At 58.1% G+C, this 230,686-nt stretch carries 204 protein-coding genes, 6 tRNA genes and 1 rRNA gene (1 of these 211 cut by a window edge); 122 read left to right on the top strand and 89 right to left on the bottom strand.

Annotated elements, in window-relative coordinates; all coding sequences use genetic code 11:
* Nucleotides 1–190: 190 nt before the first annotated feature.
* Nucleotides 191–306: ribosomal RNA gene (rrf, locus tag R3F64_RS06850) — 5S ribosomal RNA — on the top strand.
* A 232-nt stretch (nucleotides 307–538) separates the two neighbouring features.
* Nucleotides 539–727 carry a hypothetical protein gene (locus R3F64_RS06855; protein WP_085917018.1) on the top strand — a complete coding sequence of 63 codons (189 nt, stop codon included), beginning with the start codon at nucleotides 539–541 and terminating at the stop codon, nucleotides 725–727.
* Nucleotides 728–799: 72 nt separating this feature from the next.
* On the opposite strand, the gene R3F64_RS06860 is transcribed toward R3F64_RS06855, so the two are convergent.
* Nucleotides 800–1,825 (bottom strand): Fe(3+) ABC transporter substrate-binding protein, encoded by a 1,026-nt coding sequence (locus R3F64_RS06860; protein ID WP_085917019.1) that lies wholly within the window; start codon nucleotides 1,823–1,825, stop codon nucleotides 800–802.
* Between the two features lie 199 nt (nucleotides 1,826–2,024).
* On the opposite strand from R3F64_RS06860, the gene R3F64_RS06865 reads away from it, so the two are divergent.
* On the top strand, nucleotides 2,025–3,137 hold the full coding sequence (locus R3F64_RS06865) for an ABC transporter ATP-binding protein (protein WP_085917020.1): 1,113 nt from the start codon (nucleotides 2,025–2,027) through the stop codon (nucleotides 3,135–3,137).
* Between the two features lie 21 nt (nucleotides 3,138–3,158).
* On the opposite strand, the gene R3F64_RS06870 is transcribed toward R3F64_RS06865, so the two are convergent.
* From R3F64_RS06870 to dctP, 4 genes are all read right to left on the bottom strand, one after another.
* On the bottom strand, nucleotides 3,159–4,781 hold the full coding sequence (locus tag R3F64_RS06870; protein WP_233337435.1) for an ABC transporter permease: 1,623 nt from the start codon (nucleotides 4,779–4,781) through the stop codon (nucleotides 3,159–3,161).
* Between the two features lie 226 nt (nucleotides 4,782–5,007).
* Nucleotides 5,008–6,333 (bottom strand): TRAP transporter large permease, encoded by a 1,326-nt coding sequence (locus tag R3F64_RS06875; protein ID WP_085917022.1) that lies wholly within the window; start codon nucleotides 6,331–6,333, stop codon nucleotides 5,008–5,010.
* The gene (locus R3F64_RS06880; protein WP_085917023.1) at nucleotides 6,330–6,833 is read right to left on the bottom strand and encodes a TRAP transporter small permease subunit; all 504 of its coding nucleotides are present in this window, start codon (nucleotides 6,831–6,833) and stop codon (nucleotides 6,330–6,332) included. The genes R3F64_RS06875 and R3F64_RS06880 overlap by 4 nt, the downstream gene beginning before the upstream one ends.
* A gap of 82 nt (nucleotides 6,834–6,915) precedes the next feature.
* Complete coding sequence (gene dctP, locus R3F64_RS06885) at nucleotides 6,916–8,019, bottom strand: TRAP transporter substrate-binding protein DctP (protein ID WP_066318211.1); 1,104 nt, start codon at nucleotides 8,017–8,019, stop codon at nucleotides 6,916–6,918.
* Between the two features lie 321 nt (nucleotides 8,020–8,340).
* Here dctP and R3F64_RS06890 point away from each other — a divergent pair, with 321 nt between their 5' ends.
* Nucleotides 8,341–10,521, top strand: coding sequence for a tRNA(Met) cytidine acetyltransferase TmcA (locus tag R3F64_RS06890; RefSeq protein ID WP_085917024.1), 2,181 nt, complete (start codon nucleotides 8,341–8,343; stop codon nucleotides 10,519–10,521).
* A gap of 32 nt (nucleotides 10,522–10,553) precedes the next feature.
* Nucleotides 10,554–12,020: an aminoacyl-histidine dipeptidase gene (locus tag R3F64_RS06895; protein ID WP_085917025.1), complete on the top strand. Its 1,467-nt coding sequence runs from the start codon at nucleotides 10,554–10,556 to the stop codon at nucleotides 12,018–12,020.
* Nucleotides 12,021–12,078: 58 nt separating this feature from the next.
* On the opposite strand, the gene R3F64_RS06900 is transcribed toward R3F64_RS06895, so the two are convergent.
* Entirely contained in the window at nucleotides 12,079–12,555 is a 477-nt protein-coding gene (locus R3F64_RS06900; RefSeq protein ID WP_085917026.1) for a Dps family protein, read from the bottom strand.
* Between the two features lie 162 nt (nucleotides 12,556–12,717).
* On the bottom strand, nucleotides 12,718–13,854 hold the full coding sequence (locus R3F64_RS06905; RefSeq protein WP_332610620.1) for a glycerate kinase: 1,137 nt from the start codon (nucleotides 13,852–13,854) through the stop codon (nucleotides 12,718–12,720).
* 92 nt (nucleotides 13,855–13,946) lie between these two features.
* On the opposite strand from R3F64_RS06905, the gene R3F64_RS06910 reads away from it, so the two are divergent.
* The 4 genes from R3F64_RS06910 to R3F64_RS06925 are packed head-to-tail and all read left to right on the top strand — an operon-like array spanning nucleotide 13,947 to nucleotide 16,523.
* Nucleotides 13,947–14,492, top strand: a complete 546-nt coding sequence (locus R3F64_RS06910) for a hypothetical protein (RefSeq protein ID WP_085917028.1) — start codon at nucleotides 13,947–13,949, stop codon at nucleotides 14,490–14,492.
* Nucleotides 14,489–14,848 (top strand): hypothetical protein, encoded by a 360-nt coding sequence (locus R3F64_RS06915; RefSeq protein WP_085917029.1) that lies wholly within the window; start codon nucleotides 14,489–14,491, stop codon nucleotides 14,846–14,848. The genes R3F64_RS06910 and R3F64_RS06915 overlap by 4 nt, the downstream gene beginning before the upstream one ends.
* Complete coding sequence (locus R3F64_RS06920; RefSeq protein WP_085917030.1) at nucleotides 14,845–15,516, top strand: DUF1007 family protein; 672 nt, start codon at nucleotides 14,845–14,847, stop codon at nucleotides 15,514–15,516. Before R3F64_RS06915 ends, R3F64_RS06920 begins: the two co-directional genes overlap by 4 nt.
* Nucleotides 15,513–16,523: a nickel/cobalt transporter gene (locus R3F64_RS06925; protein WP_422823713.1), complete on the top strand. Its 1,011-nt coding sequence runs from the start codon at nucleotides 15,513–15,515 to the stop codon at nucleotides 16,521–16,523. The genes R3F64_RS06920 and R3F64_RS06925 overlap by 4 nt, the downstream gene beginning before the upstream one ends.
* Here the strand turns inward: R3F64_RS06925 and R3F64_RS06930 are convergent.
* Nucleotides 16,520–16,942 carry an HIT domain-containing protein gene (locus R3F64_RS06930; RefSeq protein ID WP_199283988.1) on the bottom strand — a complete coding sequence of 141 codons (423 nt, stop codon included), beginning with the start codon at nucleotides 16,940–16,942 and terminating at the stop codon, nucleotides 16,520–16,522. The two genes, R3F64_RS06925 and R3F64_RS06930, sit on opposite strands and share 4 nt — an antisense overlap.
* A gap of 146 nt (nucleotides 16,943–17,088) precedes the next feature.
* Between R3F64_RS06930 and R3F64_RS06935 the strand changes: the two genes are divergently transcribed.
* Nucleotides 17,089–17,220: an entericidin A/B family lipoprotein gene (locus tag R3F64_RS06935; RefSeq protein WP_085917033.1), complete on the top strand. Its 132-nt coding sequence runs from the start codon at nucleotides 17,089–17,091 to the stop codon at nucleotides 17,218–17,220.
* 83 nt (nucleotides 17,221–17,303) lie between these two features.
* A complete protein-coding gene (locus R3F64_RS06940) occupies nucleotides 17,304–17,660 on the top strand; it encodes an I78 family peptidase inhibitor (RefSeq protein ID WP_332610627.1) in 357 nt (118 codons plus the stop codon).
* 42 nt (nucleotides 17,661–17,702) lie between these two features.
* Here R3F64_RS06940 and R3F64_RS06945 read toward each other — a convergent pair whose 3' ends face one another.
* From R3F64_RS06945 to R3F64_RS06975, 7 genes are all read right to left on the bottom strand, one after another.
* Nucleotides 17,703–18,707, bottom strand: a complete 1,005-nt coding sequence (locus tag R3F64_RS06945) for a hypothetical protein (RefSeq protein WP_085917035.1) — start codon at nucleotides 18,705–18,707, stop codon at nucleotides 17,703–17,705.
* Between the two features lie 42 nt (nucleotides 18,708–18,749).
* Nucleotides 18,750–19,271: an acyl-CoA thioesterase gene (locus R3F64_RS06950; protein ID WP_199283987.1), complete on the bottom strand. Its 522-nt coding sequence runs from the start codon at nucleotides 19,269–19,271 to the stop codon at nucleotides 18,750–18,752.
* Nucleotides 19,272–19,343: 72 nt separating this feature from the next.
* Nucleotides 19,344–20,654, bottom strand: a complete 1,311-nt coding sequence (locus R3F64_RS06955) for a short-chain fatty acid transporter (protein ID WP_085917037.1) — start codon at nucleotides 20,652–20,654, stop codon at nucleotides 19,344–19,346.
* A 96-nt stretch (nucleotides 20,655–20,750) separates the two neighbouring features.
* Nucleotides 20,751–22,040: an MATE family efflux transporter gene (locus R3F64_RS06960; RefSeq protein ID WP_085917038.1), complete on the bottom strand. Its 1,290-nt coding sequence runs from the start codon at nucleotides 22,038–22,040 to the stop codon at nucleotides 20,751–20,753.
* 9 nt (nucleotides 22,041–22,049) lie between these two features.
* Nucleotides 22,050–22,298 carry a YfhL family 4Fe-4S dicluster ferredoxin gene (locus R3F64_RS06965; protein WP_085917039.1) on the bottom strand — a complete coding sequence of 83 codons (249 nt, stop codon included), beginning with the start codon at nucleotides 22,296–22,298 and terminating at the stop codon, nucleotides 22,050–22,052.
* Between the two features lie 72 nt (nucleotides 22,299–22,370).
* Nucleotides 22,371–22,865, bottom strand: a complete 495-nt coding sequence (gene coaD / locus R3F64_RS06970; protein WP_085917040.1) for a pantetheine-phosphate adenylyltransferase — start codon at nucleotides 22,863–22,865, stop codon at nucleotides 22,371–22,373.
* Nucleotides 22,862–24,748 carry a beta-ketoacyl synthase gene (locus R3F64_RS06975; RefSeq protein ID WP_264823683.1) on the bottom strand — a complete coding sequence of 629 codons (1,887 nt, stop codon included), beginning with the start codon at nucleotides 24,746–24,748 and terminating at the stop codon, nucleotides 22,862–22,864. The genes coaD and R3F64_RS06975 overlap by 4 nt, the downstream gene beginning before the upstream one ends.
* 317 nt (nucleotides 24,749–25,065) lie before the next feature.
* On the opposite strand from R3F64_RS06975, the gene trmB reads away from it, so the two are divergent.
* The 6 genes from trmB (at nucleotide 25,066) to R3F64_RS07005 (ending at nucleotide 31,876) form a co-directional block, all read left to right on the top strand.
* Nucleotides 25,066–25,731 (top strand): tRNA (guanine(46)-N(7))-methyltransferase TrmB, encoded by a 666-nt coding sequence (gene trmB, locus R3F64_RS06980; protein ID WP_199283986.1) that lies wholly within the window; start codon nucleotides 25,066–25,068, stop codon nucleotides 25,729–25,731.
* Entirely contained in the window at nucleotides 25,728–26,057 is a 330-nt protein-coding gene (locus tag R3F64_RS06985) for a DMT family transporter (RefSeq protein WP_085917042.1), read from the top strand. Before trmB ends, R3F64_RS06985 begins: the two co-directional genes overlap by 4 nt.
* Nucleotides 26,058–26,067: 10 nt before the next feature.
* Entirely contained in the window at nucleotides 26,068–27,537 is a 1,470-nt protein-coding gene (gene dacB / locus R3F64_RS06990; protein ID WP_332610634.1) for a D-alanyl-D-alanine carboxypeptidase/D-alanyl-D-alanine endopeptidase, read from the top strand.
* Nucleotides 27,538–27,561: 24 nt separating this feature from the next.
* The gene (locus R3F64_RS06995; protein WP_085917044.1) at nucleotides 27,562–27,933 is read left to right on the top strand and encodes a diacylglycerol kinase; all 372 of its coding nucleotides are present in this window, start codon (nucleotides 27,562–27,564) and stop codon (nucleotides 27,931–27,933) included.
* A 32-nt stretch (nucleotides 27,934–27,965) separates the two neighbouring features.
* Nucleotides 27,966–30,920: a bifunctional [glutamate--ammonia ligase]-adenylyl-L-tyrosine phosphorylase/[glutamate--ammonia-ligase] adenylyltransferase gene (gene glnE / locus R3F64_RS07000; RefSeq protein ID WP_332610636.1), complete on the top strand. Its 2,955-nt coding sequence runs from the start codon at nucleotides 27,966–27,968 to the stop codon at nucleotides 30,918–30,920.
* Between the two features lie 62 nt (nucleotides 30,921–30,982).
* Nucleotides 30,983–31,876: an AEC family transporter gene (locus R3F64_RS07005; protein ID WP_332610637.1), complete on the top strand. Its 894-nt coding sequence runs from the start codon at nucleotides 30,983–30,985 to the stop codon at nucleotides 31,874–31,876.
* Between the two features lie 38 nt (nucleotides 31,877–31,914).
* Here the strand turns inward: R3F64_RS07005 and R3F64_RS07010 are convergent, their stop codons facing one another.
* The gene (locus tag R3F64_RS07010) at nucleotides 31,915–32,289 is read right to left on the bottom strand and encodes a hypothetical protein (protein ID WP_085917047.1); all 375 of its coding nucleotides are present in this window, start codon (nucleotides 32,287–32,289) and stop codon (nucleotides 31,915–31,917) included.
* A 161-nt stretch (nucleotides 32,290–32,450) separates the two neighbouring features.
* Between R3F64_RS07010 and R3F64_RS07015 the strand changes: the two genes are divergently transcribed.
* Together R3F64_RS07015 and R3F64_RS07020 are read left to right on the top strand one after the other, a co-directional pair.
* Nucleotides 32,451–34,076, top strand: a complete 1,626-nt coding sequence (locus R3F64_RS07015) for a BCCT family transporter (protein WP_085917048.1) — start codon at nucleotides 32,451–32,453, stop codon at nucleotides 34,074–34,076.
* Between the two features lie 26 nt (nucleotides 34,077–34,102).
* A complete protein-coding gene (locus tag R3F64_RS07020; RefSeq protein ID WP_176243600.1) occupies nucleotides 34,103–34,249 on the top strand; it encodes a hypothetical protein in 147 nt (48 codons plus the stop codon).
* A gap of 9 nt (nucleotides 34,250–34,258) precedes the next feature.
* On the opposite strand, the gene R3F64_RS07025 is transcribed toward R3F64_RS07020, so the two are convergent.
* The 3 genes from R3F64_RS07025 to R3F64_RS07035 are packed head-to-tail and all read right to left on the bottom strand — an operon-like array spanning nucleotide 34,259 to nucleotide 37,041.
* Nucleotides 34,259–35,524 carry a GGDEF domain-containing protein gene (locus R3F64_RS07025; protein WP_332610639.1) on the bottom strand — a complete coding sequence of 422 codons (1,266 nt, stop codon included), beginning with the start codon at nucleotides 35,522–35,524 and terminating at the stop codon, nucleotides 34,259–34,261.
* Entirely contained in the window at nucleotides 35,517–36,248 is a 732-nt protein-coding gene (locus R3F64_RS07030; RefSeq protein ID WP_085917050.1) for a substrate-binding periplasmic protein, read from the bottom strand. Before R3F64_RS07030 ends, R3F64_RS07025 begins: the two co-directional genes overlap by 8 nt.
* Nucleotides 36,238–37,041: a substrate-binding periplasmic protein gene (locus tag R3F64_RS07035; RefSeq protein ID WP_332610641.1), complete on the bottom strand. Its 804-nt coding sequence runs from the start codon at nucleotides 37,039–37,041 to the stop codon at nucleotides 36,238–36,240. Before R3F64_RS07035 ends, R3F64_RS07030 begins: the two co-directional genes overlap by 11 nt.
* Nucleotides 37,042–37,185: 144 nt before the next feature.
* Between R3F64_RS07035 and R3F64_RS07040 the strand changes: the two genes are divergently transcribed.
* From R3F64_RS07040 to R3F64_RS07055, 4 genes are all read left to right on the top strand, one after another.
* Nucleotides 37,186–38,535, top strand: a complete 1,350-nt coding sequence (locus R3F64_RS07040) for an MFS transporter (protein ID WP_085917052.1) — start codon at nucleotides 37,186–37,188, stop codon at nucleotides 38,533–38,535.
* A 66-nt stretch (nucleotides 38,536–38,601) separates the two neighbouring features.
* Entirely contained in the window at nucleotides 38,602–38,781 is a 180-nt protein-coding gene (locus R3F64_RS07045; RefSeq protein WP_085917053.1) for a PLDc N-terminal domain-containing protein, read from the top strand.
* Between the two features lie 446 nt (nucleotides 38,782–39,227).
* A complete protein-coding gene (locus R3F64_RS07050; RefSeq protein ID WP_233337280.1) occupies nucleotides 39,228–39,986 on the top strand; it encodes a winged helix-turn-helix domain-containing protein in 759 nt (252 codons plus the stop codon).
* Nucleotides 39,987–39,999: 13 nt separating this feature from the next.
* Nucleotides 40,000–41,595, top strand: a complete 1,596-nt coding sequence (locus R3F64_RS07055) for an ATP-binding protein (protein WP_332610644.1) — start codon at nucleotides 40,000–40,002, stop codon at nucleotides 41,593–41,595.
* On the opposite strand, the gene R3F64_RS07060 is transcribed toward R3F64_RS07055, so the two are convergent.
* Nucleotides 41,558–42,496 (bottom strand): LysR family transcriptional regulator, encoded by a 939-nt coding sequence (locus R3F64_RS07060; RefSeq protein ID WP_085917056.1) that lies wholly within the window; start codon nucleotides 42,494–42,496, stop codon nucleotides 41,558–41,560. The two genes, R3F64_RS07055 and R3F64_RS07060, sit on opposite strands and share 38 nt — an antisense overlap.
* 99 nt (nucleotides 42,497–42,595) lie before the next feature.
* On the opposite strand from R3F64_RS07060, the gene metE reads away from it, so the two are divergent.
* A complete protein-coding gene (gene metE / locus R3F64_RS07065; RefSeq protein WP_332610646.1) occupies nucleotides 42,596–44,893 on the top strand; it encodes a 5-methyltetrahydropteroyltriglutamate--homocysteine S-methyltransferase in 2,298 nt (765 codons plus the stop codon).
* A gap of 54 nt (nucleotides 44,894–44,947) precedes the next feature.
* On the opposite strand, the gene ppk1 is transcribed toward metE, so the two are convergent.
* Both ppk1 and hemB read right to left on the bottom strand, forming a co-directional pair.
* Nucleotides 44,948–47,074, bottom strand: coding sequence for a polyphosphate kinase 1 (gene ppk1, locus R3F64_RS07070; protein WP_422823606.1), 2,127 nt, complete (start codon nucleotides 47,072–47,074; stop codon nucleotides 44,948–44,950).
* Between the two features lie 205 nt (nucleotides 47,075–47,279).
* Nucleotides 47,280–48,293: a porphobilinogen synthase gene (gene hemB, locus R3F64_RS07075; protein WP_332610648.1), complete on the bottom strand. Its 1,014-nt coding sequence runs from the start codon at nucleotides 48,291–48,293 to the stop codon at nucleotides 47,280–47,282.
* A 160-nt stretch (nucleotides 48,294–48,453) separates the two neighbouring features.
* On the opposite strand from hemB, the gene elbB reads away from it, so the two are divergent.
* Nucleotides 48,454–49,113: an isoprenoid biosynthesis glyoxalase ElbB gene (gene elbB, locus R3F64_RS07080; protein ID WP_264823640.1), complete on the top strand. Its 660-nt coding sequence runs from the start codon at nucleotides 48,454–48,456 to the stop codon at nucleotides 49,111–49,113.
* Nucleotides 49,114–49,195: 82 nt separating this feature from the next.
* Here the strand turns inward: elbB and tatC are convergent, their stop codons facing one another.
* The 13 genes from tatC to R3F64_RS07145 all read right to left on the bottom strand — a co-directional run bounded on the left by tatC (nucleotide 49,196) and on the right by R3F64_RS07145 (nucleotide 61,603).
* The gene (tatC, locus tag R3F64_RS07085; RefSeq protein ID WP_085917061.1) at nucleotides 49,196–49,981 is read right to left on the bottom strand and encodes a twin-arginine translocase subunit TatC; all 786 of its coding nucleotides are present in this window, start codon (nucleotides 49,979–49,981) and stop codon (nucleotides 49,196–49,198) included.
* Nucleotides 49,978–50,400: a Sec-independent protein translocase protein TatB gene (gene tatB / locus R3F64_RS07090; protein ID WP_085917062.1), complete on the bottom strand. Its 423-nt coding sequence runs from the start codon at nucleotides 50,398–50,400 to the stop codon at nucleotides 49,978–49,980. The genes tatC and tatB overlap by 4 nt, the downstream gene beginning before the upstream one ends.
* A gap of 3 nt (nucleotides 50,401–50,403) precedes the next feature.
* Nucleotides 50,404–50,679, bottom strand: coding sequence for a Sec-independent protein translocase subunit TatA (gene tatA, locus R3F64_RS07095; protein ID WP_085917063.1), 276 nt, complete (start codon nucleotides 50,677–50,679; stop codon nucleotides 50,404–50,406).
* A gap of 42 nt (nucleotides 50,680–50,721) precedes the next feature.
* A complete protein-coding gene (locus R3F64_RS07100; RefSeq protein ID WP_085917064.1) occupies nucleotides 50,722–51,084 on the bottom strand; it encodes a phosphoribosyl-ATP diphosphatase in 363 nt (120 codons plus the stop codon).
* Between the two features lie 21 nt (nucleotides 51,085–51,105).
* On the bottom strand, nucleotides 51,106–52,728 hold the full coding sequence (gene ubiB / locus R3F64_RS07105) for a ubiquinone biosynthesis regulatory protein kinase UbiB (RefSeq protein ID WP_085917065.1): 1,623 nt from the start codon (nucleotides 52,726–52,728) through the stop codon (nucleotides 51,106–51,108).
* Nucleotides 52,725–53,363: a ubiquinone biosynthesis accessory factor UbiJ gene (locus R3F64_RS07110; RefSeq protein ID WP_085917066.1), complete on the bottom strand. Its 639-nt coding sequence runs from the start codon at nucleotides 53,361–53,363 to the stop codon at nucleotides 52,725–52,727. The genes ubiB and R3F64_RS07110 overlap by 4 nt, the downstream gene beginning before the upstream one ends.
* Nucleotides 53,364–53,385: 22 nt before the next feature.
* Entirely contained in the window at nucleotides 53,386–54,141 is a 756-nt protein-coding gene (gene ubiE, locus R3F64_RS07115; RefSeq protein ID WP_085917067.1) for a bifunctional demethylmenaquinone methyltransferase/2-methoxy-6-polyprenyl-1,4-benzoquinol methylase UbiE, read from the bottom strand.
* Between the two features lie 121 nt (nucleotides 54,142–54,262).
* Nucleotides 54,263–54,646, bottom strand: coding sequence for a gamma-butyrobetaine hydroxylase-like domain-containing protein (locus tag R3F64_RS07120; RefSeq protein ID WP_066318303.1), 384 nt, complete (start codon nucleotides 54,644–54,646; stop codon nucleotides 54,263–54,265).
* Nucleotides 54,647–54,724: 78 nt separating this feature from the next.
* Nucleotides 54,725–56,047, bottom strand: a complete 1,323-nt coding sequence (gene hslU, locus R3F64_RS07125; protein ID WP_085917068.1) for an ATP-dependent protease ATPase subunit HslU — start codon at nucleotides 56,045–56,047, stop codon at nucleotides 54,725–54,727.
* An 8-nt stretch (nucleotides 56,048–56,055) separates the two neighbouring features.
* A complete protein-coding gene (hslV, locus tag R3F64_RS07130; RefSeq protein ID WP_066318308.1) occupies nucleotides 56,056–56,589 on the bottom strand; it encodes an ATP-dependent protease subunit HslV in 534 nt (177 codons plus the stop codon).
* A 136-nt stretch (nucleotides 56,590–56,725) separates the two neighbouring features.
* A complete protein-coding gene (locus tag R3F64_RS07135) occupies nucleotides 56,726–57,448 on the bottom strand; it encodes an SPOR domain-containing protein (protein ID WP_332610655.1) in 723 nt (240 codons plus the stop codon).
* Between the two features lie 3 nt (nucleotides 57,449–57,451).
* A complete protein-coding gene (gene argS / locus R3F64_RS07140; RefSeq protein ID WP_332610656.1) occupies nucleotides 57,452–59,137 on the bottom strand; it encodes an arginine--tRNA ligase in 1,686 nt (561 codons plus the stop codon).
* A 117-nt stretch (nucleotides 59,138–59,254) separates the two neighbouring features.
* Nucleotides 59,255–61,603: a primosomal protein N' gene (locus R3F64_RS07145; protein WP_332610891.1), complete on the bottom strand. Its 2,349-nt coding sequence runs from the start codon at nucleotides 61,601–61,603 to the stop codon at nucleotides 59,255–59,257.
* Between the two features lie 19 nt (nucleotides 61,604–61,622).
* On the opposite strand from R3F64_RS07145, the gene rpmE reads away from it, so the two are divergent.
* On the top strand, nucleotides 61,623–61,838 hold the full coding sequence (gene rpmE, locus R3F64_RS07150) for a 50S ribosomal protein L31 (RefSeq protein WP_044630499.1): 216 nt from the start codon (nucleotides 61,623–61,625) through the stop codon (nucleotides 61,836–61,838).
* 347 nt (nucleotides 61,839–62,185) lie between these two features.
* Nucleotides 62,186–63,457: a malic enzyme-like NAD(P)-binding protein gene (locus R3F64_RS07155; RefSeq protein WP_332610657.1), complete on the top strand. Its 1,272-nt coding sequence runs from the start codon at nucleotides 62,186–62,188 to the stop codon at nucleotides 63,455–63,457.
* Nucleotides 63,458–63,516: 59 nt separating this feature from the next.
* On the opposite strand, the gene R3F64_RS07160 is transcribed toward R3F64_RS07155, so the two are convergent.
* Nucleotides 63,517–64,338 carry an acyl-CoA thioesterase gene (locus tag R3F64_RS07160; protein ID WP_085917071.1) on the bottom strand — a complete coding sequence of 274 codons (822 nt, stop codon included), beginning with the start codon at nucleotides 64,336–64,338 and terminating at the stop codon, nucleotides 63,517–63,519.
* A gap of 86 nt (nucleotides 64,339–64,424) precedes the next feature.
* Here R3F64_RS07160 and tadA point away from each other — a divergent pair, with 86 nt between their 5' ends.
* Nucleotides 64,425–64,892, top strand: coding sequence for a tRNA adenosine(34) deaminase TadA (gene tadA / locus R3F64_RS07165; RefSeq protein ID WP_332610893.1), 468 nt, complete (start codon nucleotides 64,425–64,427; stop codon nucleotides 64,890–64,892).
* Nucleotide 64,893: 1 nt separating this feature from the next.
* Here tadA and R3F64_RS07170 read toward each other — a convergent pair whose 3' ends face one another.
* A complete protein-coding gene (locus R3F64_RS07170; RefSeq protein ID WP_332610658.1) occupies nucleotides 64,894–66,855 on the bottom strand; it encodes a GGDEF domain-containing protein in 1,962 nt (653 codons plus the stop codon).
* Between the two features lie 12 nt (nucleotides 66,856–66,867).
* Entirely contained in the window at nucleotides 66,868–68,331 is a 1,464-nt protein-coding gene (mltF, locus tag R3F64_RS07175) for a membrane-bound lytic murein transglycosylase MltF (protein WP_085917073.1), read from the bottom strand.
* A gap of 184 nt (nucleotides 68,332–68,515) precedes the next feature.
* On the opposite strand from mltF, the gene purL reads away from it, so the two are divergent.
* From purL to nadA, 9 genes are all read left to right on the top strand, one after another.
* Nucleotides 68,516–72,457 (top strand): phosphoribosylformylglycinamidine synthase, encoded by a 3,942-nt coding sequence (purL, locus tag R3F64_RS07180; RefSeq protein ID WP_332610660.1) that lies wholly within the window; start codon nucleotides 68,516–68,518, stop codon nucleotides 72,455–72,457.
* A 21-nt stretch (nucleotides 72,458–72,478) separates the two neighbouring features.
* Nucleotides 72,479–74,287 (top strand): DEAD/DEAH box helicase, encoded by a 1,809-nt coding sequence (locus tag R3F64_RS07185; protein ID WP_442908819.1) that lies wholly within the window; start codon nucleotides 72,479–72,481, stop codon nucleotides 74,285–74,287.
* Between the two features lie 105 nt (nucleotides 74,288–74,392).
* Nucleotides 74,393–75,355, top strand: a complete 963-nt coding sequence (locus R3F64_RS07190; protein ID WP_332610662.1) for a segregation and condensation protein A — start codon at nucleotides 74,393–74,395, stop codon at nucleotides 75,353–75,355.
* Nucleotides 75,352–76,179 (top strand): SMC-Scp complex subunit ScpB, encoded by an 828-nt coding sequence (gene scpB, locus R3F64_RS07195; RefSeq protein WP_085917076.1) that lies wholly within the window; start codon nucleotides 75,352–75,354, stop codon nucleotides 76,177–76,179. Before R3F64_RS07190 ends, scpB begins: the two co-directional genes overlap by 4 nt.
* Nucleotides 76,166–77,029: a 23S rRNA pseudouridine(2605) synthase RluB gene (gene rluB, locus R3F64_RS07200; RefSeq protein WP_085917077.1), complete on the top strand. Its 864-nt coding sequence runs from the start codon at nucleotides 76,166–76,168 to the stop codon at nucleotides 77,027–77,029. The genes scpB and rluB overlap by 14 nt, the downstream gene beginning before the upstream one ends.
* 103 nt (nucleotides 77,030–77,132) lie before the next feature.
* A tRNA-Lys gene (locus R3F64_RS07205) sits at nucleotides 77,133–77,208 on the top strand.
* A 40-nt stretch (nucleotides 77,209–77,248) separates the two neighbouring features.
* Nucleotides 77,249–77,324, top strand: a tRNA-Lys gene (locus R3F64_RS07210).
* Nucleotides 77,325–77,364: 40 nt separating this feature from the next.
* Nucleotides 77,365–77,440 (top strand) — tRNA-Lys (locus R3F64_RS07215).
* 246 nt (nucleotides 77,441–77,686) lie between these two features.
* The gene (gene nadA / locus R3F64_RS07220; RefSeq protein ID WP_085917078.1) at nucleotides 77,687–78,715 is read left to right on the top strand and encodes a quinolinate synthase NadA; all 1,029 of its coding nucleotides are present in this window, start codon (nucleotides 77,687–77,689) and stop codon (nucleotides 78,713–78,715) included.
* 64 nt (nucleotides 78,716–78,779) lie between these two features.
* Here nadA and R3F64_RS07225 read toward each other — a convergent pair whose 3' ends face one another.
* Complete coding sequence (locus tag R3F64_RS07225) at nucleotides 78,780–80,240, bottom strand: M48 family metalloprotease (RefSeq protein WP_085917079.1); 1,461 nt, start codon at nucleotides 80,238–80,240, stop codon at nucleotides 78,780–78,782.
* 149 nt (nucleotides 80,241–80,389) lie between these two features.
* On the opposite strand from R3F64_RS07225, the gene R3F64_RS07230 reads away from it, so the two are divergent.
* Nucleotides 80,390–80,653: a sulfurtransferase TusA family protein gene (locus R3F64_RS07230; RefSeq protein ID WP_085917080.1), complete on the top strand. Its 264-nt coding sequence runs from the start codon at nucleotides 80,390–80,392 to the stop codon at nucleotides 80,651–80,653.
* Entirely contained in the window at nucleotides 80,650–81,753 is a 1,104-nt protein-coding gene (locus R3F64_RS07235) for an AI-2E family transporter (protein WP_199283970.1), read from the top strand. Before R3F64_RS07230 ends, R3F64_RS07235 begins: the two co-directional genes overlap by 4 nt.
* Before the next feature lie 63 nt (nucleotides 81,754–81,816).
* Here R3F64_RS07235 and R3F64_RS07240 read toward each other — a convergent pair whose 3' ends face one another.
* On the bottom strand, nucleotides 81,817–82,290 hold the full coding sequence (locus tag R3F64_RS07240; RefSeq protein ID WP_264823635.1) for a peroxiredoxin: 474 nt from the start codon (nucleotides 82,288–82,290) through the stop codon (nucleotides 81,817–81,819).
* Between the two features lie 251 nt (nucleotides 82,291–82,541).
* On the opposite strand from R3F64_RS07240, the gene dapA reads away from it, so the two are divergent.
* From dapA to purC, 3 genes are all read left to right on the top strand, one after another.
* Nucleotides 82,542–83,426, top strand: coding sequence for a 4-hydroxy-tetrahydrodipicolinate synthase (dapA, locus tag R3F64_RS07245; protein WP_085917083.1), 885 nt, complete (start codon nucleotides 82,542–82,544; stop codon nucleotides 83,424–83,426).
* An 80-nt stretch (nucleotides 83,427–83,506) separates the two neighbouring features.
* Nucleotides 83,507–84,502 (top strand): outer membrane protein assembly factor BamC, encoded by a 996-nt coding sequence (locus R3F64_RS07250; protein ID WP_085917084.1) that lies wholly within the window; start codon nucleotides 83,507–83,509, stop codon nucleotides 84,500–84,502.
* A gap of 32 nt (nucleotides 84,503–84,534) precedes the next feature.
* Nucleotides 84,535–85,251, top strand: coding sequence for a phosphoribosylaminoimidazolesuccinocarboxamide synthase (purC, locus tag R3F64_RS07255; RefSeq protein WP_085917085.1), 717 nt, complete (start codon nucleotides 84,535–84,537; stop codon nucleotides 85,249–85,251).
* A gap of 3 nt (nucleotides 85,252–85,254) precedes the next feature.
* On the opposite strand, the gene tsaA is transcribed toward purC, so the two are convergent.
* On the bottom strand, nucleotides 85,255–85,983 hold the full coding sequence (gene tsaA / locus R3F64_RS07260; RefSeq protein WP_085917086.1) for a tRNA (N6-threonylcarbamoyladenosine(37)-N6)-methyltransferase TrmO: 729 nt from the start codon (nucleotides 85,981–85,983) through the stop codon (nucleotides 85,255–85,257).
* Between the two features lie 117 nt (nucleotides 85,984–86,100).
* On the opposite strand from tsaA, the gene R3F64_RS07265 reads away from it, so the two are divergent.
* Nucleotides 86,101–86,622: a GNAT family N-acetyltransferase gene (locus tag R3F64_RS07265; RefSeq protein WP_085917087.1), complete on the top strand. Its 522-nt coding sequence runs from the start codon at nucleotides 86,101–86,103 to the stop codon at nucleotides 86,620–86,622.
* 10 nt (nucleotides 86,623–86,632) lie between these two features.
* Here the strand turns inward: R3F64_RS07265 and nadC are convergent, their stop codons facing one another.
* Entirely contained in the window at nucleotides 86,633–87,487 is an 855-nt protein-coding gene (gene nadC, locus R3F64_RS07270) for a carboxylating nicotinate-nucleotide diphosphorylase (protein ID WP_085917088.1), read from the bottom strand.
* 81 nt (nucleotides 87,488–87,568) lie between these two features.
* On the opposite strand from nadC, the gene ampD reads away from it, so the two are divergent.
* The 7 genes from ampD (at nucleotide 87,569) to R3F64_RS07305 (ending at nucleotide 96,830) form a co-directional block, all read left to right on the top strand.
* Nucleotides 87,569–88,171: a 1,6-anhydro-N-acetylmuramyl-L-alanine amidase AmpD gene (ampD, locus tag R3F64_RS07275; RefSeq protein WP_332610897.1), complete on the top strand. Its 603-nt coding sequence runs from the start codon at nucleotides 87,569–87,571 to the stop codon at nucleotides 88,169–88,171.
* 348 nt (nucleotides 88,172–88,519) lie between these two features.
* The gene (aceE, locus tag R3F64_RS07280; protein WP_332610666.1) at nucleotides 88,520–91,192 is read left to right on the top strand and encodes a pyruvate dehydrogenase (acetyl-transferring), homodimeric type; all 2,673 of its coding nucleotides are present in this window, start codon (nucleotides 88,520–88,522) and stop codon (nucleotides 91,190–91,192) included.
* Nucleotides 91,193–91,250: 58 nt separating this feature from the next.
* The gene (aceF, locus tag R3F64_RS07285) at nucleotides 91,251–93,281 is read left to right on the top strand and encodes a dihydrolipoyllysine-residue acetyltransferase (protein ID WP_264823632.1); all 2,031 of its coding nucleotides are present in this window, start codon (nucleotides 91,251–91,253) and stop codon (nucleotides 93,279–93,281) included.
* 236 nt (nucleotides 93,282–93,517) lie between these two features.
* A complete protein-coding gene (adk, locus tag R3F64_RS07290; RefSeq protein WP_085917092.1) occupies nucleotides 93,518–94,171 on the top strand; it encodes an adenylate kinase in 654 nt (217 codons plus the stop codon).
* A gap of 114 nt (nucleotides 94,172–94,285) precedes the next feature.
* Nucleotides 94,286–94,984, top strand: a complete 699-nt coding sequence (gene tsaB, locus R3F64_RS07295) for a tRNA (adenosine(37)-N6)-threonylcarbamoyltransferase complex dimerization subunit type 1 TsaB (RefSeq protein ID WP_264823631.1) — start codon at nucleotides 94,286–94,288, stop codon at nucleotides 94,982–94,984.
* On the top strand, nucleotides 94,981–95,688 hold the full coding sequence (locus R3F64_RS07300; protein ID WP_085917094.1) for a class I SAM-dependent methyltransferase: 708 nt from the start codon (nucleotides 94,981–94,983) through the stop codon (nucleotides 95,686–95,688). The genes tsaB and R3F64_RS07300 overlap by 4 nt, the downstream gene beginning before the upstream one ends.
* 20 nt (nucleotides 95,689–95,708) lie before the next feature.
* On the top strand, nucleotides 95,709–96,830 hold the full coding sequence (locus R3F64_RS07305) for a phospholipase D-like domain-containing protein (protein ID WP_332610668.1): 1,122 nt from the start codon (nucleotides 95,709–95,711) through the stop codon (nucleotides 96,828–96,830).
* Nucleotide 96,831: 1 nt separating this feature from the next.
* On the opposite strand, the gene R3F64_RS07310 is transcribed toward R3F64_RS07305, so the two are convergent.
* Nucleotides 96,832–97,494 carry a YecA/YgfB family protein gene (locus tag R3F64_RS07310; RefSeq protein WP_176243601.1) on the bottom strand — a complete coding sequence of 221 codons (663 nt, stop codon included), beginning with the start codon at nucleotides 97,492–97,494 and terminating at the stop codon, nucleotides 96,832–96,834.
* A gap of 69 nt (nucleotides 97,495–97,563) precedes the next feature.
* Between R3F64_RS07310 and R3F64_RS07315 the strand changes: the two genes are divergently transcribed.
* From R3F64_RS07315 to R3F64_RS07325, 3 genes are all read left to right on the top strand, one after another.
* The gene (locus tag R3F64_RS07315) at nucleotides 97,564–98,103 is read left to right on the top strand and encodes a SprT family zinc-dependent metalloprotease (RefSeq protein WP_085917278.1); all 540 of its coding nucleotides are present in this window, start codon (nucleotides 97,564–97,566) and stop codon (nucleotides 98,101–98,103) included.
* Between the two features lie 181 nt (nucleotides 98,104–98,284).
* The gene (gene acs, locus R3F64_RS07320; RefSeq protein ID WP_268901924.1) at nucleotides 98,285–100,234 is read left to right on the top strand and encodes an acetate--CoA ligase; all 1,950 of its coding nucleotides are present in this window, start codon (nucleotides 98,285–98,287) and stop codon (nucleotides 100,232–100,234) included.
* A gap of 263 nt (nucleotides 100,235–100,497) precedes the next feature.
* Nucleotides 100,498–101,160 (top strand): LuxR C-terminal-related transcriptional regulator, encoded by a 663-nt coding sequence (locus tag R3F64_RS07325; protein WP_066318388.1) that lies wholly within the window; start codon nucleotides 100,498–100,500, stop codon nucleotides 101,158–101,160.
* A gap of 93 nt (nucleotides 101,161–101,253) precedes the next feature.
* Here the strand turns inward: R3F64_RS07325 and R3F64_RS07330 are convergent, their stop codons facing one another.
* The 4 genes from R3F64_RS07330 to R3F64_RS07345 all read right to left on the bottom strand — a co-directional run bounded on the left by R3F64_RS07330 (nucleotide 101,254) and on the right by R3F64_RS07345 (nucleotide 107,986).
* Nucleotides 101,254–105,195: a hybrid sensor histidine kinase/response regulator gene (locus R3F64_RS07330; protein WP_085917099.1), complete on the bottom strand. Its 3,942-nt coding sequence runs from the start codon at nucleotides 105,193–105,195 to the stop codon at nucleotides 101,254–101,256.
* Nucleotides 105,196–105,301: 106 nt separating this feature from the next.
* A complete protein-coding gene (locus tag R3F64_RS07335) occupies nucleotides 105,302–105,817 on the bottom strand; it encodes a hypothetical protein (RefSeq protein WP_085917100.1) in 516 nt (171 codons plus the stop codon).
* A 105-nt stretch (nucleotides 105,818–105,922) separates the two neighbouring features.
* Complete coding sequence (locus tag R3F64_RS07340) at nucleotides 105,923–107,719, bottom strand: sodium:solute symporter family protein (protein ID WP_085917101.1); 1,797 nt, start codon at nucleotides 107,717–107,719, stop codon at nucleotides 105,923–105,925.
* Between the two features lie 6 nt (nucleotides 107,720–107,725).
* Nucleotides 107,726–107,986 carry a DUF4212 domain-containing protein gene (locus R3F64_RS07345; RefSeq protein ID WP_066318397.1) on the bottom strand — a complete coding sequence of 87 codons (261 nt, stop codon included), beginning with the start codon at nucleotides 107,984–107,986 and terminating at the stop codon, nucleotides 107,726–107,728.
* A 593-nt stretch (nucleotides 107,987–108,579) separates the two neighbouring features.
* On the opposite strand from R3F64_RS07345, the gene R3F64_RS07350 reads away from it, so the two are divergent.
* From R3F64_RS07350 to ttcA, 3 genes are all read left to right on the top strand, one after another.
* A complete protein-coding gene (locus tag R3F64_RS07350; protein ID WP_332610675.1) occupies nucleotides 108,580–110,409 on the top strand; it encodes a putative nucleotidyltransferase substrate binding domain-containing protein in 1,830 nt (609 codons plus the stop codon).
* Complete coding sequence (locus tag R3F64_RS07355; protein ID WP_233337279.1) at nucleotides 110,406–111,047, top strand: DNA polymerase III subunit epsilon; 642 nt, start codon at nucleotides 110,406–110,408, stop codon at nucleotides 111,045–111,047. Before R3F64_RS07350 ends, R3F64_RS07355 begins: the two co-directional genes overlap by 4 nt.
* A gap of 77 nt (nucleotides 111,048–111,124) precedes the next feature.
* Nucleotides 111,125–112,048 carry a tRNA 2-thiocytidine(32) synthetase TtcA gene (gene ttcA / locus R3F64_RS07360; RefSeq protein ID WP_085917103.1) on the top strand — a complete coding sequence of 308 codons (924 nt, stop codon included), beginning with the start codon at nucleotides 111,125–111,127 and terminating at the stop codon, nucleotides 112,046–112,048.
* Here the strand turns inward: ttcA and fnr are convergent.
* A complete protein-coding gene (gene fnr, locus R3F64_RS07365) occupies nucleotides 112,045–112,782 on the bottom strand; it encodes a fumarate/nitrate reduction transcriptional regulator Fnr (protein WP_199283961.1) in 738 nt (245 codons plus the stop codon). The two genes, ttcA and fnr, sit on opposite strands and share 4 nt — an antisense overlap.
* A 63-nt stretch (nucleotides 112,783–112,845) precedes the next feature.
* Nucleotides 112,846–114,261, bottom strand: a complete 1,416-nt coding sequence (hemN, locus tag R3F64_RS07370; protein WP_332610677.1) for an oxygen-independent coproporphyrinogen III oxidase — start codon at nucleotides 114,259–114,261, stop codon at nucleotides 112,846–112,848.
* Between the two features lie 58 nt (nucleotides 114,262–114,319).
* Between hemN and R3F64_RS07375 the strand changes: the two genes are divergently transcribed.
* The 4 genes from R3F64_RS07375 (at nucleotide 114,320) to R3F64_RS07390 (ending at nucleotide 115,552) form a co-directional block, all read left to right on the top strand.
* A complete protein-coding gene (locus R3F64_RS07375) occupies nucleotides 114,320–115,099 on the top strand; it encodes an alpha/beta fold hydrolase (protein ID WP_309780549.1) in 780 nt (259 codons plus the stop codon).
* A 120-nt stretch (nucleotides 115,100–115,219) separates the two neighbouring features.
* Nucleotides 115,220–115,295 (top strand) — tRNA-Val (locus R3F64_RS07380).
* Nucleotides 115,296–115,358: 63 nt separating this feature from the next.
* Nucleotides 115,359–115,435: transfer RNA gene (locus tag R3F64_RS07385), tRNA-Asp, on the top strand.
* Nucleotides 115,436–115,475: 40 nt separating this feature from the next.
* Nucleotides 115,476–115,552 (top strand) — tRNA-Asp (locus R3F64_RS07390).
* A 115-nt stretch (nucleotides 115,553–115,667) separates the two neighbouring features.
* Here the strand turns inward: R3F64_RS07390 and R3F64_RS07395 are convergent.
* The 5 genes from R3F64_RS07395 to R3F64_RS07415 form a co-directional block, all read right to left on the bottom strand.
* Nucleotides 115,668–116,069 (bottom strand): heme-binding protein, encoded by a 402-nt coding sequence (locus R3F64_RS07395; RefSeq protein ID WP_332610681.1) that lies wholly within the window; start codon nucleotides 116,067–116,069, stop codon nucleotides 115,668–115,670.
* 77 nt (nucleotides 116,070–116,146) lie between these two features.
* Complete coding sequence (gene glcF, locus R3F64_RS07400; protein ID WP_085917108.1) at nucleotides 116,147–117,376, bottom strand: glycolate oxidase subunit GlcF; 1,230 nt, start codon at nucleotides 117,374–117,376, stop codon at nucleotides 116,147–116,149.
* Nucleotides 117,377–117,390: 14 nt separating this feature from the next.
* A complete protein-coding gene (glcE, locus tag R3F64_RS07405) occupies nucleotides 117,391–118,491 on the bottom strand; it encodes a glycolate oxidase subunit GlcE (protein WP_332610683.1) in 1,101 nt (366 codons plus the stop codon).
* 33 nt (nucleotides 118,492–118,524) lie between these two features.
* The gene (glcD, locus tag R3F64_RS07410) at nucleotides 118,525–120,024 is read right to left on the bottom strand and encodes a glycolate oxidase subunit GlcD (protein ID WP_085917110.1); all 1,500 of its coding nucleotides are present in this window, start codon (nucleotides 120,022–120,024) and stop codon (nucleotides 118,525–118,527) included.
* 144 nt (nucleotides 120,025–120,168) lie between these two features.
* The gene (locus R3F64_RS07415; protein ID WP_085917111.1) at nucleotides 120,169–121,866 is read right to left on the bottom strand and encodes an L-lactate permease; all 1,698 of its coding nucleotides are present in this window, start codon (nucleotides 121,864–121,866) and stop codon (nucleotides 120,169–120,171) included.
* 387 nt (nucleotides 121,867–122,253) lie between these two features.
* Between R3F64_RS07415 and R3F64_RS07420 the strand changes: the two genes are divergently transcribed.
* Both R3F64_RS07420 and R3F64_RS07425 read left to right on the top strand, forming a co-directional pair.
* Nucleotides 122,254–122,949 (top strand): glutathione S-transferase family protein, encoded by a 696-nt coding sequence (locus R3F64_RS07420; protein ID WP_199285505.1) that lies wholly within the window; start codon nucleotides 122,254–122,256, stop codon nucleotides 122,947–122,949.
* A gap of 126 nt (nucleotides 122,950–123,075) precedes the next feature.
* Nucleotides 123,076–123,432: a phasin family protein gene (locus tag R3F64_RS07425; RefSeq protein ID WP_085917112.1), complete on the top strand. Its 357-nt coding sequence runs from the start codon at nucleotides 123,076–123,078 to the stop codon at nucleotides 123,430–123,432.
* Between the two features lie 104 nt (nucleotides 123,433–123,536).
* Here R3F64_RS07425 and uraD read toward each other — a convergent pair whose 3' ends face one another.
* A complete protein-coding gene (uraD, locus tag R3F64_RS07430; RefSeq protein WP_332610686.1) occupies nucleotides 123,537–124,085 on the bottom strand; it encodes a 2-oxo-4-hydroxy-4-carboxy-5-ureidoimidazoline decarboxylase in 549 nt (182 codons plus the stop codon).
* Nucleotides 124,086–124,211: 126 nt separating this feature from the next.
* On the opposite strand from uraD, the gene uraH reads away from it, so the two are divergent.
* The 3 genes from uraH to R3F64_RS07445 are packed head-to-tail and all read left to right on the top strand — an operon-like array spanning nucleotide 124,212 to nucleotide 126,522.
* Entirely contained in the window at nucleotides 124,212–124,565 is a 354-nt protein-coding gene (gene uraH / locus R3F64_RS07435) for a hydroxyisourate hydrolase (RefSeq protein ID WP_268901928.1), read from the top strand.
* 15 nt (nucleotides 124,566–124,580) lie between these two features.
* Complete coding sequence (locus R3F64_RS07440) at nucleotides 124,581–125,792, top strand: urate hydroxylase PuuD (RefSeq protein ID WP_332610688.1); 1,212 nt, start codon at nucleotides 124,581–124,583, stop codon at nucleotides 125,790–125,792.
* Nucleotides 125,793–125,808: 16 nt separating this feature from the next.
* Complete coding sequence (locus R3F64_RS07445) at nucleotides 125,809–126,522, top strand: GntR family transcriptional regulator (RefSeq protein ID WP_085917116.1); 714 nt, start codon at nucleotides 125,809–125,811, stop codon at nucleotides 126,520–126,522.
* Nucleotides 126,523–126,748: 226 nt separating this feature from the next.
* On the opposite strand, the gene R3F64_RS07450 is transcribed toward R3F64_RS07445, so the two are convergent.
* From R3F64_RS07450 to R3F64_RS07460, 3 genes are all read right to left on the bottom strand, one after another.
* Nucleotides 126,749–128,230: an NCS1 family nucleobase:cation symporter-1 gene (locus R3F64_RS07450; protein ID WP_264823620.1), complete on the bottom strand. Its 1,482-nt coding sequence runs from the start codon at nucleotides 128,228–128,230 to the stop codon at nucleotides 126,749–126,751.
* Nucleotides 128,231–128,259: 29 nt separating this feature from the next.
* Nucleotides 128,260–129,630, bottom strand: a complete 1,371-nt coding sequence (locus tag R3F64_RS07455; protein ID WP_085917118.1) for an NCS1 family transporter — start codon at nucleotides 129,628–129,630, stop codon at nucleotides 128,260–128,262.
* Nucleotides 129,631–129,750: 120 nt separating this feature from the next.
* Complete coding sequence (locus R3F64_RS07460) at nucleotides 129,751–130,509, bottom strand: aspartate/glutamate racemase family protein (RefSeq protein WP_264823619.1); 759 nt, start codon at nucleotides 130,507–130,509, stop codon at nucleotides 129,751–129,753.
* A 314-nt stretch (nucleotides 130,510–130,823) separates the two neighbouring features.
* Here R3F64_RS07460 and puuE point away from each other — a divergent pair, with 314 nt between their 5' ends.
* From puuE to R3F64_RS07525, 13 genes are all read left to right on the top strand, one after another.
* The gene (gene puuE, locus R3F64_RS07465) at nucleotides 130,824–131,753 is read left to right on the top strand and encodes an allantoinase PuuE (protein WP_085917119.1); all 930 of its coding nucleotides are present in this window, start codon (nucleotides 130,824–130,826) and stop codon (nucleotides 131,751–131,753) included.
* A 21-nt stretch (nucleotides 131,754–131,774) separates the two neighbouring features.
* Nucleotides 131,775–132,650, top strand: coding sequence for a MurR/RpiR family transcriptional regulator (locus R3F64_RS07470; protein ID WP_085917120.1), 876 nt, complete (start codon nucleotides 131,775–131,777; stop codon nucleotides 132,648–132,650).
* Between the two features lie 306 nt (nucleotides 132,651–132,956).
* A complete protein-coding gene (locus R3F64_RS07475) occupies nucleotides 132,957–133,811 on the top strand; it encodes a transporter substrate-binding domain-containing protein (protein WP_085917121.1) in 855 nt (284 codons plus the stop codon).
* Nucleotides 133,812–133,819: 8 nt separating this feature from the next.
* Nucleotides 133,820–134,497, top strand: coding sequence for an amino acid ABC transporter permease (locus R3F64_RS07480; RefSeq protein ID WP_264823618.1), 678 nt, complete (start codon nucleotides 133,820–133,822; stop codon nucleotides 134,495–134,497).
* Nucleotides 134,494–135,150 carry an amino acid ABC transporter permease gene (locus tag R3F64_RS07485; protein WP_332610695.1) on the top strand — a complete coding sequence of 219 codons (657 nt, stop codon included), beginning with the start codon at nucleotides 134,494–134,496 and terminating at the stop codon, nucleotides 135,148–135,150. Before R3F64_RS07480 ends, R3F64_RS07485 begins: the two co-directional genes overlap by 4 nt.
* Nucleotides 135,131–135,859 (top strand): amino acid ABC transporter ATP-binding protein, encoded by a 729-nt coding sequence (locus R3F64_RS07490; protein ID WP_332610696.1) that lies wholly within the window; start codon nucleotides 135,131–135,133, stop codon nucleotides 135,857–135,859. Before R3F64_RS07485 ends, R3F64_RS07490 begins: the two co-directional genes overlap by 20 nt.
* Before the next feature lie 86 nt (nucleotides 135,860–135,945).
* Nucleotides 135,946–136,788 (top strand): bifunctional allantoicase/(S)-ureidoglycine aminohydrolase, encoded by an 843-nt coding sequence (locus R3F64_RS07495; RefSeq protein WP_332610697.1) that lies wholly within the window; start codon nucleotides 135,946–135,948, stop codon nucleotides 136,786–136,788.
* A 9-nt stretch (nucleotides 136,789–136,797) separates the two neighbouring features.
* On the top strand, nucleotides 136,798–137,289 hold the full coding sequence (locus R3F64_RS07500; protein WP_085917125.1) for an ureidoglycolate lyase: 492 nt from the start codon (nucleotides 136,798–136,800) through the stop codon (nucleotides 137,287–137,289).
* Between the two features lie 82 nt (nucleotides 137,290–137,371).
* A complete protein-coding gene (gene pyk / locus R3F64_RS07505) occupies nucleotides 137,372–138,856 on the top strand; it encodes a pyruvate kinase (RefSeq protein WP_085917126.1) in 1,485 nt (494 codons plus the stop codon).
* A 3-nt stretch (nucleotides 138,857–138,859) separates the two neighbouring features.
* A complete protein-coding gene (gene modA / locus R3F64_RS07510; protein WP_085917282.1) occupies nucleotides 138,860–139,639 on the top strand; it encodes a molybdate ABC transporter substrate-binding protein in 780 nt (259 codons plus the stop codon).
* 20 nt (nucleotides 139,640–139,659) lie between these two features.
* Entirely contained in the window at nucleotides 139,660–140,307 is a 648-nt protein-coding gene (modB, locus tag R3F64_RS07515; protein WP_233337278.1) for a molybdate ABC transporter permease subunit, read from the top strand.
* The gene (locus tag R3F64_RS07520; RefSeq protein WP_233337277.1) at nucleotides 140,300–141,406 is read left to right on the top strand and encodes an ABC transporter ATP-binding protein; all 1,107 of its coding nucleotides are present in this window, start codon (nucleotides 140,300–140,302) and stop codon (nucleotides 141,404–141,406) included. The genes modB and R3F64_RS07520 overlap by 8 nt, the downstream gene beginning before the upstream one ends.
* Before the next feature lie 15 nt (nucleotides 141,407–141,421).
* Nucleotides 141,422–141,943 (top strand): DUF192 domain-containing protein, encoded by a 522-nt coding sequence (locus tag R3F64_RS07525; RefSeq protein ID WP_085917129.1) that lies wholly within the window; start codon nucleotides 141,422–141,424, stop codon nucleotides 141,941–141,943.
* Here R3F64_RS07525 and R3F64_RS07530 read toward each other — a convergent pair.
* Nucleotides 141,940–142,800 carry a DMT family transporter gene (locus R3F64_RS07530; protein ID WP_085917130.1) on the bottom strand — a complete coding sequence of 287 codons (861 nt, stop codon included), beginning with the start codon at nucleotides 142,798–142,800 and terminating at the stop codon, nucleotides 141,940–141,942. The genes R3F64_RS07525 and R3F64_RS07530 overlap by 4 nt on opposite strands.
* A 233-nt stretch (nucleotides 142,801–143,033) precedes the next feature.
* Between R3F64_RS07530 and R3F64_RS07535 the strand changes: the two genes are divergently transcribed.
* The 10 genes from R3F64_RS07535 (at nucleotide 143,034) to R3F64_RS07580 (ending at nucleotide 155,611) form a co-directional block, all read left to right on the top strand.
* Nucleotides 143,034–144,044 carry a DctP family TRAP transporter solute-binding subunit gene (locus tag R3F64_RS07535; protein ID WP_085917131.1) on the top strand — a complete coding sequence of 337 codons (1,011 nt, stop codon included), beginning with the start codon at nucleotides 143,034–143,036 and terminating at the stop codon, nucleotides 144,042–144,044.
* Nucleotides 144,045–144,104: 60 nt separating this feature from the next.
* Nucleotides 144,105–144,584 (top strand): TRAP transporter small permease, encoded by a 480-nt coding sequence (locus tag R3F64_RS07540; protein ID WP_085917132.1) that lies wholly within the window; start codon nucleotides 144,105–144,107, stop codon nucleotides 144,582–144,584.
* Entirely contained in the window at nucleotides 144,574–145,881 is a 1,308-nt protein-coding gene (locus R3F64_RS07545; protein WP_085917133.1) for a TRAP transporter large permease, read from the top strand. The genes R3F64_RS07540 and R3F64_RS07545 overlap by 11 nt, the downstream gene beginning before the upstream one ends.
* 281 nt (nucleotides 145,882–146,162) lie before the next feature.
* The gene (locus R3F64_RS07550; protein ID WP_085917134.1) at nucleotides 146,163–147,149 is read left to right on the top strand and encodes a TAXI family TRAP transporter solute-binding subunit; all 987 of its coding nucleotides are present in this window, start codon (nucleotides 146,163–146,165) and stop codon (nucleotides 147,147–147,149) included.
* 149 nt (nucleotides 147,150–147,298) lie between these two features.
* Complete coding sequence (locus tag R3F64_RS07555) at nucleotides 147,299–149,902, top strand: TRAP transporter permease (RefSeq protein ID WP_332610704.1); 2,604 nt, start codon at nucleotides 147,299–147,301, stop codon at nucleotides 149,900–149,902.
* 12 nt (nucleotides 149,903–149,914) lie between these two features.
* Nucleotides 149,915–150,343 carry a universal stress protein gene (locus R3F64_RS07560; protein WP_085917136.1) on the top strand — a complete coding sequence of 143 codons (429 nt, stop codon included), beginning with the start codon at nucleotides 149,915–149,917 and terminating at the stop codon, nucleotides 150,341–150,343.
* Between the two features lie 15 nt (nucleotides 150,344–150,358).
* Entirely contained in the window at nucleotides 150,359–150,877 is a 519-nt protein-coding gene (locus R3F64_RS07565; protein ID WP_085917283.1) for a molybdopterin-dependent oxidoreductase, read from the top strand.
* On the top strand, nucleotides 150,867–153,101 hold the full coding sequence (locus tag R3F64_RS07570) for a hybrid sensor histidine kinase/response regulator (protein ID WP_332610707.1): 2,235 nt from the start codon (nucleotides 150,867–150,869) through the stop codon (nucleotides 153,099–153,101). Before R3F64_RS07565 ends, R3F64_RS07570 begins: the two co-directional genes overlap by 11 nt.
* Entirely contained in the window at nucleotides 153,082–154,245 is a 1,164-nt protein-coding gene (gene nosP / locus R3F64_RS07575) for a nitric oxide-sensing protein NosP (protein WP_332610709.1), read from the top strand. Before R3F64_RS07570 ends, nosP begins: the two co-directional genes overlap by 20 nt.
* Nucleotides 154,217–155,611, top strand: a complete 1,395-nt coding sequence (locus R3F64_RS07580; RefSeq protein ID WP_233337276.1) for an ATP-binding response regulator — start codon at nucleotides 154,217–154,219, stop codon at nucleotides 155,609–155,611. The genes nosP and R3F64_RS07580 overlap by 29 nt, the downstream gene beginning before the upstream one ends.
* Nucleotides 155,612–155,613: 2 nt before the next feature.
* On the opposite strand, the gene R3F64_RS07585 is transcribed toward R3F64_RS07580, so the two are convergent.
* Nucleotides 155,614–156,303, bottom strand: a complete 690-nt coding sequence (locus R3F64_RS07585) for a response regulator transcription factor (RefSeq protein WP_332610712.1) — start codon at nucleotides 156,301–156,303, stop codon at nucleotides 155,614–155,616.
* A 117-nt stretch (nucleotides 156,304–156,420) separates the two neighbouring features.
* Here R3F64_RS07585 and exaC point away from each other — a divergent pair, with 117 nt between their 5' ends.
* Nucleotides 156,421–157,941, top strand: a complete 1,521-nt coding sequence (gene exaC / locus R3F64_RS07590) for an acetaldehyde dehydrogenase ExaC (RefSeq protein WP_085917141.1) — start codon at nucleotides 156,421–156,423, stop codon at nucleotides 157,939–157,941.
* 128 nt (nucleotides 157,942–158,069) lie between these two features.
* The gene (adhP, locus tag R3F64_RS07595) at nucleotides 158,070–159,098 is read left to right on the top strand and encodes an alcohol dehydrogenase AdhP (protein WP_199283938.1); all 1,029 of its coding nucleotides are present in this window, start codon (nucleotides 158,070–158,072) and stop codon (nucleotides 159,096–159,098) included.
* A gap of 74 nt (nucleotides 159,099–159,172) precedes the next feature.
* Here adhP and dauA read toward each other — a convergent pair whose 3' ends face one another.
* Nucleotides 159,173–160,921 carry a C4-dicarboxylic acid transporter DauA gene (dauA, locus tag R3F64_RS07600; protein WP_332610714.1) on the bottom strand — a complete coding sequence of 583 codons (1,749 nt, stop codon included), beginning with the start codon at nucleotides 160,919–160,921 and terminating at the stop codon, nucleotides 159,173–159,175.
* 248 nt (nucleotides 160,922–161,169) lie between these two features.
* Between dauA and R3F64_RS07605 the strand changes: the two genes are divergently transcribed.
* Nucleotides 161,170–161,826, top strand: a complete 657-nt coding sequence (locus tag R3F64_RS07605; protein ID WP_085917143.1) for a methyltransferase domain-containing protein — start codon at nucleotides 161,170–161,172, stop codon at nucleotides 161,824–161,826.
* Here the strand turns inward: R3F64_RS07605 and betT are convergent.
* Both betT and R3F64_RS07615 read right to left on the bottom strand, forming a co-directional pair.
* Nucleotides 161,823–163,862, bottom strand: a complete 2,040-nt coding sequence (betT, locus tag R3F64_RS07610; protein ID WP_085917144.1) for a choline BCCT transporter BetT — start codon at nucleotides 163,860–163,862, stop codon at nucleotides 161,823–161,825. The genes R3F64_RS07605 and betT overlap by 4 nt on opposite strands.
* 246 nt (nucleotides 163,863–164,108) lie before the next feature.
* Nucleotides 164,109–164,507: a hypothetical protein gene (locus tag R3F64_RS07615; RefSeq protein ID WP_199283936.1), complete on the bottom strand. Its 399-nt coding sequence runs from the start codon at nucleotides 164,505–164,507 to the stop codon at nucleotides 164,109–164,111.
* Nucleotides 164,508–164,690: 183 nt separating this feature from the next.
* Here R3F64_RS07615 and R3F64_RS07620 point away from each other — a divergent pair, with 183 nt between their 5' ends.
* Nucleotides 164,691–165,563: an alpha/beta hydrolase gene (locus R3F64_RS07620; RefSeq protein WP_233337275.1), complete on the top strand. Its 873-nt coding sequence runs from the start codon at nucleotides 164,691–164,693 to the stop codon at nucleotides 165,561–165,563.
* A 13-nt stretch (nucleotides 165,564–165,576) separates the two neighbouring features.
* Here the strand turns inward: R3F64_RS07620 and R3F64_RS07625 are convergent, their stop codons facing one another.
* The 4 genes from R3F64_RS07625 to R3F64_RS07640 are packed head-to-tail and all read right to left on the bottom strand — an operon-like array spanning nucleotide 165,577 to nucleotide 172,027.
* Entirely contained in the window at nucleotides 165,577–166,275 is a 699-nt protein-coding gene (locus R3F64_RS07625; protein ID WP_085917147.1) for a response regulator, read from the bottom strand.
* A gap of 30 nt (nucleotides 166,276–166,305) precedes the next feature.
* Nucleotides 166,306–167,724, bottom strand: a complete 1,419-nt coding sequence (locus R3F64_RS07630; RefSeq protein ID WP_085917148.1) for an ATP-binding protein — start codon at nucleotides 167,722–167,724, stop codon at nucleotides 166,306–166,308.
* Nucleotides 167,724–170,822 (bottom strand): efflux RND transporter permease subunit, encoded by a 3,099-nt coding sequence (locus tag R3F64_RS07635; RefSeq protein WP_085917149.1) that lies wholly within the window; start codon nucleotides 170,820–170,822, stop codon nucleotides 167,724–167,726. Before R3F64_RS07635 ends, R3F64_RS07630 begins: the two co-directional genes overlap by 1 nt.
* Entirely contained in the window at nucleotides 170,822–172,027 is a 1,206-nt protein-coding gene (locus R3F64_RS07640) for an efflux RND transporter periplasmic adaptor subunit (RefSeq protein WP_199283935.1), read from the bottom strand. Before R3F64_RS07640 ends, R3F64_RS07635 begins: the two co-directional genes overlap by 1 nt.
* 213 nt (nucleotides 172,028–172,240) lie before the next feature.
* On the opposite strand from R3F64_RS07640, the gene R3F64_RS07645 reads away from it, so the two are divergent.
* The gene (locus R3F64_RS07645; protein ID WP_085917151.1) at nucleotides 172,241–172,831 is read left to right on the top strand and encodes a TetR/AcrR family transcriptional regulator; all 591 of its coding nucleotides are present in this window, start codon (nucleotides 172,241–172,243) and stop codon (nucleotides 172,829–172,831) included.
* Here R3F64_RS07645 and R3F64_RS07650 read toward each other — a convergent pair.
* Nucleotides 172,828–173,628: a helix-turn-helix domain-containing protein gene (locus R3F64_RS07650; protein ID WP_199283934.1), complete on the bottom strand. Its 801-nt coding sequence runs from the start codon at nucleotides 173,626–173,628 to the stop codon at nucleotides 172,828–172,830. The two genes, R3F64_RS07645 and R3F64_RS07650, sit on opposite strands and share 4 nt — an antisense overlap.
* 195 nt (nucleotides 173,629–173,823) lie before the next feature.
* Between R3F64_RS07650 and R3F64_RS07655 the strand changes: the two genes are divergently transcribed.
* From R3F64_RS07655 to R3F64_RS07665, 3 genes are all read left to right on the top strand, one after another.
* Nucleotides 173,824–176,007: an OsmC domain/YcaO domain-containing protein gene (locus tag R3F64_RS07655; RefSeq protein WP_199283933.1), complete on the top strand. Its 2,184-nt coding sequence runs from the start codon at nucleotides 173,824–173,826 to the stop codon at nucleotides 176,005–176,007.
* Between the two features lie 253 nt (nucleotides 176,008–176,260).
* Nucleotides 176,261–177,724, top strand: coding sequence for an alanine/glycine:cation symporter family protein (locus R3F64_RS07660; protein ID WP_332610716.1), 1,464 nt, complete (start codon nucleotides 176,261–176,263; stop codon nucleotides 177,722–177,724).
* Nucleotides 177,725–177,767: 43 nt separating this feature from the next.
* Nucleotides 177,768–178,778 (top strand): asparaginase domain-containing protein, encoded by a 1,011-nt coding sequence (locus R3F64_RS07665; RefSeq protein WP_332610718.1) that lies wholly within the window; start codon nucleotides 177,768–177,770, stop codon nucleotides 178,776–178,778.
* A gap of 26 nt (nucleotides 178,779–178,804) precedes the next feature.
* On the opposite strand, the gene R3F64_RS07670 is transcribed toward R3F64_RS07665, so the two are convergent.
* The 7 genes from R3F64_RS07670 to R3F64_RS07700 form a co-directional block, all read right to left on the bottom strand.
* On the bottom strand, nucleotides 178,805–179,737 hold the full coding sequence (locus tag R3F64_RS07670; RefSeq protein WP_085917155.1) for a lysine exporter LysO family protein: 933 nt from the start codon (nucleotides 179,735–179,737) through the stop codon (nucleotides 178,805–178,807).
* On the bottom strand, nucleotides 179,738–180,451 hold the full coding sequence (locus tag R3F64_RS07675) for a hypothetical protein (protein ID WP_332610720.1): 714 nt from the start codon (nucleotides 180,449–180,451) through the stop codon (nucleotides 179,738–179,740).
* 52 nt (nucleotides 180,452–180,503) lie between these two features.
* Nucleotides 180,504–181,853, bottom strand: coding sequence for a nicotinate phosphoribosyltransferase (locus tag R3F64_RS07680; RefSeq protein ID WP_085917156.1), 1,350 nt, complete (start codon nucleotides 181,851–181,853; stop codon nucleotides 180,504–180,506).
* Nucleotides 181,850–182,419 carry a nicotinamidase gene (locus tag R3F64_RS07685; RefSeq protein WP_085917157.1) on the bottom strand — a complete coding sequence of 190 codons (570 nt, stop codon included), beginning with the start codon at nucleotides 182,417–182,419 and terminating at the stop codon, nucleotides 181,850–181,852. Before R3F64_RS07685 ends, R3F64_RS07680 begins: the two co-directional genes overlap by 4 nt.
* A gap of 76 nt (nucleotides 182,420–182,495) precedes the next feature.
* Complete coding sequence (locus tag R3F64_RS07690) at nucleotides 182,496–183,431, bottom strand: 2-hydroxyacid dehydrogenase (protein WP_332610722.1); 936 nt, start codon at nucleotides 183,429–183,431, stop codon at nucleotides 182,496–182,498.
* Nucleotides 183,432–183,556: 125 nt separating this feature from the next.
* Entirely contained in the window at nucleotides 183,557–185,599 is a 2,043-nt protein-coding gene (locus R3F64_RS07695) for a CocE/NonD family hydrolase (protein ID WP_332610723.1), read from the bottom strand.
* A 41-nt stretch (nucleotides 185,600–185,640) separates the two neighbouring features.
* Nucleotides 185,641–186,942, bottom strand: coding sequence for an ATP-grasp domain-containing protein (locus tag R3F64_RS07700; protein WP_085917160.1), 1,302 nt, complete (start codon nucleotides 186,940–186,942; stop codon nucleotides 185,641–185,643).
* 356 nt (nucleotides 186,943–187,298) lie between these two features.
* On the opposite strand from R3F64_RS07700, the gene R3F64_RS07705 reads away from it, so the two are divergent.
* The 10 genes from R3F64_RS07705 to R3F64_RS07750 all read left to right on the top strand — a co-directional run bounded on the left by R3F64_RS07705 (nucleotide 187,299) and on the right by R3F64_RS07750 (nucleotide 201,461).
* Entirely contained in the window at nucleotides 187,299–188,147 is an 849-nt protein-coding gene (locus R3F64_RS07705; protein WP_233337273.1) for a cyanophycinase, read from the top strand.
* Nucleotides 188,144–190,780, top strand: coding sequence for a cyanophycin synthetase (gene cphA / locus R3F64_RS07710; protein WP_199283927.1), 2,637 nt, complete (start codon nucleotides 188,144–188,146; stop codon nucleotides 190,778–190,780). The genes R3F64_RS07705 and cphA overlap by 4 nt, the downstream gene beginning before the upstream one ends.
* Entirely contained in the window at nucleotides 190,777–191,976 is a 1,200-nt protein-coding gene (gene iadA / locus R3F64_RS07715; RefSeq protein WP_332610725.1) for a beta-aspartyl-peptidase, read from the top strand. The genes cphA and iadA overlap by 4 nt, the downstream gene beginning before the upstream one ends.
* A gap of 163 nt (nucleotides 191,977–192,139) precedes the next feature.
* Nucleotides 192,140–193,339, top strand: a complete 1,200-nt coding sequence (gene doeA / locus R3F64_RS07720) for an ectoine hydrolase DoeA (protein WP_085917164.1) — start codon at nucleotides 192,140–192,142, stop codon at nucleotides 193,337–193,339.
* A gap of 12 nt (nucleotides 193,340–193,351) precedes the next feature.
* A complete protein-coding gene (gene doeB, locus R3F64_RS07725; RefSeq protein ID WP_085917165.1) occupies nucleotides 193,352–194,383 on the top strand; it encodes a N(2)-acetyl-L-2,4-diaminobutanoate deacetylase DoeB in 1,032 nt (343 codons plus the stop codon).
* A gap of 8 nt (nucleotides 194,384–194,391) precedes the next feature.
* Nucleotides 194,392–194,862, top strand: coding sequence for an Lrp/AsnC family transcriptional regulator (locus R3F64_RS07730; RefSeq protein ID WP_085917166.1), 471 nt, complete (start codon nucleotides 194,392–194,394; stop codon nucleotides 194,860–194,862).
* Nucleotides 194,863–195,048: 186 nt separating this feature from the next.
* Complete coding sequence (locus tag R3F64_RS07735; RefSeq protein ID WP_264823598.1) at nucleotides 195,049–195,927, top strand: carbon-nitrogen hydrolase family protein; 879 nt, start codon at nucleotides 195,049–195,051, stop codon at nucleotides 195,925–195,927.
* 32 nt (nucleotides 195,928–195,959) lie between these two features.
* Nucleotides 195,960–197,582, top strand: a complete 1,623-nt coding sequence (locus R3F64_RS07740; protein WP_233337272.1) for a biotin carboxylase — start codon at nucleotides 195,960–195,962, stop codon at nucleotides 197,580–197,582.
* A gap of 56 nt (nucleotides 197,583–197,638) precedes the next feature.
* Nucleotides 197,639–198,622 carry a C45 family autoproteolytic acyltransferase/hydolase gene (locus R3F64_RS07745; protein WP_233337271.1) on the top strand — a complete coding sequence of 328 codons (984 nt, stop codon included), beginning with the start codon at nucleotides 197,639–197,641 and terminating at the stop codon, nucleotides 198,620–198,622.
* A gap of 61 nt (nucleotides 198,623–198,683) precedes the next feature.
* A complete protein-coding gene (locus tag R3F64_RS07750) occupies nucleotides 198,684–201,461 on the top strand; it encodes an aminotransferase class I/II-fold pyridoxal phosphate-dependent enzyme (RefSeq protein WP_085917168.1) in 2,778 nt (925 codons plus the stop codon).
* 40 nt (nucleotides 201,462–201,501) lie between these two features.
* On the opposite strand, the gene R3F64_RS07755 is transcribed toward R3F64_RS07750, so the two are convergent.
* Entirely contained in the window at nucleotides 201,502–202,704 is a 1,203-nt protein-coding gene (locus tag R3F64_RS07755) for a GGDEF domain-containing protein (protein ID WP_199283924.1), read from the bottom strand.
* A 361-nt stretch (nucleotides 202,705–203,065) separates the two neighbouring features.
* On the opposite strand from R3F64_RS07755, the gene R3F64_RS07760 reads away from it, so the two are divergent.
* From R3F64_RS07760 to R3F64_RS07795, 8 genes are all read left to right on the top strand, one after another.
* On the top strand, nucleotides 203,066–204,562 hold the full coding sequence (locus R3F64_RS07760) for an NAD-dependent succinate-semialdehyde dehydrogenase (protein WP_085917170.1): 1,497 nt from the start codon (nucleotides 203,066–203,068) through the stop codon (nucleotides 204,560–204,562).
* Nucleotides 204,563–204,633: 71 nt separating this feature from the next.
* A complete protein-coding gene (locus R3F64_RS07765; RefSeq protein WP_085917171.1) occupies nucleotides 204,634–206,067 on the top strand; it encodes an aminotransferase in 1,434 nt (477 codons plus the stop codon).
* A 115-nt stretch (nucleotides 206,068–206,182) separates the two neighbouring features.
* Nucleotides 206,183–206,860, top strand: coding sequence for a haloacid dehalogenase type II (locus R3F64_RS07770; protein WP_085917172.1), 678 nt, complete (start codon nucleotides 206,183–206,185; stop codon nucleotides 206,858–206,860).
* A gap of 16 nt (nucleotides 206,861–206,876) precedes the next feature.
* A complete protein-coding gene (locus R3F64_RS07775) occupies nucleotides 206,877–207,335 on the top strand; it encodes a DUF302 domain-containing protein (protein ID WP_085917173.1) in 459 nt (152 codons plus the stop codon).
* Between the two features lie 87 nt (nucleotides 207,336–207,422).
* A complete protein-coding gene (locus R3F64_RS07780; RefSeq protein ID WP_085917174.1) occupies nucleotides 207,423–207,770 on the top strand; it encodes a putative quinol monooxygenase in 348 nt (115 codons plus the stop codon).
* Between the two features lie 52 nt (nucleotides 207,771–207,822).
* Complete coding sequence (locus R3F64_RS07785; RefSeq protein ID WP_085917175.1) at nucleotides 207,823–208,290, top strand: S-ribosylhomocysteine lyase; 468 nt, start codon at nucleotides 207,823–207,825, stop codon at nucleotides 208,288–208,290.
* A 245-nt stretch (nucleotides 208,291–208,535) separates the two neighbouring features.
* Nucleotides 208,536–209,588, top strand: coding sequence for a CNNM domain-containing protein (locus R3F64_RS07790; RefSeq protein ID WP_085917176.1), 1,053 nt, complete (start codon nucleotides 208,536–208,538; stop codon nucleotides 209,586–209,588).
* A 156-nt stretch (nucleotides 209,589–209,744) separates the two neighbouring features.
* The gene (locus R3F64_RS07795; protein ID WP_199283923.1) at nucleotides 209,745–210,395 is read left to right on the top strand and encodes a peroxiredoxin; all 651 of its coding nucleotides are present in this window, start codon (nucleotides 209,745–209,747) and stop codon (nucleotides 210,393–210,395) included.
* A gap of 88 nt (nucleotides 210,396–210,483) precedes the next feature.
* Here the strand turns inward: R3F64_RS07795 and R3F64_RS07800 are convergent, their stop codons facing one another.
* The 10 genes from R3F64_RS07800 to R3F64_RS07845 all read right to left on the bottom strand — a co-directional run bounded on the left by R3F64_RS07800 (nucleotide 210,484) and on the right by R3F64_RS07845 (nucleotide 218,423).
* A complete protein-coding gene (locus R3F64_RS07800) occupies nucleotides 210,484–211,755 on the bottom strand; it encodes a methyl-accepting chemotaxis protein (protein WP_199283922.1) in 1,272 nt (423 codons plus the stop codon).
* 221 nt (nucleotides 211,756–211,976) lie between these two features.
* Complete coding sequence (locus R3F64_RS07805) at nucleotides 211,977–212,639, bottom strand: DUF3047 domain-containing protein (protein ID WP_233337269.1); 663 nt, start codon at nucleotides 212,637–212,639, stop codon at nucleotides 211,977–211,979.
* A gap of 10 nt (nucleotides 212,640–212,649) precedes the next feature.
* The gene (locus tag R3F64_RS07810) at nucleotides 212,650–212,850 is read right to left on the bottom strand and encodes a zf-HC2 domain-containing protein (RefSeq protein WP_085917180.1); all 201 of its coding nucleotides are present in this window, start codon (nucleotides 212,848–212,850) and stop codon (nucleotides 212,650–212,652) included.
* A 49-nt stretch (nucleotides 212,851–212,899) separates the two neighbouring features.
* Complete coding sequence (locus tag R3F64_RS07815; protein WP_332610733.1) at nucleotides 212,900–213,124, bottom strand: hypothetical protein; 225 nt, start codon at nucleotides 213,122–213,124, stop codon at nucleotides 212,900–212,902.
* A 42-nt stretch (nucleotides 213,125–213,166) separates the two neighbouring features.
* Nucleotides 213,167–213,598: a DoxX family protein gene (locus R3F64_RS07820; RefSeq protein ID WP_085917182.1), complete on the bottom strand. Its 432-nt coding sequence runs from the start codon at nucleotides 213,596–213,598 to the stop codon at nucleotides 213,167–213,169.
* Nucleotides 213,599–213,755: 157 nt separating this feature from the next.
* Nucleotides 213,756–214,310: a sigma-70 family RNA polymerase sigma factor gene (locus R3F64_RS07825; protein ID WP_332610736.1), complete on the bottom strand. Its 555-nt coding sequence runs from the start codon at nucleotides 214,308–214,310 to the stop codon at nucleotides 213,756–213,758.
* Nucleotides 214,311–214,387: 77 nt separating this feature from the next.
* A complete protein-coding gene (locus tag R3F64_RS07830) occupies nucleotides 214,388–214,945 on the bottom strand; it encodes a carboxymuconolactone decarboxylase family protein (protein WP_199283919.1) in 558 nt (185 codons plus the stop codon).
* A 257-nt stretch (nucleotides 214,946–215,202) separates the two neighbouring features.
* Nucleotides 215,203–215,751, bottom strand: coding sequence for a DinB family protein (locus R3F64_RS07835; protein WP_085917185.1), 549 nt, complete (start codon nucleotides 215,749–215,751; stop codon nucleotides 215,203–215,205).
* Nucleotides 215,752–215,828: 77 nt separating this feature from the next.
* A complete protein-coding gene (locus R3F64_RS07840; RefSeq protein WP_085917186.1) occupies nucleotides 215,829–216,074 on the bottom strand; it encodes a hypothetical protein in 246 nt (81 codons plus the stop codon).
* A 57-nt stretch (nucleotides 216,075–216,131) separates the two neighbouring features.
* Nucleotides 216,132–218,423 (bottom strand): PqqD family peptide modification chaperone, encoded by a 2,292-nt coding sequence (locus tag R3F64_RS07845; RefSeq protein ID WP_199283918.1) that lies wholly within the window; start codon nucleotides 218,421–218,423, stop codon nucleotides 216,132–216,134.
* 253 nt (nucleotides 218,424–218,676) lie between these two features.
* On the opposite strand from R3F64_RS07845, the gene R3F64_RS07850 reads away from it, so the two are divergent.
* The 3 genes from R3F64_RS07850 (at nucleotide 218,677) to R3F64_RS07860 (ending at nucleotide 221,290) form a co-directional block, all read left to right on the top strand.
* Nucleotides 218,677–219,648: a sulfurtransferase gene (locus R3F64_RS07850; RefSeq protein WP_199283917.1), complete on the top strand. Its 972-nt coding sequence runs from the start codon at nucleotides 218,677–218,679 to the stop codon at nucleotides 219,646–219,648.
* A 220-nt stretch (nucleotides 219,649–219,868) separates the two neighbouring features.
* Entirely contained in the window at nucleotides 219,869–220,453 is a 585-nt protein-coding gene (locus tag R3F64_RS07855) for a TetR/AcrR family transcriptional regulator (protein WP_176243602.1), read from the top strand.
* Nucleotides 220,454–220,510: 57 nt separating this feature from the next.
* Complete coding sequence (locus R3F64_RS07860) at nucleotides 220,511–221,290, top strand: ZIP family metal transporter (protein ID WP_085917190.1); 780 nt, start codon at nucleotides 220,511–220,513, stop codon at nucleotides 221,288–221,290.
* A 12-nt stretch (nucleotides 221,291–221,302) separates the two neighbouring features.
* On the opposite strand, the gene R3F64_RS07865 is transcribed toward R3F64_RS07860, so the two are convergent.
* Complete coding sequence (locus R3F64_RS07865) at nucleotides 221,303–221,767, bottom strand: MerR family transcriptional regulator (RefSeq protein ID WP_085917191.1); 465 nt, start codon at nucleotides 221,765–221,767, stop codon at nucleotides 221,303–221,305.
* Nucleotides 221,768–221,835: 68 nt separating this feature from the next.
* Between R3F64_RS07865 and R3F64_RS07870 the strand changes: the two genes are divergently transcribed.
* Nucleotides 221,836–223,974: a heavy metal translocating P-type ATPase gene (locus R3F64_RS07870; RefSeq protein ID WP_199283916.1), complete on the top strand. Its 2,139-nt coding sequence runs from the start codon at nucleotides 221,836–221,838 to the stop codon at nucleotides 223,972–223,974.
* Between the two features lie 11 nt (nucleotides 223,975–223,985).
* Here R3F64_RS07870 and R3F64_RS07875 read toward each other — a convergent pair whose 3' ends face one another.
* On the bottom strand, nucleotides 223,986–224,999 hold the full coding sequence (locus R3F64_RS07875) for an isocitrate dehydrogenase (protein ID WP_199283915.1): 1,014 nt from the start codon (nucleotides 224,997–224,999) through the stop codon (nucleotides 223,986–223,988).
* A gap of 566 nt (nucleotides 225,000–225,565) precedes the next feature.
* Here R3F64_RS07875 and R3F64_RS07880 point away from each other — a divergent pair.
* The 4 genes from R3F64_RS07880 (at nucleotide 225,566) to R3F64_RS07895 (ending at nucleotide 230,306) form a co-directional block, all read left to right on the top strand.
* Nucleotides 225,566–227,056, top strand: a complete 1,491-nt coding sequence (locus tag R3F64_RS07880) for a SulP family inorganic anion transporter (protein WP_199283914.1) — start codon at nucleotides 225,566–225,568, stop codon at nucleotides 227,054–227,056.
* A gap of 35 nt (nucleotides 227,057–227,091) precedes the next feature.
* A complete protein-coding gene (locus R3F64_RS07885; RefSeq protein WP_085917287.1) occupies nucleotides 227,092–227,952 on the top strand; it encodes a universal stress protein in 861 nt (286 codons plus the stop codon).
* 156 nt (nucleotides 227,953–228,108) lie between these two features.
* Nucleotides 228,109–229,269 carry a cyclopropane fatty acyl phospholipid synthase gene (gene cfa / locus R3F64_RS07890; RefSeq protein WP_085917195.1) on the top strand — a complete coding sequence of 387 codons (1,161 nt, stop codon included), beginning with the start codon at nucleotides 228,109–228,111 and terminating at the stop codon, nucleotides 229,267–229,269.
* 65 nt (nucleotides 229,270–229,334) lie between these two features.
* Nucleotides 229,335–230,306, top strand: coding sequence for an arsenic resistance protein (locus tag R3F64_RS07895; RefSeq protein WP_085917196.1), 972 nt, complete (start codon nucleotides 229,335–229,337; stop codon nucleotides 230,304–230,306).
* A gap of 22 nt (nucleotides 230,307–230,328) precedes the next feature.
* Here R3F64_RS07895 and crcB read toward each other — a convergent pair whose 3' ends face one another.
* Nucleotides 230,329–230,686 carry the 3' portion of a fluoride efflux transporter CrcB gene (crcB, locus tag R3F64_RS07900; RefSeq protein WP_199283912.1) on the bottom strand. 26 nt of this gene lie beyond the right edge of the window, so the window shows 358 of its 384 coding nt (coding positions 27–384); the start codon falls outside the window, past its right edge; the stop codon is at nucleotides 230,329–230,331.

The raw sequence follows: 230,686 nt of genomic DNA on the forward strand, positions 1-230,686 counted from the left end.
CGTTGAGCTAACGTGTACTAATGGCCCGTGAGGCTTGACCCTATAACACCCAAGGGGTCTGGTCGTGATGATAACGACGCGTGTGAAGACACGCAGAGAACCGGATACGCGTACTGAGTCAAGTGTTGATGACACAGGGCTTGGTAAGAGACGCACACAAAACACAGCATGATATGCATTTAAAGTTACGCCTGACGACCATAGCAAGCGTGAACCACCTGATCCCTTGCCGAACTCAGCAGTGAAACCGCTTCGCGCCGATGGTAGTGTGGGGTCTCCCCATGCGAGAGTAGGTCATCGTCAGGCACCTATACCGCAGAAAACCCAGCCAATCGGCTGGGTTTTTTGTTTAGGGGTCTCCCCATGGAGAGTAGCGGAGAGCCGCCCTGGTCATCGTCAGGCACCTATACCGCAGAAAACCCAGCCAATCGGCTGGGTTTTTTGTTTGTATGTGCCATTTATTGGCGTGATTTATGTGTAGCACCTAATATGAAACGGCGTTTAACTGTTTAACTACCGTGATAGAAGGAGCATGGTGATGGATAAAGGATTCAAAGCTATTGGTGTGGCGCTTTTATTAGCATTTCTCGCCGTCGGTCTGACCGCCTGTGGCGATGATCAAGGCCCTGCAGAAGAGGCGGGCGAAAATATTGATGAAACCATGGAAGAAGCTGGCGATGAAATTGAAGAGGCCGGTGACGAAATGGAAGAGGCTGCTGAAGAGTAAGCGGCTGTAATGCAGTGACAAAAAAAGCCCCACGGTCGACCGTGGGGCTTTTTGCGTGGTTAACGCTGGGTATTAACGCCATTCGACCCGATCAAAGATGCGAATCGCTTCGGGATTGTTTTCTCCCAGAATGCTGATATTTACATCATCCTTTTTGAAGTTGCCCCATGATTCGAGGACAGGGTCACGCTTGACGTTATTCACGACGGGAAATTCATTGTTACCCGACGCGAAGATTTCCTGAGCCGTATCGGATGCCAGGAACTCAAGGAATGCCACCGCGTTTTCGCGGTTAGGAGCACCCTCAACAACACCGGCACCGCCGACATTGACGTGAGCGCCTCGATCATCTTGATTGGGGAAGATGATACCGACGTTGCGTGCAGCCTCGCGATCCGCTTCATCGTCCGATTTCAGCAGGCGAACGTAATAATAGTGGTTGGCGACGGCTAGATCGCACTCGCCGCTGGCGGCGCCAAGGATCTGATCTGTATCACCGCCTTCTGGGTCACGTGCCATGTTATCGACAACGCCTTGAGCCCACTCTTCAGCGCCTTCCTCACCGTGATGCTCAATCATCGAAGCGAGCAAGGACTGGTTGTAGATGTTGTTGGACGAACGAATGCAGATGCTATACCCCAGGTCGTCGCTGGCAAGGTCTTCGTAACGCGTGATGTCACCGGGATCCACGTTCTCACGGTTATAGAAGATCGCCCGTGCACGCTGGCTAAATCCGAACCACAGCCCTTCAGGGTGACGCATGGATTCAGGTAGGCGTTCAGCTAGCACATCGGATTCGATTCCCTGGAAAATCCCCTCCTGTTCAGCGCGCCACAGCCTGCCAGCATCAACCGTCATCATGATGTCGGCAGGGCTGGCAACACCTTCGCGCTGGATGCGTTCGATCAACTGATCGGAATCACCTTCCAGGATATTGACTTCAATACCCGTTTCTTCTGTGAAAGCATCGTAAAGTCGCTCGTCAGAATCGTAGTGACGAGCAGAGTAGATATTAAGCTCATCCGCCAGTGCATGGCTTGCGAAGGCAGAGCTGGCGAGAGCAAACGCGATAGGTGCGGCGAAACGTGCAGTTTTCATCGGCGATAATCCTTATATTGCTAATGATAATAAGTTGTATTATTAACTTGATTATTACAGCTTTTTGCAGCGTTAACGTCAAGATGACTTACCGTTGAAGGGTGCATATAGGATAAATAGAAAATAGAATGTTAATTACTTTCAAACGTATTATATGGTTGTCTGCTGGTCAGGCAACCGGGAATAGAACGGTGATGCAATGACAGCAACAATGAAGGCGGCGCAAAAAGCGCTTAATGAAACGGCGCTAGCGATGCATCAGGTGCAACACGCTTTTGACCAGAATACCGTTGTAAAGGGTGTGGATCTTACCGTGGCGCCGGGAGAAGTGGTCTGCCTGCTGGGCCCTTCCGGCTGTGGCAAGACCACCTTGCTGCGAATAGCAGCGGGCTTGGAAATGCTGCAAGAAGGCAGCGTCAGCCTGCAAGATGAACAAATTGCCGCGCCGGGACTGCGTCACGTGCCGCCAGAAAAGCGTAACGTGGGGCTGGCATTCCAGGACTCGGCGCTATTCCCTCATCTGTCCGTGCTGGAAAATGTCACCTTTGGCCTGAAGCACTTGTCGGCCAGTGCCAGGCGTGAGCGTGCCGAGGAGCTGTTATCTCAGCTGGGGATGGCGAACTATGCGTCAACCTATCCGCATATGCTGTCGGGCGGTCAGCAGCAGCGTGTGGCACTTGCCCGGGCGTTGGCGCCTGAGCCGAGGCTGATGCTGTTGGATGAACCTTTTTCAAGCCTGGATGCAAGGCTGAGGGATCGGATACGGGACGATACGCTACACGTTTTAAAAAAGGTCGGAGCTGCGACCTTACTGGTTACCCATGACCCTGAAGAAGCCATGTTCATGGCGGATCGTATTGCACTGATGCGCGATGGGCGTATTGTACAAACAGGCACGCCGAGAGAGCTCTACTGTTCACCCAAGGATCCATTCGTGGTGACGTTTTTTGGTGAGGTCAATGAGATCGAAGGCGTGGTTGAAGAAGGGCACGTTACAACGCCTGTGGGGTGGGTGCCGGCTGAAGGCATTGCTGATGGGACGGCCGTGCAAGTGATGATTCGCCCGGAAGCCTTGCGTGTCATCGAGCGCGATCTGCCGGCTAATTCCCATGCACATAGTCATATCGTGATGGCGAAGTTACTCGGCCGCAGTAGTCTGTTGCATCTTTGTGCCCATGCAGACGACGGCCAGGAAGCCCACTTGCATGCCAGGGTGCCCGGGGTTTTTCTGCCTGCTGAAGGCCAACCGATCGATATTCATTTGGATTTGTCTCAGGTATTCGTGTTTCCTCACGCGTCTGAGGACAGTTAACGACATTCTTGGCGGTTACGGCTATGCCCCTGGGCGTGAACGACGCATGGCCATACTCAGCAGTATCACCGGCAGAATGCCGACCATCACGATCGCCAATGATGAAGTGGAGGCTTCAGCCAGGCGCTCATCAGATGCCAGGTTATGCGCTCTGACGGCAAGCGTATCGAAATTGAACGGCCGCAGTATGATCGTCGCGGGAAGTTCTTTCATGACATCGACAAATACCAGAATGCCCGCCGCAAGCAAGCTGCTGCGCATCAAGGGAGTGTGCACGTAGCGCAAAGTGCCGCCCGCCGTTTGCCCCAGGGTTCGAGAGGCCGCATCCATGCTGGGAGTGACCTTGCCGAGACTGGCTTCTACGGCATTGAAGGAAACGGCTAGAAAGCGCACGACGTAGGCGTAGAGCAGAATAAAGGCCGAGCCGCTGAAGATCAGGCCAATGATCTGGCCGTTATACGCCTGCAAGCCCGTATTGATGATGTTATCCAGCCAGGCAAAGGGGATCAGAATCCCTACTGCCACTACCGAACCGGGAATGGCATAGCCCATCGCCGAAATACGTGTTGTAAAGCGCGCAAGCGCTGTGTCGTGTACCCGAACGCCATAGCTAAGCAGTACCGCCGTACCGACGGCGATGATGGCCGCTAGCGCCGACAGGCTTAGACTATTCCACGCAAAGCCAAGAAAGCGCGATCCCCACAGAGAATCGCCTTGCGTCAGCGCCAAATCGAGCAGAATGCCGCTGGGCAGTAGAAATCCGACAATGATCGGAATGGCGCATGCCCCAGTGGCGGCGGCTGCCCGCCACCCATGAAGCGCATATTCAGGCAATTGCTGATACCGGTTTGTGGTGTGGAAGTAGCGCCGCTTGCCGCGGGACCAGCGCTCAAGTAACACCAGTACAATCACAAAACTGAGCAGGCAGGCAGCCAACTGGGCGGCGGCGACGGGCTCGCCCATGCCAAACCAGGTTCGATATATGCCCGTCGTGAAAGTATCTACACCAAAAAACTGGACCGCGCCAAACTCATTGAGGGTCTCCATCAGTACCAATGATACGCCGCCTACCAGCGCCGGGCGTGCTAGCGGAACCGCAATGCTGAAAAACAGGCGCCAGGGGCCGCGACCCAGAGTACGGCCAACGTCGAGAACGCAGACCGACTGCTCTAGAAAGGAAGCCCGGGCCAGTAGGTAAACATAGGGATAAAGCACCATGGTGATAAGGGTGGCAGCACCGCCTAGCGAGCGAACGTCAGGGAAAAAATAATCGCCGTGTTCCCAGCCGAACATGTCACGCAGGGCGCTCTGAAAGGGCCCGGCAAATTGTAGGAAGTCGGTATAGGCGTAGGCGATGACATAGGTAGGCACAGCCAGGGGAAGAAGTAATGCCCACTCGAATAACCGCTTGCCCGGAAAGCGGCACATGACGACCAGCCAGGCGCTTCCCGTGCCGATGATCAGGGTGCCGACTCCCACCCAGACGACAAGCCAGAAGGTATTGTTCAGGTAGCGCGGTAGCACGGTACTGGCGAGGTGTTGCCATACGCCATCGGTGGGCAGTGCAATATGTGCAAATACCACGATGACAGGCAGCGCCACCACTAACGCGACGCCGATGAGTACTGCCGACCAGAGGTTCAGTTTTCGCTGAGGGCTGGGCCGCTGTGCGGCTGACTCACCAGAAGTGGAGCGGGACACGAGAAGACTCCTTGCAAAAGCAAACGGATATCGCAGCGACATAGGGTGCGCACGGCGAGGAATAGTACCATCGGCCGTCGACAGCTGCAGCCACTTGGCTTCTTGTGACGTGCTGTTAAAAAAAAGCCCGGCTTTATGCCGGGCTGAACGACTTGAAGGATGATGAAGATCAACCGACCAATAAGCTGGGTAAGCCGGTAATCAGGACGGGGAAGAAAGCCATCAGTGCGCACGCGAATAGAATGAGCGCCACAAACGGAATAACCGCTTTGTAGAGGTCAACAATCTCTACCCCAGGCGGTGCCACCCCTTTGAGATAAAACAGGGCATAGCCGAATGGGGGGGTAAGGAAGGAGGTCTGGAGCACAACGGCGACCATTACCACAAACCACAGCACATCGATGCCCATCGTCTCGACAATCGGTAGCATGATGGGGAAGCTGAGCAGCACGATTCCTGTCCAGTCCAGGAACATTCCCAGGATGAATACCAGAAAGAGCATCAGCAGCAGAGCGCCGAACGTACCACCTGGCATGGACAGGACGACCTCGCTGATAACCTCCATACCGCCACCAATCGAAAACACGCCGGTAAACGCCGTGGCGCCTACCAGTACCAGCATTACCATGGTGGTGGTTTTGCCCGCTTCGATCATCGTGCTGTAGCAGGTGGAGAGTTTGCGGTCGCCGAAAATCATGAACAGGATGAAGGCGATGAAAACCCCGATGGCGGACGCTTCGGTGGCCGTTGCAATACCGGTAAACAGAGCCCCCAATACGCCCAAAATCAATGACATCGGCGGAACGACATACTTCGCAAGCATGACCATAAGCTGCCGAGTGCTGACTTCGGCGCGTTCCGCTGCTGGCACCTTCGGGCCATATGAGGGTTTTACATAGCAGATAATCAGCACGTAAAGCGCATACATGACGCCGAGTAGCAGGCCGGGTACCAGCGCTCCGGCAAATAGCGCACCCACCGATACGGGGGAATAGCTCGCCATCAGGATCAACATGATGCTGGGCGGAATCAATATCCCCAGGCAGCCGCTGGCCATGATGACACCGGCACTCAGTTCTTTGTTGTAGCCATACTTGAGCATCGGTACCAGGGCAATCATACCCATCACGGCAATGGAAGCACCGACAATACCTGTTGTGGCAGCGAGCAACACCGAGACCACGACCACCGTCAGGGCTAACCCGCCGCGCAGGTTGGCGAGTAATAAACGCATGACATCGAACATTTTCTCGGTCACGCCTGAGTCGTTCAAAAACCGCGCCATCAGGATAAACAGCGGAATGGCGACGAGGACGTAGTTATCCATGGCGTTGCCATAGACGTTATTGATAATAATGCCAAGGGTGTTGGCGCCCGGGCCCAAAAAGGCACCAATGACGGCCACGCCCCCCAGCACAAACGCTAACGGATGCCCCATGAACAGGCCGACTAACAGGCCGCCAAACATCACCAGAGTCAGTAATTCTGCACTCATGCGTGGTTCTCCTCACGCAGTTGGATAATAGCGCGCAGCACGATGGCAATGGCCTGCAGCAATATCAAAACCGCTGCCAGGACAATCACGCCTTTTACAGGATAAACCGGCAGGGCCACCATGCCGTAAGTGGTCTCGCCACGGCTAATGGAGCGCTCGAAGAAGGCCCAGCCTTGGGTTAACAGCAGCCAGATAAATGGTACAAAAAAGATGGCGTAGCCGGCGAGTTCCAGTGCTGCCTGTTTTTTTCGGGATAAAAGGCGTTTTAATACGTCGACTTCCACGTGAGCATGGTGACGAAGTCCATAGGCGGCCATCAGCATAAAATGGGCGCCGAAGAGCATTTTTGTCACGTCAAAGGCCCAGTCGCTTGGGCGTCCAAGGAAAAAACGCATCGCGATGTCATACAGCACAATCAGTGTGATAACCGCGATAAGAGGCGCAACAATTCGCCCAAAGAGCTCATTGAACCTGTCAATGGCTTTTGCGATCGCATGCATGGGACATCTCCCGCTTCTAAAGTATAGGCACTTGACGTAAAACCGCCCCGACGGTGGCATCGGGGCGGCTATCGACAATCAATTACATGCAGGCTTCGATTTCTTCGAGCGATGGCAGGTTGTCGATGGAGCGGCTCATGTTGAACGGCACGGTGATGTCACGCCAGTTCGCGTAGTGCTCCATATAGCTGATCATGGAGTGATAAACTTTTGCATGCATCGGGTCTTCACATGCGCCGCGCAGAATCACTTCGTTAGTCGCATCTTGGATGGTGGCAAGGTCTTCGGCCGAAAGGGTGCTGATTTCGACGCCATCTTCCTGGAATTTCACTGTTGCCTCGGTGGATTGGCGCTCTGACCATGCCAGTGACCACGCCATTGTCGCGTCGGCAGCAATTTTCAGCGTCTCCTGGGTTTCCTCGGAAAGCTCATCCCACGCATCTTTGTTGATCATTACACCAAAGACACTGGCCGATTGGTGCCAGCCAGGTGTCGACCAGTAATCGGCTACTTCAGAGAAGCCAGCGTTATAGTCGACGCCTGGTGTCGAGAATTCACCCGCATCGATCACGCCGCGCTCGATCGCCTGGTAAACTTCACCACCGGCCAGCGTGACCTGTGAGCCACCCAGCTCTTCAAGGACGCGGCCCTGATCGCGGCCTGACAGGCGCAGGCGCTTGCCTTCAAGATCGGCGATACTTTCGATGGGCGTGTTGCCCATGAAGCCGGATTCGTTATTGGTGATCCCGTAAGGCAGATACACCATGTTGTAGTTGCCATATACTTCTTGATAGAGGTCCCAGCCACCCCACTGCTGAATCCAGTTGAGGTAGTCAACGCCGTTGAACAGGCTGGTGGTTGTGGCTAGCGGCGAAAACGCCGGGCTGCGGCCTGCCCAGTAGCCTGGCCAGTCGCCCGAGGCCTGGATGGCGCCGGTTTCGGTGGCGTCAAACACCTCGGTGCCCGGCATCAGCGTGCCGCCGGCGCGGAAGTTGATCTGCAGCTCGTCGCCCGCCAACTGGTTGACCAACTCGACCCAATGCTGATCAATTTTAATTAGATCCAGGTTGTCTGGCCATGTCGTGGTCATGGTCCACTCTTGCTGGGCATGAGCGGTCGAAGAGATGGCTGCTAATGCAACACCAGCAGCGAGGCTTGTGATGGCAAACTTGGCAGTTTTTTTCATGTTGGATCCTGTTGGTCGCCGTTAGATTTATTAGGGGATTTGGATGCAGTTCGTGCAGTTGGCATGCATTACGTTTACGTAAAGGAATGAATTACCCTGCATGCTTAAATTAGCACATTCTGGCCGTTGCAATGCAACATCCGTGCTGTGCTAGGTTGATGGCTGGCAAGCAGGGTGAAGATGTTTTTTATTTATATATAAATCATGTGGTTAGTTTGTTGTTGGATTGTTCGGGCAACAGGGTCTAAGTGTGAAAAACGTTGAAAGGGTCTCGGTGATGCAACCAAAGTTGTAAGCTGTCTATCCCGTCGAGGAGATGTTATGTCGTCGTTACCAACCGGCGAAGCGGTAGCGTCACGGTCGATCACGCTATTGGTTCAACGGGCAAGACAGTTGGAAAGGCGGCGTTGGCGTCAGCTTGTCTGGCTGCAAGGCGGTGCCAGGCAATGTGAAGCGCTAGCAGTTGCGTTATGGAAGTCGCGGGCATGGCGTTCCCCATTATGGATAGGCAAGGCCGCGCCTGTTCAACCCGCAATGAAAGCCAATCAGGCCCCTAATCGGCTCGGTGCCGAGCATCAACTGGTGGTGGTCAATGCCCATGATCACGCAGGTGGCTTCAATCCTGATGCGCTAGGCGCCATTGGCGGGACCCTGACAGCGGGTGGGCTGCTGGTGTTGATCACGCCCACCGACTGGGGCCGGGAGCCCGACCCGGACTACGCGCGCATCGCTGACTCCCCTTGGCAGTGGAACGACCTGACAGCGCGCTACCTGGCACGGTTGGCCGCTCAGTTGAAAACGTCAGAACAGATCATCCGCTGGTTACCCGGAGCGCTGCCTCGACTGGGGCGTCTTGTGGCCACGCCGCCTATAATGCAAAAGCCCGAGGATACCGACTGCATCACGCTGGATCAGGCCACTGCCGTCAGGGCACTGGTCGGTCTCAAACGCAGGCGGCCGCTGGTCATCACCGCCGACCGAGGTCGTGGTAAAAGCGCCGCGCTGGGCATTGCCTGTGTTCTACTGCTACAGCAGCAAAAAACCTCGCGAGTGATTGTCACCGCCCCACGCCTGGCCGCCGTGGAAGCTGTGTTTGAGCGTGTGGCAGCGCTATGCCCTGATGGCAATCGAACCACCCCAGAGCGATTTATATTCACCAACGGCGCTGAACTTTTGTTCGTTGCGCCCGATGCGCTTGGCGAACACGTGACAGCAGGTACGCTGGGTGGCGACGGCAGCTACCTGATGGTCGATGAGGCCGCAGCACTGCCGCCAGCGCTGTTAGCACAATGGCTGGCCGCCTTTCCCAGACTTGCGTTTGCCACCACCGTCCACGGCTACGAAGGTTCCGGGCGCGGGTTTGCGCTGCGTTTTCGTCAAGTGCTGAATGTGAAAACACCGGACTGGAAGGCACTCACCCTTGATACACCGGTTCGTTGGCAGGCGGCGGATCCGCTTGAAGAAACGCTCAATCGTTTGTTGCTATTGAACGCGCCGCTGCCCACCGCTAAAGAAGCATTAGCGCTACCCGCTGCTTCCTATGAGGTCTCCAGAGATGAACTTGTCCTGGACGAAGAGGCTCTTGCCCCACTATTTGGTCTGCTGGTGCAGTCTCACTATCGAACGACCCCCAGCGACTTGCGCCAGTTGCTGGATGGCCCCGGTATGCGCCTGCGCGTTATCGGCCATCGGCAGCGGCCGCAGGCGGTGCTGGTCACCCGTGAAGAAGGAGGCTTTGCGGTGGACCTTGCTGATCAGGTGGCGCGCGGAGAACGCCGCCCCCAGGGGCATTTAATGGCTCAATCACTGGCGGCACATTCGGGCTGCCGGGATGCGTTGACAGCGTGTTGGCGGCGGGTGGTTCGCATTGCCTGCCACCCTGACTGGCGTCGTCAGGGGGTGGGGGGCAGGCTGTTGAGCGACGACCGGCAACAAGCCGTCGGTCAGGGCGCCATGCTGTATGGCGCGACCTTTGGGGCCGATGCAGGGCTGCTGCGTTTCTGGCGTGCCGAAGGGTTTAGAACGGTGCGCCTGGGCGTTACTCGTGAACCGTCAAGCGGTGAGTTCGCCATTATGGTGGCAAGCGCCCTGACTCCAGCAGGTGAAAAAGTGCTGGATGCCCTTTCCGGACGATTTATATCCCAGCTGCCCAACTTGTTGGCATTTGAATTGGCGCGCTTGCCCGCTGAGGTGGTGAGCCTGGTGATTAACGAACTGCCCGAGCAGCCATTGACTGAGGTTGAGTGGCAGGATATCGACGATGTGGCGACAGCACATCGAGCTCCCGCGCTTGCCCGGTCGTCCTTGCAGGCACTGGCCCGCGAAGCGAGTCGCTGGCCGCTGTCGGCAGCGGGTCAATCAGCGCACCAGCAACTGGCCGCCTGGGCGTTCCAGAATCAGCCGCTTGACGATGCGCCGAGCGTGTCTGTGCAAGCGCTACGCGAGGCGGTGCGAACCCTTTGGGCTCAGCAACCGCTTCCCCCCGCTGCCCGGGACCGTTAAAGTAAGCCGGTTATCCATGATAAAGAGTTTCCATGAACGAACATCTTGATGCGCTGACCCCCACACTCGTGTGGCAGCACTTTCGTACGCTGTGTAATACGCCTCGCCCATCCGGCCATGAGGCCCAGCTTGTTGAGTTGCTGGAAGCCTGGGCAGCGACACAAGGCATGGCCCACGACCGTGATGCCTTTGGCAACCTGCGCCTGCGCAAGCCGGCCACCCCGGGTTATGAACACGTCCCAGGGCTCATCTTGCAGGGTCATCTGGACATGGTGGCTCAAGCCAATGCCGGGCACGCGCATGATTTCCAGCGTGACCCGATCGCGACCTATGTCGCTGACGGTTGGCTGCATGCCGAGGGCACGACCCTCGGGGCTGATAATGGCCTTGGGGTGGCCGCGATTTTAGCGCTGCTTGAAGATCCCGCGCTTACCCATGGCCCTCTGGAAGCCTTGTTTACCCTTGAGGAAGAAACCTCAATGGGCGGTGCCCTGCATCTGGCCGAAAACTGGCTGGAAGGAGAGCGCCTGCTGAATCTCGACAGCGAGGATCATGGCGAGGTGTTTATTGGCTGCGCGGGTGGGGCCGATGTGGTCGTTAATGCCCAACTACCTAGTGCTGCACTCAGGGACAATGAGTGCCTGCTCAGACTGTCGCTGACGGGATTAAAGGGCGGCCATTCGGGGATGGATATTCATAAGCCGCTAGGTAACGCCAACCGCCTGTTGGTACGCGTGCTGCGCTCCCTCGAGCATGTCGATGCCCGGTTGCTTAACTATCAGGGTGGCACACTGCGCAATGCGATCCCTCGCGAAGCCTTTGCCGATATCGCCCTGCCCGTTGACGAGCAGCAAGAGGCGCTGGCTATTGTTAGCGAATTGACGCAAACGCTGCAGCGCGAACTGGGCAGTGGTGATGAGGGTATGCGGCTGGTTGCCGAGCCTCTAAGCCCAAGTAGAAATGTTGAACCGCTGACACTGGATGCCAGCACGATGCTGGTGGCCGCGTTGCATGCAGCCCCCTGTGGCGTCGAGCGGATGAGTGCCGATGTGCCCGGTGTGGTTGAAACGTCCAACAACCTGGGGGTGGTGAGCCTCGATAAAGGGCGCTTTCACCTATGTGCACTGGTGCGCTCGCTACACGACAGCGCCGTCACGGCGATGGCGGACCGCTTTAAAGCACTGTTTGAACTGATCGGGGCACGAGTTAACGTCGAGCACGGCTACCCGGGCTGGGTACCCAACCCCAACGGTGATCTGCTCAAGCGCTTTAACGCCTGCCACCAGTCGCTGTTAGGGAAACAGCCAGCAGTCAAGGTAATTCATGCGGGGCTTGAATGCGGTATTCTGGGCAGTAAATACCCACATCTCGATATGTTGTCTTTTGGCCCCACGATTCGCGGTGCGCACTCGCCGGATGAGCGCGTGGAGCTGGCAACGGTGGACGAGTTCTGGCGCTTGCTGAAAACGCTGGTGGAAGACCTGGCGCATAACCCCTGAACCCAAAAACGGCACCCGATGGGTGCCGTTTTCATTCGACGACCGGCTTCTGAAACGCTTATTTACTGAGGTAGGCGTTCAGCATCCAGACGGTTTTTTCCTGCTCGCGAATGTAATCGCTTGCCTGCGATGCGGTGCCTTCATCGTCAGCATCTGACGCGATGGACAGCAACTCACGCTGCAATTCGATCAGCGCTTGATAGCCGCGCAGTACGCCATTGACGCAGGCGGTGCCGTCGTGGACGTCTTTGTCTTCCTCGATACGCGAGAGCTTGATGTAGTCACTGTAGGCGTGGACAGGTTTGTGGCCCAGTGTGAGAATACGCTCGGCAACTTCATCCACTTTCGTCAGCAAGTCTGTGTAAAATTCTTCAAACTTGGCGTGCAGCTCGAAAAAGTCGTTACCTTTGACGTTCCAGTGATAGCCACGAACGTTCATATAAAAGATCTGATAGTTGGCGAGCAGGTGATTGAGTTTTTCTGCCAACTGGCTGGCGCTGCCTTCGTGAAGACCGATGCTGTTGGTATCGGACATATCTAGACTCCTTGATGGGCACCGCTGCGCGGCGACAAATGTTGGTGATTAGGTTAAGAGGGCGGACTAGCGTTGCAAAGCAGGTTTTTTGCATTGCCGCCATAGCGCTAGCCCATTACCTATCAATCTATAACCAGTAAATGCAGACGAGGCCGTCGTTTTTCAAGGGCGGGCCGACTGCCAAAGCCGAACCAGGTTTTCGCAACGGGCTTCAAGCAGCTCAGCCGTTCTGGGCAATGCGTCGCTTAACGCCATCGGGCCATCCGCAAGCGCAAAGGCGGCGGTCACGCCTTCCTGCAAACAGGCCTGCCAGCCATCGCCCAGACTGCCGGCCAAGACAACCACCGGCACCTGATGCCTCGCGGCCGCTCGCGCAACGCCGATGGGTGTCTTGCCGGAAAGGCTTTGGCCGTCCAGACGTCCCTCTCCGGTAATTACCAGGTCGGCCTGGGCGAGCAAGGTATCAACCCCGGCCTGCTGCATGAGCATGTCGATGCCCGGTTTCAGCGTGGCGCCGAGGAATGCGTGCGCAGCAAAGCCCATGCCGCCCGCCGCACCCGCGCCGGGCAGGTCGCGGTCATCACGGCCCAATGTATCGGCCGCAATGTCGGCGAAATGGCTGAGCGCTTGGTCAAGTTGCTGAACATGAGCGGGTGTCGCGCCTTTCTGTGGTCCGAAAACGGCGCTGGCGCCGTGCTCGCCCAGCAGCGGGTTATCGACATCCACCGCGGCATCAATGGCCAGTTTGCCAAGCCGAGGGTCCAGCTCCTCTAACGATAGCGTCGCCAGGTCGGCAAGCGCGGCTCCGCCTGGGGGCAGCGCTTGTCCTTGGCCATCGAGCAGGCGAGCCCCCAGCGCCTGGAGCATGCCAGCACCCCCATCGTTGGTCGCGCTACCGCCTAGTAGCAGTAGCGCCTTCTCTGCGCCGTGGTCCAGTGCTGCGAGAAACAGCTGGCCCACGCCATAGGTAGACGTATAACGCGCATCGCGCTCATTCTGGGTAAGTGGTTGCAGGCCACTGGCTTCTGCCAGTTCAATAAACGCGGTACGCTGCTCGGCAAGCCAGCCCCAATAGGCCAGGCGCGGGCGGCCCAGGGCATCCAACACCGTTTGTTGACGACGCTCGGCCCCGGTTGCCGCGATCAGGGCATCAAGGCTGCCTTCGCCACCGTCAGCCAATGGGCAGATCAGCGGATGCAGGTCAGGGTCCGCCCATGCGGCGCCCCGGGCCATGGCATGTGCCGCTTCTTCTGCGCTGAGTGCGTCTTTAAAACTATCAGGGCAAAACAGGATATGCATGGGCACCCTTTTCAATGATCATGGTCTGTAGAATGAGCTTAGCGCGCCATGCCGAAGCAAACCAGCACCATCCGTCAACCCAAGGAGTGGTTATGAAGTGGATGCCGTTCAGTTTCATATGCCTGCTCGCCCTTGGCGGCTGTCAGGCGGTACCGTCATCGCTGCCCAATGCGGACCCCCTGCCTTCCCCGGCGTGCTACTTTCCAAGCGAGGCGCCTTCAACCTTGACTGCCAGTGTCGATGTGCTGACTGAATGGGGCTTCAGTCTGGACGCAAGCGATACCCGGTTAGGTTTTTTAAGCGCCAGTCGAGAGCGTGAGCTACATGGTGCGTCAGACCTTTACGCCTCGCCGCATTTCAGCTCACGAATGTCGCTGAGCGTGTTCGGCGGGATGGGCGTTGGCGGCCGGTCGCATTTGGGGGTTGGTTTGGGTGGTGGGTTTGGCCAGTTGCCCACCGAAGTAGAACGGGTATCGCTGCTTTGGGATAACCATCACGTGCGAGTGTCACGCGATATCCGCCGGTTTGATCAGTATGGCAGTTTGCGCACGGGGCGTAGCGCCAGTACCGACGATTTTTGCGCGCGATTCCAAACTGCCCTGGACGCGTATACGACCACAGGAGACAGCGCACCATGAGAGTGATTCATTGGGCCGCGGCTGGCTTGCTGGTAATGCTCAGCGGCTGCGCGACGACACCGCCGCCGGAGCCACGCGAACTGGTCTATCAGGCCCCGGCTGAAGACACCTTTCGCGCGGCAGTTAGCCTGATGATCGAGCAAGGCTATGTCCTGCGCCACGCCGATTTATCGCTTGGGCGTGCCGAAGGCGTGTTGGCACGCTGGCCAGGTTACCGGCTAGTGCTCGAGGTGAGTGAGGTAGGCAGAGACAGCCATGTGAGCGTTTCGGCGTGGCGTGGTGGGCAGCCGTTACCGCCGAACCGTCTGGATCCATGGTTAGTGGCGCTCCAAAGCCGCCTGGGGTTGGTACCATGACGTATTTGCTCCGCTGGCTGGCACCCCGCTGGGTCGGCTTTATAGGTGCGTTGAGCCTGTTGGCAAGCGCGAGCGCCATGGCGCATCCCCACGGATGGATAGATATCAGCGTCCGTGTGCTCACCGATGACCAGGGACGGGTAACGGGCCTGCACCAAACCTGGCAAATGGATCCGTTCTATAGCCTGGTGGTATTCGACGAGCTGCAACGTGTCGATGGGGCGACGCTCGACGAGGGGCTTGATCAGTTAGGTGGCGAAATACGCAACAATCTTGCCAGCCAAGGCTACTTTACCGAAGCGCGGGTAGACGGTGAGCGCCTGCCGCTTAAAGAGGTTAGCGAATACACCGCCATGCGACGCGATAATCGACTGACGTTTATTTTTATCCTGCCGTTCGCATCCACGCCAGCATTAAGCGGCAGCACGCTCACGTATCAAGTGTATGACCCGACCTATTACCTTGAGGTGGTGCATAAAGCGGAAGGTGACGAGCCAAGCGACAATGCCCTTGTGCTGCGTGATATGCCCGAGTGCGAGCTCACCATCATGCCCGCTGACCCGGATCCCGAGAAGATCATGGAAGCGTCACGCCTGGATGCCGATGAAAGCGGCGAGCCGGGGTTAGGGCGCTATTTTGCTGAAACGGGTCAGGTGGTGTGTCCATGATGTCTCGGCGTTTACCTTTAGGGTTGCTATGCCTTTTAGCCCTGGGAGTTGCCGTCGCAAGCCTTGTCGTGTGGCAGGGCGGTTTAGCGTCAATGAGTTACACCTTGCTCGGCTGGCAGCGTGAGTTGCACCGGGACCTTACCCTTGCGCTGACGGCGCTTTCAGAGCAGTCAGCGGTGGCAACCTGGGCAACACTGCTGGGGGTAAGTTTTGGCTACGGCGTGTTTCATGCCGCCGGGCCAGGGCATGGTAAGGCGGTGCTGGCAACATTCCTGATGTCTCACGGTGGTGCCGTGGGGCGTGCCCTGGGGCTTTCGTTTGCCGCAGCGCTGCTCCAGGGGCTAACGGCCATCGTGTTGGTGGCCATCCTGGTCTACGGCCTCGGCTGGGTAACGCGCCAGGCGATGGGCAGCGTCGTATGGGTGGAATACGCCAGTTTTCTTCTGGTGGCGACCCTGGGGGTATGGCTTTGCTGGCGGGCTGTCGGCCAACTGCGCCGAGCCTATGCTGTGAACGACCACGACCACGACCACGACCACGACCACGACCACGACCACGACCACGACCACGACCATGCATGCTGCGGGGGGCACCATATTGGCCCGCAGCAATCGCTTGATTGGCGCACCGCGCTGATGACCGTCGGTGCGATTGGCATGCGCCCGTGCAGCGGGGCGGTGCTGATGCTAGGCGCAGCAGGCTTGTTGGGTCAGTTTGCGGTGGGGGTGGCTGCTGTTGCCGCCATGTCGTTGGGCACTGGGCTCACCGTATCGATGCTTGCGCTGGCCAGTGTTGTGGCGCGAGGCTGGGCGCAGCGTCGTCTGGCGCGTCAGGGGGCAGCTCACCACCGCGTTCAGCGGGCAGCGGGTTGGGTGGCCCTTGCGGGGGGCATCGTGATTGTCACGCTGGGCGTTTCGCTCTGGGCGGCCGGTGTCGCACAGCCGGTGGGGGACCCGGTGTTAGGCGAGCCGCCGTCTCGGTCAGGCAACCCGCTCACCGGTGGTTAGCGTAAGTCCAGCGTTTCAATCAGCGCCGAAAGACGTGCTTGCATGGTTTGCTGTTTGTTGGGCGTGTATGGCTCGGCCCTGCCATACCCCCAAACGGGCGCTGGCCAGGCCTCGTCGTCGTGGTGGCGAATCACTACATGCACATGCAATTGGCTGACCACGTTACCCAGCGTGGCGATATTGAGCTTGTCGCCGTTAAAGGCGGTCTTCATCACCTGGCCCAACTGGCCTGCCTCCCGCCAGAGCTGTTGCTGGTCGTCGGTCGTCAGTTCAAACACCTCGCTCAGCGCAGCACGCCTGGGCACCAGTACTACCCAGGGATAGCGCGCGTCGAGCATTAACAAAGCGCGGCAGAGCGGCAAGTCTGACAGTAGCAGCGTATCCTTGGCCAGGCGCTCATCAAGTGCAAAGGTTGTCATTACGGTGATCCTCATCGGGTAGTAAAAGGTATGGCTTTCAAAGTAGGCGCCATACTGAAAAGGCTGTTACCCTGAAAGTGCTTTTGGCTCATACGTATTGAGTTGAAGTATCCCGATAGTGATTGAATTTGTTAAGGAGAACACTCATGAAAAAACTACTGGCAATGAGCTTTATTCTTTTAATGTCGGCAGGCGTACTGGCGGGCTGCAATACCCTCAGTGGCGCAGGCCAGGATATAGAAGAGGGCGGTGAAGCCGTTCAGGACGCGGCAAGCTAAGCAAAGTGGTACCAGGCGGACCGACGTTTAGCGTCGGTCCGCTGCGTTATAAACGCATTTTTCATGTAACAGGAGTCTCAAGGATGATGTGTTGGCGAGGTTGGCAGCTTAGTGTTTTAACACTTTTATCTCTCTTCTTGGCGGCCTGTGCCCAGACCCCCGGCGCGGGTGATGATGTCCCGAGTGCGCCCCCGCCGCCGCAGGTTGGTAGCGCTCACACCACCGATGATGAAAGGACAGCCTGCCGTCTGGAAGATATTCAATTTGCCTTGGGAGCGCCGATAGATGGCACCTCAAGCGACGCGCTGGTGCAACAAAGCGGTGCTCAACAAGTTCGCGTGTTGCGGCCAGGGGAGGCTGCCACCCTGGACCATCGCCCGGGGCGGCTGAATATCCACCTCGACGATAATGACGTGATCGAAGAGCTAAGCTGCGGTTAGCCCGCATTGATCCTTCAGTGTCATCGGTTTTTTGTCTGTCAGCTAGTCGTAGCGGTCCTTCCAGCGCTGGCGGTTGACCTGTTCTTTGAGTAATTCCAGGACGTCGTACACCACCTGTTCGGTGACCCGGTCACTGCCTTCGTCTGGGGTCAGCCAGCTATCAAAGCCATTTTCCGCCGCGCCTTCAACGAGCCGTTGAAACTCGGGGGAGTGAATCGACAGGGCGACTTCATCCACCAGCCGTTGGGCAACGCCGCTTAACGATGCTTCCATGGCGCTGGTGGCAGTCTCTCCCATGGGCAGGCGGCGTAGTCGCTGGATTTCGGGACTTTCACGCAGCGTACGGCTGACCAACTCGCTGATCGCCGCCATGATGGCGTGTCGGTTGTGCTGGTAGGCAGTGCCCACAGACGTCTCAAGCCGCTGGGCAATTTCCTGGATGAGTTGCTGTTTGCGAGGCATGACGACACGGTCTATGACCTGTTCGGTCAATGAGTCGCTTGAGCGTATTTGCTGTTGAACATTCCCAAGCAACCGCAGGGCGATACGGTCGGAGAGCTCTTCCAGCAAGATATCGTAATACTTGCCGAAGAACTTATAGATCCACCAACCCTCGACGTTGATAAGACGCAGGCGGTGCAGCCGGTAAAGCAGCGAGATAACCCGCAGAATGCGCAACCAGCGCAGCCCGCTCAGCGGGATGCAACCAAGGACGTCGTACCAGTGTACAAAGGGGTAGAAAAACCAGCGGTGGTAACGGCGCTCGGCAATCGCCACGGCCCAGCCCAGCAACACGTCAGCGATAAAAATGCTGACAAAAAACAGGTCGATGGTAATGAAGCGGCTATGAATGGTGGTCGCGTAGGCGCCATGAAAGCTCGGCGATATCGCCTCTATCGTCTGGTTGATCGGAGCAAGTAAAAATAGTGAATCGAACAACAACAAACCGAGGTTGATCACCACGGCCGCAAGAATGAAAAAGTCCCAGCCAATGTGTGCGTACTCAACGCCCTTGGGAAGATGGGGATAGCGCTCCCTGGCAGGCATGGCAGCTCCTTTGGCTTAGTTGGCGGGCGTCGGCAAGACGGATCAAGTCGGCGTTTGTGATTGATGCTGCTGTTGGGCCAGCTGTTCTTGATGCTCGGCTTGTTTGCGCATTTTTTTGCGCAGGGCGGCTTTCTCAAAGCGTAGCTGCTGCAATGGCGTTGCCAAGGCAAGTGGCGGAACTTTAGCGGGTTTTCCGTCGGCGTCTACCGCCACCATACTGAGATAGCAGCTATTGGTATGGCGGATCAGTTTATTGCGGATATCTTCCGCCACCACCTTGATGCCAATTTCCATCGACGAACGCCCTACGTGATTGACGCTGGCCAAAAAGGTGACCAGTTCACCAACGTGAATGGGTTGCTTGAAAAGCACCTGATCGACCGACAGGGTGACTACGTAATGGCCGGAATAGCGGCTGGCGCAGGCGTAGGCAACCTCGTCGAGTTTTTTGAGAATCGCACCACCGTGAACTTTGCCACTGAAATTCGCCATGTCAGGCGTCATTAAGACAGTCATGGACAATTCATGCTGACCGGGCAGGGCGGTCATAGGGGTATCCGACATGGGCTCTACTCGTCTCTTGAGATCAATGTAAAGCGCCTGCCTTCATGGCAGGCGCAGACGCATTGCCTGAGCTTAAAACCAGACAAGGCCAACCGAGATGATGGCACCGGTAATAAACAGCTGAACCAGGCAAAAGCCCATAATATCCTTGGCTTTCAGGCCCGCAATCGCCAGAACCGGCAAGGCCCAGAATGGCTGCAGGAGGTTGGTCCAGGCATCACCCCAGGCAACCGCCATGGCAATGCGTGAAATGTCCGCCCCCAGGGCTTCCGCCGCGGGCAGCATGACCGGTGCCTGAACAGCCCACTGACCACCGCCTGAAGGCACAAACAGGTTGACGATCCCCGCGCTGATGAACGACCAGAAGGGTAGTGACGTTTCAGTGGCAAACGAGATCAGCCATTCGGACATGCTCTGTGCCAGGCCGGACTCGACCATGATGGCCATAATGCCGGCATAGAAGGGGAACTGGATGACAATGCCAGCGCCACCTTTAATGGCTTCGTGCAGGCTGTTGAGCAGGTTGCGCGGTGTGCGGTGAAGAACAATCGCCAGAAACAGGAAAAGAAAGTTCACCACGTTGAGGTTCAAGCCGCCCCCGCGCAGCAGGAAATGATCGGCCAGGAACAACAGTCCTGGAATACCTACCAGCCAGGCCAATGAGGTGCTGTTTTCCAGCTTTTCAGCCGGGCGGGTAATACGGCCTTTGGTCTCTGGCTCATCGTCCAGCAGCTTGGTGTCTACATAGACGCTGTCTTTTTCGTCCGGCAGCATCAGCCGGTTGACCAGCGGAATGGAGATGAACAGGCACGCCACAATGGCCAGGTTAAAGAACGCAAATACCGTTGAGCCGGTGCCGATAATGCCGATATCGTCAGCGGCAAAGTGGCCCTCGGTGGCAATGGTGAGCGGAATTGAACCCGCCAGCCCACCGTGCCAGACCACAAAGCCGGAGTAGGCGCTGGCGACCAGTAGTCGGTAATCGACACGCACCAGGCGAGCCAGTTCCTTGGCAAACAGCGCGCCTACCACCAGGCCGAAGCCCCAGTTAATCCAGCTTGCTGTAAGCGATACCAGGGTGACCAGAATAATCGCGCCACCGGGGCTTTTCGCCGTACTGGCGAGGCGTTGCAGTAGTCGTTTGACCGGGGGAGAGCTGGCCAGCATGAAGCCGGTGACCAGTACCAGCAGCATCTGCATGGAGAAGGTCAATAAGCCCCAGAAGCCGTCGCCCCAGAAACGCAGGACAGCCAGTGGCGTCTGACGCTCGATGGCAATCGCCGCGACAGCGGCAATCAGGGTCAGCAGCAGTACAAAGATGTATGGATCGGGAAGATAGCGTTCGACCATCTTCACCGCCGGTTTGGATATCATTTTCAACATGGCAGGCTCACTTTTTCATTATTAGGAAGTGCACCGCTAATATACTGGGCAACGACCGTTTTTTCATCCTCACAGGCAGGTTTGACAAGTGCTTGATCAACGCCAGCGAGTAAGACGGTAGTGACGGTAATAGCCTATCAAGACAGCCGAGCGTACACAGGTAAATGCCATGAAGGCGAGCCACAGACCATGGTTGCCAAGTTCTTGGGTTAGCCACCAGGTAGGCAGGTAGGCCGCCAGGCCGATAAAGATGCTGTTGCGCATGGCCGCGATGGATGTCGTGCCGATAAACACGCCGTCCAGCAGGTAGCTCCACACGGCGATCAGTGGCATCACGACCATCCAGGGTAAGTAAGTGGCGGCAGTGGCGCGAACTGCTTCAAGACCGGTGAGCATGGCAATCAACCCATTGCCGCCCACAGCGAACACGAGTGCGGCGCCGGCGGCAGTCCACCAGGAAAATCGCGCCGCCGCCCGCACCGTGTCGGCAAACGCTGGCCAGTCATCACGGCCAACGGCACGCCCCACCAGCGATTCCGCTGCGTGGGCAAAGCCGTCAAGGGCATAGCTGGTAAGCATGATGAACTGCAGGAGTACGGCATTGGCGGCGAGGATGGTGTCGCCCTGGCGTGCACCCTGGGCAGTGAAAAATGCCATGGCAAACAAAAGTCCGAGTGTGCGTATAAAAAGATTGGCGTTGACGTTAAACAACGCCGCATAGGCAGAAAGAACCCCCAGACGGCTACGCAGAAACGTCCCTTCGAGCTTGCCTAGCTGACGCAAGACGAGAAAACCGCCGAATGCCAGGGCGGAATAGTCGGCGATCACGCTGGCCCACGCCACGCCATCGCTGGTGAGGCCCAGGCCCATCACGAACCACACATCAAGGACGATATTCACGCTGTTGGTAAGCACCAGGATCATCAGCGTGACGCGAGCGTTCTGCTGGCCGAGGAACCAGCCCAGAATGGTGTAATTGGCCAAAACCGCCGGGGCCGACCATAGACGTATTTCAGCGTAGCTTCTCGCAAGGGCTGTGGCGGCCTCGCTACCATCTAGCAGCCATAGTCCCAGGGCAATAATCGGCGATGCGAAGGCAATCAATAAACTGCCGATAACGACGGCCATGATCAGCGATTGGCCAAGCAGGTTGCGCACATCGCTGTCGCTTTCTCGGCCGACTGCCTGGGCGACTAGCCCCGTAGTGCCCATACGTAGAAAGCCAAACCCCCAATACAGGAAGCTGAACAGGGTGGCACCCAGGGTAACGGCAGCCAGGTAGCGGGAGTCAGGCAGGTGGCCGACCACGGCTGTATCCACCAGCCCAAGCAGCGGCACCGTGATGTTGGAGATGATGATGGGCCAGGCTAGCTGCCATATACGCACCTGATTAGCCTAGGCAGCCGTGATAAGACGGTACTTGTGCATCAGTTGGTCGTGCGTTTCGGGGCGTTCCGGGTCAAGTGGAATGCAGTCGACCGGGCAAACCTGTTGGCACTGGGGTTCGTCAAAGTGACCCACGCATTCGGTGCACAGATTGGGATCGATTACATAGATTTCTTCGCCAGGCGAGATGGCGTCGTTGGGGCATTCGGGTTCACAGACGTCGCAGTTAATGCACTCGTCGGTAATCATCAGGGCCATGGGTATACCTCACGGATGGCGTTCACACTCGGGTAATGCGATTACCCGAGTGTTTTGCTCAACATTAGCGTCTTAGCCATTGTAGTGCTTACGCAACGTCTCTGCGACCTTGGGATGGACCAGCGGTGATACATCGCCGCCAAGCTTGGCAATTTCCCGCACCATCGTGGAGGAGATATAGGAGTTTTCCACTGCTGGCGTGAGGAAAACGCTCTCAAGCTCCGGGTTCTGGGCGCGGTTCATGTTGGCGAGCTGAAGCTCGTACTCAAAGTCGGAGACGGCACGCAGTCCGCGCAGAATAATCGTTGCGCCCTGTTCGTGCATCATGCTGGTGAGCAGATTGGAAAAGCCGATGACGCCCACATTGGGTAACCCTGCACAGACCTCCTGAGCCAACTCGATGCGGGTGGCTAAATCCAGGGTTGGGTGTTTGCCGGGACTGGCGGCGATCGCAATTACCACCTTGTCGAACATGCGGGCGCCGCGCTCGATTAAATCGTAATGGCCGTGAGTGATGGGGTCGAAGGTGCCCGGGTAGACGGCGATATTGACGCGCTGATCCGTCATGACGTTGGCTCCTCATCATCCAGGCGGCCGAAGGGGTTATCGCTTTCCAGCGATACCGCGTGGTCATATCCGGGAATATGGATGCGATCCGCCCGAATATCCAGTTCGGGTCCTTCAAGTACCGCTTCACCAAACTGATAGCGGGGTGCGTAATGGCCTTGGTCGGCATGCTCCAGATAGGCGGCGGCATTCTCACGAACGCTTTCGCGGCGTGTTTTCCAAGCCTGGATGGCAGCTGCGCCATGGCGCTGCGTTAACAGGCGTTCGGTCACCGCAGGAGACAGCACAACGCCGGTTGCGTTATTACCGCCGAATCCCTTGGCGTTGATGAGGGCGGCATCGGCGTTAAACGGCTGGGCAACTGACGAGAAGCGCAGGCGGTTGGCGTAAACATCGTCAGCCACGGCGTCCAGGGTGGGAATGCCGGGCAGTAATTGGTGGGCAAAGCTGCCCAGTGCGCTGACCAGTTGATCGCCGGCCGCGCTACCCTGGGAGTGGCCGATAAAGGCTTTGACCGCCACCACCGGCCAGTCGTCGATGCCGTTGGCGCGGGCGATCTCATCAAAGACGTGGGATTCGGTAAGGCGGTTTTTGGGTGTGCTGGTGCCATGAGCGTGCAGGAAGCTGCGTGACCTCAAGGCGTTGTCGCCCAGCATGTTGCGGATCAACGATGCTGACTTGCCAAGCGTAATATAGTTGCCAATACCGGGAGCTGAAATAGACCGTTTGTAGCCGTCGGCGTTGACGAATACCTCCGGCACGGCGCCTAGAATATCGGCGCCGACTTCAAGGGCCAAGGCATCGTCCATCAACAGCACAAACTGGCTGGCCTCGGCCATGGTAAAACCACAGTTGCGCGCAAAGGGGCGGCAGGCACGTTGGTAATCTGCATCGGTCAACAGCTCCAGCGTGTCGAGCGCCTTGAGGCTGGCATCATCGGCCAGGGCGCCCATGGCCCGGAAGCCTTCGATAATCTCGGGGGTGATCGGCGCATCGGCGGTGCCGACCATCACCACACGGCGTCGCCCGGCACGAATATCGTCGATACCCAGTCGCAGGTTGTAGAGAAAGCTCGCGCAGGCACCCAGCGCGGCGCCGGTGCCCCCAACGCTGCCCAGCACGTAGGCGTTCAAGAAGTCGGCGGGCATCTGGCCATAGCCTAACGGCATCTGCTTAGAGGTGGCGCGCTGTCCGCTGACCAGGCTCTTCAGCAGTCCTCCCCAGCCCAGTTCGTCTAGCTGACCGATCGAATTACCTGCATAAACGGCAATATGGTCCGGGTTCAACTGCTGGCGAAGGTGTTCCCACGAAAGGCCGCTGGCGCCCAGGCAATCACTGGCCCCAAACACTGACATCGCCAAGCCGCGAGGGTGATGTACGCTGCGGTAAAGGCTGGCGGGGTCGAAGCCGGTAGGCAATTGAGCCGCCGCGCGCACCTTTGGGGGCTGCGCATCGGGGAGCAGGGCATTCATCTCACCTGCGGGCACGCAGACTTCAACCGTACGCAGGTCGATATCCTGAACCTGCCAGCTGTAGGGTAGCTGTTCAGGCAGCTGTCGACGGCGCAGCCGAAAACGCAGCGGCTCAGCGAGTTGCATGCTCACATGGCGATTGGCTGGGAGCCCAGGCTCGCTGAAACGCGGGTCTTCATTGCGGCGAATCAGCGTGTGGTTCAGAACGTATTCGCGTAACGTATCAGCTGGGGCCTTGATGGGCTGTCCTGCGCTGTCGTGCCACCCCTGGGGAGACGGCGAAGCCAGGCGCATCAGTGCCGCCAGCCCCTCTATTGTCTGGCGTTGCTGGTCAGCAGAGAGGGCATCAAGCACGGTCCGGCGGAAGGCCTGATGGCCCGAGGTTCTGCCAGCGGGATTGATGCCGCCCATGCCGACAATCACCGGTAAGTGTGACAAGCCGGGTTCCTCGTGGTGCGGTGGTTTAAATAACAGTTATCGGCAATGCGTCACTGACAGTAACACCTGTTGCTTATAAGCAAAGAGTCTTACCCGCCGCTTTGCACTTAATAAATATGACAAAATGCGTATTGCTGCCAGTGATCATATCACCGGGCGAGCAGCGGCGTCATGCCGCAACCATGCTGGACTGGTAGAATCGCATTATTTACGCGATTTATTGTGCGCTGGTGCCCGGGTGCGGGTGACATGGCGCGATGGTCGACAGATCCTTTTACAAGAGAGTCAATATGCAGCAGCCTTCGAGGCCGGTGGTGACCAATCAGCCAGGCCCGCACCACGATTTGGCCCGCCGGGTCAGCCGTGGGCTCACTCATCCACTGCGTAAGCCGATTGCGAGGCATACCCAGGAAGCATTCGCCTCCGTAGCGCAGTGGTATGAGTGCCAGTCAGGTCCGTTGATACTCGATGCGGGTTGCGGCGTTGGGTTTTCGACCCGGCGGCTGGCGGAGCAGTTCCCTGATCATAAGGTTATCGGTGTTGATCGCAGCGAGGACCGGCTCACCCGGGCTCATGGCGAGCTGCCCGCCAATGCCCGGCTGGTGCGCGCCGATCTGGTCGATTTCTGGCGGTTGGCGCACGAGGCCGGGTGGGCACCCGAACGGCACTATCTGCTTTACCCGAATCCTTACCCAAAGGCGTCGCATTTGAAAATGCGCTGGCATGGACATCCGGTCTTCCCCACACTGTTGGCGCTGGGAGGCTTGCTGGAAGTCCGCTCAAACTGGTCGCTGTATATTGAGGAGTTCGCCATGGCGGCCTGCCAGGTGACCGGTCAGCGGGCCGACGTCACTGAATGGGTGCCCAGCGGTGAATATTTAACACCGTTTGAGGCCAAGTATCATCAAAGCGGCCAAACACTATGGCGCTTGCGTGTGGCATTGGAGTCGACATGACATTTGTCTATTTGGTGCTGGCGATTATTGCCGAAGTGATTGCTACCAGCGCTTTAAAAGCGTCAATGGGGTTTACCCGTCCGTTACCAAGCCTTCTGGTAGTCGGCGGTTATGGGATGGCATTCTATTTGTTGAGTCTGGTGCTGCGTAGCTTGCCAGTCGGGATCACCTACGCCATCTGGGCAGGGCTGGGGATCGTACTGGTCACGCTGGTGGGTATAGTGGTTTTCGGCGAAAAGCCGGATGTGCCCGCGGTCGTCGGTATTAGCCTGATCGTCGCCGGTGTGGTGACGTTGCAAGTATTTTCGAAAATGAGCGTGCATTAAGGAGAGGCGGATGTTGCGCGGTGGCTGGCAGCGTTTTAGTAGCAGTGATTGGGGATGGCGGTCAGCAGTGGGTGTGCTGAGCTTTTTGATCAGTTGCCCGTTGTGGGCTGATTTTAGCCGGGTAGGCCAGCTTCAGGATAAAGGGTTTGCTGTCAGCGCCGAGGCGCGTTTGCTTAATGCCGATGCGGCACCGCTGGCAAGCATTGAGCCGATGAGCCAGCTTTCCCCGGCATCGGTTACCAAGGCGTATCTGGCTGCTGCTGCGTTGGAGCGCTTTGGTCCCCAGCATCGGTTTACCAGTCAACTGGTCAGTTCCGGGCGCGTTCAAGACGGCGTTTTACGCGGGGATCTGATTTTCGAGGGCGGCGGTGACCCCGGTCTCACCACCGAAGATATCTGGCGTCTGGTGCAACGGTTGCAGCAAACAGGCGTGCGTCAGGTTGAGGGTGCTCTGGTTGTCAATCAGTGGCGCTTTGGCCCTGTTGACTGCATCACCACCGACCGCTGTGACGCGCTGACGCGTGTTGCCAATGCTTATAGCGCGCCGCTGTCGTCAGCGGGTGTGAATTTTGGTAGCTGGTGTGCCAATGTCGCTCCCGCGTCGGTGCCCGGCAACCCGGCGCGAATATCGCTATGCGACGGTCAGTCCTTGGGGACCACGATTGACAATCGGGTGGTCACCAAGCCCGATAACAGTGGCACCGAGATCAGCGCCGAAAGGATCACCAACGCCGACGGTGATATCTTTCGATTGAGCGGGCAAATATCAACGAATGCCCGGGCACGGGATGTTTATCGTGGTGCGGGAGATGCCGCTGAGGTCACCGCCGAGGTAGTGCTGGGCATGCTCCGGCAGGCAGGGATTAGCGTGCGTGATGGATGGCGCATCACCTCGATACGGCCGCCAAGTGATGCGCAGCGGCTTGCCGCGGTGGATAGCAAGCCGCTACAGGAATTGCTGTTGCGCATCATGAACTATTCAAATAATTACATGGCCGATGTGCTGGCCCTCAACCTGGTGGAGCCTCCCCAGGTACAGCTTCGCGAAGCGGGGCTGGCGTTGGAGCGCTATGCCGAGAGCCTGCCGGGGCACGGGCCGCTGACGCTATACAGCGGTAGCGGGCTGACCACCGAAAACCGTACATCGGCGCATGGTATCAATGTAATGCTGACCGAGATGTTCCATGAAAGTGCGCTATTTCCGAGTTTTATAGCGGCCTTTCAGTCACCCGCCAACGGCGTGATGCGTTTTATTCGGCGCGGTTCCGATACCTTTCAACACAATGTCATGTTAAAAACCGGTACGCTTAATCAGCCCTTCGCCGTGCGCGCTGCTGCCGGCTACTTTCGCACGGCTCAGGGGCGTTGGGGGGTATTCAGCGTGTTGGTCAACGGTAATGCCAGTACACCTTACCTGAACTGGTCGCAGGTGCTGGATCCGCTGACCAAAGATCTTGAAGCCATGATACTCGCCAATTGACGACTTTATTTTGAGGCAACCGCCATGAAACCAGGGCACACCGGCTTGACGCATTTGGCGCATTCAACGCGCTACTCATGGAAAGGATTGAAAGCGGCGTTCCGCAACGAAGCCGCGTTCCGTCAAGAGGTCACCATTACGGCCATTCTAATACCGTTTGCCTGGTGGATTGGCGAAGGCCCGGTGAGCTGGCTGTTGCTGATCGGCAGCTGTTTTTTCGTGTTGGTCGTTGAGTTGCTCAATAGCGCGATAGAAAACGTGGTGGACCGTATTGGCACCGAGCACCATGAGCTTTCCGGGCGGGCCAAAGATATTGGCTCAGCGGCGGTGATGCTGTCGTTGATACTCGCCGGGCTGACCTGGGGCCTGTTAGGCTGGCTGAAATTCGTCGGCTAACGTAAGACTCACTCCAGGGTAGCGAGGTCATTATGCAACTCAATGAGGCGTTTTTACCGCTTGATATCTTACCCAAAGCGCTTCAGCCGGTGACGAAGCAAGCTTGGCAGCGGCTTTGTGAGGCGCTTTCCCAGGCGGACAACATGGCTGACATGACCCAGCAACCACTGCCGTCTGCTGATTGGCCATCGCTGTCCGCTGAACGCCGCAAGGACCTGACCCGCGTTCTTTCAGTCTCGAGTTTTGCGCTCGATACGCTGATCCGTTATCCCGACTGGCTGGCGACGCTCGACAGTGGCGGTGAGTTGGATGCCACGCCGACAAGGGACGACCAAATCCAGCTGTTAGCCAGCGCGCTGGAAAATGCCGATGACGAAGACGCCATGCATCGGGCCATTCGCCGTTTCAGGCGCGCGCGTATGCTGGGTATCGTGTGGCGGGACCTCAATCGGCCGCCGGGCTACACCATGTGGGATACCGCCCATGCAGTCTCCCAACTGGCAGAGATCTGTCTTGAAGCGGCGCTTGGCTGGCTCGAACAGTTTTATGCACCGCGCTGGGGGCTGCCAGCCCCTACACGTGATGGCGAGCCGCAGCGACTAGTGGTGCTGGGTATGGGGAAACTGGGGGCCGGCGAGCTGAACCTGTCCTCGGATATTGACCTGATCTTTGCGTTTGCCGAAAACGGCGAAACCCAGGGCGGCCGCAAGCCGCTTGAGCACCAGGAGTATTTCACCAAGTTAGGCCAGAAGCTCATCGCGGCGCTGGATGCCATGACCGCCGATGGCTTTGCCTTCCGTGTTGACATGCGTCTTCGCCCGCTGGGCGACGGCGGGCCGCTGGTGGGCAGTTTTGCGATGCTTTCCAGCTATTATCAGGACCAGGGCCGCGAGTGGGAGCGGTATGCGATGCTAAAGGCGCGTCCTGTTGCGGGTGACCTGGACGCGGGTGAGGCGCTGCTGGCCGGGCTACGCCCCTTTGTGTACCGCAAGTATCTGGATTTTGGCGCCATCGAGTCGCTGCGCGAACTGAAAGCGATGATCAATCGCGAGGTGAAGCGTAAAGGCATGCAGCAAAACATCAAACTGGGGCCTGGCGGCATCCGCGAGGTCGAGTTTGTGGTGCAGGCATTTCAACTGATTCGCGGTGGGCGCGACACCGAACTTCAGGTGGCTTCCTTGCATACGGCGTTGACACGCTTGCCAGCGCTTGGGCTGTTACCTCAGGAAGTGGTGGATGATCTGTTGCCGGATTACGCCTTCCTGCGCGATATCGAGCACGTCCTGCAGGCCCTGGAAGACCGCCAAACGCAAACACTGCCCGGTGCGGAAACGGATCGTGAACGGGTCGCGTTTGCCATGGGGCATGATGATTGGCCGAGCCTTGTGCACCAGTTGGATGAAGTACGCGAACGTGTCCGTCAGCACTTCGACGCGGTGATTGCCGAGCCTGAAGACGAAGTGGAGAACGACAGCGATGAGCAAGCGCCGGGGCTTGAGCAGTGGCGGCTGCTTTGGCGTGGCGAGCTGGAGCAGGACGAAGCCCTGGAACGCCTGGGGGAGTCAGGGTTCAAGGCCCCTGACAAGACACTCACGCGACTGTCCCGTCTGTATCATTCGCGTCAGGTGCAAAGCATGCAGCGTATTGGCTTTGAGCGCCTGGATGCGTTGATGCCTCTGCTGCTGGATGCCCTGGCCGATAATGACACGCCGGATACGGCGCTTTCGCGTGTTCAGCCGCTGATCGAAGCGGTGCTGCGGCGAACGGCGTATCTGGCCCTGCTGCGTGAAAACCCCCATGCGCTTGAACATCTGATGCGTTTATGCGCGGCAAGCCCCTGGATCGCCGAGCAGCTGGCGCGCTACCCCATTCTGCTGGATGAGTTGCTGACCCCCGATACCCTCTATACGCCGGCCGATAAAGACCGTCTGGCGGATGAACTGCGCCAGACACTGAACCGGCTTCCCGAGGATGACGAAGAAGCCCAGCTCGAAGCGCTACGGGTCTTCAAGCATGCCCAGATGCTCCACGTGGCAGCTTCGGATATCGTAGGCACTCGGCACTTGATGAAAGTGAGTGATTACTTAACTTATATCGCCGAGGTGATCCTGGATGCCGTGCTGGCGATGGCCTGGAAGCATCTCGCTGCCAAGCATGGCGTACCCAGCGGGTGTGATGCCCGCGAGCCCGCGTTCTTGATTGTGGGTTACGGCAAGCTAGGGGGAATCGAGCTTGGCTATGGGTCCGACCTGGATCTGGTGTTTCTCCACGATAGCGATGGACAGGGGACCACTGATGGCCCGCGGCCCATCGATACGCCGGTATTTTTTACCCGCTTGGGGCAGCGGGTTATTCATCTGCTCACGGCGGTAACCCCGGCGGGCAGCCTGTACGAGGTCGACATGCGGCTCAGGCCTTCGGGTAATTCCGGTCTATTGGTCACCTCGCTCGCCGCCTTTGCCGATTATCAGCGCCAGCACGCCTGGACCTGGGAACACCAGGCGCTGGTGCGAGCGCGCGTGGTGGCGGGTAACGCATCGTTGGCAGACAAGTTTGACCAGTTGCGCGGTGATATTCTGGGGCGCAGTCGGGATACGATCGCTTTGCGCGACGATGTGGTCAACATGCGTCAAAAAATGCGCGATCATCTTGCCACCAAAAGCGAGGGGGATACCTTCGACCTCAAGCATGACGCCGGGGGCATGGTGGATATCGAGTTCTTCTGTCAATACGCGGTGTTAGCACTTGCTAACCAGACGCCGTCGCTGCTGACCTATAGCGATAACATTCGTATTTTAGAGGCCCTGGCAGAGAGTGGGCACTTACCAGAGGAAGAGGCGGAACAGCTTCGCGAGGCGTATCTTGCATACCGGAGCGCGACCCACCGGGCCGCGCTGACCGGTGACAAAGCCGTGGGGCGTGCCGCTGATTACGAGGCCCATCGTCATGTCGTAACGGCATTGTGGCAGCGCTTTTTGGCGCCTTGAAGGCTGACAAGGACAGTGGATGAACACAGTACAGCAGGTAAGCAGAAGAGTAGAGGCGCGCGATGATCGGTAATATTATTGGCACCTTGCTGCCCGTTTTTCTGATTGCGGGAGCGGGTGCTGCCTATGGGCGCTTTCGCACGCCGGATATTCGCAGTTTGAATACCCTGAACATGGAGCTGTTCGTCCCGCTTCTGGTGTTCGCTGTACTGGCCGACCGGCAGGCACCACTGGCCGATTACGCCTGGCTGGCAAGTGCCGCCGTAGCCGTTGTGCTGGGCTCGGGGGTGGTGTTGTGGCCGGTTGCACGCTGGCTGGGTCTGGATATCAAAACCTTCCTACCTCCGATGATGTTCAACAATTCCGGCAACATGGGCGTGCCCTTGTTGGTCCTGGCATTTGGAGAGGAAGCGCTTCCGGCGGCGGTCGTGGTATTTATTATAGAAATGCTGCTGCATTTTTCGGTCGGCCTCTACATGCTTGATCCACGCACGTCGCTGTGGCGTTTGCTGCGCATGCCGATTGTCGCGGCGAGTCTGGCGGGTTTGGCCGTCAACGTTAGCGGAATGCCGTTGCCCGACTGGCTTTTAGAAGCAATGAACATGCTGGGTGGGGTATGCATTCCGCTGATGCTGTTTGCGCTCGGGGTGCGGCTGCTGGATATCGATTTCAGCGACTGGCGAACCGGCCTGCTCGGCGCCTTGCTGTGTCCTCTGTCGGGACTGGTCATTGCGCTACCGCTGATTGTGCTGCTGCCGCTTAATAGTCTTCAGGCGGCGGTATTGCTGGTGTTCGGCGCGCTACCGCCTGCCGTGTTGAATTACCTGGTTGCGGAGCAGTATCGACTGTCGCCGCACAATGTGGCTTCCATCGTGTTGATAGGTAACCTGGGCAGCCTGGTGGTAATGCCGCTTACCCTGGCGGCGGCCTTTATCTGGCTTCATGCACCCCAATAAAGCCACCTGCCGTGGAAACGGGGGCATTCAAGCACTATCTAACTAACGCCATCGTCAGTTTTCTTGCCCGTTTCAGTTTTAATTTCATACTGTCCTTCGAGAACATCCTGATGGCGAGAGCCTGAAGAAGGTTCGGAATGGTTGCCGCCAATGTCCTGGGCCTGTTGGGCGCGCATCTGCTCCATGCGTTTTTTCATCTTGTGGCGGACAAAGGGCATCATGGCCCAACCCACCAACAGGAAAAAAAGACCCAGCACGACGCCGACAATCATTAACAGGCCAAATGCCAGCCAGGTAAAGAGCAGCTTCAAGCTACCCATGACGCCATTTGGTTGAGTCCGGGTTGCCCGGGCGCGCCACTGGTGGGCGGCCTGCCAGGCGGCATTGCGTTGATCACGATTCATGTGGGGCATGAAAGCCTCCCTCGTTTGGTGTCACTGCTTGGAACACACCGGTTGGGGAGAGTTCAGTCACTTGGCTGGACCATAAGTTAAAGTCGCGTTGCATGCAGAGCAAGGGCGCAGGTGTTACGCTCCTTTGCAGCGTAACGAGTTCATTTTAACAGGGTTGTTGTATGGCAAATCATGGAGGAAAGTCGGTGTTCATCGCATCGACACTGATCATTTTTGGCTTGGTGGTTGTCGGCGCATCTTTCCCGGAAAGTTTTGGCAGTGCCGCAGAGTCGGCACTCGCGACGATCACCGAGTTGTTCGGCTGGTTCTACCTATTTTCCGTGTTTGGCTTTGTGGTGTTTTTGTTTGGCCTGGCGCTCAGTAAATACGGAAAGGTGCGCCTGGGGCCTCAGGACAGTCGGCCCAATTATACCTTCTTTTCCTGGATCAGCATGCTGCTGGCCGCCGGATTCGGCGTAGGCCTGGTTTTCTACGGCATGGCCGAACCCATGTTTCATTACATTGACCCGCCCTACGGAGATGTGACCGCAGAAAGCGAAGCCTCGGCACGCTACGCGATCCAATACAGCTATTTCAACTGGGGGATTCACCAGTGGGCAGCGTTTTCCGTCGTCGGCTTGATAATTGCCTATTTCCAATTTCGTAAGGGCCAGGCGGGGCTGGTGTCCTCGGTTCTGTCATCGGTCACGGCGAAGCACCCAAGAATACGTCCTTACGCCTCCTGGCTGGACGTGTTTGCTGTCGTGGCCACGGTCATGGGGGTGGCGACTTCGCTAGGCCTTGGTGTGTTGCAGATGAATGGCGGGTTGAATGCCGTCTTTGGCCTGCCGGAAAACGGCTTTTGGCAGTTCGTCATCCTGTTCGTAATGTTTTGCGCTTATATGCTTTCCACTTGGTCAGGCCTTGATAAAGGCATCAAGCGTTTGTCCAATCTGAACATGATCCTGTGCATTGGCCTGATGCTTTATGTGTTGTTTACCGGCCCGACCGTCGCGATTCTCGAGACCATTACGGTCGGGATTGGCGATTATCTGCAAAACTTTATCGGTATGAGTTTGCGTACCGCGCCGTACAGCGATGAGAACTGGGCGAGCAGTTGGACCATTTTCTACTGGGCATGGGTTATCGCCTGGTCGCCTTTCGTGGGTACCTTTGTGGCCCGCGTGTCCAGGGGGCGTACGATCAAGGAGTATGTCTTTGGCGTGCTGTTGGTGCCGCCGCTACTGGCCTGCTTGTGGATTGGTGTATTCGGCGGCGCCGCGCTCAACATGGAAATTGTCGGTGAGAATATTGGCCTGGCGGCGGCGACCCAGGACAATATTACGGTGGCGTTATTTGAAATGTTCGAACTGATGCCGTTTTCCGGCGTGCTGTCACTCATTGCCATCATGTTGATTTTTGTTTTCCTGGTAACGTCCGCCGACTCGGCGTCTTACATCGTGGCGCAAATGACCGATAATGGTTCTATCAATCCGCCGCTTTACAAGCGGGTGTTGTGGGGTGTGCTGATCGCCGCGATCTGCTTTACCCTGATTTTGGCGGGCGGGCTGACCGGCCTGCAATCGGCAGCGGTGCTGTCCGCGCTGCCGTTTACCTTTATTCTCTATATGATGGTGATCGTGCTGGTGCGCGAACTGCGTGCCGACCGTAAAGCGATGCTTACCCAGCTCTACCGTCGCCACGGTGAAACGCCGGTGGGTGCCGATGCTTTTGAAGCGGAAGAGCTAGGCGAAGAAGAGCGTTTACGCCGTGCGCCCAACGTCGTCAATCGGCGTATCAATCACTGAGGGTGTCCCATGAAGGGTAACGACTGATGGTCAGGCAAACACGGCACGGTGCCACACGGCGGCAGTCCAAAGGGGCTGCCTTTGATCGCTGGCTGGACCATGCCGTGTGTGTGGCTGTCATAACGGCGCTGGTGATCGGGCTTGCCGCTGTCGTCGCACACTGGTGGTTGTGAGCCGGTGGTTCAAGCTGTCCGCGAACGGGTTTCGATGCGGTTTCGGCCCAGATGCTTGGCGTGATACAGGTGCTGGTCTGCCTGTGCCAGCAGTGCCGCTGCACTGAGCGTTGTCTGGGCTGATGTGCTGGCGACCCCCATGCTGGCGGTCAAGTGGGTATGCGTACTTGAGTAAGCGTGAGGAATGGCTAGAGACAGCACTGCCCGGCGTAAACGCTGGGCGACGTCAAGCGCGGCCGCTTCATCTTGATTGGGCAGGACGCAGACAAACTCTTCTCCGCCATAGCGTGCAAGCAGGTCATGGGCCGGGTCGATGCAGTTATTCAACACCTGTGCCACCGCGCGAAGCGTGTCATCTCCCATGGCGTGACCGTAATGGTCGTTAAATTCTTTAAAGTTATCGATATCGATAAAGATAACCGAGAAGGGTTGGGCACCTCGCTTGGCGCGCTTCCACTGCTGTTGATAAAACAGATCAAAATGCCGCCGGTTGGCGACACCGGTCAGTCCATCAATATGCGACAGGTGGTGGAGTTGGTCGCGTTGGTCCAACCCTTGTTGGAAGGCCTGCAGCAAGTGGTCAAGGCTGTCGACCAAATGCCCCAGCTCATCATGACGGTGGCCCCGCAACTGCGGTTTATCCCACTCGCCGGGGCGTTCAGGATCGGCATGCGCGATGGCGTCGTGGACCTTGAGCAGTGGTCGGGTAATAAAGTAATGGAAGAAGGCAATAATCAACAGGCTGAGTATAAAGGCTTCCAGCACGCTGGAGCCAACGACCGATATACTGCGATCAAGGAATTGTTGGGTAAGGCGCTGCTCATCAAGCCGAAGATCGACCTCGCCCACCACGGCTTCGGGTAAGTCGACGGCCACGTAATAATTCAGCGGAATCTGGTAATGCAGCATATCGCCAAACAGCCGCTGGCTTAACCAACTCGATTCAACCGCCTCGGTGGGAGCAAACTCGGACAGGGGGCTGCCGAAATCGTCGCGGATGGCGACTTCGGCAATTTCGTTATCGCTGAATAGCCCATAGGCGATCTGGTGAGCCAGGTCAGGGTTCAGTTGAAAAGCGGCTTCGGCGGCAGCGCCGCTGACGATAGCCAACTGCTGTTCAACACGCTGGGCAACATTCTGGCGCATCGACAAGGCGTGATTAAACAACTCTACACTGCCGGCAATAACGCTGATCAAGATAGCCAGCAATATGGTGAGCAGCGCTTGCTTGGACGTCAGGCTACCCGAGCGCAACGGTATGGAAGTTTTATTCATGGCGCGAAACTCCGCGCGCCTCGCCAAGGGGAGGAAGGTGGTGCTGTAGCCGCTTGATCAGATCCTTGGATACGCTGGGATGACAGGCAAGATAAAGCGGTGCGCGATAAAACGTAAACAGGTGCCGTAACGCCACGTTTTTCGCGTTGGCCAGAAACTCGCCGGTGGCTTTGCCGGTGACGATGACATCAACGAGTCCCGCGTCCAGGCGCGCCAGGTTTTCGCGTTCATTCGGTGCGCGCAGCACGTCGACTCCCTGAGCAGCGACATGATTACCCACCGCATCTTCGCGGAAGCTACCCACACGAAAGTGAGCCAGTTCTTGTATTGAACTCGCCTGGATATCCCGGCCAGCAAGGCTGAATGCTGCCCACTCGTTGATAGCCAGCGGCCCCGCCCAGCGAAAGAGCGCCTCGCGCTCAGTGGTGCGGGTGGTTGAGTAAACGCAGTGTTGCTCGCGCAGGCGTGCAGCCGTATAGGCCCTTGCCCAGGGCAGCACCCGAAACTCCGCGTCAATATCTGCCGCCTGCAATGCCTCGCGCAGCACCTGGGTGGCACTACCCATGATCTGTCCTTGCTCGCTTGGGTAATTGAAGGGTGGGTAATCTTCGGTATTGATGATCAGCGGTGTCGCGCTGAGTGGCTGGCTCAGGGCCAGCAATAACGTAGCAAGCAAAGACCGCCAGCATGACGCGATGCGTTGTTGTATTGGGTTAGTTCGCATGATGGCCGGCCTCCCGGTCTTTTTGTCCAGCACGAACATTCTCCAGGGCCTTCTGCAGGCGATTAATCAGGCCTTGAGCCGTGGCCGGGTTGAAAGCAAAGTATAAATCCGATTCGCTTAACGTATGCACGGCAGTTAATCGACTGGCCTCAACGCCTTCCTGTGTGGCGATCCAGCGCGCCACTTCATCGCTGTAGGCCCATAAATCGACGCGCCCACGACGTAACATGTGCAAGGCGCTGCGGTTATCAATGGCCGGGCGGAGTAACTCGGCCGGGTAGTCGGCTTCTTGCAGCGCCTGAGCGCCAATATCTTCACGAATCACCGTGATGCTCAACCGCTTGTCAATTGCCTCTTCCAGCGACGCGAGCCGAGCGACCTGGTTATCCCAGGTCAACAGTACGACCCGGTCGCGTGCGATGGGGCCTACCCATTTGAAGTGTGCTTCTCGGGCAGGGGTGCGGGTGGTCGAAAATAACGCTGTATTGGGTTCACTTTGCGCCAACTCGTAGCCGCGTATCCAAGGGTAGTAGAGAATATCCTCACGCTTGAAAGGTGTGCCAGCCTGCTCAAGTATTGACTCAAGCAGCGTGATCGCTCGGCCTTCCAATTGGCCAGTCTGTGGGTCCTGATAATTATAGGGAGGGTATTCTTCGGTAACAAAGGTGAGCGACGTCAGGTCAGAAGACGAGCCGCCAGCGAGTGCCAGCGGTGCGAGAAGCGACAGTAGGCCTGCTAGCCAGCGCCCGACGATCGGCTTTCGACGACACCTTACTCCCCCCGCTTCCTTCATGTATTAACGTCCCTGTTATTAGATGATCAATCAAACTTAGAGCAAGCTGCCGCGACTGTCACCTCTATTCTTCCAACGATAGGCGTGTCGCTTTTGTGCGCCAACCTGATACGCTTGGCACCTTGTTAGCTGGTGAGAGACATCATGGTGCACGCTCAACCTACCCAAGCTGCTTCAGGCTTCGCTTCGCGTCGTGAAATTTTTGGCTGGGCGATGTTCGATTTTGCCAACCAAGCCTATACCTTGCTGATTATCACTGTGGTTTTCGGTGAATTGTTTACCACCGTGATTGTGGGTGACCGCGGCGATAACTTTCGTCTTGCCAATCTGCTATGGAGTCTCGCCCTGGCTACCAGTTATTTGTTGGTAGTTGTCACCGCACCCTTATGCGGCGCAATCATGGATGAGCGGGCAGAAAAGAAACGCTTCCTGCTGTTCAGCTACCTGGCGACGGTTGCGACGACCGCTATGCTGTATTTTGTGGCGCCTGGCTATGTGGTCATCGGGCTCATACTTATCATCATTTCGAACTATGCCTACTCGATGGGTGAGTCATTTATCGCGGCCTTTCTGCCTTCGCTGGGTCCTCCCGAGGCATTGGGTAAGATCTCCGGGTTTGGCTGGGCGCTGGGCTATATCGGTGGGCTCTTTGCCGCGGGGTTCACGCTGGTGGTGTTGGGCGAAGCAAGCGCTGATAACTTCGAGCGCATTCGCTGGGTAGGTCCCTTCGCTGCTGGATTTTTCCTGGTGGCCGCCATACCCACCTTCATATGGCTGAAAGAGCGGGCAATGCCGCAACCGCATCGCGGATCCTACTGGCATACGGCGCGTCGGCGCGTCACGGCTACCTTTCATGACCTGAAGCATTTCAGGGATCTGTCGGTGTTTCTGGTATCGCTGCTGTTTTCGATGGCAGGGGTGTACATCATCATCGCCTTTGCCTTTATTTACGGCGCCCAGGTGATTGGTTGGGAAGCAAGCGTGCGCAATATCATGTTCATTATTGTGCAAATTACGGCGGCCGCCGGGGCGTTAGGGTTTGGTTGGATTCAGGACCGGCTGGGTGCCAAGCGTACCTATCAGATTACTCTGGGGCTGTGGATCGCCGCCATTCTGGCTATCTGGCTGACCCCGCAGTTCACCGACTGGGTGAACCAGGTCACTGAATGGCAATGGCAACCCCAGTATGTCTTCTTGTTCGTGGGGTGTTTAGCCGGGCTGAGCCTGGGTTCCAGTCAATCGGCAAGCCGCGCGCTGGTCGGTTTATTCTCGCCAACGACCAAGTCAGCGGAGTTCTTTGGCTTTTGGGGGCTGGCCAACAAGCTGGCAGGTGTCATCGGGATTGTGCTGCTGGGAGGGTTGCAGGCCTTGGTCGGTCTCCAGGCATCTATTCTGCTGTGCGCGGTATTGTTTGGCGTGGCGATGCTGGTTTGCGCAAGGGTAAATGAAGCGCGTGGTCGCCAGGCCGCCCTGAACTGGCAGGCATCCTCTTAGTCGCTTGTGTCAGCTGTAGCTATATGCTTAGCTGCACAGTCATGGATCCCAATACAAGGAGTTGATATGGGCATTGAAGTGGGTGGATTACTGGGGCTTATCTGGCTCGTCATCATCGTCTGGGCCATCATTAAGGTAGCGAAAAGCACTGCCGGTGGCCTGGCCAAGTTACTATGGATATTGGTGTTGCTGTTTTTTCCGCTGGTCGGGCTGATCGTGTGGTTGCTGCTGGGGCCGAAAGGATAGCGAAACGTTACTGGTGATGTAGATATGAATAAGGCAGGCCCTGGGCCTGCCTTATTAAGTCACTACTATAGATAAATGGCGATCAGCTTTGTTCTTCACCGGGAGGGGATTTGTAATGCCCAGGGATTTTAAGTTTCTCCCCGTTAGGCAAATCACGCACTTGGGTAGGAACGTAAACACGTTTGATGACACTTTTGGGTTTGTCACTTCCCATGACCGTCTCCTCCTGTCAGGTTGACGACAGCGTAGTCACTTACATTAGCTGTCGGTGTGGCAAGAATCAAGCGGCGGCTTTTGGGTAAAATGTTTAAGAAACGTGCATATTGCGTCAGCTGACAAGCGCTTGAGCACTTTTGAGGTATTCTGTAAATAAACATAAACAGCCTGCTTCTGTGTGGGGTAAGCAGGCGATAAGACACATAGCTTAAGTGGAGTTGACAACTAGGATGGTGGATCACTTAGAAGAACGGTTTCAGACGCTTGGAAGTCAAGAATCGCACAAGCCTGATTATCCCGACCAGGATCACGTGCTCATCATTGAGGATGATCAGCGCCTGGCTGAGCTGACCCGGGATTATCTGGAAGCCAACGGCTTTCAAGTCACGCTGGAGGCTGATGGGGCGAAGGGAGTGGATCGCATCCTGACCCTGCAGCCGGATCTGGTGATTCTTGATTTAATGCTGCCCGGGGAAGACGGCCTGGCGATCTGTCGTCGCGTGCGACCCAACTTTGCAGGTCCGATCATGATGTTGACGGCACGTACGGACGATCTGGATCAGGTATTGGGACTTGAAATGGGCGCGGATGACTATGTGCCCAAGCCTGTTCAGCCAAGGGTACTCCTGGCCCGCATGCGAGCGCTGTTGCGGCGTGCCGACGGGCCAGCCTCGGAAGGCGAAATACGTCTACGCTTCGAGAATCTTGAAATCGATAATGCCACCCGTGAAGCCTGGCTGTCGGGGGAACGCATCGATTTGACCAGCGCCGAGTTCGACCTGCTTTGGTTGCTGGCGCGCAATGCCGGGCGTGTGCTCACCCGTGAAGAGATTTTTAATGATCTGCGTGGGATCAAATATGATGGGCAGGATCGTTCGATCGATGTGAGAGTGTCACGTATTCGTCCCAAGATTGGTGATGACCCCAACCAGCCCCACCGTATCAAGACGGTACGTAGTAAGGGCTACCTGTTTGTAAAAGACAGCTAAGAAGGACAGCTACATGCGGCGGGTGCTCAGCCACGGCTCGTTTTTACGCTTTTATCTGCTGCTGGGTGCCGCGCTGCTAATGGTGTTTTTAATTGCCCTGGGCGGGCGCGCCTTTATCGAGCAGGTTAGCCGCGAGGACTATCGCGAGGCATTAACGGCGCTGCCAATGTCATTAATGACGCAGCAACTCGCCGACAGCACGCCGCGCGAACGCCAGGCGAAGCTAGCGGGTTGGGCTGAGCAGCTCGATATGCAGTTGACACTTTTGCCGTTGGAAGATGCTTCCCTGAGCTATTTCGAGCTTGCCCGCCTGGAGCGGGGAAAAGTACTGGTGGCGACGTCTCCCTGGCGACTACAGCGCCGCCTCCCTGGCCAACCCTGGCTGTTACAGGCCGACTTCCCTTACTGGAGCGAGCGACAGTGGCACGCCACCATAGAGATACTCGGTGCGTGGCTGTCGCCGCTTGACGGTAACGAACGTCGTGAGCGGCTTGGTGCACTGGAGCAGGGTGGCTGGCCACTTTCGCTGACCGATCGCCCCCCCGCTGCGTTGAGTGATGCGCAGCGTCGCCAGCTCGATCGCGGCGAGGTCGTCACGCGTTTACGCGGTGAACAACTATCGATAAGCTTCGTCTATCAGCTGTCCGACGGCTCCCAATGGCTTGAAGTAGGGCCTGCAGCCGGGGGCTCCGTCCTGCCGTTGAACCTTCACCTGCCGTTATTGATGGCTCTGATGGTCGTGCTGGCGCTGATTATCTACCTGGTGATGCGCAGTATCGAATCACGCATGGCGCGTCTCGAGCTGGCGGCGACAAGGATTGCCAGTGGTCGCCTGGAAACCCGCGTCAAAGTCGAAAGCGGCGACTTTCTTGGGCGCCTGGGCATGGCGTTCAACGGGATGGCCAATCAGGTGCAGTCGCTGTTGCGTGGGCAGCAGGAGATGATTCGCGCCGTGTCACACGAGCTGCGAACGCCGGTAGCCCGTATCCGTTTTGCCGTGCAAATGGTCGAGGATATGACCGATCAGCCCGCGATACGACGCCAGCTTCAGGGTATCGATACCGATATTGCCGAGTTGGATGAGCTGATCGATGAAATTCTCACCTATGCCCGGCTGGGGGGCGAGACGGTCAACGGCGCCGAGCTGGAAACGTCGCTGGTGGAATGTCGGGCGATGGCCGAGCGGGTGATCGATTCGCTTTCGCCGCTTCATGAAGGCTTGTCGATAACGCTGGCGCCGGGGCCTGACGTCGAGCTCCTGGCGGAGCCTCGCTACCTGCAGCGCGCGCTGCAGAACCTGGTCAGTAATGCCTGCCGACATGGTCAGTCCAAGGTGGTGATTGGACTATGGGATGAGCCCCACCTGGTGCGTATTGACGTGGAGGATGATGGACCGGGGATTCCAGCCGATGCTCGGACCGACGTGTTCAAACCCTTCGCCCGTCTGGACGATAGCCGTGCGCGCAGTTCGGGGGGCTACGGGCTGGGGTTGTCGATTGTGCAAAAAGTCATGGCAGGCCATGGCGGTAGCGTCACCGTGGATACCAGCCCTTCCCTGGGTGGCGCGCGCTTCACGCTACTGATTCCGCGTCGCGAGTCGCCGGTTTGATACCGTTGAGGACGGCAAACGACGTTTCCCGTGCGGTGCGTAAAAAATCCTGCATCCATGGCGCCTCCAGCGTTTCTTCCCGCACGGCGGCATACAGCGTGCTCCACACACCCTGCTCTCCAAGCTTCACGGCACTAACGTAGTCGCGTTCCAGGTACTCCGAGAGCGCCCAGTTAGGCAGCGCACAGACACCACGGCCGCTGGCGACAAGCTGCATCATCATGATCGTCAGCTCGGCGGTGCGGATTTCCCGGGGGCGCACATTGGCGGGTGTTAAAAACTGGCTAAAGACGTCAAGTCGTGACTGCTCGACCGGGTAGGTGATCAGGGTTTCATCGGCCAGTGCCTCGGGCGTCACGAAGCTCTGACCGGCAAGTGGATGTTGCCTGGCAACCGCGAGCAATCCTTCATAGCGGAACAGCGGCGCGTAGTGCACCCCCTCGATGGGCTGCGGATCAGCCGTGATCACCAGATCGAGCTGTTCGCGCGCCAGCGCGGGCAGCGGGTCAAAGTGGTGGCCGCTGGGTATGTCGATCTCGACCTCGGGCCAGTGATCGCGAAAGTAGTCCACCGTGGGCATCAGCCACTGGAAGCAGCTGTGGCACTCAATGGCCATGTGCAGTCTCCCCATTTCGGTTCCGGCCATGCGTGCCAGGTCGCGCTCGGCCTTGCGCACTTCGGGCAGAACCTCATCAGCGAGTGCCAGTAAACGCAGTCCGGCGCGGGTGAATTCAACCGGCCGGGTCTTGCGCATGAACAGTGGGCTATCCACCCGGCTTTCAAGGTCTTTCAACTGATGTGACAGCGCAGATTGGGTGAGATGGACCCGCTCGGCCGCCTCTACCAGAGACCCTGTCTCACGCAGCGCCAGCAGGGTGCGCAAGTGGCGTAATTCAATCATGATGAAGGTTTTTCATATTTAATATTAAAAACTTTAGTTTGATTCACTTTCTGTCGATGCCCAGACTAAGTGAAATCATTCACGTTGCAAGGTTTCATCATGACAGTTTCTCATATCCTCGGCTATCCCCGAATTGGCGCTCGTCGCGAGCTCAAAAAAGCCACTGAAGCCTACTGGCAGGGCGAGTTTTCCCGCGAAGAGCTTGAACAGACCGGCCGGGACTTGCGTTTGCGCCATTGGCAAGCCCAACAGGCGGCGGGACTCGACATGGTCAGCGTGGGCGATTTCGCGTTTTACGATCAGGTGCTGAATGTCTCGGTGCTGTTAGGCGCGGTACCCGAGCGCTTCAATGCGGCACAGGAAGTGGCGGCGGGTGACGTTGACCTGGATACCACCTTTCGCATGGCGCGGGGACGTGCGCCCAGCGGCGAACCGGCAGCTGCCTGCGAAATGACCAAGTACTTTGATACCAACTATCATTATCTGGTCCCGGAGCTGCACCAAGGGCAACGTTTTGCTCTGGCCTCCAACCGGCTTTTCGACGAAGTCGATGAAGCATTGACCGCGGGATTTACCCCCAAGGTGACCCTGACCGGTCCGCTCACCTGGCTGTGGCTGGGGAAATCCCAAAGCGCCGAGCTGGACCGATTGACGTTGCTGGATAGCATCCTGGATGTCTACTGCGACGTGCTGGCACGCCTGGCCACCCAGGGGGTCGAGTGGGTTCAACTGGATGAGCCAGCACTGGTGCAGGACTTGCCCCTTGCCTGGCAGCAGGCCTTTGAACGTGCCTATCACCGCTTGCAGTCCGCTCCCTTGAAGCTGATGGTGGCCAGCTACTTTGGCGGCCTGGGTGATAATCTGTCGGTGGCGACCCGGCTGCCGGTGGATGGGCTTCACATTGATGCAGTGCGCGCGTCTCAGCAGGTAGACAGCGTGATTGATCGACTGAGCCCGCATCAGGTGCTATCGGTGGGGTTTGTCGATGGCCGCAATATCTGGCGTGCCGACCTTGCCGCGCTGCGCGAACGCCTGCTGCCGCTCAAGGTTCGCCTGGGCAAGCGGCTCTGGCTGGCGCCAAGCTGTTCGCTGCTGCACGTGCCTGTGGATCTTGCCCAGGAGACAGACCTTGATGAAGCTTTGGTCAGTTGGCTGGCCTTTGCCCGCCAAAAGCTCGACGAAGTGGTTTCCCTGGCCCGGCTGATCGATAATCGCGCCACCGACCTTGATGAGCAGCGCTTGAAAGCGGCAACGCAGGCGTTGGATGTCCGGCGTGAATCAGGGCGTATTCATCAGCCAGCCGTCAGTGCTCGCGTTGCCGCTATCACGTCCGAGGACAGCCAGCGCGGCTCTCCCTATGCAGAACGCGCGGTGGCGCAACGGCGTGCCCTGAACCTGCCCCTGTTGCCGACCACGACGATTGGCTCCTTCCCGCAAACCTCCGATATTCGTGCGGCGCGGCGTGCTTTTAAAGCGGGTGAGATAAGCCAGGCCGACTACGAGGCGCGCATGCGCTCGGACATTGCCTACGCGGTCGAGCGTCAGGAAGCCTTGGGTCTGGATGTGCTGGTTCACGGTGAGGCCGAGCGCAATGACATGGTGGAGTACTTTGGTGAACAGCTGGACGGCTTTGCCTTTACCCGTTTTGGCTGGGTGCAAAGCTATGGCTCGCGGTGCGTCAAGCCGCCGGTCATTTTTGGTGACGTGAACCGTCCGGCCGCCATGACCGTACGCTGGAGCGAGTATGCGCAAACGCTGACCGACAAGCCCATGAAGGGCATGCTGACGGGGCCGGTGACGGTCCTGCAGTGGTCGTTTGTACGCGATGATCAGTCCCGGGAAACCACCTGTCAGCAGATTGCCCTCGCGCTGCGCGACGAAGTGCAGGATCTGGAGCGCGCCGGCATCAGGATCATTCAAATCGACGAGCCCGCCCTGCGCGAGGGCTTGCCGCTGCGCCAGCATGAATGGCAGGGCTACCTGGACTGGGCAGTGGCGTGTTTCCGATTAAGTGCCTCAGGCGTCGACGACAGCACCCAGATTCACACCCATATGTGCTATTCGGAGTTCAACGACATCATAGGTGCGATTGCGGCGCTGGACGCTGACGTGATCACCATCGAAACATCACGCTCGAATATGGAATTGCTGGACGCTTTCCAGGACTTTGCCTATCCCAATGAAATGGGGCCCGGTGTTTACGATATCCACACGCCGAATATTCCCGATGTGGCGTGGATGGTCGATTTGCTGGAAAAGGCGCTGGAAAAGATGCCCGCCGAGCGGCTGTGGGTCAATCCGGACTGCGGCCTGAAAACCCGCACCTGGGCGGAGGTGGAGCCGGCCCTGGCCAATATGGTCCAGGCAGCCCGGCAGATACGTCAGCGCTATACGTAAGCGACATACTACAGGACGTTTAACCCCGGCTTGGTGCCGGGGTGTTTAACTGGGCTAGCTTTTGCTGGCGTAGGCGTAGAGCAGGGTTTCCTGGGCGCTGATCGCATCCCCGCTACCGGGGTTTTGAAGGTGATAACTGCCGTCGCTTTGCAGCAGCCAGCTCTGGCAATTGTCGACCAGGTAGGTTTCCAGGTCCTTGCGTACCCGCGTGGCGAGCTTTTTATCCAATAGTGGAAAGCAGGTTTCCACCCGGTGGAACATGTTGCGCGACATGAAGTCGGCGCTTGAACACCAGATCTCCGGCTTGCCGTCGTTGTGGAAATGGAAAACCCGTGTGTGTTCCAGGAAACGGCCAATGATCGAGCGCACACGAATATTGTCCGACACACCCGGCAGGCCGGGTTTCAGGCAGCACATGCCACGAATGATCAGGTCGCATTCAACACCCGCCTGGGAGGCGCGATAAAGCGCCTTGATCAGTTTCGGCTCGGTGAGCGAATTGCACTTGATGATGATGTGGGCTCGCTTGCCCTTGCGGGCGACCTGGGCTTCACGGTCGATCATTTCCATGAGCCGCTCGTGCAGGGTAAACGGCGCATGGAGCAGCGTGTCGATCTTGCGCGCGCGGCCCATCCCCGACAGTTGCTGAAATACCCGGTGAACGTCGGCGCAAAGTGCCTTGTTGGCGGTCAGCAGGCTATAGTCGGTGTACAGCTTGGCGGTCTTCGAATGGTAGTTACCAGTACCCAGATGGGCGTAGTGGCGTAGTTCACCGCGTTCGCGGCGCACGATGTGCAGCATCTTGGCATGCGTCTTGTACGCCATGATGCCGTAAATCACGATGGCCCCGGCTTCCTGCAGGCGCGATGCCAGCTGTAGATTATCGGCTTCGTCAAAGCGCGCGCGCAGCTCGATCACCACGGTGACTTCTTTGCCCTGGCTGGCCGCGTCCACCAGTGCGCTGACAATCGGCGAATCGGCCCCGGTGCGGTAGAGCGTCTGTTTGATGGCCAGCACATTCGGGTCGCGGGCTGCTTCGCTGAGCAGGTCCTCAATTGGCGAAAACGACTGGAAAGGGTGGTGCAGCAGCACGTCCTGCTTGGCGATGGCATCAAACAGGCTGCCGCCTTTCAGGGCTTTGGGGATCCCAGGCGTGTACGGCCGGTAGAGCAGCTCCGGCCGGTCAACATCGCCAAGAACGGCCATCATCCGGGTCAGGTTGACCGGGCCTTGCACACGGTATAGGTCGTCAGCTTCAAGGCTGAATTGGCGCAGCAGGAAGTTGGTCAGGTCGTCCGGGCAGTTATCGGCCACCTCCAGACGTACGCCACTGCCATAGCGGCGAGCCAAAAGCTCGCCACGCAGCGCGGAGGCCAGGTCGGAGACCTCTTCCGGGTCAACGCTCATGTCGGCGTTGCGTGTCAGGCGGAACTGGTAGCAACCGCGCACCTTCATGCCTGGAAACAGTTCTTCAGCATGGGCATGAATCATCGACGACAGGAACACGTACTCGGTATAGCCCTCGCTGCACAGATGCTTGGGCAGCGCCATGAGGCGTGGCAACGAGCGGGGCGCGGGGAGAATCGCCATGCCCCCGGCGCGTCCAAAGGCATCTTTGCCCTCCAGCTCGACGATAAAGTTGAGGCTTTTGTTCACCAACCGCGGAAAAGGGTGCGAGGGGTCCAGACCGATGGGACTGATGACCGGCATGATGTCGTTGTTGAACAGCTCGTGGACCCAGTCTTTTTGCGCCTTTGTCCATTGGTCGCGGCGACGGAACCTTAGCCCCTGCGCTTCTAGAGCAGGCAACAATGTATCGTTGAGAATCTGATACTGGCGGACGATTTGCGCGTGGGCAATGTCAGAAATCTCGGCAAGCACCGCCCTTGGCAGCCGCCCGTCGGCACCCGTTGTATCGTCACCCAGGGCAATCTGGTGCTTGAGTCCGGCCACGCGAATTTCAAAGAACTCATCCATGTTGGATGAAAAAATCAGCAAGAACATCAATCGGTTGAGCAGTGGGTGTGCTTCATCCAGCGCCTGCTCCAGCACACGGATATTGAACTGCAGGTGGGAGAGCTCGCGATTGAAGTAAAGCTGCGGGTCGTCCAGATCGGTCTCAGGCAGCGCTTCGCGGGCCTGAACGCCCGTGGGCGTGCGGTTGACGCGAAGCGTGGACATCTCGCTGTCGCTACCGTCATTGTCATGGCGCGGGTAGGGCGAGTTATCGGTGACCTGGTCGTCCATGGTAGCTGCCTCCGGCGTTAGTCGTCTCTGAGCATATCACTGCCTGATACGCATCTGTTAACGCAGTATGGCGGAGGAAGATGACAAAGACGTGTCACGGCATTGTCATCTACGCTTTACTGGCTTCAGCCTCCCAGGATCAACGCGCATTCGTCAGCAGACGTGCGGCGTCAAGGGCAAAGTAGCTCAGAATACCGTCTGCCCCGGCGCGCTTGAAGCACATCAGAGACTCCAGGATGACCGTGTCGGCATCCAGCCAGCCATTGTCGAAAGCAGCGCGGTGCATCGCGTATTCGCCACTTACCTGATAGGCATAGGTGGGCACGCGCAACTCGCTTTTGACCCGCCGGACAACATCCAGGTAAGGCATTCCCGGTTTGACCATGACCATGTCAGCTCCCTCGGCAATGTCCATTGCCACCTCATGAAGGGCTTCGTCGCTGTTGGCCGGGTCCATCTGGTACGTCCGCTTGTCGGCTTTGCCCAGGTTGGCGGAGGAGCCCACGGCATCGCGGAAGGGACCGTAGTAGTGCGAGGCGTACTTGGCACTGTAAGCCATGATGCGCACGTTGTGCAGATGCTCCTGTTCAAGCACCTGGCGGATAGCGCTGATACGCCCGTCCATCATGTCGGAGGGGGCAACGACATCGGCACCGGCTTCGGCATGGGAGAGCGCCTGTTTGAGCAGGGTGTCGACGGTGCGGTCGTTAAGCACGTACCCGCTCTCGTCGATAATCCCATCCTGGCCGTGGATGGTGTACGGGTCCAGGGCGACGTCGGTGATGATACCCAGTTCCGGCAGCGCCTCCTTGAGTGCGCGCACGCTGCGCTGTACGAGCCCGTTGGCGTTGTAGGCCTCTTCGGCGAGTTCGGTTTTCTGTTCACCGCCGACAACCGGGAACAGTGCGATTGCGGGAATGCCCAGCGCATAGGCGTCGCGGGCCTGCTCGATCAACAGGTCAATCGACAGGCGCTCCACACCCGGCATAGAGGCGATGGCTTCGCGCTGCTGGCTGCCTTCCAGGACGAAAACCGGCAGAATGAGGTCGCCGGGCGTCAGCGTTGATTCGCGCATTAAACGGCGGGAGAAGTCGTCGCGGCGCATGCGACGCAGACGCGTCGCGGGAAAGTGGCGAGGGGTAGGTGTACTCAACGGTATTCTCCACAAAAACTCGTAAATGAGGGTATCTGCCGACCTTGGCTGAGTATATCAGCCCTGGTCTGCATCGAAAGCCGTCTTGTGGTGCGCTGAAAGACTGACTAAAGTGGCGCAAACGCTGCTGAACGAGCAGGCCCTGCACAAGGAGAAAAGCATGACCAAACAGGTAGCAGTGATTCTTGCTGGCTGCGGTGTATTCGACGGGTCGGAAATTTACGAAACCACCCTGACGCTACTGCGCTTGGACCAGTTGGGGATAGGATATCGTTGTTTTGCCCCGGATATCGAGCAGCACCATGTGGTCAATCACCTCACCCAGGAGACTGACACGGACGAAAAACGTAACGTGCTGGTGGAATCAGCACGTCTGGCCCGCGGTGACGTCAGCCCACTAACTGACCTGGCGGCTGACGAATTTGACGCGGTAATTGTACCGGGTGGTTTTGGTGTCGCCAAAAACCTATCGGATTTCGCCTTGGCGGGAGACAGCATGCAGGTGTTGGCGTCGTTCAGGGAAGTCCTGTCAGGCTTTCGCGAAGATGCCAAGCCGATCGGCCTGATCTGCATTGCGCCAGTGTTGGCGACGCGTTTGTTGGGCGACGGGATCGCCGTGACGGTGGGCAATGATCCTGGCGTATCCGGGGCCATCAGCGCCATGGGCGGCCTTCACCGTAGCTGTAGTGTCGAGGATATCGTGGTCGATCTTGAGCACCGCGTGGTCTCGACGCCTGCCTATATGCTGGCAACGCGGATCAGTGAAGCGGCCACCGGCATCTTCAAGCTCGTTGATCGGATCGATGAAATGATGGACTGACCCATTAGCGACGCTCTCCGCCGGACGTCTATATCCATCCACAAACCGCTGCCTTTGGGCAGCGGTTTGTTTTTAGTGCGAGCTATTCTTCACCTGACGCTTCGGCGGCCTTTTCGGCGCGCCGCTTGCGGACCAGGCGGCCAAACAGCAGGCCAACCTCGTAAAGCAGGTACATGGGAATGGCCAGCAGGCTTTGCGATATGACGTCGGGTGGTGTGAGCACCATGCCAATCACGAAACAGCCCAGGATAATGTACGGGCGTTTTTGGGAGAGGCTCTCGACCGTGGTCGCGCCGGACAGAATCAGTAAAAACGTGGCAACCGGAATTTCAAACGCCACGCCAAAGGCAAAGAAGAGCTTGAGCACGAAGTTCAGGTACTGATTGATATCCGTCATTACCGTGATGTTTTCCGGCCCTGCCTGGGTGAAAAACGCAAACAGCAACGGAAACACCACGTAATATGCAAACGCCGCCCCGGCATAGAACAGCAGAATGCTGGAGACCAGGATCGGAATTGCCAGTGCTTTCTCGTTATCGTAAAGCCCTGGTGCGATAAACGACCAAGCCTGGTGCAGCACAAACGGCACCGCAATAAATAGCGCTGTTACCAACGTCAGTTTGAACGGTGCAAGAAACGGTGAGGCCACTTCGGTCGCAATCATTTGCGACCCCGGGGGCAGCAGCGCCATCAGCGGTTCTGCCACGAAAAGATAGATGTCGTTCGAGAACGCATAAAGCCCGAGAAAGATCAAAAGAATCGCGATAACCGCGCGCATCAGTCTCGAGCGCAGTTCAATGAGGTGCTCGATTAACGGCGCTTGTTTCTGATCATTGCTGGGCTCCTGCGAATCATCAGAGGTGCTCATGGGTGCTTGCTGTCCTTGGTAGATGACTCGGCGTCGGGCGACGCGGGTGCTTTCTCACGGACGGTTTCCAGTGCTTCATCCAGATGCGAGGCGGCACTGGCGGCACGCTTTTCCGACGTCGTTGATGGGTCGCCGGAGGCTGGCGTTGGCTTTTCGGGGGCGTCCGCTATCCGCTCTACGTCATGCTTGGCTTTGCGAAGGCTGTCATCGAGCTTTTTCTGCTGGTCAGAGAGCGTTTGACGCAGATCTTCCGCTTCGAGCTGGGCGCTGATTTCGCGCTGCATGCCCGAGACGGTGCGCTTGATCTTGCCGACCCACAGGCCGACCGTGCGCGCCGCGCGGGGAAGGCGTTCCGGACCCAGTACCAGGAGCCCGACAACGCCAATGACCAGAATTTCAAAAAAGCCAAAATCGAACATGGCTTATTTGCGCTCGTCTTGATGATCAGCTGTCTGTTTTTCTTTCTCTTCCGCTTGAACGTCGTAAGTGTTGCCAGCCTCATCGTGACGAACTTTCGCCTGGGGCTGGTCATCGTCCTTCTTGCTGGCGTCTTTCTCGTCTTCATGGACGGCTTTCTTGAAGCCTTTCACCGCACCGCCCAGGTCGGTACCGACGTTGCGGAGCTTTTTCGTGCCGAAAACCAGGATGATGATGCCTAGTACAATCAGCAACTGCCAAATACTGATACCACCTAACATAAGCGTGTCCTCGTGATGGGGCTGTGTTGCAAAGCCTGAAGGCTATTGTTGACGCGCCGCTTTTTCGTCGTGGCCGGAAATGCCGAAACGGCGCGCCAATTCGTTGAGTACATCCTGGTGATCCAGGTCCAGATGCGACAGCATCACCAGGCTATGAAACCATAGGTCGGCGGTTTCGGCGACCAGTGCCTGTCGCTCGTCAAAGCTGCCATGTTCGGCGTCTTTGGCGGCGAGCAGTGTTTCGGTGGCTTCCTCGCCGAGTTTTTCGAGTATCTTGTTCAATCCCTTGTAATGCAAGGAGGCAACATAAGAATCGTCCGGCGACGCGTGACGACGCTGACGTAATACGTCGGCGAGCGCATCAAGCACAGGTGCATTATTAGGGGTGTAAGGCGTCGTGTCCATGGGGATCCTCGGGTTCTTGAACTATTGCCATACCAGCAGCAGCAGACCGATGGCGGCTGCGACAAGCACCGGCCATTGCTGACTGCCTGCCCATTGGCTCAGTGGCTGCCAGGCCAGTGCCAGGCCTAGCAGAACCAGGCCAATACGCAGGCGATGCTGGCGTTTGCCCTGGCGAGCCATTTGCTGTTGCATGTCGCTGATGGCAGAGGTCTGCTGGTGACGCTGGCGGTGCTCGTGCTCCATGCGGCTGAGCGCCTGATGCGCCAGTACCGGTAGCTCGGGTAACTGGTGCGACAGTTCCGGTGCCTGGCGCTTCAACGAGCGCCATAGGCCGCCGACGCCCGCCCGTTCTTTCATCCACTGCTCGAGATAGGGTTTTGCCGTGCTCCACAGGTCCAGGTCAGGGTAAAGCTGTCGGCCCAGGCCCTCAATATTGAGCAAGGTCTTCTGCAACAGTACCAATTGGGGCTGTACTTCCATGTTAAAGCGCCGTGCGGTCTGGAACAGCCCCAGCAGGACCTGGCCGAAGGATATATCTTTCAACGGTTTTTCCAGAATCGGTTCGCAAACCGTGCGAATCGCCGCTGCAAACTCGTTGGCGCGGGTGTTTTCGCCCACCCAGCCCGATTCAATGTGCAGTGCAGCGACTTCGTAATAATCCTGATGGAAAAACGCCAGCAGGTTGCGGGCCAGGTAATCCTGATCCTCCCGTGTCAGGCTGCCGACAATACCGCAGTCAATGGCGATATATTGCGGATCTTCCGGGTTATCACAGTTGACGAAAATATTGCCGGGGTGCATATCGGCATGGAAGAAATTGTCGCGAAACACCTGGGTAAAGAAGATTTCCACACCGCGCTCGGCGAGCTTCTTGAGATTGGTACCGTTGGCCTTGAGGGTGTCGAGGTCGGCGACGGGCACGCCGCGAATACGCTCCTGGACCATGACGTGGCGGCGGGTAAACGGCCAGTAGATGGTCGGTACAAACAGCAGCGGGGAGTCTTTGAAATTGCGCTTGAGCTGAGAGGTGTTGGCGGCCTCCTTATACAGGTCAAGCTCATCGAAAAGCGTGGCCTCGTAGTCCCTGATGACTTCCACCGGGCGTAGACGTCGGGCTTCGGGTACCTTGGCCAAGAGTTTGGCCACCTGATACATCAACGCCATATCCTGACGCATGATGCGCTCGATGCCGGGTCGAATGATCTTGACCACCACGTCTTCGCCGCTATGTAATTGGGCGACATGAACCTGCGCAATGGAAGCCGAGGCCAGAGGCGCCGTGTCGAAGAACGCAAAGGCATCGCTGAGCGACATTTCGAGTTCTTTTTCCACCCGGGTCACGGCCTGCTCACCCGGAAAGGGCGGCACCTGGTCTTGCAAGCGCCTGAGCTCGTCGGCAATGTCTTCGGGTAACAAGTCGCGTCGGGTGGAGAGCATCTGGCCGAATTTGATAAAAATCGGTCCCAGTGTTTCCAGCGCGAGGCGCAGGCGCTCGCCGCGCGTGCGATGGCCGACGGGCATCAGGCGCAGTGGCGAGAACCACAGCAGAAGGCGCAACCACCAGGGAAACCGATCAAGCGGGAGGAGCGTATCCAGGCGGTAACGGGCCATCACCCAACTGATGCGAAACAACCGCAAACTCATGGGCGTGCTCCTGCTCGCAGCCGTCGCTCGAGGCGCTTGAATCGGGCTTCCAGACGGTCAGTCGCCACCTCGAGCGCGGTCAACTGGTCGCGTAATACATCGCGCTGCTGGCGGCCGGGCAGTAAGCGGGCTTCTTCAAACACGTACTCGGAGACATCCTGCACCAACTCGTCCTTGGTACGCAGCCCCCAGTCAGCCGCTCGCCGCACCCCCTCGGCCAGTGAGTGGGCAGGCGTATCCCCCAACCAACGTGCCAGTTCGTTTTCCCAGTCGAGATCCAGGTCAAGAAGCAGCGTGCGCGTCGCTTCGAGTAAATGCACCTGGCCGCGTATCGCCAGCTTGCCTTCAAACATCAACTGCTCGATCGACGTGCCGCCAATCCAGGCTGACAGGGTTTCCGGAGTCAGCTCCACGACGGCATCAACGTGGCGTTCGTCAATATCGTCGGCGCGCAGCAGGTCAATCCCGGCGGCGTGATAATGAAGTACCAGGGCGAACTGAGGCTGTTCGAAACGCACGAGCAGCCGACTACCCGAGAGCTGGGCAAGCCGCGCTGGTGACGCCGGGTCACGGGCAAGCAGGGCGTTCAGCGTGCGTTCACATCCGGCCAGCAACAGGGTCGGGGTTAGCAGCATGCTGACCTCTCGGTGGTTGGTGTCATAGCTTGATGCCGCGGTGCAGTGCCACGATACCGCCGGTTAAGTTGGTGTACTCCACCCGCTCGAGACCGGCATTTTCCATCATGCCTTTCAGCGTCTCCTGATCGGGGTGCATACGAATCGATTCGGCCAGGTAGCGGTAGCTTTCGCCGTCGCCTGCCACCCATTCGCCCATTTTCGGCAACAGGCGGAAAGAATATTCGTCGTAGGCTTTGGTGAGTAGCGCATTGCTAGGCTTGGAAAACTCCAGCACCAGCAGGCGTCCGCCGGGTTTGAGGACCCTTGCCATGGAACGTAGCGCGGCGTCCTTGTCGGTGACATTACGCAAGCCAAACGCGATGGTGATGCAGTCAAAGCTGTTGTCGGGAAACGGCAGGCATTCGGCGTTGGCCTGTACATACTCGACGTTGCTGCCCACGCCGTTGTCCATCAGCTTGTCGCGACCAACGTTGAGCATGGAGGCGTTGATATCGGCAAGCACGACTTTGCCTCGCGGGCCGACCAGGCGCGAAAATTTAAGCGTCAGATCACCGGTGCCGCCCGCGATATCGAGGACGTGGTGACCTGGCCGAACGCCGGCACGCTCAATGGTGAGGCGCTTCCAGACACGATGAATGCCCATCGACATCAGGTCGTTCATGACGTCGTAGCGTGCGGCGACCGAGTGGAAAACGTCGGCTACCCGAGAGGCTTTTTCGTCGAGAGGAACTTCCTGATAACCAAAATCGGTCGTGCGTTTATCCGTGGGGCTCATGGGGCTCTGGCTCCAGAGTTCGAGGCGATGAGCGTCGACCCAGCGGTCGCCGCATTAATAAGGTTGTCAGCATTGTAGCCTTGTCCGCCCCGGCTTGTCTGCGTTTGCTATGGGCGTTACGTCACAGCTGTTTGAACTGGATACTGGCAGGCTCGCGGGAGGCCCCGGCCTCCTCAAGCCGTTGCAGGTAGTTTTCCCAGTAGGCCGTTTGATGCTGGGCCAGGTCATAGAGATAGTTCCAACTGAACAGGCCGCTGTCGTGACCGTCGTCAAAGTGCAGTTTGAGTGCGTAGTTGCCCGCTGGGGTAATGTTCTGCAGCCCTACATCCTTTTTGCCGACCTGCAGCACCGCGGTATCGCCGCCATGGCCGCGTACCTCGGCAGAAGGTGAGTAAACGCGCAGCAGTTCCACCGGCAGGCGATAGCTTTCGCCATTGGCGTAGCCGAGCTCAAGCTCGCGGGTCGACTTGTGGTAGTGAACGCGGGTGGGGGTGGGAGCAGTCATGATACACCTCAAAAGCAGCTGGGTGTCGGCGGCCATTGGTGGCGCGCCAAGGCTCGGCATCCCTGCCGAGCCGACAGGTTACAGAATATAGCGCGACAGGTCTTCGTCGACGGCTAGCTCACCGAGTTGGGCATTCACGTAATCGGCGTCAATCAGTAGCGGACTTTCCATGTCGCCACCCTTGAACGAAGCCTCTTCCAGTAGACGCTCCATGACGGTATGCAGGCGCCGCGCGCCGATGTTCTCGGTGCCCTCGTTGACCTGCCAGGAGATTTCGGCGATGCGCTCGATGCCGTCCTGGGTGAACTCGACGTTCAGTCCTTCAGTGGCCAGCAAGGCCGTGTACTGCCTGGTCAGCGAGGCAGACGGCTCGGTCAGGATGCGCTTGAAGTCACCGGGTGTCAGCGCATCCAGCTCGACGCGGATGGGCAGGCGGCCCTGCAGCTCGGGGATCAGATCCGATGGCCGCGACAGATGGAAGGCACCGGAGGCGATAAACAGGATGTGGTCGGTCTTGACCATGCCGTACTTGGTCGAGACGGTCGATCCTTCGATAAGCGGTAGCAAGTCGCGCTGCACACCCTCGCGGGAGACGTCGCCGCCACTCGACTGGCCACTGCCCTTGGCGACCTTGTCGATTTCATCCAGGAAAACGATACCATGCTGCTCGACCGCTTCCACGGCGCGGGCCTTGATCTCTTCCTCGTTGACCAGCTTGCTGGCCTCTTCATCGCGCAACAGTCCGAAGGCTTCTCTGACCTTGACGCGGCGTGTCTCGCGCTTCTGTTGGCCCATGTTGGAAAACAGGCTCTGCAACTGGCTGGTCATCTCTTCCATGCCGGGGGGCGTCATGATGTCGATCCCCTGACCCTGGGCGGAAATCTCGATATCGATTTCTTTGTCGTCCAGTTCTCCTTCACGCAGCTTCTTGCGGAACGTCTGGCGGGTGCCGTTATCCTCGCGCGGCTTGTCTTCCTGGCCGCGGGGTGGGGGCAGTAGCGCATCGAGAATGCGGTCTTCGGCGGCATCCTCGGCCCGGTGGGCGACTTCTTCCTTGGCGTGTTCGCGGACCATCTTGATGGCCGCTTCGATCAGGTCGCGAATGATCGATTCGACGTCGCGACCCACATAGCCAACCTCGGTAAACTTGGTAGCCTCCACCTTGATAAACGGCGCGCGCGCCAGTTTGGCCAGGCGACGGGCAATCTCGGTTTTACCCACGCCGGTAGGGCCGATCATCAGGATGTTCTTGGGCGTAACCTCCGGGCGCAGCTCATCGTCGAGCTGCATGCGGCGCCAGCGGTTGCGCAACGCAATGGCAACGGCGCGTTTGGCATCCTGTTGTCCAATAATATATTGGTCCAGGGCGTGGACGATTTCGCGGGGGGTCATCTGGGTCATAAGGGGCCTCAACGTTCGTTGGTGTTCAGCTCTTCAAGCGTGATGTGGTGATTGGTGAACACGCAGATGTCACCAGCGATAGCGAGGGATTTTTCAGTGATCTCCCGGGCGCCCAATTCGGTATTTTCCAGCAGTGCCCGAGCGCTTGCCTGGGCATAGTTGCCGCCTGAGCCAATGGCGATAATGCCGCGCTCGGGCTCGACGACGTCACCGTTGCCGGTAATGATCAGGGAAGCACTGTGGTCGGCCACGGCCAACAGGGCTTCGAGGCGGCGCAGGGCGCGATCGGTGCGCCAGTCCTTGGCAAGCTCGACGGCAGCCTTGGTGAGGTGCCCCTGGTATTTTTCAAGCTGAGCTTCAAAGCGTTCGAACAGGGTGAAAGCATCGGCGGTGCCACCCGCAAAGCCCGCCAGTACCTTGCCCCGGTAGAGGCGGCGTACCTTGCTGGCATTGCCTTTCATCACGGTGTTGCCCAGTGATACCTGGCCGTCACCCGCTAAGGCGACTTGGTTTCCGCGACGCACGGATACGATGGTGGTCATGGAGGTAACTCCTTGGGGGGAGGCTTGCTCCCGATGACGATCGGGTCGGTGCTCGACCCTCTTTAAGCAGTTCTCAACAAAATGCGGGCGGTCGATAAAAAATCAACCGCCCGCACGTCATTGGGGAGTGAGTTTGTCAGTTTTGCAGTTGAATCAGCAGCGGCTCAATGCCTTGGGTGGCCATTAAGTCCTGAGCGCGGTTGAGTTCGCGGGTATCCTCGTAAGGACCCACCTGCACACGATGCCAAGTGCTGCCGTCGGCCTGGATCTCGCTGATCTGTGCCAGCAGGCTCAAGTTACGCAGCCGTTGACGCAACTGTTCGGCATCGTCCAGCTCGCGAAACGATGCCGCTTGCAACACGTAGCGGGCACCGTCTTCATTGGCCGTTTGCTGCGCGGTGGTGACCTGTTCTTCCGGGCGCATATTGGCCGCGATCACCTGGGCGATGGGATCGTCGACGGTGTCGCCATCGCTGCTGGGGCTATCGGCTTCGGCGGCAGTCGGCGTCTCAACGCTTGAAGGAGGGGCCACGCCGGGGGCAATCACCTCGGTTTCAGGTAGCAGGGTGTAAAACTCGAAGGTCGGCATGGAGGGCTCTGTCGAGTCTTCGGTTTCCCGGGCGGCCTCACGTGCATTCCGCTCCTCAGCGCTTGATTCAGACGTCGTTTGGGTGGCGTCATCCGCGGTGTCCTGCCAGGGGGCTGTGCCATGCTGGTGTTGGGCCAGAAAGAAACCGGCCGCCATGCCCGCTAGACCCCATAGCCAGCCGGGTAAACGGAATCCACCGCTTGAGGGGCGGGGCGGTTTGCGCTGGCTGGTAGCGCCGCGGCGGGCGGGCTTTTTACGCGGGCTCGCCATGGGTTACATCTCCTCGGGGGCGCTGACCCCCATTAAATCCAGGCCGTTACGTAGCACCTGGCGGGTCGCAAGGCCCAGCGCCAGGCGTGTGTTGCGAAGGGTGTCGTCTTCAACCATGACCTTGACGGCGTTATAGCAGGTGTGGAAATCACCTGCTAGGTCAAGCAGGTATTGGGCGACCTGCTGGGGTTCACGGTTGTGGGTGGCGTTTTCGATGACTTCCGGGTAGCGGGCCAGGCGATTGAGTACGGCGCGTTCCTGATCGCTGTCCAGCAGGGCCAGATTGGCCATGGCAAGGTCGTGATCGAAAGGCTGCTCCGCCGCTTCGGCCTTGCGCAGCATGCTGCACACCCGGGCGTGGGCGTACTGAATATAGTAGACCGGGTTGTCATTGGACTGGGAGCGTGCCAGGTCAATATCAAAAGTCAGTTGCGAGTCGGCCCGGCGGGCGGCCAGGAAGAAACGCGTCGCGTCGCGGCCCACTTCGTCGATCAGATCGCGCACAGTGACGTAGCTTCCCGCGCGCTTGGAGAGTTTTACTTCAACGCCGGAGCGGGTCACCATCACCATCTGGTGCAGCACGTAATCCGGCCAACCCCTGGGGATGCCGACATCCAGCGCCTGCAGACCGGCGCGTACCCGGGTGATGGTCGAGTGGTGGTCGGCCCCCTGCTCGTTGATCACCGTCGTGAAGCCTCGCTGCCACTTGTCGAGGTGGTAGGCCACGTCGGGCAGGAAGTAGGTATAGCCGCCTTCCCGCTTGCGCATCACGCGGTCCTTGTCGTCGCCGAAGTCGGTGGTGCGCAGCCACATGGCACCGTCTTCTTCATAGGTGTGGCCTGCGGCGATGAGCTGTTCGACCGTGGCATCCACCTTGCCGTTGGCATATAGCGAAGACTCCAGAAAGTACACGTCGAACTCGACGCCGAACGCCTTCAGGTCGAGGTCCTGCTCCCGGCGTAGCCAGGCCACGGCAAAGGCTTGAATCGCGTCAAGGTCATCGGCGTCGGCATTGGCGGTGACCTCGCGATCATCGGCGCTCACCGTTTTGCCCGCCATGAAGTCCCTGGCAACATCCACGATGTATTCACCGCGATAGCCGTCTTCCGGCCAACTTGGGTCGTCAGGACCCAGGCCTTTGGCGCGCGCCTGTACCGAACCTGCCAGGTTGGCAATTTGCGCGCCCGCATCGTTGTAATAGAACTCGCGGGTCACGTCATAGCCGCTGGCATCGAGCAGGCGACACAGGCAGTCGCCGATCGCAGCGCCGCGGCCATGGCCCACGTGCAGTGGCCCGGTGGGGTTGGCGGAGACAAACTCGACCTGCACTTTCTCACCCCTGCCGATCAGGCTGCGACCAAAGGCATCGCCGCTGTCGAGCACCTGGGCGACAATTTGCGCGGCGGCGTCCGAGGCAGCAAAGAAGTTGATGAATCCAGGGCCAGCAATCTCGGTTTTCTGGATGGCGTCGCTCGGCGGCAGCGCCGCTACCAGGGCGTCAGCCAGCTCGCGGGGTTTCATGCCGGCGGGCTTGGCCAGCATCAGCGCCAGATTAGTGGCGTAATCTCCGTGAGCCTTGTCCTTGGTGGGGTCCACCTTGATGGTGGGCGCTAGATCAGCGGGCAGCACGCCTTGGTGCTTGAGCGCGGAGACCGCGCCGTCGAGCAGTGAACTAATCGTGTCTTTCATTTAAGTATCCGGGTGTTATCAGTGGCGGCGTGGGCATGCACGCATCGCTATTCAGCGGCAAGGTGCCCCATTATCGGCAATTGAGGCGCAGTTTCAAAGCGGTGTGTCGGCTGGCATCTAGGACAAGCTTTGTGGATCAATGTCAATCGACCAGCGAACCCGGCGTGCGTCGCGGTTGGCTTCAAGCCATTGTGTCAGCCAACTGGCGGCGGCGTGGAGCTGGCTGCGCTTATCCGCGGTCAGCATGACTTGCAGATGGTAACGGTTCTGGCGGCGCTCCATGGGGGCGGGCACCGGTCCCAGGCAGCGTGCGGGTGTGTCGCTATTGGATAGCCATTGGCGCAGAGCCTGGGCGGCCTGCCGGGCCAGGCCAAGAGCTGCTTCCTCTTTGGGGCTTTCAATACGCAGTAGTGCCATAAAGCAAAACGGTGGCAACTGGGCGAGGCGGCGCTCTTCCAGCAGGTTGCGCGCCAGTGTGCCATAGCCGTGTTCGGCAAGCTGGCCCAGTTGCGGATCGTCGGGATGCAGGGTCTGTACCAGCACGCGCCCTGGGTGGGCCGCTCGTCCAGCACGTCCGGCGACCTGTTCGAGCAGTTGGGCGCTGTGTTCCAGGGCGCGGAAATCTGCTGCGTAGAGTCCACCATCGGCATTGACCACCACCACCAGCGTCACATGGGGGAGGTGGTGGCCCTTGGCGAGCATTTGTGTGCCCACCAGCAGGCAGGGTTCGCCACGCTGAATCTCCTTGAGCATCTGCTCGAAACTGTCCTTTTTCCGCGTGCTGTCGCGATCGATGCGCTGCACCTTGGTCTTGGGGAAAAGGCTTTGCAGGGTCTCCTCGGTACGTTCCGTGCCGCTGCCCAGGGCGCGTAAATCGCCACTGTCGCATTCCGGGCAGGCGTCTGGCAGGGCGCGGCGGCTGTCGCAGTGGTGGCAGGCAAGCAGCGGTGGCTGGCGGTGCAGGGTCATGCGGGCATCACACTGGCCGCATTCGGCGAGCCAGCCGCAGCTGTGGCAGGCCAGTGTCGGCGCAAAGCCTCGCCGGTTGATGAAAATCAGCACCTGTTTGCCAGCGGCCAGGGTATTTTTGATGGCGCTGAGGGAGGCCGGTAATAGGCCGCCCTGGCGCCGCTGGTGACGCATGTCCACCAGTTCGAGTTTGGCGGGCGGGTGACGGCTGGGCCGCTGGGTCAAGCGCAAGTGCCGGTAAGCTCCGGTTAATGCTTGCTGTAGACTTTCCAGAGACGGTGTGGCACTACCCAGCAACAGCGGTATTTTATGGTGGTGGGCACGGGCCACGGCCAGGTCCCGTGCGTGATACCGCAAACCGTCCTGTTGCTTATAGGAACCGTCGTGCTCTTCATCGACGATAATCGCGCCGGGGTTGGCGAGTGGGGTGAAAATCGCTGATCGGGTGCCGATGATGATCAAGGCCCGCCCGGAGGCTGCCGCCTCCCAGACGTCCAGTCGCTCGGGGTCGGTAAGTCCCGAGTGCAATGCCACGACGGGCACGCGGAAGCGGCTTTTGAAGCGTGACAGCGTCTGTGGGGTCAGGCCTATTTCGGGGACCAGTACCAGCGACTGCTTTCCCTTGGCTGCCACGGCCTCGATCAGTTGCAGGTAAACTTCGGTCTTGCCGCTGCCGGTAACGCCTTCCAGTAAGCAAGGGTGGTAGTCATCGAGTTTTTCATGCAGGGCGGCCAGCGCCGTCGCCTGTTCCCGGTTAAGCGGCAGCGCAGGGCTCGCCAGCAGGCTGCCGCCGGGTGGCGTGGGGGCGGTGAGGGTAATGTCTTGTGCCTCGGCCAGGCCCTTTTTTTCCAGCGCGAGCAACTGGTCGCGACTAAATCCATGCGCATTGACCGCGCGTCCCGGCAAACCATGGGGATGCTGTTGCAACAGCGCGTGTAACGCCGCCTGTTTCGGGGCGCGGCTCAAGCGGTCATCGCCCGGCGGGCCCGACGCCCGCCAAAGTGTTTGCGTGCGTCCGGCCATGGGGTGGCCCTGGCGCATCCGTGCAGGCATGGCCATGGCCAGGGTATCGCCCAGGCTATGCTGGTAGTAGCGTGCCGTGAACTGGCAAAGCCATAGCCAATCGGCGGGCAGGGGAGCATCGTCCAACGTTTCGCTGACGCTGCGCAGTTGGGCGTGCGACAGGTCGGTGTGGTCCGCCAGTTCAACGACCACACCGACGACATCGCGATGGCCGAACGGGACGCGGACGCGCAATCCTGGCTGCCAACCGCCAGGCGGTGTCTGGCGGTTGGGCAAGTAGTCGAACAGGCGTCGCAAGGGCGACGGCAGGGCGATTTTGAGCACCTGGGCGGAAACAGCGTCGGACAATTGGCCTCCGGCATTAGTTTTGCTAGAATACGCGGCCGCTCTGACTTTAAACGAAGGAGCGATTAACCGGTTAGTCGTTTTTTTAAACCCGTATGCGGTGCCTGGCACGAGATCAGGTGGCGGCATACCGCTGATGAGGCTCAAGATGAAACAAGGTATCCATCCGAATTACAACACGGTCACCGCCAACTGTTCCTGCGGTGCCAGCTTCCAGGTGGGCTCCACGTCGGGTCAGGATTTTTCCCTGGACGTGTGCTCCAACTGCCACCCTTTCTACACCGGTAAGCAGAAACAAGCGACCACCGGTGGCCGTGTAGAGCGCTTCAACAAGCGTTTCGGCGCTGCTATCAAGCGCGGCTGATCCTTTACGGACCTGCCATATCGAAAGCCCCAGGGCTTGCGAAAACCCACGCCAAGGCGTGGGTTTTTTTGTGCGTGACGAGAGCGTTGGCAACAGGTAATAGCCAAATGCCAGGATAAAATGGAAAAATTTTCCATAAATGCTGCATTGCATTAATAAAAACAATCGTTACCGTTGAAGTGTTTACGTGTAAATTTCACTAAAAATGTTTGAAATGTTACGAAATGAGGGTAAACGTCGATTAAACGACCGTTTTTATGCCGGGTTTACCGCTTGCTTGAGCGGGCCGGGGTTTTTCTATATTCTGGCACCACTTATCTCCTTTCTATGTAACTGGACCCTTGACCATGACCGATGCAAACAAGCAGGCCGCCTTGGATTATCACGCGAAGCCGATTCCCGGCAAGCTGTCGGTGGAGTTGACCAAACCCACCGCGACGGCACGGGATTTAGCGCTGGCGTATAGTCCTGGGGTGGCCGAGCCGGTCAGGGAGATTGCTCGCGAAGCCGAAAACTCCTACCGATATACCGGCAAAGGGAATCTGGTCGCGGTCATTTCCGACGGCAGTGCGATCCTTGGGTTGGGCAATCTGGGGCCAATGGCGAGCAAGCCGGTGATGGAAGGAAAGGGCGTGCTGTTCAAGTGTTTTGCCGGCATCAACTCGGTGGATATCGAGGTGGATGCCGAAAGCGCGCAGGCGTTTACTGACACCGTGGCCCGCATCGCCGATACCTGGGGGGGCATTAATCTGGAAGATATCAAGGCACCTGAATGTTTTGAGATCGAAAAGGCGCTGATTGAGCGTTGCAGCATTCCCGTGTTTCATGACGATCAGCACGGCACGGCGATTGTCACCGCCGCGGGCATGCTGAACGCGCTGGATATCGCGGGTAAAACCATCGAAGACGTCAAGATCGTTTGCATGGGCGCAGGTGCGGCGGCCATTGCCTGTATGCGACTGCTGGTATCCTGTGGGGCGAGTAAGGAAAACCTGATCATGCTTGACCGGCGCGGGGTTATTCACAGCGATCGCGAAGGCATCAATGAATACAAGGCCGAGTTTGCCCGTGATACGGACATGCGCACCCTGGATGACGCCATCGATGGCGCCGACGTGTTTATCGGTTTGTCAGGCCCTGGCTTGTTGTCAGCTGAGCAGGTGAAAACAATGGCGCCGGATCCGGTGATTTTCGCCTGCACTAACCCTGATCCCGAGATTCATCCCGATGTTGCTCGCGAGGCGCGTCCGGATGTGATCATGGCAACCGGCCGCTCCGATTTCCCCAATCAGGTGAATAATGTCCTGGGCTTCCCGTTTATCTTTCGCGGCGCCCTCGACGTGCGCGCGACGCGCATCAATGAGGCCATGAAGCTGGCGGCGGTTCATGCACTCAAGGACCTGGCTCGCGAGCCGGTTCCCCAGGAGGTGCTGGATGCCTATGAACGCACCGAGATGCAATTTGGCCGCGAGTACATCATTCCCACGCCCGTCGATGTAAGGTTGCTGGCGCGGGTTTCTTCGGCGGTGGCTCAGGCCGCGGTGGATTCTGGCGTGGCACGTAAGCCATATCCGGCGCACTATCCACTACAGTCAATTAATGACGTTTACGGCGAATAGAGCCCGCAATATCCGCGACTGTTTATTCTGACGCCCGCTATCCAGCGGGCGTTGGTCGTTCAGTCAGCGGTGGAATAGCGTGTCAGGCCTTCCTGGGCGGTAGAGGCAACCAGGCGGCCGTCGCGCTGGTAGATATGCCCCCGCGCAAGTCCGCGGGCGCTGCCTGCCCACGGCGAATCGATAACGTACAGTAGCCAATCGTCCAGGCGGGTGTCTTCGTGTAACCAGAGGGCATGATCCAGGCTTGCAATGCGCAGCTGCGGATCGGTATAGCGGATGCCGTGGGGCGTCAGGCTGGTGGTCAGCAGGTTAAAGTCGGACGCGTAGGAGAGCAAATGACGGTGAAGGGCCGCGTCATCGGGCAGGCTGCCAGCCAGGCGAAACCACAGGCACTGACCGGCAGGGTGTGACCGATCTGGATTCCCCTTGAGATGCAAAAACTCGATCGGGTGGCCAGGGAAGCGAGAATGCTTGACATCACCGCTGTCTATCAATGATTCGGGAGTCGGCACCTCAGGCATTGCGCGCTGATGACTGAAGCTTGTTTCGTTGCTCTGAAACGAGGCACTGCAGAAAAAAATCGGGCGGCCCTTTTGAATTGCTGTCACGCGGCGTGTGGTGAAGCTGCCCCCGTCACGAATGGTATCCACCTGATAGACCACCGGTCGGTGGGGGTCTCCGGGGCGCAGGAAATAGCCGTGCTGGGAATGCGGGCGACGCTCGACGGGCACGGTGCGACTGGCGGCGGCGAGCGCCTGCCCCAATACCTGCCCGCCGTAGAGTTGGGGGAATCCCAAGTCCTGACTTTGGCCGCGAAAAAGGGTGTCTTCAAGGGCTTCAAGCTCAAGCAAGTTGACCAGCGTATTCAGCGCGTCTGCCATTCTGGGTATCCTGTAGTCTCTCATTCGGCGGCGCTCAATGGCGCCGTTCATACGATCGTTTTGTTACCTTAACGGAGTTTGCTGTGATTCGCAGCGATGAATTTTACATGCACCGGGCGTTGGACCAGGCGCATCTGGCGGCTGAAATGGGCGAAGTGCCGGTGGGGGCCGTGGTGGTTGACGCTGATGGCAGGATTATCGGTGAAGCTGGCAATGCCCCGGTATCCAGTTGTGACCCCAGTGGTCATGCAGAGGTTCGTGCTCTTCGCGCGGCGGCCCGGCAGGTAGGTAACTATCGCTTGTCCGGTTGTACGTTATTCGTGACGCTGGAGCCCTGCATGATGTGTGTTGGGGCGATGATCCACGCTCGCCTGCGCCGCCTGGTCTACGCAGCTGCCGAGCCGCGCACGGGAATGGTGGAGTCTAAAGCCAATCTGCTGGCGCAGCCGTGGTTCAATCATGCCATCGATGTTCGGGGTGGGGTATTGGTGGGGCAGGCAAGCAAGTGCTTAAAAGCTTTTTTTGCCGCCAGGCGGAACGAGGCAGACCGATAGCCTAGTCGTCAATGCCGCCGGTGGCGATTTGGTTACGCCCTTCCCGCTTGGCACGATAAAGGGCTTTGTCGGCGGTTTGCATCAAGCGCGTCATGTCGAACGGTTGAGGGTCGGTGACACTCACGACCCCAGCGCTCAGAGTGATTGGCTTGCCATCGGCATGGGTCAAGCAGGTATCGATAACCTGCAAGCGCAGCGTATCGGCCAGCTTTCGGGCGGCGTCCATGTTCAGGCCGGGCAGCAAGGCGACAAATTCCTCGCCACCGTAACGCGCAAAAATACCGCCATGCTGTTCCATAAGCGCCTCTCCCAGCAACGCGATGTGTGCCAGGTAGTCGTCGCCTACCAGATGACCCAATTGGTCGTTGACGCGCTTGAAGTGGTCAATATCAAACAGCGCCAGGCTGAGTGGCCGCTTTGACCGGTGTGCGCTGACGTGGTCGAGAAAGTGGCGCCGGTTGGGGATGCCGGTTAGCTCGTCATGGCTAGCCAGCCATTCAATCTCGCGCTGTAACTGACTGCGAGTGCGTATTTCCTGCTGCAACGAAGTATTGCTTTGCAGCATGGCGCGATGTTGGTAACCCAGGCGCTTGAAGCTATAGATGACCAGATACACGAGATAGGCAAATGTCAGGCCCAGCACGAGGCTCAAGGTGGGCAGCCGGGGGAGCTGGCTCAGCAGGTAGTTGCGTCGCGGTCGATCCGAGAGTGTCAGCGCCTTATCGCCAAGCATCACTTGGTGGTGGTAAATCCATGGGCCCGGGTGTCTGGTATCGCCGTAGACGGCGAGTATCTGCTCGTCGCTGTGCCATTGGATAATACCTTCAGCGTCCGTTAATTGCTTGAAGAGGGTATCAGCCAACTGGGGGAAGCTTATGACCATGGCCGCCGCGCCTATGGGCGCTTGCTGCTCATTTTTGACGGGCAAATAGTGGATCATGCCGCGTTCGCCTTGGAGTAGCTGGATGATATCGGTGCTGCCCTCGCGCTCGCCATTTAATGCCGGCTCTAGCGCGCGACGTCCTGCTGGCTGTGCGTCGAAAAGGCGTAGCCCCAGGGTGCTCAGGTTGAGCGGTGTAGCGGGGTATACCTGTCGAATACCGCTGTCAGGTGTGATGAAGGCCATGTTGATCAGGTAGTCAAAGTCTTTCTGATAGCCTTCTGCCTGCTGGACCCATTGGGCATAACTGGGGGGCGCCGACTGAAGCTCCCAGGTGCGCGCAAAGCGGCGCATGGCGTCGAGATGGGCGGTAATTTCGCGGCTGAGCTGTGTTGCCAGGGTTTGTACGCGGGTCTCGGCGCGCTGGTAGAGCGCGCGTTCGGCGTGCAGGTGAAGCTGTTGCCAAAGCAGCAACGAAAAGCCGACCACGGCAAGCGTTGACCATAACGTTACAGCCAAATAGCGTCGCTTGCCTCGCCAATAGGGAAGGGCATGAATCACCTGTGCGGTCAAAAGGGCCGCGTGGAGGATTAGCACGGGCCAGGACGTTGCGTAGTCGAGCAGGGGGGAGAAGCCAGGATACAGGGCGGGTTCAATGCCTTGCAGGCCGAGTAAAAGCGCGGCCGAAGCGCTTAATAACGGTGCGCCCAGTCGCGCGCGTAACTGCAGAATTAGACTGAGCGCAGTCAGTTGCAGGGCGACCGTCGTGAGTAGCGGCGCCCTGAGTGTTTCAGTCGTCGCATCCGGTAAAAAGTGCTCGGCCAGTCGTTGCCAACTGGCGGTGGGTAGCCAGGCTTCGGGCAGCAGGTAGCTGAGCATGCCCGGTGCGAGCATCCCTAGTACGCCAAAAGCAAGCAGGCATGCCAATGGCCAGATTCCGCGCATGGCAGCTAGATTGGCAAGTGCCAGCAACCACAGTGCCAGGGTCGTCATCCCTGATGTTACCCACAGCAGCGTTGTCGCCCCCAGCATTACGACGATAGCAAGTGTCAGCGCAAAGCGGCTGCGAAGCGTTTGAGGCATTACGGTCTCGACTTAATCAAGCGGCGGTATCAACTCGAACATTAACAGTGGGTCTGCGTTGACAGGCGTTTGCTCTAGCTGAAAGAACTGCTGGCGACTGCGTTCAACGTACTCAAGCATTTCGTAGTAGCGGCGAATGTTACGCACATAAATGACGGGCTCTCCCCCGCGTGCGTAACCGTGGCGCGTTTTGCTATGCCATTCGCGCTGTTGCAGCAATGGGAGCGCTTTGCGCACATCCGCCCAGCTGTCCGGGTCGCCGTCGCGCATTTCCGCGATTTTGCGCGCATCGTAAAGATGCCCCAGACCGACGTTATAGGCCGCCATTGCCATAAACAGGCGGTCGTCTCCTGTGATGTCGTCAGGAAGGCGATCCATGAGGCTGCGCAGGTAACGCGAGCCGCCGTCGATGCTTTGCGCTGGGTCGCGGCGATTCTCAATATCCATTTCCTTGGCGGTAGGGCGGGTAAGCATCATCAGACCGCGGACGCCGGTGGGGGAGACGGCATCGGGGTCCCAGTGGGACTCCTGGTAACCGATGGCGGCAAGCAGTTTCCAGTCGAAGCCGGTATTCTCGGCGGCCTGCTTGAAATCCTCGGTGAAGCGGGGAAGACGGGCATCCAGATGGGAGAGAAAGGTGCGTGTACCGACATACTCTAGGTAGTCGTCATGGCCGAAATAGCGTGCAACAAGTTGGTCGAGAGTCCCTGTCTGTTGAAGGTCTTCAAGAAAGCGGTTAGCCGATTCAAGCAACCCCAGTCCCCGCCCGCTGGGAACCGCCCATGCCATCGAGACCGGGTCACCCAGCGGGAAGCCATCTTCGACATCTTTAAAAAACAGCCGGTTAATGCGGAACTGATGTTCGAAAATCACCGCCGCATCGAAACGGCCATCTTCGATTTGGGCCAATAGTTCGGCAACTTCCAGCTCGTGGGACTCGCGCCAGCTTAATTCGGGATAATCTTCCTGCAACTCGCGTAATGCTTTGCTTGTGCCCGCTCCGCTCAGTGTGCCCAGCGAGAGCCCGACGAGGTCGCCGGGTTCATCGATGCCGTTGAGTCCGCGACGGTAGACCACGAGTGGCTGCATGTTGATGATCGGACGGGTGTAGTGAATGCCTGGCGTGTCGGTGAGCAAGGGAAGCGCTGCCGCTCCCAGGTCGCCTTTTTCACGCACCGCTGTGAGCACGCTCTCCGGGTGGTGGCTGGCATCGATATTCAGGCTAACCCCCAGGCGATCGGCAAAACGGCGCATGAGTTCATACTCGAAGCCAGTTGGCCCATGACGGCCTTCATAATAGGTGGTCGGCGTATTTCGAGTGTGCAGGGTGATGAAGTCGCGCTGGCGTATCTGGTTCAGGTGTTCGCCGTCCGGCACAAATGAAAAGGTCGGCATCATCACCAGCAGCGCAATGGCTGTTAGTGCATAGTAATAGCTTGAGCGAGCGATAAAATGTCGGCAAATCAGCGTCAGCATGGTGTCTTGTCGGCGCAGGATAAGCTGCCACGATACCCAGCCATCAGCAGACTGTCACCTTGTTGATTTCGTGTGGCCGACGCTTTCCAGTATCATAGGGGGTAATCAGTGTCATAAAAGAAGGCCGCTCGGCGGCCCGGTGATTTCCCTGCTCGAATTCCCCCTGCTCTAGAGGCTTCTGGATATGCTCGAACTGCGAGGCGCACCCGCCCTTTCTGCCTTCCGTCATGCTCGGCTATTAGCGGTGCTGCGTGAACGTGTTCCCGAGGTCGAGGCGCTATCCGCCGACTACGTTCACTTTATCGACCATCACGCGCCGTTGCAGGCAGACGCTTACCAGCGGCTGGTACAGCTGTTGGATTACGGCCATGAAGCAGCGGTTGAACCACCCAAGGGCGCACAGCGTTTTTTGGTGGTGCCGCGCATAGGGACCCAGTCTCCCTGGTCGTCCAAGGCCACTGATATCGCGCATAACTGTGGTTTGCACCAGGTCAGCCGCATAGAGCGCGGTGTCGATTATCGGATAAGTGTTACCGTCATGCCGGATGAGGAGGGACTCAACGCGCTGACTGCCCTTCTGCATGACCGTATGACCGAAAGCGTACTCACCGATGCCACGGATGCCGCCAAGCTGTTTGCCCACCACGACCCGGCCCCGCTGGGCAGTGTGGATATCATCACCGGCGGCCGTGAAACCCTGGCCACCGCCAACCATGAGCTGGGGCTGGCACTTGCCGATGACGAGATTGACTATCTTGTCGATGCCTTCAATGAATTGGATCGCAATCCAAGCGATGTCGAGTTGATGATGTTCGCCCAGGCGAACTCCGAGCACTGCCGCCATAAAATCTTTAATGCCGACTGGCTGATTGACGGCGAGCCGCAAAGTCATTCGCTGTTCAAGATGATCAAGAATACCTTTGCCACATCGCCGGACAACGTCCTGTCTGCCTACAGCGATAACGCGGCGGTCATCAAAGGGAGCCAGGCCGGGCGCTTTTTTGCCACTCCCTTGACCGGGGACGACGACGAGCGCGCCCTGTACGCCACCCATCAGGAACCTATCCACATCCTGATGAAAGTGGAAACCCATAACCACCCGACAGCCATTGCGCCTTTTCCCGGTGCGGCGACCGGCTCGGGCGGTGAAATTCGCGACGAAGGGGCGACCGGTATTGGCGGTAAGCCCAAAGCGGGGCTATCCGGCTTTACCGTTTCCAACCTGCGTATTCCCGAGTTTGTTCAGCCCTGGGAAGCCTTCGACTATGGCAAACCCGAGCGCATGCAGTCGGCGCTTTCGATCATGCTGGATGGCCCGATCGGCGGTGCGGCCTTCAACAACGAATTTGGCCGACCCAACCTGACCGGCTATTTCCGCACCTACGAGCAGGACGTGCTCAGCGAAGACGGCATCGAACGGCGCGGTTTCCATAAGCCGATCATGATCGCCGGCGGCTACGGCAATATTCGTGCCCAGCACGTCCAGAAAGGTGATATTCCTGTCGGCGGCAAGCTCATCGTCATGGGCGGCCCGGCGATGCTGATCGGCCTGGGTGGCGGGGCTGCCTCCAGTATGGCCTCCGGCGTGTCGAGTGCCGACCTGGATTTTGCCTCCGTGCAGCGGGAAAATCCGGAAATCGAGCGCCGAGCACAAGAGGTTCTCGATCGCTGCTGGGCGATGGGCGATCATAACCCCATCCGTTTTGTTCACGATGTCGGTGCCGGCGGACTTTCCAATGCCCTGCCAGAGCTGGTCAAGGACGGTGGCCGGGGCGGTCTGTTTGACTTGCGCGCGGTGCCCAATGCCGAGCCGGGCATGAGCCCGCTGGAAATCTGGTGCAATGAAGCCCAGGAGCGCTATGTGCTGGCGGTAGCGGCTGATGACCTGGCGACGTTTGAGGCGCTGTGTGCCCGCGAGCGTTGCCCCTATGCCGTGGTCGGTGAAGCGCTTGAGCAGCACCACCTTGAAGTGCGCGACGGTCATTTCGAGACCCGGCCGGTTGACCTGCCGATGAGTGTCCTGTTCGGCAAACCGCCCAAAATGCTGCGTGAGTTCAATCGCCAGTCACCAACGCTGTCGGGCGTGATGCTCGACAATCTGGACCTGCGCGAGGCGCTGGACCGCGTCCTGCGTCTGCCCACGGTGGCCTCGAAAAGCTTCCTGATTACCATCGGTGATCGCTCCATTACAGGGCAAGTGGCCCGGGATCAGATGGTCGGCCCCTGGCAGGTACCTGTTGCGGATGTCGCCGTGACGACGGCGAGTTTTGACACCCATGCGGGCGAGGCGATGGCCATGGGCGAACGCCCGCCGGTAGCCCTGATTGACCCCGCCGCCAGCGCCCGTCTGGCGGTGGCCGAGGCGATTACCAATCTGGCAGCAGCGCCAATAGCAAAGCTGGGCGACGTCAAGCTGTCGGCCAACTGGATGAGCGCTGCCGACTACCCTGGCGAGAACCAGGCACTTTACGATGCCGTGCACGCGGTCGGCATGGAACTCTGCCCGGCGCTGGGCATTGCCATACCGGTAGGCAAGGACTCCATGTCGATGCGTACCGCCTGGCAGGCCGAAAATCCCAAGGGGGAGGTGGAAGAGAAGTCCATTACCTCGCCGCTGTCGCTGGTGATTACCGGCTTCGCACCCGTGACCGATGCCCTGGCGACCTTAACGCCGCAGATCAATCTGGAGCAGGATGAATCCGACCTGATATTGATCGATCTGGGCAACGGTCAGAATCGGATAGGCGGCTCGGCGCTTGCGCAGGTATACGGTCAGGTTGGCAATGAGTGCCCGGATGTGGATGACGCCGAAGACATCAAGGCGTTCTTCGAAGTCATTCAGGGGCTCAACCGCGATGGCAAGCTGCTTGCCTACCATGACCGCAGTGACGGCGGTTTGCTGGTGACGCTGCTGGAGATGGCCTTTGCCGCCCATTCCGGGCTTGAAATCAAGCTCGACTGGCTGATCGACGAGCCGGTGGAAGCGTTTGGCGCGCTGTTTTCCGAAGAATTGGGGGCGGTGATCCAGGTCAACCGTCAGGATACCGAAGAGGTGCTGACCCAGTTCGCCGTGGCCGGTATTGAGACCTGCGGCGTGATTGCCCGCCCGCGCTACGACGATCAGGTGCGCGTGACGCTGTTCGAAGAGCCGTTACTCGAAACCACTCGCCAACTCACCCAGCGCACCTGGTCTGAAACCAGTTATCGCATGCAGGCGCTGCGTGATAACCCCGAATGTGCCAAGAATGAATTCGATCAGTTGCTCGACGTTCGCGACCCTGGTCTCAGCGCTTCACCAAGTTTCGATATCAATGATGATATCAGCGCCCCGTTTATCAATACTACGAAACCGGCCATGGCCGTGCTGCGTGAACAGGGGGTCAATGGCCAGGTGGAAATGGCCTGGGCATTCGACAAGGCCGGGTTTGACGCTGTCGACGTCCATATGAGCGATATCCTTGAAGGGCGGGTGTCGCTCGATGATTTCAAAGGCCTGGTCGCCTGCGGTGGTTTCTCCTACGGCGACGTATTAGGCGCTGGCGGTGGCTGGGCGAAGTCAGTGCTGTTCAACGAGCGTGTCCGGGAACAGTTTGCGACATTCTTCAAGCGTGACGACAGTTTCTCGCTGGGGGTGTGCAACGGCTGCCAGATGCTATCGCAGCTTCGGTCATTGATCCCCGGCGCGGAAGACTGGCCCGCTTTTGTGCGCAACGAATCCGAGCAGTTCGAGGCGCGCCTTTCCATGGTCCGGGTGGAAAAGAGCCCCTCCATCCTGTTGGCTGGCATGGAAGGCTCGCAGTTGCCCATCGCTGTTGCTCACGGTGAAGGTCAGGCGGCGTTCCGCGACAGTGCGCACCTGCGCCGGATGCAGTCGAGCAGTCAGGTCGCCCTGCGCTACATCGATAATTATGGTCAGGCAACGACCCGTTACCCGGCGAACCCTAACGGGTCACCATCGGGAATTACCGGGCTGACCACGCCTGACGGGCGCGTCACGATCATGATGCCGCACCCTGAACGCGTGGCGCGGGCGGTGACTAATTCCTGGCACCCCAGCGAATGGACCGAGGATGGTGCATGGCTGCGCTTGTTCCGCAATGCCCGAGCGTGGTTAGGCGAGGCCTGACGCACAAATGCCAGGTGATGGATGACACACCCTGAAAAGGCGGCCTCAGGGCCGCCTTTCGCGACTGACGTGATGACCCCCGAACTGCGCCCCTATCAGAGCCAGGCGGTTGGCCGTGTGGTTGAACATTTCCGTGCTTCCCACGCCCCGGCGGTGGTGGTATTGCCCACGGGAAGCGGTAAATCGTTGGTGATTGCCGAGCTTGCCCGTCTGGCGCGAGGGCGAGTGCTGGTGCTGGCACACGTGCGCGAGCTGGTCGAGCAGAACCACGCCAAGTATCAGGCCTACGGCCTGGAAGCCGATATTTTCAGTGCCGGGTTGAAGCGTAAAGAGGCCGAGCGACAGGTGGTCTTTGGTTCGGTGCAGTCGGTGGTGCGAAACCTGGATCGTTTTGCCGACGGTCGCTTCACCTTGCTGGTGGTTGATGAATGCCACCGTATTTCGCTCAATGAAGACGCCACCTATCGTCAGGTAATCGATCACCTGCAGCAGCAAAACCCACAGCTTAAAATACTAGGCCTTACGGCAACGCCTTATCGCCTGGGGCAGGGGTTCATCTATCACCACCATTATCACGGCATGGTGAAAGGCAGTGATGACTGCTTCTTTCGCGACTGCGTGTTCGAGCAGCCGCTCAGATTGATGGTTAAGCAAGGCTATCTGGCCGAGCCCAAGCGGCGTGATATGGCGGTCGAAGGGTATGATTTTTCCCGCCTGACACCGGCGGCGGCGGGTGCTTACACGGAGGCGGCGTTGAATCAGGTGGTGGCCGGCAATCGTGCCACGCCGGGTATTATCCGACAGGTCGTCGAGCTGGCGGAGGGGCGCCAGGGTGTGATGATCTTTGCCGCGACCGTGGCCCATGCGGAAGAGATCATGGGTTATCTGCCGATGGGGGAGGCGGCGCTGATTACCGGCGCCACTGTATCGCAGGACCGCACGGCGATTATCGACGCCTTCAAAGCCCAAAGACTTAAATACCTTGTCAACGTGGCCGTGCTGACCACTGGCTTTGATGCTCCCCACGTGGATTTGATTGCAATACTGCGGCCCACCGAGTCGGTCAGCCTGTATCAGCAGATGGTGGGCCGGGGGCTGCGCTTGTCGCCTGGCAAACAGGACTGCCTGGTGCTCGACTATGCAGGCAACCCGTGGGACCTCTACGCGCCGGAAGTGGGTGAACCCAGGCCGGATAGCGATAGCGAGCCGGTGCAGGTAACTTGTCCTGAATGTGGTCATGCCAACCTGTACTGGGGCAAGCGTGACGGTGAACTGGTGATCGAGCATTTTGGCCGCCGCTGCCAGGGGCTTGTCGAGGACGAAAACGGCACGCGTCGCCAATGCGAGTTTCGCTTTCGCTTCAAAGTCTGCGATGAATGCGGCGCCGAGAACGATATCGCCGCCCGCCGTTGTCACGGCTGCCAAACGCTGCTGGTCGACGCGGATAGCAAGCTCAAGGATGCCCTGAGGCTGAAAGACGCCAGGGTGCTTAGGGTCAGTGGCATGTTACTGGAAGCTGCCACCAACGGGCGCGGGCTGCCGCGACTCAAGGTCACCTATCATGATGAAGACGGCGCGAGCCTGGCGGAATGGTTTGCCCTGGAAACATCGGCGCAACGGCGTGCTTTCTACGTTGCATTTTTGCGTGATCATTTGCGCGCGCCGGGTATGCCCTGGCAACCTGCCACGCCGCAGGAGGTTGTCAGCGAACAGCGCCGCCTGCGCCATCCCGACTTCGTGGTCGGGCGCAAGGTAGGGCGTCACTGGCAGCTTCGCGATAAGCTGTTTGATTATCAGGGCCGCTACCGCAAAGCCAGCGATGCAGGTTAAGGTGGCGGGGTCACTTTATTAAGTAATGCCGATATTGGAATATTGATCCATTAGCAGATACATACAGCCTTAAAAATCGCCTATCTAACTGAGGAACCGACCCGCGTGAGCGAGACGCCAAGTGCTAAACAGGCCCCCTCAAGCACGGACACCTCGGACACAGCGCCGGTGGCCGAAGCGCTGGGGCGGCTCTTCAACGAGCCGATCACTCAATTGCCGGAGGATTTATATATCCCGCCGGAGGCGCTGCGCGTCTTTTTGGAAGCCTTTGAAGGGCCGCTTGACTTACTGCTTTACCTGATTCGCCGCCAGAATCTGGATATTCTGACGATTAACGTGGCCACCATTACGCATCAGTACATTGAATACGTGGAACTGATGAAGGCCATGGAGATCGAGCTGGCGGGCGAGTATCTGCTGATGGCGGCGATGCTGGCCGAGATCAAGTCGCGCACCTTGCTGCCCCGGCCGCCCAAAGCGGAAGGCGAGGATGAAGAGGATCCGCGGGCAGAATTGATCCGTCGCCTGCAAGAGTATGAACGCCTCAAGGAAGCCGCCGAGTCGCTGGATACGCTGCCACGCGTTGGCCGCGACTGGTTCAGCGTGCAGGCAGGTTTGCCGCCGCTGGAGGCGCGGGTCATTCATCCGCCGGTCGAGCTGGATGAACTGTTGGGCGCACTGGCCGATATTCTCAAGCGCGCCGAGCTTGCCCAGGCGCACCATATTAGCCGTGAGGTACTCTCCACCCGTGAACGGATGCTCGCCATCATGGAGCGGCTCGGTGGTGAGGGCGGCGAGCCGCACTACGTGCCCTTTGCCGCGCTGTTTACCCTGGAAGAGGGGCGGGCAGGCGTTGTGGTGACGTTCATGGCGATTCTGGAGCTCGCCAAGGAAGCCATGATCGATATCGTGCAAAATGCCCCGCTCTCACCAATCCATGTGCGCGCGCGCCCCGCTGCCATTAGCGACGGCCATGACCCCGACGATGCCTTTGCAATCGATGACGCTGGCGAACATTCTGATGAAGAAAGCGCGTTTGAAGCACCTGCCGACAGGGAAGCACCATGAGTGAGATTGATTCGCCGTTGGAGGAAATACTCGAAGCCGCGTTACTGGCGGCGGGGGAACCACTCCCGCTGGAGCGCATGGAAACGTTGTTTCTGGATGGCGAGTGCCCGTCTCGATACGAGCTTCGCGAAGTACTGGTCCGGTTGAGCGAGCGTCATGAACACGGCGCCCTGGAGCTTATCGAAACGGCATCGGGTTATCAGTTGCGGATTCGCCCGCGGCTTTCGCAGTGGGTGTCGCGGCTCTGGGATGAGCGCCCCCAGCGTTACTCACGGGCACTGCTCGAAACCCTGGCATTGATTGCCTATCGACAGCCGGTGACCCGCAGTGACATTGAAGATGTCCGCGGGGTCAGCGTGAGCAGCTCGATCATGCGTACGCTGATGGAGCGTGGCTGGATACGCGTGGTCGGGCACCGTGACGTGCCGGGAAGGCCGGCGGTCTACGCGACTTCGCGCAGTTTTCTGGATGATTTCGGCTTGAAAACCCTGGATGCCCTGCCGCCGATGCACGAGCTGGTCAGTGGGGAAGCCGATGGCCAGGACGCCGCTGATGTGCCTGATACGAACGACGGGCAAACGCTGTTGCCGGATTCGCCGTCTTCTGACACGCAGGAAGCACTGGACGACGCGCCCGAAACCGTGCAGGATGCGCCACCCGAAACGGCCGATAGCGCCGAGACGCACGCCGAGACGGCGTTAACCCAGCCGCTGAGCTTTGCCGATTTAGAGGCACGCCTGGCAGCACGTGCGCAGCGATCCGATGACCAGGAGGCGCGCACGCAGACCCATGATGAGAGGTCAGACGACCATGAGTCAGAGTAATACCCCCCCTACCAGCGAAAAGCTGCAAAAAGTTCTCGCCCGTGCCGGTCTTGGCTCGCGGCGTGAAATGGAAACCGTGATTGCCGACGGCCGCGTCAAGGTCAACAATCAGGTCGCCAAACTGGGCGACCGTGTTGAAGCGCGCGACAAGGTCAGCCTTGACGACCGGTTGGTGACGCTGAGAGCGGAAGACGAAACACCGCGCCGGGTGATCATGTACAACAAGCCGGAAGGCGAGTTGTGTACCCGCAAGGATCCCGAAGGCCGTCGCACCGTGTTCGATCGCCTGCCGCGCTTGAAAGGCGAGCGCTGGATTGCCATCGGTCGCCTGGATATCAACACCAGTGGGCTTTTGCTCTTCACCACTGACGGCGAGCTGGCCAATCGCTTGATGCACCCCTCGACGCAGGTCGAGCGTGAATATGCGGTGCGCGTGATGGGTGAAGTGAAGCGTGAACATATCATGGCCATGGTAGACGGTGTGATGCTGGAAGATGGTCCCGCCCGGTTCACCGATGTTCAGGAGTTCGGCGGCGAAGGGATCAACACCTGGTTCCATGTGGTCATTCTGGAAGGCCGAAACCGCGAGGTTCGTCGACTCTGGGAGTCTCAGGAGTTGACGGTAAGTCGTTTGAAACGGGTTCGTTACGGCAATATCTTCCTCGATAAGCGCGCCAAGGCGGGAGAGTGGGTCGAGCTGTCCCAGGATGAAGTGGATGACCTGGCGGCACTGGCCCAGTTGGAAACCCGCAAGGTTCCCGAGCTGACGCCGGATGAAAAGAACCGTTGGAGCCGCGATAAAAACAAGCGTCGCCCGGTGCAGGCAATGCGCAAGCCCAAGCGGCGCTAAAGGCCGTTTGTAATATGAGCAAATCGCGCGGTCGTTAAGGCAAAAGTTCAAAAAAGACTTGCGGATAGCGTGGGCTATCCGTAAGATATGCATCCGTTCGGGCGGGTCGTTAGCTCAGTTGGTAGAGCAGTTGACTTTTAATCAATTGGTCGCAGGTTCGAATCCTGCACGACCCACCAGCCGAACTTTATTTAGATTTGCCGCCGCCGCGTGAGCAGCGGGTCGTTAGCTCAGTTGGTAGAGCAGTTGACTTTTAATCAATTGGTCGCAGGTTCGAATCCTGCACGACCCACCAGCCGAACTTTATTTAGATTTGCCGCCGCCGCGTGAGCAGCGGGTCGTTAGCTCAGTTGGTAGAGCAGTTGACTTTTAATCAATTGGTCGCAGGTTCGAATCCTGCACGACCCACCAGATTCGACACCCCTGACAGTTCGCTGTCAGGGGTGTTTTGCTATGTGCACAACCTGATGCCTGACAATTGGACTTGCTGTCAGCAACCATTTCCCGCCAAAATAGTCACATTGATGTTGAGACCGACAGAAACCCAACGCGAAAGACGCAAGCGGTTTCTGTCAACGAGAGCGGCGCGTGCGGAGTGCATACGCCGTGACTGGTGTTTAACAGGGGGATTCCCTGTTCGTCACAGTGGTAGACACGATGACTATTATGACTACTCAAGCTGAGCTTGATGCTCCGCTCCCAAGCCCGTACTGCCCGACCCGCATACCCGCCGAAGACCAGGCGCGCGTGGAAGAAATCAAGCAGTTGCTTAACCAGCATAACGCCGTGCTGGTAGCGCACTACTATACCGATGACGCCATTCAGCAACTGGCGGAAGAAACCGGTGGTTGTGTGGCCGATTCGCTGGAAATGGCGCGCTTCGGTGCCCGCCACGATGCCACTACCCTGGTCGTGGCCGGCGTGCGCTTCATGGGCGAAACCGCCAAGATTCTGTCGCCTGAAAAACGCGTGCTGATGCCTACCCTGGAGGCGACCTGTTCGCTGGATATAGGCTGCCCTGCCGACGAATTCAGCGCTTTTTGCGATGCCCACCCTGACCGCACCGTGGTCGTTTATGCCAATACGTCGGCTGCCGTCAAGGCGCGTGCCGACTGGGTGGTCACCTCATCGATTGCCGTCGATGTGATCGAGCACCTTCAGGCCAAAGGCGAAAAAATCCTCTGGGCACCCGATAAACACCTGGGTGGCTACATCCAGAAAAAAACTGGTGCCGATATGCTCATGTGGGACGGTGCCTGTATCGTCCACGAGGAATTCAAGGCGAAAGGTGTCGAAGATCTCAAGCGGCTGTATCCGGATGCCGCCGTGCTGGTTCACCCGGAGTCGCCCGCGCCGGTGGTTCAGTTGGCCGATGTGGCTGGGTCGACATCGCAGCTTATCAACGCGGCCAAAACCCTGCCCAACGAACAGCTGATTGTGGCAACCGATCGCGGCATCTTCTTCAAGATGCAGCAAGCGGTCCCTGATAAGACGTTATTCGAGGCCCCGACAGCGGGTAACGGCGCGACCTGCCGCAGTTGCGCGCATTGCCCGTGGATGGCCATGAACGCCCTCGACAACCTGGCGGGTGCGCTACGTGAAGGTAGCGGCGAAATTCAGGTCGGAAGTGAGTTGCGCCAGCTGGCGCTCAAGCCGCTGGAGCGGATGCTTAACTTCAACGCATAACCAGCACGCACGCCCAGTCTGGCCGTGCGTCCGTGAGACCGTGATCTGCCTGAATCAGTGGCGCCTAAAACTCTTCCAGGGCCTCGCGGTAGTCCATGAAATCCTCGCGTCGCTGTTCGATGCGTGCCAATGTCCGCTGATCGTTTTCGCGTTCAGCGGCGTCTTTGGCTATATCCAACTGGCGAATACCGCTATCCACGCGCCCGGTAAGCTGAAGATATTCCGCCCGAGCCAGATGCCCCAAACCGTTGCGCCCGCTTCGCCCGGCAGCTTCTGCCAGCAGGTTGAAGCCCTGCGGGTTTTCAGGATGTTGCGCGGTTACATCGCGCAGAATGTCATAGGCGGCATTGGGATCCCGCTGAAGTTGCGCCTCGGCTAAGATAAGCTGGGCAGGCAAGTAGTCAGGCATAAAACGCAGTAACCGCTGGCTGCGTTGGATCGCTTCATCGTAGCGCTGCGCCTGTAGGGCAACCTCTGCCGCCGATGCCGGTAACATGGCAAGATCAGGCTGTTCGTCACGTAGTCGATCAAGCGCTTTTAGCGCTGTATCCACTTGGCCGGACTGAGCATCGACCAGGGCCGTTACATAGCGCTGTGCCGTTTCGCTGGCATTTTCCTGAGCTAGTCGGGAGACGGCTTGCCGAGGCGACTGTGAATCAATCTGCAGTAAGGCACGGCCGCGAATCATGTCGTAGAGCGTATCGTTTGAGTAGCTTGAGGCAACGTCCATCTGAGCGGCCCGTGACTGCGCATCGCTCAAGCGAGATTCCGAGACCGGGTGGGTCAGCAGGAATTCCGGTGGCGTCCCACCCTGAAGGCTGGACATGCGTTGTAAAGTACGGAACATGCGCGCCATGGCGTCCGGGTCATAGCCGGCATCGGCCATGGCCTGAAGGCCCACGCGATCTGCTTCCTGCTCGTAGCGGCGCGAGTAGGTGAGTTGGTCTTGAATGAGGGCGGCCTGAGACCCCATGGCGGTAGCGATGCCGGCATTACCGCCGCCGCCTGCTGCGATCAGCAAACCGGCCAGCATCCCGGCCATGGCCGGTAGCTGGGTCTGTTCAGCGCGCTCGCTGCTACGGGCATAGTGGCGTTGGGATAAGTGGCCAAGTTCGTGGGCGATGACTGAGGCAAACGCCCCTTCGTCTTCGGCAAAGGCGAACAAGCCGGCGTGAATCCCAACCACGCCACCGGGGACAGCAAAGGCATTGAGGGTTCGATGGTCGACCATGACGGTGGTCACGTCCAGGTCGCCCAGTTGGCTATGCGGGGCCAGGCGATCAACCAGACTGGTCAAGTAATCATGGGCAATGGGATCCTGCCATTGGGGGGCGTGGGCGCGGAACTGGCGCAGCCAAGCGCGGCCCAGCCGGTGTTCTTCGGCGCTAGCCGACGAATAGCTGCTACCCAGACTGGGTAGCGTCTGCTCGTCACTGACGGCAGGCGAGGGGATTAACAACGTCGTACTGCAGGCGAACGCTAAGGCACGCGTCCAGGCTGCTGAGGCGTTAAAAAGGCGCGGCATGGCATCCTCATCGGTGATGGAAAGCGCTAGGTCACTACTTACGACATTGATTCACCTTGTGAAGTGCCGTTAAATCAAATCGCAGTCAATACTGCACAGTCTATGCAACAATGATCGATACGTGCAGGGTCTTTTTTGAGGGGAGAAAAATGGTAGAGCGAACAACGCGTTTACAGCCTGATAGCGTGCTCGACGCCTGCGGGCTTCATTGCCCGCTGCCGCTGCTCAAGGCCAAGCAGGCCTTGGCAGGCCTTGCCCCTGGGCAGTTACTGGAAGTGCGCGCCACGGATGCAGGCTCGTGGAGGGATATAGAAGCCTTTGCCGAGCAGAGCGCCCATCATCTGGAAGCCCGTGAGCAGTGTGGCGATATCTATCATTACTGGCTTCGCAAGGCAGAAGGCGAGCGCTCATGAGCCTGCGTACGATCTTGAAAAGCTGGGTCGAACGGTATTTTTCAGACGAAGAAGCCTTGATTCTGCTGGTAGTGCTCATCGCCGGATTTGCCGCGGTGATCTGGTTTGGCCGTATGTTGGCGCCTTTTTTTACCGCGTTGGTCATTGCCTTCCTGCTCCAGGGCGTGGTGGGCGCATTGACGCGGAGAGGTATCCCTCATCTACTCTCGGTAATCGTGGTGTTCCTCGGCTTTGTCAGCGTGCTATTAGCCCTGGCGTTTATTTTGCTACCGCTGATATGGGATCAGTTGATTGGTCTTGTTCAGGAAACGCCGCGCATGTTTGCAAGCGGGCAAAACTGGCTGGATGAACTGCAATCGCGCTACCCCAACTTGATTACCCCGGATCAAATGCAAAATTGGATTGGCGTCGCCAGCCGCGAAATAAGTCAGTTGGGCCAGCGTGCCCTGACGCTTTCGCTGGCCTCTCTGGGTAATCTTCTATCGCTGATTATCTATCTGGTACTGGTGCCCATTTTGGTCTTTTTCATGCTCAAGGACCGAGAGGCGCTGGTTGGCTTCACATTGTCATTGCTGCCGCAAAAACGTGCCTTGATGGCGCGTATCTGGCATGAAATGGACGACCAGATTGCCAATTACATTCGCGGCAAGTTCATCGAGATCATTATTGTCGGCACCGTCTCCTTTATCACGTTTTCGTTCTTCCAGCTGCCGTATACGGCGCTGCTGGCGGTATTGGTCGGTTTTTCGGTGCTGGTGCCGTATATCGGCGCGGCCGTGGTCACCTTGCCGGTCGCTGCAGTCGCCGGATTTCACTTCGGGTTAAGCGAGTCGTTTGTCTACGTACTGGTGGCTTACGGGGTTATCCAGGCGCTGGATGGCAACGTACTCGCCCCGGTACTGTTCTCGGAAACCAACAATATCCACCCAGTGTCGGTGATTGTGGCCGTGTTGTTCTTCGGTGGTATATGGGGGTTCTGGGGCGTGTTTTTTGCCATTCCGCTCGCCACGCTGTTGAAGGCGTTGGTGCATGCATGGCCGAGGGGAATGAAAGGGCGCGAGGAGCAACATCATGCGCTCGCCAGCGAAGAGTCACTGTAAGTCAAATGGAATGGCGGGTTTGGCAACCTCCCCATCCAACCGTCTGTTGGATGGGGAAGGGGCTTACGACGCGTCAAGCGCCTGGGCCGCCGCGAGCACTTCGTCAACGTGCCCGGGTACTTTGACGCCCCGCCAGGCCTGGGCAAGCTTACCCTCGGCGTCGATTAGAAAGGTGCTGCGTTCGATGCCCAGGTGCTCTTTGCCGTAAAGCTTTTTAAGCTTGATGACATCAAACAGTTTGCAGATCGTCTCGTCCTTGTCTGACACCAGCGTAAAGTTGAAATCCTGCTTGGCTTTGAAGTTCTCCTGGGCACGGATGCCGTCCCGGGAAACACCCACAATCACCGTGTTTGCGGCGTCAAAGTCAGCTTTGCGGTCGCGAAAGTCGCCGCCTTCGGTGGTGCATCCCGGCGTGCTGGCCTTTGGATAGAAGTACACCACCACCTGTTGGCCGCGAAGCTCGGATAATGTCAGGGTGGTATCGCCCGTTGCCGGTGCCGAAAAATCGGGGACTGTTTGGCCTATGTCGAGTGGCATAAAAGGTTCCTCAGGTAGCGTGGTTTTCAAGGGCGATTACACGCAAGCTTGCGCCGCATGTCAAAGAAGAAAGTATCGCAGGGGCAAAACTCGCCGCGCTTTCCGCTGTACAGGGTCGAGCGGCCTGAGTACCATTTGTCCTTCGTGGATTCCTGTTGAGATGATGGCACGCTGCGTAAAGCACTAGCTCGGCTCCTTATCTCGTGATATTCAGACGCTCGATTTAACCACTTGCAGGTGAGGAAAAAAGGATGATCACAGGCAGCATCGTCGCCCTGGCGACGCCGATGAAAGTCAATGGCGACATCGACTGGGAGGCGCTTCGTCGTCTGGTGAACTTCCACCTCGACAATGGCACCGACGGGATTGTGGCCGCAGGTACTACGGGTGAGCCCACGACCATGTCGTTTGCCGAGCACTTCGACGTGATACGCAGTGTGGTCGAGGAAGTGGATGGACGCATTCCGGTCATTGCCGGTACAGGGGGGAACGCGACCTCTGAGGCCGTCGAGTTGGCGCGTTATGCCAGTGAAGTCGGTGCTGACTATTGCCTGTCCGTATGCCCCTACTATAACAAGCCGACTCAGGAAGGCTTGTATCAGCACTTCAAAGCGGTAGCGGAAGGCAGTAAATTGCCGGTCATTCTCTACAATGTGCCGGGCCGCACCTGCTCAGACCTTTATAATGAAACGGTGGTCAGGTTGGCCGACATTAACAACATCATCGGCTTGAAAGATGCCACGGGTAACCTGGAGCGCGCGGAAGATCTTATCGCCCGTCTCAAGGGCAGCGACTTCATGCTTTACTCGGGTGACGATGCCACCGCCTGTGATTTCATGCTGATGGGTGGGCATGGTGATATTTCGGTGACCGCGAACGTAGCGCCCAAGGCCATGCATGAGCTTTGTGCCGCTGCGGTCGCCGGGGATGCGGATAAGGCGCACCAGATCAATACACGCTTGATGCCGCTGCATACCAATCTGGGGATCGAGTCTAATCCTATTCCGGTAAAGTGGGCGTTAAACCGAATGGGTTACGCAGACGCGGGTATTCGCCTGCCGCTGACATGGCTGTCAGACAAGTATCACGCCACGGTCAGTGAGGCCCTTCAGCTTGCTGGGGTTGTCGAGGAATAAACCGCAAAGAATTTTGCTACTTGGCGATCCTGGGTTGCATGGCGTCAGGTAAACGATCTGTTGACTGTTAAGGTGGCTTGATGAGCTCTGTGCTTGGAAAACACGCGCTGAAATGGATTCCGCTGGCGCTGGCAGGTGTCGTGACGCTTGCCGGTTGCGCCCGGGATGAAGGTTTTTATGATGATCGCAATTTGGATTATGCTGACGTAGAACCTGCGTCGCCGTTGGTATTGCCGGAAACCCGCAATACTCAGCGTTATCGTCAGGCACTGCCGGTGCCGGAAGCAGCCAGCCAGCGTGCTCGTGATGGGGTGGCCGAAGTGCGTCCTCCTCAACCTCTTACGGTTGGGGGAAGTACGGAAGTAGATTATGTTGAAGGCCGTGAGATCGGAGACCAGCGCTGGTTAGTCGTTGCGGCTGATCCGGGGAGCGTCTGGACACAGCTTGAAAGCTTCGCACGTCAGCGCGGTCTGGACGTTCAGGAAAGCCGTGCCAGCGATGGTGTTCTGGTCACCTCTCAGGCTGAGTTTCGTTTGCAAAGCGGTCTCCGGGAGGGGAGTAGTGAAGTCCGCTGCGAGCGTGGCGGCCAAAGCATGACAAGCTGCCTTGAGGCTCTAAAAACCTATCTGAGCGCCAACGCTTCCGCTTCTCAATCCGCTTCGGCGACTGCATCATCCTGGAGCGCGCAGCGTTTGGAAAACAATGACCCCCTCTCGCTTCGTCAGCGTGGTGATGGGTGGGAAGTATCAATACCTTACGCGGCAGATCGTGTATGGGCTGAGATCCATCATTATCTGGCGCAGGACTTCGATCAAACTGACGAGCGTGAGTTGCTGGCCGCCGACGCTGATAACTATGCCTTCCTTGTAAGCTATCTGGCCCGTGAACAGCGGGACCGGAGTTTGTTGCAGGTGGTGTTATTCACCGATACCAGCGATCAGGCCCAAGAAGTGCGCCTGATCGTTGAGCCTCGCGGCGACCAAAGCGTGCTTCGCGCCAAGGCAACCGGTGAGCAGCCGTTGAGCGAAAACGCCGAGCGCGAACTGCTCGAGCGGGTATCCAGCTATTTACGTTAATTCAATGACCTTTGTCTCTCTGCGGAGCTCCCATGGAAAAGCGCCAAGAACTCTATGCCGGTAAGGCAAAATCTGTCTACACCACCGATGATCCGGATCTGCTGGTACTTGAGTTTCGTGATGACACCAGCGCCTTTGACGGCAAGAAGAAAGAGTCGCTGGCGCGCAAGGGGATGGTGAATAACCTCTTCAATGCCTACATCATGGAGCGGCTGGAAGATGCCGGCATTCCGACGCATTTCGAGAAGCAGCTTTCTGACACAGAAAGTCTGGTCAAGAAGATGCAGATGATCCCGGTGGAATGCGTGGTGCGCAATATTGCCGCGGGCGGTCTGGTCAAGCGACTCGGCGTTGAGGAAGGTATCGCGCTGAACCCGCCGACGTTCGAACTGTTCCTGAAAAACGACGAAAAGGGCGACCCGATGATCAACGAGTCGCTGGCGGAAACGTTTGGCTGGGCGACCCCAGAGCAGCTCGCCAAGATGAAAACGCTCACCTTCAAGGTCAATCATGTGCTCAAGCAGCTGTTTGCGGAGGGCGATATGCTCCTGGTGGATTACAAGCTTGAGTTTGGCGTATTTAACGGCCAAGTGGTGCTGGGTGATGAGTTCTCCCCGGACGGATGCCGGTTATGGGACGCCAATACCCGCGAGAAGCTCGACAAGGATCGTTTTCGCCAGGGCCTTGGCGGCGTGATTGAAGCCTACGAAGAAGTTGGCCGCCGCCTCGGGGTTACCTTTCCCCGCTAACGTCTAGCCGCTAATGTCGATAGCCACCACCTCCAGTGTGGTGGCTTCGCCGTTCTGGCGCGGACAAAATTTGACGTCCACATCGCGAAGCCGGACACCGTAAACCCGCTCGGAAGCTTGGCCGTGCCGGTAGGCCGGTCGAGGATCCTGACCAATGACCTGCTCGATCAGCGCGCTTAATGAGTCGCGATCAGCACGCTGTGCCAACTGATCAAGGGCAGTAGCGCTGAACTGAACCGTCAACTGTTCGGGTGGGGCGGGGGCAAAGCCTGCTTGCGCATTAGGTGGGGATTCAGCCCAGGGGAGGTAGGGTTTAATATCCACCACGGGGGTGCCGTTGACCAGGTCGCAGCCTGACAGTTTCAGGCGCACGCCCTGATGGGTATCAATACCCCCCAGTTCGACAAGCGAAAGACCTAGCCTGTTGGGGCGATGCGTACTGCGGCTGGCAAACACGCCCACTTTTCGGTTGCCACCTAACCGCGGCGGTCTGACGAGAGGTGACCAGCGTTCAGGACTCTGGTGGAACACAAAGCTGATCCACACATGGCTGAACGCGTCGAGCCCGCGCACGACCAGCGGGTCGTCATAAGGCGGGCTAAGTATCAACTCGGCGTTGGCTGCAGGCGCCAGGCCAGGCTGGCGGGGAACGCCAAACTTGTCGGCGTAGTCGCTAACCACATAGCCGATAGGCGTCAGTGTAAAGGACTCGCTGGAAGGGGCATGATGCATCACACTGCCTTATCAAAGGGAAAACCAGAGGGCTGAGTATAAAACAGCCGTGTTCTCAGTACAGTGGTGCTGAGCATGCCTTGAAAAAAGAAAGCGATAACGCTCACATGGTGAAACATGACAGATGAACAGACTGCACAGCCCTCGACGGCCCGCATCACCTACCGCGTGGCACGTGCCAGAGATGCCGCTGATCAAGCGGAGGTGTTTTACCATGCCGTCATGCAAGGGGCTGCAACGCGTTACAGCCTGGCGCAGCGGCGCGCATGGGCGAGCGCCTTACCCCGCGAGGCCAGCGCCTGGTCAGCGCGCCAGGCGCTATATACGACGCTTGTTGCCAGCTGTGATGGTCGCTGCGTCGGGTTTATTGAACTTGATGTGCCAGCCGGACGGGTTGAGACCCTCTATGTGTGGCCATCGCTCAACGGACGCGGCATCGGCACCACGCTGTTGATTCACGCTGAACGGTGGCTGTTGGAGCAGGGTGTTTCCCGTATTCAGATCGAGGCAAGCCTGACGCTCTATGAACGGCTGCTGCGGCGCGGTTGGGAAAACCTTGGCGAGCAGTGGGTTGAGCGTGGCGGTGAGCCGCTTCAGCGTTTTCGTCTGCAGAAGCGGCTTAACGCCGTCGAGACCTGACTTCATCCGGTTAACGGTTTGTTTGGCGGGTGATCCGCATCGACAGGTCAATGGCCTGGATGTCCTTGGTCAAGGTGCCGCAGGAGATACAGTCGACGCCGGTCTCAGCAATCGCGCGCAGGGTCTCGGTATCAACATTCCCTGACGCTTCAAGCGTGGCGCTGCCAGCCGTCAGTTCAACGGCCGTGCGCAGTTCATCCAGGCTGAAGTTATCCAGCATAATGACATCTGCTTTCGCGGCCAGCGCCTGTTCCAACTCGGCGAAATTTTCGACCTCAACCTCAACGGGAAGCTCGGCGGCCAGTTTGCGCGCCTGGGCGACCGCTGCCTGGATACCGCCACAGGCGGCGATATGATTTTCCTTGATCAGAAACGCATCCCACAGGCCAATGCGATGATTGTGGCCGCCGCCACACATCACGGCGTATTTCTGTGCCAGCCGCATGCCGGGCAGCGTCTTGCGGGTATCCAGCAAGCGCACGCCGGTGTCGGCGATCAGGTCGACATAGCGGCGGGTCGTTGTCGCCGTGGCTGACAGCGTTTGCAGCACGTTGAGGGCGGCACGTTCGCCAGTCAACAGGCTACGTGCGGGGCCCTCCAGGGTGAGAAAACATTGCCCGGCCTCCAGTCGGTCACCGTCGGCGGCTTGCCAGTAAAGTGCAACGCGGCTGTCCAGGCGGCGGAAAATATCGTCGACAAAGGCAACGCCGCACAGCACGGCCGGGACGCGGGTAATGACCTCCGCCGTCGCCAGTTGGTGGTCCGGAATCAACTCGGCGGTGATATCGCCCGGGCCTACGTCTTCGGAGAGCAGACGAGCAGCACTGGAGCGGATTTCTTCGGCAAGGGCAGTTTGGTAATGCATGGCATCAATTCTCTGGGCGTTAACGTCGATGACCGGCATTATAGTGAAAGAGAGCGCCAACGTAGAGGAGTCCTTCGCGTGATTGACCGACAATTTTCTCCTGGCCGATGGCAAGTCGCACGCCAGGTGGCGTCGCCAAATGCAGACCAGCGCCCCGATGACGAGGTATCGCTACTGCTGATTCATGCCATCAGCCTGCCTCCCGGTCAGTTTCAGGGAACAGCCGTTGAGGCACTGTTTACCAACCAGCTAGACCCCGGTGCACATCCTTATTTTGCCGCCATTGCCCATTTACGGGTATCCGCCCACCTGCTGATTCGCCGCGATGGCGAATGCGTCCAGTTTGTCGACACCGATCAGCGGGCCTGGCACGCAGGACGTTCCCGTTGGTGGGATTCGCGCCAACAGCGCTGGCGGCAAGCGCTCAATGATTTTTCGGTGGGTATTGAACTGGAAGGTGATGAAACGACGCCCTTTACCAAGGCCCAGTATGTGGCGTTGGCCAAGGCTGCTCGGTGGTTGTTGGGCCGTTATCCTGCGCTTACCCCGGAGCGTGTGACCAGTCATGCACGGGTGGCACCGTTGCGTAAAACCGACCCCGGGCCAACGTTTGATTGGGCTTATTGGCGTCAGTTGGTTGCGACCCAGGAAGATGATTTAAGTCTGGATGAGTCAAGAAATTAAAACGGTAGTTTGACTACATGAGGGGTGTCTGGGTCGTGTTGGCAAGTGCCTTAACAATGCCTTATGTTGCGGTGCAATAGTTTGTTTTCGATAGCCTTTTAGGTGTTACTGTAATTGGCAGCGTGGCGACTTTGCGGTATCTTCGCCTATACAAAAGGCTAACTTTTACAACAATTATGTAGCTTTACTACATTTCCATGTATGTAGCTCGTTGAATGTAGAAGAAAAACCAGACGACGCTCAGGCGTCGACTGTCAGCATGCCAGTGGTGGCGACACACCACAGCCGCCCCAGGCCCAACGGGCCAGCGGGGTTGATTGTCATTTATCGTCATTCGGAGAGACCTCTATGAGTCTGGAGACAAGAGAAGATCTCGATCCGATCGAAACCACGGAATGGATTGATTCCCTGGAGTCGGTATTGGATCGTGAGGGCGAAGATCGTGCCCGCTACCTGATGACCCGCCTGGCGGACCGCCTGCGTCGGGACGGCATGAGGGTGCCCTTCTCGGTGACAACCCCGCATCGTAATACGATTCCGGTTCACCGCGAAGCGCCGATGCCTGGCGACCTGTTCATGGAGCGGCGTATCCGCTCCTTGATCCGCTATAATGCCATTGCCCAGGTGATTCGCAACAACCGCGCCAAGCCCGGTCTGGGCGGCCACATTGCCAGCTTCATGTCATCAGCCACGCTGTATGACGTGGGCTTTAACCACTTTTTCCGTGCTCCTCAGGGCGACTTCGAAGGCGACCTGATCTACATTCAGGGCCACGTGGCACCGGGTATCTACGCGCGCTCCTACCTGGAAGGCCGCCTGAGCGAAGAACAGATGGACCGTTTCCGCCAGGAAGTCGATGGTGATGGCCTGTCATCCTACCCGCACCCGTGGCTGATGCCGGATTACTGGCAATTCCCGACGGTTTCCATGGGCCTTGGTCCGATCCAGGCGATCTACCAGGCGCACGTGATGAAGTACCTGCATCACCGTGAGCTGAAAGACATGTACGACCGCAAGATCTGGTGCTTCCTGGGTGACGGCGAGTGCGACGAGCCGGAATCTCTGGGCGCCATTTCACTGGCCGGTCGTGAAAACCTCGACAACCTGATTTTCGTCATCAACTGTAACCTCCAGCGTCTGGATGGCCCTGTGCGCGGTAATTCCCGCGTCATGGACGAATTCGAGGGTGTATTCCGCGGTGCGGGCTGGAACGTTATCAAGGTTGTCTGGGGGCGCCACTGGGATCCACTGTTCGAGAAGGACAAGAAAGGCATTCTGCAAAACCGCATGGACGAAGCAGTCGACGGCGAGTATCAGAACTACAAGGCCAACGGCGGGGCCTATACCCGCGAGCACTTCTTCGGCAAGTATCCGGAAACCGAAGAGATGGTCAAAGACCTCTCCGACGAGGACATCTGGAAGCTCAACCGCGGTGGTCACGACCCGTTCAAGGTCTACGCGGCCTACCACGAGGCGGTCAATACCTCGAACGGCAAGCCCACGGTCATCCTGGCGCATACCGTCAAGGGCTATGGCATGGGTAGTGGCGATGGCGAAGCCGCCAACGAAGCCCACCAGGTCAAGAGCATGGAATACGAGGCGCTGAAGACTTTCCGTGACCGCTTCGGCATTCCGCTGACCGACGAGCAGCTCAAAGACGTGCCGTACTACATGCCAGAGCAGGATTCCCCCGAGCTCAAGTACTTGCACCTGCAGCGCGAGCGCCTGGGTGGCTATTTGCCCAGCCGTCGCAGCGACTTCGAGGCGCTGGAAATTCCCACCCTTGAAGATAAAGCCTTTGCCTCGCAAATGGGCGGTTCCAAAGGCCGTGAAGTGTCCACCACCATGGCGTTTGTGCGGGTGCTGAACGGGCTGGTCAAGGACAAGAAGATCGGCAAGAAAGTGGTGCCGATTATTCCTGACGAGGCGCGTACCTTCGGCATGGAAGGCATGTTCCGTCAGTTGGGGATCTACACCTCTGAAGGGCAGAAGTATGAGCCGGTCGATAAAGGCCAGATCATGTTCTACCGTGAAGATCAGAAGGGCCAGATTCTCGAGGAGGGTATTTCCGAAGCAGGCGCGATGTCCGCGTGGATTGCAGCGGCCACCTCCTACAGCAACAACAACGTCACCCTGCTGCCGTTCTACGTCTATTACTCGATGTTCGGCTTCCAGCGTATCGGCGATCTGGCCTGGGCTGCAGGCGACCTGCAGGCACGTGGCTTCATGGTTGGCGGTACCGCAGGCCGCACGACGCTCAACGGTGAGGGTTTGCAGCACCAGGATGGCCACAGCCTGATTCAGGCATCGACCATTCCCAACTGCCGCAGCTACGACCCGACCTATGCCCATGAGGTCGCGGTGATTCTGCATGATGGCATGAAGCGCATGTTCACCGACAAGGAGAACTGCTTCTATTACCTGACGGTCATGAACGAGAACTACGAGCACCCCGAGCTTGAAACTGTGCCTGTCGACGACATCGTCAAAGGCATGTACCTGCTACGCGAAACCAAGGGCAAAAAAGGCCGCGTGCAGCTGATGGGTTCGGGTACGATCCTGCGCGAAGTCGAAGAAGCGGCCACACTGCTTGAAAACGACTGGGGGATTGGCGCTGATATCTGGAGCGTGACCAGCTTCAATGAACTACGTCGTGAAGCGCTGCTGCTGGACCGGGAAGCCTTCCTGAGCCCTGATGCCGAGGCCAACAAGCCTCACGTCACCAAGTGTCTGGAGGGCCGTGAAGGGCCAGTGATTGCGTCTACCGACTACATGAAGCTATACGCTGATCAGGTGCGTGCCTGGGTGCCGAACGATTACACTGTACTGGGTACCGATGGCTTTGGTCGTTCCGATACCCGCGAAAAGCTGCGTTACTTCTTTGAGGTGGATCGTTACTTCGTGACTGTCGCGGCGCTGCGCGCACTGGCAGACCGTGGTGAAATCGATCGCAAGCTTGTCGGTGACGCCCTGAAGAAGTACGGCATCGATGTCAACAAGCCGAACCCGCTGACCAGCTGATCCGCTGCCCGGCGGGCAAATGCCCGCCGGCTCGATCCGATTTTAAAGGAGCGCGACCTTGAGTAGCGAAATCATCAAAGTTCCCGATATCGGTGGTGATACCGATGTCGAAATCATCGAGATTGCGGTGTCGGAAGGCGATGTCATTGAAGCAGAAGACACCCTGATCACGCTCGAATCCGATAAAGCCAGCATGGACGTACCGGCTCCGAAAGGGGGGAAGGTCATAAAGGTGCTGGTCAAAGAGGGCGATAGCGTCTCTGAAGGTGACGATATCGTCGAGCTGGAAGTCGAAGGTGGTGGCGACGCCGGGGGTGAAAGCGACGCCTCTCCCGCTGAGTCATCCGGCAGCCAGCAGGACGAAGCCCCCTCCAAAGCACCTGCGCCGGAACCCTCGAAGCCTGCCGCCAAGAAGGCGTCCGGCGGCAAGCAGACCGTGGATATCAAAGTGCCCGATCTGGGTGGCTCGGATAACGTCGAAATCATTGAAGTCGCGGTGGGTGAAGGCGATGAAGTTGACGCCGAAGATACCTTGATCACTCTGGAGTCCGATAAAGCCTCCATGGACGTGCCGAGTCCTCATACCGGTAAGATCGTTTCGTTCAGCGTGAAAGAAGGTGATACGGTCTCTGAAGGCGATGTCATTGGGCAAATGGAAATCGCCGGTGAAGGCGACGACGCCGAAGACACGGCCGACGAGCAGACGTCCAGCCAGGCCAGCAGCGAACCACAAGCGGCGGCTGAGCAGCATGACGAGCCAGAAGAAGCTGCTAGCGGTGAGCCGGCGCGCAAAGAGATTCGAGTACCGGACCTGTCCGGCTCCTCTGACGTACCGATTATTGAAATTGGCGTAGCGGCCGGAGACGAGGTCAACGAAGAAGACCCGTTAATCACGCTGGAATCCGACAAGGCGTCAATGGATGTCCCTAGCCCCTACAAAGGCAAGCTCCTTGAGCTGACCGTCAAAGAGGGCGACACGGTCTCCGAAGGCGATGTAATCGGCTATATTGAAGTCGCGGGTGCCAAGCAGGCAGCCCCGAAAAAGGCCGCCCCTGAAAAAGCCCAGCCGCAGAGCGCCAGCCCATCCAGTGCCAAATCTGCCGAGTCGCCTGCTGGCACCCCCAGCCCCGAAGCGCAGATGGCATCGCACAAGCCACGTGATGGCAAGTTGGTTCATGCTGGCCCCGCCGTGCGCATGCTGGCACGCGAACTGGGTGTTGACCTGGGGCTGGTCAAGCCCAGTGGCCCGAAAGACCGTGTGTTGAAAGAAGATGTTCAGGCCTATGTGAAACAGGCCATTGCCAATCAGGGCAAAGCGCAGGCGGGTGCAGCGCCCGCTGCCACCGGTGGCGCAGGTATACCGCCGATCCCGGAAGTTGACTTCAGCCAGTTTGGCGAGGTGGAAGAGAAGCCGATGGGTCGTCTGCTCAAGATGGGCGCGACCAATTTGCATCGCAGCTGGCTCAACGTGCCCCACGTTACCCAGTTCGACGAAGCGGATATCACCGAGCTTGAGAACTTCCGCAAGTCCATGAAAGCAGAAGCCGAGGCCCAGGGCGCGAAGCTGACGCCGCTGCCGTTCATGGTCAAGGCTTGTGCCTTCGCACTGCGCAAATTCCCGCAGTTCAACGTCAGCCTGAAAGGTGACGGCGAAACGCTGGTATGGAAGAACTATGTGCATATCGGGGTGGCGGTGGACACGCCAGAAGGCTTGATGGTCCCGGTGGTGCGTAACGCCGACCAGAAATCCCTGATTGAGATTGCCAAGGAGATGGCTGAGCTTGGCAAGAAAGCGCAGTCCAAAAAGCTCAAGCGTGACGAGATGACCGGTGGGTGCTTTACCATTTCGAGCCTGGGCTCGATTGGCGGTACCGCGTTCACACCTATCGTCAATGCACCGGAAGTGGCCATTCTGGGTGTTTCCAAGTCCCAGATGAAGCCGGTATGGGATGGCAGTGCCTTCCAGCCGAGGCTTATGATGCCGCTATCGCTGTCATACGACCACCGTGCGATCAACGGAGCGGATGCAGCGCGCTTTACCGCGTTCCTTGCGGATGTCCTGACCGATATTCGCCGTCTACTGCTGTAAGTGGCAATGGAGGGTCTTGCGAGCGGCGTCCGTCAGGGCGCCGCTCGTGTTTGGGCCTCCTTTGTTTGAACACAAGGGCGACCAAAGTACAGGTTGGGCGTCACTTGGCTGATTTTATTTAAAAAAATGCCTTCACAACCATGCTTTCAGGCTTTTGGGTAGTTGTGTCGCCTTAGAGGCACGGTTATTGTCGGCTGATTGATTTATTGCATTTCTATTATTCAAGGAGCAGAGCCATGCGTTTAATCCTGTTGGGTGCCCCCGGTGCGGGGAAGGGGACTCAAGCTCAGTTCATCTGTGAGCGTTATAAAATTCCCCAGATTTCCACCGGCGACATGTTACGCGCGGCGATCAAGGATGGCAGTGAGCTGGGCCTCAAGGTCAAAGAGATCATGAACAGCGGTGGCCTGGTGTCCGACGATATCATTATCGACTTGGTCAAAGAGCGCATCAACCAGCCCGACTGCGAAAATGGCTTTCTGTTCGACGGCTTCCCACGCACCATTCCCCAGGCGGATGCCATGAAAGAAGGCGGCGTCAAGCTTGACCACGTGCTGGAAATTGCCGTTCCCGATGAGGAAATTGTTAACCGCCTGGCGGGGCGGCGCGTTCACCCTGAGTCTGGGCGGGTCTATCATGTGGAGCACAATCCTCCCAAAGAGCCGGGCAAGGATGACGTGACCGGCGAGGCGCTGATTCAGCGCGAGGACGACCAGGAGTCTACTGTACGTAATCGGCTGGCGGTTTATCATGATCAAACGGCACCGCTGGTCGATTATTACCAGCAGTGGGCTAAGGAAGACCCCGAGGCGGCACCGCAATACCACCGCGTTGAAGGGGTTGGAAGCGTGGATGATATTACGCGTCAGGTCACCGAAGCGCTGAGTTAGGGCGCCCCAGGCAAGCACGAGCCAATACGTGATGGCCCGCCAAGTGCGGGTCATCGTCGTATGCGCAAGGCAAAGGTATAATGCCTCTCTACTTCTCACGAGTGCTGAATCGCTATGTCGCTATATCTTCTCGCCCTCGATGCCTCTTCAAGTGCCTGCTCCGCTGCCTTGCTGCGTCAGGACGCCGACCACAGCGAGTGTGTTGCGCGCTTTGAAATGACACCGCGTGCGCATACCCGGCGGCTGTTGCCGATGGTCGATGAGGTGTTGGGCGACGCCCAGGTTACCTCAAGCCAGCTGGATGCGATTGCCTACGGTCGCGGCCCCGGTTCGTTTACCGGGCTGCGTATCGCAGCGGGGGCAGCGCAAGGCCTGGCATTTGGGCTGGATCGACCGTTGCTGGGTATCTCCACGCTCGAAGCGCTGGCACTCCAGGCCCACCGACGCTATCACTTGCGCCATGTTGTCACCGCGCTGGATGCCCGTATGGGAGAAGTTTATGTGGCGACGTGGCACTGTTTGCACGACAGCTTGCGCCTTCAAAGTGCCGAGGCGGTCATGGCGCCTGATGCGGTAACTCTGCCTGACGAAGAACCCGATTGGGTCGGTATCGGTTCCGGTTTTACACGTTGGGAGCAGTTCAGCGCACCCTTGCAGGCGGCGATGACGCAGCACCTGACCGACCTGGAGCCGCGTGCTGAGGAAATGGCCTGGCTGGCCGCCCGGGACTTCGCGGTTGGTCTGGGGCAGCCAGCCCACGCCGTGCAGCCGGTCTATCTGCGCAACCAGGTGGCGTGGAAAAAGCCCGCATGACACTGCCCGATGTCGGTGAACTGCCCGCCGGGTTAATGCTTGCCTACCGTGATGGGCAACTGGTATTGACCGGCGATGAGCGGCAGTTCGGCAAACCTCTCAGTGTTGATTTTGTGGCGGGCCGGGCTGCTCATCGGCGTCAATTTGGCGGCGGACGTGGTCAGTTGGTGGCCAAGGCCTGTGGTCTGAACAAGGGTTGCGACCCATACGTGGTTGATGCCACGGCCGGTCTGGGCCGCGATGCCTTTGTGCTGGCAAGCCTGGGGGCGTCGGTGTTGATGATCGAGCGCGTCCCGGCGATTGCCGCCCTGCTTGCCGATGGTTTGGCCCGTGCAGCCAACTCGGTCGACACCGCGCCCATTGCCGCACGTATGACGTTGCGCCATGGGGATGCCGCTGGGGCATTGGCCGCGCTGGTGGCTGACGCTGACTTTAATCCCGAGGTTGTCCATTTGGACCCCATGTTTCCCCACCGTGAAAAATCCGCATTGGTCAAAAAAGAGATGCGCCTGTTTCGCGAGCTGGCGGGCGATGATGATGATGCGCCTCGCCTGCTGGAAGCGGCTTTGGATGTGGCCACTCACCGTGTGGTGGTCAAGCGACCACGCAAGGCGCCGCCGATTGACGGACCTTCACCCCAGCACACGCTGGAAGGCAAAACCAGTCGCTACGATATGTATGTCCATCGCGCCCTGACGCGCTAATGAGGACCAAGGAGGGGGGAATGTCGCCGATCTGGTGCGAAGGCAACCGCTTTACCCTGCTTCCTGAAGCGTCGCGGTTTCTACCTGCAATGCTCGAGGCTATTCATCATGCCCAGCATTATGTGCTGGTAGAGCTCTATCTGATGGAGTCAGGCAGGTTGGCAGACCGGGTTAGCGAGGCGCTCGTCCAGGCGGTCAATCGTGGGGTAACGGTGTGTCTGCTGCTGGATGGGTTTGGCTCGATGGGCTTGTCGAGCCAGGACCGACGTCGCTTGGTCAACGCGGGCATCCAACTGCGCATTTTTAACCCGCTCGGCTTTCACTCCCTGGCACGCAACTTGAGTCGCGACCATCGAAAGATCGTGGTGGTCGATGGAGAACTGGCGTTCACCGGCGGCTTTGGCGCGGTCGATGAGTTTCTCGATGCCTGGTACGAAATTGCGGTGCGGGTTGAAGGTCGGGTGGTGGCGGACTGGGAAGGCCTGTTCAGACGTTTGTGGCGGTCACGGCTGACGCGCCCCGATAAGTCGCAGGCGCGCAGCCAGCCGCTGCCCGTTCAGCGCAAACCGCCTTATCTTGCCGACGGCGTGCGTGGGCGAGTCATGTCGGCGAGGGGCTATCGCTACCAGGCCATTCGTCATTCGCTGCATCAACGGGTAGGGCAGGCGACGCAACAACTGTGGCTGTGTACGCCCTATTTCGTGCCCACGTTTCCCTTGCGCCGACGGCTGGTGCGCGCCGCCAGGCGCGGTGTCGATGTTCGACTGCTATTGCCAGGGGCCCAGCACGATCACCCCGGCGTGCGCTATGCCGGGCAGCGCTTTTATCAGGCGATGCTCAAGGCCGGGGTGCGTATCTATGAGTTCCAGCCGACATTTATCCACGCTAAATTCGTGCTGGCCGACGAGTGGGTCAGTATCGGGTCGTGCAATTTCGACCATTGGAATCTGCACTGGAACCTCGAAGCGAACCAGGAGGTGGAGGATCCAGGCCTTGCTCAACAAGTGCGCGAGCTTTTCGAGGGCCACTTCGCCGCCAGCGAGGAGGTGGACGCTGCCGCCTGGGCGGCGCGGCCCTGGAAGCAGCGCGCCAAGGAATGGGTCTATGGACTGCTGGATGCCCTGGTGACCCGGCTCAAGTGACTTATCGCCGCTGTTTGCCCTTGGCGGGCGTTTTACGGCGCGGCTTGGGCTTGGTGGTTTCTGGTGGCACGCGGTAGTGTAGGTAAAGGTCGAGCACCAGCTCCGGTAACTGGGTCACCAGGGCTTCCTGGCGCTCGAGGTCGCCAGCCATGTCGGCCATATCGGGCTCGTCGTCAAACAGCCCCGACAGCAGCATGAAAGGCAGCAGCAGGGTGGCCGCGGTTTCTTCGTCATCCCGGAACCAGGCACTCTCATCGCAGAACACGCCTTCCATGAACCCGGCGCACCAATCACCGATGGGCGTCTCTTCGGCGGGCATACCGGCAAGGGTCAGTTCGAAAGGCAGTTCAGGCAAGCCGCCCTGCTCGAGAACCGCCATGGCATTATCGCGTAGCAGCGTGAGCAGGTGGATAATATCGTCGCGCTGCGCTTCGTCGACGTAGCGGGGTTCGCCATGGAACAGCTCGGCGATCCATTGGGTAGGCGGCACTTCGCTGGGGCCCACGGCCAGTGCGACCAGAAATCCATGCGCCGAAATCAAATCCAGAGCATCTTCATCGACCCGGTCCGACGCGAGAAAGTCGTCCAGTCTATCGAGTTGTTCATCGTCAAGCAGCGGCTGTGGCGGAGTCGCCTCTTCGGGCGAATGGGGACGCGCTGGCATAAGGAGCCTCATCAATGAGCAGCGGAAACAAACAGTCAAAATGACACAATGACGGCTAGTTTATCACTAATGACGACCACGCCACTCCCCCCCTGGCCCGATGCAACGCTTGCGGCCCTGACGACAGACGCATTGCACCAGGCTGCCCGCGAGCGCGTCGAGCATGCTTGGCAGCGCTGCCGCGAGGTCTATCCAGAACTCCCGTGTCCTGGGGTATGGTTTGACCTGCGCGGTGCTTCTGCCGGGCAGGCGCACCTTGGCCGCGGCGGATTAAGGTTCAACCCGGTGCTGCTGGATGAAAACCGCTGCGCGTTTTTTGACGAGGTTATCCCTCATGAAATGGCCCACTGGCTGGTGTTTCACCTCGCCGATGGAACCCGCTTGAAGCCCCATGGGCGCGAGTGGAAAACCGTGATGCAAGACCTGTTTGGATTGCCGCCCAAGGTAACGCATCGCTTCAATGTGGCGCGTGCGCAACCGGCCCCTTATCGCTACCGGTGCGGTTGCCGAGATTACCAGTTGACGCCACGGCGTCATGCTTTGGTCGTAAAAGGTCGTCGCTATCGATGTCGTCATTGTGCTGAGACCTTGGTCTACTGTGCTGGATGACGTCCTGATTGTTTGCTATAAGTTATTGTAATTAATGCTAAAAACGTTAATACCAATGTCTAAAGGGAAGGCCGGGCCGAGAGGTTTATGCTAGGGTGACATTATGTGGTGCCGGTAACGTAAAAAATAATATCGGCTACATTCCTTCAGAGAGTGCATTTCCACGGACAGAGGCAATTTCATGAGCGAACAGCAGAACGTCTATCCGGTGCGCGAGGATATCGCCGCCAACGCGTGGGCTGACGAAGCCACCTACCAGGCTATGTACCAGCAGTCGGTAGACGATCCGGAAGGCTTTTGGGCTGAGCAGGCCAAGCGGCTTGACTGGATCAAGGCGCCGACCAAGATCAAGAGCACTTCCTTCGCGCGTGACAATGTCGATATTCGCTGGTTTGAAGATGGCCAGCTCAACGTTGCCGCCAACTGCCTGGACAGACACCTAGAAAAACGTGGTGATCAGACCGCGATCATCTGGGAAGGCGACGATCCCAATGATTCCAAACACATCAGCTATCGTGAGCTTTACGAACGCACCAATCAGCTGGCCAACGGCCTGAAGGAATTGGGGGTCGGTAAAGGCGACACGGTCACCCTGTATATGCCGATGATTCCCGAAGCCGCCATGGCAATGCTGGCCTGTGCGCGTATCGGTGCGGTGCATTCGGTCGTCTTTGGCGGCTTCTCGCCCGACGCCGTGGCCCAGCGGGTTATCGGGGCTGATTCCAAGCTGGTGATTACCGCCGATGAGTCGGTGCGCGGTGGCAAGCAGGTACCGCTGAAAGACAACGTCGACGCCGCCCTGACCCGGGAAGGCACCGACGTCTGCCAGAACGTGCTGGTGGTCAAGCGCACCGGCGGCGAGATTGAATGGAAAGAAGGTCGCGACCTGTGGTTTAGCGACCTGGTCGACAAGCAGTCAACCGAATGCAAGCCCGAAGCGATGGGCGCGGAAGACCCGCTGTTCATTCTTTATACCTCGGGTTCCACCGGCGCACCCAAAGGGCTCAAGCACACCACCGGCGGGTACCTGACCTTTGCGGCGATGACCCACCAGTACGTCTTCGACTATCAGGACGGCGAAGTCTATTGGTGCACCGCCGATGTGGGCTGGGTTACCGGGCACAGCTATATCGTCTATGGCCCGCTGGCCAACGGCGCCACCACGCTGATGTTTGAAGGCGTGCCCAGCTACCCGACCCATGGCCGTATGGGCGACATCGTCGACAAGCATAACGTCAATATTCTGTACACCGCACCGACCGCGGTGCGTGCCTTGATGGCCCACGGCGACAATGTCATGGACTCAAGCAAACGCGATTCGCTGCGCCTGCTCGGTTCGGTGGGTGAGCCCATCAATCCTGAAGCCTGGGAATGGTTCTACCGGGTCATCGGTAACGAAAAATGCCCGATTGTGGACACCTGGTGGCAAACCGAAACCGGCGGTATCATGATCTCGCCACTTCCCGGTGCGACGCCGCTCAAGCCGGGGTCGGCGACCAAGCCGTTCTTTGGCGTACAGCCCGCGCTGGTGGATAACGAGGGCAACCTGCTCGAAGGCGCCACCGAAGGCAATCTGGTCATCCTGGATGCCTGGCCCGGTCAGGCGCGGTCAATCTGGGGCGACCATGATCGCTTCGTGCAGACCTATTTCTCCACCTACGACAACATGTACTTTACCGGTGACGGCTGTCGTCGTGATGAAGACGGGTATTACTGGATCACCGGCCGGGTTGACGACGTCCTTAACGTTTCGGGCCACCGCATGGGGACTGCCGAGATCGAATCGTCGCTGGTAGCTCATTCCGCCGTTGCCGAAGCTGCGGTGGTCGGCTTCCCTCATGATATCAAGGGTCAGGGTATCTATATTTACGTGACCCTGAACGATGAGATTGACCCGACAGAGGAGCTTAAAAAAGAGTTGACCCAGTGGGTGCGCAAGGATATCGGCCCCATTGCCTCACCGGACGTCATCCAGTGGGCGCCGGGCCTCCCTAAAACCCGCTCGGGCAAGATCATGCGCCGTATCCTGCGCAAGATTGCCGCCAATGAATGCGACGGTTTGGGGGATACCAGTACGCTGGCCGATCCTTCGGTAGTGGATGAATTGATCGAACATCGCGCAAATCAATAGCCCGTTCACTTGGCCCCGTTGTTGCCGCGATGGGGCAGGTGATAAAGAACAGGCTGAGTGTTGGCCTGCTTCCCAAGGGCCATGACGATCAGTGCCGGCCATCGTGCCGGCACTGCTTTGTTCAGCGCGATGAAGAATCCATTACAAATTGTGCATATGACGCTTGGGCATGGCGAAGCCCATGGGGTACCATGCTTTAACCGTATGAGCCTAGCGTCGCGGCAGCAGCAAACCCCGCTGCTTGAGGAACCGGAGGAATATCCATGGCAGTAGCCCACAAGTTTATCGTCGCAGACGACCATCCGCTGTTTCGTGCAGCACTCACCCAGGCGTTGCGCCAACTGGCCCCGCAGGCAGAAATCGTGGAAGCCGATACCATGGAGGCGACAACGGAGGTGGTCAACCGACACCCGGATGCTGACCTCATTCTGCTGGATTTGCACATGCCGGGCGCCCACGGTTTTTCGGGGCTTATCCAACTACGTGGGCAAATGCCTGATATCCCGGTGGCCGTGGTCTCCGGCAGCGACGAGCCCTACGTCGTGCGCCGTGCCATCGATTATGGCGCATCAGGCTTTATTCCCAAGTCCTCGTCGCTGCAGTTGATCGCTGAAGCAGTCAGCGAGATTTTGCAGGGCGAGGTGTGGCTACCCGAGGCATTGGCTGGCGTTCTGGAAGAAACCAGCGAAGAAGAATCGCGCTTTGCCGAAGCGATTGCCTCGCTGACCCCGCAGCAGTTCCGAGTACTCAACATGCTCACCGAAGGGTTGCTGAACAAGCAGATCGCCTACGAGCTCAATGTGTCAGAGGCGACCATCAAGGCGCATGTGACAGCTATTCTGCGCAAGCTGGGCGTACACTCGCGCACGCAAGCCGTGATTGCAGCGCAGAAGCTGGAAGTCGAGCCGCCCAAGGTCGAGTCATAACGACACTTGGGGTAACCCTTCTCCGTTCGCCTTATTCGACGCCGCGCTGTTTGTATAACGAGCGCGGCGTCGTCGTTTAAGTTCTTGCAACGGTCACGGTTTGGCCCGGCTGGCCTGAAGTGTGCGGGTCAGTAGTGCACGCAGGGCTGCCGGTTTAACGGGCTTGAGCAGCAACTGATACCCGGCGCGCTTGACCTCCTCGGCCACGGCTTCGGTGCGGTCAGCGGTAATCACGATGCCGGGGACGGCGCTGGTCAGGCGCTCGCTGAGGGCTTCCAGGGCCATCAGGCCGGTGACCTCGTTGTCCAGATGGTAGTCGGCCAGGATGGCATCCGGGTCGCCGTCCATGTTGCGCAGGATCGATTTGGCGCCACCGATACTGGTGGCGGTGAACACCTCGCACCCCCAGCCGCTGAGCATGGCGGTCATGCCCTCGAGAATCAGCGTTTCGTTGTCGATACATACGATGCGGGTACCCGCCAGTTTGTTACCCGTGCGACGCGGTCCCTGATCCTGGTCGACAACGCGGGTTTCGCTGGCTTCAACGCGCGGAACGCTGACCGAGAAGGCAGTGCCGGTGTCTTCCCATGAGCGGACCTTGATCGGATGATCGAGCACACGACTCATGCGATCGGCGATGGAAAGCCCAAGCCCAAGGCCTTTTTCACTTTCTTTGTGCCGTGACACCTGGTCCAGGCGACGAAACTCCTGGAAAATCTCGCTCAGCTTCGAGTCGGGAATGCCTGGACCGCTGTCCCAGACTTCAATCACCAGTCGCTCGCCCTGACGGCGACAGCCGAGCAAGACACGGCCTTCCTGGGTATAGCGAATCGCGTTGGACAGGAAGTTTTGCACAATACGTCGCAGCATCTGCGGATCCGAGTCGACCCATTGCTGGGTAGGTACCACGACCAGGTCCAGCCCTCGCTCATCGGCCATCACTTCAAACTCGGCGCGCAACGGTCGAAAAATGTCGGCCAGCGCAAAGTGACTGCGGCGCGGTGTCAGAGCCCCGGCGTCAAGCTTGGAGATATCCAGGAGTGTGCTGAGGAGTTCTTCCGCCGCTTGAAGTGAATTATCGATATGGCCAATGGTGCGCTGGGTATCCGGCACGCTGACGTTTTGCATCAGCGCCGAGGTGAACAGGCGCGCGGCATTCAGCGGCTGGAGCAGATCGTGACTGGCCGCGGCCAGGAAGCGTGTCTTCGAGGCGTTGGCATCCTCGGCCAGCTGCTTTGCCTGGCGTAGCGCCTGCTCGGCTTCGGCACGTACGCGGTTTTCCTGTCGCAGCGCCGCATTGGCCTCGGAAAGCGCCTGGGTGCGTTCGCGGACACGCTCTTCCAGGGTTTCGTTGGTTTCCTTGAGCGCGATTTCCGCCTGACGGCGTTCGGTAATGTCCTGGTAAAGGGCGAAAAAGCCCAGGATGGACTGGCTGTCACCGAAGTGCGGGGTATAGGTCACCAGCATGTGGCGCATGGAGTCGCTCATCTGCATGGCGACTTCAAAGCTGACTCGTTCACCGCCCAGGGTAAGGGCCACCCAGGGGGCTCTTTCCTGGGCCTGGCGTGTGGGCAGCACGTCTTCGTAGCGTTTGCCGATCACGGCATTACGATCAATACCAAAGGCCTGTTCATAAGCACGGTTGGTGAACAGGTAACGTCCTTCTTTATCGAAATAGGCGATCAGGGCAGGAACGTTATCGGTGTAAATCCGGATATTGTTCTCGGATCGGATCAGCGCTTCCTCGATGCGTTTCTGCTGGGTGATATCCTGATAGGTATAGACGAAACCGCCGCCGGGCATCGGGTTGCCCTGGACTTCGAGCACACTGCCATCCTGGCGGTAGCGGACGTAGCGGTGGGGCTGACCGTCGCGGATGTTGTCGAGCAGCAGCTGGACGTGTTCCTCAGGGTCGCCGGGGCCGTATTCGCCGTTGTGGGCGTTATAGCGGAAAATGCGGTCCATCGGCGCACCTACACGGATGAGGTGATCAGGGAAACGAAACAGCTCGAGGTAGCGCTGATTCCATACCACCAGCCGCAGGTTCTGATCGACAACGCTGATGCCCTGGTTGATGTTCTCGATGGTGGCCTGCAACAGCGCGCGGTTGAATTCGAGCACCTGGGAGGCTTCATCGACAATCGAGATGACGTCGGAAATACCGATGCCGCGGCCTTGCAGCGCGGAGTTGACCACGATCCGCGCTGAAGACGCCCCAAGCACTGAGGCCAGGAAGCGCTCCGTGAACTGGATAACATCGATAGAGGCTCGAGTACTGTCATCCAGCGGTTTCCCCGTGCGTCGCGCGTAGTCTTCAAAAGCGCGGTCCACTTGGTCAGCACCCAGGAAACGTTCACAGAGCACCTTCAAGTCGCCCACCGTGGTCGCTCCGGTCCAGGGGCGGTTAATCGAGGTTTGGCGGGTTTCAACACTATCGACGAATAGCGACGCCTGAATACGCTCGACCACGCGCTGGGACGTGACCTGGGAGATGAAGATATAGCTGAACAGGTTAACCCCCAGGGAAAGCATCACCCCATGGGTGAAGCTGTCGCCCAGGTTCAGGCCAAACAGCGCCGTAGGCGACAGCCATGCAAGCCCCAGGGGCCCACCGTCAAGCCAGTCGGCCGGCAGCACATCAGCACTGATCATGGCGGGCATGAGCAGGCTGTAGACCCAAATGGCAAAGCCGGCATTCATGCCCACGATGACGCCCAGCCGGTTACCGCGCTTCCAGTACAGGCCGCCGATCAGCGCAGGGGCAAACTGGGCTGCCGCCGCAAAGGACAGCATGCCAATCGACGCCAACGATGTGAACTCGGCGATCATCTGATAGAAGCCGTAAGCCATCGCCAAGACGGCGACGATGGTCAGCCGCCGGGCACGCAGCACCAGCCGACCATAATCGCGGGCCTTGGTGTCGAACCAGCGCAACCGGAACAGTGCCGGAATCACGATCTCGTTGGAGATCATGATCGACACGGCGACGGCCGCAACGATGACCATACCCGTGGCGGCAGAAAAGCCACCGATGAACGTCAGCAGGGTGAGCCACTCATGGCCGGAGGCCATGGACAGCGCCAGCACATAGGTGTCGGGCTCAACCGATGAGCCGGAAAACATCATCAAGCCGGCGGCGGCCAGCGGCACGACAAAAAACGCGATCACGATCAGGTAAAGCGGAAACAGCCAGCGTGCTTTTGTCGCATCATCGGAATGGGTGTTTTCAACCACTGCAACGTGAAACTGACGGGGTAGGCAGAGTATTGCCAGCATCGCCAGCAGTGTCTGAGCCCAGAAGCTTTGACCGAAATCCTGATTGGCCAGTTGGCGTTGAAGTTCCAGCTGGGTCTCCGCGTAGCCCATCAACTCGCCCAATCCGTCGAACATGCCCCAGGTGACAAACACGCCAAGTACCACGAAGGCGAGCAGTTTAACCATCGACTCGAAGGCGACAGCGTGGATCAGGCCTTCGTGGTGCTCGGTGGCGTCGGTATGTCGCGTCCCGAACAGAATGGCAAAAATTGCCATCACCACGGCGACATAAAAAGCGGTATCGCCAAACAGCGGCGTGTTGGTCATGTCGCCTTCGGCGGTCAGCACGCTGAAGGTCGTCGAGACGGCCTTTAATTGCAGCGCTATGTAGGGCAGTGTGCCGACCAGGGCGACAAGGCTGGCGAACGCCGCCAGCGATTGCGTTTTACCGTAGCGCGAGGCAATAAAATCGGCGATGGAGGTGACGTTCTGATGCTTGGCCACGCGAATCATTTTCGCAAGCACGGGCCAGAACAGTAAAAAGGTCAGTACGGGCCCCACGAAAATACTGGCAAACGACCATCCGGCGGTCGCTGCCTGGCCCACGGCCCCATAGAAGGTCCAGGAGGTGCAGTAAATCGCCAGTGCCAGGCTGTAGATAATGGGGCGACGGCGGCTTGATCCGACCATGCGAGCGCGGCGGTCGCCGTACCAGGCAATAGCGAATAGCACCGCGATATACACAAGTGATACCGCGACTAACAGTCCGCCATGAAACATAGCTGTCTCCCGCCTTATGCCTATCGTTCAAGCCATTGGAACCTACTCGTCAGGCGAACCATTCTAGGCGAAATAAGATTTGTCGTCAGGCGTGGGATAGGGATGACTATGCGTTATCGCATACATTGTTCAGTAGCGGGGAAGTATCGCGCAGCGTACGCATCCGATCGATTTGCGGCTCCCGGGTTTCCGGTTCGAGAGGAATCAGTTCACGGCTATCGCAATTGAGTACATACGGATGGTGGGTAATCACATCGGTGTAGTGGCGTTCGAACTGATAAAGAATAAATTGTGCCACTCGCGCATCGTCGCTGGTACCCAGTTGAATGTTCTCGCTGTCGACGACGCTGAATTTGGTCGTCACTGGAAAGATGAACGTCCACGGCCGCCAGACCTGTTGACTTGTATCGCTGGAAATCACCTCAGCGGTGTCGGGAAGCTGCTGCTGCTTATGCTCAAACCACGAATATTCCATATGGATCTGGTAGCTGATCATACCCAGCCCCCCGCAAACGGGCACAATCCATTTGGGTAATCGCTTACCGCTGAGCGTGCGCAGTAATAAGCCAACCCCTGCCGCTGCCAAGCCTGCAAATATGGCGGCAATCAGATGCCAAATCATAATACGTCCTTCTAAAAAGCCATCGGGCCTCCCGGAGGAAGCCCGATGGCGGGTCGATTCCACAGCCTGCGACCCTTGGGTCGGCAGGTAAGGGATGATTATGACTTAATGGTCAACGGCAACGCCAGCGCCTTTCGGGTAGCGAACGCTTTCGACCAGGTCCTGAATCTCCTGCGGAGGCTCGTTGGTCACCTTGCAGACCAGGAAGGCCACGGCGAAGTTGATCATTGCGCCGACCGCACCGAAGGACAGCGGCGAAATGCCGAACAGCCAGTTTTCCTGGGTGTTGGCCAGCATGTTGGTGTCGGGGATGAACAGCCAGCCCAGGTAGGTGAAGATGTACAGCAGGGTGCAGCCCAGACCAGCCAGCATACCGGCAACGGCGCCTGAGTTGTTCATCTTCTTGGAGAAGATACCCATCATCAACGCGGGGAACAGCGAGGCACCCGCGATACCGAAGGCCAGAGCCACTGTTTGCGCGGCAAACCCGGGTGGGTTAAGGCCAAGGTACGTTGCTACCAGGATGGCACCCGCCATGGAAATACGGGCGGCCAACATTTCACCTTTCTCGGTGATTTTGGGATTGATCATGGTCTTGATCAAATCGTGGCTGATGGCCGACGAGATCGCAAGCAGAAGACCGGCTGCCGTCGACAGCGCCGCGGCGATACCGCCTGCTGCAATCAAGCCAATGACCCAGCCGGGCAGGTTGGCAATTTCGGGGTTGGCGAGTACAAGAATATCGTTATTGACGGTCAGCTCGCTCCCTTCCCAGCCACGTGACTCAGCAATTTCGGCATATTCTTCATTGCTGTCGTTGTAGACCTGAATGCGACCATCATTGTTCTTGTCGTCAAAGTTGATGAGGCCGGTTTCTTCCCAGGTGCGGATCCAGCCAGGGCGATCCTCGTAGACAAGTGCCTGTTCCGCAGCGGCGTCATAGTCTTCTACTTGCCCTGCCATTTCCGGGTAGATCGTCGTGGCGAGGTTTAAGCGCGCCATGGAACCAACCGCCGGTGCGGTGAGGTAAAGTAGCGCGATGAACACCAACGCCCAGCCGGCTGACCAGCGTGCGTCAGCGACCTTCGGTACGGTGAAGAAGCGAATGATGACGTGGGGCAGGCCCGCGGTACCGACCATCAGCGACAGGGTAAACAGCACCATGTTGAGCTTGTTGTCGACGTCAGCCGTGTAGTCCCGGAAACCCAGTGCGTTCACTACGTCATCGAGTTTCTCCAGCAGCGGAAGACCCGATTCAGTATGCGTGCTGAACATGCCAAACATCGGGATGGGGTTGCCTGTCAGCTGCATGGCAATGAATACCGCCGGGATGGTATAGGCAATGATCAGGACGACATACTGCGCGACCTGGGTATAGGTGATGCCCTTCATGCCACCGAAAACGGCGTACAGGAATACGATCGCTGCCGCAATCCAGATGCCGGCGGTGTTGGGCACTTCGAGGAAGCGAGAGAACGCCACACCCGCACCGGTCATCTGACCGATAACGTAAGTCACCGAAGCCACGATCAAACAGATAACCGCTACCAGACGGGCCGTGTTGCTGTAGAAGCGGTCACCGATAAAGTCGGGAACGGTAAACTTGCCGAACTTACGCAGGTAGGGCGCAAGCAGCATGGCGAGAATGACGTAGCCGCCAGTCCAGCCCATCAGGAAGGTAGAGTTGGCGTAGCCACCAGAGGCCAGAAGACCCGCCATTGAAATGAAAGATGCCGCTGACATCCAGTCCGCGGCGGTTGCCATCCCGTTGGTGATCGGGTGGACGCCGCCGCCAGCGACATAGAAGTCTTTTGTCGATCCCGCACGTGCCCAGATCGCAATGCCTATATACAAGGCAAAGGAGGCACCTACGAAGAGCAGGTTGATTGCAAATTGGCTCATACCGGCTTACTCCCCTAGGCCAAATTTTTCGTCGAGCTTGTTCATTTTCCAGGCATAGAAAAAGATCAAGGCGATGAAGGTGAGAATTGACCCTTGCTGAGCAAACCAGAAGCCCAGGTCGGTCCCACCGACAGGGATTGAGGCCAGTAGCGGGCGAAAGAGAATAGCGCAGCCGTATGAGACGAATGCCCAGACAGCCAAGCATCCAATAATGGTACGGACGTTGGCTTTCCAGTATTCAGCAGCATTGGATTTGTCGTCTGCCATTGTGTTGCTCTCCACTAGTGTTTTTTAGGTTGGAAAGTTCACTCGGAATAGCGGTTGACCCACCAGGTCAATCGCACGTTTTAGATCCACTCGCTTTTTGTGATGTCATGAATCAGCTGTTCGTTAACACGTCACTTGGCTAAGAAGGACTTTGAGTGGTGCAACGACGTGCGATTACCCTGCATGACTCACTGACAATACTGGGCAATAAATGCAAAAATTAAATCCCAGACTTTGGTATCAATAAACTTTGGTGGTGAACAAAAGGTATCCAATCAGTTGAAAATGAGCCTTTTTGTGGGTTTTTGACGCTATCGTGCAAAGTTTTATTAGCTGCATGGGACGATGGTCTAGGTGGGGAGTATAGGGCGATGTTTGCTATGTTCAGAAGATGGAAAGCCCGCTTTTTTAATAAGTCTAAAAGGGACGATTTGTTTTGTCAGTGACATGCCGACAACGTAAATAAGGCGCATTAGACATTAGCGCAATAACCCAAAGTAGTAGTTGAGAGACTGGTTGAGAAGAGTGGTTGTGAGATGTAGTTGAGACCGTCAGGTTATCTGACTCCGCATTATTCTAATGAGGTCATGCCCATGGTAGATGTAGACCTTTCCCAGCCCCCGTTTTCACTGCTGGATGACGAGGGCAAGGATCACGTGCGTCGTGGCATGGACCTCGCCTATTTTGAACGCCACGATATTATTGTCGAGACAGGCCAGGCTGGCGAGTACGTCTATTTGATCCACAGGGGTGAGGTCGCTGAACTGGACCCTACCTTGCCGTCATCCATGTCACGTATCGGGCACTACACGGCAGGCGACTTATTTGGCGCAATCAGTATATTGAACGGTAAAAGCCGCTACCGCTTTCAAGCGGAGCAGGAATGCCTTTGTTACCTGATGCCCAAAGCGTTATTCAAGACGCTGTGTCAGAAGTACCCCGAGTTTAGCCAGTTCTTCCGCCAGTCACTGGCCCATAAAGCTCGCCTGTTGACCGAAAAGCGCGCCGAAGGCGGCGTGACGATGGCGGGCTTCATGCTGGCCCGCGTCAGCGAATGCATGCGCGCACCGCTTCTTCTGCCTGCCAACGCGGATATCGACAAGGCCGTGCGCACGCTCAGCGACAGCCATGCCGACAGTTTGCTGGTCGATGCCTCCAGCCAGACGGGTATGGTGACCAAGACCGACCTGCTCAATGCCATTGTGCTGTCGCAGCGCCCGGTGACCACGGCGCTTGCCGATATCGCCCAATATACCCTGGTGACGGTGAAGTCCGATCAATACTTGTTTGAAGCGCTGGTCAGCATGACGCGTCACAAGGTAACGCGTGTCGTGGTGGTGGACGATAAACAGGTCGTCGGCGTCGTCGAGTTGACCGATGTGCTGAGTTATTTCTCCAGTCGCAGTTATGTGGTCAGTCTCCAGGTTGAACAGGCCCATGACTTGACCGAGTTGGCAACTGCCAGCCACCGCACGCCCGAATTGGTCAGCGCGCTGATGGCCCAGGGTGTGAAGCTGCGTTTTGCGATGGATCTGCTGGCGGCACTGAACGGTCGCATCATGAGCAAGGCCTGGGAGTTCACGATTGATGCGGCGCACCACCAAGACAGCTGCATGATGGTCATGGGCAGTGAGGGGCGCGGCGAACAAATTCTCAAGACCGATCAGGATAATGGGCTGATTCTGGCCGATGATGCAGACTGGACCGCGGTGCACGACGACATGCAACGGCTTACCTCGACCCTGATCGAGCTGGGGTATCCGCCGTGCCCGGGCAATATCATGGTGTCGAACCCGGACTGGGTCGCCACGGTGAGTGAATGGAAAGGGCGCATTGCGCGCTGGGCCAGCGCGCGGGACGGCGACAGTCTGATGAAACTTGCCATCATGCTTGATTCCCACGGCGTGGCGGGCAATCCGAGCCTGCTGGAAAGCGTGCGCGAAGAGCTGTTCGAGCGCTGCTCGCGGGATGAGTTGCTGCTGTCTTACTTCGCCCGCACCGCGCTGCGCTTTTCCACGCCGCTGACGCTGTTCGGTTCGCTAAAGAAGCCCCAGCACGGTATCGATATCAAGAAAGGCGGCATTTTTCCCATTGTCCATGGTGTTCGTACACTGGCGCTTGAACGGCGTATTCATGCCACCTCGACATTTGAGCGTCTGGATGCACTGGCAGAGGACGGGCGACTCAACCGTCGTTTTGCCGATGACCTTGGCGAAGCCCTGGCGCTGTTTAGCGAGTTGCGGCTCAAACAGCAACTGGACGACATTACCAACGACGGCTCCGGTGACCAACAGGAGCGATCCAACCGCGTCGTGGTGCAGGAATTATCGTCGTTGGAGCGCGATTTACTGCGCGAAGCGCTGCATATCGTCAAGGATTTCAAGCAGCGTCTCTCGCATCGTTACCATTTGGAGTATTCGTGATCAGTCGACACTATCTGGACGCCCCTTTCGCTTGGCTTGGCGGCATGCTGCGCAGAGGAAGCGAGCGCCGCCGTTATGCAGCTTCTCCCTACGCATGGCTCTTCCAGCCCTACCTGGGCAATGAGCTGGTGGCATTGGCATGCTTTGCTCACCATGGCGTCATGAGCGTAGCAGCGGTCACACTGCGCCAGCATCAGGTGCTGACCAGTCGTGCCTGGGTGGCAGCGCTCATTGAAGACGCGTGCGGAAGTGATGCCGCCGAGCGGCGCCATCAACTGCTGTATAGCGTCGAGGCGACCAAACCGTTGAACATTGAAAGCCTGCGCTCGCTGGTTGAGTTTATCGGTAATCGGCCAATCATTGGCTGGCAACTCGACCAGCGTCTCGCCCCGCTTGAGCAGGCGCTTCGCCATCATTTGGGGTTTGGCCTGCCCAATGCCCGGGTGGATGTTACCAAGCTGCATCAGCGCCATCTGCGTCGTCTACATCCCCAGGCGGAACACGCGGCCGAGCTGGCGCGTGCGCTTGACTGCTGGCAAGTGCCCAGTAAGACGCCTCAGCGGGCACTGGAAGACGCCACAGCCAGCGCGCTCTTGTACCTTCGTCTGCAGCGTAACGAGGTAGATACTGTTTCATAGCGGCCTGCGATTGGGTCATTGCGCTGTGAGTTGCTAGAATAACTGCTGCTTCTCTTACCATCGGCAGTGCTATTACCATGCAACATGATCCTGTTCATTTTGACCCAGCGTTGGCGACTGCCGACGCGACATCCAGCTTATCCGAAGCGGCTGACACTTCGGAGTCCCAAGATGTCAGACAAAAACGCGAGTTCAATAAGCTGCAAAAGCGGCTCCGCCGTGAAGCGGGCAATGCGATTATCGACTATCGCATGATCGACGAAGGTGACCGCGTCATGGTGTGCCTGAGCGGTGGCAAGGATAGCTATACCATGCTGGAAATGCTGCTCAGCCTGCAGCGCAACGCACCGGTCAACTTCTCGCTGATAGCCGTCAACATGGACCAGAAACAGCCGGGGTTTCCCGAGCATGTGCTGCCGACCTATCTCGAGCAACGCGGTGTGGACTACCACATTCTGGAACGTGATACCTATTCGGTGGTGAAGGAGAAAACCCCCGAAGGCAAAACCACCTGCGCGCTGTGTTCGCGCTTGCGGCGCGGGTCGCTGTATGGCTTTGCCGAGGAAATCGGTGCGACCAAGATTGCCCTGGGGCATCACCGGGAAGATATCCTGGAAACGCTGTTTTTGAACATGTTTTTCGGTGGCAGTTTGAAATCAATGCCGCCCAAGCTGCTCTCCGACGATGGCAAGAATATCGTCATCCGGCCGCTGGCCTACTGCAAAGAAGCGGATATTGCCGAGTACGCGCGTTTGATGGCGTTTCCCATTATCCCCTGCAACTTGTGCGGCTCCCAGCCCAATATGCAGCGCCAGGTGGTCAAGGAAATGTTGGCCGAATGGAACAAGAAACACCCTGGCCGCCTGGAAAGCATGTTCAAGGCCGTCACCAACGTCGCGCCTTCACAGCTGGCCGACCGCGACCTGTTCGACTTTGCCGGGCTGGAGGCCAAGCAGGCGGAATTGAGGGCGGGGCGTATTCAGGCGCTCAACGTCGGTTAAGCAGGCTCTTCTTCGGCGAGCCGTTGAAGCTTCGCCATGTCGAGAATGTTTACCTCACGACCGGAAATGGCGACCACGTCCTGTGACTGGAAGCGACTGACAATCCGGCTGACGGTCTCAACGGCAAGGCCCAGGTAGTTGCCGATATCAGCCCTGGGCATGGAAAGACGGAAGCTATAGGGCGAGTAACCCCGGCGACGGAAGCGATCGGAAAGCGTGACCAGGAAGGTTGCCAATCGCTGATCAGCGGTCTTGCCCGATAGCAGACGCATCATTCGCCGGTCATTGCGCAGTTCTTTGCTCATGCTGCGATATATCTGGCCGCGTAACTCGGGCAGTTTCTCAGACAGTTGGTCAAGGCGGTCAAAGGGAATCTCACACACAGTGGTGGTTTCCAGGGCGATTACGCTGCCGGGGTAGTGCGGCTCATCGATAGCATCAAGCCCCACCAATTCACTGGGCAGGTAAAAGTTGGTCAGTTGGTCATGCCCGCCACCTTCGCTGGTGACCTGCTTGAGGCTACCAGAGCGCACCGCATAGACACTGTTGAAGGCATCCCCCTGATGAAACAGATGCTCTCCTTTCTTGAGGGGGGCGCGTCGCCGAATGATCGCGTCAAATTGATCGATATCCTCAAGCTCCAGTGCCAGCGGCAGGCACAGCGAACTCAAGCTGCAGGTCTGGCAGCGTGCTTCGTGCAGGACGGCGCGCCGCCGTTGCGGGGCTTCCAGCATAAGAGTCTCCAAAAGAGAATTCGTATGTTCATTATGGAAGCGTGTGCCCATGAATAACAACTGCTAAACAATATTCGAGTAGTGGTTGTCGGTTTGAGAAAGCAAGCGTGCATCAAAGGCCATGGCCAGGTGGCGTATTAACAGGCGTCCGACAGGCGTCACCTCCAGTAAACTGCCGCGGATATCGATCAAGCCGTCGTGTTGCGCCTGCTCCAGGGCGTTCAAGGCCGATTGAAAATAATCTCGCGCATCGACCTGCCAGCGCTCACTGAGCGCTGACAAGTCGAGCCGCATATCGCACATTAAACGCTCGATGGCTTCACGGCGAAGCAGGTCGTCTCGACATAGCCGTATGCCGCGTTGTGTGGCCAGTTGCCCTTGGTCAATCGCCGCCTCGTAGTGCTCAAGCGTGCTTTTGTTTTGTGCGTAGCTGTCATTCAGGCGTGAAATGGCGGAGACCCCAAGGCCGATAAGGTCGCATTGGGCGTGGCTGGAATAACCTTGAAAGTTGCGTTGTAGCGTACCGTGACGCTGGGCGATGGCCAGGCTGTCATCAGGGCGGGCAAAATGGTCCATGCCGATATGCACGTAGCCGGCGGTTGTGAGCAATTCAATCGTGATGCGCAGCATCGCCAGCTTTTCGTTGTGACTGGGTAGCTCGGCATCAAGGATCCGTCGCTGTGGAGGGAATCGCTGGGGCAAATGGGCGTAATTGAAGACCGACAGGCGTGCGGGGTTCAGCTCGATCACCTGGCGAAGGGTTTGTGCAAAGCTGTCTGGGGTTTGTCTGGGCAGGCCGTAAATCAAGTCGAGGTTTAACGAACGGAAGCCCAGTCGATGGGCTTCTTCCATCAACGTTTCGGTTAGCGCCCGCGGCTGGGGGCGATTGATCGCCTTTTGAACCCGTGGATCGAGGTCTTGTACGCCCAGGCTCAAGCGATTGAAACCCAGTGACTGTAGATGACGCAGCGTCAGCACATCGGCTTCGCGAGGGTCGATTTCGATGGCATAGTCGCGCTCAGGGGCGTCTGAAAGCCCGAAGTGCGCATCCAGCTTATCCACCAGTTCGCTCATTTGATCGAGAGTCAGAAACGTCGGTGTGCCACCGCCCCAGTGGAGCTGTTCAACCGGGCGTCGGGTATCCAGATGCTGCGCTGTCAGCGCCATTTCCGTGTCGAGCCTTGCGAGGTAGGGCGCGGCGAGCGCGGTGTTTTTGGTCGCGATCTTGTTGCACGCACAGTAAAAGCAGACTTTGCGGCAGAAGGGGACGTGCACATACAGTGATAGTGGCCGTTGAGCTTCGTTACTGCGTTGCAGTGCCGCGCTAAACTCGTCGGCAGTGAACGTCGCGTCAAAGGATAGCGCGGTCGGGTAGGATGTATAGCGCGGTCCGCTTTTCGCATAGCGATGGAGGCGGTCAGGGGCCCACACCGGCGACGCGAGTGGATTACCAGGCGCTGAATGAATAGGGGCAGGCATGAGGCAGGGCTCCAGACTGAGTATTGATTCATGGTAGCGAGTGCCGCACGAGGCAACGTTGAGCCACGTCAAGGAAAAGCCCGTTACCGACAAGCGACACAGGAGGGGTGAGTTGGACGCGCAATGGCCAGAGGAAAAAGTCGTCAGCCAGCAGTTGCTGGCTGAAGCGGTCGCCGAGCAGGCCGAAGGCTGTTTTTGGCGGGAGGGCCTGGGGCCGCTCAGGCTTTATGGCCAGGCAGACCTCGGCTGCCTACTGCTCGCTCATGGAGCGGGTGCCGGGCAGCGTTCGGCCTTCATGCAGCAGTTTGCCAGTGCACTCGCGCGAAGGGGGCTGCAGGTGATTACCTTTGATCTGGGCTACATGCAGCAAATGCAGGCGACGGGCAAACGCCGCCCACCGCCCGCCATCGAACGGAGCGTTGCTGAACTGGCGCGTTGGTATGCCTGCCTGTCGCCGCTAACGATCAAGCCGCTATGGCTGGGGGGTAAATCCATGGGGGGCCGTGTGGCGAGTATGCTGGCAAGCGAGCAGCCTTGCCCCGGGCTGGTGATTGCCGGTTATCCCTTTCATCCCCCCAAAGCGCCCGACAGACTGCGCCTGGCGCACTGGTCGAAGGTGCCGGTGCCGGCGCTCATACTTCAGGGCGAGCGCGATCCGCTGGGGAATCGTGATGAAGTCGCGGGGTATGCGCTACCGGATAATGCCCGCGTGACCTGGTTGACCGATGGCGATCACGACTTCAAACCCCGCCGGGCATCGGGGCTTGATCAGACGATTTTGATTGACGAGGCAGCGGCTCATGGGGCATCCTTCGTGCGCGCTCAATCGCCGCAGTGAGGCGTCTGGAAAATTGCGTTGGAAACTGTCGTTGTAAGGACCGTATCTGGACGCAGTATTTCGACATAGTCTGTTGACTTCCTTCGCATCTACTGTAGAATGCAGCGCCACGTGACCAGCGGGTGGTTAGCTCAGTTGGGAGAGCACCAGCCTTACAAGCTGGGGGTCACTGGTTCGAACCCAGTACCACCCACCATCTCTTGATGGCCTGGAAACGTTGCAGTAAGGAAAGCACCTAGCGTTAGCAGTGCGATACAGCGGACCGGTAGTTCAGTTGGTTAGAATGCCGGCCTGTCACGCCGGAGGTCGCGAGTTCGAGTCTCGTCCGGTCCGCCATCGTCACTTTTTCGTTTGTTTTCCATGTTTTGTCGTATGCGGACCGGTAGTTCAGTTGGTTAGAATGCCGGCCTGTCACGCCGGAGGTCGCGAGTTCGAGTCTCGTCCGGTCCGCCATTACGCAGCTTTTATCTCCAGCAGCCAGAATTATCGGTTTTATACCGAACGAATTTAAAAAAGCCCCGGATCATCGATCCGGGGTTTTTCGTATGTGCTTTATACAGCCGCTAACTCAGGCAATCGCACCCACGCCCACTTTGGCGACCTGAACGTCCTGGTCCGGTTTGACGCCGGAAATACCTACCGAGCCGACCACCTGGCCGTCGACGATAATCGGCACGCCGCCGGAGAGCAGCCCTTGAAGTGGTGCGGATACAAAGGCGGTACGGCCGCCGTTGATCATCTCTTCAAAGACCTGGGTTTCTTTGCGACCTACCGCCGCGCTGCGTGCTTTCTGGGTGGCCACATCGGCGCTGAAGGGCGCCGCGCCGTCCAGGCGGCGTAGGGCAAGCAGATGACCACCATCATCAGCGACGGCGATGGTCACCGCCCAGCCATTGCTATCGGCTTCTTTTTGGGCGGCATCAAGTACGTGGGTAACGTCTGCTTGGGATAAGACAGCTTTAGTTTGCATCAGGTGGTCCTTTGGTTGGTTTGCCGTTAAACATGCCCGTGCCATTCGCTTGGCACGGGGTAATGTGATGTGTGGAATCAGTGTAACGCAGCGTCGACGATTTCCACCCAATGGCGTACCGGCGTGCGGTTGGCACCGGCCAGGTGGGTTTGGCAGCCAATGTTGGCGGTGACAATCATTTCCGGATTGCCCGCTTCCAGAGCGTTGAGTTTATTGTCGCGTAGCTGGGTCGCCAGTTCAGGCTGGGTGATCGAATAAGTGCCCGCCGAGCCGCAGCATAGGTGAGCATCCTGCACCGGAGTCAGTGCAAAGCCAAGCTTGGTCAGCACACCTTCAACCGCGCCGTTGAGCTTCTGAGCGTGCTGCAGCGTGCAGGGGCAGTGAAACGCCAGCCGCTGGCTGGCTTGCACATCCAGTGACTCAAGCGGTTCGTCACGCAGCACTTCGACGATGTCCTTTGCCAGGGCGCTGATTTTCTCGGCCTTGTCGGCATAGTCCGGGTCGTCTTTGAGCATTTCGCCATACTCTTTGACGAAGGCGCCGCAGCCGCTTGCGGTTTGCACGATGGCTTCGGCACCTTGCTCAACGTGTGGCCACCAGGCGTCAATATTGGCCCGCACACGGGCGAGGCCAGCTTGCTGGGCATTGAGGTGGAAGTCGATCGCGCCGCAGCAGCCCACCTCGGATACCGGCGTCACGCTGATGCCCAAACGGTCGAGGATCCTTGCGGTGGCGGCATTGGTGTTGGGCGATAGACCTGGCTGGACGCAGCCTTCCAGCATCAATACCTGACGACTGTGCTGGGTACTCGGCCGCTGACCCGCGTCGACTGGCGCGCCCGGCATTTTGCTGCGTAGCTTGCCGGGTACCAGGGGTTTGAAAGTTTGGCCCAGCGCCAGCAGTGCCTTGAAACGCTGCGGCTCGACCAGCATTTTGCGTAGTGCATAACGCTGCGCCCGCTCGGCAGCCGGTCGCGGTACGCGACGCTCAATTTCGGCCCGGCCAATATTGAGCAGCTTGTGATACTCCACGCCTGACGGGCAGGTGGTCTCGCAGTTAAGGCAGGTGAGGCAGCGGTCCAGGTGCAGGCGGGTTTCTTCGGTGACCTGATCGTCGTCATCACGACTCTCAAGTAGCTCCTTCATCAAGTAGATGCGACCACGAGGACCGTCGCGCTCATCGCCCAGCAACTGATAGGTTGGGCAGGTGGCGTTACAGAAGCCGCAGTGCACACAGGTGCGCAGCACGCGGTCGGCTTCCTGGATGTGCGGCTTTTCAAGGTCGGCATCGGTAAACTGCGTTTGCATGTCAGCTCTCCTGATTAAAACGCCGCATAGAGACGTCCCGGGTTAAAAATGCCGTGGGCGTCTAGTTCCGCTTTCAAGTTGCGGTGGTATTTTTCCACCACGCTGGGCAGCGGCGTAAAGGGGCTTTGCGTGCCACCTTGCGCATAGGGGGTATAGCAGGTGGCGTGGCCACCGGCGGTATGGCAGGCATCGCGAAGCGTATCGGCATCCAGCGATGTCTTCACCCAGCGCTGGCTACCGCCCCAATCGTAGAACATATCAGCGTCGTCGGTACCCAACGCCAGAGGCGGTGTGTTGGGTGGCAGCGACAGCCGCCACAGTACCTGGCCTTCATTTGGGGTGAAAAACGCGTGCTGATGGTCGCGCAACTGCTGCCAGAAGCTGGCATCAAGGTCGTCACCGCCCAGGCGTTCACGCGTGGCTTTCACCGAGCTATGACCACCTTCCAGGCGGATAAAAAGCTCGTCCTGATGCCAGGCAGCGGCCGTGATCGGCAGCGGCTGACGGCCAAGCTCGGCGAGCTTCTTCAGCGCATCGTCGATACCCATTGACAGGCGCAAGCTGTGGCTGGCGCTGGGCAACGGCAGTACCTTGAAGGAGATATCGGCCAGCACGCCCAGCGTGCCTTGTGCGCCTGCCATGAGGCGGGAGAAATCGTAACCGGCGACGTTCTTCATTACCTCGCCGCCAAAGCGCAGCAGTTTGCCTTCCTGGGTAATGACCCGTGTGCCGAGAACGAAATCGCGAGCGGCGCCTGCCCAGGGCCGGCGTGGGCCGGAAAGCCCGGTAGCCACAGCGCCGCCAATGGTGCTGGCCTCGCCAAAGGCAGGCGGCTCAAAGGCGAGCATTTGATGGTTCTTGGCCAATTCGGCGTCTAGTGCGCTTAACCGGGTACCGGCGCGAACGGTGACCACCAGCTCGACCGGGTCATAGTCGACAATGCCGCTGTGACCGGCAAGGTTGAGCGCTTGGCCTTCCACCGGGCGGCCATAGAAGGCCCGGGTGTCGCCGCCGACAATGCGCAACGGTGTGCGTGAGGCGTGGGCCTCGCGGACCTGGTCGCACAGCGCCTCGGCGATGTCGCCATCCGTAGTGTGAGTCACGGTGTTAGTCATGGTCTTTCCTAGTCAGGGTCTTTACCTGGCGCATTAGAAACGTGGCAGTTCAGGATGCGGTAATTCGTTGTTATGGACGTGCATCGCGCCGAACTCGGCGCAGCGCGCCAGAGTAGGAATATTTTTGCCCGGATTGAGCAACCGCAGCGGGTCAAACGCCGCTTTCAAGGCATGAAAAACGGTCAGCTCGTCGGGCTGGAACTGGCTGCACATCTGGTTGATCTTTTCCCGGCCTACGCCATGCTCGCCGGTGATCGACCCGCCAGCGGCCACGCACAATTCCAGTATCTTGCCGCCGACATCTTCCGCCAGCGCCAGTTCGCCCTCCTTGTTGGCATCGAACAGAATCAGCGGGTGCATATTGCCGTCGCCGGCGTGAAACACATTGGCCACCAGCAGGCCGCTTTCTTCGGACAGCGCGGCAATGCCCTTGAGCACCCTTGGCAATTCTCGTCGCGGAATAGTGCCATCCATGCAGTAGTAATCCGGCGACATCCGGCCAACCGCCGGGAAGGCATTCTTGCGGCCCGCCCAGAACTTGGCGCGTTCGGCCTCATCGCGGGCCTGCTGAATGTCGGTGGCCCCGGCGTCGATAAGCACGCGGCGAACGGTGTCGCAGTCGTCGTCCACATCGGCTTCCACGCCGTCGAGTTCGCACAGCAGAATGGCTTCGGCATCCAGCGGGTAGCCCGCCTTGACGAAATCCTCGGCAGCCTTGATGGCCAACTTGTCCATCATTTCCAGGCCGCCGGGAATAATGCCTGCGGCGATGATATCGCCTACTGCGCGACCTGCTTTCTCGACGTCGTCGAAGCTGGCCATCAGGACCTTGGCGGTTTCCGGCTTGGGCAATAGCTTGACGGTGATTTCGGTGACGACCCCGAGCATGCCTTCAGAACCGTTCATCAGCGCGAGCAGGTCAAAGCCTGGCGCATCGAGCGCCTCGGCGCCCAGTGTCATGCGTTCACCTTCGATGGTCAGTATGTCGACGCGCATCACGTTGTGAACAGTCAGGCCGTATTTCAGGCAATGCACGCCGCCAGCGTTCTCGGCCACATTGCCGCCAATCGAGCAGGCGATCTGTGACGACGGGTCGGGGGCGTAGTAAAGCCCATAGGGGGCGGCGGCTTCGGAGATCGCCAGGTTGCGTACGCCGGGTTGCACCCTTGCAAGGCGCGCTTCGGGGTCGACCTTGAGAATCTGATTGAAGCGGGACATGACCAGCAGCACGCCGCGTTCCAGAGGCAGCGCGCCCCCGGAAAGCCCGGTGCCCGCGCCGCGCGTGACCACCGGCACGCCGAGAGCGTGGCAGCGTTTGAGCAACCCTTCCACTTCTTCAAGGGTCCCGGGTAGCGCCACCAGCATCGGCAAAATCCGGTAAGCCGCCAGGCCATCGCACTCAAACGGTCGAAGATCCTCTTCGCGGTGGAGTAAGGTAAGCGAAGGCACTGCCTGCTGCAGGTCGGTCAACACCTCGGTTTTATCGCGGCGAACCAGTTCGCCATCGAGGCGCTCATCAAAGAGGATGTTCATGATAGCTCCTGAAGATGAGGAGAGCGTGGGAAGTCCGTGGCTCTATGTTATGGAAAAGATTTCCATAAATCCATCCTGATGATGGTGGAAAGCTTTTGCATAATGTCGCCGAGGTTTCCCCCGGCGACGTCATGGGGTTGAGGATTACGACCCGACAAGCGGGTCGGTAACACCCAGTACATAAAAGGCAATCAAGCCGATCAAGCCTGTGGCGACCAGGTAATAGATCGTCGGCAGGATCGTCTTACGAATGGTAGCCCCTTCGCGGCCTAATAGCCCAACCGTTGCCGACGCAGCGACCACGTTGTGAATCGCAATCATGTTACCGGCGGCTGCCCCAACGGCTTGCAGTGCCACCATCATGGCGGTGGACAGGCCAAGGGTTTCCGCGACACTGAACTGAAACTCGGCCAGCATCAGATTGGACACGGTGTTCGAACCGGCAATAAAGGCGCCCATGGCACCCACAGCTGGTGCGAAGAACGGATAGATATCACCCACGCCGCTGGCAACGGCCTGCGCCATCATCACCGGCATGGACGCGATATCAGCACCGTTAACCCCTGAGTTGATCAAGATTCGTACCATCGGCACGGTAAAAATCAGTACGAAGCCCGCGCCAAAAATGGTTTTGGTGGATTCAGATAGTGCCGCGCTCATCTTGCGGGCATTCATCTGGTGAATAAAGAAGGTGACGGCCACCACTGCCAGAATGATGCCGCCCGGCAGGTAGAGCGGCTGAATACTGCCGCTGATACCTTCCTCGCCGAGGATATTCGACCAGCTCAGGCTCAACGAGGTCAGTGCCGCTTGCAGCGGCTCAATGGTGCGCGACGCCACCAGGAAGACAGCCAGCAGCACATAAGGCACCCAGCCCTTGAAGGTCGACATCGGTGCCTGCCCGACAACGTCTTCAAGCTTGATCTGCAGGTTGCCGATCCACTCGTCGGGCCATGAGGTCGACTCGGGGAAGTCCCAGGTGTCCTTGGGCAGCAGAAAGCCTTTGCGTGCTGCCGGTACGACGATTGCGAGACCCACCATCGCACCGATCATGGACGGAAACTCTGGCCCCAGGAACACGCCCACCAGCATATACGGAACGACGAATGAAATACCCGTAAAGATGGCGAAGGGCACAATCGACAGGCCTTCTTTCCACGACCTGTTGGCACCGAAGAAACGCACCATGATCGTGACCAGAATCAGCGGCATCAGGATGCCGACAATACCGTGGGTGACCGCCACACCGCTGGTTACCTGCTGGAAGAAGATATCCCAGGTTGACCCCACGGATTCCAGTTCAGAGGTGATGCCTGCACGGTCAAGACCACTGCCCACGCCGACGACGATCGGGGTGCCCACGGCGCCAAAGGAGACGGGCGTGGACTGGATCATCATGCCGACCACAACTGCCGCCAGCGCCGGGAATCCCAGAGCGACCATCAGCGGTGCGGCTACAGCGGCGGGGGTGCCAAAGCCGGACGCCCCTTCAATAAAGCAGCCAAACAGCCAGGCAACGATCAGCGCCTGGACGCGGCGGTCGGGGCTGATACCCGAAAAGCCGTTACGAATAGCAGTGATACCGCCCGAGTGCTTGAGCGTATTGAGAAGCAGGATCGCGCCGAAAATAATCCACAACAGCCCTGCCGTTTGGATCAGCCCCTGGATCGTCGAAGCAACTATCCGTGACAAAGACATGTCCCAGGCGGTCAGGCCGATAATGGCCGCCGCCAGGAAGACGATGGGCATGGCGATCTTGGCGGGTATTTTAAAGCCAATGAGCAATATTCCCGCTAACAACAGCGGTGTGAATGCCAGAAGGGCAAGAAATGATTCATTCATGGGAAGAACTCGACTCCTTGTTATTAACCGTTGTGCTCCACAATAATGACGCGCCGTATTTAAGGCATTAGATGTCAGAACGAAAGATACGGCGCTACCGATACGATGACTACTGGTGGAAAATTGGTATGACCAATAACGATCAGTCCTGATGTCATGTTGTAATCTTGTTGTTGTTCGTTAAGTAGCTGTTTATATTATTTTTTATGGAGAATTGTTAAGAAGATATCGAGCGCTACTCATTAGACTAATAGACAGTAGGGTTAGCCTGTCGAGGGTCAGTACTGCACCGCTAATCGCAGGCGCTTGCGTCGTGGAAGACTTGCGGCCATTGTCGGGTTAAGGTGTCCTACCACTATGACCAACAGCAACAAGGAGACGATGACGGTGGCAATCAAACTCTATGATCTGTGTGGTCGCGACGAGCGACTACGTTTTTCGCCCTTCTGCTGGCGAGTGCGCATGGCGCTGGCCCATAAAGGCCTCTCATTTACCACCCAGCCCTGGCGGTTTCTCGAAAAAGACGCTATCGCGTTTGCCAATCACGACAAGGTGCCGGTACTGGTGGATGGTGAGCAAGTGGTGACCGACAGTTTTGATATCATGCGCTACCTTGACGATACCTACCCCCAGGCGCCGCTTTTTGGCGAAGGGGCCAGCTATCAGCGGGCGCGGTTCTTCAAGCATTATGTTGAACGTAGCGTGACGCCCGCACTGTTCAAGATAGTCGCGCTCGACTTGCTGGCGGTGATCCATCCCGACGACCGCGACTATTTCCGTGAGACCCGCGAGGCGCGTTTTGGCTGCACGTTGGAATCGCTTCACCAGCCCGAGAAGGGGCGGGCGCAACTCAAGCAGGCGCTTGCGCCGGTCTACGCTCAACTGAATGACGCCGACTTTATCGATGGCGACTCGCCCGCGGGGGCTGATTACCTGTTATTTGGCAGCATGATGTGGGCATATACCGTATCGAATGAGTCGCTGGTTGATGCAGAAGACGTTGTGGATCAATGGTTTAAGCGCATGCTGGCTGTTCACGATGGCATTGCCGGCAAGGCTGCCACGGTGCGGGATATCGCCTAGTCGAAAATTTATGTTGCACTGCACAAAATCGACTGCTAACGTGTGGTGTAGCAGAGGCGCTGACCTTACTGATATTCCCTTTCCAAGGCGCGCCTATGTCGTTACTCACTTTAAGGAGTTAGCGCGATGAATAAAGCCGCCGAAAAAGCCAGCCAGCAAGTCGAGTCCATCTTTGTATCGCCGATGCGTTCTTACACGCTGACAGCGCTGGACTACTATGATCAGATCGTTAGCGCACAGCTTGACGCTGTTCGTGCCTACTCGGATCTGAGCATTGCCCAGGCTCGCACCTGGCTGGACGTGAAAGATGCCGACAGCTTCAAGAAGGCAATGGAAAGCCAGCAGAAAGCTACCAGCGACCTGATGGAGCGCATGAAGGGTGATGGCGAAAAAGTCACTTCCATCAGCCAGAGCTTCATCAAAGACAGCCAGAAAATGGCCGAAGATACCACCAAGAAAGCGGTAGAGACGGCCAAGCAGTAAGCCTGGTCACTATCGTTTAATCGCCTTGGTTAATGACTGCGCTCTTTTTAGAGCGCAGTTTTTTTGCTGGGTGCTGTATACAAGCGGTTGGTAGGCCGCCAAACCTATTGCTGTTGTTCCGCGGCCCGTGCGCGAAGACGTAGCCTAGCGATGCGGATGATCTGTTCGATGGCGGTTTTGCGCTCTGTCATTGCGTCGTTCTCGAGGCGCTTGGCGAATGCCTCCAAAATGGCGAACCGGTCCAGCCCTTTCACGGCGATCACAAAAGGAAAACCGAATCTTTCCTTGTAGTCGGCGTTAAGCTGCTCGAAGCGGGCAAACTCTTCAGGCGTGCATTGGTCAAGCCCGGCCCCTGCCTGTTCACTGGTAGAGTCCTGGGTCAATCTGCCTGCCATTGCGGCTTTGCCAGCGAGGTCGGGGTGCGCCTGAATAACGCGTATCTGTTTTTCGCTGCTCGCCTGCTGGAGTTGAAGGCCCATTGCGTCAGCCAGGGCATCCGGGTGGTCATGTGCCGAGGTCAAGCCGGTTTCCCAGGCTTCCTGAGCGACCCAGGGAGAGTGCTCGTAGATATCGCCGTAATGCTCGATAAAGGCGTCAAGGGATAGCTCACTCGGGCAGGGTTGAAGGCATAAGTCGGCGGCGGGTGAGGGCATGGGGCGCTCCGGGCTAGGCTGAGTGTGTGATGGCTCAATGTATACAATAAAACAAGCTAACGGTACTCTAAAGCCATCGACACGCGACGCTGAACCCGCGATACACAAAAGCAATAAGGAGCCACCATGGGATATCTGACGACTCACGTGCTGGATACCGCACTCGGGTGCCCCGGCCAGGGCATTGCCATCGATATACTGCGACTAAACGGCAGCGAGCGGCAGCATCTGCACACCGTGATCACCAACCAGGATGGCCGCTGTGATACACCGCTTCTCGAAGGCGATGCTTTTACACCCGGCGAGTACGAGCTGTGCTTCCATGCCGGCGACTACCTACGCGCCAAGAACGTCGACGCCGCTGAACCGCGCTTCCTGGATGTCATTCCCATCCGCTTCGGCGTGGCGGATGCCGAGCAGCACTACCACGTACCGCTATTGCTCTCGCCCTATGGGTACTCGACCTATCGTGGCAGCTGATGGCGGAGGCCAGTGATGCAAACGTATTTGATAGACGCGGTTAACCTGCTGCTGCGGTGGCTGCATGTAATTGCGGCCATCGCCTGGATCGGTGAGTCCATCTATTTCGTGATGCTGGATAACAGCCTGCGTACGCCAAAGGCCGAAGCGGACCGCCAGAAGGGGATTTTTGGCGAGATGTGGGCCGTCCATGGCGGCGGCTTCTATCATAACCAGAAGTACACCACGGCCCCCGACAAACTGCCCAACGACCTGCACTGGTCGTTCTGGAAAGCCTACACTACCTGGCTTTCCGGCTTTGCCCTGTTCGTCATCCTCTACATGGTCAACCCTGGCTTCTACCTGATAAACCCGGATAGCCCGTGGCAGTGGGCGGCCAACATGTCAGGCTGGCAGGCCAACCTGCTGGCGTTACTGTTCCTGCTCGGCGGCTGGGTGGTTTACAACCAGCTGTGCAAACGCATCAGCCCCACCATGCAGCGCGACGGCCTGTTGAGTATCGCTGTGGCGGTCATGATGGTGGTGGTTGCCTATTTAAGCACCCAGCTGTTTGGCGGGCGGGCAGCCTTCCTGCTCACCGGGGCCGTGATGGCCACCGCCATGTCCGCGAATGTGTTCTTCTGGATTATCCCCGGCCAGCGGCGCATGGTGAAGGCCATGAAAGCAGGCGATGCGCCCAACCCTCTGGATGGCAAGCGCGGCAAGCAGCGCTCAGTGCATAACACCTACTTCACCTTGCCCGTGGTACTGCTGATGGTCAGCAACCACTACTCGTTTCTTTACTCCCACGAGCTGGCGTGGGTAGCGATGTCGCTGCTGATCTTTGCAGGCGCTGTTATCCGCCAGTTTTTTGTGCTACTGCACGCGGGCAAGCGGCAGTGGGGCTACCCGGCGGCTGGCGTGGTGCTGGTCATCCTGGCGTTTTGGGTAGCGGCACCGGATTCGCAAACCGCTGACCCATCAGATCGCGACACCCAGGCCAGCGATGTCGGCGACAATCAGATAGCGGGGCTGATCGAGGAGCACTGCGTGCAGTGCCACGCAAGCAATCCTGAACATGCGGGTTTCTCCGCGCCACCGGCCGACTATGCGTTCGACGACTGGGACGACATCCTGGCCCACAAAGCGGTCATACAGCAGGTGGTCGAGAGTCGCTACATGCCGTTAGGTAACATGACCGAGATGAGCGATGAAGAACGCGATACCATCGCCGCCTGGGACGAATGATCAATGAGGAGAGTCGATGAGTGATGCGCAGGCGGTTAAGCGATCGGCGTCGAAAGCGGAAGGCGATGAACGCCACGAGGCGATTTATCGCGCGGTGAGCGACGCGATTGTTGAACAGCGGCTTAAGCCCGGCGCACGGCTGCGTGAAGATGCCTTGGCCGATGTGTTCGGCATCAGCCGCACCGGGATCCGCAAGATATTGCAGCGCCTGGCGCTGGAGCAACTGGTGACCCTGACACCGCGCCGTGGGGCCAGCGTTACCCGGCCCACCGCCGACGAAGCCAAGGATGTGTTTGATGCGCGCCAGTTGATCGAATGCGGGTTAATGCCCGACGTGGCTCGGCGCATGGGCGACAAAGAAGCAGCGGAACTACGCGACATGGCCAAGCGCGAGCGACAGGCGTTGCGCAACGGCGAGCAGAGCGTGGCGATACGCCTGTCAGCGGATTTTCATGTTCGCATAGCGCAGCTTTCCGGCAATGCGACACTGGCAGCCTTCGTGGAAAGCCTGTGTTCACGTTCATCGCTGATCTTGGCCGTCTATGGCCATCCCGGCCACTTAGGTTGTGAATCCCACGACCACGACGACCTGGTCGGCTATCTGGAAACCGGCAATGGCGAGCGCGCAAGCGCGTTTATGAGCCGTCATCTGAAAGCTATTGAAGCCTCGCTCTCGATGGTCGAAGAGGAAGAGAACGTGCCCGATTTGCAGCAGATTTTTGGGGGTTAAGGGGGCTTGCACTTAATTGGTATTGCAATACCAGCCCGACAGAAAAATATGCGCTGTAGATTGAAAAAAGCTCATTACACTGGGCTTCAATACCGCGAAATGAATTGCCATGTGAGGCTACTAACGAGCTTCATAATGACCGGTTTAGAACGACATATAAAAAACGCCATCGGCGTTGAACCGATGGCGTTTAGAATCATTAGCCGCTAGCACCGGCTAATTCATTTCAGCTTGTCTTCTGCTCAGCAAGAGTAGGCTCTACCTTAAACTGCCGCATCAAACCGTAGTAGAAAAGCCCGCCGAGGCCCGCGCCCATTAACCAGCCGTAGCCATTCAGGCTTGCCAGCGCCGGTACCAGCACAGTGGAAATCGAGAACAGTGCTGCCACGCCAAAGGCGATCAGTGCACGGGTATTCCAGCCGTTGGTGTAATAGTAGGCACCGTTGGCGTCGGAGGAAAACAGCTCCTGCATATTCAAATGCTGGCGCTTGATCAGGTAGTAGTCGACCACGATGATGCCGTAGAAAGGGGCCACGATGGCCCCCACCGCATTCACAAACCCAGGTACGCCAATCTGGCTGATGACCGAGACCCACAGCGCGCCAACAAAAAACGCGATGATTGCCGTGATCAGGCCACCCAGTTTAAAGCTCACCTTGCTGGGGAAGAGGTTGGCGAGGTCGTAGGCGGGCGGAATAAAGTTCGCCACCAGGTTGATGCCCACGGTGGCGGCGAAGAAGGTCAGGGCGGCCACGATCGTCAACGCCAGATTATCCACACGTTCGACAATGTCGGAAGGGTTGGTCAACGCCTCGCCGAACAAGACCAGCGTGCCCGCCGTGATGATCAGCGCGATAAACGAGAAGAACGCGACGTTAAGTGGCAAGCCCAGCAGGTTGCCCAGCTTCATCTGGCGTTCGGTTTTCACAAAGCGGGTAAAGTCGCCGAAGTTGATCACCACTGCCGCGAAGTAGGCCACCATGGTGCCCACAATGGCCATGAAGGCACCAACTGGATGCGTGGTGGTATCGGCTTCGCCGCCGCTGAAAATCGTGTCAATCGCAGGCAATAATTCGCTGCCAGCCTTGACCCATACGATGACCATGAGCGCGATCATGACCAGGTAAACCAGCGGCCCTGCCCAGTTGAGGAAGTGCTTGATACGCTCGATGCCCGCCCAGAAGATCGCGATCTGGAACAGCCAGACGATGATGAACGATATCCACGCTAAGCTGGATAATCCCAGGAAAGTGGCGCCGTCACCGCCACCGAACAGCGCTGCCAGCAGCAGCGTCATGGCGGTCGAGGCAAAGTAGGTCTGCACGCCGTACCAGAAAATCCCCACAATCGCCCGCAGCATCGCGGGCAGGTTGGCCCCACGCACGCCCATGCTGGCGCGTACCATCACCGGAAAGGGAATGCCGTACTTGACGCTGGGCTTGCCGGTCAGGTTGACCAGAAACATCACGATCACGCCCGCCAGGATGATGGCGGCCATGACGGCCCAGCCATTGAGGCCGTAAGTCAAAAATAGCGAAGCGGCCAGGGTATAGCCAAAAAGGCTCTGGATGTCGTTGGACCAGACGTTGAATATCTCGAACGCTCCCCAGTTGCGGTCCTGGGGTTTCAGTGGCGCGAGGTCCTCGTTATACAGCGTGGGATCGATATGCTTGATATCCAGATCGCCGACGTCGTTACGCTTGTTCATGGCATTAGCTCTTGTAGTGGCGAGTGGATTTACGAGTTAAAACGCTGGCAGGCGGGCCAGTGCTTCATCAACAGGAAGTAGGTCAGCCCGGCGGGAATCAGGCTGGCGTACCAGGAAACGGCTGAGAACAGCAGCGCCGCCACAATGCCCACGGCGGTGGCGATCAAGGCCGCCGCATTAACACCCCGGTATGGGCCGCTGGCGTCGTAAAGCTTGTCCAGATCCAGCGTGCGACGACGAATCACGTAATAATCCACCACCAGAATGGCGAAGATCGGGCCGAGAAAGGCAGAGTAGGTTTGCACGAAAAGCTGCAACCCTTCTGCCGATCCCGGCTGCACCAGCTTCCAGGGAAAGGTCGCGAACGCCAGCAGTCCGACGATCACGGTGGCCACGGGGAACTTGAGCTTAAAGATATCCATCAGGACGTAGGTGGGCGGAACGACGTTATTCAGAACGTTGGTCGTTACCTGCGCAAAGGCGATGAACAGTAGCGTGGTCATCAGCAGCGGGGTGTTATCCACGGCGTTGGCGAAGACCTGGATGGGGTCGGCGGTGCCGGTGGCTTCCGAGACCATAAAACCAATCAGGCCCATGAACAGCGTGCAGGGCAGAATCGACATGGCATACAGCGTGGTCAGCAGGCCCGGCCCCGAGCCGGTTTTATGCTCCCGAGAGTAGTCGCTGACGTTGAGCATCATGGTGCTGTAGATGCCCAGAAACAGCATGGTTGCGCCCCAGAACGGCATGCCCCAGGAACCTTCCATGGTCAGCAGGTTTGCCGACAGTTCATCGCCGTAGCGCTGAATGGTAGCTACAAACATGTAGACCAGTGACAGGAGAATAAACCCGCTACCCAGATTTTCCAGCCACTTGATGCCCTGAAAACCGGTCACCGAAAGAGCGATTTGCAGCAGCTGGAAGGTAATGAAGTAGAACACCAGATTATCAAAGCCAAACAGCGTCGCTGACACCATGTTCAGCGCACCGGCGCCGATCCAGCTTTGAAACCCGTACCACACGATCGCCGGTACCGCGCGAACCAGCCCTGGCAGCCGGGTGCCCGCAAAGCCAAAGGCGCTGCGGGCCTGGACCATGAAGGGAATGCCGTATTTATAGCCAGCGGCGCCGTTGAGCGCCAAGGCAATGCCAATCACAAAGCAGCCAATGGCGATCGCCAGCGTCGCCTGAATCAGATTGAGCGTGCCGACCACACTCGAACCCATGGCAAAGGTGCCAATGGACACGCAGCCGCCAAACCAGGCAAGAAAATAAGAGGCGCGCCCCATTATTCGCGTACTTTGTGGCGCGAGCGATTCGTCGCCTATGCTTTTCTGGCCGTCGCTGGGTGTAACGGTCGCTGGGTCGTCCGACGTCAGACCCGATGGTGATGCACTCATGGTGTGAACCTCGCAAGATGGCTGTTGTTGACCCTCAGCGGTGCTGGGGATGCTTGCGGCTGGCGTGTGTTTTTGATGCGGTCATTGTTATTGGCTGGCATCGTGATGGTGTCTTGTGGGTTAGCCTCCGGGCGGCAGTGTCAGGTTTGAAAAATCGGCAAACTGACCGGTAAACGGTTTGGGCCGCGGGTAAGCCAGGTCGCCGTGCTTGCTGGTAAAGAGCCCCAGCCCCACCAAGGATTCGGCAAGCTTGAGCCCAGCGCTGACACCCTCGACAACGGGCAGGCCTACCTCACGGCTAATTTCCTGGGTGAGGTTGGCCATGCCGCCGCAGCCCAGCACAATGGCGCCAATACCATCTTCGTCGCGGGCTCGGCAGCATTCTTGCACAATGCGCTGGTAGGCGACTTCGGGGTGGTGTTCAAGGTCCAGAACCGGGATTTCGGCGGCGCGAATGCGTCGACAGTGCTGTCGAAAGCCGTACTGTTCCAGCAGGTGTTCGGCAATGATGCCGGTGCGGCCAAGCGTGGTGACAATCGAAAACCGCGTGCTGATCAGCGTCGCCATGTGAAAGGCGGCTTCGGCAATGCCCACCACCGGGGCGCGGGTCAGCTCACGGGCAGCGAGCAACCCAGGGTCACCGAAACAGGCCACGACATAGGCATCGATGTTGCCTTCCTGCTCGCCCTTGATGACTTCCTGTGCGACGCCGACGGCGCTGATTGCCTCATCGAAATGGCTTTCAATCGACACTGGGCCAGCTTCCGGCTGACAGGCACTGACCTGCGTGCCTGCGGCGGCATAGTCGTTGGCGGCACGATAAATCGAGGCGGTCATTGAGGCCGTGGTATTGGGGTTGATAAGGCGTATATGGGCCACCCGATTCTCCTCTTGGTCACAATACGTTCGTTTCAGGTAAACAATTTATCTTTTCTTGTATACAAAATAGGGCGATTTTTCGCCCACCGCAAGTGCGAGACTGCGTCAAATGTCAAGTTGTTAGTTGACCAATTGATCAACTTTTGCGCTGTTCGCTGCTTTATTGGTAGTGAAACATCCCCTGTCTCAACCTATTCGCTTTGTCGTGCGTTGCGGTTAAGGTTTGATCAGGCTATTTTGTATACAAGCTAATAATGCGTTGCGAATGATCATGTTATGTCGACGCATGCCAGGATTCATCTAAGGAGCCGTCTATGACACAGCGCCATTACCCCCGCGACTTGATCGGTTACGGACGCACCCCGCCCCATGCCAACTGGCCCGGCAACGCTAAAATAGCGGTGCAGTTCGTGCTTAACTACGAGGAGGGTGGCGAGAACTGCGTGCTGCATGGCGACTCAGGTTCCGAGCAGTTCCTGTCAGAAATCATCGGCGCACCGTCCTATCCAGACCGCCATCTGAGCATGGAGTCGATTTATGAATACGGCTCCCGAGCCGGGGTGTGGCGCATTCTGCGCGAGTTCGAGAAGCGTGATTTGCCGCTGACGGTGTTTGGCGTGGCCATGGCGCTGGAGCGCAACCCCGAGGCCGCCCTGGCCTTCAAGGAGTTGGGCCATGAAATTGCCTGCCACGGCTATCGCTGGATTCACTATCAGGAAGTCCCCGAACATATCGAGCGCGAACACCTGCAAAACGCCATGGATATCTTTACACGCCTGTATGGAGAGAAGCCGCTGGGCTGGTACACCGGCCGCGATAGCCCCAATACCCGGCGCCTGGTGCTGGATGAAGGCGGCTTCCTTTACGATAGTGATTATTACGGCGACGACTTGCCTTTCTGGACGCAGGTAACCGATAGTCAGGGCGGTGATCATCATCATCTGATCGTGCCTTATACGCTGGACAGTAACGACATGCGCTTTGCCGCGCCGCAAGGTTTTAATACCGCGGATCACTTCTTTACCTACCTGCGCGATGCGTTCGATGTGCTCTACGCGGAAGGGGAGGAGGCGCCCAAGATGCTTTCGGTGGGCATGCATTGCCGTTTATTGGGGCGTCCAGGGCGTTTTCGTGCCCTGCAGCGCTTTTTGGATTACATCGAAACCCACGACCGCGTTTGGGTGACCCGGCGGGTCGATATCGCCCGCCATTGGGCGGAGCACCACCCGCCATCAACGCGTTAATCAAGCAGCTAAAAGGATATTATGACGCCGCATATCGGACAGCGGATTACCGCCCAGTTTGACGCGCTAAGTGCCCAGGAACAGCGCGTGGCGAGCTTTATCCTCGATCACTTTGATGATCTTGCGGTATACAGCGCTGCCGATTTGGCGCGCTTGACCGGGGTCTCCAAATCGACTGTCAGCCGACTGTTCAAGCGATTGGGGTTCGAAAGCTATCGCTCGGTTAAAGACCACGCCCGTCAACTGCGCAACCTGGGGGTGCCCTTGGTGATCGATGCCAACGCCATGCAGGGTGAGGCGGGCGCGCCGTTCCAGCGTCACTTGCAGCGCGAGCAGGATAATCTGCAGCGCTGCCTGAATGGCATCGCGGCGGATCAATTTACCGCGCTGGTAGAGCGCCTGGCTAGCGCACGTCATGTGGTCGTGATCGGGTTTCGTAACAGCTATCCCTTGGCGCTGCATTTTCGCCAGCAGTTGATTCAGGCACGCTCCCAGGTGCGTGTGGTACCCCAGCCCAACCAATCGTTGGCTGAAGAGATTGTCGATCTCAACGAGCAGGATGTGGTGGTACTGTTTGGTTTTCGCCGCCGCCCGGCAGCATTTGCCGCGCTGGTGAATGCCCTCGAGCACTCGCCAGCCGAGGTGGCGCTGATCGCCGACCCTACCGCGGTAAATTTTGTCTCCCAGGTCGACTGGCTGATGGAAGCGCCGCTGGAAAGCCTCTCGGCGTTTGATAGCTACGCCACCGCCAATAGCCTGATCTGCCTGCTGGCCAACGGCGTATTGCACCGGCGCCTTGGTGAAGGTCGAAAGCGGATCAGTGCGATCAGCGATAGTTACGCTGACCTCAGCGAACTGGAATCACCCATCATGAGTGTTGATTGGAACGCCCAGTAGACTTCCACCCTGTCGTAGTGCATATCGTTCTTTTGTTGGTTTGAAACCGCACCAACACCATGCACACCTCCTTCCTTTCTGGCGCAGCGACCGCTGCACCATCGCCCGTGGTTTCAATAAAGTGCTGTTATAAATGCGGTTAGCGACTTCTGGCATCGCCATTGCTTTTATGTGAGTAGGTGAAACGAAAGTTTCTTGTATCTGCTGTATGAAACAAAGCTTTCATTAGCCTTACATGAATTGCCGCTTCGGCTTATTACATACAAAGCATTCCTTAATAAAACGCGTCCCTGCCAGGAGAGTCCTATGAAATTGTTATCGCAGCGTTTCAACCACGCCTTTAATGGCCGCTTCAAGCGGTTGCAGTCCGGTCTTTTAGCAACGGGCTTGAGTGCCGCTGTTGCCCTGGGGGCTGTCGCGACAAGCCCAGACGTTCAGGCGGATGCCCTTGAGGACATCGAATCCCGAGGCACCGTTCGCATTGCCGTGCCGCAGGATTTTCCGCCGTTCGGCTCGGTGGGTACCGACCTGGAACCCCGTGGCTACGACATTGATATGGCCAACTACCTCGCCGACGAGATGGGCGTGGAGCTTGAATTGATTACCGTGACGAGCGCCAACCGGATTCCCTATTTGCAGACCGGCCAGGCGGATCTGGTGATTTCCAGCCTGGGTAAGAACCCTGAGCGCGAAGCGGCGATTGATTTTTCAGACGCCTATGCGCCGTTCTTTTTGGGTGTGTTCAGCGCCGATGAAGATGAAAGCGTGGAGAGCCCGGAAGGCTTGGCCGATAAAACCATCGGTGTAACCCGTGGTGCCGTGGAAGATATGGAGCTTTCCGAGATTGCACCAGACTCCACCACGGTGCAGCGCTTTGAAGATAACGCCACCACCATTTCCGCGTTTCTTTCCGGGCAGGTCGATTATGTTGCCACCGGTAACGTGGTAGCGGCCGAGATCGCCGAGCGTAATAGCGACCGGGCGCCCTCGCTGGTGTATCAGTTGAAAGATTCACCCTGCTACGTGGGCATGAATAAAAATGAGCCTGCGCTGATGAAAGAGGTTAACCGCCTGATCGCCCAGGCGCTTGAAGACGGCACCTTAAACGAGATGTCCCAGCGCTGGTTCAGTGCCGACCTGCCTGAAAACTTCGGTAGCTGAGGTTCATCATGGGGCCAACACTCGATTTCCTTACCCTGTTGCCCTACGTCAGTGAGCTTCTGAAAGGCCTTACCACCACGGTCATCCTGACCGTGGTGACCACCTTGACGGGGCTTGCGCTGGCGGTGGCCGTGGCTTATCTACGCGCGAATGCGCAGCCATGGGTGCGTTGGGGGCTCGGCGGTTACGTCGAATTGACCCGTAACACTCCCTTTATCGTGCAACTGTTTTTTATCTTTTTTGGGCTACCTGGGCTCGGCATCAAAATCGATGCCATTACCGCGGCCTTTATTGCCATGACGCTCAACCTGGCTGCCTACAGCGCCGAGATACTCCGTGCCGGTATCGGTGCGACGGCGAAAGGGCAACTGGAGGCCGGGCGGGCGTTGGGCATGACCACATTGCAAAACTATCGCCATGTCGTGCTGGTGCCTGCTTTTGCGCGGGTTTACCCCGCACTTATCAGCCAGTCGATTATCGTCATGCTGGGGTCGGCGGTGGTGTCACAGATTTCGGTGTTTGATCTGACCTACGCGGCCAACTTTATCCAGTCGCGAAATTTTCGCAGCTTTGAGGTCTACCTGCTGATCACGCTGGTTTATCTGCTTCTCGCCTTTGGTATGCGGCGCAGCTTTATGCTGGTGGGCAAACGCCTATTCGCCTATCAGCAAGGAGAGCAACGATGATCGAGTTCACTTTCTGGGACATTCTGCGCAACCTGTTGATGGCGGCGCGCTGGACGGTAGTGCTGTCGCTGATTGCCTTTGTGGGTGGGGCGACGGTAGGGCTGCTGTTGACCTTTATGCGCCTTTCCAGCAACCGCTGGCTGCAGCGTTTAACGTCACTCTACGTTGATCTTTTCCAGGGCACGCCGCTGCTGATGCAGCTATTCCTGATCTTTTTTGGTGCCGCCGCCATGGGCCATCAAATTTCAGCTTGGCTTGCGGCCTCCATTGCGCTCACGCTATTCACCAGCGCCTTTCTTTGTGACATCTGGCGGGGGTGCCTGGAGGCGGTGGCCAAAGGGCAGTGGCATGCATCGCAAGTGCTGGGGATGAACTATTTTCAGACCATGCGGCATGTGATTCTGCCCCAGGCGCTGCGCCTGTCCATTCCGCCCACGGTGGGGTTCTCGGTGCAGGTCATCAAAGGCACGGCACTGGCGTCCATCATCGGTTTTGTCGAGCTGACCAAGGCCGGCACCATGCTCAACAACGCCACCTTTGAACCCTTCACCATCTTTGCCCTTGTGGCCCTTCTTTACTTCGCGCTGTGCTACCCGCTTTCCTGCTATGCGCGCTATCTGGAGAAAAAGCTCTATGACGCTGGTCTGCGTTGATAACGTTCATAAAGCCTTTGGCGACCTGGAAGTGTTGAAAGGCATTAACCTTTCGGTTGCGCAAGGCGAAGTCGTCGCCATTATTGGCCGCAGCGGCTCGGGTAAAAGCACCCTGCTGCGCTGCCTGAATCAGCTCGAAAAACACGACAGCGGCGAGATCACCATTGCCGATAAAAAGCTTGATGCGGCTTCCATGTCGCCCAAGGAACTGAGTGAAAATGTCGGCATGGTGTTCCAGAGCTTCAACCTGTTTCCCCATAAGACCGTGGGTGAAAACGTCTGCCTGGCGCCCATCGTGGTGCGCGGCGAGGGTAAGGTTGACGTTGAAAAAATCGCTCATGAAGTGCTTGAGAAAGTCGGCCTCTCAGATAAATACGATGCTTACCCGGCTCAGCTTTCCGGTGGTCAGCAGCAGCGCGTTGCCATTGCCCGGGCGCTCGCCATGCGCCCCAAGGTGATGCTATGCGACGAGGTGACCTCGGCGCTTGACCCGGAACTGGTCGGCGAGGTGCTGCGTGTGCTGGAAACGCTGGCGGCCGAGGGCATGACGCTGATTCTGGTCACCCACGAAATGAGCTTTGCCCGGGACGTGGCCGACCGCGTGGTGTTTATGCATGAGGGACGCATCCACGAAGAAGGAGCACCTGGCGAGCTGTTTGCCGCGCCTCAAACGGCTGAATTGAAGCAGTTCATATCGGCGGTCCTCTAGCGTAATATCGTATACAAGGACGCATACATAACAATGCTGCGCTGGCTGGCGCAGCCCATGACATATCGCTAGCTGATGAGGATAAAATGCCTGAAACGCCTTCTCCTACCTACTACGCGCCCACCGGCGGGCACCCGCCGCAAACCCAGATCACCGCCGACCGGGCGGTATTTACCGAGGCTTATGCGCTGATTCCCAAAGGCGTCATGCGCGATATCGTCACCAGTAACCTGCCGTTCTGGGAAGGCACCCGGCTGTGGGTGCTGGCGCGCCCATTGTCAGGATTTGCCGAGACGTTCTCCCAATACATCATGGAAGTGCAGCCGGAAGGTGGCAGCGATAAGCCGGAGTTGGACCCTCAGGCCGAGGGTGTGCTGTTTGTTGTCGACGGCGAGTTAACCCTGACGCTGGCAGGCGAGCGCCACACCATGCGTCCCGGTGGCTATGCATTTATCCCGCCGGGCAGCCATTGGCAGGTGCGCAATGAAAGCCTTGAACCAGTGCGCTTTCATTGGGTGCGTAAGGCGTATGAGTTTGTCGAAGGACTGGAGGTGCCCAAGGCGTTTGTCACCAACGAGCAGGATATAGCTCCCATCGAAATGCCGGGTACCGAAGGTCGCTGGGCGACCACGCGCTTTGTCGACCCGGCGGATGTTCGCCACGATATGCATGTCAATATCGTGACCTTTCAGCCGGGCGGCGTAATCCCCTTCGATGAAACCCATGTCATGGAACATGGCCTTTATGTGCTGGAGGGCAAGGCTGTTTATCACTTGAATCAAAACTGGGTGGAAGTCGAAGCCGGGGATTTCATGTGGCTGCGTGCCTTCTGCCCCCAGGCCTGCTATGCCGCTGGCCCGGGGCCTTTCCGGTATTTGTTGTATAAAGATGTTAATCGCCATGCCTCTCTAAAACTGTCATCTCGTTAAGGAGCCGCCATGTTGCAGCTAAAAGCCGAGCCGCTAACGGCAGGGGCCTTTGCTCCATTTGGCGATGTGATTGATGCGCGTACATCGACGTCGTTTCCCATTAATGCCGGGCGTACCCAGCGCCACCATGATCTGGCCAAGGTGGAGACCCTGGGTGAAAACGCCCGCACGCTGATTAATATCTTTGTCAGCCAGCCGGTCACCCTGCCGCTGGAACTCACGTTTCTGGAGCGCCATCCTCAGGGCAGCCAGGCGTTTATGCCGCTGCATGAAGAGCGGTTTATTGTGGTGGTTGCTCCCCCCGGCGAGCACATTGAAGACGCCAGCGTGCGGGCTTTTGTGACCGATGGTCGCCAGGGCGTCAATTATCGCGCGGGCACCTGGCACGCCATTCAATCGGTGCTGGACCGAGAAGGCGAGTTTTTAGTAGTAGACCGGGGCGGTGATGGCAACAACTGCGACGAATACCCTCTGTCGTTGCGGATTCACCTCGCCGATTAACTTGATGTGTTGCATAGCGGTCATGTTTCGCGCGTTATACTGTTAGGCTAGTGATCATCAACGTTTAGCGCCTGGGAGCTTTATGAACGCACTGCACCATTCCTCTATCCGCCGCACCAAGATTGTCGCCACCCTGGGGCCTGCCAGTGACCGCGAGGGCGTACTTGACGCCATGCTCGCGGCGGGTGTCGATGTGGTGCGGCTGAATTTTTCCCACGGTAGCGCCGACGATCATCGTCGCCGACTTCAAGAGGTACGTGAGGCCGCCGCCAAACTGGGCAAAAGTGTGGCCGCGTTAGGCGACCTCCAGGGCCCGAAAATCCGTGTTGCCCGCTTTAAAGAGGGCGCGGTGACGCTGCAGGAAAGCCAGCCGTTTATTCTCGATATGGCGATGGACGGTGACGCAGGCGACAGCACACGGGTCGGCTGCGACTACAAGACGCTTGCCGACGACGTCGTGGCGGGGGATCGCTTGCTGCTCGATGATGGCCGCGTGGTGCTGGATGTCACCGGCGTCGAAGGCTCGCAGATTCATACTCAGGTCGTGGTGGGCGGCAAGCTGTCCAACAATAAGGGCATTAACAAGCAGGGCGGTGGACTTTCAGCCCCAGCGCTCACTGAGAAAGACAAGGAAGACCTTAAAACCGCCGTCGAGATCGGCGTCGATTACCTGGCAATTTCCTTTCCACGCTCGGCCGAGGACATGCTTGAGGCGCGTCGCCTCTTGGGTGAGGAAGGGAAAGATATCGGCCTGGTGGCCAAGGTGGAGCGCGCCGAGGCGGTAGCCGATGACGCTACCTTGGATGGCATTATCGAAGCCTCCGAGGCGGTGATGGTCGCGCGTGGCGACCTGGGCGTCGAGATTGGCGATGCCCAGCTTGTAGGCGTTCAAAAGCGCATGATCAAGCGAGCGCGGACACTCAACCGTGCCGTGATCACGGCAACACAAATGATGGAGAGCATGATCGCGTCGCCGTTACCAACGCGTGCCGAGGTGTTCGACGTGGCCAACGCCGTGCTGGACGGCAGCGACGCAGTGATGCTGTCCGCGGAAACCGCCGCGGGTGATTATCCCGTCGAGACCGTCGATGCCATGGCACGGGTATGTCTGGGAGCCGAGCGCGAAAAAACCGCCCAAGAGTCTGGTCACCGCATCCACGAAGGCTTTACCCGCCCGGACGAAACCATTGCGCTGTCCGCCATGTACGCAGCCAACCACATGGAAGGCGTCAAGGCGATTGCGTGTATGACCTCGTCGGGCTATACCCCACTGATCGCCTCGCGGATCCGCTCGGGGCTGCCGATTGTTGGCCTGGCACATAACCCCATCGCCCAGCGCCGCATGGCGCTCTACCGTGGCGTGGTATCACTGCCGTTTGATACCTCTGAAATGACCGCCACTGAGCTTAATGACCGCGCGCTTGAGTTGTTGGTCAAGCAGGGGGTCGCCAAGCCTGGCGATTACGTGATTCTGACCCGCGGTGATCATATGAATGCTCATGGCGGTACCAACACCATGAAGGTCATGGCGATTAACGAGCAGCACCTTCCTCCAAAGGCGGGCTAGGTGATGCGTGGCCTATACCGGCATGGGCTGTTGTTGGCCTGGCTGCTGCTTACCGCCATGCCCGTGTCGGCGGGGACGGCAACAGTGGCGGCGGCGTCTTCCCTGCAGTTCGCGCTGACCGAAGCCGCCGAGCGCTTCGAGCACGACACCGGGCACACGCTGCGGCTGAACTTTGGCTCTTCGGGCAATTTTCGACGCCAGATTGCCCAGGGTGCGCCCTTTGAGCTTTTTCTTTCTGCAGATGAGCGCTACGTAGAGGCGCTACATGACGAAGGCCATACTCGTGATGAGGGGGTGATTTACGCCCATGGGCGTCTGGTGTGGCTGCAGCGGCCAGGGCAGGCAAAGTCGTTTGGCGATGCCCCCATGGCGGGCGTAGAGCAGGCACTGGCGCGCCATGCGAAGGGTGAGCGCCCCCGTATCGCGCTTGCCAATCCTGAGCACGCACCGTATGGCGTGGCCGCGCAGCAAGCACTGACGCATGCAGGGCTTTGGGATCAAACCGAACCGCTGAGGGTGCTGGGAGAAAACGTTTCCCAGGCGGCGCAATTCGCGCTTTCTGATGATGCCCAAGGCGGCCTGGTGGCCTATTCGCTGGCACTGGCGCCGCCGTTAGTCGATCGAAGTGAGTACATACTCATTCCTGAAGGCTGGCACGATCCGCTGCGCCACCGCATGGTGCTCACCTGCGAAGCGGGCGATACCGCCCAGGCGTTTTATACCTGGCTCCAGCAGGAAGAAGGGCGGGCGATCTTTCAACACTATGGGTTTAGTGCAGATTGATGGATTGGTCGGCGCTTTCTGTGTCATTCCGCCTGGCGGCGCTAACCTGTGCTTTTTTGCTGCCGATAGGTATTTTTCTGGGACGCTGGTTAGCGAGTGCCCGCTTTCGCGGTAAAGGCCTATGCGAGGCGCTGGTGGCGCTGCCGCTGGTGTTGCCGCCCACCGTATTGGGGTTTTATCTGCTGCAAAGTTTTGGCCGCGAGGCGCCGTTCGGCCAGCTGTGGATGTCGCTCACCGGGGGCGGTCTCAATTTTACCTTCAGCGGTATCCTGCTGGCCTCCTTGGTTGCCAACCTGCCCTTTGCCGTGCAGCCGATTCAGCGTGCGTTTGAGAACATCCCCCATAACTTGCGAGAAGCAGCGTGGTGCAGCGGGCTAAGCCCGTGGCAAACGCTGCTGCGCATTGAACTGCCGCTGGTATGGCCGGGTATCCTGTCCGCTGCCGCATTGACCTTCGCCCATACCCTGGGCGAGTTCGGCGTCATCCTGATGGTCGGTGGGGCGATAGACGGCGAAACCCGGACACTGGCGATCGCCATATATGACCGGGTACAGGCCTTTGACGAGCAGGGGGCGGCTCTGATGGCGGCGTTGCTGTTGGTGGTGTCATTTACCACCCTGGGCGTCGTCTATGGCTTGGCGGGTCGCCGGAGGTGGGCGCGTGGCTAGGTTGATAGTGAGCGCGGAACAAAGTGGGCCGATTCCACTCAATGCCGAGTTCAGCTGCTTGCCCGGCGAGCTGTTGGCGCTGGTGGGGCCGTCTGGGAGTGGTAAAACCACCTTGCTGCGTGCCATTGCCGGGCTGTATCGCCCCCAGCAGGGCCTTATTGAGTGTGCCGGACAAACCTGGTTTGACTCGCGGGGTAAGCGCTCGCTATCGCCCCAGCAACGCCGGGTCGGCATGGTGTTTCAGGATTATGCCCTTTTTCCTCATTTGACTGCCCTGGCCAATATTGCGCTGGCACTGCGGCATTTGCCGCCCGCCAGGCGCCGCCCTCAGGCGGAACAATGGCTTGAAACGGTGCGCTTGAAAGGTCTCGAAAGCCGCTATCCCAACGAGCTCTCCGGCGGCCAGCGTCAGCGTGTAGCCCTGGCGCGTGCGCTGGCTCGCGAGCCTCAGGTGCTGCTGCTCGACGAGCCGTTTTCGGCGGTGGACCAGGTAACTCGGCGACGGCTACAGCGCGAACTGGCCAGGCTTCGCCAGCAAATCTCGATACCCATCGTATTGGTCACCCACGACCTGGAAGAAGCCGCCGCGCTGGCGGATCAAGTTTGTGTGCTGCATAACGGTCGCAGTCTGCAACAAGCTTCGCCTGAAATCCTCTTCAGAACGCCTGCCTCGCCCAGCGTCGCAAGGCTGCTGGATCGGCATAACGTCTTTGCAGGGCAGGTGGTCGAGGTCGGTGGAGAGCGCCGTTTGCGCTGGGGCAACGCTCAACTGGACGTTGCCTCGGGGCTTGACGCGCTTCCTATCAATGAGCGTGTGGCGTGGTACCTGCCACCCTCGGATATCGTGCTCCATCGTCGCGACCGACCGTCGCTTGGCGAGCGGGAAAATCCGATTGCCGCGACGGTCGATGAGCTTGTTGTGTTAGGCGGCATGACCTCGGTCGCATTGCGCGTTCAACATGGCGATATGCTACGTTTCGATATTGCCACCCATGCGGCACGACGTAATCAACTGACCCCCGGCGCCGCAGTGCACGTATCACTGTTGGCGGGAGGGATTCATCTGATGCCAGGATACGGCGTTGATAGCGCCCGATAAGACAAGGAAAACACCATGACCATGAACCGCCGGTCGCTGCTCAAAGCCTCCATCATATTACCGCTGTCGCTATGGCTACCCGGGGCGTCATTGTGGGCGCAAGCGACGCCAGACGACGCTGAAACCTTGTCGTTGGCGATTCACACCCCGCAAGGCCCGCATCGCCTGGATGTCGAGCTGGCCGATACATTGGCTGAACGTCAGCGAGGGTTGATGCAGCGAGACCATCTCCCCGAAAAGCGCGGCATGCTGTTTGTCTTTGAAAGCGAACGGTCAGCCGGGAATGGGTTCTGGATGTACCGTACCTTGATCCCGCTGGACATTGCTTTCATCGACGATGCAGGGCACATCGTCGCCATTGACACCATGCAACCCTGCGAATCGTCGTCACCGAGTGACTGCCCCTCGTATGCCCCCGGCGCCGCCTATCATGCGGCGCTTGAAGTCAACGCTGGCTACTTTGCCGAACGGGGAATTGGCGTGGGTGACTGTGTATCCGTCTCCGCCCTGGCCGGCTTTTGCCAACCGGAAGATTAAGCCGGACGAGAGCGAGGGGTGATATTGAGCACAATCAGGGCAATGCCTGCGATCACCAGACCGCCGCCCAGCAGTTTATGCACGCCAAGGCTGTCGCCCAGCAAGAGCGCACCCAGGCCGACCGCCAATACCGGTACGAGGAGTGTCATGGGCACCACACGGTTGACCGGGTGGCGGCGTAACAGCGCGTACCAGATCCCGTAAGCGATGATGGATGACATCACGGCGGTGTAAATCATCGCCCCCCAGCCCAACCAGCTCGCCTGCTGAATTGCCTGCCACTGGCCGCTCTCAAACAGCCATGAAGCCAGGGCCACCTGCGGCACCGCAAACAGCGCGACCCAGCCCGCCAACGCCAGCGGCGCAATGGGCGGCCCGCGTTTAATTAACAACTGCGATACCGCCCAGCCCATGGCGCTGCACAACAGAATCGCCAATGGAAGTGGGGTCGGCAAGGTGGGGCCACCTGCCAGCACAATGATGCCAGCAAACGACAGCAACAGCCCCGCAATACGTTTTGGCCCAAGTTTTTCCTTGAGAAATATCACGGCCAGTAGCGTGGCAAAGGGTGTCCCCATCTGCACCAGAAGCGCTCCGGTGCCTGCCTCTGCCTGCTCCAGGCCAATGAACAACAGAGCAAAATGCAGACTGCCGAATGTCGTCGACAACAGCATCAAAAAAGGCAGTTGCGCCCGTGCCACCGGGTAAAAGGGCACCAATAATGCCGCGACCAGCATAAAGCGCAGCGTGGTCAGCAGCAGAGGGGGAAGCTCTGTCACGCCGACCTTGATGACGATGATGTTCAACGCCCAGATAGTGATGACAAATAGGCCGAGCAGCAGGTCGCGTAGGGGCACGTTGATGTCCGTTGATAGATGGCAAAGGCCATCATTATATCAGCTTGGTAGACTGCCCAAATGATAGTGCCGTAAGTCGCTGCATTTTCTTCATCTTATGCTGCCAACAACGACCAGGGCGACCTTGGATGTCTTCCTTTTACTAGTGAAGTGCATACAATGAAGCGGGGTGCCGCCAACGGCAGGCGGCCGTTGAACACACCACCATAAAAACCGATAAAAAAGGATCTGTTATGACGCTGACACGCTCAATGGCTTGCATGTCTACCGGCCTGGCCGGTGCAATGTTGTTGTCTCTATCGCTTTCCGCACAGGCGCGTGAGCTTTCGGTTTCCACCGTATTGTCTGACGCTTTTCCGTGGGGGCAGGCGGCCGAAAAGTGGGCAGAACTGGTCGAGGAACGTAGCGACGGTGAACTGACGATGCGGGTGTATCCCAACTCACAGTTGGTATCCGGCGACCAGACCCGCGAATTCTCGGCCATGCGTTCAGGGCTGATTGACGCCGCCGTCGGCTCGACTATCAACTGGTCACCGCAGGTGCCCGAACTCAACCTTTTCTCGTTGCCGTTTTTCATTCCTGACGAGGCCGCTGTGGATGCGGTCACCGGTGGTGAGGCCGGAGAAATGGTGTTTGAAGCGATCGAGTCCCGTGGAGTTATTCCGCTGGCCTGGGGGGAAAATGGCTTTCGCCAGGTGTCTAATTCGCAAGGCCCCATCAGTGAACCGAGTGACTTGGACGGTTTGAAAATCCGCGTAGTAGGCTCGCCGCTGTTCCAGGATACGTTCTCCGCGCTGGATGCCGACCCGACACAAATGAGCTGGACCGATGCTCAGCCAGCGCTGACCACCGGTGCGGTTGACGGCCAGGAAAACCCGCTCTCGGTATTTGATGTGGCGCGCATTGACCAGGTCGGTCAGGAGCATCTGACGCTCTGGAACTACATGAACGACCCACTGATTTTTGCCGTCAACCAGCAGGTCTGGCAATCATTGAGTGAAGCACAGCAAACGATGCTGCGTGAAACCGCGGTTGAAGCGGGCGAGTGGGAAATCGCCATGACCCGAGAACAGGAAAGCGAGCGGCTTGAGGCCATTAAAGAACGCGGCGTGACGGTAACCGAACTAACCGATGCGCAGTACCAGGCCTTTGTCGACGCAACACAGTCCGTCTACGAAGAGTGGACCCCGCGTATCGGCGAGGACCTTGTAGAGGCCGCACAAGCCGCTATCGACGCACGCTAATCATCCCTGATGTTCTGTCTCCCAGTCGTCAAGGCTGGGAGTTTTCGTTGTGAGGCTGCCATGAAAGGCTTTCCTGATGCGCGCCCTGAGCGTTGGCTGGGCGCGCTGGCATTGATCATTATTGCATTGATTAGCCTGGGCAATGTGATCACGCGCTATTTAACCGGCGGGTCGTTTTCCTTCACCGAGGAGTTTTCGGTGTTCCTGCTGGTCGTGCTGACCTTCGCCGGGGCGTCGGTAGCGCTGCGACGTAACCGTCATATCCGAATCAGCTTCCTGGAACGCGCACTGCCGTTTAAGTACCGCCGTGCGTTGATTCTGTTTCAAGCGCTATGCGGTGCCATTGTACTGGGCTTGATCACTTGGTATGGCGGCAAGCTTGCCTGGCAGGAATACCAGTGGGAGTCGCTTTCGCCTGGGCTTGGCCTGCCGCAGTGGTGGTATATCGTCTGGCTGCCGGTGCTTTCCGCGGCCATGCTGTGGCGTTTGCTGGAGCAAACCCGTGACCGTTTGAACGGGAGGTTCGGCGATGACGCCTGACGTGTGGATGATTCTGGCGTTTGCAGGATTGCTGATCGCGGGCGTTCCGGTGGCGTTTTCGCTAGCGCTTTCGGGCGCGGTGGGGATCCTTATCGGGCTGTCGCCGGATATGCTGGCAACACTTGGCACCAACACCTACAACAGTATTGCCAAATACCCGCTCATCGCCATTCCGCTGTTTATACTAACCGGGCTGATTTTCGAGCGTGCCGGTGTCGCGCTGCGCCTGGTGCGCTTTGCCCAGGCATTGATTGGCCCGCGCCACGGGGGGTTGGCGCTGGTCGCGGTGCTGGTGTGCATGATTATGGGGGGCATGAGCGGTTCTGGCCCCGCAGACGCGGCAGCCGTTGCCATGGTGATGTTGCCGAGCATGACCAAGGCAGGCTATCCAAAGCCGTTTTCCGCCACATTGATTGCGGCCTCGGCCTCCACCGCGATTCTCATCCCGCCCTCCGTCGCGCTGATTCTCTACTCCATTGTTGTGCCGGGTGTTGATCTGCGTGCCTTGTTTGCCGCCGGGTTATTTCCGGGTGTGCTCGCGGGTTTGGCGCTGTTGCTACCGGCACTCTTGGTGTCCAGACGCTATGGCTGGGAAGGCGGGGCAATGACGGAGGGTGCTGAGCAGTTGAGTGTACGGGACACCTTCCGGCAGGCATTGCCCGCCTTATTCGCACCGGTGCTGATTCTTGGCGGGCTGCGCTCCGGGCTCTTTACCCCGACAGAAGCGGCGGTGGTGGCGGTGGCCTATGGTGCCGTCGTCGGACTTTTTCTTACCCGCGAGCTGTCATGGCGGGACCTGTGGGAACTGTTTGGCGAAGCAGCCATTATCTCGGGCGTGGTGATGCTGATTATTGCCCTGGCGGGTATTTTTGCCTGGGCCGGCACCATGCTGGGTACATTTCGGCATCTGGCGGAATGGATTATTGGGTTGACCGATAACGGCGTTCTGCTGCTGATTCTGGTGATGCTGGCCGTCCTGGTGGCGGGAATGCTGCTGGATGCGATCTCGATTTATCTGATCATGATGCCGATCCTGATTCCGGTCATGCAGCACTTTGAATGGAACCCCGTGTGGTTCGGCATACTGCTGGCCATGAACATTGCCATCGGGCAGTTTACACCGCCGGTGGCCGTGAACTTGATGGTCACGACGGAGGTGGCCAAAATCCGCCTGGAGCAGACCCTGGGCTGGGCATTGTTGTTCGTGGTGGCCATGGGCTGTGCATTGGCATTGGTGGCCATATTCCCAGGCATTGCGCTGTGGCTACCGCGTGTTCTGGGCTATAACGTTGATTGATATCGATTGGCCTATGCCAAAGCGGAATGACGGTTAACGCTCCCTAAACGGTGAAGATCGCTACACTGGTGTTTACAGGTTGGTAAACGAAGTTTGCTGGTTTGATGTATCTGATTTCGCCAACGAGGTTTTTTTTCGCTAAAGTAGTGAAAGCCGACAGAAGCTGTCGATGCTGATAACAGATTGTCTTGAAAACGTTTTGGATCCTTAAGCCTGCATGATTAGCGCGCAGGTGGGGCCAACGCACAATGCTCATAACATCAAGATAAAGAGGTGTGTTCATGAAACGCCATGCATTTTCTACCGCTGCCTTCTCAGGCACGTTACTCGCTGCTACTGCCTTTGCTTCTCCCGCAATGGCACAAGAAGACGAACAATTCATTACCATCGGTACCGGTGGCCAGACCGGGGTATATTACGTCGTCGGCCAGTCCGTCTGTCGCCTGGTCAACCGCGGCAGCGACGAGCACAACATCCGTTGTAACGCGCCATCAACCGGTGGCTCGGTGGCCAATATTAACGGCATTAAATCCGGCGAGCTGAATATGGGCGTTGCCCAGTCCGACGTTCAGTACCAAGCCTACAATGGTACCGGGAATTTCGAGGGGGATGCGTTTGAGGACCTGCGTGCCGTCTTCCGTATCCATGGCGAGCCGTTGACGCTGCTGGCCCGCGCGGACTCGGGTATCGAAACGCTGGATGATCTCGAAGGCAAGCGCGTTAATATCGGCAACCCGGGCTCAGGTCAGCGCAACACCATGGAAGTGGTGATGGATGCCAAGGGCTGGGACGAAGACACCTTCTCCCTGGTCTCCGAGCTGGACGCCGCTGAGCAGGCTGCTGCACTGTCTGATAACAACATCGATGCCATGGTGTATGTGGTCGGTCACCCGAACGGTTCTATTCAGGAAGCCACCACCACGGTGGATTCACACCTGATCCCGATGAACGACGACGATATTCAGGGCATTGTTGACGAATATCCCTACTACTCCACGTCTGTGATTCCCGGCGGTCTGTATAAAAACAACCCTGATGATGTAGAGACCTTCGGTGTGGCGGCGACGTTCGTGACCTCAGCGGATGCCGATGACGATGTGGTCTACGAAACTGTTAAAGCAGTATTCGACGACTTCGACCGCTTCAAGCGTCTACACCCTGCCTTCGAAAATCTGGATGCCCAGGACATGGTGACGCAAGGCCTGTCTGCACCTCTGCATGACGGTGCCAAGCGCTACTACGTAGAGCAGGGCTGGATCGAAGAGTAAGGTTATCGGTACTGGGTGTTAATCACCGATTGAAAGATGCGCGCGGTCTCTCACGGGGCCGCGCGCTGTGTTTGGAATGTTGCCTGGATTGATCCAGGGCTTCTTATTGGCATTCCTCATTGTCATCCAAATTTTTGCAGGGCATGCATATGACAACGGATAACACCAAGACCGGTGGGTCAAATGTTGATCTTGAAGATCTGGTGGCCTCTACGGACTCCGGGTCTCGTAAACCGGCCGGAATGCCTGGCAAGCTGCTGGTAGGGATTGCGGCGGTGTGGTCACTTTTTCAACTGTGGATCGCGTCGCCATTGCCTTACATCTTCGGCTTCGGGGTGTTTAACGCGACGCAATCCCGTTCGATTCATTTGGCCTTTGCGCTGTTCTTGGCGTACATGGCATATCCTGCGCTCAAGCGGTCGCCCCGCGATCGTATTCCACTGCAAGACTGGGTGCTGGCGGCGGTGGCCGCATTTTGCGGTGCCTACATGTTCATCTTTTACGAAGGCTTGTCGGAGCGTCCTGGTGCTCCGCTGCTGACCGATGTCGTCGTCGGTGTGGCGGGGATTTTGCTGTTGCTGGAAGCGACACGACGTGCGCTCGGGCCGCCACTGATGATTGTTGCCTCCGTGTTTTTGTTCTATTCGCTGGCCGGGCCCTGGATGCCGGGCATGCTTGCCCATGGTGGCGTGAGTCTTTATGGACTGGTTAATCATCAATGGCTAACTACCCAAGGGGTATTCGGTATAGCGCTGGGGGTGTCCACCAGCTTTGTCTTCCTGTTCGTATTGTTTGGTGCGCTGCTGGATAAAGCAGGCGCGGGTAACTACTTCATTAAAGTCGCGTTTTCGTTGCTTGGGCACTACAAGGGCGGCCCGGCCAAGGCGGCGGTGGTGGCGTCGGGCATGACAGGCTTGATTTCGGGCTCTTCGATTGCCAATACGGTGACCACCGGCACCTTTACCATTCCCATGATGAAGCGCGTGGGCTTTTCCTCGGAGAAGGCCGGTGCTGTCGAAGTCGCCTCCTCTGTCAATGGTCAAATCATGCCGCCGGTCATGGGGGCTGCTGCGTTTCTGATGGTCGAATACGTGGGCATTTCGTATGTAGAAGTCATCAAGCACGCATTTCTACCTGCGTTGATATCCTATATTGCGCTGATTTATATCGTCCACCTGGAAGCCCTGAAAGCCAATATGCAGGGGCTTGAAAGCAGCAACCCGCCCAAGCCGCTCGTTCGCAAGGTGACGGGCTTTCTGGCTGGCCTGTTGCTGATGATGGTCACGGCACTTGCGGTATATTACGGCCTGGGCTGGTTGCAGCCCCTGCTGGGCCCGGTGGCCCCCTGGGTAATTGGTTTAGTGCTCGCGGCGGTTTATGTCGCATTGCTCAAACTGGCTTCGGGCTACCCTGAACTGGAAGTCGATGATCCCAATGAGCCAGTGGTCAAGCTACCGCAAACCCGCCCTACGGTGCTGGTGGGGTTGCAATACATTCTGCCCGTGATCGTATTGGTATGGTGTTTGATGGTAGAGCGCCTGTCCCCCGGGCTTTCAGCCTTTTGGGCCACGGTGTTCATGATCTTTATCATGCTGACTCAGCGTCCGATTACCGCGTATTTTCGTGGCCGTAGCGATATTGCCTACGACCTGCGTGAAGGCGCTATTGACCTGTGGAACGGACTGGTGACCGGCGCTCGTAACATGATTGGTATCGGCATTGCGACGGCGACGGCGGGTATCATTGTCGGTGCGGTTTCCCAGACAGGGGTCGGACTGGTGTTGGCCGATGTGGTCGAAACCCTGGCAATGGGCAACCTGTTGCTGATTTTGCTGTTTACCGCGGTACTCAGTTTGATCCTCGGCATGGGGCTGCCGACCACTGCCAACTACATCGTGGTATCGGCCCTGTTGGCGCCAGTGATTATTCAATTGGGGGCTCAGAATGGCCTGCTGGTACCACTGATTGCCGTGCACCTGTTTGTGTTTTATTTCGGCATCATGGCGGACGTTACGCCACCGGTGGGGCTTGCCTCGTTTGCGGCAGCTGCAGTGTCAGGAGGCGACCCGATTCGCACTGGTTTCCAGGCGTTTTATTACAGCCTGCGTACCGCCGCGCTTCCGTTCCTGTTCATCTTCAACACCGACCTGCTGTTGATTGACGTGACACCGCTGCAAGGGATATTGATCTTTGTGGTGGCGACCGTGGCGATGCTCATCTTTGCTGCCGCCACTCAAGGCTTCATGATTACGCGTAACCGCTGGTATGAGTCGGTCCTGTTGCTCGTGGTGGCCTTTGCGCTTTTCCGTCCAGGCTTTTTCATGGACATGATTCACGATCCTTATCGGTCTACCGAGCCCACCGAGTTTGTTGAAACCCTGGGTAACGTCGATGAGGGATCGTCGCTAAGAGTCCAGATTAGCGGCCTGGATGATTATGGTGATCCCATGACGACCTATATTCTGGTGCCTGTGCCGGAGGGTGATAGTGGACAGGAGCGCCTGGATAATCTGGGGCTGATGCTGCTGACAGAAAACGATGAAGCTATCGTCGATATGGTGACCTATGGCAGTGATGCGGCAGACCTGGGCTTTGATTTCGATCAGGAAATCGTCGAAGTACTGGCACCGGTGGACCGCTGGACAAAAGAGTGGATCTGGATTCCCGCTCTCGGCGTGTTCGCCCTGATCGTCATGCTACAGCGCCGTCGGCGGGACGCCGATGGTCGCACTACCAAGGCTAATGCCGCGTGAGGAGGGGCTGTCATGTACCACAAAATTTTACTGCCCGTTGATCTTAATGAAGAAAGTTCATGGAGCAAGGCGTTGCCCACGGCCATTGAGCTGTGCCAGACGTTTGACGCGTCGCTACACGTGGTGACGGTGCTGCCGGACTTTAAGATGCCCATGGTGGGGGCTTATTTTCCTAAAGACTTCTCCAAGAAGGCGCATGAGGCCGTCAAGGATGCGCAACATGCGTTTATAGAGCAGCACGTGCCTGAGACAATCAATACCCAAAGCGTGATTGTCGATGGCTCACCATGGGAGGCGATCATCAAGGTCGCTAAACAGCTGGATATCGACCTGATCGTCATGGCCTCGCATACCAAGCGCAAGTTTGTCGATTACGTACTTGGGCCTAACGCCGAGCATGTGGTACACCATGCGAAGATGTCGGTCATGATTGTCCGCTAGTTGCCCGAAGGGGATATCGCAGTGAAGGCGTTTTTATTGAGAGTCGTCCTGCTGGCGTTCAGCATTCCGCTGGCGGGGGCCGCGTCCACGTCAGTTGAAAGCCATGCGCCGACAGGTCCGGTGATTCTTAAAGTTGTGGGTGATATTGCCCGCACAAATGTCGATGACGAGGCGCATTTTGATCGCAAGATGCTGGAGCAACTGCCGCAGCATGATTTTGCCACGACCACGCCCTGGACCGACAGCCGGAATCATTATGAAGGCCCGCTAATGCGCGACTTGCTGGCGCATCTGGGGGTGGAGGATGGCAACGTCAATGTACAGGCGCTTAATGGCTACCAGGCGGAGATTCCGGTCAGCGATTTTTATGACTACGATGTCATTCTTGCGCTGAAGCGTGACGGTGAAGCGATTCCCATCCGTGAATACGGCCCGCTTTGGGTGCTTTATCCCTTTGATCAGGATGAGGCCTTGTTGAGTGAGAAAATGCGTTTTCGAGCTGTCTGGCAGGTGATGCTCATTAATGTCCTCTAGCGCTCCCACGACGCATTATCCTCGATTACTGCGCTATCCATGGCGCTTCAAACTGGTTGCCATGGCCGCGGTGGTGCTGTTTGCGGCAGCCCTGGTCGTGGCGACAATCGCCGCCTGGCGGCAAGATAACCTGACCCAAACCCTGCGTGAAGACACCTCCTGGGTGGTTTATAAACTGGACCGTGATGCGGTCCAGTTGCTCAACCAGCTACTCAACGCGACCCGGGGGCCAATAGCACCGAGTGCTCAGGATGAGTTGGAACTGAGATTTGAGCTGCTCTACAGCCGCCTCAACTTGCTCAATGAAGGGGAGGTCAGCGAGTTGCTCAACCGCATTGAGCCTGCACGTCAGCTGCTCAATGACATCCAGCAGCAGCTAGACACTCTCGACCCGATGTTCGAGCCGCACGAAGATCTCGAACAGATGCCTATCACCGCACTGGAAACCGAACTGCAAGCACTGACGCGGCTCACCGAACGGCTGGTGATCACGATCAATGGCTTTCTGGCAGAGTCCGCCACTGAAGAGCGAGCCCAGCTTAGCCTGCTTTACAAGCTGTTGATGAGCTTGATTATGGCGATGAGCCTGGCGGCATTGCTGGTGGTGGTCTTTCTGGTAAGGGAAATGCGTGAGAGCGCTGCAGCCCGGCGAGACCAGGAAACGCTTAGTCGCCAATTGGAAGTCACTGCCGAGCAGGCCCAGGCAGCCAATCAAGCGAAATCCGATTTCCTTGCCATGGTTAGCCATGAAATTCGCACGCCGCTCAATGGCGTTATCGGCATGAGCGAACTGTTGCGCGAGCCCGCCAATCGGGTACAGGTTGAAGATTACGCCAACACGATTTACGACAGCGCCAATCAGTTACTGGCGATGATCAATGAAATTTTAGACTTTTCCAAAATCGAGGCCGGTCATCTTCGCCTTGAAACGGCACCTACTGCGGTCAAGCCGCTGGTCGAAAGCGTCGTGGCATTGTTCAAGCCAAGGGCCGAAGCTAAAGGGCTGATGCTCACTATCGATGTGGATGAGCGGGTGCCTGCCTGGGTAATGGTGGATGCTGGTCGTTTACGGCAAATTTTGCTCAACCTGCTGGCCAACGCGATCAAGTTTACCGATGACGGAGTGGTCTCTGTGCGGGTCTCTGCCACGGCTGATCATTTATTCTTCGATGTCATCGATACGGGCTGTGGCCTGAGCGATGTACAACAACAGCGTCTTTTCGAACCTTTTCAGCAGGCCGATGCATCGGTCGCCCGGCGGTTTGGCGGCACTGGTCTGGGGCTTGCCATTTGCAAACGGTTAAGTCATGCCATGGATGGGCAATTGCGTGTTGATAGTCAGCCGGGTGAGGGCAGTACCTTCCGCTGCCAACTACCCCTGGAGGAAACGACGCCCCATCAGCGTCCGGAGCTGCCATCGCCGTCGACCCAGCACCATTTCCCTGATACGTCACTACTACTGGTGGAAGACAACGCTATCAACCGCAAGGTCGCCATTGAGTTGCTGGCGCGCTTGGGCTGCGATGTGGTCTGTGCAGAAAGTGGTCATGATGCACTGGACATGGTAGCGGCTCAGCGTTTCCACCTGATTTTCATGGATATTCAACTCCCCGACATGGATGGCCTGGATGTCACCCGAAAGCTACGAGCGCAGGGGGGGTGGCTGGTCGAGGTGCCCATCGTGGCCATGACCGCCGGTGGTGTTGAGGATGACCGGCAGCGTTGCCTGGATGCGGGCATGAACGACTACATCACCAAGCCGCTGTCAACGAGTGCGTTGAGCAACGTTCTCGCGTTTCAACTGGGTGAGTCCGGTGCCGCTCCCGTTCAGCCCCAGGCGTCGTCAGGCGGCGATAGCCTGCTCAACGGCGACACCCTGGGCAGCCTTGTCCAAACCCTCGATGAAAGCCATCTGCGTGAGCTGATTGCCCTGTACCACCGGCAGGTTGAGGATTATCTGGCGCAATTTACGACTTACCTCGGGTTTGAGACGTTGTCTGATGAGCACGCCGAACAGGTCGCTCGTCTGGCCCACCAACTGCGCGGTGAAGCGCTGAGTATCGGGGCTCAGCAGGTAGCGCAGCATGCCAAGCAACTCGAGATGCTGGTCGTCAAGAGGCCTGCTCCCGGCGAGTTGCATCAAGCCTTGAGTGCGCTGCGTCAAACCGCAGCACGTACGCATTTGGCGTTGGAGAAATGGCAGCGTGACGACTTCTCTCTCTAACCATGGCACGGTGGTCGTCGCCAGCCGATCGGCAAATGCCGAGCAGGCTGTACAAGTATTGGCCGAGGGCCTCAGCCATGCCGATCTTGGCGGCGTTATTTTTTTCTGTAGTGCCGAATATGATCTGGAGCGACTATCGGCTGCGCTGGTCCATGCGTTTCCGGCGGTACCAGTCAGTGGCTGCACCACAGCAGGTGAGATTACCCCCGAGGGGTATGATCGCGGCAGTATTGTCGCGATTGGCTTTGATCATCGGGTGTTCGCCATGGAAACGTCGCTGGTCAATGACCTGGACCGCTTCGCGTTGAGCGACGCCCAGCCGCTGGTCGATGACCTGATCGAGCGCTGTCGCCGTCGAGCGTTGGCACCGGTGAACGAGCATAGTTTTGCGCTGACCTTGCTGGACGGACTATCAAGCCGCGAGGAACAGGTGCTGGCGACGCTGGACGCGGCCCTGGGGCGCATACCCAGTTTCGGCGGTTCCGCCGGTGACGATAACCACCTTGCCAATACCCATGTGTATGCCAACGGGCGCTTCCACAGCCGTGCCGCCGTAGTTGTGATGATCAATACGTGCCTACCGTTTGAAGTATTCTCTACCCACCACCTATTGCCGCTGAGTCATAAGCTGGTCGTGACCGAAGCTGACCGTGAACGCCGCCGCGTGATGGAACTTAACGGCCTTCCTGCGGCCAGTGTCTACGCCGATTTGGTAGGCGTCTCGCTTGATGCCCTCGTACCCGAGGTGTTTGCACGGCATCCTCTTGCGGTGCAGCTTGGGGGGCAGCATTTCGTACGCTCGATTCAGCGCGTGAATGACGACGGTAGCCTAAACTTTTACTGTGCAGTGGAAAACGGCATTGTACTGACGGCAATGCAGCCTGCCCCGTTGCTGGATGATCTCAATCGCATGCTTGACGGGGTAACGGCACGATTGGGGCCGCCATCGCTGATGATTGGCTGCGACTGCTTTTTACGCCGCATGGAGCTGGAAGCCGTCGATCATCTCGAGCAGGCCTCGGCGATGCTGCGTCGATCGCGGGTGGTGGGATTTAACACCTACGGTGAGCAGCACCATGGAATGCATGTCAATCAAACCTTTACAGGAGTGGCGCTTGGCACTCTTCCAGCTCTCGACGGGTGATGACACGACACTCAGCCCCGAAGCCTTACGCGAAGAAAATCGCCGTCTGCGCAAAGTGTGTCAGGCGCTCATGAGCCGTGTGGAATCGGGTAGTGGTGCCGATGGTGCCCCGTACGCGGCTTTCGAGCGCTCTGTCCTGCTGGCCGAACAGGTCAAGGAACGTACCGATGCGCTGCACCGTGCCCTGGACGAGCTGGGGGAGGCCAACGCGCATTTGCAGGCGGCAAAAGCCGACGCTGACGCCGCCAACCTGTCAAAAACCAAGTTTCTTGCCGCCGTCAGTCACGACCTGCTGCAACCGCTTAACGCTGCCAGGCTGTTTGTCAGTGCCTTGGAATCTCATTCCTTGCCCGAGGCATCGACGACGCTGGTCGGCCATGTGGGGCGTTCATTGAAAGATGTTGAAGGACTGCTGGGCACCCTGGTGGATATTTCGCGCCTGGATGCCGGGGTGCTGCACGCCGACAAGGCACCATTTACGGTCAGCACTCTGCTGGATGCCTTGGCAGAGGAGTACCGTCAGGTGGCAGCAGTGCGTGGCTTGAGTCTGCATTACGTGCCGTCGCATGTCATGGTGGAGTCAGACCTGGCGTTGCTGGCAAGGGTGGTCCGTAATTTCTTGAGCAACGCCGTGCGCTATACCGAGCACGGTCACGTGCTATTGGGTTGCCGCCGCCGCCCCGAGGGCGTCGAAATCATGGTCGGTGATACCGGCCCGGGGATTGCTGAACAGCAGCGCGAGGCGATCTTCCTTGAGTTTCAGCGCGCCCCGGACGCTCAGCGCCATCATAGTCGAGGGCTGGGTCTCGGCTTAGCGATCGTCGACCGTATCAGTACCATGCTGGATCAACCGGTAACGCTGGCCTCTCGGTCTGGGCATGGATCGCTGTTTTCAATCACCGTGCCTTATGCATCTTCCCGTGTCGCCTTGTCTCAAACGAGTCCCGAGCAGGGAGGTGCTCTGGGAGACGATGATCCAGGGTCTCCGCTTGCTGAATGCGTGGTGTGGGTCATCGATGACGATGAGGCGATTATCGACGGCATGCAGGCGCTGCTGGGGGGCTGGGGCTGCCGGGTCAGGGCGGCGGCCACGGCCAGTGCTCTTGAAGCCACCAGTGACGGCGAGACCCCTGACGTCTTGCTGGTCGATTATCATCTTGGCGATCACCGGGAAACAGGCCTGGCACTGGCGGCGCGCCTGCGCCGTCGCTATCCAGGCTTGGCGGTGGTGGTGATTACCGCCAACCATGATGCGCAACTCAGCCGTTCCGCCCGCGAGGCGGGCATGCACTGCTTGTTGAAGCCGTTAAAGCCGATGCGCCTGAGGATGCTGCTGGTCAGCCTGTTAACCAAACGGGAGAGGTAAGGTTAACGCGTCGTTCGACTGGCCAAATAAAGCGGCAGGTTATCCTCGCCCGCCATCACGATGGCATGGACACGGCTGGTCGCTTCCAGTTTGCGCAAGATCGCCGAGACGTGAGTTTTGACAGTCGTCTCGGCAATATCCAGTTCGCGGGCGATCAGCTTGTTCGACATGCCCTGAGTCATGCAGCGCAATACCTCAAGCTGCTTATCGGTCAACTGGGTGAGCCTTTCACCGGCCAGGCGCTCGGCGGCTGCCGATCCTCTGGATTTGGACGGGGGCGTTGCTGATGGTGGGCGGCGCATGACATCGGAAGGCAGATAGAGCTGCCCTTCAAGAATCTGGGTGAGTGCATTGAGCATGACCTCCCTGGGGGTTGATTTGGGGATGTAGCCCACGGCGCCCAGGCTGATCGCATCCAGCACTAACTGACGCTCCTGATGGGCCGAAATAATCGCCACCGGCAGCCAGGGAAACGCTTCGCGCAGGTGGGTCAAACCGTCTAGCCCTTCCGCATCGGGTAAGCTCAGGTCGAGCAGCAGTAAGTCCAGGCCGTCGTGCTCGCTAATCAGGGAGATGGCGGCGGCGAGGCTATCGGCTTCCAACAGTTGGCTATGTGGCAAGCCGCTGCTGACCACGACCTGCAGCGCGTCGCGAAACAGCGGATGATCGTCTGCCACCAATAACGAATACATGGCGTCTCCTACCAAGGGATGAGGGCGCATCCTGCCAACGGGGTATGTCGCGTTGCGCCCGTCTGACCAACACTGCATGAGCAACCTTTAATAATCATAATACGCAGGAGCTCAATAATGATCTACGCCAATCCTGGTGATGCTGGTTCACTGGTGTCATTTGAAAAACGCTACGGCAATTACATCGGCGGCGAGTTTGTTCCTCCGGTGAAGGGCCAATACTTCGATAATATCAGCCCGGTTAACGGCCAGGTGTTTTGCGAAATCCCCCGATCGAGCGCGGAAGATATCGACAAAGCATTGGACGCGGCTCACAGCGCCGCACCTGCATGGGGCAAAACGTCCGCACAAGAGCGCAGCAATATTCTGCTTAAGATCGCCGACCGCATCGAACAGAATCTGGAAATGCTGGCCGTTGCCGAAACCTGGGATAACGGCAAGGCCGTGCGCGAAACGCTCAATGCCGACCTTCCGCTTGCCGTTGACCACTTCCGCTACTTTGCCGGCTGTATCCGTTCCCAGGAAGGCACGGCGGCCGATATAGACGGCAACACGGTGGCCTACCACTTCCATGAACCGCTGGGCGTGGTGGGGCAGATTATCCCTTGGAATTTCCCGATTCTGATGGCTACCTGGAAGCTGGCGCCTGCGCTGGCGGCAGGTAACTGTGTGGTGCTCAAGCCCGCTGAACAGACGCCAGCGTCGATTTTGAAAGTGATGGAAGTGATTGGCGATCTGCTGCCGCCTGGCGTGCTGAATATCGTCAATGGCTTCGGTGCCGAGGCGGGGCAGGCACTGGCGAGCAGCAAGCGTATCGCCAAAATCGCCTTTACTGGCTCCACCCCGGTGGGCTCACACATCCTGAAGTGTGCCGCGGAAAATATTATTCCCTCCACGGTCGAGCTGGGTGGTAAATCCCCCAACATCTACTTCGCCGATATCATGAATGCCGAACCGACATTTATTGATAAAGCGGTCGAGGGCCTGGTGCTGGCGTTCTTTAATCAGGGCGAGGTGTGTACCTGCCCATCTCGTGCGCTGATTCAGGAAAGCATGTACGACGAGTTCATGGCCAAAGTCATCGAGCGTACGCAAACCATCAAGCGCGGCAATCCGCTGGATACCGACGTGCAGGTAGGCGCTCAAGCCTCTCAGGAGCAGTTCGACAAGATCATGTCGTACATGGATATAGCTCGTGACGAGGGCGCCGAGTTCCTCACTGGCGGTAACAAAGAGACCCTGGATGACAGCATCAACAGCGGCTACTACATTCAGCCAACGCTGCTCAAGGGCAATAACAAGATGCGTGTCTTCCAGGAAGAGATCTTTGGTCCTGTCGTGGCAGTGACCACCTTCAAGGATGAGGAAGAAGCATTGGCGATTGCCAACGACACCGAGTTCGGACTGGGCGCTGGCCTGTGGAGCCGCGATATCAACGTTGCCTTCCGCATGGGCCGGGGTATTCAAGCCGGGCGTGTGTGGACCAACTGCTACCACCAGTACCCTGCCCATGCGGCATTCGGTGGTTACAAGAAATCCGGCGTTGGACGCGAAACCCATAAAGTGGCGCTGGAGCACTATCAGCAGACCAAAAACCTGCTGGTCAGCTACGACATCAATCCGCTGGGCTTCTTCTAACCAGCACCGCTGGTCATACCGTCCGGCATAAAATATAAGCCGGACGGTATTTTCAGTTCCCCTGACGCTGACTTTTCGGATAAGAGCCATTGTAAATGGTCGTAGCGAAAACGATTAGGAGTTGCATCATGGATAGCACAATGCGCGCGGCGGTGGTCCGGGAGTTTGGCCAGCCGTTGGCGTTAGAAGAAGTCGACGTCCCCCGCCCCAAGCAGGGCGAGGTATTGATGAAAGTGGCGGCCTCTGGGGTTTGCCATACCGATTTACACGCCGCTCACGGCGATTGGCCGGTGAAGCCCGCGCCACCGTTTATTCCCGGCCATGAAGGCGTTGGTCATATCGTGGCGGTGGGTGAAGGGGTCTCCCATGTCAAAGAGGGTGATCGCATTGGTGTACCCTGGCTCTATTCGGCCTGTGGTTACTGCGAACACTGTTTAGGGGGGTGGGAAACCCTTTGTGAGTCCCAGCAAAATACCGGCTACAGTGTTAACGGTGGGTTTGCCGACTATACCCTGGCGGATGCGGGCTATGTCGGTCGGCTGCCCGACGCCGTTGATTTTGTCGAAATAGCCCCGGTACTGTGCGCGGGGGTGACGGTCTATAAAGGCTTGAAAATGACCGATACCCGCCCAGGCCAGTGGGTGGTGATTTCGGGGATTGGCGGCCTTGGTCATATGGCGGTCCAGTACGCCAAAGCCATGGGGCTTAACGTCGCGGCGGTGGATATCGACGACGGCAAACTGGCCCTGGCTGAACGCTTAGGCGCTACGGTAACTGTCAACGCCCTGAAAACCGACCCGGCGGCGTATTTGAAGAAAACCATCGGGGGTGCTCACGGTGCCTTGGTCACCGCGGTATCGCCTAAGGCGTTTGATCAAGCGCAGAATATGCTACGCCGCGGCGGCACGCTGGTGCTCAACGGCTTACCACCGGGTGACTTCCCTCTGCCGATCTTCAGCACGGTGCTCAATGGTATTACCATTCGCGGCTCGATTGTCGGCACGCGCAGCGACTTGCAGGAAGCGCTGGACTTCGCCGCTGAAGGCAAGGTAAAGGCGACGGTCGCGACCGATACGCTGGACAATATCAACGACGTTTTCCAGCGCATGGTCGATGGCAAGATAGAGGGCCGTATCGTGCTCGATATGGCGAGCTGATAGCTGGCTATGAGAGCAGACGGGGGAGGCAACTCCCCCCTTTTATTTCTGATACTGCCATGGCACCGGCGTTATTAATTCCCTGCTGTCACCTCGCTGCTATTCCGCCAGCCCAACCAACGGCGCGCCATGCGCTCGGCGTGGGCAAGGTTACTGACGACCGCTAGCTTGCCCGCTTCGCGCTTAATGCCCGCGCGTTTTATTTTCAGCGCCATCCGCGGCGGCAGTCCAACAAATATAACACCTACATCTTGCTCACCCAGTTCTCGTCGCAGGCTGTCCAGCGCCACCATGCCCGTGGTGTCCAGGCTAGACACGTCGCGCATATCCAGTACGACAATCCGAATGCTGTGATCAATGACTCTTAGCGTGGCAATGGCCTTTTCGGCCGCGCCGAAAAATAGCGGACCACTGATTTTGTAGAGTGCAACTTCTGGCGGAAAGTTTTCGCCGACGTCGGGTGCCGCCAAGCGCTGGGTATGAGTTAACTGTGCCATGCGACGGATAAACAGCGCGGCTGCCAGGCCAATACCCACGGCCACGGCAATCACCATGTCGAAAATCACCGTCAATGCAAAGCAGATTACCAGCACTGTGACATCGCTGGCGGGGGCGCTTTTCAGCGTATGCACAAAGTGGCGCGCCTCGCTCATGTTCCAGGCAATGATAAACAGCAGGGCGGCTAGGGCGGCCATGGGAACGTAGCCCAGTACACCCGCCAAAGCGACCACGGCAAGTAATACCACCAGCGAATGTACCACCGCGGCGACAGGAGAGCAGGCACCGCTTTTGATATTGGTCGCGGTGCGGGCCAGGGCCGCGGTAGCGGTAATGCCGCCAAAGAAAGGCACCACCATGTTGCCCAGGCCCTGACCGATTAACTCGGCGTTAGGGTCATGGCGCGTACGGGTCAGGCCATCCGCCACCGTGGCACACAACAGTGACTCAATGGCCGCCAATAGTGCAATCGCCAGTGCCGGACCGAGCAACGACTGAATCAGCGTAAAGTTGATCTCGAGCGGTGTGCCATCCGCCCCAGGGAAATGCCATGGTGCCGTAAAACCAGGCGCAAAGGGGGGAATGCCTCCGCCGGTTTGGCCTTCGAACTCCCAGCTAAAACGTGAGGCGATGGTATCGACTTCAACGCCAGTCATCATGAGCAGCGCGGCCGTCAGCGTTCCCATTGCCAAACCGACCAGCGGGGCTGGGATGGGAGTATTCAGACGGGGCCAGATTATCAGCGTCGCCAAGGTGATAAGCCCGACACTGATCTCTGCGGGTGAAAGACGGGGTAGTGCTTGGCCAATCAGCATCAGGTTATGCAGGGTGCTATCGCCAAGCTCGACGCCGGATAGACCGAGAAAGTCCGGCAGCTGCAATAGCGCAATCACCACACCGATACCCGCCGTAAAGCCGAGAATCACCGGATAAGGCACGTACTGAATCAGGCTGCCCAGCCGCGACAACCCCAGTGCGACCAAGATAGCACCTGCCATCAATGTGGCAATCAGTAGCCCGCCCAGACCGTGGCTGGCCACGATGGGAAACAGGATGACCACAAAGGCAGCGGTGGGGCCGGAGATGTTAAACCGCGAACCGCCAGTCAAGGCGATTACCGCTCCCGCCACGATGGCAGTGTAGAGACCATGTTGAGGGGGGACACCGGTGGCAATTGCCAGCGCCATGGAAAGCGGTACCGCGACTACGCCAATCGTGAGCCCCGCCATGATATCGCGCTTCAATTTGCCAAGGGTGTATCCTTCACGCCAAGCGCTAATGAGTGCACTACCAGGCACCGGAAAAACGTAACGCGAACGGGACATGCGGTAGGCCTCTTGGGTGGTAAGTAAATCAAATTGTTACGTTACTCTGCCTGCTGAATTTGCACAACGGGGCGTTATATATGATAGGGCCTCCCTAATGGTTCGCCGTGGGCACCTGGACGGCGGGTGTTAAGATATTGCCGCTTACGCTGTTGGTCAGTTGCATTGATTTGATCGGCTATCAATTCCGCCAAACTGTTCGATGGATCCGATCCACAAAGGGTCTTTTACTTTATATTGGAGTCTGTGTGACCGATTTAGAAACGCCGGATCTTCATCAGCAGCGGTTGCTTTATGTCGCCGAAAAACTTCGCGCAACCCAAGCCCGCGACGTATTGGATTTAGGTTGCGGGTCCGGAGGATTGTTACAATACTTATTGCAGGTGGAGCAGTTTGAGCGAGTCGTTGGTGTCGAACTGGACGGTGAGCTATTAGCGCAAGCCAAATTTCGCTTGGCGGATTTACCCCGAGCAAAGCAATGTCTAGAGCTGATTTGTGGCTCGTATACAGATGACAAGCAACCGCTAAAGCACTTTTCAGCCGCGGCCATGGTGGAAACCATTGAGCATATTCCTCCCGCCCAACTGTCGGCGGTGGAAAAAGCGGTGTTTGCGAGCTTCCAGCCGACTTATCTGGTGGTGACCACACCCAACGCCGACTATAACCCGTTACTCGGGTTAGAAGAGGGCGAGTACCGAGATCCAGACCATAAGTTTGAATGGTCCCGGGGGCGTTTTCAGCAGTGGGCAAGGGGAGTGGCCAAGCGCCATGGCTATCGAGTGCGCTTCACCGGTATTGGTGAGTGGCATGACGCACTGGGTCAGCCGACCCAGTTAGCGCACTTTACCCACAAAAAAACGCCCTCCCAGCCATTAGGCCGGGAGGGCGTTGCACGCTTGGTTTAAGGTTGCGTGGACTCTTCCGGTGGTTCACCGATAGTGCCCGGCATAGCCTGCTGATGGCCTGCCAGTGTCAGGAAGTGCAGGTGGCGTTCGTACTCGGCCACCAGATCACCAATCACCTGGCCACGGGTATAGCCGTTGAGGTCTTTATCCTGACCGCCTTCGGCGAGGAAAACATCCAGCCGCACGTAGAAATCATCGTCTGCCGGTATGAAGCTTGGCGTCCGCATGCGGTGCGGGCATACTTGATAGACAAAGCTGGTGGCTTCGCCAAAGTCGACCTGCAGCATCAACTTGGGTAGTGATTCGCCCTCTAACTGCTCTTCGGTCACGTTGGCGGTCTGGCCACGGCTCTCCAGCTCCTGAGCAAACTGCGTCATCGCCGGACGAATCGAGTGCTCAATCGTCGCAGCTGCGCCAGCACGGTTGGACGTATCCAGCGCACGATCAAGGCGTTCGCGCCAGTCACCCCCAGAGGCGCCGCCAGCAATCATGCGGCGTGCATCGGCCTTGCTGCCTTCAAGCTTCAAGGCTTTGACCATGCCCACCATGATAGCAAAAATCACCAGTGAGAACGGCAGCGCGGTAATCACGACGGCGCTTTGCAGCGCGTTCAAGCCACCTGCCATCAGCAGCGCAATGGTGATCAAGCCAATGATGGCTGACCAGAAAATACGCAGTTTGATCGGCGCGTCGTGGTTGACATCGCTGAGAATGGACGTGAAGTTGGCCAGTACCAGCGCGCCGGAGTCTGCCGAGGTTATAAAGAACACAATCCCCAGGATAGTGACCACTGCCGCTGTAATGCCGACATACGGATAGTATTCAAGCAGCGTGTATAGAGTGGTTTGCGGCGTATTGAGTGCCTGTTCGCCAAGCTCTGTAATGCCCTGGTTGGCGACGAGTTCGATGCCACTGTTGCCGAAGATAGACATCCACACCATCATGAAGGCCAGCGGGATAAACAACGCACCGGCAACGAACTCACGAATGGTGCGGCCACGCGAAATACGCGCCAGAAACAGACCGACAAACGGCGTCCAGGCAATCCACCAGCCCCAGAAGAAGATTGTCCACCACATTTTCCATTCTTGAGCGCCTTCACCGTCGAACGCGTAGGTGTTGAAGCTGGCGGCCACAAATCCGGAAAGGTAATCACCCGCGTTATTGACCATTTTATCCAGCAGCATCAGCGTATCGCCGGAAAACAGCACAAACAGCATCAACGCTAACGCCAATAGCATGTTGAACTCGGAGAGTCGGCGGATACCTTTCTCAACGCCAGTGACCACGGAAATCGTCGCTAACACAACGACAAGTACAATCAGGATGATTTGCACGGTGAGGGTTTCCGGCACATCGAACATATAGTTCAGGCCGTAATTGAGCTGCATGACGCCAATGCCCAAACTGGTCGCGATACCGAACACCGTCGAGATCACCGCGGTAATATCAACCGCATTACCAATAGGACCATGGATGCGCTTGCCCAGTATGGGATACAAGGCGCTACGAATTGCCAGCGGCAAACGGTGGCGGTAGCTGAAGTAAGCCAGCGCCATACCCATCAACACGTAGAGTCCCCAACCGGAGAGGCCCCAGTGCAGATAGGTTTGAACGACGGCGTTACGCATGGCTGCCTGGCTTTCAGGGGTCAGATCCGGTGGCGCCAAATAATGGGCAACCGGCTCGGCAACGCTGAAGAACAGCAAGTCGATACCGATACCGGCGGCAAACAGCATGGCTGACCATGACAAGAGGGAAAACTCCGGTCGTGAATGATCAGGCCCCAGCCGAATGCTGCCGTAGCGCGACATGCCAATCAGCGCGACAAACACCAGGTACGCGACGATGGCCAGCATGTAATACCAGCCAAATGTTTTGCTCACCCAGGCAAGGCCAGCATCGAAAAAGGTACCAGCCTGCTCGGTGAAGAGCATGGTAAGCACCAGAAAGACCACAATGCCCGCTACGCTGCCGTGGAATACCACGGGGTTGAGGCGGTCTCGGGAGGGTAGGACGGGGTTGTCTTTCGCCATGGAGGCGGACTCCTGTTGTTAGACAATGATGGAAATGCGATCAAGCAAATTTATTTTAAATGAACGTTCAAATAAAATACGCGCTTTACCCTTTCCCTTCAAGTCTGTCTTTCAACTCCCCGTGTCGCTTCCTTGATCGGTACATGGCCGATCCCGGGGTGATCAACCTCCTAGTATGATCTGGATAGAAATAGAAATGCCCGGCAGAACCGGGCATTAAGCGTATTAGACGTTAAATAAACGTGCTTATTGGCTAGTTTTTTCCTCACCGTGATGACGTTTACCTTGGGCTTCCCGGTACTCCTCACGGTACTCTTCACGGGCCTCGTGCATGGCGTCGCGCAGCGCTTCCTGCTCGTCCTCGGTCAGAATCTCGGCCATGCGTGCTTGGTGGGCGTCGCGAACGTTTTTCATTTCATTGCGAAATGTGTCGTGGGCCTCGTTAAGTGCTTGTTGTTTATCGTCGCTGAGCGCCGCGCGTTCATAAACGTCCTGACGGTGTTCTTCCATTCTCTCTTCCATGCGCTCGCGGTCATGGTGAGGCTTCTCGCCGTCGTGATGATCCGCCTGGGCGGTCGCGGCTAATGGCAACAAGGCGGCGACGAACAGCGCCGGGGCAACGAATTGACGGAGTGAAAGGGTCATGACGTATCTCCTGATGGGTGGACGCTGTCAGTATTGTCCGTCCGGGTGCAAACCCTTTGCAGGGAGTGTGCAATAATCGTGATCTTGGTAGGCTCGCTGGGGGCGGGGGATTGTTCAAGGAGAAATGCTGTGTTGCATATATCGCGGTGGTCTTGCTTACGACGCTGTAGCGCTGTGAGTGCCTTGGCGTTGCTGTTAAGCAGCTGCGGTGTCACCCATCTTGCCAGCCAAGGTGAGCCCGCCAGCGGCGCGGACGAAGGTGCGCGTCAGGCGTTGTCCTATAAGCGCCTTCCGCCTACCCCCTATACACCCGATGCATGGCCTGAGGCGCTCAATGCCGAGGTCTATTTGCCGCATTCGCCTACCCAGACCCGTCGCCCCGCGGCGCTGATTGTCCACGGCGGGGGGTGGCGCAATCGTGGTCCTGAAGATATGCAGGGGATTGCCGAGCAGCTGGCCGCGCAGGGCTACGTGACAGTGAATATCGAGCATCGTTTTGCGCCGAGCTACCAGTTTCCCGCACAGTTGCATGACCTGCAGCAGGCGATGACCTGGATTCACGCCAACGCGGATGAGTGGCAAGTGGATACGCAGCGCATCGTGGGCGTAGGTTTTTCATCCGGCGCGCACCTGGTGAGCCTGCTGGCGCTGGCCGGGTCGCAAGGGCCGCTTGCGGAGCCTTATGGCGGAGAGCATGCTCGCTTGGCCGCCGTGCTGGCCGGTGGCCTGCCCAGTGATTTACTCAAGTTTGACGACGGGCGCCTGGTGGTCGACTTTATCGGCGGTACCCGCGCTGAAAAAAATCAGGCTTACCGTCTCGCTTCCCCCGAGCGCCAGATAACGTCGGAAGCGCCGCCGTTTTTTATCTTTCACGGCACCTGGGATCAACTAGTGCCGGTGGATCATGCGGAAGACTTTTATCAAGCACTGATCGACAACGGCGTGGAAAGCGAGCTCTACCTGCTGCATGGGCGTGGCCATTTCGCCAGCTTTCTGCTGCGTGGCGGCGCCATAGAGGCGGGGATTGCGTTCCTCAACGACCAGGTTTCGCCCTGAGGTGTGCGTACCGCTAACCTTCGGGCTGGTATTTGTAGCCGACGCCATACACCGAGCGGATGATTTCCTGCTCGGGGAGCGCTTCGTGGATTTTCTTGCGCAGCTTCTTGATGTGGCTGTCCACGGTGCGCTCCGAAACGATCCGGTTGTCTCGGTACATGTGATCCATCAACTGCTCGCGGCTGAAGATGCGCCCCGGCGCCTGCATCATCACCCGCAGCAATTGGAACTCCACCGCCGTGAGACCCAGGTCGTGGCCCTGTGCCAGGGCTTGCCAGCCGTCTTCATCAAGCGTTACCAGCGCGTTGCTCGCCGCTTGCGGGGTGGTGTCGGCCGCCGCCTGGCTTCGCCGCAGTACCGCCTTGACACGGGCAACCACTTCGCGCGGGCTGAACGGCTTGCATATGTAGTCGTCGGCCCCCAGTTCCAGCCCCAGTAGGCGATCCACTTCCTCGACCTTGGCGGTCACCATGATAATCGCAATATGTGGCCATTGATGGCGGATTTCACGACATAGTGTCAGGCCGTCTTTGCCGGGCAGCATGAGGTCGAGCAGGATAAGGCGGGGAACCTGCTTTTCAATCCACGGTACCACATGATCGCCATGGTCGAGGGTGGTCACCTCGAAGCCATGGGTGGTCAGGTAGTCTGCCATCAGACGGGCAATTTTTGGCTCGTCTTCCACGACCAGTAAAGAGGGGGTATCCATCATGGCAAGCTCGCTTGAAGAAAAAGGACCGGATTAATGGTTAGCGTTCAGCAACGGGAAACGTAGTGTCCAGCATAATCCACCCAGGGTCGAATGAGAGGCCGAAAGACTGCCACCATGGGCATGTACCAGGGCACTGGCGATCGACAGGCCAAGACCGCTGCCGCCGCTAGAGCGGCTGCGCGAGCCTTCGACCCGATAAAGTCGTTCAGTGAGGCGCTCAAGCTCGCTATCGGGCACGCCTGGCGCACTGTCTTGCCAGTTGACCACGGCCTCGTTGCCGTCTTGGGCCAGGGTGACGTTGAGTGAACCCGGGGCGCTGGTATAGGCACAGCTGTTATCCATCAGGTTATCCCATAGTTGGCGCAGTCGCTGGGCATCGCCGCGAATCATTATCTCGGGGGTGATCTGTTGGGTCAGACTCATGTCGCTGTCTGTCAGCCAGCGTTCGGCATCTTCCAGGCGACCCGCCAGCGCATCGCTAAGATTCATCGGCGCCAACTGAATATCCAGTGCGCCGGCATCGCTTTGGGAAAGCAGACGCAGGTCGGCGACCAGCCGCTCCAACTGATCCACTTCCTGGCCGAGGGACCCGAGGCTTTCCTGGTTCAGCGGACGAATCCCATCCTGCATGGCTTCGATCTCACCGCGCAGCACCGCCAGCGGGGTACGTAGCTCGTGGGCGGTGTCTGAGACCCAGCGGGCCCGGGCATTGCGGCTCGCTTCCAGGGTGGCAGCCAGGACATTGAAGTCGCGGGCCAATAGCGAAAGCTCGTCGCGACCACGCTCGGGCAGTCGGCTGTGATAATCACCTTCGGTCAAGCGCCGGGTGGCGGTGGCCAGGGCCCGAGTGCGTCGTCCCAGCCACCAGGAGAGCCCACCGGCCAACAACAAGGAGGCGACACCCAGCGAGAGAACGATAATAACCAGGTTGCGCTGCTGACGTTCAAGGAAGCGGTTTTCCATGCGTTCCATGACTTGTTGGGGAGGGCGAAACCCGAGCTCCCCGATCTCTTCGTCGTCGCTGCGTAGCGTGAGCCAGTGCCAGTTGCTCTGACTGGCATTATGGGGCGGGATCACAAAACGTTCATCGGCATCGCGCAGCACAAAGTCCTGTGCCTCGCCGAGAGGACTTGGACGGTCACGGTGCTCTTGGCCCAGGGCGTGGCGTACGACCATCGGCCAGCGTTCCGGTGAGCGTTCGAGCCACGCCCAGCTTTGCCGGGGCTGCCAACGCGTCACCAGGCTGTCGGCCAGCAAGGTGGCCCGCCGCTCCTGGGCCTGGTTAAGATACTCAAGAAATCCCCGGTCAATGCTGTACGAGACGGCCAGAAAGGCGCCCGCGGAAATCGCCACGTTAACGCTCAGGATGATCAGGAACAGCTTCAGTCCCAGCCGCGAGAAACGCCAGCGAAAGCCGCCCAGGGTTGAGCGCAACGAGGTCAACGACATTAGCTAACTCCTGCTGAATGCGGCTGCGGCGGCGTACGTAACCGCTCGCGCAGATTCTCGAGGCTGAGGTAGAGGCACGGTACCAGAATCAGCAGAATCAGCGTGGCGAAAAGCATGCCAAAGCCCAGCGAAATCGCCATGGGAATCATGAAGCGAGCCTGCCGGGAGGTTTCCATTATCATCGGCGCCAGCCCCAAAAACGTGGTTAGTGTGGTCATCATGATGGGGCGCAGGCGGCGGGTGGCGGCGGTGACGATGGCTTCGCGCGCCGCCATGCCTTCGCGCCGCTTGCGGTTGGCAAAATCGATCAGCACCAGCGCATCGTTGATCACCACACCCGAGAGCGCCAGCATGCCGAGCAGGCTGATGATCGACAGTCCGAAGCCCATCAGCATATGCCCGCCAATCGCTCCGACGATACCAAACGGGATCGCGGCCATCACCAGCAGCGGTTGCAGATAGCTTTTGAACGGGATCGCCAGCAGCGCATAAAGCGCGGCCATCATCAACCACATGGAGGTGCGAAGCGTAGCGAGGTTGTCGGCGGTATCCTGCTGGCGCCCGCCCAGGGTGACGTCAAGCCCCGGCCAGTTGGTTTCCAGGTCGGGGAAAACATCCGTCTGAAGGGTGGCCATTACCTGGTTGATGGGCAGGTCATCCTCGGCATCCGCAGTGACGGTGATAACCCGCCGGCCATTAATCCGCTCAAGGCCACTGGAGGCCTGGCTCAGCGAGATGTCGGCGACCCGGGAAAGCGGCACGCTGAGGCCGTCGGGTGTGCGTACCGGCAGGCGGTAGAGTTCGTTCAGACTATTGCGGTTTTCTTCGGGCAGGCGTACCTCGACGCTGACTTCGCTGCGCCCGACAAACTGCTCCAGGGCCGTGGCACCCTGGAGGGGGCCGCGCAGGGCTTGGGCCAGATCGCTGCCGGTAAGGCCCAGCGAGCGTCCTTCGGAGGAAAGGCGCATTTCAAGCTGCGGTTTACCATCGCCCAGGCCGCTGTCGATATCGATCAAACCATAGTTGCCCAGTGAATCGGCCAATTGGTTGGCCGCTCCTTCGAGCACCTGGGTGTCAGGGTGTGACAGGCGTAAGCTAAGCGCTGCACCGCTACCCGGCCCGCCTGCATCTGAAGCAAAGCGCACCGATTGCGCGCCAAGTAAATCGCCGGTTAGCTCGCGCCACTCCCGGGCAACTCGCGAAGGCGGCCAGTCCTCCAGGCTTTCTGGCGCAATCTCCAATTCTACCTGCAGGCTCTCGCCGTCCAGGCGGGTGTGGGTGCTGCTGAAGTGGAGAGACTCCTCACGTTGACTCAGTTGATCGCCAGCCTCCAATAGCTGTTGGCTGAGTTCGCGGCTAACGCTGATATGACTGCCAATGGGCAGTGTGACGCTGGCCTCGACCTCATCGGATTCGACCCGAGGCATCAGCGAGAAACCAAGCCGCCCGCTCATGCTCCAGGCAAGCGTCACCAGCAAGATGACGATTCCCAGCGCGACGGTCAGCCAGCGGACATTGAGCGCCCGCTGCAGAAAGGGCTCGAACTGATGATAGGTAAAGTGATGAAGCCCGCCTTGCATGTGTTGGCGCAAGGCTTCCAGCGGGCGTTGCCAGGTGGGTGTCTGGCGGGGTTTACGGCTATGGGCCAGGTGTGCGGGCAGAATAAACAGCGCTTCAGCCCAGGAAATCAAGAAGACGGTGATGACCACTACCGGGACGGTCGCAAAAATCAGCCCCAGGAAGCCGGGCAAGAACAACAGAGGTAGAAAAGCGACGATGTTGGAAAGAATCGCAAAGGTCAGTGGCGTAGCGATTTCCCGGGCACCCTTGACCGCTGCATCGCGCAGCGAATAGCCCTCTTCACGGTAGCTGTAGATATTTTCACCCACCATGATGGCGTCGTCGACCACAATCCCCAGCGCGATGATAAACGCGAACATCGATATCATGTTCAGCGATACGCCGATCCAGGGAAGGAATAGCATCGCGCCCAGGAATGCCGTGGGGATCCCAAGCGTGACCCAGAAAGCCAAGCGGGCTTCCAAAAACAGCGCCATCAAGACCAGGACCAACGCCAGGCCCATCCATGCGTTTTTCAGCAGCAGGCTCAACCGGTCTTCGTAGACCTCGGAGCTGTCCCGGGAAACATCCAGACTGACACCTTCGGGTAGCCCGGCACGCAGGCGTTCAAGCTCGCCGTTGACGGCTTCTGAAATGCTGGTCGGTGTTTGGTCGCCAATCTGATAAACATCCACCGAGAGGCCGGGTTGGCCGTTATAAAACTCCTCCCGGTCGGTTTCGGCAAACCCCTCGCGTACGTCGGCGATATCGCCTAGTCGAATTGGCATACCCTGGGAGCTGGTGAGAACCGGCAGCTCGGCGAAGGCATCGGCGCTGTTTCGTCGCCCCTGGTAGCGCACCAGCCATTCACCTTCGTTGGTGGTCAGCTGGCCGCTGGCCAGGTCCAGCGCTTCCTCACCAATCACGCTGGCCAATGCCTGATGATCCAGGCCGTAGCGTTCAATGGCTTCGTCATCCAGCAGCACCTGGATTTCCCGGGCGCGATTCCCCGATAGTTCGGCACGGGAAAGGCCGTCGGTGGCCTGTAGTTCGGCCCGGACGTTTTCCGCGGCATCGTGGAGCGTGCCCAAGTCGGTCTGACCGTAAACCTGCAGGCTCAATACGCTTCGCGCACGACCGGCCAGGGTGAAGCGGGGCGGGTCAGCGGCGTTGGGCAGCGTCGTGATCGCATTAACCGACTGCTGAATATCCTGATAGGCGCGCATCACGTCGATGCCATCCACGAGTGTGGCGCTGACGTTGGCGCTACCCTCGCTGGCGCTGGATGTCAGTTCATCGATGCCTTCGACGTCGGAAATGGCGGCCTCAACGGGCAGCAGCAGGCTCTGTTCGATATCTTCCGGCGTGGCGCCCGGGTAGCTGATGGTGACCTGGACCACTTCAGTCTCAAATTCCGGGAAGATCTCCTTCTTGATTGCCAGCGACGCCATGAGCCCGCCGACAATAAACAGGATCATCAGCAGGTTTGGTGCAACGCCATGGTCGACCATCCACGCCAGGGGGCCTTTACGCAGCATCAGCTGTCACCCCCGTTGTCGTCCGAGGGTATGTCGCCGCGTTGTCGGATACGAACGTGCTGGCTTTCCCTGGGCTGGGCCAACCCTGCTGTCACGACGCGTCGGCCGTCGGCCAGACCGCTACTGACCAATGCCTGATCCTGGCCGCGGTAGGCGAGCGTGACCTGGCTACGCTGCAGGCGGTCATCGGCGTCGACCCACCACACCTGTTCGCCGGGACGCAGCGCGGCGGAGGGCAGGGCGATGAGATCCGGCCTGGTGCGGGTGGTAAACGAGACGCGCAGCACATCGCCAAGGCGCAGGGCCGGACCTTGGGTGTTAAGCGCCAGCGGATCATCAACGGCAATCAGTAGCTGCGCCTGCAGGCCGTTTTCTTCCAGCGCGGGAAGAATCGAGACCAGTGTTCCTTCGCGCTGCTCGCCTGCCGGCCACCCGCTGCTCGACAAGCTGACACGGCTGCCTTCCTGCAGCCAGTCAAGCCATTCGCCGGGTAGCGAGGCGCGCACCCAGAACTGGTCGACGCCCACCAGATGCAACACCTCGGTGCCCTGGCTCAGCAGGCTGCCCGCGCCGACGAGGCGCTCCTGCACCATCGCCTCCCAGGGCGAGCGGAGGGTGGCTCGGTCCAGGTTAAGCGCGGCCTGGTCGCGGGCAACGCGTGCCTGGGCAACCAGCGCCTGGGCTTGGCGCAACTGTGGCTCGCGGAGGACCAACGCCCGGCGCTCGGCGGAAAGCTGGCGTCCGAAAGACTCATACTCACTGCGGGCGCGTTGCTGCTCCGCCTGTTCAAGTGACAACTGCGCCTGGGCATCGGCTAACTGAGCCTCGGCATCTTCCAGTGCCAACTGTAGGTCGGCCTGGTCGATATACGCGACGGGGGCATCCTTTTCGACCACCCGCCCAGGCATGACACCTTCGGCGAACCGTTCGAGCTGGCCGTCGACCCGGCTGGCGAGCATGGTTGCCTGCTCGGCCTCAACGCGGCCAAAGCCTTGCAGGTCAGGAGAACGGGCGGCGGATGATACGCTGACCACATCGACCAGTGGTGGCGCGGGTTCGGGTGGGGGCTGGCGCTCGATACGCGGGGGCTGAGTGACGATCCACCATGCCAGCGCCGCACCACCTATCAAAACAAATAGCGCAACCACTGCGCTTAGCCGAATGCGACCATGTTGTGATGGTGAGAGAGGTTGATGATCTGTCATGGTCGCGGGTTATCCATTGGCCGAAATCGAAACTTAGAGCTATTGGGGCGTATCATGCTAGCATCACCCTATGTCACGCAGCGATTAGGTAAGCAATGTGTAAATTGCGTGCAACTCGCCTTGCGAAGCGCCTTTATCGCCGTAACGTGGCTCAAGACTACTTGGCTGACACTTTATTTGCTAACAATAGACTGACTGGTCTACTTTAATGATATGAAAAATACCGCTACGCGCGACAAGCTCATTGAGACCGGTGCCGAACTGATTGGTCAGCACGGCTATAATGCCACGGGCATCAATGCTGTTTTAAAAACCTGCGGCGTGCCGAAGGGATCCTTCTACCACTATTTCTCGAGCAAAGAGGCGTTCGGTCTGGCGGTGATCGATAAGTTTGCAACGGCCTATGACGCCCAGCTTGCCGAGCTTCTGGAAGACACCACGATGCCTGCGCTTGAACGGCTAAGGCGCTATTTTGCGGCGGGTCGTGAGTATATGTGCGATTGCAACCATACGACCGGCTGTCTGATTGGTAACCTTGGGCAGGAGCTTTCCGGGCAAAGCGATACCTTTCGCGATGCTCTGGATCGCGTTTTCCAGCGCTGGGAACAATATTTTGTCGCTTGCCTGCAGGACGCTCAAAAGGCCGGCGAACTCAGTGCGGCCCTGCCTGCCGATCATCTGGCCAGCTTTATTCTCTCGGGCTGGGAAGGCGCGATTCTGCGGGCCAAAACGCTCAAGTCTGTCGAGCCGATGGAGCAGTTTGAGAAAATTCTGTTTCAACAGGTGCTGGTCTCTGACGATTAATGCCTGGCTCTGAAGTGATGCTCATCCGCTGCTACATCGTTTTGGGTTGCAGCGATCAGAGCGTCATCAAGGGACGGGTCTTCCAGGGTTATCAAGCCGCACTGTGCCAGCGCTTCGTGCAGGCTGACCTGTTCATCCAGGCGCTTATACACCACCCGCACACAGCAGGGCATGCGCTCGCTATTATCCGCCACGCCCATTTTCAAGCCAGTCAAGCGCGTCACCTGGCTCTGAAAACTCGGAAACAGAATCGTCTGGGTGATTTCATGACCGTTGAGCGTTTCGTGGTCGACCAAAAAGAGCCGATCAGCAAGCTTGACCGCAGTACCCACATAGCGATTGTGGCACGAGCGGGCACCCGGCAGAGTCTGCATCCGTTCGGTGCGCTGATAGACCACGCCGCCCTCCCGTGCTTCCAGGCAAACCAGGGTACGCATTAACAGCCCTGGTCGCGACATCGAACGATAAAGCTCAAAGTAGCGGCCGATATAGCGCTCCATGCCTTCGCGGCCGCGCTGAATCAGCGCGTTAGGCCATGGCAAAGTGGTTGGGTTTTCCCTATTGAGCTGACCGGTTTGTACCAGGGCACGAAAATCCTGGTGGGGAAGGGCAATATCGCCCGTGGTGACACCAAAAAAGTGGCAAATACGCTGAAGCGCCGCGTGGCTGGGACGATAACGCCCACTCAGGTAGCGGTTAAACTGAGCTCGGTTGATCGCCAAACGCCGACAAACTTCAGCAATGGACGGGTAGTAGCTGCAGAGTAGGCGTAGATTGGCCACAAAATCGTCATGCATGGGGTGACTCTGTTCTTTCATGGGCTTTTGGGCTGCCTAATGTGATGCCTTGGGTGGCAGAGTGCAACGCTTTCCCGCTATCGGCGTTGAATAGATTATTCGGGAGACTGCCCAAGACGAAGCGGGTAAAAAACTGGATAATGGCCACCAATCAGCTTACGGCCTTTAGACATTTACCACTCCGGGTGCCCGTTCATGGAAATCAAAGTCAACTACCTCGACAACCTCCGCCTGGAGGCCAAGTTCGACGACTTTAACGTTATCTCCGACCAGCCGATTCGCTACAAGGGCGACGGCTCGGCGCCTGGCCCGTTTGACTACTTCCTGGCCTCGTCGGCCATGTGCGCGGCTTACTTCGTCAAGGTGTACTGCAACGCGCGGAACATTCCCACCGAGAACATTCGCCTGTCGCAAAATAACATCGTCGACCCGGAAAATCGCTATAAGCAGATTTTCAAGATTCAGGTCGAATTGCCGGAGGATATCTCCGACAAGGATCGCGAGGGCATGCTGCGCTCCATCGATCGCTGTACGGTGAAGAAAGTCGTCCAGACCGGCCCTGAGTTTCAAATCGAGGTGGTCGAGAACATCGACGAGGACGCCCAGGCGCTGCTGATGGGCGCGCCGGAAGGCAGCAGTACCTATATTGAAGGCAAGGATCTGCCGCTGGAGCAGACCATCGCTAATATGAGCGCACTTTTCGCTGACCTGGGCATGAAGATCGAGATCGCTTCCTGGCGCAATATTGTGCCCCACGTCTGGTCACTGCACATCCGCGATGCGGCTGCTCCCATGTGCTTTACCAACGGCAAAGGCGCCACCAAAGAGAGTGCGCTATGTTCGGCGTTGGGCGAATTTATCGAGCGTTTGAGCTGCAATTTCTTCTACAACGACCAGTTCTTCGGCGAAGAGATGGCGGGCAGTGACTTTGTTCACTACCCCAATGAGAAGTGGTTCCAGCCGGGCCCTAACGACGAACTGCCTGCGGAGATTCTCGACGAGCACTGTCTGGCGATCTACAACCCGGAAGGCGAGCTGTGCGGCTCTAATCTGATCGATACCAACTCGGGTCGCGAAGACCGGGGGATTGTCTCGCTGCCTTGTGTGCGTCAGTCCGATGGCGAGACTGTTTACTTTCCGTCCAACCTGATTGAAAACCTGTTCCTCAGTAACGGTATGAGCGCGGGCAATACCCTGGTGGAAGCCCAGGTGCAGTGCCTGTCGGAAATCTTCGAGCGGGCGGTCAAGCGTGAAATCCTCGAACAGGAGTTGACCCTGCCGGATGTACCGCAGGAGGTGCTGGCGAAGTACCCCAGCATTGTCGAAGGCATTAACGCTTTGGAAGCCCAAGGCTTTCCGGTGCTGGTCAAAGATGCCTCCATGGGCGGGCAGTTCCCGGTGATGTGCGTCACGCTGATGAACCCGCGTACCGGCGGCGTTTTTGCCTCCTTTGGCGCCCACCCAAGCTTTGAAGTGGCGCTGGAGCGCAGCCTGACTGAGTTGCTCCAGGGCCGCAGCTTCGAGGGCTTGAACGATCTACCGCTACCGACCTTCAACTCGCAAACCGTGGCCGAGCCGAACAACTTCGTTGAGCACTTTATCGACTCGGTAGGTGTGGTTTCCTGGCGTTTCTTTAGCGCCAAGCCCGACTTTGAGTTCAGCGAGTGGGACTTCTCCGGCACCAACCAGGAAGAAGCCGAGACGCTGTTTGGTATCTTTGAAGAGCTGGGTGCCGAAGTATATATGGCGGTGCACGAGGATCTGGGCGCGCCGGTTTGCCGCATTTTGGTGCCGGGCTACTCCGAGGTTTATCCCATCGAGGATCTGATCTGGGACAACACCAACAAGGCGCTGGATTACCGCGAGGATATTCTCAACCTGCACCGCCTGGATGACGATCAACTCACCGATCTGGTCGAACGACTGGAAGACAGCCAGATGGACGATCACGCCGATATCATCACGCTGATCGGCGTCGAGTTTGACGAGAACACCGTTTGGGGGCAGTTGACCATTCTGGAGCTGAAACTGCTGGTCTATCTGGCGCTTCAGCGTCATGAAGAGGCGCTGGACTGCGTGCAGATGTTCCTCCAGTACAACGACAACACCGTCGAACGTGGTCTGTTCTACCAGGCAGTGAACGCGGTGCTGGAAATCGCCCTGGATGACGAGCTGGAACTGGATGATTACCTGCCCAACTTCCAGCGCATGTTCGGCGAAGCCACCATGGAAGCGGTGGTGGGCTCGGTGGAAGGCGCCGTGCGCTTCCATGGCCTAACGCCGACCAACATGCAGTTGGAAGGCCTTGAGCGCCACCAGCGCTTGATCGAAAGCTATAAGAAGCTTCACGCGGCACGGGCGGCGAGGGCGGAAGTGTAAAGAAACAACGCCACGCCGCCTGTATATCTCGCTGAACTAAAAGTGCGCAGCCTCATAAGGCGCGCACTTTTTTTATGATGCACTCTGGTGCACCCATTGATGCAGTAAGTGCATACAACTGCAACGCTGCGCCAAATTTAATTCTGCCTCACGCTTGGTAAAACGTTCTCCGCGGCGCGCTATTCCAAACGTGCGATTTTAGAAAGACACGCATTCCAACATAACGCTAATACAACAACGCGGAGAGAATCACATGCTCGATATGCTCAATGACCTTCTGTGGGGGAAGGTTCTGTTGGTGCTGCTGGTGGGGGTTGGTATCGGTTTTACCGTTGCGTCCCGCTTTGTGCAGTTTCGCTATTTTGGTGAGATGTTTCGTATCCTAGGTTCCGGCCAGGCCTTTAAACGCAATAAACACGGCCATTTAAGCTCGTTTCAGGCGCTGGTGCTCTCAGTGGCTGGGCGCGTTGGTGGCGGCAACATTGCCGGCGTAGCAGTCGCGATTACGCTGGGTGGACCAGGGGCGATTTTCTGGATGTGGTTGGTGGGCTTTATGGGCATGGCCACCAGCTTTTTGGAATGCACCCTGGCACAGACCTATAAAGAGGCCGAAGGTGACGGCACCTATCGCGGCGGTCCCGCTTACTACATTGTTAAAGGGCTGGGTAAGCAGTGGCGCTGGCTGGCAGCGTTCTACTCGGCACTGCTGCTGTTGACCTTCGGTTTTGCGTTTACCGCACTGCAATCTTATTCAGTGGCGACCTCTTTCGGTGACGCTTTCGGCGTGCCGGTGCTGTATAGCGGTATTGCTCTGGCGATGCTCGTCGGGCTGATTATCTTCGGCGGTATCAAGCGGATTGCGCGTATTTCCGAAGTGTTGGTGCCCTTTATGGCGGTGAGCTATATCGCCATTGCGCTGTTGGTCATTGCCATGAACATCGGTGACATTCCGGACATTATCGCGCTGATTGTGAAAAGTGCTTTCGGCCTTGAACCTCTGATGGGTGGCGGTATTGGCGCGGCGATCATGATGGGCCTGAAACGCGGTCTGTTTTCCAACGAAGCGGGTCTGGGTAGTGCGCCCAACGTGGCGGCCGTTGCCTACGTACCGCATCCGGCTAACCAGGGTATCGTGCAGGCATTTTCGGTCTTCATCGATACCGTGATCATCTGTTCCGCCACGGCGTTCTTGATTCTTCTTAGCGGCGCTTACGACCCCGCTGTGGGCGCTGGTGTTGAGGGGATCGCGTTAACCCAAGCCGCATTGGCCGACCATGTGGGCGAATGGGGACGCACTTTTGTCAGCCTGGCGCTGCTGCTGTTTGCCTTCAGCACTATTTTGTACAACTACTATCTGGGCGAGAACAGCCTCAACTTTTTCAGCCGTGACAACCAGAACCTGTTCAATGCCTTCCGCGTGGCCATCGTGCTGCTGGTGTGCTGGGGCGCGACCACCGATTTGGGCACCGTATTCGGCTTTGCTGACGTCACCATGGGGCTTCTGGCCGTGGTTAACCTGTTGGCGTTGATCATGCTGTTCAAGCGTGGCCTGCGCATTTTGAAAGACTTCGATGGACAGCGCCGTCAGGGCATTAAACAACCGATTTTTGACGCTAACCAGCACCCGGATCTCGATCTGGATCCCCAGGCCTGGGAACTGGACCCGGAAGAGGCCGAAGCGTTAAAGCAGCGCCTGGAAGGGGTGCCTGCGAAGTAAGCAGTTAACTGGAACGTATTGCTAAGACAAAATAGGAGAACCCATGCCCCGCGTACTGATGCTCTATACTGGTGGGACCATTGGTATGCAGCCATCGCCACAAGGTTATATACCCTGCGCGGGGCTGGCCGAACGCCTGGCGGCACACTTGGCGCTGGGTGACCCTTACCGGCTGCCCGCGTTTGATGTGCTGGAAATGCAGCCGTTGATGGATAGCGCCGAGTTAATGCCAGCGGTCTGGAATCGTCTGGTAGCGCTACTGGAAAACCACTGGCAGCACTACGACGCCTTTGTGGTACTTCACGGTACCGATACCATGGCGTACAGCGCCGCCGCGCTTTCGTTTATGCTCGGTGCGCTTAACAAGCCGGTGATCTTCACCGGCTCTCAAATTCCCTTGGGTGAGCCAAGAAGCGATGCGCTGAATAATGTGGTCAGCGCGCTACAGCTTGCGGCTCACCCCGCGACACCTTGCGAAGTCAGTCTGGCGTTTCACGACCGGCTATTACGCGGTAACCGGGCGCGCAAGGTGCGCACCCAAGGCTTGGATGCCTTCGACTCACCCAGCTTTCCCTGGCTTGCTGAGCTGGGTATTGGCGTTAACTTCCCCCAGCCCTCGGCATTGCTGAGCGGTCTACCCAATTTTGCCCCTATCCAGGTGGACGACGAGGCGGTGGCGGTACTGACGCTGCACCCTGGAATGTCGCTGCGCCGTGCCAAGACGCTACTGGCAGATAAAGCGCTAAAAGGACTGGTGCTTTACAGCTACGGGGTTGGTAACCCGCTTAGCTTTGACGGCGAGCTGCTTAACGCCCTGAAAGCGGCCAACGAGCGCGGCGTCGTGCTGCTCAATGTGACCCAGTGTGCCCAGGGCGAGGTGGTCCAGGGCGCCTATGCCGCCGGTGCCGCGCTTAATCAGGCGGGTGTGATTGCCGGGGGCGACATTACCCTGGAGGCTGCCATCGCGAAGCTAACCGTGCTGCTAGGTCGCGGGTTTGCAGGTGGAGCGCTTCGACAAGCCTTGAAGAGTGCTATTCGAGGTGAGAGCCGTTGATCCTGACCGTCGAATACCCTCCATCGTTAACCCGACAGCGACAGAAAGAACAGAATCAGCGGTGGTGACAGCAGCGAGAGAATGAACCCGCTGACCACGGCGATGGGAACGCAGGCCACGCCGCCGTGTTGTTGAATGACGGGCAGGGTGAAGTCCATTGAGGTGGCGCCGCCGTAGCCGATGGCCAGGGCGGTGTGGCGGTGGATCACCAACGGGATCAGTATGAACGCCAGCAGCTCACGTGTGAGGTCGTTGAAAAACGCCACGCCACCCATCAGTGGCCCCAATTGGTCACCAATCAGGATCGCCGACAGCGAGTACCAGCCAAAGCCTGCGGCCATGGCGAGGCCTTCGTTCCAACTTAGCGCCAGTAGCGGGGCGGCCAGTACGCCTGCCAGTAGGGAACTCAGCGCCAGGGTGACGGCAATGGCCAGTCCCAATCGGTTGAGCAGTATCTGCTTTAGCGGCATGCCTGAGTTACGCAGTTGGCAGCCGATCAGCGCAAGAAGGCCATAGAGAACCCATTCGGCCAACAAATCAGCCGTGGAAAATAGCCCTTCACCTAATGGCGGCCCAGCCAACAGGCCGGTTATCACCCCAGCCGCCACTACGGCAACCAACAATAACGAGCCCTGCATCGCCGCCAGCTTGCTGGTCGGCGCATCCTTGACCACCGGCGACTGGCCGGTCTTCAGCGCCACCCTGCGCGACAGCCACCACAGCGCGGCCAGATTAAACAGCGTGGTGATGCTGAACAGCAGCAGGGCGTTACCGCCCAGCTTGGCAAGCTGGTTGGACAGGTTTTCAAGCCCTGCCAGGCTAATGCCCATCAGCAGCAGAATGATGTAAACGGCGCTGTTAACGGCATGGTTGATACGGTGCTGCCAACGCGACGAGTGAACACGTACCAGGTAACCCAGTAGAAGCGGTAGTAAAACAATCAGTAATCCGGAAAGCATTTACGGCGTGACGCCTCCGCTTGGGCTGAATTCAGTCAGGGCAATCTGCGTTTCACGCTCGCCGTCTTTGAAGTATTCCGCTGAAAGCACCAGCCCCGGCCAGTCCGGATGAAAGCTTAGATGAAGTTCACTATCGCTTTTTTCCGCATTGAGCATGACAACATTCAGCGCGTCGAACTCACCGGCAGGAACGCTAATCGGGGATTGGTTATCCATATAGTACCGGTAGTGTTCCTCTTCCCCCTCGTGATCAAGAAAGCGTAAATCGCAGGGGGCCGCTTCAATGCAGTTTTCCTTACCCGCGCGGCGGGAAAGGTCGAACAGGGCCGTTTGCCGATCAAGCGTCGTGAGCTGTTCTTCCTTGAGTTGGTAGTCGTTACCGATGCCAAACAGCGAATAGCGGCTGTTATAAAGCAATGCGCGCGTGGCGTCGTCAGCGACGCTGAAGCGGCTGCGCTCTTCGCCACTGATAACGGCAATCGAGAAGCGCATATCGCTGCGCCAGTGGCTTTCTTCCTGGCTCAAGTGGTGGGTGATGGTCGCACTTGGCCAGCCGTCAACCTTGAGACGGTATTGTGCCTCAAAAGGCTGCGGTGTTGAGAATGCCTTACTTGGCGACGCCTGGGCTCCGGCCGTCATCAGGCCGGTAAGACACAGCGTGACCGCGAGAAGGCAGCGTGGGTATTGAATATGTTGATATAGAGCGCATCGCATAGAGAGTCTCCCTGACAAGCGGTAGTCCAGCCAACGGGGTAGCCTAGCGCTATCACACCGTGGACGATAGATGTTTCAGGGCGTCACTCAGTTCCACCGGATAATCGCTTTCACCTTGCTCCAATGCCGTCACCGAGGCAGGGAAACGAGGTAACGTATCCGCTACGCGAGAGGTTGCCTGTTGGGCTGGCGACATGACGTCGGGGTCGACAACCCCGTTTTTGACCACCGGCCTCAGTAGGGGTTCTCCGGCGATGTCGGTTTCATCGCGTTGGGCAATGGTGTCGCCGGTATAGCGTCCGGCAGTATCCTGCCGACGGTAAACCTGCTTGCGTGACGGCAGGTTTATCTTGCCGGGGGAGTGTTTAGCCCTTGGCTGTGCGTCGTATTCAACCAGTTTGTAAGAGAGGTCGATGACCGGGGCGTCCGCCGAAACGCCCATCTGGGTGCCGACGCCAAAGGCATCGATGGGGGCGTTCTGGGCGACAAGCTCGGCGATGCCATGTTCATCCAGGCCGCTGCTGGCAATGATTTTGATCCGGCTGAAACCGGCATCGTCCAGCAATGCACGGGCTTCGCTGGCAAGCTGGCCAAAGTCACCGGAGTCGAGGCGAATGGCGCTCACCGATAAATCGGGTATGTCGCGGAGCATGTCAATCACATGCCTGACGCCTTGCAGGGTATCGTAGGTGTCGACCAGCAAGGTGGTGTTGGGGTAGTGACGAGCGAAGGCTCGAAATGCCGACGGCTCATCGTCATGGGCAAGAATGTAGCTATGCGCCATGGTGCCATTCAGCGCCAGGTCATGACGCAGCCCACCAAGCACATTGCTGGTGCCACTCAGTCCGGCGGCCTTATAGGCCCTGACCCCACGGACGGCAGCATCGATACCGTGCATACGGCGCATGCCAAAATCGACGACCGGGCGGTTGCCTGCTGCCCACACAATGCGGGCGGCTTTGGAAGCGAGCACGGATTCCAATTGCACCAGGTTCATGACAAGACTTTCGAGCAGCTGCGCTTCGGCGATCGGCGCATCCACCTCAAGCAATGGCTGATGGGGAAAAAGGGGCGTTCCTTCAGGCACGGTCCAGATATCGCCTGAAAAGCGCCAGTTCGCGAGCCAGCTTAGAAAGTCATCGTCGAAGCGTCCGGTTGAAGCGAGTTTTTCAATGGCCGCAGCGTTAAAATGCAATTGGCTGAGCGTGGCCGCGGCGTGTTGCTGGCCGCAGGCGAGGATAAAGCGGCGTGAGGGCGGCAGCTGGCGAAAAAACAGGCTGAAAGTAGCGGGCGTGTCATGCATCGCCTCTTTCCAGTACGCCTGGATCATGGTCAGTTGGTAGAGGTCGGTTAATAGCGCCAACTCCTCGTCTGCAACGCTCAGCGTTAACGGTTCATTCATGCGCGTACCTCGGCCCCGGCATCCTGCATTTCATGGCGGCAGCGCTCGACGGCGCCAGGGTCGGCTGCGGCGGATAGCGTTTCCAGCAGCAGGGTCGTAAAGCCCTCACGGCAGGCGGCAAGCACCGTGGCATGAACACAGACATCCAGCGCCAGGCCGCAGACCACGACGCGCTGGATACCGTTTTCGCGCAAGTACTCGCCAAGCCCCGTGCCATCGAATGCCGAGTAGGCATCGGCGTTGAACGCAGTTGCCTTGCTGACGCGAATGACCTCGTCGGGCAGCGTGAGGTCGGGGTGGAAAGCCGCTCCCGGCGTGTCCTGAACGCAGTGAATCGGCCAGGGGCCACCCCGGTGGTTAAAGCTTACGTGGTCCACTGGGTGCCAGTCGCGGGAAGCCACGATAGTGGCGCCAGCGTCTTGGGCAGCGGCAATCTCGGCGTTGATGCCCGGCACCAGAGCGCTGCCGCCGTTAATCGCCAGCGCACCACCTTCGCAGAAGTCGTTTTGCATATCGACGACCAGTAGTGCGTCGTGGCGTTGATAATCATGGAGGGAAGACGGCATTGTACGTTTCTCCTTCGTTTCCAACGGGTTACCGGCTAGTCATATGGACAGGATAGCAAGCCGAGTGTTTCAGCGTTCAGTAACCTGCCTCTGGATCGATGGTCGTCACGGATTCACCCGCTTCCAACGCTTTTATGTAGGCAATCACCTGGTCGATGGCGTCATTGAGAGGGGTGGGAGCCGCCATGTGGGGCGTGATGATGACCCTGGGATGTTGCCACAGTGGATGATCGTCGGATAGTGGCTCTGCCTCGAAGACATCCAGCAGGGCACCGCGGATATGGCCAGGTTGGCTGTTGTGGCCCAGCGCTTCCAGCAGTGCCTGCTCGTCAATCAAGCTGCCCCGGCCGGGGTTGATCACGCTGGCCCCTTTGGGCAGCTTGGCAAGCTGCTGGGCATCAAGAATATGCCGGGTGGCTGCGGTATCGGGCAGTATGGTGACCACCGTTTGCACTTGACCCAGGAGCGCGGCAAGCCCTTCATCGCCATGGTAGCAGTGCACACCTGTGATCTGCTTGGGTGAACGGCTCCAGCCGAGTACCGGAAAGCCCGCCTGGTGTAGCGCACCGGCTACATAGCGGCCAATCGCCCCCAGACCGAGTACGCCCACTGGCCATTGAGACTTCGCTACGACGTCTTGCGGCTGCCAGGAGGCGTCCTGCTGCTGAGCGGCATAGCGGTCCATGCTGCGGTAAAAATGCAGCACACCATAAAGCACGTAGTCGGCCATCAGCTCGCCCATGCCTGCATCGCGCAGCTTGACGATGGGCACATCCGTCGGCAGGCCCGGGGTTTTGAGCAGGTAGTCGACGCCCGCGCCAAGGTTGATAATGCCTTTAAGGTGGGTCTGCTCTTCGATCAGATGCGCAGGCGCTTTCCAGACGGCCAGATAATCGGCGTTTTGACGCTGGTCTGCCGGCGCATCGCTGGTAACGACCTGGGCATCAGGAAACGCATCGGCCAGCGCGTTTTGCCACGCTGCGGCCTCGTCAATATGCACGATGATCTTCATTGCCTTGTCTCCCTCAGACGCTTGTTCGTTGCGTCTATCATGGGGAGCATCGTAGAGCGCTGCAAGCAGGGGTTAGCGCTTATGTACCCGTTGCCCTTGCAACGCCATCCGACCGCCAAGGCGTCTCACACCAGATCCCGCGGGATCTCCTCGTCCCAACTCTTGGAAAAGACCCGGCTATCGCCCTCGAAGGCATCCATGGTCGCCCGTAGGCGAAAATGCGTGGCGTTGGACGTCATCAAGGTGCGGGTCAAACTTCGGACTTCCCAGTCACCGCGGCGAAAACGACGCTCCCATTCGGTCCAGCCGCTCAGGCTGTCGTAGTTGCCGTATGAATAGGTGTAGCGCTCAACCACCCGCGACGAGAGTTCGAGATCGATATCATTGAGACGGAAGGTGCCCTCGTCATTGATGACCTCCAGCATGGTCTGATCCTGGGCCAGGTCGCGTATTACCCGCCATGATTCCTGGCTGGGCTGTAACAGGCTCACGGCCAGTGGCGGGGCGCCTTCCGGTTCCCCGAACGGGGGCAGTGCCGCTTCTTCCTGAGGTTGGGGCTCACGGCTCGGCAGGATCAATTGGCAGCCGGCAGGGTGCATGGTCAGCTTGACAGGAGCCGGCGACGGCCACGCCAACGGCCAGTAACTGGTCGAGAGCGATAGCCGTATGGCGTGGCCGACGGGAAATTTTTGGGCGATATGCTTAAGCTTGACGCGTACGCGATAACGCTTGCCGGGCTCCAGGGGCTGTGGAAATTCGTCGCTGTCACGGTGGGTCAGGTTGAGCAGGCCGTAGGAAATTCGGGTGGCCTTGTCGTCGTCGGCAATATCGATGAGCCTAACCGCGACCATGGCCACCGGCTGATCGGCTTCGATGTCGAGCTCGACCACGGGTTGTCCGCAAATCTCGATGTCGTGATCGAGTCGAGGGGTCTGGAATATCAGCGCACCGCCGTCCTCGTCGCGTTGGTCGTGAGGCAGGTCCGGCGGCGCGTTATAGGAACACCACTTGCCTGCATACAGGCCTACGGACAGCGGCGAACGTACGCTGAGAGGAACAGCGTTGTCCGCGGCAAATACGGTGGGATCCTGTGCAACGGGCAGCAGGTCATGGCCACTGGTGAGACGGAAATGTTTGGGGTCGATTCGCGGCGAGGGCCAGCTCGGCTCGGCGACCCAGCGCCCTGGACGTTCCTCGTAGCGGGCCGACGGCGGCACCGAATCCTGCATCCAGACGCGCAGCATGGGCTCGTCCATGATGCCCGTTTCTTTGCCTTTCAACCAATGGTCCCACCAGCGCAGCGTTTCCTGTAAAAAACCGATGGCCGGGCCGGGAACGCCCAGATGAGGGTACTTGTGCGACCAGGGCCCCACCAGGCCTTTGCGCGGCACGTCGAGCCCCTCGAGCAGGCGGAAGACGGCGTTGCAGTAGCCATCGGCCCAGCCGCTAACGGCATAAACCGGGCAGCGAATGCGCGAAAAATCTTCGCATACCGAGCCATGCTTCCAATAGTCGTCACGGCGCTGATGCTGGAGCCATGTCGCCAGCCAGAGCCCGCTGTGCTCAAGGCGCTCCATCCACATCTCGCGCCAGCGCTCACCGACCAATTGCGGGTCGGGAGGGCAGGTATTGCCGTCGAACATGGTCGAGGCCCACGACAGGTTGTCGCCCAGCAGGCAGCCGCCCATGTGGTGGACATCATCGGCGTAGCGGTCGTCGGTGGAGCATAGCGTAATGACGGCCTTCAGCTCGGGTGGCTGGAGCGCCGCGATCTGCAGGCCATTGAACCCGCCCCAGGAGATGCCGATCATACCAACGTCGCCGGTACACCAGGGTTGCTTACCCAGCCACTGTAGAATTTCGACGCCATCGTCGAGTTCCTGTTGCAGGTATTCGTCGGTCAGCACGCCGTCCGATTCGCCGCTGCCGCGCATGTCGACGCGCACCCCGGCGTAACCGTGGCCAGCCCAATAGGCGTGTGTCTGGGCATCGCGCATCGCCGTCAGATCTCGCTTGCGATAAGGCAGGTATTCCAGAATGGCCGGTACCGGGTCGCTTTCGGCATCCACCGGGCGCCAGATACGGATGGCCAGCCGACAGCCGTCGGCCAACGTGATCCAGTCTTCTTCCTCCTGTACCTCGCGGGGGAAATCGCTGACGATCTGCATGGGCGTGTTCCTTATCGTTTGTGTAGCGCGACGCAATTCCGTCAGCTGGTGATGTCGTCAAAGGTAAAATGGAGCTGCTCGGCAAGCCGTGCGTAGTTGTCTTCCAGCGCGAGATCGTCGTCGGCCCCCATCCATACGTAAGCCAGGGCGTAACTGTAGCTGTCCTGCTCGGGCAGGGAGGATAAGCGCGTTCCGGTCTCCACCTGGAGCGTGATCACGGTGCCGGGGAAAGCTTTCTGCAGCGCCTCGATCTGTTCAGCACTGGGGACCTGGGTGACGATGGCGTCGGTGAAGAATACGCGATAAAAGAACTTTGCGGCGACGTTAAAAGCCCCTTGGCGGTGCGGCATGTCGGGCAACTGCCCCAGCGCCAGGTCCACCGTTATTTGCTGGTGGCTGACCCCGTCGACCTTCTCGAACAGGTCGCAGTGCGATTGCGCCACACGGGTATTGATCTCCAGCAGCCAGATGCGGTCTTGCACTTCATCCCAGAAGTATTCGATGTTGAAGGCCGCATTGTCATAGCCGATATGAGCCATGATCTGACGCGTCAGGTCCTGCATCTTGGCTTGAATGGCATCGGGAAGGCGGGATGGATAGCGATAGTAGAAAAAGCTCAGTACCTGCGGATAGCGAATCGAATCGACAATGCCGTACGGGACAACATCGCCCTGGAAAACGTAGCCCTCGACCGTGCACTGCCAGCCGCCGATGATCTCTTCCGCCATGCAGTGGCCGCCGTCGACCGAGCGAACGTCGTCTGGCAGGTTGGCGTGTTCCAGCACGTAATTAAACGGTTCTGAAATTGTCCCTATGCCTTCACATAGCCGCTCCACGGCATAAGCGAAGTCTTCCGGACTCTCGATGCGAAAGCCCAGTCGTGAACCCGAAGACTTGATCGGTTTGACGAAGAAGGGCATGTAAAGCCCGGCTTCGCCGATACGCTGAAGGGCATTAGCGTCGAAAGGGTCAAAGGCCGTAAATCGGGGAATGTAGTCGGCCATTACCTCACGCTGGACGAGCCGACTCCAGTACTTGTGCTCGCATTTGAGCAAACTTTCAAGGCTGGTGGAGGGCGTGCCGATGCGCTTGCAGAGCAGTGGCAGCATGGTCGACACGGGAAAATCCATGTAGCCCACGATGGCATCGATAGGCTCGCCAAATGCTTTCAACTGAGTTTCGGCTCGGGCCAGCATGTCTTCGATAGGAAAGATTTCCGTATCGTTGACTTCCTCCGGTTCGATCACGCCATGGAAGCGGTATTGCTCAGCTCCGCGTATATGCTCAAGGCGTTGACGATTATAGTCATCCATTCCGACAACAAAGATATTCCGAACGCTCATGATCGCCTCCAGGCGCAAACTTCGCTATCACTATGCTGACCACCGTCCTCTCCACCCAACGGCAATGGGCAGCAGGCGGGGTCGGGGGTATCGGTCTGACCTTAGGGCCAGGTAAGGAGTAGGCGCCTTTTGCAGTATAGCGATTTATGGTGGCGGCGCTTGGCCAATACGTGATGGCGCAGCCATTCAGTATTACCCAAGGAGATTTCACCCCACCAAGGGGCATGATTAATCTGGCTAGCGCAGTTTCCAGCTGGTATAAGTTAAGATCAGGTTAAAACTTACGCGATACGACATTGCCGCTATCGGTAATGATTCAGCGTTCCTCCAAAGCGTCGCTGGGCGACGAAAGGAATATGGCCCATCCCCTTTTTTCGGCAGCCGGCCACCTCGTTGCCATCGGCGGTGCCGAAGATAGAACCTCCGATCTCGAAATCCTCAAGAACGTCTTCGCCCTGACCCCTGAAGGTAACCGGGAGGTCGCGGTTATTGCCACGGCCAGCGGCATACCCAAACAGGTCCTGCCCGAATACGAGGCAGCCTTCTCACGCCTGGGCGCGAGCCAGGTTCATTTGCTGGGAATCCGTGACCGTCGGGAAGCCGCCGATGCTGACACGGTGCGCAGGATAGAGAAGAGCGGCATCATCTTTTTTACCGGTGGTGACCAGCTGCGCTTGACCAATGTTCTGGGGGGCTCGCCGGTTCTGAGAGCCGTACGCAAGCGCCTGCAGGACGGCGCGGTAGTGGCTGGCACGAGCGCTGGCGCGGCGGCCATGCCGAGCACCATGATCTACAATGGTGCTGCCGCCGATGCTCTGCGCAAGGGGGCCGTCAATATGACCTCTGGCCTCGGCTTCGTCGACGGTTTGATCATCGACAGCCACTTCCTCGAGCGCGGCCGATTTACCCGCCTGATGGAAGTCGGCGCCAGCAATCCTGAGCACCTGGGGGTGGGGCTGGGCGAAGATGCCGGGGTCATCATGCATCCCCACGGTATTCTCGAAGCCATCGGGCCGGGGCATGTCATCCTCATCGATAGCCTCGACCTGGCGAGCTCGAACATCGCCGATCTTGATATGGGCAAGCCGGTGGCTGTTGAACACATGATCCTGCATGCACTGGTCAGCGGCCATGGATTTGACGTTGAAGCCCGACGTTATCTCGTTCCCCATGAACTCAGTGCTGCCCTCGCGGAGAGTCGATGAATATTATCGAGCATCGAGCTCTGCGCGGACCGAACTATTACAGTCGTTATCCGGCCATCTTCATGCGCCTGGACATCGGTGAGCTCGAAGAGCGGCCGAGCGACCTGGTTCCCGGCATCGTCGAGCGTCTGACAACGCTGTTACCAACCCTGCAGGAGCATCGCTGCTCGATAGGCCGCCCCGGCGGCTTTCTGGCGCGATTGGAGCGCGGCACCTGGGCGGGTCATGTTGTCGAGCATGTCGCCATCGAGCTGCAGAACCTGATTGGTTTTTCGGTGGGCTACGGCAAGACGGTTGATTCCTACGAAACCGGCATCTACAACGTGGTCTACCGTTACCGGGACGAGGCCTGCGGTCTGGCCGCGGGTGTCGAGTCCGTCGATCTCGTCGAGCGATTGTTTCGCGACGCAGAAATCGATTTGCCCGACATCCTGGAGCGCCTCAGACAGGTGCGCGATGCCCACATGCTTGGTCCCTCCACGGCGGCTATCGTCAATGCCGCCACCCAGCGTGGCATCCCCCATGTCCGGCTGAGCGAGGAAAACAGCTATATCCAGTTTGGTCATGGTCATCGGCAGCAGCGTATTCAGGCCACGGTGACCGGCCGTACGGGGCTTGTTGGCTATGGCATTGCCGACGACAAGGAGTGGACCAAGCAGCTACTCGGTGATGCCGGGATTCCGGTGCCCAAGGGGCAGGTGTGTGGCGCCTTCAACGAGGCGCTCGATATTGCCCGTGGCATCGGTTATCCCGTCGCGGTGAAGCCGGTTGTCGGCAACCATGGCCGCGGGGTGAGTACCAACATCGAGGATGACCAGGCACTGAGTGATGCCTTCGATATTGCCTCCCTGCGTCACCCATCGGTAATCGTCGAGCAGTACATCCGAGGCGAGGATCATCGTCTGTTGGTCATCGATGGCAAGCTTGTGGCTGCTGCGAGGCGTCGCCCGGCGCATGTGGTGGGTGATGGGGTCACCACCCTCCAAGGGTTGGTCGATAAGGAAAATCGCGATCCACGTCGCGGTATCGGCCACGAGAACCTGCTCACCCAGATTCAGCTGGATGACCAGTCGCTAAGACTGATCGGCCAGCAGAACCTGACCCTGCAGAGCGTCATCCCGGCCGGTGATATCGTTTATCTCAAGCCCACCGCGAACCTCAGCACCGGGGGCACGGCCACGGACGTCACCGACGATGTCCACCCGGAGGTGCGTTACGTGGCAGAGCGCATCGCTCGGCTGGTGGGGCTGGATATCATCGGTATCGACCTGCTGGCCGAGACCCTGACACTGCCGTTGGAAGAGCAATCTGCCGCCGTGGTCGAGGTCAATGCCGGCCCCGGCTTTCGTATGCACCTTTCACCCACCCACGGGGAGGGCCGCGACGTGGGTCGTCCGGTCATCGATATGCTGTTCCCTGACAGTGAGGCCACTGGACGCATCCCTATTGCGGCGGTCACCGGCACCAATGGCAAGACCACCACGGTGCGGTTGCTCTCGCACCTGCTGCGCCAGGCGGGACGCAGCGTCGGCATGGCCTGTACCGGGACCATCGAGATCGATAACCATGTGATCATGCGCGGTGACTACAGTGGCCCCCAGGCAGCGGCGATCGTCCTGCGTGAGCCCACGGTCGAGTGCGCTGTGCTGGAAGTCGCCCGCGGCGGCATCATGCGCCGTGGTCTGGGTTTCGACGAGTGTGATGTGGGCGTGCTGCTCAATATCGCCAGTGACCACCTGGGTGAGCACGACATTCATACCCTCGATGAACTGGCGCGCTGCAAAACGGTGGTCATCGACGCCGTCCGTCATGGGGGGACGGCGGTGCTTAATGCCGACGATCTACGGGTGCTGGAAGGTCAGGAGTGGGCCCGAGGCGATATCATCTTCTTCACGCTGGACCCCCATTCCCGCCCCGTCCGTCAGCATGTCCGCGAACAGGGCATCGCTTTTACCGTTCACAACGAGCGTATCGTGATGCGCCAGGGTCACGTTGAAGCCGAGGTGATTCCGGTAGTGGACGTGCCGATCACCTTTGAAGGCCATGCGCGCTTCAATGTTGCCAATGCCCTGGCAGCCAGTGCCGCCGCCTATGCGCTGGGCCTGTCGATCGCCGATATCCAGAGGGGCCTGCAGACCTTCCATCCCACGCCGGGTCAGAACCCCGGGCGTACCAACCTGATCGACGCCGACGGCATGAAGGTGCTGATCGACTATGGCCATAACGTCCCGGCGCTAGAGGCGCTGAGCGAACTGGTCGGCTGCATTCCGGCCCGCCGACGCATCAGCGTGGCCAGCGCCCCGGGCAACCGCCGCGACGAAGACCTGTTCACGCTGGGCACTCTGCTGGCCAGGATGCACGACGTCGTCTTTATCTATGAAACCGATGCCCGCGGCAGAACCCCCGGTGATGCTGCTCGCCTGCTGCGCGAAGGAGCCGAATCAATCCCGGGGGACTGCCGTGTCGAGGTCATCATGGAAGAGCAGGAAGCTGTCGACCGGGCCTTTAATGAGGCCGGCGAGGGCGATCTGCTGGTATTGCTGATCGACGATGTCGAGGGCGCCATTGAGCGTATCCGGGGGCGTCGCTTCCAGCCAGCTGCCGCCACGACACCCGACGGTGAGCCGACATGATGCCCGCCAACGCCCAGGACCAACTGCTGACCCTGCTGCGGGTGGGCAGTATCTTCGCACCGGACCCTCTAGAAGCGACCGATATCCTGATTGCCGACGGCCGGATTGCCGCGCTGGGCCGTGATATCGAAATCCCGGTGGGCTGGCCCATCCAGTTGGTGGAGGCACGTCATCTTATCGCCGTGCCCGCCTTTATCGATCAGCACGTCCACGTCACCGGCGGCGGTGGCGAAGGCGGCTGTGGCACCCGCTGTCCGGAAATCACCGCCCACGAAATCGCCTCGATGGGGATTGGCACGGTGGTGGGGGTGCTCGGCACCGACAGCATCAGCCGCTCTCCTGCTGACCTGCTGGCCAAGGTGCGTGGACTCAGGGCCGACGGCATATCGGCCTACATGTACACCGGCGCGTATCGCGTCCCGCCGCCCACGCTGACTGGCGACCTCCAGCGTGATCTGGCCTGGATACCTGAGGTGATAGGCCTAGGCGAAATTGCCATCTCGGACCATCGCTCGAGCCAGCCGCGCCAGGATGAAATCGAACGTATCGTCAGTGATACTCGTGTGGGCGCCATGCTGGCGAGCAAGCGGGGTATCTGCCATTTCCACCTTGGGGACGGTAAGCGGGGCCTGGAACCGCTGCGCAGGTTGCTAACCGAAACCGAAATTCCCGCCGATCAAATCATCCCCACCCATGTCAATCGCCATCCCGCTTTGCTTGAGGAAGCCGCTGCGTACGCGTTAGCCTTCAGTGCCTGTGTCGACGTCACCGCCTTTGAAGAACCCGGCGACGGTCTTTCAGCCTTTGACGCGGTGTCGCGGCTACTCGAGCGCGGTGTTCCCCCCGAGCGCATTACCATGAGCTCCGATTGCAACGGCAGCTTGCCTGAATTCGATACCCAAGGCGCTTACCTGGGCATGAAAGTGGCCCGCAACACGACATTGATTGCGGACTGGCAACGCCTCGTTCGTGACGGTGTACTGCCTATCGAGGCGGCATTGGGCCTGATTTCAACCAGTGTGGCTCGAGTGCTTGGGTTACATGACATCAAGGGACGAATAGCCATCGGCTTCGATGCCGATGTGGTGCTTCTCGGCAGCGAACTTCAACCGCAACTGACGTTCGTGGCGGGAAAATGTATTTATGACGTGGACCGTGTGAAAAAGAGTGCCGGAGAGTGTTTCAGCACTGATTAGCATGCCGTATGCACATTTTGTAATAAAGGCTTTGACCGGCAACCAAGGGTGAGTGCTAGTATCGGCTCAAGACGACATTGGCGGGCCTACTGTGGCGATGGCCAGGTCGATCCTGTGGCCCAGCGGCGCTGGTTCTTAGTGATCTTTAATGGCGAGTTGCCCGATGACTCAGGTTTCCCTGCCCTTCACTCGTGAAGAGTATGCTAACCGCCTGTGGAAGGTGCGTGCTGAAATGGCCGGTAGAGGCATTGACGTATTGATCGTCAGTGACCCCTCTAACATGGCGTGGCTGACCGGTTACGACGGTTGGTCGTTTTATGTGCATCAGTGCGTTCTGGTGGGTCTTGAGGGCGAGCCGGTGTGGTTTGGTCGCCGCATGGATGCCAATGGCGCATTGCGCACCTGCTGGATTGATCCTGAGAACATCACCTATTACCCGGATTACTACGTCCAGAATCCGGACATGCACCCCATGGAATACCTGGCCCAGTCGATCATGCCCGACCGGGGCTGGCACCTGGGCGTAGTCGGCATGGAAATGGACAACTACTATTTCTCCGCTCAAGCTTACCTGAGCCTTTTGCGTTCATTGCCCCACGCGCGCTTCATGGATGCCAACGCCCTGGTCAACTGGTGTCGGAAGATCAAGTCACCTCAGGAAATTGCCTATATGCGTATTGCCGCCAAGATTGTGGAAGGCATGCATTCGCGTATTCTGGAGGTGATGGAGCCCGGGGTGCCCAAAAGCAAGCTGGTCTCGGAAATTTACCGCGTGGGTATCGAAGGCTGGAAAGACGAAAACGGCAAGGTGTTCGGCGGCGATTATCCTGCCATTGTTCCGATGCTGCCGACGGGTAAAGACGCAGCGGCGCCCCATCTGACCTGGGATGATACGCCGTTTCGTGAAGGCGAAGGCACGTTTTTCGAGATCGCCGGCGTGTTCAAGCGCTACCACGCCCCGATGTCGCGCACGGTCTTTCTGGGCAAGCCGCCGATGGACTTTATCCGTGCGGAGTCGGCGCTGCTGGAAGGCATTGAGAACGGCCTGGCAGTGGCCAAGCCGGGTAATCGTACGGCGGATATTGCCATGGCGCTGGGGGCGGCCATGGATAAATACGGTTTTGACCGCGGCGGCGCTCGCTGCGGTTACTCCATTGGCCTTTCTTACCCGCCCGACTGGGGCGAGCGCACCATGAGTTTGCGTCCCTCGGATGACACTATCCTGGAACCCGGCATGACGTTTCACTTTATGCCCGGCCTGTGGGATGACGACTGGGGACTGGAAATTACCGAAAGCATTTTGATCACCGAAGACGGCTGCGAAACCCTGGCCAATTTTCCGCGCCAGCTGTTTGTTAAGTAAAAGGAAGACACCATGACGATACCCTCCAGCCAACAGCGGCCCAGTCCGATTTCGGCCACCGTGGATTTTGACGCCGACGGCGTGCAGCACGGTTTTTTAAAGCTGCCCATCTCCACCGATGAATCCGCCTGGGGCGCGGTGATGATTCCGGTCACCGTAGTCAAAAACGGTGACGGTCCCACGGCGCTGCTGACCGGTGGTAACCACGGCGACGAGTACGAAGGCATTACCTCGCTGTTGAAGCTGTCTTCAACGCTGAAAGCGGAAGACGTCACCGGGCGGGTGATTATCGTGCCATGCATGAATACCCCGGCTGTCATGGCCGGCAAGCGCACCTCGCCAATGGATAAAGGCAATCTTAATCGCAGCTTCCCGGGTGACCCTAATGGCGGTGTCACCTCTCAAATTGCCGATTACTTCACCCGCGTGCTGGTGCCGATGAGCGATGTGGTACTCGACCTGCACTCCGGCGGCCGCACGCTGGATATCCTGCCGTTTGGCGCCTCTCATGTACTAGACAACAAAGCCCAGCAGCAGGCAGCCCTTGAAGGCGCGAAAGCTTTCGGTGCTCCCTACGCCATGGTGATGTTCGAGCTGGATGCCGAGAAACTTTTCGACACCGCCTGTGAGCGCCAGGGCAAGGTTTTTGTCGCCACCGAGCTTGGGGGCGGCGGCACCTCCACCCCGGAGAGCATCGCCATTACGCAACGCGGCGTGCGCAACTTCCTGATTCACTACGGTCTGGTAGACGGCGAGGTGGAAATGCCCTCGGGCGGGCAGGTGTATCTCGATATGCCCGATGCCAGTTGTTACGTGCAGAGCCAGCACTCTGGCGTGCTGGAGCTGTTGGTCTCGCTGGGTGACGAAGTGACAAAAGGCCAGACACTTGCCTACGTGTACGACATGACCCGCAGCGGCACCGAGCCGGTTGCTTACAGGGCTGAGCGCGACGGTATTCTGATGGCCCGTCGAGCGCCCTCGCTGATCAATATGGGGGACACCCTGGCGGTGATCGCCGATGTTGTTGAGCGCCTGGAGGCGTAACATTCACCGTGATGAAACTTGACCGTTACGATCTGAAAATTCTCGATATCCTCTCCCGCGATGGGCGGATCACCAAGTCGAAGCTGGCCGAAGCGATCAACCTCTCGGTTAGTCCATGCTGGGAGCGGGTAAAGCGCCTGGAAAATGCCGGTATCATTCAAGGTTACAGTGCACGCATTGATACCGACGTGCTGGTGCCGCGCAACCCTGTCTGGGTACAAATCGAGCTCAAGCAGCACAATGCCGACAGCTTTACCCGCTTTGAAGCCCTGGTGATGCAAACCCCGGAAGTCACCGAGTGCGTCGCGGTAGGAGGCGGCGTGGATTACCTCGTCAAGTTCGAGGCGCGCACCATCGATAGCTATCAGCGCCTGATGGACAAGTGGCTGGTCTCGGATGCAGGTATCGAGCGCTACTTTACTTATATTGTGACCAAGACCGTCAAGCAGGAGCCTATCGGCATCGATATTAACGTTTAGTGCTTCAAAAGTTGAAATATTGATATTGCTAGGCACTTGGTCAACGCCAATTCAGCGCTTCGTTGGCTTACTATGAGATAAATGACCTTTATTCACTCACCTAATGGAATATACGCACCTGAATCACCGAGCTATACCGTAAGGCTAAGCTCAAACAACCCGTTCGCCTAACGCAGAGAGAACACGATGTCTTACTTCACCATTGCTGGTGTCCAAATGCATGCCCTGCACCATGGCGATAATACCGAAGCCATGCGTCATCGAGTTGACGCACTCATGACCCGCTTTCCTCAGGTTCAGATGGTGCTGTTCAGTGAGTTAATGCCGATGGGGGCTTCACCCCATCATGCCCAGCCATTGCCCAGTGATACCGAGGCGATGTTTTGTCAACTGGCGTTACAGCATCGCATCTGGTTGATACCTGGTTCCATGTTTGAGCAGGTCGGCGACCATATTTACAACACCTCCGTGGTCATTAATCCCATGGGTCAGGTGGTAGCGCGTTACCGCAAAATGTTCCCGTTCCGTCCCTTTGAAGCCGGTGTGGAAAGCGGCAGCGAATTTGTTGTCTTTGACGTGCCAAACGTCGGGCGCTTTGGCATCTCGATTTGCTACGACATGTGGTTTCCGGAAACGACTCGAACCCTTGCCGCCATGGGCGCTGAGGTCATTCTGCATCCCACCATGACCGATACCATTGATCGGGACCTGGAGCTTTCCATTGCCCGCACCAGCGCGGCGCTCAACCAGTGTTACTTCTTCGATATCAACGGTGCTGGCGCCTTGGGCAACGGCCGCTCAATTGTGGTTGGACCTTCTGGTGATGTCATCCATCAGGCAGGGAGTGGCGAACAAGTAATGCCCATCGAGATTGACCTGAACCGGGTGAGACGCGAACGCGAGAGAGGCCTGCATGGTCTTGGCCAGCCGCTCAAGAGTTTCCGTGACCGGAAGGTGAACTTCTCTATCTATGCAAGCGAAGGCGGCTCTTCACCATTTCTGGATACCTTAGGGCCATTGGTAAAGCCTGCTCGCGCTGACCTTGAGACGCCGCCGGAACATTAATCCCGGCAATGGCCGGCAAAGGGAGACCATCGATGAAATTTCTGTTGGATCTGATGCGTCGGCTATTGCGCCCCGCGCAGAACAATAAGGCCGCTAGCGATGCTATTGAGCCGTCAAGCGCTCCGTCACAGACAACGCTTGATAACACGCGCACTCCTTCCGCCACCCAGGGAGCATCAACCATGAGCAAGATCACCTCCATTGCCGATGTCCGTCGTCACTTTCGCAATAATCAGGAACCGATTTACTTCATATCAGCGACCAACTTCAATCTGTTGGGGATTGGCGACTGGGTGAGCAATTTTCGCCATATCAACTATATAGACTGTTTTGAGGGGCAGCAGCGAAACGTTTTTGTGCCTAAAGAAAAATTCCCGCGCGATTTTGAAGGCATCGAAGATATCAACAACTACCTGCTTGAACACAAGGAAGTGATCGATTTTATTCAGTCGCGATCCAGCGGTGATAACGCCGGTATTGCGTCTTTCCTGATGTTTGATGAGCATACCGAAGAGATCTGCAAGCAACTGGGGCTCAAGATTGCTTTTCCCCCGGCGACGTTACGCCAGCGCATGGATAACAAGATCGAGACGGTGCGCATCGGCAATAAAGCGGGCGTGCCAAGCGTGCCCAATGTACTGGCGAAAGTCGGCAGCTATCAGGAGCTATGTGAGGTCAGTAAAGAGCTCGGCAGCGACCTGGTGGTGCAGACCGCCTTTGGCGACTCGGGGCATACCACCTTTTTCATTGCCAATGAAGAAGACTATTACAAGCACGCCGAAGAGATTGAGGCCGAGCCCGAAGTCAAGATCATGAAGCGGATCAATTGTCGTGGCTCGGCGATAGAAGCCTGCGCCACGCGTTGTGGAACCGTCGTTGGCCCCTTGATGACAGAGCTTGTCGGGTTCAAGACATTGACACCCTACAAGGGCGGCTGGTGCGGCAACGAGATGTTCTCTGGTGCCTTTACCCAGGAAGTACGTGACAAGGCGCGCGACTATACGTTCCAGTTCGGTGAGGCGCTTCGCGAGGAGGGGTATCGCGGCTATTTCGAGCTCGACTTCCTGATCGATATGGATACCGACGACGTCTACCTTGGCGAGCTCAATCCGCGCGTCACCGGCGCCAGTTCACTGACTAACGTGGCGGCGTTCGCTCACTCCGATATCCCGCTGTTCCTTTTCCACTTGCTGGAGTTTTCAGACCTCGACTTCGATCTTGATATCGATGATATCAATGAGCGCTGGGCGCACCCCGAGAGCGTCGATAGCTGGAGTCAGCTGGTGATCAAGCATACCGACGAGAGCGTCGACCTGTTGACTCGGGCCCCAAAGACGGGGGTATGGCGTATCAGTGACGATGGCAGCATCAACTATGACCACTATAGCTACCATCCCCACGCCGCTGAAAACGAGCAGGAAGCCTTCTTTATGCGCATTAGCGGAGCCGGTGATTTCCGCTACGAAGGCGCTGACCTTGGCATTCTGATCACCCGTGGCCGTTTGATGGACGACGATTTCAATCTTAATGAGCGGGCGAAGGCCTGGATCAAAGGCATTCGCGGTGAATATGCTGGTCAAGCGCTGCAAGATCCTGTGGTGGAGGGAGTTGCCGTCAGCCATGCGATTGGCGGTGGCAACTTCAAAATTCTGTGAGTATTGACGGAAAGTTGTCAGCGGGGCGTTCGCCAGGCGTTGAGCTGGACAAGGCGTTGACGTTTCGTACCGTTCATGAAGAGCAGGCGGGACCCAAGTGGCAATCGCTGTTTGATTACCACTGGCCTGCTTATGAACCCTGGTACCTGTCCGAAGGTGAGCGTGAAAGGCCCTCCTATCTGGAGTGCTACAACGCCCTACGTCACTACATGCCGGAGTTGCTGGAAACCTATCGCACCTTGTGCGCACTGACCGGTGGGGGCGACCTGGCGTCGCGGCTGCTCAGTCTGTATCGGCCGCCGCCCTATATCACCGGTTGTTCCCAGGCGGTGTTGGCAAGGCCGTCTTCTACCGTGCTGGCACGCAACTATGATTATCCACCGGAACTGTGCGAGGGCACGATTCTCTACACCCGTTGGAATCAGCGCCGTGTGATCGCCATGTCGGACTGTCTGTGGGGCGTGCTGGATGGGATGAATGATTCGGGGCTTGCCGTTTCCCTGGCCTTCGGTGGGCGCAAGGTGGTGGGGGATGGCTTCGGCGCGCCGATCATTCTGCGCTATATCCTTGAATTCTGCGATACGGTGCCCGAAGCGGCGGCCGTACTCGAGCGGGTGCCCACGCACATGGCTTACAACATTACCGTGACAGACGCCAGTGGGCGCTATGTCACGGCGATGATTGCGCCAGACCGCCGCGCCAATATCCGGCGAGTCGCGGTGGCCACCAATCATCAAAAGAAAATTGAATGGTATGCCCACGCGCTGGCCTCGGAAACGCTGATTCGCGAGCGTCAGCTTTCGATCCTGGTGGACGATGACGAGACCACTAATGAGCGTCTGATCTCGGCTTTTTCCGCTCCTCCTCTATTTCGCCACGACTACCAGCGTGGCCTTGGAACCGTGTATACCTCTGTGTATTACCCCAAGGAAGGGCTTGTTGAGTTTCGTTGGCCCGGCAGGGTGCTGGATTTGAGTTTCGATAAATTTTGCGAAGAACAAATAATCGTGCGTTACGGCTTACGAGGGCTGTACGGCTGATTGAATCGTTGCCGACGCCAATGCGTTGCTAGATAAATACCGACAAAGGATGGGTGTCGTCATGTCAGAGAATAATCCTACCGAAACGTCCTACACCGCCTTGGGTTTTTATCACAAAATCTCCCAATTGCGTGCCGACACCTGGAATGCACTGAAACGTGACCTGGGTATTTTGACAAGGCTTGAGGATGAGGGCCGCGCCAAGAATCTGGTCAAGGCCATTGACGTTAAACTGACTCGCCTGGAAATCATCGAGGATTATCATGCGTTTCCGTCCAAGGAAGATTTTCGCCACCTGTGGACACTCTTCAACCGGGGGGAGTACGCGCTGCTGGACAAAGTCGTAAAGCGACTGGTAAGAGCCTTGATCAGCGAATCCTACCGCCGTCGCCATGTCGATCTCTCCGAGACGGATGCCGGTTCAGAAGACATGGAAGCACTCGATGCGCTCAATCAGCTGCGCCGCGGACACCCTGCTTCCAACAGTTCGGCACAACCTTATTTCGAGCTGTTGATCGTCGACAACCTCTCCAATCAGGAAGAGGAGGTGGTGCGCGAAGCGTTTCACAATATGCGTCGTCCCGAGGATCGTTTTGTCTATGACGTGGTGACGGTAAAGAGCTTCGAGGATGCGTTGATTGCCATCCTGGTCAATCCCAATATTCAGGCCTGCCTGATCCGCTACGAGTTTCCCTACAAGTCAAAGTACAACCTCAGTGCCCTGCGTAATTACCTGGAAGGCCTGTCGGAAAAGGAACTGGAGCATCAAACGGAAGCCGAGCGCAGTATCTTGCTCAGCTCGATGATTCATGAACTGCGTCCTGAGATTGATCAGTTCCTGGTCACCAGTGGCGATGTGGAGGCCACGGCGAGCCGGGACATCCAATATTTCAACCGTATCTTCTACCGTGAAACGGATTATATCGAGCAGCACCACACCATTCTGCGCGCGATCGATAGTCGTTATCGTACCCCCTTCTTTGATGCCTTGCGTGAGTACAGCAAAAAGCCCACAGGGGTGTTTCACGCCATGCCCATTTCCAGGGGTAAGTCGGTGACCCGCTCCCATTGGGCGGGCCACATGATCGACTTCTACGGCATCAATATATTTCTGGCTGAAACGTCGGCGACATCCGGAGGTCTCGACTCTCTGCTACAACCCTTCGGGCCGATTAAAAAGGCGCAAGAGTATGCCGCCCGGGCCTTCGGAGCGCGTCGCAGTTTTTTCGTCACCAATGGCACCTCAACGGCCAACAAGATCGTGGTGCAAGCCCTCATCAAGCCGAGGGACATCGTGCTCATCGATCGTGACTGTCACAAGTCGCACCACTACGGCATGGTGCTGGCCGGGGCGCATGTCAGTTATCTGGATTCCTATCCACTCGACGACTACTCTATGTACGGCGCAGTACCGCTGCGCGACATCAAGAAGACACTGCTTACCTACAAGCGCGCTGGCCAGTTGCACAAGGTCAAGATGCTATTGCTGACCAACTGCACCTTCGATGGCATCGTGTATAACGTACGCCGCGTAATGGAAGAGTGTCTGGCGATCAAGCCTGACCTGGTATTTCTGTGGGACGAAGCCTGGTTCGCTTTCGCTGGCTTCAACCCCACTTATCGGCCGCGTACCGCGATGAACACGGCAAGCACCCTGCGATATCGTTACCGCAGTGAAAGCTATCGTGAAGAATATGCGGCCTGGAAAGCCGAGTTCGACAAGCTCGATCCGGAAGATGATGCGACCTGGCTTGACCAGCGACTGATGCCCGACCCGGATCAGGTACGCATTCGTACCTATGCGACCCATTCGACGCACAAAACGCTGACTTCCTTGCGACAAGGCTCGATGATTCACGTCTGGGATCAGGACTTTCGCCAGAAGGTGGAGGCCTCTTTCCATGAGGCCTACATGACGCATACCTCAACCTCTCCCAATTACCAAATTGTGGCATCGCTGGACGTAGGACGTATGCAGGCGGAAATGGAGGGCTTCGAGCTGGTGCACTCCCAGGTCGAAACGGCGCTGTCCCTCCGCGAACAGCTTTATACTCACCCGTTACTGCAAAAATATTTCCGTGTACTTAAAAATAGCGACATGGTGCCTGAGGCTTATCGTGAGTCGGGTGTCGAGTCCTATTATGACCCGGTGACCGGCTGGAACAAAATGGAGGAAGCCTGGGCACGCGATGAGTTTGTGGTGGACCCTTCCCGCGTGACCATCGCGATCGGCAATACAGGGGTCGATGGCGATACCTTCAAGAACGAATACCTGATGAATAAGTACGGTATTCAGATTAACAAGACATCACGCAATACCGTGCTGTTCATGACCAATATCGGCACGACGCGCGGATCGATTGCCTACCTGTTGGATGTGCTAATGAAGCTGGCTAAGGAGTTCGAGTATCGTCTGGAAGACAGCAGCCGCCCCGAGCGCAAGATCATCGAACAGCAGGTGCATTCCCTGAATCATGATCTGCCCCCGTTGCCTGACTTCAGTCGCTTTCACGATGCCTTTCGTCCGAATGCCGACACGCCCCAGGGCGATATCCGTTGCGCCTACTTCCTTAGTTACGAGGAAGAAAACACCGAATATCTTCGTTTCGATAACGGCAAATTGCAGGCGCAGATGCGTGAGGGACGGGATGTGGTGTCTGCAAGCTTCGTGATCCCCTATCCGCCGGGCTTCCCGGTCTTGGTGCCTGGGCAGGTCATCAGCGAGGAAATTCTCGACTTTCTTCAAGCGCTGGATGTGACCGAGATCCATGGCTACCGGCCGGAGTTAGGGCTGGTGGTATTTACCGAGGAGGCACTGCTGAACCCGGCAGACGGCTGAGCCTTGGTATAGGCACTGATGGAGGAGCGCCGCCAGCCAATTAGAGGCGGCGTTGGTATGGCACATCAACGGGAGTATGGTCGCTTATACGGACTTGATTGCGCCCTTCACGCTTCGCCTCGTAGAGTGCACTGTCGGCGGCGATGATGATTTCATCGAGCTTGGTATGGGTATCGACCGGCGCGGTATATCCCCCTGCGCTTATGGTTACCTGTCCTAATGGGCTTTTTTGATGGGCAATTTCCAGGTTCGCGACTTTGCTGCGAATATGCTCCGCGAGTGACCAAGCGCCGTGTGCTGACAGGTGGCTGTCTGAATGTAGGACAAGAAATTCTTCGCCACCAAAGCGGCATACCAAATCCTCTGGACTACAAGCGGAGCGAATGGCGCCGGCAACAGCTTGTAAACAGTTGTCTCCCTCGGCGTGGCCATAATGGTCATTGAAGGGTTTGAAGTAATCGATATCTACAATCACCACGGCAAAACGTTTATGCGCTGTGGGTTGTTTAAACAGCATAGTGGCGTAGTGGACTAAAGCGCGACGATTAGCCAGTCCGGTAAGAGGGTCAAGACGGGATATCTTCTCGAGCTCTGCATTCTGCATCGACAGGGTTTCGCCTAGCCGGTCTGCGTGGACTTTAGCCATATACAGTCTCAGAGATTCAGCTGAAAAACGGTAATTGGCGATGAGCGTCAATACAAATGTGGGTAAGCCAAGAGCTAAATGATTGAGTATGTAATGGCTATCGACGCCCTCTAAAAACCAAATCGTTGTGTAAAGGCAAGCAAACACAAATAGCGAGCCATACACGCTATATTCGAAGGGTGGCGTGATGACAATCGTAATGACTAAAATGAATACGAGTCCTGCATAGAAGTAATCTAGTACGCCGGGAGCCGATGAGCCCAGTAGCACTGCGCACCATACGACAGTTCCCATGCAGACGACGAGAACACCAGCAAGCTCCTTACGGCGAATAGAAACAGGACGCTTGTAATAAAAAAATAAAAAGACGGTTATGGGCCCCACAACCAATGCACGCAATAGCACTGACCGAAAAGTGACATCACGGAGTAAAAAAATATCCACAAAAGTGTAAGAGAAATAGAAAAGCGCCAATACTGTTGTTAACACAAAAAGTGATCGCAAACGCTCGTCGTGGCGATCAAGGTCGTACTGCTCCCGGACCGTTACGTTGCCGATACGCTGGGAGAGCTGTTGAAAATAATCCAGTCGATACACGAGTCCGTCCATGGTGGCCACTAACGTGAAGACATTGAGTAAGTGAAAGTATTAAATAATATTCATTTTATATCGACTAATGCCACAAAAACTTAAACTGAATCAAAATCTAAAATACATTCCCGGCGGCCATCATGATGAGTCCATCATGATGGCTCAGCTTTTTGCGACGTCTCGCCAAAAAAAAGCGTTGGAAAAGCGGTTTTGACAAAAAAACTCGCGTCATACGTCGGTCCTTTCAAAAACACTTCGTGCGCAATCTCCCTTAGGCTAGACACATCGAAACACGACGGCTCAGGGCCGTCATTTTTAATGTGCAACGGCTGTCGCCCACGCCAGGCGTCAACCAGGGGAGGTTTCCATGACCACACTATCGACTACGCTCGCCAAGCGCCTGGAAGACCCGCGCCTTTTCCGTCAGTATGCCTACGTGAACGGCAAGTGGACCCATGGCGAAGGCGGTCGAGAAGAAGCCGTGATTGATCCGGCAACCGGCGAAGCCATTGGCCATATTCCGCTGATGGAAGCCGAACAGATCACCGCGGCGGTTGATGCCGCGGAAGATGCCTTTGTGCAGTGGCGGGCACTACGCGCCGATGAACGCTGCGAGAAACTGCTGGCGTGGTATGACTTGATTCAAGCCAACCGCGAAGATCTGGCCACCATCATGACGCTGGAGCAGGGCAAGCCGCTGCCTGATGCACGTGGTGAAGTCGAGTATGGTGCGAGCTTTGTGCGCTGGTTTGCTGAAGAGGGCAAGCGGACCTACGGTAACACCATTCCCAGCCCGATTCCCAACGCCTCGCTGGGTACCATCAAGGAGCCGGTGGGCATATCGGCAATGATTACGCCATGGAACTTCCCGTTGGCAATGATTACCCGCAAAGCCGCAGCGGCCCTGGCAGCAGGCTGCCCGGTGATCATCAAACCGGCCAACGAGACCCCGTTTTCTGCGCTCGCGCTGGCCGAATTGGCTGAGCGTGCGGGGATTCCGGAAGGCATTTTCAATGTCGTGCTGGGCGATCCCCCCGAAGTGTCCAAGATTCTGTGTTCCGAGCCGCGTATTCGGGCACTGTCGTTTACCGGATCTACCCGCGTCGGACGCATCCTGATCGAGCAAAGCGCCAACACCGTCAAGCGACTCTCATTGGAGTTGGGCGGTAACGCGCCCTTTATTGTCGGTCCGGATATGGATCCCAAGGAAGCAGCCTATGCGGCGGTTGCGGCCAAGTTCCAGACCGCCGGGCAGGACTGCCTCGCCGCCAACCGTATTCTGGTGCACGAATCCATCCACGATGAGTTCGTCGCGCAGTTTGCCGAGCGCATGTCTGCACTCACCGTGGGCAATGGCCTGCAAAGTGAAATAGACCTGGGGCCCTTGATCCATCGCCAAGCGGTAGAAAAAGCCGCCTCCATCGTTGATGACGCTGTCTCTCGCGGCGCCACCATGGTAGCGGGCGATCAGAGCCAGGCACCTGGCGAAAACTTCTTCATGCCCGTGTTGCTGACCGGTGTCACGCCACAGATGAAAGTATGGCGGGAAGAAAACTTCGCCCCGGTTGCCGGTATTACCGCTTACCGCGATGATGATGAAGCGATCGAGATGGCCAACGACACTGAATACGGTCTGGCCGCGTATATCTACACCCACGATATCCGCCGCATCTGGAAGCTGATGCGCGCGCTGGAATATGGCATGGTCAGCGTCAATTCGGTGAAGATGACGGGTCCCCCGGTGCCATTCGGCGGTGTGAAGCAGTCCGGCCTTGGCCGTGAAGGCGGTGCTACCGGTATCGATGAATATCTCGAAACCAAGTATTACTGTCTTGGAGCCCTGGGCTCCGTGTCCGGGAGCTAGTCAAAAAAGCTCGCCATATTTTCAACACCCTCCCCGCTGATCGGGGAGGTTTACCGTATAGAGAGAACATTATGAGCTTGCACCAGGATCTGATTGAACGTGATCGCAACGTCACCTTCCACGCATCCACTCATCTGCGCGACTTCGCCCATGGCGATGCCCCGGGGCGCGTAATTACCGGCGGTCAAGGTATCAATATCGTGGATAAAGACGGTCGCGAGTTTATCGACGGCTTTGCCGGGCTTTACTGCGTCAATATTGGCTATGGTCGCACCGAAGTGGCCGAGGCGATCTACAAGCAAGCCCTGGAGCTCTCTTACTACCACACCTATGTGGGCCACTCGAATGAACCGCAGATTGAGCTTTCCGAGCAGATTCTGAAAATCGCCGGTATGAACATGTCGAAGGTTTACTACGGCATGTCCGGTTCGGACGCCAACGAAACCCAGCTCAAGATTGTGCGCTACTACAACAACGTGCTGGGTCGCCCACAGAAGAAAAAGGTCATTTCGCGGATGCGGGGCTACCACGGTTCCGGTATTGCATCGGGGTCACTGACCGGTCTGAAAGCGTTCCACGATCATTTCGATCTGCCGATTGAGACCATCCGCCACACCGAAGCACCGCATTACTACCTGCGCGCCGCCGAACAGCACGGCATGTCCGAGCTTGAGTTCTCGGCTTTCTGCGCCGACAAGCTGGAAGCGATGATTCTGGAAGAAGGACCGGACACGGTAGCCGCCTTTATCGGTGAGCCTGTGTTAGGCACCGGCGGCATCGTGCCGCCGCCGGAAGGCTATTGGGACGCGATTCAAACGGTACTGGCCAAGTACGATGTCCTGCTGATTGCCGACGAAGTGGTCTGTGGTTTCGGCCGCACGGGCTCTGATTTCGGCAGCCACCACTACAACATGAAGCCTGATCTGGTGACCATCGCCAAAGGCCTTACCAGCGCCTATCAGCCACTCTCCGGTGTCATTGTAGGCGAGAAAGTCTGGCAGGTACTCGAGCAGGGCACCGGCGAGTATGGCCCCATCGGCCACGGCTGGACCTACTCTGGCCATGCACTGGGCTGCGCGGCCGGACTTGCCAACCTGGCGATCATCGAGCGCGAAAACCTGGTGGGCAACGCGGCCGAAACTGGCGCCTACTTCCAGCAGCAGCTCAAGGCCACCTTTGAAGGCCACCCGCTGCTAGGTGATGTTCGCGGTGTTGGCCTGATGGCGGCGCTGGAGTTCTCACCGGATGCCAAACAGCGCCTGCATTTTGATCCGGCGCTGAAAGTTGGGCCTCGTGTGGCGGCGGCCGCCATGGAAGAGAACCTGATTGCCCGCGCCATGCCCCAGGGCGATATTCTCGGCTTTGCGCCGCCGCTGACCATTAATCGCGGTGAGGTGGACGAGATGATTGGCCGCGCCAAGCGCGCCATCGACCGTGTTACCGATGAGCTGGTGCGCGCAGGCGACCTGAAAACCGGTGAAAAGGAAGCCGCGTTTACGGTCTGATTCGTAGGGCGATAGCCAAAACGCCGCTGCCTGATTCTTGGCAGCGGCGTTTTTGTTTTTCAACGCCTCGACTATGCTAAATACACGCCATAATCCGTGAAACTAAGGAGTTTCCATGCAGCCCGTATTAGCTTTCGATGTATACGGCACGCTGATTGATACCCAGGGGGTTAAGGCTGAGCTTGAAAGACGTCTGCCCGAGCGGGATAAAGCGGCCGAATTTGCCCGCCGTTGGCGCGACAAGCAGTTGGAGTACAGCTTTCGCCATGGCTTGATGGGCGCCTATGTGCCGTTTGTAGAATGCACCCGGGAAGCCTTGGTATTCACCGACCGTGCGTTGCAAACCGGCCTCTCCGACAATGACTATGATCACCTGATGGCGGTTTATGCCGAATTGCCCGCCTTTCCTGATGTCGTGCCAGCGATTGACCAGCTTCGCGATGCCGGTATGCGTTGTGTGGCGTTTTCCAATGGCACGTCTGACGCCGTCTCGGCGCTGCTGAAACGTGCAGGCGTTGACCAGCATATGGATGACGTTGTCAGTGTTGACGATATCAAGCGCTTCAAGCCCGACCCGGCGGTGTATGCGTTTTTAAGGACCCGGTTGGAAACCCGCCCTGAAAATACCTGGCTGATTTCCAGCAATCCTTTTGATGTGATCGGAGCGACCCATGCGGGGTTGCGCAGTGCCTGGGTACGCCGCAGCTCTGATGCCCCCTTCGACCCCTGGGGAATCGAACCCGATATGACGGTCACCGATCTGGAAACCCTGGCTAACCGGCTGCTCAAATAATTGACAAGGAGGAACTATGCGCCCTTTTTATGGGTTGGGAATCGCGGTACTTGGCGGACTGTTGAGCCAGCCGGTTCTTGCCGAGCGTGACAACGGCATTGAACATGTCATCAGTGATTCAGCTTACAGCACCGTCGTGAGGCAGCTTAATACGGCGCTGGAGGATAATGGCCTGAACATTATGGCCACCGTCAATCACGGGCAAAACGCGGCCAACAACGACCTTGAGCTACCGCCTACCATGACGTTTATCTTTGGTAATCCCAAGGTCGGCACCCCCATGATGCAGTGCCAGGGAAGCGTCGCATTGGACCTTCCGCAAAAGATGGTGGTGCGCGAAACCGACGACGGCGTGCGTCTGGAGTGGAACGACCCTCACTATCTTGCTGAACGCCATGGTTTGGAAGGGTGCGATCTGCCCCTCGGTAATGTGGCGGATGTGCTACGTGACGTCGCAGAGAGCGCTGCTCAGTAAAACTGTCGAACCTTGGTCAAGTCACATTGTCCAGGTGGCGTGGCAAAGCGCATAATACGCAAGCGTTCAATGACTCAGGGTATAAGCATGTCAGAAAAAATCTATTGTGTGGCGGGTTTCAAGCCCAAGCCCGGTAAAGAAGAAGCGGTGTTTAAAGCGCTGCAGGCGTTAGAACCCAATGCGCATCGCGAAGATGCCTGCATCCACTACACCGTGACGCGACAGATCGATAACCCCTTTGCTCAGGGCACCAGCTACCCGATCGTTTTCCACGAAATTTGGGCCAGCCGCGAAGAGTTTGAAGCCCACTGCCAGCGCAAGGAAATCCAGGATTTTTTTGCCCAGCACGTTGAAGCACCCGATGGCGATATCGAAGATGCCAACGTGTGTGTGTACACCGACGAGCCCTGGGACTTCGACGCGCCAAACGTGTAGCTTAAAGGTGTAGAATAAGGTTGAGTCAATACGCAAACGGAGAGGAGCCAATATGGCCGAGCAAAAAATGAACGTTGAAAGCTTTAACCTGGACCATACCAAGGTGAAAGCGCCCTATATCCGTTTAGCTGATATCAAAGAAGGCGAAAACGGAGATCGTATTCATAAATACGACCTGCGCATTTGCCAGCCCAATAAAGGCCATATGGACATGCCTGCGCTGCATTCGCTGGAGCACCTGCTGGCCGAAAAATCGCGCAACCACACCGATAAAGTGGTGGATATCAGTCCGATGGGCTGCCAAACCGGCTTTTATATCGCGATGATCAACCACGATGACTACGATGAAGTGGTGTCCATTGTCGAGAAAACGCTAAACGATGTGCTGGAAGCTACCGAAGTGCCTGCCTGCAACGAAATGCAGTGTGGCTGGGCAGCGAGCCATAGCCTGGAAGGTGCTCAGGAGCTTGCCAAAGCCTTGCTGGAAAAACGTAGCGAGTGGACTGAAGTGTTTGCCTGAGTGGTAAAAGGAAGCAGAAGTAAAGGCTGTTAGCCAAGCGCCTCCTGACGGGAGGCGTTCTAGCTTTATGACTTCTCGGTTGACCGCATGACTGGCCGCCGCTCTCTGTCCAGGCTAATGTAATGGCTTGTCCGGTGCAGCGGTTTTCGGCTTCGACAGTGGAAAAGACGCTTTATTGAACCGCCTGTTGATTCTGGTGGTCCATGGTCCTATAACATACCTATCATTCCTTACATGAGCCTTACATGGTCCTTCTGATCACGATTGCCGCCTTCTCCATCGGTTTTTCCTTTCTATGCTCGATTCTTGAAGCGGCATTACTTTCTATCACGCCAAGCTACATCGCCAAGCAGAAAGAAGATAACCCCAAGCTTCATGCATCGCTGACGCAGTTAAAAGACAATATTGATCGCCCGCTCGCGGCTATTCTGACCCTTAATACGATTGCCCATACGGTAGGGGCCACCGCCGTTGGCGCCCAGGCCGCAGTGGTATTTGGCGAAGCCTCTATTGCCATCGTATCGGCGGTGATGACCATGCTGATTCTGGTGCTCTCGGAGATTATCCCCAAAACGATTGGGGCGACTTACTGGCGGGGGTTGTCGCCGCTGTTGCCGCGTCTGCTCAAGCCGATGATCATCATTCTGCTGCCGTTTATCTGGATGTCGGAGCAAATCACCCGTCGCCTGGGCAAGTCTGAGCACGATGTTGATCTTCGCGATGAAATCAAAGTGCTTGCCCGGGTGGGGCTGGAAGAAAAAGTCCTGGATGCCGATGAAACCCGCACCATCGTCAATATGCTCAATTTGCACGAAATTCCGGTAGGCAAGGCGATGACACCGCGCACTGTCTGCCAGACAGTGCTGCCCCATCTGACGGTGGGAGAATTTGAAGAAACTTACAGCCATACACCGTTCACTCGCTTTCCGGTCATGGATAATGGTGAGCAGGCCTTTGGCTATGTGCATAAAGCGGATATGTATCATGCGGATGAGCACAGCATCATGAAAGACATGATGCATCCGATTGCCAGTGTGGATGTCTCAAGTAATGTGGAGCAGGTGTTTGCTTCAATGCTCAGTGACCGGCTGCACATGCGAGTGATTTACGACGAGCATGGTACCTTCGTTGGCTTGATTACCCTTGAAGATATCATTGAGACGATTCTTGGGCAGGATATCGTCGACGAGACCGACGACGTTGACAACTTGCGCAGCTACGCCAAACAGGTATGGCTGAAGCGAGTCAAACGAGAAACCAAAGCCGCTGAAAAGTCGGCTGGTTCTCATAGCGCCTAATTTTTATATACCGTCCAGAGTAATCAATGCCTTTGCTTATGCCGTTTTTATCACGGTGTGATGGTTTTGATTGGCTTGCTTAGCACTTTATGTTCTATAGTGATGGATCTGAAAGGCGCATAAAGCATTAGGGGTTTTGACCCACAGGAGGAAAACATGTCACTACGTATCAATGCAGTGGTTCCCGATTTTGAAGCCGAAACCAGCCATGGACCCATTCGCTTTCACGATTGGATTGGCGACAGCTGGGCGATCCTGTTCTCTCACCCCAAAGACTTTACGCCCGTGTGCACCACCGAGTTTGGTGCCGTCGCCACGTTAAGCGGTGAGTGGAAGAAACGCGGTACCAAGGTGATTGGTGTTTCGGTCGATGGCGTGGAAGATCACAAGCGCTGGGGCGACGACATTAAAACCGTGAGCGGCAGCGACGTTGATTTTCCGATCATTGCCGATGACGGGCTGACTGTCTCCAAGCTTTACGACATGTTGCCGGAAGACGCCTATCTACCGGATGGCCGCACGCCCGCTGACAGCGCCACGGTACGCTCGGTCTTCATCATCGGGCCTGACAAGCAGCTCAAGCTCTCCATGACCTACCCGATGACCGTAGGCCGCAACTTCGCTGAAATCCTGCGCGCACTGGATGCCTTGCAAGCTACCACCAAGCACGGCGTGGCGACCCCGGCAGACTGGACCGTCGGGCAGGATGTGATTATCCCGCCCAGCGTCTCCGACGAAGATGCGAAGCAAAAATTCGGCGATTACGAGACGGTGCTGCCGTATCTGCGTAAAACGCCGTTGAAGTAAGTTGCATCTTGAAGGCGGGGAATGAAAACCTGCCAAAAAAAGTGCCAGCCTTTCAAAAGGCTGGCACTTTTTATGATGGCCAGGAAAGCTAGCTGGCGGCTTTGAGCGTTAGCTGGTCGATAGACGACGATACATTACGCGACCCCGTCAGTATTTCATTCACGATCGTTTCAATTTCGCTGATGCTTGCCTGGCTCGACTCGCTGCGGTCTATGACTTGCTTCATGGTCTGAGTGGTGCGTGTAACAAGGTCACTGTTTTCCCTGAGCACCAGGGTAATGCTGTCGACCGCTTCACTCGACCCTTTGGCCAGTTGGCGAACCTCATTGGCAACAACGGCAAAGCCGCGCCCCTGCTCTCCGGCGCGAGCGGCTTCCACCGCCGCATTAAGCGAAAGTAAATTGGTCTGGTTGGCAATGTTGGCGATGGCCTCAGTAATCATGTTGATATTTTTTGCCTGCTCGTTGAGCGATTCAACCAGGCGTTGCGCCTCAGACAGCGCCTGGGCTGATTGCTGGGCATCCTCCAGTACACGCTGCAAGTGAGACAGGCCGCTCTGGGCAATCTGTTCGGTTTCCGATGATGTCGATTGCGCCGTCAACACTGCTTGGTTGGCAGCCTGGGCTTCCTGCATGGCCGAGGTAATGTCGGTGGCAAACTTGACCACTTTAAACACCTCGCCGTTGGCATCCGTAATCGGGTTGTAAGTCGCCTCCAACCAGAGGCTTCTGCCTCGCGAATCCAATCGCTCAAACTTGCCTTGCTTGAACTCGCCTCTGGCCAGCTCTTCCCAAAAATGCGGGTTTTGTTGATAAAACGAGGGCGGGCAAAGTTGACGATGATGCGTACCTGCCAACTGTTCATTGGTGTAGCCTACCGCTTGCTCGAAGTTGGTGTTGGCGTTGATGATGTCGCCTGTCGGGGTGAATTCAATCACTGCCATGGAGCTATCAAGCGCTTGCAGAACAGCGTCCTTGCGCGCCGCTTCCTGGTGCTCGGCCGTTACATCATTGGCGACCTTGAAGACGCTGACAACACGTCCTTGTCGGTTACAAACAGGCACATAGGTAGCCTCAAGCCATATTGGCTGGCCCCTGGCATCTATGCGCTTGAACGTACCCTGATGGCTTTCACCTTCAGAAAGCGACCGCCAGAATGATCGGTACGCTGAAGAACTCGCCTCTTTTTCCGTGCAGAACAGTCGGTGATGCTGGCCTTTGACGGCTTCTCGCGAATAGCCAACCGCATCCAGGAACTGTTTACTGGCGTCAAGAATAATACCGTCAGGGGTAAACTCTATACAGGCGGTGTGTTGCATCAAGGCACGTCGATGAGCGTTAGTCGTGTTGTTAAAAATCATTGTCTTAAGTCCCTTGTCTTCTAAGCCGCCTGAGTAATCAGTGTATTGCTGTTATTTAATAGTTGTACATATCCTATACGAAAGCGGCGAGATTGACATCCCTTGTCGCCTTGAAGAGCCAACGGTAGATCAAAAAACTGTTTACATACCTCAAGATAATCTTGATGGGCGGTATGCAAGAGTCTGGGTATCAAGTGTCCGGGGAGTTCGAGAAGCCGTTTTTATGGGCAATTAGGCAGCTGTTTAGTCGCGGAGAACCCGAGTTGGCTAAACCAGGCGGTGGCGTCACTGCCTGAGTTGTCGCCATCGCTCATCAAGGCGACGCCGTTGATGGTGCTCACCGTGTCACCAAACAAGTTGGCAAAGTCGGCGCGCACGTCGCGTACTTCAGCGACCCATTTGCCGACCTTCGAGGTGCCGCCCTGCAAGGCCATCAATTCGGCACGGTCGGTAAATGCATTGGTCCAGGCGCTGCCAGCGTCCTGCGTGGACGACCATACATAGTTGACGGACTGTACCTGCCAGGGCAACAGCCCTGTTTTGCGAGCGACATAGACACGAGCAGGGTAGTCGTCGCCCGCCTTGGTGGTCTCATCGAGTCCCGGGTAGGTGGAATCCACCTGCCAGCACCAGTGCAGGTAGGGTGTTTCATCGAGGTCGATTTCGCGTTCCAGATAGCGTGCCGATGCCTGGCCCTGTGATTGGGCCATTAGCACCCTGGCACCATCCTTTTCGACGATCTCGTAATGGGTCTCACCGTCAAAACTGCGGGTGGGCCAGGTCATGATCTGGTTGGGCGTCAATAATATATCTGCCGTTGCCGCGCTGCTGATCGCCAGCGAACCGACGATAACCACAGCGATTTCAAGTGGGCGTATCGCCATAGCGCAACTCCTAGTCATCGGATGTCGATGTCGTTTTCAATGCGGCAGGGTGGTGTTCACCAATGGCGTGCAGCAGATCAAACTGACGGGCGCAAGCACGGCAGGCCCCACACATGGAAAGGTGAAAACGCAGCGCCGCTCGTTCCCGTAAGGTGAGCGCCTTGTCCTGCTTAAGCGACATCAAGCGTGTCGCTTCACGGCACATCAGCATAGAAGACTCCTTGGTTAGTTGAGCGATCAGGGTGAGTTAAGCTTGCCACTTATGAGGCGGCTTCGGCTTCGGCGCCACCTTCAGCTTCGGCTTCACCCTCAGCTTCGGCTCCACCTTCTGCTGCGGCCATCATGTAATAACCGGATTCAGTGGTAACGTCGGAGTAGACGGCATGCACTGCCGACCCACCGGCGACCAGGGCCAGAACGGGGACCGCATAGGCGAACCCTTTGGTCAGGCTATCCAGTAACGTTTGTCGTTTATTGTCTGACATAAAGCCTCCTTCACAAAGGCATGAGTTTATTAGGTTAAGTTTTTAAGCATTATTGCCTTTGGCTAGCAGATAGATTGCCATCATAGCGAGCGTCACCTGAAACATCATGCCTCCCAGCGGGTGCGAAGCGGTGGACATAAAGTGCCACTGCCCCCAGTGCACCATGAAGATGGCACCGAGCAGGATGGGCACCATACCCAGCGCACCTAGGCGAGTTATGAGGTCGCCCAAGCGACTCTTCATCAACCCACCCAGGACGACAAGCAAACCGGTGCCAATCTCACCTAGGGCAACAAGAACGCCAAGAATTAGCGGTAGGCTCATCGTGGCCGAAAATGCGGCAATCCCTGAGCCCATGAATTTGTCGATTCCCATGAAAATAAAGACACTGGCCAAGCCCAGGCGCAACAACCAGTGCGCATGGCGTTCTATTAAAGATGCCTCTAGGGAGCGTGTGGTCGTATCGTTTTGCATTTGATTGCCTCCTCCTCAATGCCAAGCCTTATTGATCTCTTAGCGATTGTTAGCTGCTAGCCTTCAAAAGCCATCAAGCCGTGCTTTACAGGTCTTAGTGGGCAAGAGACGTAAAACTTTACAGCGGATCGCATATTTTGAGGGGGAGGGGGAAGCGTTAGGCTAACCAGCCTTTTTCAACACAGTGGCGTAACTTTAGCCTAGCTCGATGCAATATGACCCAGCAATTGGTCTCTGTTATGTCCAGTATCTGGCATATTTCCTGCGTTGAAAGCTCCATGAGTTCACGCATCGTGAAAACGCGAGCCGTGTTTTCCGGCAGTGCTATGAGGCAGGCATCCAGTACTTTCCAAAATGCCGTGTTTTCTAGTATCTGATCTGGGTCGCCCCATGGCGTTGGACGATTCGCTGCCCGCCAGCGTCCGTTGTCCTGAAAGAGGCTTTCCAGTGCATCGTCCTCACTCTGATCATCATTTTGCCACGCGACATAGCGGTCTTGCTGGCGGAATCTTTCGAGAATCTTGTTTTTGATGATGCCGAAGACCCAGGTCTCGAACGCGGAACGCCCGGCAAAGGTATCGTGCTTTTCCAGTGCGGTGACCAGCGTGTCCTGCACGGTATCCTCAGCTGCGGCGTTATCGCGAAGCTGTAAGCGAGCGAAGGCGACGAGCTTGGGTCGCAGCGCCGCAATATGTTCATCGGGTGAGCGCATGGCGGTTGTCACGTTAGTCCTCACCGACAAGATCTGATAGCAGAAAAGTGTTCATGCTCATACTCGCCTCTGATCCCTTATGACGTGGGGGCTTCCCACGCAAGCGGCCTGAGCTCTTCGTTGAGCGGTGTGCCGGCAAGGTGGTTAGTGTAGTTCGAGAGTGTTTTTAGCGCGCAGGCAATGACCAACTCGAGCACCTGCTGATGGGTGAAACCTGCTTCAAGGAAGGCATCCAGCTCGGCTTGCTCGGCCCAGCCACGCTGAGCATTCAAGTGGCGTGCAAAACGCGTCACGGCGGCCAGTTTGGCATCGTTGGGTGTCTTGCGGTCGCGCAGATCCTTGACGATCTCGTCGTCGGCGCCGGCTTGTTTAATGCCACCGGTATGGGCGGCGACGCAGAATGCACAGTGGTTATCGGCGCTGATGGCGAGCAGGGCCGCTTGCTGTTCCACCGGGCTCAGGCTGGTCTTGGCATAGATGCCGTCAAGGGTCATATAGGCGTCGAGAAGCGTCGGCGCCTCGGCCATCTTGGCAAAGATATTCGGCAGGAAGCCCATTTTCTTTTCGGCGGCTTTCAGGTTTGCCTGCGCGGCTTCGGGGGCGCTATCGGCGGTGTGTAAGGGGAAATCGGCCATGTCGCTCTCTTTGGGTTGATAAAAAACGGTTGCTGCAGTATCGCTGCATTGTACTCATTGATTATGGAACAATTGGTTCAGAATTGACAACAGGCGCGATGAGGGTTCTGTCATGTATCTTTCGTTGAGCGTTGGTGGCCGGAATCTTTATTACCACGCAAAGGCAATCGTGTAGTGTTCCACTGGAATTGAACAGGGATCGAGTAGGTGATGTGGCGAATGGAAACGCGCTTGGAAGTGGGGTGGCGCGTAGATTCTCAAGAGCCTGAATGCTGTAGCTCCCAGTAACGTAGCGTCGATGGATGAACGCCGAAGTGCTCGGGTAGCGCGATGCCCAGCTGTTCGCAGAGCAGGCCCAGCAGCGCCATATGGTGAATGCTGTGGCTGGTTAAAAATGCCAGCTCCCGGCCCAGGCTGGTGGGCAGTGCTACCGAATCGTCAACGTCACCCTCAACCGGATAGCTCAGCGTTAGGGCGGCATCGTGTTGCATGGTCGCTAATGCCTTGAGCCCCGCCTGAAGCGCTTCAGTCCGGTCACTCGCATAGCCAGGCTGGGTTTCCAGCGCCGCTTCCCGCGGGCGATTTTCATAGTCAAAGATCGCCTGGGTAGATGTCGTCGCGCAGGCATCCAGCAGGGTTTGGTAGTGCTCAAGGATATGGCGAACGTGCTTGCCCAGCGACTGAGTCCCCTTGGCGCCGAGCGAGCGCTGGTAATCGTGTGCCGAAACGCGGCCCAGCAGTTGGGCGAGCTGCGCGAGGGTTTGCACATTTTCGTCAATCAGTGGCGACAGTGGTGATGTCGACATGGTCGTTAGCCTCCCGGTGAAGTGTGCCGGTGCGGACACCGGCACAGAAGCAGTTATCTTGGTGGGCAAGGCCGGTGTTAGCCGGCTTCGGCACCGCCTTCGCCTTCTCCTTCACCTTCCATTTCTTCCTCGCCTTCGCCCTCAGCGCCACCTTCTGCCAGCATCATGGGCGCTTCCTGCATCGAGGTGAATCCGTCGGTGGGCTCGTCGGCCTGGGCCTGAAAGGCCAGACCACCTGCGACCAGCGCAAGGGCGGGGGCGGTATAGCCGAACCGACGGCTAAGGCGGCTCAGTAAACGACGTTTAGCTTCGTGTTGAGACATGAGGCTTCTCCTTTTGGTGTGACAAGCAAATGCGCCAGATGGCGCGACTTCCTGCCGCTATACCGCGGCGTGGGAAGAGGGTGAAAGCGGTGTCCGGTCAAGCCACTGGCCGACGGCCTCGACCTGCGTGCTGGCCAGCCGCGCACAATGCGCGCCCTGAGTCATGTGCTGCAGCGCGGTCAAGGCGTCAGGGCTTAAGCCTTGTGGGTGTTCTGCGGTTTCCAGGGTCGCGGGGAGCAAAGCGCCGAGTAACTCGAGCGATGACGGCGCCTCCGGGCTGTCGCTCGGGTCGGCATCAAGCCATAACAGCCCAACGCAAGGGCCGCGTTCCTGAAACAGGAATCCGGCATCCCCAAGCGGTACATTAAGCGGTTCCAGGGTATCCGGTGTGGCCAGTGAGAGGCGTGCCCCGCGCGTCAGGGCAAGGGCGTTCCGTTCCGCCACAGCCTTCAGCGTGCCCATCGCCTGGGCAGGCTCCTGGTCGGGCACCACGCAGACGACATGCCCCTCCGGCCGACTCAGCAGGACGACGTCGAGCACCAACTGCCCGTCACCGGTAGCGTGGGACAAGCAGTGCTGGGTGAGGGCAGGGACGATGTCGTCGAGGTGCAGGCGGGAGCGAATCACGCGGCTGTCGCTGGTCAGGCAGTAACCGTTGGCGCTTTCCAGTATATGCAGCGACGTGTCAGGGGCGTTGCCGTCGGCGTCCAGCAGCGGCGCCAGTGTCTCGGCAATGCGTGTTGCCACGGGGCCTTGTGGCGCGCTGATCGACCAGCAGCGCTGATCAAAAAACAACGTACCGCGCCAGGTGGCGGGATGCTCGCGAGCGGGTGACGCCGTGTCGGGCACTGAAGTGTCGCGATCCCCGGGCGCCAGCAGCCCATGTTGCCACCATAGCGAGAGCGTCGCCCAGAGGTCGCTGGCCAGGGTGTCGGCATCGACCTGCCCGCCGCTAGCCGCCTGGAGCTGCTCTAGCACGCTCTCGATCGGCGCGCCTTCGCTGACCAGCAGCCAGATAAGCGCCGCGCTGTCGTTGAGCTGAAAGTAGCGACCGCTGGGGTGGTGGTAAAGCGCCAGACGATCGTCATCGATAAGCTCGCTGACGTCCTGGCCGTGGAAAGACAGGCTCAGCGGGGCGAGTTCGGTCGCCAGCCGGTAATCGGCAAGGCTGGGTAGCCCGACAAAGGGCAGGTGGCGATGGGCGTCCCGGGTCGGGTAGAGCGGCACGAAGCCACCCGCCCGTTCGCGCTCGGCCGCCAGCGCCGCGGCATCGAAGGTGGCCGTCTCCCGGGGTGGCTGAGCAAGCCCGGTCAGGGCAATCATGTCCTCCACCAGCCCGGTTTTGACGGCCTCTTCGACCACGCCGCCATGTTCGGGCTTGGCGCAGGTGCCCAGTGAGGGGCTCAGGTTGCACTCCAGAATCCATGGCTTTAGCTGGTCGTCGACCAGGCAGTCCAGGCCGATCAGCTCGTAGCAGCCCCGCGGGTCGGCGCCGTCTTCCCGGGAGCGGGCGCGCATCGCCTCGACGCCGGACAGCGCGGTCAGCGTGGCCAGATCCTGCAGCTGGCTAAACAGCGCCTGGTCGTCGTGGCCCTGCTCGCGAAGCCAGTGGCGATAGCGGTCAAGGTCGATAAACTCCACCGGAATCTCGGCGTCCAGGTTGAGCGCGTTGATGTCGGGGTTGGTCAGCTGGCTAAAGGGATTGTCGATGTCATCCGGGCTCCACGGCGCCGAGGCCAGCTTGGCAAAGCCCTGGTCGTAGAGATACACGCGTAGCGGGTCAATGCTGGCAATCAGCATATAAAGGCGCAGCACGTACTTGTGGCCACGGATGGTGTGCGGGTTGGCAATATACTCCTGCACCAGCCAGTTGGGTTCCAGCGGTGCGCTGGTCGGATCGCGCAACACCTGAACCCCTTGGCCCTTGGACGCATTGGTCGGCTTCAAGATCCAGCGCTTGTCGGGATGCGCGGCGGCGTCCTCGACCAGCGCCGGGTAGTCGTGGGGCATTTCATAGGCGCGCGGGAAGAAATTCAGCCGTTCCGTGTTGGGATGCGCCTCCCCAAAGTGGCGCCGGGTGCGTTCGCGCAGCCCTCTCAACCCCGCATGCAGGCGGCTTTTGACCGTGAGCGCGGCGTTGCCGGGAATGTGGTTCATCACGCGGCTGGGAGACGTCGCCTTGAATGCCGCCCTGGGCGGCATGCCGGTAACCCAGGCTGCCTGCCACTGCGCGTCGTCGCCTTGCTGCCAGCCCTTGGCTTCCAGCGTCTGGCGAAAAAAAACATCCTGCTCGGCATGGCGTTTGCCGCTCAGCCAAAAGCGTGGCGGGGGAGTAGCGTGCGCGCTCATCCTGGGCTCCTCGTCGGGTCGTTACCAGTGAGTGGTCGATCAGCGCGATTGCTTACACAACATTTTCAGCGATTGTGAAAAGCAGACCCTGCACCGATGCCACGACCATTGGTATGTTTATCTATACGGTTATGCCAAAAAAGCATTTTGATAATGGTTTTATATCACCCACTATCATATTAATGTACCAATCGTTCTTTTGCCTGTTTTACTCAGGTCGATGAGCGTTGCTCGCGACCGCAATGGAGGTTTTATGTCCCGCTTACTATTGGGCCTGATCGGCGCCCTGGGGTTTTCCGTCCAGGCCCTAGCACTTGAAGAAACGCCGCTTGAAATGACGCCGCTGGTGGATGCCCAGTGGCTGAACGAACACCTTGATCAAGAGGAACTTGTGGTACTGGATGTGCGCTCGTCCATCGACGATGGTGGCGATGCCGAGAGCTTTGCCGAGGCGCGCATTCCGGGCAGCCGTTATTCAAGCTACACCGATGACGGCTGGCGCGAAACCCGCGACAGCGTTGCGGGCTTGATGCCCGAGGTGAGCGATCTGGAAACGCTGATTGGCGACCTGGGGATCGATAACGACAGCGCGGTGGTGATTGTGCCCGCCGGTACCGGCGCCACCGACTTCGGCAGTGCAGCGCGGGTGTATTGGACGCTTAAAGTCCTCGGCCACGACGAGGTTGCCATCCTCAACGGCGGCTTTGCGGGCTGGGAGCAGCAGGGTTTTGACGTGGCAAGCGGCGCGCCTGAGCCATACGATGCCGCCGAGTTCGACGCCACACTCCGTGAAGAGCTGATTGCGTCAACCGAGGACGTGGAAGCCGCCCGGGAAAGCCAGGCGCAGCTGGTCGACGCCCGGCCCGCCGACTATTTCGCCGGTGACAACCAATCCTCCGCGGCACGGGTCGCCGGTACGATTCCGGGCGCGCGGAGCCTGCCCCACCAGTCGCACCTGAACGACCAGAACGGCGCTTACTATCTGGACGTCGAGGGTCTGCAGTCGCGCATCAATGCCGTGGAACTGGATAGCAGTGAGCGCACGATTGCCTTCTGCAACACCGGTCACTGGGCTGCTACCGACTGGTTCGTGCTCAGCGAAGTCGCCGGGTTCGACAATATCGCCATGTATGACGGCTCGATGGCCGCCTGGACCCTCAGCGATTCCCGCCCGGTGCAGCTTGCCCGCGAAGGCATCAAGCAGGTCAGAGAACTGCTGAACTAAGCTTTCAACGCCCTCTGGACGCATCCCATCCCCGGTTCGGCCAGGCCGCGCCGGGGATGAGCGTTGCGGTTTCTTCGTTGGTGGCCTCGTGTCGCTTTTCCTCGCCCCGCGATCAATAGGGGCGCTGACTCCCCTAATGCCCCTGCGGCATGTTAGATTGATGTTCCAGATCGTGATTGCCCTGTTGAATAGTGGGCGACAGCTTCCAAGAGTGGTGACGATGACCATCGGCAGACCCCTACAGCATCAGCCTGAAGAAGCGCTAAAGGCCGCGGTTAACACCTTCTGGCGCTCCGGTTACTACCATACGTCCATGCGTGATCTGCTGGACGCCATGGCGCTGTCGCGCAGCAGCCTGTACCAGGCGTTCGGTAACAAAGAGGCGCTGTTCCTGTTAGCCCTGCAGAATTATCGCGAAGAGCTGTTGGCGTCGCTGGCAGAACAGTTGGACGCTGCCGATAGCGCCTGGTCGTTTATCGAGCAGCTTTTGCATTCAGCCGCTGATACCGACAGCCAACAGGCATCGCTCGGCTGTTTGCTGTTCAATTCTGCCACCGAACTGGGCGGAGAAGACTCGCTTCCGGCTCAGACTGCCCGGGACAGCGTGGCCAGCATCAATGCATTCTTCTCCGAGGTGATCAAACGCGCTCAGCGGGAAGGCAGCATAACTGATACGCGGGATCCGGACAGCGCCGCGCAATTCTTGACGCTGTCCATGTCCGGTTTGCGGCTGTTGATGAAGAGCGGGGCTTCTCAGCAACAGGCACGGCAAACGGTAAACTTTATTCTGCGCGGGCTGGGGTAGGCTAGACTAGACATAACCCCCGGCGCTGATTCTCTAGATACAAGGCCTGCTTGGCGCATGGAAAATACGTTTTTACTAGGTTTCTTGGGTAGCCTTGTGGCCGGGTCGTTGACAGCCGTCGGCGCACTACCGGTATTGCTGGGCAAAACGCCTGACCGCGGCTTTCGTGACCTGGCACTGGGGTTTGCCGCTGGCGTCATGCTGGCGGCGTCATTCTTTTCACTGATCATCCCGGCGCTGGACGCCGCCGAAATCTACTATGCGGGTGGCCCTGTGCCTGCCGCCATCGTCTGCGCGGCGATTCTGCTGGGCATGGGCGCGATTGCGCTGCTCAATGAGCGCCTGCCCCACGAGCATTTCCAGCAGGGCCGCGAAGGCCCCGAAGCTGCCTCGCTGCGGCGGGTCTGGCTGTTCGTGTTTGCCATTGCCATTCATAACCTGCCCGAGGGCATGGCGGTAGGCGTTGGATTCGGCGCCAACGGCCTGGAGGGCGGCATGCCGCTGGCGATCGGCATTGGCCTGCAAAACATACCGGAAGGGCTGGCCGTGGCGATTGCGCTCATGGGTGAGGGATATTCACGGGTTCGCTCGTGGACGATTGCTGCGCTCACTGGACTGATCGAGCCTATCGGCGGCCTGTTCGGCGCCAGCATTATCAGCGTCTCGCAGATATTACTGCCCTGGGGCATGGCTTTTGCCGCCGGGGCCATGCTCTACGTGATCAGCCATGAAATCATTCCCGAGACCCATCGCTGCGGTCACCAGAAGAAGGCGACCTTTGGTCTGGCCATCGGCCTGGTGATCATGCTGTTCCTCGACGTGTGGCTGGGGGCATGACGCGCCGCCGTATTAGCGTAGCGCCTCCGCGCCGCCATGGGCGGCATCGTGGCTGCACAGCCGGTGGTCGCTCAACACCTCGATAATCCGGCACTGAGCCACGCTGTCGCCGTCGCACTGGGCGACCGTCCGCTTCAGTTCGTCGCGCAGAACCATCAGCCGCTGAATGCGCGATTCCACCTCCGCCAGGTGCCGCCTTGCCAGGCTATCGACCTGCTCGCACGGCTGGCTCGGGTGATCGGCCATATCGAGTAACTCCCGCACGGCCTCCACCGAAAAACCAAAATCCCGCGCGTGTCGAATAAACATCAACCGCTGCACCGTAGCCTCGCTGTAGCGCCGCTGGTTGCCATCATTACGCGGGGCGGCGGGTAGCAGGCCGATCTTCTCGTAATAGCGCACGGTCTCCGGCTTGCAGTGGGTCCGGCTGGCGAGTTCGCCAATGCCGATAGCGGCATGGCTGGACGTGTTGGTCATGGCTTAAACCTCTAGTGACTACAGGTATTACGCTATTCCCACGATAGCCGAACGGGAAGGATGATGCCATGACCACTCGCCAGCAAGACACCCGCGACACCGCGCGTCTGAACGTCCAGGGCATGGACTGTGGCGGCTGTGAACGCAAGGTAGAGGCAGCGCTAGAAGGGTTGTCGCAGGTTGAAAAAGTCAGCGCCTCAAGCATGAGCGGTACGGTAAGCGTGACCGCTTATGCCGATCAGGCGCTGGACCATGACGCCCTGACACACACCCTGTCCAAGCTTGGCTATCCGGTGATTGACGCCTCACCATCCACGGCATCGACGCCGCGCTGGTGGGGAACGGCAAAAGGACGGCTGGTACTGATCAGTGGCGCACTGCTGGTAATGGCGTGGCTGTTGGCCTGGCGTCTGCCCGAAGTGGGTGCCTGGCCATTCATCTTGGCCACGCTGATCGGATGGGTGCCAATCGGGCAAGCCGCCTGGCGCTCACTGCGCATGGGCAATCCTCTGACCATTGAAATGCTGATGAGTATCGCGGCCCTGGGGGCTTTAACCATCGGGGCCGCCGCTGAAGCGGCCATGGTGGTGTTCTTGTTCGCGGTGGGTGAGCTGCTCGAAGGGGTGGCGGCCGGGCAGGCGCGGCGGCGCATCGCGGCGCTAGGCAATCTGACGCCGGCGACGGCGCGTCTACTTGAAGGGGAAGCCATCCGCGATGTAGCAGCTGATACGTTGACGCCCGGCCAGCGGGTATTGGTGCGCCCGGGGGACCGCGTGCCTTGCGATGGGCGTATTGTCGCAGGAACCTCCCAGCTCGATGAGTCGCCTATCAACGGCGAGTCGGTGCCCCGGCAGCGTGCCACCGGCGAGGATATCTGGGCGGGCACGGTCAATCTCAACGCGGCGTTAGAGGTGGAAGTCACTCGGGGGGCTGCTGACAATACCATTGCCCGGATTATTCACCTGGTCGAAGAAGCACAGGCCGCCAAAGCGCCAGTGGCGCGCTTTATCGACCGGTTTGCCCGCTGGTACATGCCATTGGTCGTCGGTGTGGCCGTGCTTGTCGCGGTGGTGCCGCCCTGGCTGACCGGGCTTGCCTGGTCCGAGTCGATCTATCGGGCGTTGGCACTTCTGTTGATTGCCTGTCCGTGTGCGCTGGTCATCTCGACGCCGGCGGCCATTGCCGCGGGGCTTTCAACCGCCGCGCGGCGTGGTCTTTTGATCAAGGGCGGTGCCGTGCTTGAACAGCTGGGCAAGCTCCAGCGCGTGGCGGTGGATAAAACCGGGACCCTGACCGCTGGTGCGCCCAGCGTGACCGATGTTGAAGCATGGACCGAGTCGAGCGAGGACGAGGTGGTCAGGTTGGCCGCCGCGCTGGAGCAGGACTCAAGCCACCCGGTTGCCCAGGCCATTGTGCAGCATGCAGAGCAGTTGGGGCTGTGGCTTGGCAGGGCATCCGAGGGGCAGGCTCAGGCCGGGCAGGGTGTCAGCGGTCGGTTCGAGGGCCGGCAGTTAACCCTCACAAGCCCGCGCCATTGGCAGGGGACCGAGACACAGTCAGCGCGAATTGCCGCGCTGGAAGCAGAGGGTAAAACGGTGGTCCTGTTGCTGGCTGAAAGCAAGGCACTTGGCGTGTTGGCACTGCGCGACGAACCCCGTGAGGATACGCCAGCCGCGATTGAGGCGCTCAAACGCCTGGGCGTCAGCGTGGTGATGCTCAGCGGCGATAACGCGCGCACGGTGGCCGCCATGGGTAAGCAGTTGGGTATTGAGGCCGAAGGCGAGCTGATGCCCGAGGACAAGGCCCAGCGGGTGCGGGACTGGCAGGCCCAGGGACTGGGGACCGTGGGTAAAGTGGGTGACGGTATTAACGATGCCCCGGCGCTTGCGGCCGCCGACGTGGGGATCGCCATGGGCGGTGGAACCGATGTGGCGTTGGAAACCGCCGATGCGGCCTTGCTGAAGAACCGTGTGATGGGGGTTGCCGAACTCATCGCGCTGTCCCGGGCGACACTGAACAACGTCAAGACCAACGTGGCGCTGGCGCTGGGCTTCAAGGCGTTGTTTCTGGTGTCGACCGTACTGGGCATCACCGGCATGTGGGTGGCAGTAATGGCTGACACCGGCGCTACCGTGTTGGTCACGCTTAATGCGATGCGCCTGTTGGGCTACCGGTTTCGCTCACCGGCCGTTACTGAGGGCCGGTGAGCGGTAGCTGCTTAATGACCGACGTAGTCGACCAGTGCGTCGGCAAAGGTATCGGTGGTGCCGGTGCCGCCCATGTCCGGGGTGACCATATCGCGGCGGTTTTCCAGCACGTCGCGAATCCCCTTGCGAATGGCGGTGGCTTTGTCGTCCATGTTCAGGTGGTCGAGCATCTGCGCCGCGGCCAGCAGCAGCGCACAGGGGTTGGCGATCTTCTTGCCTTCGATATCCGGCGCGGAGCCGTGCACAGCCTCGAAGATCGCCGCTTTTTCGCCGATGTTGGCGCCCGGTGCCAGGCCAAGCCCGCCGACCAGACCCGCACAAAGGTCTGACATGATGTCGCCAAACAGGTTGGTGGTCACCACGACGTCGAACTGATGCGGGTTCATGACCAGTTGCATGCAGGCGTTATCGACGATCATCTCCTGGAATTCGATGTCGGGATATTCCTCGGCGATTTCCCGGGCAACATCCAGGAAAAGCCCTGAGCTGGTCTTGATGATGTTGGCTTTATGCACGGCAGTGACTTTCTTGCGGCCGTTGCTTTTCGCCAATTCAAAGGCATAACGCACAATGCGCTCGGAGCCTTTACGGGTCACCTTGATGACTGACAGGGCGGTGTTGCCATCATCGATATATTCCTGGCCATCGGCGAGGTAAGCCCCTTCGGTGTTTTCCCGCACGGTGATCATGTCAATGTTGTCGTAGCGTGACTGAGTACCGGGAAAGCTGATGGCAGGGCGCACGTTGGCGTAAAGGTCGAAGTGACGGCGAAGCTGCACGTTGATCGAGGAGAAGCCTTTGCCAATCGGCGTGGTGAGCGGGCCCTTGAGCGCGATACCGTGTTTTTCGATGGCATCCAGCGATGCCTGAGGAATCAGCGTACCGTGTTTTTCCAGCGCGCCAAGTCCTGCATCGATAAATTCGTAATCCAAACCGCAATCCAGGGCATCCAGCACGCGAAGCGTGGCGTCCATGATTTCGGGGCCGATACCGTCGCCTTTGATCACTGCTATGGAATGGCTCATCTACTGCTCCTCTTCTCTCGGCGGGGGTGCCGCTTCAACGTGGAAAGTTGGGACTCGATCAGTCGATATATTGCGTTGCAATGGTACGCCAAAGTGATGGGCTTGGGCACCCTGCGGTCGTCGAACATGGTGCCTTCCTGACCGTTGTCAAAGAACGCCAACGGCGATGGCCGGGTGCAGCGTGGTAAAATTACTGTTAGAATCTTGCGCCTTCTGCTGCCGCCCTTATTTTCAGGGCAGGCATATAGACGAATCCGTGTAGATGACACAGTGACCTTGTTTATGACATTACCGGCATTTGCCACCTCAGGGCTGATGACTCCACCCTAGGCCTCCCTTCCTATTTTGCTTTGCATGACGCCTTCACCCGGCTGTCATCGCCTGGCGGTATATTGCATATCGCCTTTGCTATGTCCTGGCGTCACCGGACGTCAATCTCTCAAGCACTCAAGCACTCAAGCACTCAAGCACCGTCTTGTATGACCCAAGCGCTTTACGCGCCGCTGTCGGGCGTTTTACGCCACAGGCTTGCGGCCTGTCGTTAACCCTTAACTATGGACCCCCGCATGTACGAAAAATTTAAACAGTCTTGGCTTTCGAACCTCAAGGGCGACACCCTGGCGGGTATCGTGGTGGCACTCGCCCTGATTCCCGAGGCGATCGCGTTCTCCATCATTGCGGGGGTCGACCCCAAGGTCGGGCTTTACGCCTCCTTCGCCATCTGTGTGATCATCGCCTTCACCGGCGGCCGCTCCGGCATGATCTCGGCTGCCACCGGGGCCATGGCGCTATTGATGATCACCCTGGTCAAGGAGCACGGGCTCGAGTATCTGCTGGCCGCCACGCTGTTGACCGGCGTGCTGCAGATTATCGCCGGCTACCTGAAGCTTGCCGACCTGATGCGCTTTGTCTCGCGCTCGGTGGTCACGGGGTTCGTGAATGCCTTGGCGATTCTGATTTTCATGGCCCAGCTGCCCGAGCTGACCGACGTTACCTGGCACGTTTACGCCATGACGGCGGCAGGGCTGGCGATCATCTACGGCTTTCCCTATGTGCCCGCTATCGGCAGGATGATTCCCTCGCCGCTGGTGTGCATTGTGGTACTAACCGCGGTTTATATGATGACCGGCATGGAAATCCGCAGTGTGGGTGATATGGGTGAGCTACCCGATAGCCTGCCGATTTTCCTGTGGCCAGATGTGCCGCTAAATCTTGATACCCTGATGATCATCCTGCCGTATTCGCTGATGCTGACGATTGTTGGCCTGCTGGAATCAATGATGACCGCGACGATCATCGATGATTTGACCGATACCAAGAGCGATAAAAATCGTGAGTGTAAAGGCCAGGGCATTGCCAACATCGGTTCGGGCCTGATCGGCGGCATGGCGGGCTGTGCGATGATCGGCCAGTCGGTGATCAACGTAAAATCCGGCGGCCGTCGACGCACCTCGACCCTGATTGCCGGCATTGCGCTGCTGTTGATGGTGGTGTTCCTCGCCGACTGGGTCTCCCAGATCCCCATGGCGGCGCTGGTCGCGGTCATGATCATGGTGTCGGTGGGTACCTTCAGTTGGGAGTCGATTCGCGACCTCAAGAAACACCCCATGAGCACCAATATTGTGATGGTGGCGACCGTGGCGGTCACCGTCGGCACTCACAACCTGGCGATTGGTGTCTTCGTGGGCGTTCTGCTGGCGGCGATGTTCTTCGCCAACAAGGTCGGCAACATCATGTACATCGGCTCGACGGAAGTCGCGCCAGGTAGCGAGCGCGAATACCAGGTCGTGGGCCAGGTGTTTTTTGCCTCCTCCGAGCGCTTTATCGAAGCGTTTGATTTCAAGGAAAGCATCGACAAGGTCACCATCAATCTATCGCGGGCTCACTTCTGGGATATCACCGCCGTACAGGCGCTGGACCGGGTGGTGATCAAGTTCCGCCGTGAAGGCACCGAGGTTGAGCTGATCGGCCTCAACGAGGCGAGCGCCACCGTGGTGGATCGTTACGCCGTACATGACGACCCCGTGGCGGTAGAAAAACTCATGGGCGGCCACTAATCAGCAAGGAGTGCACAATGTCTGATCAATTCTCAATGTCCGGTCAGGTACTGGCCGCCATCGACGGCTCATCGTTTTCAGAAAGCGTCTGCGATTACGCCGCCTGGGCCAGCCAGGCGCTGAACGCGCCGCTGGTATTCGTCCACGTGGTGGACAACCATCCGCAAACCAGCGAGGACGCCAACCTGTCGGGGAGTCTGCGCCTCGGCGCGCGGGAAAAGCTCATGGAAGAGCTTTCCGATCTTGATGAACAGCGGGCCAAGGTCAACCGTGAGCAGGGCAAGCTGATGCTCGAGGCGGCCAAGGCGCGTGCCGCTGAAGACGGCATCGCCGACCCGGCCACCCGCCAGCGCAACGGCACCCTGGTGGAAACCCTGGTAGAGCTTGAAAACGATGTGCGTCTGCTGGTCGTGGGCAAGCGCGGCGAAACCGCCGACCAGGCCAGCGGCCATCTGGGTTCCAACCTTGAACGCGTGGTGCGCGAAATGCACCGGCCGATTCTGATGGTGCCGCGAGGCGGTTTCAAAACCCCGGCAAAGGTCATGATGGCGTTCGACGGCAGCAAGACGGCGCGGAAGGGCATTGAAATGCTCGCCAAGAGCCCGCTGTTCAGCGGTATTGCCTGCCATGTGGTCATCGTCGGCGCCGATACCGGCGAAAACAGCTCGCAGCTCGAGTGGGCGCTTTCCACCCTGCGCGAGGCCGGCCACGAAGCCGAAGGGGCGATTCGCGCCGGTGAAGTGGAAACAACACTTCATGCCTACGCAAAGGACAATGACATCGACATGATGGTCATGGGGGCCTATGGCCATTCGCGCATACGCCACCTGTTGGTGGGCAGCACGACCACCGACATGCTGCGCAAGAGCACCATACCCGTGTTGATATTGCGTTAAGCTCCCCGAAACCGGCCCTCGTACAGTGAGTGTGCCGGTTTTTTTTTATCATTGTGGGTGGTGTGACTATTAAGGCACTTCACCTAATGTCGACGTTGGTTCTATGCTTAACTGAGGTGTTACTAATTCACTCACGGGATAGGCGGGGGTGTTACCTTGAACTTACCAATATTGGAGAAAAAAAGTGAGGTGTTCGACGAGCGTTCACCTTCCCATCGGTTCGTTGCCGACCTGCTCAAGCAAGCCGATATTGAAATCAATGGCCAGAGGTCCTGGGATATTCAACTGAAAGCCCCTGGCGTTATCGATAGCGCCCTTTCGCGAGGCAACCTGGGGTTTGGCGAAAGTTATATGCAAGGCGACTGGGAGGTTGAGTCGCTGGATCAATTCTTTTATCGCCTGATGCGTGCTCAGCTTCATCAGCGGATCAAGCCCACGCAACTGATTTATCATTCCCTGCGTGCCAGGTTGATCAATCGGCAAAGTGCCAAACGTGCCTGGGAAGTGGGCGAAAAACATTACGACCTGGGTAACGAGTTTTACGCGGGCATGCTCGACAAGCGTATGACCTATACCTGCGGGTACTGGAAAGATGCCACCAATCTGGACGATGCTCAGGAGGCCAAACTCGACCTGATCTGTCGTAAGTTGAATCTGGAGCCCGGCATGCGGGTGCTCGATATTGGCTGCGGCTGGGGCAGTTTCATGGCCTACGCCGCCGAGCATTATGGCGTCGAATGTGTTGGCCTGACCATCTCCAGAGAGCAGGCAGAGTTTGGCCAGCGCCTGATGAAAAACGGATTGCCGGTGGAGTTCCGTCTGCGGGACTACCGCGATGAAACCGAGACGTTTGACCGTATCGTCAGTATTGGCATGTTTGAACACGTGGGGCATAAAAACTATCGCGAGTTCATGGAGGTGGCGCATCGTTGCCTGAAAGACGACGGCCTCTTCCTGCTTCACACCATTGGTAAAAATCTGCGCGCCACGGCCTGCGATCCCTGGATCGACAAGTATATTTTTCCCAATGGTGAGTTGCCGGTCATGGGCCAGGTCACCGATGCGGCAGAAGGGCTATTTGTCGTTGAAGATGTACATAATTTCGGCGCTGACTACGACAAGACCCTGATGGCCTGGCACGCCAATTTCGAAACCAACTGGCCAAACTTCCGCTACCGTTTTGATGAGACCTTCTACCGCATGTGGCGTTATTACCTGCTGAGCTGTGCGGCTGCTTTCCGTGCGCGGGAAATCCAGCTTTGGCAGTTCGTGCTGAGCAAGAAAGGCGTGGTGGGCGGTTATGAGCGCGTGAGCTAATCATCGTTTAGGCACGACCAACGCCCCTGAGAGGGACATTTTTCTCTGGATCCGACACTACCTTGATGCGCGAAACCCTGGAAAAGTATCAAGTCTGGCTTTATCTCGTTGCCATCCTTGCCGGTATTGGTTTGGGGGCGCGTTGGGAAGTGATTCAGGCATGGAACGTTGCCCTCTGGCCACTGCTTGGCTTGTTGCTGTATGCGACCTTTACTCAAGTACCGCTGCTACATATCCCGCAAGCATTCAAAGACCGACGCTTTATGAGCGCGTTGGCGCTAGGTAACTTTATTGTCATGCCGCTGGTGGTGTGGGGGTTGGCCACGCTGTTTGGGTTGAAAGGTGCTGTGCTGCTCGGCGTCCTGCTGGTGTTGTTGGTGCCCTGCACCGACTGGTTTATCAGCTTTACCCATCTTGGGCAGGGGGATAGTGCCAAGGCAATTGCCGCGACGCCGGTACTGCTCTTGCTGCAGATAACGCTGCTGCCGCTTTATGTCACGTTAATGATGGGCGAGCAGCTTGTCAGTGACCATCTGCTGAGCGAATTATTACCTGCCTTTTGGGGACTGATCGTAACGCCGTTGCTACTTGCCTGGCTGACCGAAACAGGCGCCGCGCAATCTGCTGTACTCAAGCGAGGCGTTGAGGTGATGGGCTGGCTACCCGTGCCTTTGCTGACAGCAGTGGTGTTCTTGATTGCGGCCTCGCAAGTGCACTTGATTATTGAGTCGCAGGAGATGCTGGGTCAAATCGCCGTGCTTTTTGTGCTCTATCTGCTGGTTGCAGCCCTGGTCGGCAAGACGCTCCACATGCTGTTTCGCCTTCCCACGGCTTCTGGCCGGACGCTGGTTTTCAGCCTCGGTACCCGCAATTCCTTTGTGGTACTTCCGTTGGCGATTGCGCTGCCCGATATCTGGGCAGCATCGGTGGTGGTCATTGTCCTGCAGTCACTGGTCGAATTGCTGGGCATGGTGACGTATCTCGCCTGGGTGCCGCGGCTGGTAAAACACTCACCGGCCGATACGAGAGAATATTAGGTAGGTGTCAGGAGTGGGTGGCTTAACCACTATTGGCCCAGCGTTGTCCTGCCCAGACTGCCGCCAACCATAAAGGCAGGCTGACAGCGATATAAGCCAACGCCAGGATGGGTTGGGTCTGGGCAAGTGAAACGACTTCCAAGCTGAATAGAGAAAAGGTGGTGAACCCGCCGCAAAAGCCCGCCACCCAAAAGGGCTGCCAGCGTTTGCGTTGTGCATCGGGTGCCCGGGCAATGCGCCCGGCAAGCCAGCCGATCAGCCCTGAGCCGACAACATTGACCAGAAGCGTCCCCCAGGGAAAGGAGCTACCCAGGGTGCCTGTCATCGACAACGAGATGACGTAACGCAGCGCGCTGCCCAGCCCGCTGCCGATGCCAACC

This window comes from Halomonas sp. 5021, from assembly GCF_036663435.1.
In the GTDB taxonomy this organism is placed as follows: domain Bacteria; phylum Pseudomonadota; class Gammaproteobacteria; order Pseudomonadales; family Halomonadaceae; genus Vreelandella; species Vreelandella janggokensis.

Coding starts and splice junctions, on each gene's coding strand:
- R3F64_RS06855 (WP_085917018.1), top strand. CDS start 539: ATGGATAAAGGATTCAAAGCTATTGGTGTGGCGCTTTTATTAGCATTT.
- R3F64_RS06860 (WP_085917019.1), bottom strand. CDS start 1,825: ATGAAAACTGCACGTTTCGCCGCACCTATCGCGTTTGCTCTCGCCAGC.
- R3F64_RS06865 (WP_085917020.1), top strand. CDS start 2,025: ATGACAGCAACAATGAAGGCGGCGCAAAAAGCGCTTAATGAAACGGCG.
- R3F64_RS06875 (WP_085917022.1), bottom strand. CDS start 6,333: ATGAGTGCAGAATTACTGACTCTGGTGATGTTTGGCGGCCTGTTAGTC.
- R3F64_RS06880 (WP_085917023.1), bottom strand. CDS start 6,833: ATGCATGCGATCGCAAAAGCCATTGACAGGTTCAATGAGCTCTTTGGG.
- dctP (WP_066318211.1), bottom strand. CDS start 8,019: ATGAAAAAAACTGCCAAGTTTGCCATCACAAGCCTCGCTGCTGGTGTT.
- R3F64_RS06890 (WP_085917024.1), top strand. CDS start 8,341: ATGTCGTCGTTACCAACCGGCGAAGCGGTAGCGTCACGGTCGATCACG.
- R3F64_RS06895 (WP_085917025.1), top strand. CDS start 10,554: ATGAACGAACATCTTGATGCGCTGACCCCCACACTCGTGTGGCAGCAC.
- R3F64_RS06900 (WP_085917026.1), bottom strand. CDS start 12,555: ATGTCCGATACCAACAGCATCGGTCTTCACGAAGGCAGCGCCAGCCAG.
- R3F64_RS06905 (WP_332610620.1), bottom strand. CDS start 13,854: ATGCATATCCTGTTTTGCCCTGATAGTTTTAAAGACGCACTCAGCGCA.
- R3F64_RS06910 (WP_085917028.1), top strand. CDS start 13,947: ATGAAGTGGATGCCGTTCAGTTTCATATGCCTGCTCGCCCTTGGCGGC.
- R3F64_RS06915 (WP_085917029.1), top strand. CDS start 14,489: ATGAGAGTGATTCATTGGGCCGCGGCTGGCTTGCTGGTAATGCTCAGC.
- R3F64_RS06920 (WP_085917030.1), top strand. CDS start 14,845: ATGACGTATTTGCTCCGCTGGCTGGCACCCCGCTGGGTCGGCTTTATA.
- R3F64_RS06925 (WP_422823713.1), top strand. CDS start 15,513: ATGATGTCTCGGCGTTTACCTTTAGGGTTGCTATGCCTTTTAGCCCTG.
- R3F64_RS06930 (WP_199283988.1), bottom strand. CDS start 16,942: ATGACAACCTTTGCACTTGATGAGCGCCTGGCCAAGGATACGCTGCTA.
- R3F64_RS06935 (WP_085917033.1), top strand. CDS start 17,089: ATGAAAAAACTACTGGCAATGAGCTTTATTCTTTTAATGTCGGCAGGC.
- R3F64_RS06940 (WP_332610627.1), top strand. CDS start 17,304: ATGATGTGTTGGCGAGGTTGGCAGCTTAGTGTTTTAACACTTTTATCT.
- R3F64_RS06945 (WP_085917035.1), bottom strand. CDS start 18,707: ATGCCTGCCAGGGAGCGCTATCCCCATCTTCCCAAGGGCGTTGAGTAC.
- R3F64_RS06950 (WP_199283987.1), bottom strand. CDS start 19,271: ATGTCGGATACCCCTATGACCGCCCTGCCCGGTCAGCATGAATTGTCC.
- R3F64_RS06955 (WP_085917037.1), bottom strand. CDS start 20,654: ATGTTGAAAATGATATCCAAACCGGCGGTGAAGATGGTCGAACGCTAT.
- R3F64_RS06965 (WP_085917039.1), bottom strand. CDS start 22,298: ATGGCCCTGATGATTACCGACGAGTGCATTAACTGCGACGTCTGTGAA.
- coaD (WP_085917040.1), bottom strand. CDS start 22,865: ATGACGGATCAGCGCGTCAATATCGCCGTCTACCCGGGCACCTTCGAC.
- R3F64_RS06975 (WP_264823683.1), bottom strand. CDS start 24,748: ATGGGCGGCATCAATCCCGCTGGCAGAACCTCGGGCCATCAGGCCTTC.
- trmB (WP_199283986.1), top strand. CDS start 25,066: ATGCAGCAGCCTTCGAGGCCGGTGGTGACCAATCAGCCAGGCCCGCAC.
- R3F64_RS06985 (WP_085917042.1), top strand. CDS start 25,728: ATGACATTTGTCTATTTGGTGCTGGCGATTATTGCCGAAGTGATTGCT.
- dacB (WP_332610634.1), top strand. CDS start 26,068: ATGTTGCGCGGTGGCTGGCAGCGTTTTAGTAGCAGTGATTGGGGATGG.
- R3F64_RS06995 (WP_085917044.1), top strand. CDS start 27,562: ATGAAACCAGGGCACACCGGCTTGACGCATTTGGCGCATTCAACGCGC.
- glnE (WP_332610636.1), top strand. CDS start 27,966: ATGCAACTCAATGAGGCGTTTTTACCGCTTGATATCTTACCCAAAGCG.
- R3F64_RS07005 (WP_332610637.1), top strand. CDS start 30,983: ATGATCGGTAATATTATTGGCACCTTGCTGCCCGTTTTTCTGATTGCG.
- R3F64_RS07010 (WP_085917047.1), bottom strand. CDS start 32,289: ATGCCCCACATGAATCGTGATCAACGCAATGCCGCCTGGCAGGCCGCC.
- R3F64_RS07015 (WP_085917048.1), top strand. CDS start 32,451: ATGGCAAATCATGGAGGAAAGTCGGTGTTCATCGCATCGACACTGATC.
- R3F64_RS07020 (WP_176243600.1), top strand. CDS start 34,103: ATGGTCAGGCAAACACGGCACGGTGCCACACGGCGGCAGTCCAAAGGG.
- R3F64_RS07025 (WP_332610639.1), bottom strand. CDS start 35,524: ATGAATAAAACTTCCATACCGTTGCGCTCGGGTAGCCTGACGTCCAAG.
- R3F64_RS07030 (WP_085917050.1), bottom strand. CDS start 36,248: ATGCGAACTAACCCAATACAACAACGCATCGCGTCATGCTGGCGGTCT.
- R3F64_RS07035 (WP_332610641.1), bottom strand. CDS start 37,041: ATGAAGGAAGCGGGGGGAGTAAGGTGTCGTCGAAAGCCGATCGTCGGG.
- R3F64_RS07040 (WP_085917052.1), top strand. CDS start 37,186: ATGGTGCACGCTCAACCTACCCAAGCTGCTTCAGGCTTCGCTTCGCGT.
- R3F64_RS07045 (WP_085917053.1), top strand. CDS start 38,602: ATGGGCATTGAAGTGGGTGGATTACTGGGGCTTATCTGGCTCGTCATC.
- R3F64_RS07050 (WP_233337280.1), top strand. CDS start 39,228: ATGGTGGATCACTTAGAAGAACGGTTTCAGACGCTTGGAAGTCAAGAA.
- R3F64_RS07055 (WP_332610644.1), top strand. CDS start 40,000: ATGCGGCGGGTGCTCAGCCACGGCTCGTTTTTACGCTTTTATCTGCTG.
- R3F64_RS07060 (WP_085917056.1), bottom strand. CDS start 42,496: ATGATTGAATTACGCCACTTGCGCACCCTGCTGGCGCTGCGTGAGACA.
- metE (WP_332610646.1), top strand. CDS start 42,596: ATGACAGTTTCTCATATCCTCGGCTATCCCCGAATTGGCGCTCGTCGC.
- ppk1 (WP_422823606.1), bottom strand. CDS start 47,074: ATGTCCACGCTTCGCGTCAACCGCACGCCCACGGGCGTTCAGGCCCGC.
- elbB (WP_264823640.1), top strand. CDS start 48,454: ATGACCAAACAGGTAGCAGTGATTCTTGCTGGCTGCGGTGTATTCGAC.
- tatC (WP_085917061.1), bottom strand. CDS start 49,981: ATGAGCACCTCTGATGATTCGCAGGAGCCCAGCAATGATCAGAAACAA.
- tatB (WP_085917062.1), bottom strand. CDS start 50,400: ATGTTCGATTTTGGCTTTTTTGAAATTCTGGTCATTGGCGTTGTCGGG.
- tatA (WP_085917063.1), bottom strand. CDS start 50,679: ATGTTAGGTGGTATCAGTATTTGGCAGTTGCTGATTGTACTAGGCATC.
- R3F64_RS07100 (WP_085917064.1), bottom strand. CDS start 51,084: ATGGACACGACGCCTTACACCCCTAATAATGCACCTGTGCTTGATGCG.
- ubiB (WP_085917065.1), bottom strand. CDS start 52,728: ATGAGTTTGCGGTTGTTTCGCATCAGTTGGGTGATGGCCCGTTACCGC.
- R3F64_RS07110 (WP_085917066.1), bottom strand. CDS start 53,363: ATGCTGCTAACCCCGACCCTGTTGCTGGCCGGATGTGAACGCACGCTG.
- ubiE (WP_085917067.1), bottom strand. CDS start 54,141: ATGAGCCCCACGGATAAACGCACGACCGATTTTGGTTATCAGGAAGTT.
- R3F64_RS07120 (WP_066318303.1), bottom strand. CDS start 54,646: ATGACTGCTCCCACCCCCACCCGCGTTCACTACCACAAGTCGACCCGC.
- hslU (WP_085917068.1), bottom strand. CDS start 56,047: ATGACCCAGATGACCCCCCGCGAAATCGTCCACGCCCTGGACCAATAT.
- hslV (WP_066318308.1), bottom strand. CDS start 56,589: ATGACCACCATCGTATCCGTGCGTCGCGGAAACCAAGTCGCCTTAGCG.
- R3F64_RS07135 (WP_332610655.1), bottom strand. CDS start 57,448: ATGGCGAGCCCGCGTAAAAAGCCCGCCCGCCGCGGCGCTACCAGCCAG.
- argS (WP_332610656.1), bottom strand. CDS start 59,137: ATGAAAGACACGATTAGTTCACTGCTCGACGGCGCGGTCTCCGCGCTC.
- R3F64_RS07145 (WP_332610891.1), bottom strand. CDS start 61,603: ATGCCGCCACCTGATCTCGTGCCAGGCACCGCATACGGGTTTAAAAAA.
- rpmE (WP_044630499.1), top strand. CDS start 61,623: ATGAAACAAGGTATCCATCCGAATTACAACACGGTCACCGCCAACTGT.
- R3F64_RS07155 (WP_332610657.1), top strand. CDS start 62,186: ATGACCGATGCAAACAAGCAGGCCGCCTTGGATTATCACGCGAAGCCG.
- R3F64_RS07160 (WP_085917071.1), bottom strand. CDS start 64,338: ATGGCAGACGCGCTGAATACGCTGGTCAACTTGCTTGAGCTTGAAGCC.
- R3F64_RS07170 (WP_332610658.1), bottom strand. CDS start 66,855: ATGCCTCAAACGCTTCGCAGCCGCTTTGCGCTGACACTTGCTATCGTC.
- mltF (WP_085917073.1), bottom strand. CDS start 68,331: ATGCTGACGCTGATTTGCCGACATTTTATCGCTCGCTCAAGCTATTAC.
- purL (WP_332610660.1), top strand. CDS start 68,516: ATGCTCGAACTGCGAGGCGCACCCGCCCTTTCTGCCTTCCGTCATGCT.
- R3F64_RS07185 (WP_442908819.1), top strand. CDS start 72,479: ATGACACACCCTGAAAAGGCGGCCTCAGGGCCGCCTTTCGCGACTGAC.
- scpB (WP_085917076.1), top strand. CDS start 75,352: ATGAGTGAGATTGATTCGCCGTTGGAGGAAATACTCGAAGCCGCGTTA.
- rluB (WP_085917077.1), top strand. CDS start 76,166: ATGAGTCAGAGTAATACCCCCCCTACCAGCGAAAAGCTGCAAAAAGTT.
- nadA (WP_085917078.1), top strand. CDS start 77,687: ATGACTATTATGACTACTCAAGCTGAGCTTGATGCTCCGCTCCCAAGC.
- R3F64_RS07225 (WP_085917079.1), bottom strand. CDS start 80,240: ATGCCGCGCCTTTTTAACGCCTCAGCAGCCTGGACGCGTGCCTTAGCG.
- R3F64_RS07230 (WP_085917080.1), top strand. CDS start 80,390: ATGGTAGAGCGAACAACGCGTTTACAGCCTGATAGCGTGCTCGACGCC.
- R3F64_RS07235 (WP_199283970.1), top strand. CDS start 80,650: ATGAGCCTGCGTACGATCTTGAAAAGCTGGGTCGAACGGTATTTTTCA.
- R3F64_RS07240 (WP_264823635.1), bottom strand. CDS start 82,290: ATGCCACTCGACATAGGCCAAACAGTCCCCGATTTTTCGGCACCGGCA.
- dapA (WP_085917083.1), top strand. CDS start 82,542: ATGATCACAGGCAGCATCGTCGCCCTGGCGACGCCGATGAAAGTCAAT.
- R3F64_RS07250 (WP_085917084.1), top strand. CDS start 83,507: ATGAGCTCTGTGCTTGGAAAACACGCGCTGAAATGGATTCCGCTGGCG.
- purC (WP_085917085.1), top strand. CDS start 84,535: ATGGAAAAGCGCCAAGAACTCTATGCCGGTAAGGCAAAATCTGTCTAC.
- tsaA (WP_085917086.1), bottom strand. CDS start 85,983: ATGCATCATGCCCCTTCCAGCGAGTCCTTTACACTGACGCCTATCGGC.
- R3F64_RS07265 (WP_085917087.1), top strand. CDS start 86,101: ATGACAGATGAACAGACTGCACAGCCCTCGACGGCCCGCATCACCTAC.
- nadC (WP_085917088.1), bottom strand. CDS start 87,487: ATGCATTACCAAACTGCCCTTGCCGAAGAAATCCGCTCCAGTGCTGCT.
- aceE (WP_332610666.1), top strand. CDS start 88,520: ATGAGTCTGGAGACAAGAGAAGATCTCGATCCGATCGAAACCACGGAA.
- adk (WP_085917092.1), top strand. CDS start 93,518: ATGCGTTTAATCCTGTTGGGTGCCCCCGGTGCGGGGAAGGGGACTCAA.
- tsaB (WP_264823631.1), top strand. CDS start 94,286: ATGTCGCTATATCTTCTCGCCCTCGATGCCTCTTCAAGTGCCTGCTCC.
- R3F64_RS07300 (WP_085917094.1), top strand. CDS start 94,981: ATGACACTGCCCGATGTCGGTGAACTGCCCGCCGGGTTAATGCTTGCC.
- R3F64_RS07305 (WP_332610668.1), top strand. CDS start 95,709: ATGTCGCCGATCTGGTGCGAAGGCAACCGCTTTACCCTGCTTCCTGAA.
- R3F64_RS07310 (WP_176243601.1), bottom strand. CDS start 97,494: ATGCCAGCGCGTCCCCATTCGCCCGAAGAGGCGACTCCGCCACAGCCG.
- R3F64_RS07315 (WP_085917278.1), top strand. CDS start 97,564: ATGACGACCACGCCACTCCCCCCCTGGCCCGATGCAACGCTTGCGGCC.
- acs (WP_268901924.1), top strand. CDS start 98,285: ATGAGCGAACAGCAGAACGTCTATCCGGTGCGCGAGGATATCGCCGCC.
- R3F64_RS07325 (WP_066318388.1), top strand. CDS start 100,498: ATGGCAGTAGCCCACAAGTTTATCGTCGCAGACGACCATCCGCTGTTT.
- R3F64_RS07330 (WP_085917099.1), bottom strand. CDS start 105,195: ATGTTTCATGGCGGACTGTTAGTCGCGGTATCACTTGTGTATATCGCG.
- R3F64_RS07335 (WP_085917100.1), bottom strand. CDS start 105,817: ATGATTTGGCATCTGATTGCCGCCATATTTGCAGGCTTGGCAGCGGCA.
- R3F64_RS07340 (WP_085917101.1), bottom strand. CDS start 107,719: ATGAGCCAATTTGCAATCAACCTGCTCTTCGTAGGTGCCTCCTTTGCC.
- R3F64_RS07345 (WP_066318397.1), bottom strand. CDS start 107,986: ATGGCAGACGACAAATCCAATGCTGCTGAATACTGGAAAGCCAACGTC.
- R3F64_RS07350 (WP_332610675.1), top strand. CDS start 108,580: ATGGTAGATGTAGACCTTTCCCAGCCCCCGTTTTCACTGCTGGATGAC.
- ttcA (WP_085917103.1), top strand. CDS start 111,125: ATGCAACATGATCCTGTTCATTTTGACCCAGCGTTGGCGACTGCCGAC.
- fnr (WP_199283961.1), bottom strand. CDS start 112,782: ATGCTGGAAGCCCCGCAACGGCGGCGCGCCGTCCTGCACGAAGCACGC.
- hemN (WP_332610677.1), bottom strand. CDS start 114,261: ATGCCTGCCCCTATTCATTCAGCGCCTGGTAATCCACTCGCGTCGCCG.
- R3F64_RS07395 (WP_332610681.1), bottom strand. CDS start 116,069: ATGCAAACTAAAGCTGTCTTATCCCAAGCAGACGTTACCCACGTACTT.
- glcF (WP_085917108.1), bottom strand. CDS start 117,376: ATGCAAACGCAGTTTACCGATGCCGACCTTGAAAAGCCGCACATCCAG.
- glcE (WP_332610683.1), bottom strand. CDS start 118,491: ATGACTAACACCGTGACTCACACTACGGATGGCGACATCGCCGAGGCG.
- glcD (WP_085917110.1), bottom strand. CDS start 120,024: ATGAACATCCTCTTTGATGAGCGCCTCGATGGCGAACTGGTTCGCCGC.
- R3F64_RS07415 (WP_085917111.1), bottom strand. CDS start 121,866: ATGAATGAATCATTTCTTGCCCTTCTGGCATTCACACCGCTGTTGTTA.
- R3F64_RS07425 (WP_085917112.1), top strand. CDS start 123,076: ATGAATAAAGCCGCCGAAAAAGCCAGCCAGCAAGTCGAGTCCATCTTT.
- uraD (WP_332610686.1), bottom strand. CDS start 124,085: ATGCCCTCACCCGCCGCCGACTTATGCCTTCAACCCTGCCCGAGTGAG.
- uraH (WP_268901928.1), top strand. CDS start 124,212: ATGGGATATCTGACGACTCACGTGCTGGATACCGCACTCGGGTGCCCC.
- R3F64_RS07440 (WP_332610688.1), top strand. CDS start 124,581: ATGCAAACGTATTTGATAGACGCGGTTAACCTGCTGCTGCGGTGGCTG.
- R3F64_RS07445 (WP_085917116.1), top strand. CDS start 125,809: ATGAGTGATGCGCAGGCGGTTAAGCGATCGGCGTCGAAAGCGGAAGGC.
- R3F64_RS07450 (WP_264823620.1), bottom strand. CDS start 128,230: ATGAACAAGCGTAACGACGTCGGCGATCTGGATATCAAGCATATCGAT.
- R3F64_RS07455 (WP_085917118.1), bottom strand. CDS start 129,630: ATGAGTGCATCACCATCGGGTCTGACGTCGGACGACCCAGCGACCGTT.
- puuE (WP_085917119.1), top strand. CDS start 130,824: ATGACACAGCGCCATTACCCCCGCGACTTGATCGGTTACGGACGCACC.
- R3F64_RS07470 (WP_085917120.1), top strand. CDS start 131,775: ATGACGCCGCATATCGGACAGCGGATTACCGCCCAGTTTGACGCGCTA.
- R3F64_RS07475 (WP_085917121.1), top strand. CDS start 132,957: ATGAAATTGTTATCGCAGCGTTTCAACCACGCCTTTAATGGCCGCTTC.
- R3F64_RS07480 (WP_264823618.1), top strand. CDS start 133,820: ATGGGGCCAACACTCGATTTCCTTACCCTGTTGCCCTACGTCAGTGAG.
- R3F64_RS07485 (WP_332610695.1), top strand. CDS start 134,494: ATGATCGAGTTCACTTTCTGGGACATTCTGCGCAACCTGTTGATGGCG.
- R3F64_RS07490 (WP_332610696.1), top strand. CDS start 135,131: ATGACGCTGGTCTGCGTTGATAACGTTCATAAAGCCTTTGGCGACCTG.
- R3F64_RS07495 (WP_332610697.1), top strand. CDS start 135,946: ATGCCTGAAACGCCTTCTCCTACCTACTACGCGCCCACCGGCGGGCAC.
- R3F64_RS07500 (WP_085917125.1), top strand. CDS start 136,798: ATGTTGCAGCTAAAAGCCGAGCCGCTAACGGCAGGGGCCTTTGCTCCA.
- pyk (WP_085917126.1), top strand. CDS start 137,372: ATGAACGCACTGCACCATTCCTCTATCCGCCGCACCAAGATTGTCGCC.
- modA (WP_085917282.1), top strand. CDS start 138,860: ATGCGTGGCCTATACCGGCATGGGCTGTTGTTGGCCTGGCTGCTGCTT.
- R3F64_RS07525 (WP_085917129.1), top strand. CDS start 141,422: ATGACCATGAACCGCCGGTCGCTGCTCAAAGCCTCCATCATATTACCG.
- R3F64_RS07535 (WP_085917131.1), top strand. CDS start 143,034: ATGACGCTGACACGCTCAATGGCTTGCATGTCTACCGGCCTGGCCGGT.
- R3F64_RS07540 (WP_085917132.1), top strand. CDS start 144,105: ATGAAAGGCTTTCCTGATGCGCGCCCTGAGCGTTGGCTGGGCGCGCTG.
- R3F64_RS07545 (WP_085917133.1), top strand. CDS start 144,574: ATGACGCCTGACGTGTGGATGATTCTGGCGTTTGCAGGATTGCTGATC.
- R3F64_RS07550 (WP_085917134.1), top strand. CDS start 146,163: ATGAAACGCCATGCATTTTCTACCGCTGCCTTCTCAGGCACGTTACTC.
- R3F64_RS07555 (WP_332610704.1), top strand. CDS start 147,299: ATGACAACGGATAACACCAAGACCGGTGGGTCAAATGTTGATCTTGAA.
- R3F64_RS07560 (WP_085917136.1), top strand. CDS start 149,915: ATGTACCACAAAATTTTACTGCCCGTTGATCTTAATGAAGAAAGTTCA.
- R3F64_RS07570 (WP_332610707.1), top strand. CDS start 150,867: ATGTCCTCTAGCGCTCCCACGACGCATTATCCTCGATTACTGCGCTAT.
- R3F64_RS07585 (WP_332610712.1), bottom strand. CDS start 156,303: ATGTATTCGTTATTGGTGGCAGACGATCATCCGCTGTTTCGCGACGCG.
- exaC (WP_085917141.1), top strand. CDS start 156,421: ATGATCTACGCCAATCCTGGTGATGCTGGTTCACTGGTGTCATTTGAA.
- adhP (WP_199283938.1), top strand. CDS start 158,070: ATGGATAGCACAATGCGCGCGGCGGTGGTCCGGGAGTTTGGCCAGCCG.
- dauA (WP_332610714.1), bottom strand. CDS start 160,921: ATGTCCCGTTCGCGTTACGTTTTTCCGGTGCCTGGTAGTGCACTCATT.
- betT (WP_085917144.1), bottom strand. CDS start 163,862: ATGGCGAAAGACAACCCCGTCCTACCCTCCCGAGACCGCCTCAACCCC.
- R3F64_RS07615 (WP_199283936.1), bottom strand. CDS start 164,507: ATGACCCTTTCACTCCGTCAATTCGTTGCCCCGGCGCTGTTCGTCGCC.
- R3F64_RS07625 (WP_085917147.1), bottom strand. CDS start 166,275: ATGATGGATACCCCCTCTTTACTGGTCGTGGAAGACGAGCCAAAAATT.
- R3F64_RS07630 (WP_085917148.1), bottom strand. CDS start 167,724: ATGTCGTTGACCTCGTTGCGCTCAACCCTGGGCGGCTTTCGCTGGCGT.
- R3F64_RS07635 (WP_085917149.1), bottom strand. CDS start 170,822: ATGCTGCGTAAAGGCCCCCTGGCGTGGATGGTCGACCATGGCGTTGCA.
- R3F64_RS07640 (WP_199283935.1), bottom strand. CDS start 172,027: ATGACAGATCATCAACCTCTCTCACCATCACAACATGGTCGCATTCGG.
- R3F64_RS07645 (WP_085917151.1), top strand. CDS start 172,241: ATGAAAAATACCGCTACGCGCGACAAGCTCATTGAGACCGGTGCCGAA.
- R3F64_RS07650 (WP_199283934.1), bottom strand. CDS start 173,628: ATGCATGACGATTTTGTGGCCAATCTACGCCTACTCTGCAGCTACTAC.
- R3F64_RS07655 (WP_199283933.1), top strand. CDS start 173,824: ATGGAAATCAAAGTCAACTACCTCGACAACCTCCGCCTGGAGGCCAAG.
- R3F64_RS07660 (WP_332610716.1), top strand. CDS start 176,261: ATGCTCGATATGCTCAATGACCTTCTGTGGGGGAAGGTTCTGTTGGTG.
- R3F64_RS07665 (WP_332610718.1), top strand. CDS start 177,768: ATGCCCCGCGTACTGATGCTCTATACTGGTGGGACCATTGGTATGCAG.
- R3F64_RS07670 (WP_085917155.1), bottom strand. CDS start 179,737: ATGCTTTCCGGATTACTGATTGTTTTACTACCGCTTCTACTGGGTTAC.
- R3F64_RS07675 (WP_332610720.1), bottom strand. CDS start 180,451: ATGCGATGCGCTCTATATCAACATATTCAATACCCACGCTGCCTTCTC.
- R3F64_RS07680 (WP_085917156.1), bottom strand. CDS start 181,853: ATGAATGAACCGTTAACGCTGAGCGTTGCAGACGAGGAGTTGGCGCTA.
- R3F64_RS07685 (WP_085917157.1), bottom strand. CDS start 182,419: ATGCCGTCTTCCCTCCATGATTATCAACGCCACGACGCACTACTGGTC.
- R3F64_RS07690 (WP_332610722.1), bottom strand. CDS start 183,431: ATGAAGATCATCGTGCATATTGACGAGGCCGCAGCGTGGCAAAACGCG.
- R3F64_RS07695 (WP_332610723.1), bottom strand. CDS start 185,599: ATGCAGATCGTCAGCGATTTCCCCCGCGAGGTACAGGAGGAAGAAGAC.
- R3F64_RS07700 (WP_085917160.1), bottom strand. CDS start 186,942: ATGAGCGTTCGGAATATCTTTGTTGTCGGAATGGATGACTATAATCGT.
- R3F64_RS07705 (WP_233337273.1), top strand. CDS start 187,299: ATGGCCCATCCCCTTTTTTCGGCAGCCGGCCACCTCGTTGCCATCGGC.
- cphA (WP_199283927.1), top strand. CDS start 188,144: ATGAATATTATCGAGCATCGAGCTCTGCGCGGACCGAACTATTACAGT.
- iadA (WP_332610725.1), top strand. CDS start 190,777: ATGATGCCCGCCAACGCCCAGGACCAACTGCTGACCCTGCTGCGGGTG.
- doeA (WP_085917164.1), top strand. CDS start 192,140: ATGACTCAGGTTTCCCTGCCCTTCACTCGTGAAGAGTATGCTAACCGC.
- doeB (WP_085917165.1), top strand. CDS start 193,352: ATGACGATACCCTCCAGCCAACAGCGGCCCAGTCCGATTTCGGCCACC.
- R3F64_RS07735 (WP_264823598.1), top strand. CDS start 195,049: ATGTCTTACTTCACCATTGCTGGTGTCCAAATGCATGCCCTGCACCAT.
- R3F64_RS07740 (WP_233337272.1), top strand. CDS start 195,960: ATGAAATTTCTGTTGGATCTGATGCGTCGGCTATTGCGCCCCGCGCAG.
- R3F64_RS07750 (WP_085917168.1), top strand. CDS start 198,684: ATGTCAGAGAATAATCCTACCGAAACGTCCTACACCGCCTTGGGTTTT.
- R3F64_RS07760 (WP_085917170.1), top strand. CDS start 203,066: ATGACCACACTATCGACTACGCTCGCCAAGCGCCTGGAAGACCCGCGC.
- R3F64_RS07765 (WP_085917171.1), top strand. CDS start 204,634: ATGAGCTTGCACCAGGATCTGATTGAACGTGATCGCAACGTCACCTTC.
- R3F64_RS07770 (WP_085917172.1), top strand. CDS start 206,183: ATGCAGCCCGTATTAGCTTTCGATGTATACGGCACGCTGATTGATACC.
- R3F64_RS07775 (WP_085917173.1), top strand. CDS start 206,877: ATGCGCCCTTTTTATGGGTTGGGAATCGCGGTACTTGGCGGACTGTTG.
- R3F64_RS07780 (WP_085917174.1), top strand. CDS start 207,423: ATGTCAGAAAAAATCTATTGTGTGGCGGGTTTCAAGCCCAAGCCCGGT.
- R3F64_RS07785 (WP_085917175.1), top strand. CDS start 207,823: ATGGCCGAGCAAAAAATGAACGTTGAAAGCTTTAACCTGGACCATACC.
- R3F64_RS07790 (WP_085917176.1), top strand. CDS start 208,536: ATGGTCCTTCTGATCACGATTGCCGCCTTCTCCATCGGTTTTTCCTTT.
- R3F64_RS07795 (WP_199283923.1), top strand. CDS start 209,745: ATGTCACTACGTATCAATGCAGTGGTTCCCGATTTTGAAGCCGAAACC.
- R3F64_RS07800 (WP_199283922.1), bottom strand. CDS start 211,755: ATGATTTTTAACAACACGACTAACGCTCATCGACGTGCCTTGATGCAA.
- R3F64_RS07805 (WP_233337269.1), bottom strand. CDS start 212,639: ATGGCGATACGCCCACTTGAAATCGCTGTGGTTATCGTCGGTTCGCTG.
- R3F64_RS07810 (WP_085917180.1), bottom strand. CDS start 212,850: ATGCTGATGTGCCGTGAAGCGACACGCTTGATGTCGCTTAAGCAGGAC.
- R3F64_RS07815 (WP_332610733.1), bottom strand. CDS start 213,124: ATGTCAGACAATAAACGACAAACGTTACTGGATAGCCTGACCAAAGGG.
- R3F64_RS07820 (WP_085917182.1), bottom strand. CDS start 213,598: ATGCAAAACGATACGACCACACGCTCCCTAGAGGCATCTTTAATAGAA.
- R3F64_RS07825 (WP_332610736.1), bottom strand. CDS start 214,310: ATGCGCTCACCCGATGAACATATTGCGGCGCTGCGACCCAAGCTCGTC.
- R3F64_RS07830 (WP_199283919.1), bottom strand. CDS start 214,945: ATGGCCGATTTCCCCTTACACACCGCCGATAGCGCCCCCGAAGCCGCG.
- R3F64_RS07835 (WP_085917185.1), bottom strand. CDS start 215,751: ATGTCGACATCACCACTGTCGCCACTGATTGACGAAAATGTGCAAACC.
- R3F64_RS07840 (WP_085917186.1), bottom strand. CDS start 216,074: ATGTCTCAACACGAAGCTAAACGTCGTTTACTGAGCCGCCTTAGCCGT.
- R3F64_RS07845 (WP_199283918.1), bottom strand. CDS start 218,423: ATGAGCGCGCACGCTACTCCCCCGCCACGCTTTTGGCTGAGCGGCAAA.
- R3F64_RS07850 (WP_199283917.1), top strand. CDS start 218,677: ATGTCCCGCTTACTATTGGGCCTGATCGGCGCCCTGGGGTTTTCCGTC.
- R3F64_RS07855 (WP_176243602.1), top strand. CDS start 219,869: ATGACCATCGGCAGACCCCTACAGCATCAGCCTGAAGAAGCGCTAAAG.
- R3F64_RS07860 (WP_085917190.1), top strand. CDS start 220,511: ATGGAAAATACGTTTTTACTAGGTTTCTTGGGTAGCCTTGTGGCCGGG.
- R3F64_RS07865 (WP_085917191.1), bottom strand. CDS start 221,767: ATGACCAACACGTCCAGCCATGCCGCTATCGGCATTGGCGAACTCGCC.
- R3F64_RS07870 (WP_199283916.1), top strand. CDS start 221,836: ATGACCACTCGCCAGCAAGACACCCGCGACACCGCGCGTCTGAACGTC.
- R3F64_RS07875 (WP_199283915.1), bottom strand. CDS start 224,999: ATGAGCCATTCCATAGCAGTGATCAAAGGCGACGGTATCGGCCCCGAA.
- R3F64_RS07880 (WP_199283914.1), top strand. CDS start 225,566: ATGTACGAAAAATTTAAACAGTCTTGGCTTTCGAACCTCAAGGGCGAC.
- R3F64_RS07885 (WP_085917287.1), top strand. CDS start 227,092: ATGTCCGGTCAGGTACTGGCCGCCATCGACGGCTCATCGTTTTCAGAA.
- R3F64_RS07895 (WP_085917196.1), top strand. CDS start 229,335: ATGCGCGAAACCCTGGAAAAGTATCAAGTCTGGCTTTATCTCGTTGCC.